Source organism: Salinivibrio sp. EAGSL (assembly GCF_013366455.1).
Lineage (GTDB): Bacteria > Pseudomonadota > Gammaproteobacteria > Enterobacterales > Vibrionaceae > Salinivibrio > Salinivibrio costicola.
The window spans coordinates 1-177521 of record NZ_JABWMG010000004.1; the positions used below are offsets into that span (position 1 = coordinate 1).

Consider the following 177521-nt stretch of genomic DNA (forward strand, 5'->3'; position numbering starts at 1 on the left):
AGTGCCCACACAGATTGCATAGGTCAAATTGTTAAAGAGCGTGTCGATTCGTGGTTGGCATTTCGTGACTTACGTCTCGTTGCCCCGTCGACAGGAAGCGCAGTATAGAGATCTCAGTTTTTACCGCAACCCCTAAATATAAAAAAAAAGCGCCTTGCTGCTCGTTTGTTCACAAAACAAACAAAAACAGACAAAAGGCCCCTTTTTCCGGTCGTTGAGAGCTTTTCTAGTCGTGGAGAGCGAGAGATGGCTGGTGCTCACGCTCCCTCAATACAAAAAAACAATTAGTGCAAGTGCGATTGTTGCCTTTCCTCCGCACGCTCTTTCGCTCGACAATAACGCACAGCGCCCCACGCCATGAGCAAAAGCACAAAAGGAATTGCGCCAGCGGTCCATTGCGCCCATGTGTAATAGGCAAGTGTTTCAATAATAATGATGTGGCCAAGGATCAGTAACGCTGCACAAATTATTGCGACCACCATCATGCTCATCTCTTGTTTCATCTTTTCCTCCCAAGCTGGTATTGCACATCCAGTTTAAAGGGAAAAGTGCCGTCGCGGCCTAGTACAAAGTGATCACTATTTAACTGGTACAGGTGACGCGGCGAGTAACGATGAGAGAGCCGTCGCAATCTGATTTAACCCATCACACTCGGCATCATTGTGCTCGAGCTCTCTTGTTACTTTTCCATCAATCGAGAGATTGAGACGAAAGCAATGATTAAACCGTCCATCTGTCGCAAACAATGCACCCGGGGCGATGGTCACACCAAACGGCCTTAACGCCTGAAACAGATCACGCGTATCGATGTTTTTATCCAATGTAACCCACAAAAAATAACCGCCTTTGGGTTCGCTAACCGAGGCACTGGCCGGTAAGATCGCTTTGAGTTGGGTGAGGACCTGGTTTTGACGAGTAGACAGCGTTTCACGTAATCGGCGTAAGTGCGCGTCATAGCCGCCTTGTTTTAAGTAATCAGCAATCGCCAGTTGATTGGGCGCCCCTACGGCTAAGCTCGAAACGGACTGACGCTTCTCTATTTGCATCGCATAGCACCCTGCCGCGACCCAGCCCACTCGAAAACCAGGTGCAAGCTGTTTGGAGAAAGAGCCGCAATGTAAGACGCCGCCTTGCGCATCATAGGCTTTTAAAGGCATGGGCCGTGAAGGGGTGAAATAGAGCTCACCATATACATCATCTTCGATAAGTGGGACTTGATGAGACGCAAGTAGGCTAACCACACGGGGCCGGTCATCATCTGGAATCGATGCCCCGGTAGGATTATGAAAGTTACTCATTAACCAGCATGCCGATACTTGGTGTGAGATTAAGGCGTGCTCAAGCGCATTTATATCAATACCAGAACTTGGATCAACCGATACAGCAACGGGTTCAAGTTGTAGCCTTTCAAGCGTTTGCAGTACCCCATAAAAAGCGGGTGCTTCGATAATGACTTTATCACCAGGTTGAGTGAGTGCGGCTAATGACAAACTTAATGCTTCTATTGCACCGTTGGTGATAATGATTTCGTCAATGCCAACTTTAATGCCTTGACGCAGATAGCGTTGGGCAATCAACCGACGCAGCCCAGTGTCACCGGGTGGTAAAATAGTAAAGTGGTCTGGATGTGAAGACTGACGAAGCACTCGCGCCATTGCCCGTCCCAAGGCTTGCATGGGGAACAGTTGAGGATCGGGAAATGCCGAACCAAATGGATAGCGCGTTCCTTGGTGACTAGCACTGATCACATCAAAGACATCCTGATGCGTGGAGAGCCATTGAGAATCAGCTTGCGGCCTCGCCAATACATGCTCTGCCAACTGGTTATAATGAGGGCGAACAAAAAAACCGGACCGAGGTCTCGCTTCAACCCAGCCATCAGCTTCCAACTGTTCATAAGCACGCATCACTGTCATTGGACTCACGCGCTGGAGACGGCTCATTTCTCTTACCGATGGGATCCGCTCGCCGACTTGCCAAACGCGCTGCTGGATTTGTGCTTCGATCCAACGAGCAATGTCTTGATAACGCACTTGCACCTTACTACTCCCTCTTTTTGCTTATCGAGGGATCATACCTTGGGCCGTCAGGATTAGCGGGATAGAATGTGGCGGATTGTGACTTGCACATCGCTTATGCGGGCGCATAACGAAAAAAGCCCCAGTCTTTAGACTGGGGCTTTTTTGGGATTTGGTGCCGAGAGAGGGACTTGAACCCTCACACCCGTTAAGGCGGCGGATTTTGAATCCGCTGCGTCTACCAATTCCGCCATCTCGGCAAGTGCGGCCAATTATACGTACCGCCCTTTCGAGTGCAAGCACAAAAAGCAAAAAAGTGTTTGTTCGCATTATTTTTAACCAACTCAGGACACTAAGATACACTTATGCAGAAAAAATCCCCATAGTTGGTCAAAAAACAACAGCCTAGTCTTACTCGCCAAGACAGTGTCTGTGCTAGGCTAGCATCGAATTGAATACTGGGATGTAAACACCAATGCAAACGTCTTCTATCGCTTGTCCAACCGCAGGTTTTTTTCGCCGCTTAGCGGCCTGGGTCTATGATATTCTAGTGGTTGCCGCACTTCTTATGCTTGCGGGGGGCGGCATGATGGCATTGCTCGCGATCGCACAAGCGCTCGGCATGTCTATCGCGCCCTACCAAGATATCAGTGACTTTCTCACCCATCACCCCATTGTTAACCCATTATATACAGCGTATTTAGCCTGTGTCATCGGTGGGTTCTATGGCTATTTTTGGTGTAAGGCAGGACAAACACTCGGGATGCGAGCATGGCGCCTGCGCCTGCAAAATACCGATGGCAGTAATATTCGCCCCACTCAGGCACTGATCCGCATGGCAACGGCCTGCTTTGGCCTTGGCAACCTCATTGTTATCTTCGATATCAATAATCGCGCTTTCCAAGACCATTTTTCTGAGTGCGATATGATTGTGCTGCCAAAACCCACCAAAAAGAAATAACGCCCTCATCAATAGGGCGCAAGTGCGCCCTTTCCTATACGGACTTCGGTTTAAGCCAACCGCTAATTTGATTTAAAACAAGAAAAGCCTAATTATCTCACGTTGGAACCCTTGGTGTTTTATCCTGTTTTATTCATCATTAACGCCCACCACTTATGACTAATTAAGCAATCTGCTCACATAAACGCTATCGAGCAAAGGGATAATATCTGCCTTACGCTGCAAGTAGATACATTTTAATCAATAAAAACCCATCTTTTCCTTGGCGAAAAAAAGGATAAGTACGCGTAAAAACCAACATAACATTCACTTTAAAATTTAAGCTCATCTTTTTAATAAAAAGCCACATTTCCTTTTGTGAGATATCACCAAGAAGTCAGAAGCCTCTCGCTTTTACAATAAAGACAAAGCAAATGTTTATTGCTCAAAATAATAATGACGTGAAACTTAACGCTTTACCTCAACACGTGTAGTACGCCCCTGTACTGAGAAGAGGTATGAGGAGAAACCATGAGTAACCAAAGTGTTCCTGAGAAAAAAGGTTGGTTTGCCAATCTGAAGTTCCCATCCGCTTATACGATACTGTTTATTCTTATTGCCGTCGTTGCCGCCCTAAGTTGGGTCGTACCCGCAGGGCAATACGACCGCACCATGAACGAAGAGCTTGGTCAACAAGTCCCTGTATCAGGCACTTATCAGCAAGTTGAGAGTAATCCGCAAGGCATCGTGGATGTCCTTTTAGCCCCCATTGATGGCTTTTATAATCACCAAACTTATGAAGCGGCGGCCATTGATGTCTCCCTGTTTATTCTTATTATTGGCGGCTTTTTAGGGCTGGTGACGAAAACGGGCGCCATTGATGCTGGTATTGAGCGGGTCACCAAACGCTTGGAAGGGCGCGAAGAGTGGATGATCCCTATCTTGATGGGCCTATTTGCCGCAGGGGGCACCATCTACGGGATGGCTGAAGAATCACTCCCCTTCTATACCTTGCTTGTGCCTGTGATGATGGCCGCACGTTTTGATCCTGTCGTTGCCGCTGCCACCGTGCTACTTGGCGCAGGTATTGGCACATTAGGCTCAACCATTAACCCGTTTGCGACTGTGATTGCTGCCAATGCCGCAGGCATTCCTTTTACCGACGGTATTCTGCTGCGCCTCGCCATTTTGGCCATTGGTTGGCTCATTTGTGTCGCTTATGTCATGCGCTATGCTCGGAAAGTACGCGCTGACCAAAGCCAATCCATTGTTTATGACCAGTATGAAAGTAATAAAAAGCATTTCCTTGGCGAGCACGATGATAATCAAAGCCTAGACTTCACCGCCACACGTAAGGTCATCCTTACCGTTTTTGCCGGTGCATTCGCGGTCATGATTTATGGCGTCTCCTCGCTCGGATGGTGGATGGCCGAGATCTCAGCCGTGTTCTTAGGGGCCGCCATTATCATTGGTCTTATTGCGCGCATGAGTGAAGAGGAAATCACCACCAGCTTTATAGATGGGGCGAGAGACCTACTTGGTGTAGCGCTGATCATCGGTATTGCGCGCGGTATTGTGGTGATCATGGACAAAGGCATGATCACCGACACCATACTGAATAGCGCGGAAAGCCTAGTATCGGGCTTGTCGTCATTTGTGTTTATCAATGTGATGTATTGGCTTGAAGTACTTCTGTCTTTCTTGGTGCCCTCATCATCAGGACTGGCTGTTCTAACCATGCCAATCATGGCGCCCCTCGCTGATTTCGCCAACGTCGGTCGCGAATTAGTCGTCACCGCTTACCAGTCAGCCTCTGGCTTGGTCAACCTAGTGACTCCGACGTCCGGCGTGGTCATGGGCGGCTTAGCCATTGCGCGTGTACCCTATGCGAAATGGATAAAATGGGTTGCTCCCCTACTTGGCATTTTAACTATCATGATTATGGTTATGCTCAGCGTCGGTGTCATGCTGTAAACACTATCACCGCAACACACGCGCACTTGCGATAAGCAAGTGCGCTTTTTTTTGCCTAAAAACGACCTTGACCTGCTTTATTTTTTTGTCGCTTTGTATTTTTCACAATAAAACAACATTTTTAACAACAAGTCGTATAATAATGATCACCGTCACAATTCAAACCAAAAAATCGCCTGTACTTGTTAAATTAAAAAAAATCAAAAGATAGTCATTCATTAATGACGCATAAGCTTTAATACACGCAAAATAAAATAGGCATAAAACAAACACAAAGTCCGCGCAAACTCTGAAGATAAAAAAATAAAAACGCTAAGCAATCATTAAAAGTGATTAATTATTAAATACCACGTAAATCATCTGCCATAAATACCATTAACACAGGGTAAAACCGCTCTCTAGGATGTATTGAGTCAATGTGATCCAACTTCCAGTTCCATTATCACGCCGCGTTAGAATGAATTTGTACCCAATAATAAATCTGCACTTTTTATTTATCCCTTCCGATGAAAAGCCAAGCAGAGATATACGGAGAAAGAAAGATGAACAACTTCTATGTCGGCTCAGAAATTGGTCAATTACGTACAGTGATGTTACACCGTCCTGAGCGTGCTTTGACACACCTCACTCCCTCTAACTGTCACGACCTGCTTTTCGACGATGTGCTTTCCGTTGAACGCGCAGGTGAAGAGCATGACAAGTTCGCACAAACGCTTCGAGACCAGGGTGTGGAAGTCTTATTGTTGCAAAACCTGCTGGCTGAAACACTGGATGTCCCTGAAGCCAAAGCTTGGCTGATGAACCTAAAAATATCTGACTATACCTTTGGTCCGTCGTTTGCGAACGATATCCGCTGCTACTTAAATGATCTTCCTCATCATGAGTTAGCGTCGATGTTCTTAGGCGGGCTCGCCTACTCTGAGCTTCCGCTGGCGACAACATCGATGTTGCAAGCGATGCATGCCCCTTCAGACTTTATTATCGACCCACTGCCTAATCACTTATTTACGCGAGATACCTCGTGCTGGTTATACGGCGGCGTATCGATTAACCCAATGGCTAAACCGGCGCGTAAACGTGAAACCAACCATCTACGCGCCATTTATAGATGGCACCCACGTTTCGCCAATGGCGACTTTATTACCTACTTTGGTGGCGAGAACATTGATTATGACAATGCCACTATCGAAGGCGGCGATGTCACTGTCTTGGGTAAAGGCGTGGTCCTCATTGGGATGTCTGAACGCACCACGCCGCAAGGGGTAGAAAACCTCGCATCCAGTTTGTTCAAACACGGACAAGCCAAGCAAGTGATTGCGATGGAGCTCCCTAAACACCGCTCATGCATGCACCTTGATACCGTGATGACCCATATGCGCGAAGATACCTTCTCGGTATACCCAGAAGTGATTCGCAAAGACATCAAATGCTGGAGCCTCACCGGTGATCGCACTGGCAAACTCAATGTTCGCGAAGAGGATTACTTCCTGACCGCGATTGAAAAAGGACTTGATGTCGGCCCACTGAATCTGATTACCACAGGCGGTGACAGCTTTGAAGCCGAGCGTGAGCAATGGAATGATGCCAACAACGTACTCACCGTTCGTCCTGGTGTCGTGGTGGGCTATGAACGGAATACCTATACCAACGAAAAATACGATAAAGCGGGTATCACTGTCTTGTCGATTCCCGGTGACGAATTGGGCCGCGGCCGGGGTGGCGCGCGCTGCATGAGCTGCCCTATCCATCGTGATGGTATTTAAAACGCATTGGGCTGAGCCTGCTTGCGCTCAGCCCCAACGACTGTAGAGAGTATGATTATGAATAAACCCACTGTCGTGGTTGCATTAGGTGGCAACGCCCTCCTGCGTCGAGGCGAACCTTTAGAAGCCGACATTCAACGTGCCAATATCGCCAAAGCGGCAAAAACCATCGCGGCGATTGGTGAGCAATATAACGTCGTTCTGGTTCATGGCAATGGCCCACAAGTCGGCTTATTGGCACTGCAAGGGTTAGAGTATAAATCTGTGACCCCTTATCCGTTGGATGTGCTCGGCTCTGAAACCCAAGGCATGATTGGCTACATGCTGATGCAAGAGCTACATAACTTAGCACCGGATCAACATGTGTCTTGTATGCTCACGCAAATGACGGTTGATCCCAAGGATCCGGCATTTGCCAATCCGACCAAACCGATTGGGCCCGTGTATGACCAACAAGAAGCGAATCAGCTTGCTGACAAATATGGCTGGGATATCAAACCGGATGGCCAATATTTCCGTCGAGTGGTACCTAGCCCGCAACCCACTGGCATTATTGAGGATGATGCCATTGCCAGCTTGATCAAACAGGGGCATTTAGTGATTTGTACCGGTGGTGGCGGTATCCCAGTCATTAAAGAAGGTGATCAACTCAAAGGCATTGAAGCGGTAATTGATAAAGACATGTCAGCCGCATTCTTAGCCCGCCAAATCAATGCCGACGCTCTGCTGATTTTGACCGATGCCGAGGCGGTCTATCTCGACTATGGTCAACCCAATCAACGGGCCATCGCCGAGACAACGCCCGAGGATCTAAGCCAATACACCTTCGATGCAGGCTCAATGGGGCCTAAAATTGATGCCTCGTGCGAATTTGTGCGCCAAGGTGGAAAACTGGTTGGCATCGGCGCTTTAGAAGATGGTTTAGCGATTCTAGCCGGTCAGGCGGGCACGCGTATTCGTCCACATTCAGTGAATAAAAACAATATTTCTCACGGCCAACCTGCTCCTGCACAAGCCTGAGACCAATAACGAAGAGGATTTACCATTATGGCTTTTAACCTACGCAACCGTAACTTTCTGAAACTACTGGACTTCACGCCTCGTGAGATCCAACACTTTATCGACATGGCTATTGAACTCAAAAAAGCCAAATACAACGGTTATGAAACGCCGCGTCTAAAAGGTAAGAACATTGCTCTGATCTTCGAAAAAGCCTCAACACGCACCCGCTGTGCCTTTGAAACCGCTGCGTTCGACCAAGGCGGCCAAGTCAGCTACATCGGCCCAACCGGCTCTCAAATTGGTCATAAAGAGTCGATGAAAGACACCGCTCGCGTACTCGGCCGCATGTATGACGGTATTGAATACCGTGGCTTTGGACAAGACATTGTCGAAGAGCTCGGTGAGTTTGCCGGGGTACCTGTATGGAATGGCCTGACCACCGAGTTTCACCCTACGCAAATCTTAGCCGATTTAATGACCATGCTCGAACATGGCCGTGGTAAGCAGCTTCATGAAATGCGCTTTGCTTATCTAGGCGATGCTCGCAACAACATGGGAAACTCCCTGATGGTCGGTGCAGCGAAAATGGGGATGGATATTCGCTTGGTTGCACCAAAAGCATTCTGGCCGGAAGACGCATTGGTGACACAATGCCGTGAAATTGCAGAGCAAACCGGCGCGCGCATTACGCTCACCGAAGACGTACAAGAAGGCGTTAAAGATTGTGATTTCTTGTATACCGACGTCTGGGTTTCCATGGGCGAGTCTAAAGAGGCTTGGGACGAGCGCGTCGCGATGATGAAACCCTATCAAGTCAATATGGATGTAGTGAAAGCAACCGGTAATCCACATGTAAAATTCATGCATTGCTTGCCCGCGTTCCATAATAACGAAACGACCGTCGGCGCCGAAATAGAACAAAAATACGGCCTAAAAGGGCTAGAAGTCACCGAAGATGTGTTTGAGTCAGACTGCTCTATCGTTTTTGACGAAGCAGAAAATCGCTTACACACCATCAAAGCGGTGATGGTCGCCACCCTCGGCGATTAATCCCCTAACAGGGCGTCACACGGCGCCCTGCTTCTCCTCTTGATACCACGCAGTGACACGCATCAAGGTTTCCCTTTACCGCAACTGATAGCATATGCGATTGAGTCGCTAATCATCAGTTTTATCTACTGATATTAACGTAAAGTGCCGTTAATTATAAGGGGTTGCCCGTGGTTGATGATGCAATTCTATCGGTAACAGCCGCCACACCAGAGGACGATATCCTTTCAACGTGCCGGCATTTACTCCAAACCCAAAGCTTTACTACCCAAGATGCTGTGCGTCAGCAACTGGTGGATCTTGGCTATCTTGATGTCAGCCAATCGACTGTCTCTCGGTTATTATCCAAGCTGGGGGTCGCCAAAGTACCCAATGCGCATGGACAAAAAGTCTATACGCTGAGTGGCGAGATGGAGCCTGTGTATGCGATCTCTTCGGTTGGATCACAAATTGACGCGATCACCTGTAGCCACGCCATGGTGGTGGTAAAAACACATCCAGGCGGTGCCCAACTGATTGCACGCTTAATCGATCTTCACCGGCACCCCTTAATTTTAGGCACGGTAGGCGGCAACGACACCATTTTGGTCGCCCCTCGCCGCTTAAGCGATCTCAGTGCCTGCGAGCAAGTGGTCCGTGATCGCCTTGCCCCCGTGTAAACGGCTTTACCTGGCTGGATAACCGTTGCAGACTATAGGTGTTGCGTTTTAACAAAGGAATAGACAATGATCCAAGTACTGCAAACTGAACAAGCGCCAGAAGCGATCGGTCCTTATTCACAAGGGGTTGATCTTGGCAATATGATCCTTACTTCTGGCCAAATCCCGGTTAACCCGGTAACTGGACAGATTTCACCAGAAATTACGGCGCAAGCACGCCAGTCGCTGGATAATGTTAAAGCGGTTGTCGAAGCGGCAGGACTGAAAGTGAACGATATTGCTAAGCTCACTGTGTTTGTGAAAAACATGGAAGACTTTGCCGATATCAACAAAGTGTATGGTGCATTCTTTGACGAGCACGGGGTAGAAAACTATCCAGCACGTTCGTGTGTTGAAGTGGCACGCCTGCCCAAAGATGTTGATATTGAAATTGAAGCCATCGCGGTACGTAGCGCTTAAAGAAAAAAAGCGGCGTCGACGACGCCGCTTAATTGTCACCCAGCCAATCTCAGTTTATATCTGCGAGGCGGTTGGCAACTCAACCATCGCATGAATCCGGGTCAGTACCTGCTCAAACCATGCGGTAAATCGCTCAGGGCTCTCTGCGACTGCCTGCCTCACCTCACTTTCCGGCCACCAGCGACAATCTTCTACCTCATCTGGGTTTAAGATCATATCGACGCGATTCACCTCACAGGCAATGACTTGATCCAACTCGTGTTCAATCAACCCATTGCCCAGTTCTGCGCGATATTCAAACCAAGGTCCCATCATAAAGTTGAGCGGACGCGCAATACCTAACTCTTCGTATAGACGCCGCTTTGCCGCTGCGGCAATCGGTTCATCCTGTTTGGGGTGTGAACAACAGGTGTTAGTCCACAACCCGCCACTGTGATATTTATCTGCCGCCCGACGTTGGAGTAGATACTCACGTTCCCCATTGGCGTTGCATCGAAATAACATAACGGAGAAGGCCATATGCAGCCATCCTTGCTGATGCGCCTCCAACTTTTCAGCGATCCCTTGTGGTTCACCATTAGGTGATACCAACACAACATGGTGGCGCTGGGTTGAAGTCATAGCTGAATCCTCAATTAGCGGTCGCGTTGATTACGTTCCGCAACTTCTGCATCAAGCTGTTCTAACTTGCTTTTCATCACCTGGTGGCAGTGTTTAGCAAGCGCACGAACATTGTCTTTATCGTAGCCCTCAGATGAAATCGGTGCCATCACTTCAACAATCACATGACCATTGTTCCAACGATTGGCTTTTAAATGATGCGTTGAGCTGCATACGATCGGGATCAAAGGCACGTTGGCACCGATAGCGGCGTGAAACGCGCCGGTTTTAAAAGGCAATAACCCACGCCCGCGAGAACGTGTCCCCTCTGGGAATAACCATACGCTCAGTTGCTTGGCACGGATCTTTTCCGTCACCTGCGCAATGGTCCCCATCGCTTTACTGCGGTTCGCTCGATCAATCAATACGTTGCCGGTTAGCCAATAAAGCTGGCCAAAAATAGGTACCCACAAGAGGCTTTTTTTACCAACGGTGACCGCGCCAGGCATTAATGCATTAGATAAGGTCACCATATCCCAGTTACTTTGGTGGTTGGCAATACAAACACTGGCACCGGGCTCGCGCGGTGCGCCTTCGGCAAAACGCAGTTCCAAGCGAATCCCAAATAAACGAGAGAGGCGCCCAAACCATTTACTGATATGATAGCAATTACGGGGGTTACGGGGGCTTAATAAGCAGTAAAGCCCGCCAAAGACAAACAGCAACACAGCGGCAATTAATAATGCCAGCAGTCGCACGACAAAAATCATTTCTCTCTCCAAAGAGCCAGCGTAGAAGGCGAGTCAGTATACGGATTCAGCACAAAAATGCACCCACGCCGCCCTTGATCACAAGGGCGGACGTTGTGTTATTCATCAGTGAGAATATCTATCTCATCCACGCGCTGAAGGCCTCGAGGCAGCATACTCCCTCGACGACCACGCTCGCCACGATAATGAGCCAAATCGTCTGGCTTTAACGTTAATTTCCGTTTACCTGCGTGCAGAGTAATCCCTACATCGGCAGGCACAACGTAGAGCTGACTTAACACTTCTTCACGCGATTTCGCGCGTGCGCCAGGGATATTAATGATTTTATTGCCTTTGCCTTTGCTCAACTGAGGAAGTTCATGCACAGGAAAGACCAGCATTCGCCCTTCATTAGAAATAGCCACAATCAAATCCGTTTCTAGCTGGCTGATTTGACGAGGCGGCATCACCTCAGCATGCGCGGGCACCGTTAGCAAGGCTTTGCCGCTGCGGTTTTTTGACAGCATATCGGCTTGTTTACACACAAAGCCATAGCCCGCATCGGAAGCCATCAGCATAAACTGGTTTTCATCTGCCATGAGTACATGACGAATCGATGATCCTGGCGTGATATTAATTCGACCCGTAATCGGCTCGCCTTGGCTTCGTGCTGACGGCAAGGTATGCGATTCGATCGCATAACTGCGCCCATCTGATCCCAAGAACACCGCAGGTTGATTACTCTTACCCGGTGCGGCATCGAGGAATTGATCCCCGGCTTTGTAATTTAGGCTGCTGGCATCAACATCATGGCCTTTGGCGTGACGAATCCAACCTTTGTCAGATAACACCACAGTGATGGGCTCACTGGGGACTAAATCACGTTCCGTTAACGCTTTGGCCTCGGCACGCTCGATCAAAGGAGAACGGCGGTCGTCACCATATTTTTCTGCATCCGCTAGGATTTCTTTTTTGATCAAGGTGTTTAACCGACGATCTGACCCCAGCAATGTTTCGAGTTTGTCGCGCTCTTTGCTGAGCTCATCTTGCTCACCGCGAATTTTAATCTCTTCTAACTTGGCCAACTGGCGCAACTTGATCTCAAGAATGGCTTCGGCCTGTTTCTCACTCAAACCGAAGCGCTGAATCAACTCCGCCTTTGGCTCATCTTCACTGCGGATGATCTCAATCACCTCGTCAATATTGAGGTAAGCGGCGAGTAAGCCCTCCAAAATATGCAGGCGAGCAAGCACTTTTTCCAAGCGATGCTCAAGGCGACGTCTTACGGTTTGGCGTCGGAAGGTTAACCATTCAGACAAAATGCCGTGTAAGCCTTTGACCTGCGGCCGACCGTCCAGGCCAATCATATTGAGGTTAACGCGATAGCTTTTCTCTAAATCGGTCGACGCGAATAAGTGATCCATCAGCTGATCACAGTCAACACGATTCGAGCGCGGAACGATGACAATACGCGTTGGATTTTCATGATCCGACTCATCGCGTAAATCATCCACCATCGGCAGCTTTTTCGCCCGCATCTGATTGGCGATTTGCTCTAATAATTTGGCACCAGAGACTTGATGCGGCAACGCTGTGATCACAATTTCATTGCTTTCTTTATGCCACAAAGCGCGCATCTTGATGGATCCACGTCCGCTGGTATAAAGCTTTTTCAAATCTGATTTTGGCGTGATCACTTCAGCTTCGGTCGGATAGTCAGGGCCTTGAACATACTCAAGCACGCCGTCTAAATCCATACTGGGCTTATCAATCATCGCCGCCAGCGCATTGGCGAGTTCCCGGGCATTGTGCGGGGGAATGTCGGTGGCCATACCCACTGCAATCCCAGTAATACCGTTTAATAAAATATGCGGTAAACGTGCCGGTAAGGTCTTCGGCTCTTTCATGGTGCCATCAAAATTGGGGCCCCATTCAACCGTGCCCTGGCCAAGCTCTTGCAGCAACACTTCTGAAAAGCGTGAAAGACGTGATTCGGTATACCGCATCGCAGCAAAGGATTTAGGATCGTCCGGTGCGCCCCAGTTCCCTTGCCCATCAACCAGTGGGTAGCGATAAGAAAACGGCTGCGCCATTAACACCATGGCTTCATAGCAAGCCGCATCCCCGTGGGGGTGGTATTTACCCAACACATCGCCAACGGTACGGGCCGATTTTTTATACTTTGCGGAGGCGGAAAGCCCCAACTCGGACATCGCGTAAATAATCCGGCGCTGCACTGGCTTTAAGCCATCGCCGATAAACGGCAGTGCGCGATCCATGATGACGTACATCGAGTAATTGAGGTAAGCGTCCTCAGTGAACTGGCGAAGGGCAAGCTGCTCTACGCCATCATAAGTCACCTCTGTCATGCGAATAAGATCCCGTTATAGTTATTTAAATATCGATAAGTTCGGCCATATCGCCTTTTTGCTGCAGCCAATGGCGGCGATCTTCCGCTCGCTTTTTCCCCAGCAACATATCCATCAACTGTTGCGTTTGCTCTTCGTCATCGATAGTAAGCTGTACCAAGCGCCGAGTATTGGGGTCCATGGTGGTCTCACGCAGTTGTAAGGGGTTCATTTCCCCTAACCCTTTGAAACGTTGAACATTGATCTTGCCGCGCTTATTACTTAAACGCTCCAAGATCCCGGCCTTTTCATCCTCGTCCAAGGCATAAAAGACCTCTTTTCCACAATCAATCCGGTACAAAGGCGGCATCGCGACATAAACGTGGCCACCTCTGACCAACGCGTGAAAATGTTGCATAAATAATGCGCATAGAAGGGTCGCAATATGCAGGCCATCTGAGTCCGCATCGGCCAAGATACAAATTTTATCGTAACGCAGGTGAGATAAATCGCTCGAGTCCGGATCGATCCCCAGCGCGACCGAAATATCGTGTACTTCTTGCGAGGCGAGTACTTGGTCTGCTGAGACTTCCCAGGTATTCAGGATTTTTCCTCGAAGCGGCATCACCGCCTGGAATTCTCGATCGCGCGCTTGTTTGGCCGACCCGCCTGCAGAATCCCCTTCGACCAAAAAGAGCTCGGTACGACTGGAATCTTGCATGGCACAATCCGTTAACTTGCCAGGTAATGCAGGGCCAGACGCCACTTTTTTACGCACCACTTTCTTGGCAGCACGCATCCGTCGATGGGCGCTGGCGATACAGACTTCTGCCAAGCGCTCAGCCAAATGCGGGCGCTCATTAAGCCAAAGGCTGAACGCATCTTTTACCACGCCAGAGACAAACGCCGCACATTGGCGCGATGACAAGCGCTCTTTGGTTTGTCCGGCAAATTGCGGGTCTTGAATTTTAACCGAGAGCACGTAGGCACAACGCTCCCAAATATCGTCCGCGGTCAGCTTGACTCCGCGAGGCAATAGGTTGCGAAATTCACAAAACTCCCGCATTGCTTCCAACATACCTTGTCGTAAGCCATTAACGTGGGTACCGCCCTGTGGGGTTGGAATTAAATTCACATAACTTTCGGTGGTTAACTCTCCCCCATCTGGGAGCCAAATCACTGCCCAATCAGCGGCTTCACTTTGGCCACTAAATTCACCGATAAAAGGTGTCTCGGGCAGTACCTCATAACCTTTCACACTGTGTGCTAAGTAGTCTTTGAGCCCGTCTTCATAGTACCAAGTAATGGTTTCATTGGTGTTTTTATCCGTCAGGTTCACCGTCAAGCCCGGACACAATACAGCCTTGGCTTTTAAAATGGTTTTCAAGCGCGTAAGCGAGAACTTGTCCGAATCAAAAAATTGGCTATCGGGCCAAAAATGAACGCGGGTACCTCGATTACGGCGTCCACATGTTCCGGTGACAGTCAAGTCTTGTACTTTATCGCCATTTTCGAACGCGATGTCATACACCTGACCGTCGCGTTTAACGCTGATCTCGACCCGATGAGACAAAGCGTTAACAACCGAAATACCCACCCCATGCAGGCCGCCACTAAACTGGTAGCTTTTATTGGAAAACTTACCGCCAGCATGGAGTTTACATAAAATCAGTTCGACCCCAGAGACGCCCTCTTCTGGGTGGATATCAACCGGCATCCCTCGCCCATCATCAATCACCTCTAATGACTGATCTGCATGAAGAATGACATCAATTTTACTGGCGTGACCGGCTAGCGCTTCATCGACACTATTATCGATCACTTCTTGCCCCAAATGGTTGGGACGGCTGGTATCTGTGTACATACCCGGACGTCGGCGCACTGGCTCGAGCCCATTGAGGACTTCTATCGATCCTGCGTTATAGTTTTGTTCTGTCATAATCGATTAGCTTAATAAATGTGATGACATGGTCAGCAAGGGGGATCCGCTTGTCAAGCGCGACCCCAGATTGCCACGAGTTTCTGTGAACTGCCATCCGAGTCATAGTTGGCTTAAGTATCCGCTTAGCAGAGCGCTTTGGCAGATAAACATGGGTGGACAAGGCATTGGTCAAAGCATGAGTGGACAAGCATTGGCGTGGTAAGCAGATTAGACGCCGAGAAATTGCAGTATCTCCTCGCAATAGCGTTCAAAGCCAATAAAACTATGATCGCCATGAGGCTCAACGGTCTGTTTGCTCGCGTTAAATTTCTCCACCGCCTGACGGTAATCTAATACTTCATCACCCATTTGTTGTAATAACCAAAAGCGAGAAGGCTCAGACAGCGTGGGCACATCAAGCTCACGCAGGGCGAGAATATCAGCGGCATCCAAGTGGTAATGTTCTTGGGTATAAGGGTTAACCTGCTCGCCAATATAGTCTTGCAATAACTCATAAGGGCGAACCGCAGGGTTCACCAGTACAGCAGGCAATTGATAACGTTCACTCAACCAAGTGGCGAGGAATCCCCCTAATGAGCTTCCGACCAATCCAAGTTGATGCGTTTCCCTGTAGGCCTCTACCCGTTCAGAAAGTAAATCGATAGTCGGCGCGGGATGGCTAGGGAGTTGCGGGACCAATACATCAATATCAGGCCGGTAACGATGGCAAAACTCACGCATTTGCGTGGCTTTTAATGAGTGTGGCGAGCTATTAAAGCCATGTAAGTAAAGTAACGCAGATGCCATGTTGATTAATACCCGCTCGAGTCAAAGTCAGGACGGAAGTAACGTCCGGTGACACGTTCAACTTGCGTGTCAATGTGTCCGTCAGGATAAAGCGTCAGCCAGCGCCAACCCGGGTTTTGGTTATCGAGGGCAAAATCATGCGAATCGGGCATAAACTGGATACAGGTTGAAGGCGCTGCCATCACACGCGCGCCTTGATGACGAATATCTAACGCCTGATGAATATGGCCACACACCACCACTTTCGCTTGAGGATGGCGAGCCATAATCTGCCAAAACGCCTCTCGATTGACCAGTTTATGCTGATCAAGCCAAGTGCTTCCTGCCTCCAAAGGATGGTGATGCAATAGCACGAGCGCGTGTCGCTCTGGATAAGCACTTAAATCCGCATCTAAGCGTTTGAGTTGATCGTGAGATAATTCACCGTGCGGCACACCCGCGACCTGGCTGTCGAGCAAGATCATTTGCCAGTGCTCCCCTAATAAGACCTGCGAACGGGCCATCAAGGTGTTCGAGTGCAGCACCGCGCGCATTTCAGGCTGAAAGTCATGGTTGCCTGGCAGCCAAAAGCAAGGCTGATTCCAGCGTTGAATCCCGTCGACAAAACGGCGATATGACAATGCAGAGTGATCTTGCGATAAATCGCCCGTGGCAATAATGGCATCAAAAGGCTTCGATGTCGCACTGATTGCCTCTAACACGGCGTGATAGCTTTGAAGTGTGTTAATACCCAGCAAACTGCCCTGCTCATCGGCGAACAGGTGCGTGTCGGTAATTTGCAAGAGACGAATGCAATCGCCGTGGGCGTTATCTATCTGACAAGGCTGCAACGTTGAAAGTACCTTTGCTGGTTTAGTTTAACGATGATTTATACATAGGATTAGACGCGCTAATGCCACGACGCAAACAATGGCCGAGCCAATCCGATAAAAATGCATTCACTTGATGCTTTTCATCGCGCTGATGCATGCGCGGATTTGGGTAATCATAACGTGGTTTCAAGCGCGAAATCTGCTGCGTGGTACACACTTCCGCCACGCGTGCATCGTGATACAAGCGTACAGTCAGGTTAGCATGTAAATAAGAAGGAGCATCTCCTGGACTAAGCTGCGCGATATCAAGCAAGGTGGTATAACGCGTCGACTCGCGGACCACCAGCGCATATTCCTGACCATGAATATCGTATCGGCAGACGCGACCTACCTCATCCGGCTGTGGCATCAGACGAACAAGCTTAGCGTAATTAGTTTCATAAAGGCGCATCATCGCCGATAAGTCGACACGATAATTAGTTTTCACGGGTACCTACTTGTTATTCGAGCCTGCGCAATGCGTACACGATCGGTTATCGGTTTTAACGATTATAACTCTGACGCAATCTCGCCGCATTGAGTTCCAACCATTGTAAAGCAATGATCGAGGCTGCATTCTCAATTTCACCATCGACCACTTTTTGATACGCCTGCTCTCGAGAAAAACGATGAACAAGAATGTCTTCATTCTCAGTGTCTAGACCATGAATCCCCTCGGCATCACTCGCATCCACAATGGCAACAAATACATCGAGTTGCTCAGAGCACCCACCGGAGCTGGATAAATAACGGGTGACATGTTCCATTTGCTGCAACAACAATCCAGCTTCTTCTCGCGCTTCACGGTGTGCCACTTGCTCTGGTGATTCATCGCTATCGATCATGCCCGCGACAATTTCTAACTGCCACGGCGTCGCACCCGCTGCCATCGCCCCGACGCGGATTTGCTCAAGCATGACCACCTCATCTCGCCCTGGATCATACGGCAGTACCGCGACGGCGTGTCCACGCTCAAATAGCTCTCGTACCACCGCACCGCTCCAGCCGCCCTCAAATAGACGATGACGAAACTGATAGCGTTGAATAGAAAAGAAGCCTTGATAAAGTGGTGAGATATCTTCAATCACGATATCGTCGCGACCAAATTGTCCGGGCGGATGGTCTGACATGCTAGCTCCTTATGATAGGCTGTCGCGGCGCAGTCTTATCACTGGCCCTGATTCACTGCAAACTTTAAACTTAACTTTTTTGATAAAAGTTACAACTATTTTTAAGTCCCATTTACAAATTGGATAGTTTACACTCAATGTCCTCAGAAATTGTCAGTTTCACGCAAGCATAATTGCGTTAAGCTAGTAACTGTATATTTATCGAATAGCACAGATTCAGGGATTCTATCTATGAAAAAATTGCTCCCTCTGGCGTTAGGTTTGGCACTCGGCAGCGTAAGCAATGCAGCCTTTGCCGATGATCTCGCCCAAATTTACCAACAAGCGAAGCAAAGCGATCCCACTCTTAATCAAGCGGCCGCTGAACGTGACGCGGCGTTTTCCGCCGTGGATGCTACCCGCGGCACCTTGCTGCCTCAAATTGCACTTAACGCCAGTTACGCGATCCAACGCAATGACAGCGACGATAAAAGTGATAACGATGTCACTTCCGCCGATATCAGCCTAAGCCAACAAGTATTTAAGCGTGATAGCTGGGTGAATCTAGATATTAGCGAAATGCAAGCGCGTCAACTGGATGCCGCCTATGCTGCCCAGCAACAAGGGTTGATGCTGCGCGTGGCGCAAGCGTATTTTGATGTCCTACGTGCGATGGACAAGCTTGAGTTTATTCAAGCAGAAAAAGCGGCGGTGGGCCGTCAGCTTGAGCAAACCAAGCAACGTTTTGAAGTTGGCTTGTCGGCGATTACCGATGTGCACGACGCTCAAGCGCAGTATGACGCTGTGCTCGCCGATGAGATCTTGGCAGAAAACGCCCTCACCAACAGCTATGAAGGCTTACGTGAGATCACCGGCCAAGCGCCGAGAGACTTACGCGTGCTCGATAAAGCGCGTTTTAGTGCCAGCAACCCGCAACAGCAACCCGCTGCTTTGGTGAAGACCGCAGAAGAGAAAAATCTGCAACTGCTGGCTAACCGCATTGCGCGTGACACCGCCAAAGAGCAGATTAAGCTCGCCAAAACCGGTCATCTGCCTACGTTGACGTTTAGCGCCAAATACGGGATGACGGATGTTGATAACCAACACACGCCAGGCTCTGTTGATTCTAACGAGGGGACGGCTGCGCTCAACTTTAGCTTACCGCTCTTCACCGGTGGCAGCACCTCTGCCAATGTTGAAAAAGCACAACATGAATATGTGGCCGCCTCGCAGGGGTTAGAGTCCACTTACCGGAGCACAGTGAAAGATGTGCGTGCGTTCTATAACGACATTAATGCTTCGATTGGCGCGCTGCGTGCTTATGAACAAACGGTGATTTCAGCTCGCTCTGCATTAGAAGCGACAGAAGCCGGCTTTGAAGTGGGCACCCGTACCATTGTCGATGTGTTAGACGCGACACGCCGTTTGTATGACGCCAACCGTAATCTATCAAACGCACGTTACGATTACATTTTAAGTCATTTGCGTTTACACCAAGCGGTCGGCACCTTGACCGAGCAAGACTTACTTGATATCAACCAAGGGCTGGTGAAACAAGACTAGTCCATGCGTTGAATAAAAAAGGTGCCACATCGGCACCTTTTTTTGATCGCATGATCTTTTTATCGCACTATCTTTTTATCGCATTATCCCAGCTGGCTCGTCTGGCCGTTGCGCTGGTCGCTGACCTTATTCAAAACGGGGACAAGGTTATTGCCCGCGACGAATCGATTCAATGATCTCAGTCGTTGAGCATCCTTCTTCGAAGTTAAGCACCTTGACCTCACCGCCATTGGCAAGCACCGCTTCAGCTCCGGCTATTTCACTGACCTGATAGTCGCCGCCTTTCACCAATAAATCCGGTAACACCGCACTAATCAGGCGCGCAGGCGTTTCTTCGCCAAAGGGTACCACCCAATCCACAGCGCCAAGCCCCGCCAAGACTGCCATACGTCGATCGGTGGGATTAACCGGGCGGCCTGGTCCTTTTAAACCTTGTACCGACGCATCAGTATTAACCGCGACAATCAGGCGGTCGCCCAATTTAGCGGCTTCGTTTAAATAGGCAACATGACCGGCGTGCAAAATATCAAAGCAGCCATTGGTCATCACCACTTTCTCACCCCGTCCTTGCGCCACCTTAACCGCGTCGATCAGTTGCGATTCTGTGGTGACCCCAAAGCCGGACTCGTGCGAGCCGTGTATGGCTTCGGTTAACTCAATGGTTGATAGCGTTGAGGTGCCGAGCTTGCCGACTACCACACCGGCAGCAGCATTGGCCAGTGCACATGCGTGTTCGATCGGTTTGCCGGCAGCCAGCGAGGCCGCCAGTACCGAAATAACGGTATCGCCAGCACCGGTGACGTCATAGACCTCTTTGGCCAGCGTCGGCAAGTTAAGTGGGGCGGCATCAGGACGAAGCAGGGTCATACCATGCTCACTACGGGTGACCAACAACGCGCCCAATTCGTAGTGTTTAATCAGCGCTAAGCCTTTTTCTTCCAAGCTTTGATCGTCTGTCACCGTGCCAGCCACGGCTTCAAACTCACTCAGGTTTGGCGTCAGCAGGCTGGCGCCACGATAGCGTTCAAAATCCGTCCCTTTGGGATCCACCAAGGTGGTCACGCCGGCTTGATTCGCGGCTTGGATCAATGATTGCACCTGCGCTAATGCACCTTTGGCATAATCCGATAAGATCATCGCCTGCGCCTTGGGTAAGGCGGCTGTCACTTTTGTCAGCATTGGGGTGAGATCCACGCCCGCAAATCCCTCCTCGAAATCGAGCCGGATCAACTGCTGATTACGGCTCATCACCCGTAACTTGGTGATGGTTGGATGCGAGTCCAGCGCCACAAAGTCACAATTGACGTTTAAAGAATCCAGGGTTTGGGTTAGCGCATCCGCTTGTTCGTCCTTGCCTGTCAAACCAATTAACTGGGTATGTCCTCCTAAAGCAGCGATGTTCATCGCCACGTTGGCAGCCCCACCAGGGCGCTCTTCCGTTTGATTGATTTTGACCACGGGCACGGGCGCCTCTGGTGATATACGTCCGGTGGGACCATACCAATAGCGGTCAAGCATCACATCACCGACAACCAGAACATTGGCTTGGTTATAATCAGGCAGGCTGAGTTTCATCTGGATCTCCGAATACTGTCGTTACCGAGCGATAGTAGCATAGCCAAAAACCAAATGGGGCGCGTACAGGCGTGCGCTGCGCACAATCTCAACATCCATCGGGCAGACAAGCACAGGACAGCCCCTGCAATTTACTCTACAATGTGGCGCATGCCTGACGGCCGGTTTCATTTTTGTTTTCACGAGTCATTGACACTATGAGCGATTTTTCACCGCCAAAATTTCACATTGGATTTCTTCACCCTCGCTATCTTCACACTTGGCTCGGAGTGGGACTCATGTACCTAGCCAGCTGGCTTCCCTATCGCGTTCAGTTTTACGCGGGGCGCGGGCTTGGCCGACTGATGCATACGCTGATGAAACGGCGTGTGAAGATCGCCGATCGTAATCTGGCGTTGTGTTTCCCTGAAATGAGTCCTGCCTCGCGTCAGGCGATGGTGAAAGAGAACTTTGCCAACTCTGGCTTGGCCCTTTTTGAAACCTGTATGGCATGGTTTTGGCCTTCTTGGCGCATCAAAAAACATGTGGTCTATGAAGGCCTAGACCAACTTAAACACCTAGAAAGTCAGGGGCAAGGGGTACTCGTTATCGCTGTGCACTCGATGAACTTAGAACTGGGGGCACGTGCCTTAGGTGAGGTCACTCCTGGCGTGGGTGTGTACCGCCCTAACAATAATCCTGTTTATGATTGGTTCCAGCACCGTGGCCGGACGCAACACAATGGCGCCATCGACAGGAAAGACGTTAAAGCCATGATTCATCATCTCAAGCAAGGCGATAGGATGTGGTATGCACCGGATCATGACTATGGGCGACGCCGTTCTACCTTTGCGCCATTATTCGCCGTTGAGAAAGCCTGTACGACCACAGGGACGAGCTTACTCGCACACGCAGGTCACGCCGCCGTGGTGCCGTTTTCGATTGTGAGAGATCGGCGCGGTGGTCAGTACCGGATAACCATCCATTCTCCGCTGCAGGACTTTCCCAAGGACGCCGATGCGGCTGCCGTTGTCACCAATCGCGCGGTTGAGCAGTTAATCCTACAAGCGCCGGAGCAATATATGTGGTTACACCGACGCTTTAAAACACGCCCTGAGGGCGAGCCATCGCTTTATTGAGCATCGCACGCGGATCGCTGATTTACGACGCCTTTTCTGTCGCTAGCCATTGTTGCCAAGCTTGCATCACGGCATCGCGTTCGTCGAGGAATGCACTGGCTTCGACCTTGCCACTCTCTCCCGCCAAGTGGCTACGATGCAATGCATTGCGCATGCGGGTATACGCCGATTTCAGGCGCTCCGCTTGTGCCATCGTCATCACGCCAAGCTCGCCTGCTTGCTCAAAAATGCGTGCGTTATCGCTGTAACGGGTTAACGCAGGTTGTGTGGCACTGTTGCCGAGCACCAGGTATTGCGCTAAGAACTCGATATCCGTGATCCCACCAGCGTCTTGTTTGATGGAGAAGGTATCGTTTTGCCCTGTCGCTTTATGCTGCCGCATTTTCTCACGCATGCCAGTGACTTGCTCGCGCAGTATGTTCTGATCGCGCGAGGCCGCTAAAATGCGATGCCGCACCTGTGCAAAGCCAGACTCAAGGTCGGGATCGCCGTCGATCATCCGCGCGCGAACTAACGCTTGGTGCTCCCACGTCCAGGCTTCGTTTTGTTGATAATCCGCGTAGGCCTCTAACGTGCTCACCAGCATCCCTGAGGTACCTGATGGGCGAAGGCGCGTGTCGATTTCATACAAAATCCCAGACGGAGTGCGGGTGGAGAAAAGATGCACAATGCGCTGCGCCAAACGCAGATAAAATTGCCGGCCATCAATCACTTTTCGCCCGTCAGTCTCAACATCCGCGGGGCAGTCATGGAGAAAAACCACGTCGAGATCGGAATTGTAACCCAGCTCCCAGCCTCCTAACTTGCCGTAACCAATCACCGCAAAGCCACGTCCCTCTCGCTCGCCTAAGTGTGTCGGTTGGCCATATTTTTCCACCATCTGGTGCCAGGCCTGATTGACCACCGCCTCTACAATCGCCTCGGCCAAGTAAGTCAAATGATCACTGACCCGCATCACCGGTAAGACACCGGCAATATCTGCGGCGGCAATTTTTAATAGTTGCACTTGCTTGAACTGACGTACGGCCTCCATCTGCTGCTCCATGTCCTCAACCGGGATCCGTGCCAGATAATCGCGCAATTCGCTGCGATACGCATCAGGCGCAAGAGGTTGATACAAGTGGGTCAGATCCAGCAGCTCGTCGAGCAACAAGGGATAACGTGCCAGCTTTTCCGCCACCATGGGGCTGGCGGTACAAAGCCGAAGGACTTGATCAATCGCCCCCGGATGTTCATCTAATAACTCTAAATACGTTGTCCGAGTGGCAATATTTAATAATAAATGGGTAATGTGCGGCAGAACCTGTTGAGGCTCAGGCAAGGTTAATAATTTACTTAACAACACCGGCATCAGACGATTGATCACCTCACGGCCACGTGGGCCAACGGTCCGTTTCGCAAGCTCTTGCTTAAACGTTAATAATTGCTCAGCAGTATTGGCCTCCGGCACATCCAACCCTGTGAGGATCAATTTAGCGTTGTCGACATCGCGCGCCATCGCCCATAGATCGTGATACTCACTATCAACATCCATGTCGTTATCTTGTTCATCTTCGCCAATTAAGCCAGAGAAAACCTGATTGACCGCCTGCATGTGCCGCGCGATCTCCGCGTGTAAACTCGCCCAATCTTTGCTCCCCATGGCGAAGGAGAGACGATCCCGATCAAGCGCGTTATCGGGCAAGGTCTGCGTTTGTTTGTCATCAATGGCCTGCAATAAGTTCTCGACCCGACGCAAATAGCAGTAGGCCGCTTTTAACTGACTGACTTCAGCGGCTGGCAGTAACGCCAGTTCTTCTATCGCATCCAAGGTTTCCAGTAAGCCACGCTGACGCAAGCTGGGCTCTCGCCCCCCACGAATTAATTGGAAAGATTGTGCAATAAATTCAATTTCTCGAATGCCACCCGCACCCAGTTTAATATTATCCGTCAGTCCACGCCGACGTACTTCTCGTTGAATTAACTGCTTCATCCGCCTTAAAGCTTGTATCGCGCTAAAATCGATATAGCGTCGAAAGACAAAAGGACGCAGCATTTGTCTAAGCGTTTGATAACAGTCGTATTGCTCTTTGCCCATCACCCGTGCTTTGACCATGGCGTAACGCTCCCAATCACGCCCTTGTTCTTGGTAGTAATCTTCCAAGGCAGAAAAGCTCATCACCAAAGGCCCACTGTCGCCAAATGGGCGCAATCGCATATCAACGCGATAGCAAAAACCATCGACGGTAGGCTGATCGAGCGCTTTTATCAGCCTTTGACCCAGTCGCGTAAAGAATTGGGCGTTGGCGATACTGCGCCTTGCTCCCTGAGTATCTCCATTTTCGGGATAGGTAAAAATCAAATCGATATCGGAAGAAAAATTGAGCTCACCGCCTCCCAATTTCCCCATCCCGAGTATCAACATAGGCTGAGGGTCGCCATCTGGGCTCATTGGCGTGCCCCAATCATGGCAACAACGCTGATATAACCAGTGATAAGCACTGAGGATCTGCGCCTCAGCCAAGGCCGATAAATGCTGTAAACTCGCCTCTACTGGCCACTGCTGATGAATATCGCGCCAAGCAATCCACACAAGTTCACGTTGCCGACACAGACGTAGTTGACGATGGAATTCATGCTCATCATTCACCGTCTCAAGCGCTGCCGTCAGTTCTGGCTGATAGCAGGCCTCGCGTGATACATCGCGGTGATGTTGATGAAGCCATTGCAACAATCCGTCAGTGTGCGTGAGCGCAGAGGCAATAAAATCGCTGCATACCAATGCCTTTTCCAGCTGGTCGCGGGCGGGTCCTTGCCATTGGTCAAGTGCTTGGGGGGCGAATTCAGCCAATTGTGTCCAATGTTGATTCAGGTTGGCGGAAAGGGAGTCAGACAGCACCATGAGCATTCCTTTTGATAATTCCTTCATTTGACACTAACAAAAACGGCTCACTAATGCAGTGAGCCGTTATCTTTATCGGGATGTGAAGGGACAACGATTACACTTTAAAGGCATCGATCTTGTCTTTTAGTGACTGAGCACTTTGCTCGACCATTTCAGCCGTTTCATGCAGCTCGCTCGCCACCGTCACTGACGCCTGAACCAAGTCTTTAACATTGGTGAGGTTTTGATTCATTTCACCGGCCACCGAGGCTTGTTGCTCTGCCGACGAGGCAATTTGGAAGTTCATATCATTCAGTGATTGGATTTGAGTAACAATTTGCTCTAACTCGCCACCCGCCTGACTCACCGAGTCTACCCCGGCACTCGCCTCCGTCACACTGCGATCCATCAGTCCCACCGCTTTTTGTGCACTTTGCTGCAGTTGGGTGATCATATCTTGAATTTCAACCGTCGCTTCTTGGGTATGTTGTGCCAGCTTACGCACTTCATCCGCCACAACCGCAAAGCCGCGTCCTGTATCCCCCGCCCGGGCAGCTTCAATCGCGGCGTTAAGCGCCAATAGATTGGTTTGCTCTGAGATGCCTTGAATGGTCACCACCACAGTACCAATTTTCTCCACTTGCGCGTCGACCTGACCGACGACTTGTGATGACTCACTAATGTCATTTGACAGCGCATTGATGGTATTAATGGTGGTGCTAACATGCGCTTGGCCACTGCTGGCTTGCTGACTGGAGCTTTCAGTCGCTTTAGCTGCTTCTCGGGTATGCTCTGCGACCGTTTGCACGGTGGCGCTCATTTCACTCATGGCTGACGCCAGTTGATCCATTTCATCGAACTGCTCTTTCGACGATTCTTTGGTTTCCGACATGCTGATGGTCATGATCTCGGCCAGAGACGACAGATCGTCTGACGCTTGTCGCTGCGCTTGAATCACGTCGACCAATTGCCGACGAGACGTTTCCAGCTCGCGCGCAAGATCGCCAAACTCGTCTTGGCTATTCATTTCAATCGGCTCACTCAAATCGCGATTCGCCAACGCACGAATCCTATCGGTCAGGTAGTTGATTTGGCGCAGCATGATGTTAGATCCACCCAGCAAGATCACCATAAAAGACACAATCATTACCGCAGTCTGCCACGCCACTTTGATGATATAATCTTGGTAATACGCTTGCGCTTCAGATGTGGGTTGCGAGGCCACTAACCACCAGTCGCTGTTGCCTACAGGCACGGCATACCCATGTCGCCCGCCATCATAGACGGTGTAACTGAACGGCTGTGACTGATTGATAAAAAGCTCAGTAATATCAGCGCCTGAGGTGTCATCCGGCACACGCAATTGATCAAATTGTCTCATGGAGGGGTGCGCCCAAATCTGACGCGTCTCGCCATTGACTAAAAATAAATACGCGCCTTCACTGAACTCATTGTTCATGGTGTCGACCGTCTCTCGCATCAGACGCTCTCCGTCCGGTTGCTCGATTAATGTGCCAGTCATTGCGGCACTGGAACGGGCAAGTTCTTGGGTCTGGCTTAAGGTGAAATCAATGACGGATTGGCGAAATGTATTGGCGTCCCACATCTGCTTACCGACCAAAATAATGGTACTAAATACCATAAGAATCACGAGTTTTGGAATCAAGCGCAGATTGGTAACGGGTTTTTCCCACGCATAGAAGGTATGTTTAGCCATAATCCTGAAAGCTCCATGACCGCTATCAAGCCAACTGAGTGACCCAAAAAAACGGGCGATTATTGATACTAGGTGATGTTATATCGACAAACACCACGCAGGCTGAATCCTTGTTTACCGTATTTGTGAAATTTAACCACAAACATTGCCCATAATGATAACTTAGTCAAATTATCATGTGACGCGTAAACCGTTTATAACGCAAAAACCACCAACATAGATTGATCTTGACTGGGTTTTTACCGAGTCAACGTCGAGACCAAAGGCGCCATGGCGATGCATACAGAAACATCTTATTTGCATAATCGATTCGGCTAAAAAAAGCAGCCATCTGGCTGCTTCTACTTATTCTCTTACACTTTTTAGCGTCGCTTATTCTTGCCAATAAGGCGTGAGGCGTAAGCCTGTTTGGCGGCTTTGCGTCATCGCATGAAAAAGTGATTCTTCTTTTCTCGCTAACCACTTTTCCGCTTGTTGCTTATCGTCGTCATCGTCAATCGCTGCAACTAAATCGCGTACTGGCTCAAGTAGCCGAAGTTCCTCTATACCTTGCAGTAAATCCAGCCAAGGCAGTCGAAACGCTTTACGGCGACTTTTATCAAAGAGTGACGCCAAGCAGGTCCCTAACACCAAGTTGCGTTGCAGACGTGGATACTGATCAAAATACTCATGCCTTGTCAGTGTCTTACTCTCGTCAAAGGCATCAAGGAGCTCATGCCAAGATTCAGGTAATGCCTTATCGGCCAGGGTTTGAATCGGTAGCGCCAATTTATCCGCTGCTTTTTCATCTAAAAACGGCTGCCAACCTTTAGAGAGAATCCAACGACTTAAATCAAGCAACAGATTGCAGTAGCGAGAGGTATGAAGTAACGCCACGATATCCTCGCGCTCCGGCAACTGAGTTTGCTCAGCTTTCAGCGTTTTGACCATCATTTTTCGGGCATTGAGTTTGCGCAGGTATTGGCCCTTATCTTCACACAAGCGTGCATTCGCCCACGCATCATCCAGCCAAGCGAGTTCGCCATCAAACCATTGCAACTCTTGACGCAATAATGTGCTCGCTCGTCTCGGCAACACGCTGCCGAATAGAACGAAGGCTTGGCGGATCAGTAATACCGCGTAGCGAATTTCCTGCAGCGCATCAAGCGACTCTCGCTCTATGTAGATTTGTTCGTGGTAATGCCAGTGGCTGAGCGCGTGCTCAAGAATTCGAATGAGCGCTTTCTCTTGCGTATCGTCGGCGCTCAGTTTGACGATAGACAGCGCTTTGACCGGATCGCCTTGATAGCCAGTGGCTAAGCGGTAGCCTCGCGCGGCTTTACTCAAATTTCCCAGTCGCAGTCCTCCCTCATCGGCAAGGTTGCGCGCCAATGAAAATAAGGCATCGGTTTGACCCGAAATAAGCTCTAACTCGACCTCAGAAATCACATCTTTATCACCGGCTTCGGTGGAGACTTCACCCTGATCGCTGGCTAACTCTATTTGACTCCCGTCGTCAGTGGCTAAGAGCCACTGTTGGCGGACAAAGTCGGTGGAAAAGAGCGGCTGAATCGACTGACTCAGTGCATCAATATTGACACTATCAGGCCATGCATCGACCGGGATCAAAGAAAGGTCGGGCTCAGGTCCATTAAGCTCAGCGTTGTATTCTGGGCGCTGATGCAGCCCAGCTACCACCCGGCCAGCGGTTTTGAGCGTTTGAATATAAACACCATCAAAACAACGCACACGCAAACCGATATCGTGTTCGCGTAGGGTAAAATCTGGCGTATCGAAGTAGATGTTGCCCAGCTCACGCTGGCTTTGCTGTAGCTGCTTTACACTGACAATCTTATCGCGGATGCGATGAGGAAAGTCAGAAGAGACAAAAAATTTGAGCTCTATCTCAGTGTCCATACGGGTACCTATAGCCAATTGCCTGACAAGGATATGAACAATTGATCTTGTCGGCAAGGACTATAACCACCAGTCTTGATCAAACGCACTGCGGCATAGATCACAAAAGCTGTTTCTTTAGCCAATGTTCTGCGCTACCATTCGCCGCTCCGATATACCATCGTTGAACGTTTAGCCTCCACTCTTTGCCCTTTGGGCGTGAGGCAACCAGGTAGATTACGGCTATGCCAGTCAATACAATTGTTGGGCTATTCGCAAAAAGCCCTATAAAACCTCTGCAACGCCACGTCAATCGTGTCAATGATTGCTGTGAGCTACTGATCCCGTTTTTCCATGCTTGCGAACAGCAAGATTGGGAAAAGGCGAATCAACTCCGTCACCAAATCTCTGAGATAGAGAAAGATGCTGACACCCTGAAGCGCAATATCCGACTCAAGTTGCCCCGCGGTTTGTTTATGCCCGTTGATCGGACGGACATGCTCGAGTTACTGACTCAGCAAGACAAATTGGCAAACTTATCCAAAGATATTGCCGGCCGAGTGATCGGCCGCCAGCTTCGTATGCCCCCAACAATGAATACCGCTTTCATTGCTTATGTACAACGGTGCCTAGATGCAGCCGCTCAAGCACGTCGGGTGATTAATGAGCTCGAAGAACTGCTTGAGACTGGATTTAAAGGACGCGAAGTCACCTTAGTGGCCGAAATGATTCATCAGTTGGATGTGATTGAAGATGATACTGACTCAATGCAAATCCAGCTTCGCCAGGCATTGATGGCGGTGGAACAGGAATACAATCCTGTCGACGTCATGTTCTTGTACAAAATCCTCGAGTGGGTCGGCGAAATTGCTGATCAAGCGCAACGTGTCGGTGCGCGCTTAGAGGTCATGCTTTCCCGTTCCTAACCGAGTGATGTAACAACAAGGTATTACAATGGAAATCCTGATGAATCACGGGACCATTCTTATTATGGTCGCCGCGGCTTTTGGTTTTTTAATGGCAATTGGTATTGGTGCCAATGATGTCGCCAACGCAATGGGCACGTCTGTGGGCTCTAAAGCGCTAACCATCAAGCAAGCCATTATTGTTGCCATGATTTTTGAATTTGCCGGCGCTTATTTAGCTGGCGGTGAAGTCACAGATACCATTAGAAAAGGTGTTATCGATACCAGTCTCTATGCCGATCAACCGTTAGAATTGGTCTTTGGCATGATGTCCGCTCTGCTCGCGGCGGGTACTTGGCTGCTCCTTGCCTCCTATATGGGCTGGCCAGTCTCCACCACCCATTCGATAATCGGCGCGATCATTGGCTTTGCTTGCCTATCGGTTGGCTCTGAGGCCGTCGATTGGCATACCGTCCAAGGTATCGTTGGCAGTTGGGTGATCACCCCCTTTATCTCCGGTCTTTTTGCCTACTTTATTTTTCTTAGCGCCCAGCGCCTCATTTTTGACACTGACCGCCCCGTACTCAATGCAAAACGTTTTGTCCCCATTTATATGTTCCTCACCGCGTTTATTATTGCGATGGTGACCATTAAAAAAGGGCTCAAACATGTTGGCTTGCATTTGACCACGTTAGAGTCAGTCAGTGCGTCAATTGTCTTGTCTGCACTGGTGATGTTTTTTGGCGTGTATTATATCTCTCGAAAATATCGCGGCGATGAGAGCCAAGGCTTTCAAGGCGTTGAGCGGATATTCAGCTTACTCATGGTCGTCACGGCGTGTGCCATGGCCTTCGCGCATGGCTCAAACGACGTTGCCAATGCCATTGGCCCCCTTTCAGCGATTGTCGCGACCGTGCAAAACCTCGGTACTGTGGCAGAAAAAGCACACATTGCTTGGTGGATTCTTCCGATGGGCGGTGCCGGCATTGTCATCGGCCTTGCGACCTTGGGGCATCGTGTCATGGCGACCGTTGGCTCAGGAATAACAGAACTCACACCAAGCCGCGGATTTGCCGCGCAATTAGCCACCGCGAGCACAGTCGTTTTAGCCTCGGGAACAGGCTTACCGATTTCGACCACGCAAACATTAGTCGGTGGCGTTCTCGGCGTTGGATTTGCCAGAGGCATTGCCGCACTCAACCTCGGCGTGGTGCGCAATATTGTTGCCTCGTGGCTCATCACGCTTCCAGCAGGCGCTTTATTAGCTGTGATCTTTTACCAAGTAATGATCACCTTCTTTGCCTAACAGTCGGCAGCGATGTCAAATCACGGTTAAAAAAAGGGGGGCATGGCTCCCCTTTCTTTTTAGCCTATGGCACTATGCCTAGCAAAGCCGATGTGTCCCACACTGAATAATGCAAAGGACCCCAGACGTGAAACACCTGTATTCTGCTCTCATATTGCTATTCGTTCTCGTCACCGCGCCGCAAGCCATGGCGGAGAACTATATTTCTGATGAATTATTTACCTATATGCACTCTGGCCCTGGTACACAATATCGCATTATCGGCAGTGTTGATGCAGGCGATAAAATCACTGTACTCAAGCGCGACCAAAATGCGGGCTATTCGCAAATTGTCGATAGTCGCGGCCGTAAAGGCTGGGTGAAAAGTGACTTCGTCACCACTCAACCTGGCTTGAAAGAACGTGTACCTGCGCTTGAAGCCGAGCTCAAAAAAGTAAAAACAGCCTTATCGAGTGCACAGGATGATGCCAAAGCACAACAAAAAGGGTTGGTTGAGTCGCTTAAAAAGCGTAATGCGCAAATCGAGAAGCTAGAAACACACAGCAGCGAACTCAATAAAAAGCTGATTGATGCACAAAATGAAATTCGTGCTTTGCGTGCAAAAATTGATACGCAAAAAGATGACTTATTAATGCGCTGGTTCACCTACGGCGGCATGGTGGCCGGCGGCGGCTTACTGTTTGGCCTTGTGCTGCCACATCTTATCCCACGTAAGAAACGTCGCCGTGACGGCTGGGCATAATCAATCTCCGATAAATAGGCTGCGTTTGCAGCCTATTTTATTTAGATCGCCACGTTTATATCGTTTACGTTTTATCCCGCGTTTTTTCTATCTCGTCGTTGATGAACAACCCCGTCGTTGATGAGCAATCCCGTCGTTGATGAGCAACCCCATCTTTCATTGGCGAGCTAACGATTAGCCATCCAACGGTAACCATTATCAGCACACGGTGGGCGTGCTGCTACGCTATATGTATACTTCTATGAAGGTATGACTCAGCATCTTTGCTGTTTCTTCACTTTCTGCAACCAAGGAGCTTTGTGTGAAACACTATCTTGTCGGCGGCGCGGTACGCGATGCGTTGTTAAGTTTACCGGTCACGGACAAAGATTGGGTCGTGGTGGGCGCGACAGTGAAGCAAATGCAAGCCTCAGGCTATCAACAAGTTGGCCAAGACTTCCCAGTCTTTTTGCATCCAGAAACGCATCAAGAGTACGCATTAGCACGCACAGAGCGTAAATCGGGCCAAGGCTACACCGGTTTTGTGTGTGACTTTTCGCCAGATATCTCGTTAGAGGCCGATCTTCAGCGGCGTGATCTCACTATAAACGCCATTGCCCAAGATGAAGATGGCACCTTGATTGACCCTTATGGCGGTCAGCAAGATTTACACAACCGGATGTTACGTCATGTCTCGCCCGCCTTTAGCGAAGATCCATTGCGCGTGCTACGTGTGGCACGATTTGCCGCCCGCTTTGCGCCTCTCGGCTTCACCATTGCCGACGATACATTGGCGCTGATGAAAGCTATGGTCGCCAAGGGCGAACTTGCCCACCTCACCCCAGAGCGAGTTTGGCGGGAGTGGGAGAAAGCGCTTGGCAGTGATCGTCCCGATGTGTTTCTTGCTGTGCTGCGCGATTGTGGTGCACTTGCGGTAGTGATTCCTGAAATCGACGCCCTGTACGGCGTGCCGAATCCTGCCAACTGGCACCCTGAGGTCGATACCGGCATCCACACTGAAATGGTCAGCCGTTATGCAGCCTCGTTGACCGATGACAAATGCATTCGCTTTGCTGCACAAGTCCATGATCTCGGTAAAGCCCTCACCCCTTCCTCCATCTTGCCCGGCCATCGCGGCCATGGCGATCGCGGGCTGCCGGTGATAAAAGAGCTGTGCGAGCGGCTTAAAATCCCCAATCAATGCAGAGATTTAGCCTTGGTAGTCAGTGCACATCACTCTAAGATCCATAAATGCGATCAACTCAGCCCCGAGCATTGGGTGGCATTATTTAATCAAATTGATGCGTGGCGAAAACCTGAACGGGTTGAGCAATTGGCCTTGGCATGTTTAGCCGATGTGCGTGGCCGCAAGGGACGTGAAAATTATCATTACCCGCAAGCCGATGCCTTACGTGAGCGCTTTGCCTGTGCCGAGAACGTCGATGTAAAGCCGATTGTCGACGCTGGCTTTAAAGGGGCAGCGATTCGTGATGAGCTTCATCGCCAACGCATTCAGGCGATTGCGGCATGCGCTGCGCCAAGCGATCAGCAAATCGCGGGCACACCCTATTAACGAAACTCACGCGACGTGACCGACAAGGTGGTGAGCTTAGGGGTAAGGTCAATCAACTTACCGGCAATTACATGCACCACCTCGCCCTGACGCTCGACAATGCCATGCACTTTCAACACCTTGGCTTGCATAAAAGCACGGGATTGCGCCCGTGCCGTCCCCGCCCAGACCACCACATTAATATTGCCGGTATCATCTTCCAAGGTGACAAAGGTTACACCACTGGCGGTACCTGGTGATTGCTTGCCCGTCACCACGCCCGCCACCGCGACCCAGCTTTGCGGCGCACACTGTGATAACTCAACGCCGCGGGTAAAACGGCCCAGCGTGCCGGCTTGCGCCATCAAACGAATAGGATGATCGGTGAGCGACAGCCCCAAGGCCGCGTAATCTTCAATCACGTTCTGCCACTGGGAAGGCGAATGAGGCAAGACAACCTCATCGTCACTGGTGGCCAGTAGCGGCAGTTGCCGCTGCTGATCCATCAGTGCCCAGCGCGCCTGATAGCGATTGCCAGCCAGCGCCGCCAATGCACCACTGCTGGCTAGGGCTTGATAGGCATCGTGGTCAAGGTTAATTTCTTGCAGTGCCGACAAAGACGCAAACCCCGACTCTGGACGATGGACCAGCAATCGGTCTATCGCCGCCGCACTCAATCCTTTGACTAATCGCAATCCCAGCCGCACGCCCCAGTGATCGTCGACCTTTTCTAAGCAATGATCCGCCCCCGAGTGTTGCACACAAACCGGCAACACAGGCACCTGATGGCGCGTGGCGTCTTGCATCAGTTGTGACGGCGAGTAAAACCCCATCGGCTGGCTATTGAGCAAGGCGGTATAAAACGCGGCGGGATAATAATGCTTCAGCCACGCCGATACATAGGCCAAGACCGCAAACGACGCCGAGTGGCTTTCTGGGAAACCATAATCACCAAACCCACAGATTTGCCGGTAAAGCTGCTCGGCAAAGTCGGCGCGATAGCCACGCGCGGTCATCCCAGTAATCAATTTGTCGCGAAACGGCGCTAGTCCACCCTTTTTCTTCCATGCGGCCATCGCACGACGCAGCTGATCCGCTTCGCCACCAGAAAAACCGGCTGCCACCATCGCCAGTTTGATCACCTGCTCTTGAAAAATGGGCACTCCAAGCGTACGCGCCAGCACTTGCTCAACCGCTTTGGACGGGTAGCTCACCACTTCTTCCCCATCACGGCGCTTTAAATACGGATGCACCATGTCACCTTGAATCGGGCCGGGGCGGACAATGGCAATTTGGATCACCAAATCATAATAACAAGCCGGTTTGAGTCGCGGTAGCATACTCATTTGTGCCCGTGACTCAATTTGAAATACCCCTACGGTATCGGCGTGCTGAATGCGCGCAAACACCCCCGGATCATCGCCTTGTTGAGTGATCGCCGCCAAACTCAAGCGAGGGCCACCGGTTTGGGCAATCAAATCAAAGGTACGTCGAATCGCGGTGAGCATACCCAGCGCCAGTACGTCGACTTTCATCAGATGCAGTGTTTCCAGATCGTCTTTATCCCACTGGATCACCGTCCGCTCTGCCATCGCCGCATTTTCCACCGGCACCAACTCATACAAAGGCCCATCTGCAATCACAAAGCCACCGACATGCTGAGAAAGGTGGCGCGGAAAGCCGATCAATGTCTGGGTAAGCGACAGCCATTGTTGGCTTTTCGCGCTTTTAGGATCCAGGCCCAACTGTTGAAGTTGCTGCGTCCAAGGCTGAGTTTTATCGCGCCGATTGAGGTTTTGAATAAAAAAATCAATCTGGCTAGCGGGGATCGCCAACGCTTTGCCCACATCACGCAGTGCACTTTTAAGCCGATAACGGATCACGGTTGCCGCTAAGGCAGTCCGCTCACGGCCATATTTTTGATACAAATACTGGATCACTTCTTCACGGCGCTGGTGCTCAAAGTCCACATCAATATCCGGCGGCTCGTCGCGCTCTTTGCTAATAAAGCGCTCAAACAGCACATCGACTTTGCACGGATCCACCGCGGTGATCCCTAAGCAATAACACACCACCGAGTTCGCCGCCGAGCCGCGTCCTTGGTATAAGATCCCACGCGATTGAGCAAAGCGCACCAGATCGTAAATGGTCAAAAAGTAATACGGATAATCGAGCGCCTCGATAAGCGCGAGCTCTTTTTCAATGATGGCTCCCACGTCACTGGGTACCCCCTTGGGGAAACGCTGCTGTGCGCCTTGCTTGACCGCGTCACGCAGATACGCCATCGCAGACTCGCCGGTTGGCACCACTTCTTTGGGGTAGCTGTATTTGAGACTCGCCAAGGAGAACTGACACTGAGCGGCAATCTTGGCACTTTCCGCTAGCCACTCGGGTGGGAATAGAGTCTGTAACTTAGATAGCGGGCGTAAAGCCCGCTCTGCATTGGGCAATAAAGTCTGCCCCAATTCAGCCACAGGCTGACGATGCCAAATCGCGGTTAAAGTATGATGTAATGCTAGTCGCTCAGGGTGATGCATCTGCACATCACCACACGCTGTCACACAAAGTTGATACTGGCTTGCCAGCATGCGACAGTGCGCCAGATACGGATGATCGTGTTCTGCTAAATCGCGGCGCACAGCCAGATACAAGCGCTCAGCATGATAACGCAGCAGCCACGTCGCCCAGTGATGATCACTCTCCGCGCCACTGGGTAGCCATAGCACCAAGCCATGACGTACCGACATCAGATCCCACTCGCTCAGCTGGTAATCGCCTTTGTGACTGCGCCGCCGCGCATTGGTGATAATCCGACACAGCTCTTGGTAAGCCGCTTGGGTGGGACACAGTAGAACAACATCTAACGCGTGCAGACGAAAGCGACTGCCAATGATCAGCGAAAGCTGCGGATAATCACGCTGAGCTTGATACGCACGCACCACACCTGCGACCGAGCATTCATCGGTGATCGCGAGCGCTTGATAGCCCAATGCCGCCGCTTGCGCCACCAGCTCTTCCGGATGTGAGGCGCCCTCAAGAAAGGAGAAATTGCTGCAACATACCAGCTCAGCATACGTACTCATCGCTTCACCGTCTAACTAAACCAACCGTGTAAAAACCAAGTTTGCTCTGGCGTGCGAAATACCCATAGCCATTGTTGCTGGGCGTTTTGGGCAATAAAGTAATCGCGCTGGATAGGCACGCCTTCCCACCAGCCCGTGACAATCCGCTCCGGCCCGTCACGTAAGGTGACCTTACCAATCAGTGGCGTGGGTTGCGGCAACAATAAGCTTGGACGTGGGCGCGTAGGTGCCGAGGCCGTCGGCGTGGCGCTATGATGATGAGGGACATGTTGGCTGGTCGCCTCGGGACGGTGATGATCTACATACGCCAACCGCATGACCGCCTCCTCTCCTAGTCGGGCTGCCAGTGTCGCGACCAACTCATCACGGTTTTGCTCGCCTTGCTGCGCGCTAAAGAGATCGGTTTGTCCGGGCTGGTGGCAATCGATGTGCGTGGCAGCCACACTCACCGCCGTTACTGGCTGGCTTACTTGCCATGACGCCAGGCGTAAACGCACCAACGCCATCCAGCGATCGGGATCTTTCTCACCATGCGCGGCCACCACGGAAAGGGTTTCTTCGCAATTATCGCGCAAGCTAAACCCCAACGTCAGCGCGGGGGTGCAAGCACTACGTTGCTCAAGAAAGTGGCACAGTGCTGATACCAAGTTATCGATGATCGGCAATAAATGGGCTTGCTCACTGAGCTCAAACAACAAGATCCGTTGCTGAAAAAATTGCAGCGGTGGCTGAAAATAACGCAGTGGCGTCGGCTTATCGCCACTCACTTCGGCAAGATAATCCACCACTGTGCGGGGAAGACGTCGCATCAGCGAAGCGGTAGGCAAGGCGATAAGCTCACCTAACTGAGAGAAGCCTAGACGCGTAAACTGGGTTTTCACCGTCTCCGGTAAAGGCGCTGCGGCCAACGGCAATTGCTGCAACGCTGCCTGCAAATGCTCGGGGTCGGTACTGATCTTGCCCGCGTGGCCATACGCCATAAGCTCGGCGGCACGCGGCGTTTGGCCCACACCAGCCTGATAACGGATGCCATTTTCAACCAACGTTTGAGTCACTGCCTGCCATAGCGGGGGAAACCCTTGATATAGCGCTAACATCGGTGACACGTGTAGCCATAAACCTTTAGGCGGATTAAGGCTGATTTCCGCGACCAACGGATAAAGCTGTGTGGCGATCTGCTCAAGGGCCGACTGCTCTTTCTTCGCGCAATAAGGGTAGACCGCAAGCTGATGACAGTTAACTGCCGCCGCCCCTAATCCCATACCGGTATTCAGACCGTGTGTGTTAGCCGCCACAGAGAGCTGCACTAAACGGCCTTCTTGCTCGTTGACCAGCCCCACTGCCTGCTCAGGTGACGGCACATAGAGGCTATCTAACAACAAGCTCGGGCAATGCAGGTACAGCCACAGAGTCATCACGCTTGCTCCCGCTGTTGCCGTGAGGGAAAGGCGAGCAAATTATCTGCGCTGCTCGGCCAAGTCACCAAAGCGGACCATTGCTCGCGCCAATCGAGGGTAAACGGGGCCGGTGGCCATTGACCGCGACAATAGCGCACCGTGACTGTCACGCCACACGCAGAAGGGGCCAGCGCCACACTTAAATCAACCGGCAAGCTCAACGAGTACGTCTGCTGACGGCGCAACAACACCACCGCACATTGACCATGTTCGCCCGCCAGTTTTAAGCGTTTGACTTGCCCAATCGTGAGCGAAGATGGCCATAACACTACCGCCTGACACGCACCACTGCGCGCCGCTTGCTCGGCTGCCCACAGCGCATGTTGATCGCTGTCAGGATACACTAGCAAGGTGTTTTCTGTTGGATAACCTTGCTGATGCAACATTGCCGCATTAATGCCGACCGGAGGACGGATCCAGGCGATCTCTTTACCGGTGGCGCGATACAGCGCAGGCAATACTAACCGCAGCTCACCAACGCCAAAATCACTGATGATATCCGTAACCCCTGGCGTAGGGATCCCACCCAGACGCTGATCAAACGCGGCATAACCGGTCGCTTGCTTATCGGGTAAGTCAGCCATTAGCGGACGCTGACTAGCACGCCATAGGCCGTGTTGTTGGGCTAATTGTTCGAGCGTTTTCATCATTAAAATACCTGTATATAAATACAGTATATTTAACTTTCGTCGCGCTGCAAGAAAAAGAAAAAGAAAAAACCAGTGCACGCCCTATAGCCGGTTGATAAAAAAACGACCCCTAAAAAGGAGCCGACTTTCTTGGTGGGATGTCGTGTCTGATAAGGTATAACGCGCTAAGAGGATTACATCGCTGAAATAGGCGTCTTCACCGATTGAGACGAGGCGAGCATTACTTGGTTACGTCCTCGGTGCTTAGCGCGATACATCAACACATCTGCCGCATGAATCAAAGCATCAAGCTCTAACGCGTCCATATCATCGGTAACATCACTGGCAATGATTGCACCGATACTGACCGTTACCCGTATCTCAGCACCGTCAAACTCAAACACACTATCCGCCACATCGCAGCGAATATGGTTCGCTATTTCAATCAAGGCATCTAAATTTGGCGTTGGACAGAGTACACAGAACTCTTCGCCTCCCAGACGTGCTGCAGCGCCTTTTTTGACTAATCGCTTTAGGTAGCTGGCAAGGTGTACCAACACTTTATCGCCTTGCATATGCCCGTAGGTATCGTTGACTTGTTTGAAATGGTCAAGATCAATCAGGATCAATCCCATTTCTTGCTGACGGCTAAGTTTGGGCTTTTGACGTGAAAAGTAAGCGTCTAAACCACGACGGTTTAACAGCTGCGTTAAAGGATCCGTATTAGCAAACTCTCGCAGACGTGAATTGGCTTGGCGCAGCGCAACAGTCCGCTTATACACCATACGCTTTAGAATAAAAATATAGGTCACCGCGCCTAATAGCACCGTAAGAGCGACACTCGGGATAAGCCAAGTGGGATAGGCTTCGACGCGTTCGGTATTAATCCATTTTTGTTTAATACGCAGTAACTCTTGTGCGGGGATGTTATCAATGCCGGCACGTATCTCGTTCAGTAGTGCTTGATTACCTTTAGGTACCGCCGCATAAATCGGACGCGTATACAGCACTTGATCGGCAACAAACGCCAGCGGCTTACCTTGCGTCAAAAAATAAAAGTTTGCGGTTTGGCTATCGGCAACGAGTGCACTGATTTCGCCATCGAGCGCGGCACTAAATAACGTTTCATTACGCCGAAAGCGTCTTTGCTTCACATTAGGATAATGTTCAGCTAAAAACCAAGATTCGTAGCTGCCAGCCACCACGCCAACCACTTTGTCTGCGGCTAATGGATCTTTACTAACTTGTCCCGCCTGATTTTGCACATATAAAGACCCATTCGTATTGAAGATAGGCGCCACATAATCCAAATAGGCTTCACGTTCGGGAGACTTGAGTAACCCCGCGTGAACGCGATTGCCTCCCTCTTTCATATACGAAAGGGAGTCAGCCCAGTCGAGCAGCATAAACTGAATCGATTCGTGATTGTATTTAGCGTAAGCCTGCCAAAAATCAATCAATAAGCCTTTGGGTTGACCATTACCCGGTATGTAGCTGTAGGGTTTCCATTCAGACGAATGCGCAACGACTAGTATGTCTTTTTCTTCTGACAGATACGCGTCGTCAGCCCATGCAAACGTACTTGCATACGTGCAGGCTATAAGCAGCATCCCTGTCAAAAACCGTAAAATACGCGCAAACATTGTTAGGCAGCCCATGAAAAGAGTCTTGATGGTAGATAAAATCTTACAGAACGCAAAAGACTTAATAAAAAAGCATGATCCAGTTCAAATTGGAAGCCAGATCACACCATATAATGTCAAGTTAGACATTAACGGTATAGAAACTAATCAAAAAGGAATACGTCGTATGGTAAAGGAGAGCGCGTCAACAGAAAGCGTAATCAATACAAAAATATCTTACCCCCTCACTAACCTGTCATGCTGTTGTAATGATTTAAATCGGTAGTTGTGGTAAATTTACGCGCCCAAATGGAGAAAGGGGCTTGGATATTCAGATCGCGTGCTTTAAGTCTTCTAATCGATAGCGGCTTTATTGCCCGTGATCAACATAGATCACCGCAGACCATCTATACTCACAGGCGATAAACAGTGATGTTACCCCAGCTATCCTAGTTGCGGTAACGCCATTGAAAAATGCAGAGGTTTCGCTTTCACAGCTACTTGAGCAAAAAGTGCGTGGTAAAATTACACTTTTTCAGTGTGTTGTGAAAAAGCACCAAGCTTATGTTTCAATTTTTGACCGGAGAAATGTGTCGATGAAAAAGACCAAAATCGTATGTACGATTGGCCCAAAAACCGAATCTGAAGAGATGCTGACTCAGCTTGTTGAGGCTGGTATGAACGTTATGCGCCTTAACTTCTCACACGGTGACTACCAAGAGCACGGTGCTCGTATTGCTAACCTACGTAACGTGATGAAGCAAACGGGTAAACAAGCCGCTATCTTGCTGGATACTAAAGGTCCAGAGATCCGTACGGTAAAACTAGAAAATGGCGACGATGTCATGCTAGAAGCCGGTCAAACCTTCACTTTCACCACAGACACCTCTGTCGTGGGCAATAAAGATCGCGTTGCGGTCACTTACGAAGGTTTACCTCAGGATTTAAAAGCGGGTAATACTGTCTTAGTCGATGATGGTCTGCTTGAGATGGAAGTACTAGAAACGACTGAAAAAGAAGTGGTTTGTAAAGTACTGAACAATGGCGAGCTAGGTGAAAACAAAGGCGTTAACCTGCCAGGCGTTTCCGTTAGCCTTCCGGCATTGGCAGAAAAAGACAAGTCTGATCTTAAGTTCGGCTGTGAGCAAGGTGTTGATTTTGTTGCCGCCTCATTTATCCGTAAAAAAGAAGACGTGGAAGAAATCCGCGAGCTACTAGCCCAAAACGGTGGCAGCGACATCAAAATCATCTCTAAAATCGAAAACCAAGAAGGTGTCGACAACTTTGACGCTATCTTAGAGGCCTCAGACGGCATCATGGTTGCTCGTGGTGATCTGGGTGTAGAAATCCCGGTTGAAGAAGTGATCTTCGCGCAGAAGATGATGATCGAAAAATGTAACCGTGCTCGCAAGCTGGTTATTACCGCAACACAAATGCTGGATTCGATGATCAAAAACCCACGTCCAACCCGTGCTGAAGCCGGTGACGTGGCGAATGCTATCATGGATGGTACCGATGCCGTCATGCTGTCAGGGGAATCTGCAAAAGGTAAGTACCCATTAGAAGCGGTAAGCATCATGGCGCAAATCTGTGAGCGTACAGACCGTCAAATGTCACCTGCGTTGGGTTCTCGTCTCGATAGCAGCCGTCTGCGCATCACCGAAGCGGTCTGTAAAGGCGCTGTCGATACCTCTCAAAAACTGGGCGCACCTTTGATTGTCGTTGCGACCGAAGCGGGCAAATCAGCACGCTCAGTACGTAAGTACTTCCCAACGGCTAATATCATCGCGGTAACCACTAATCCGAAAACAGCCGCACACTTGTGTCTGACTAAAGGGGTGACGCCTGTGATGATCGAAAGCATCGACAGCACGGATGAGTTCTACCGTCGCGGTAAGACCATCTCTCTCGAATCAGGCTTGGCCAACAAAGGCGATATCGTCGTGATGGTGTCCGGTGCTTTAGTTCCTTCAGGCACAACCAATACTACATCAGTGCACGTGCTGTAATTGATCGTACTTATATAGTAAAAGCGATAACAAAATTTACGCCTCGACTATGTCGGGGCGTTTTTTTATCTGCGCTTACCAGTGGACAATTTCTTTGAAGTGCGTTTTGATCAATACCGCTAACGGCACTAAATAAATCGCGCTAAGCTTTAATGCCAATACCGCGAGCGTCAAGGTGGTCATGCGCACTAGGCACTTATTGATCGTTTGTAGTAAAGGGTGGCTCATCATCATTTCAGTCTAAAAAGGTCGTTGTTCAAAAATCAGGCTGTAGTTTACAAATTAATCAATAAATCGCAAGCGCCAATCACGGCTGTTATCATGACAGGTAAAGGCGCTGTGTCTAAGCCACTGATTTACCGCTATCACAGAGAAAAAGATGACAAAACCATTAACCATTTTGGATATTGCCCGCTTAGCCGGGGTCGGGAAATCGACCGTATCCCGTGTGTTAAACAATGACGCACGCGTTAAAGACAGCACACGCGCTAAAGTGCAAGCGGTGATCGACCAACACGACTTTCTCCCTTCTAAATCCGCGCGGGCGATGCGAGCACAACGCAGTGGTGTTGTGGGTGTGATTGTAGCTAAGCTGAGCTCCAACTCCGAAAATACCGCGCTGACTGGCTTGCTCAATACCTTGTATGCCAGAGGCTATGACGCCGCGATTATGGAAACGCAATTTTCGCAACAAAAAGCACAAGCCCATTTGGACGTGCTAAAACGTCGTAATGTGGATGGTATTATCTTTTTTGGCTTTTCGGGGTGTGATCTCTCTGCTCTGGCGCCTTTTGCTCCCCATTGTGTGGTACTCGCGATCGATAGTAACGACTATGCCAGTGTGAGTTATGACAACCAAGGCGCTGTCACACAAGTCATGGCGCATTTCTATGCCCAAGGACTGCGCCACATTCACTTTCTCGGTATTGATGAACACGATGAAACCACGGGGCGTGCTCGGGCCCATGCCTACCATTCTTTCTGTGATCGCCAACAACTACCTGCCCGTCTGCATCGCTGCGAAATGAGCCTACATGCTGCCTATAAGGCAACCGACTCACTGATTGATAGCCAAACCCAGGCGGTTGTATGTGCGTCTGATACCCTGGCGCTTGGCGTCGCTAAGCGATTACAAACCCTTGGCCGAGAGGACATTGCTATTGGCGGCATTGGCAATCATGACATGCTACGCTTTATGTTCCCACGCGCAGTCAGTGTGGAGCTGGGTTACCATCAAGCGGGTCAGCATGCAGCCGAGCTATTGCTCAAGCAGCTTGATGAAACGCCTACTGAGATCACGCATTGGACACAACCGTGTCATCTCGTGGTGCCCTAACCTTTTCTCTACACGATGAATCAAGCAGTTAAAAAATTCTGTGTGATGGTTTTCAAATAATGGGAACGATTCCACTGATAAATTCGATCGTACGATCCATAATCAGTGGGAACGTTACCAATGAATACCCTACAGCAATACAGGATTGCTTATGAGCCAGATAGATAAAAAAGCCGTTGACCAATTGGTTACTCATATTGGCGGCAAAGACAACATTGCAACCGTAAGCCACTGCCTCACCCGTTTACGTTTCGTGTTAAACGATCCGGAGAAAGCCGATGTCGCAGCGATTGAAGCGATCCCCATGGTGAAAGGCTGCTTTACCAGTGCCGGTCAATTTCAAGTGGTGATCGGCACCAGCGTCGACCAAGCTTTCGCGCTGTTACAACAAGCCACCGGCGTCGAGGGCCAATCAAAAGACGAAGCCAAACAAGCGGCTCGCCAAAATATGACCCTAACTGAACGTGCGATTTCACACCTCGCGGAAATTTTTGTTCCCCTTCTTCCCGCGATCATCACCGGCGGTCTGATCCTCGGCTTCCGTAATGTGATCGGTGATATCCGCATGTTCGATGGCAAAACCCTGACCGAGATCAGCGAGTTTTGGGCCACCGCTCACGGCTTCTTATGGCTGCTTGGCGAAGCCATCTTCCACTTCCTGCCTGTCGGTGTCTGTTGGGCGACGGTGAGAAAAATGGGCGGTACGCCAATCTTGGGGATCGTGCTCGGTATTACCCTAGTATCACCCCAGTTGATGAACGCTTACCTTATCGGTAAAGAAATCCCCGAAGTGTGGGACTTTGGCTGGTTCTCGATTGAAAAAGTCGGTTATCAAGCGCAGGTGATCCCGGCGATGTTTGCGGGGATGGCGTTGGCGTTTATTGAAACCCAGTTAAAACGCATTATTCCGGATTATTTGTATTTGGTGGTGGTGCCTTTTATCGCCCTGCTCACTTCCGTGATCTTGGCACACACCTTGATTGGCCCATTTGGCCGCGAAATCGGTAATGGTGTCGCCTTCTTAGCCCGTTCGGCGATGACCGGCGATTACGCTTACATAGGTGCGGCTCTGTTCGGCTTCCTTTATGCACCTTTAGTGATCACTGGTGTTCACCACACCACCAACGCGGTGGACTTGCAGCTGATGCAAGAAATGAACGGTACCCCTATTTGGCCACTGATTGCCCTGTCCAACATTGCACAAGCCTCGGCGGTGGTCGGGATCATTTGGATGAGCAAAAAAGAAAACGAGCGCGAAATATCGGTGCCTGCCGCGATTTCTGCCTACCTTGGCGTCACGGAGCCGGCCATGTACGGGATTAACTTACGTTACAAGTTCCCGATGCTATGCGCCATGGTTGGCTCGGCCCTAGCGGCGATTGTGTGTGGTCTTTCCGGCGTGATGGCCAACGGCATTGGTGTGGGTGGCCTGCCAGGTATTTTATCCATTCAGCCACAGTTCTGGGGGGTTTATGCGGTCGCGATGCTGATAGCCATTATCGTGCCCATTGCACTCACCGCGTTTATGTATCGCCGCCAAGCCAGCAAAGGCAAACTGGCCGTCATCTAATTCCCCTTCAGTCTGCGGGGAGGGAACGCTCCCTGCTTTATTCGCGTTGAGAGAGACATTATGCACGCACATCCCTGGTGGAAAACGGCCACCATTTATCAGATTTATCCAAAAAGCTTCCGTGACACCACACAAACAGGGACAGGTGATCTGCCGGGCATTATCGAAAAACTGGACTACTTTTCGGCTTTGGGCATCGACGCCTTGTGGCTCACCCCCATTTATGTATCGCCACAAGTCGATAATGGCTACGACATTGCCGATTATTACGCGATTGACCCAAGCCTAGGCACCATGGACGACTTCGACATCCTGCTCGCCGAGGCACACAAACGAGATATCCGTATCATCATGGATATTGTCATTAACCACACTTCAACTGAGCATCCTTGGTTTCAATCAGCGCTTGCCAGCAAAGACAGCCCCTATCGCGATTACTATATCTGGAAAGACCCGGTTAACGGCGGCGCTCCGAACAACTGGCAGTCAAAATTTGGCGGTAGCGCCTGGCAATGGCATGAACCGACCGGTCAGTATTACCTTCATTTATTTGCCACCGAGCAAGCCGATCTTAACTGGGAAAATCCAGTGGTGCGGACAGCCGTCAAAGACGTGATGGCCTTTTGGGCCGAAAAAGGCGTGGATGGCTTTCGACTCGATGTGATCAATTTGATCTCCAAAGATCAGTCGTTCCCCGACGATTACCAAGGCGATGGTCGCCGTTTTTATACCGACGGTCCCCGCGTTCACGAATACTTGCAAGAGATCAGCCGCGACATTTTCCAGCGTTACGGCAGCGTCACCGTGGGCGAGATGTCTTCGACCACCTTAGAGCACTGTCAGCAGTATTCCGCGCCAGATGGCAAAGAGCTCTCCATGGTGTTTAACTTCCACCACTTAAAAGTCGATTATCCGGGCGGTGAGAAGTGGCGACTGGCGCCATTTGATTTCTTGGCCCTAAAACAGCTGTTCCGCACTTGGCAGCACGGCCTGCATAATCAAGGCTGGGGCGCATTATTTTGGTGTAACCACGACCAACCACGTGTGGTCAGCCGCTTTGGTGATGACCGCCGCCATCGCGTTGCATCCGCCAAAATGCTCGCCACTGCGATTCATATGCAGCAAGGCACGCCTTACGTGTATCAAGGGGAAGAAATTGGCATGACCAACCCTGGCTATCAACATATTGATGACTATCAAGACGTCGAAAGCCGCAACATGTACCATCTGCTTTGCGAACAAGGCATGCCTGAAGAGGAAGTGTTGGCCATTCTGGCGGCACGTTCACGCGACAATTCACGCACGCCCATGCAGTGGGACAGTTCAGCAAACGCCGGTTTTACCACAGGTGTGCCGTGGCTGAAGCCTGCGCCTAACTATGTTGACGTCAATGTCGACACCGCACTGGCGGATAAAGACTCGGTATTCTATCACTACAAGCAGCTGATTTCCCTGCGCAAAACCTTACCCGTCATTCGTGAGGGAGATTATCAGGATTTGCTGCCTGACCACCCACAATTGCTCGCGTATCGCCGCGACAACGGCGACAGCCAACTGGTGGTAGTGTGTAACTTTTATGGCGAACCGGTGACAGCGACCTTGCCTGTCGCGCCTGCCCCAAACGCAGACTTGGTGAGCCATAATTACCCAGAAGCCAAGCCCTTGATGCCAGAAATGCAACTGGCACCCTATGAAGCCTTGGTGTATTTGATTAATCCCGCCTGACCGACAAAAAATGGCACGCCAAGGCGTGCCATTTTACTTACAACGACCAGTTGCTTTATTTACTGGCGCAGCGCTCGCTCGCCACGTGCAATGCCCACTACGCCACTGCGTGCAACTTCAATGATCTCGGTAATCTCACCGACCGCGCGAATAAAGGCATCCAGTTTGTCACTGTCACCGGTCAGCTGCACGGTATACAGCGAGTTCGTGACATCGACAATCTGACCACGGAAAATATCGGCGGTGCGTTTTACCTCCGCGCGGGCAAAGCCGCTGGCTTTTACTTTCACCAACGCCAGTTCACGCTCAATGTGATCGCTTTCGGTGACATTGCTCACTTTCAGCACATCAATCAGCTTATGCAGGTGCTTTTCGATTTGCTCGCGGTCCGCGTCGCTGACCACCGAGGTGGTGATATTCAAGCGCGATAAGGTCTCATCATCGGTGGGTGACACCGTGAGCGATTCAATATTGTAGCCACGCTGAGAGAATAAACCCACTACACGCGACAAGGCACCTGGTTCGTTTTCCATTAAAACCGATACAATACTGCGCATTAGGTTCTCTCCGTTTTGCTCAACCACATTTCATTCATCGCCCCGCCCCGTACCTGCATTGGATAAACATGCTCGGTTTCATCAACATGGATATCGACAAACACCAAACGATCTTTCATTGCCAGCGCCTTTTCTAGGCCGGCTTCCAGCTCGGACGGATGACTAATACGCATTCCCACGTGGCCATAGGCCTCAGTGATCGCGGCAAAATCTGGTACCGAGTCCATATAAGAGTGCGAGTGACGGCCTTGATAAATCATGTCCTGCCATTGTTTGACCATCCCGAGGAAGCGGTTATTGAGGTTCACAATCACCACCGGAATATCATATTGCAACGCGGTGGAGAGCTCCTGAATGTTCATCTGAATACTGCCATCACCGGTGACACACACCACCTGCGCGTCCGGTAGCGCAAACTTGACCCCCATGGCGGCGGGAAGCCCAAAGCCCATGGTGCCCAAGCCACCCGAGTTAATCCAACGACGTGGCTTATCAAACGGATAATAAAGTGCGGCAAACATTTGATGCTGGCCGACATCCGAGGTCACATAGGCATCACCATGAGTGAGACGGTACAAGGTTTCAATCACCTGCTGCGGTTTAATCCGCTCAGGATCAGCGACATATTGCAAACATTGGCGCTCACGCCAAGTTTGAATATTGTGCCACCAGGTGCTGATCGCATCGCTGTCGTTGCTGCCTCCCTGCTCCACCAGCAATTTGAGCATGCTACTGAGCACAGCATCGGCAGAGCCGACAATAGGAATATCGGCCGAGACGGTTTTGGAAATGGTCGAGGGATCCACATCAATGTGCATGATGGTGGCATCGGGACAGTACTTTTCGAGGTTATTGGTGGTGCGATCGTCAAACCGGACACCAATACCAAAAATCAGATCGGCTTGGTGCATCGCCATGTTGGCTTCGTAGGTACCATGCATGCCCAGCATGCCCAGCGAATGTTCATGGGTGCCGGGAAAGGCCCCCAGCCCCATCAGGGTGCTGACTACCGGGATGTTCAAGCTTTCTGATAGCTGGCGGATTTGTTCGCCGCAATCGGCCATGATAGAGCCACCGCCGACATACAGCACCGGCTTTTTCGCCGCCAGTAGTGCTTTTAGTCCGCGCTTAATCTGCCCTTTATGGCCGGATGTTGTCGGGTTGTAGGAGCGCATGCGCACACTATCAGGATACTGATACGGATGCTTTTTAGCCGGATTAACCATGTCTTTGGGGATGTCCACCACCACAGGGCCGGGACGTCCAGTCGAGGCAAGATAAAAGGCTTTTTTAACAATATTGGGAATATCTTCAGCGCGCTGGACTAAAAAGCTGTGTTTCACCACAGGACGAGAAATCCCCACCATATCGCACTCTTGAAAGGCATCATTGCCAATCAAACTACTCATCACCTGCCCAGAAAAAACCACCATAGGAATTGAGTCCATGTAGGCGGTGGCGATACCGGTAATCGCATTGGTTGCGCCTGGGCCTGAAGTCACCAGCACCACGCCTACTTCACCGGTTGCACGCGCGTAACCATCCGCCATATGCACGGCCGCTTGTTCGTGACGCACTAACACATGATCGATACCACTTTTTTCATGCAATGCATCGTAAATATCCAGCACCGACCCGCCTGGATAGCCAAAAATATGTTTTACGCCTTGATCGATCATGGAACGCACGATCATCTCGGCACCAGATAACATTTCCACTCTACGCCTCCCTGTTTGCATAGTTAGGACTTACTTTTAGCCTAATCCAGCTCCTTACACTTGGATGTACTGGTGGTGTGATCACACGGACATCAAAACCAAATACTGGCGGTAAGGTAGCGTTAGATTGTTCGTTGGCCCGCCTCGACAGAAACGACCTCCAATGTAACGTTTTATTTGCAAAACTGTCCATTGGCTAACCAGTATTTACATTTAATCACTAGATGTTGAGTGTATGTTGCTGGATTACGCTGATGAGAAGGGAGTAAATCGACAACATTCACTAAAAAAGCATCGGCTTGCGAGATTTGCTATTCCGACAAAAGGCGATAAAAAGGAGAAAAGGGATAAAAACAGCGTATGAGGAGGCTCACCAATGAGCCCCCTAGCTAGAAACCGTCAACGCTGGTACATGGCGTCGATATGATGCTGGTAACGCGACAGGATCACTTTACGACGCAACTTCATGGTTGGCGTAAGCTCACCACTGTGCATACAAAAGCCCTGTGGCAACAAGGTAAAGCGTTTGACTTGCTCAAATTTGGCCAATTCATGTTGCAAGCTCTGTAAACGCTTTTCAAACAAGGCCACCACATCAGAATGTTTTAACAGCTCTTTGCGATTTTGATATTCGATGTTAGCCGTTCGCGCCCACTCTTCTAAGGCATCAAAGCAAGGCACAATCAAGGCAGAGACAAAATGACGCGCCTCGGCCACCACCGCTATCTGATCGATAAAATGATCACGCACCAAAGCGCCTTCCACCCGCTGTGGCGCGATGTACTTACCGCCTGACGTTTTCATCAGCTCTTTGATTCGGTCAGTGATAAATACATTGCCGTGAGCATCGAGATACCCCGCATCGCCGGTTTTCAAAAAACCATCCGCGGTAAAGGTGGCCGCCGTCGCATCGGGCTGATTGAAGTAGCCACGCATCACCATCGGCCCACGCACTTGAATTTCATTATCCTCACCGATGCGCAATTGGGCGCCGGGCATCGGAGAACCAATCGACTGGGGGTCAAAGCAGGTATCATCCCAACAAGACACGGTGGCCGTGGTTTCGGTCATGCCATAACCGAGCTTCACGTTAATACCGATTGCATGGAAAAACGCGCCAATGTCAGGGTCAAGACGCGCCCCACCGCATGGCATCAAGCGCATCTTGCCACCCAGCAGCGCACGCAACTTACTGAGTACCAGCTTGTCGGCCAACGCCAATTGCCATTGCTGGCGCCGCGACAGTGAATGGCCAGCACGTAACTGAGCAGCATGACGCTCGCCTTGGCGCAGGGCCCAACGGAATAAATGCGGTTTAACGCCGGTGGCTCGACTGAGTTTGTCGTGAATAGCTCCATGGATTTTTTCGTAAAAACGCGGTACGGCCGACATCACTGTTGGCTGAACCGACGCCAATGCCGATCGCACCTTTTGCGGGTCTGAGAGATAGGCATTGACCGCCCCACGATGTAAGACGTAATAGCTCCAGGCACGCTCAAAGACATGTGATAAGGGCAGAAACGCCAAAGAGACGTCATGCGGTTCAATGGCGAGCACCTGATCATGTACATCAAGCTGCGCCGCGACGTTGGCATAATCGAGCATGACCCCTTTGGGCTCCCCAGTAGTGCCTGAGGTATAAATCAAGGTGATCAGATCGTCCATGCAGCGTGCGTCAATGCGCGTCTCTAATTCGGCTTGATGACCACGATCGTCTTGCAATAACCAACTCGCCCAATCCCACACTTTAGGATGTGCTGGCACCGGCGTCTCTTGGCTTAACGCCACCACACCTTTGATGTTTGGGCATTGCTCCAACGCCGCTACCGCCATTTCCAATTGATCGTCACCCGCGAAAATCCATTGCACATCGGCATCGTTAATAATGTATGCCGCTTGCTGGGCCGTGCTGGTCGCGTAAATCGGCACCGGCACAGCGCGAATTTGCAGTGCGGCATAATCTGACATTGCCCACTTTTCACTGTTTGGCGCGAAGATAGCGACGGTTTGCTGAACCTGACAGCCGGCTTTGAGTAAACAGCGAGACAGTTGATCAACACGCTCGCCGAGTTGACGCCAGCTAATACTTGTCCACTGGTTGTGTTGCTGGAAGCGAATCGCTTCTCGCTGATGCTGAGTGCGAATTTGCTCACGAAGGCGGGTAACAATATGGTATTGGGTGTTCACTATGCTTCTCTTGGGCTCACCTTTAGGCGAACACTTGTACGCTCAAATAATAAAGCGAGTCTACTGACCGCTCGGGTAAAAACAAGCAAAATCGAGCGAATACTCTAGTGAAAATGTAAAAACGTGATTCAGCAGCGTTGAGGCGTTAATCAGTCACCTTGTGCATAACGGATCCTATTAACGGTTCAGCCGCTGTAACCTCAATCGGTTCGGCTCAACGCGTGTTGATAAGCGGTTGAAGTCTAAGATCGACTCTTCGACTGTTTCCGGATAATCAACCTGAGCCCACAAATGGTGAAATAGGCTGCGCGTCTGGCCCAACTCACCTTTGACTAGCCATTCCGCCAGAGCTTTAGCAACATCTGGGTACGCAATCGCGTCCACTGCAGGTGTCTGTAGCCATTCTCGGACAGCACGCGCATCCAAGCTATTCATAGTGTGCGCCAAGCCAAGCTGGGCGAGTGTCGCGACATTGCTTAACTGCTCAAACTGACCAGACAGTGGTTTTAATAACAGTTTTTTACCTAACGTCAGCGCTTCAGACGGAAGTTCAAAGCCCCCATTCGCTATTACCCCCTGGCACTGATGCAGCGCCGAGTGAAAGCTTTCTTTGCCCAGCGGCATAAGCGTAAGATTTTCTCGCTGCTCGGGCGCGCTTACCTCGGGGTGAAAGCAGACAAAAGGCTGGCTAAAGCGCAACAACAACTCACTCACCGCAGATAAAGATTCAAAGGGGAGATACACCAGTACCGCCTTTTCCGCAACGGGCGACACCGTTGTTGCATTCGGCAGGCTGGTATCAATAATCGGAGGTAAAATCGCTTGGTTAAAGTGATACCAATGCAGGCCAATGGCATAGTCTGTTGGCGCAAAGTGGCGCATAATCAGACGATTAATCCAAGTTTCTCCGTGTTTGGGCACCGCATGTGAAAACGCGGCTTGATGACTGATGGCCACCGAGGGTATTCCTTGTTGGCGCGCCGCCCACGCACTGATAGGTTCAAAATCAGAAATGACCTTGTCGTAGTCTGATACATCAAGCTGGCGAATATCGCGTCGCAGCTGTGCCAAGTGATTGTGTCTCGCCGTGGCTAACATATCAATTTTGCCATCGCGGCTCACAAAGCTCATCCCGGTGAAGGTCCGATAGTCACCGAATGGCGTCATATCAAAATAGTGCTCTGCCGGCCGACCAGAAAAAATAAAATCAACCTCGACATCGTACTCTGCCAAAGCACGCGCCATCGCTCGGGCTCGCGATATATGGCCGTTACCGGTTCCTTGAACACCGTATAAAAGCTTCATGAAAGACCTGCCATTCCGTAAAGATCCGCGGTGATGCTGTGCGCCAAGTTGGCACACATTATCCCTAACCCTGCGCCCACAATAATGTCGGTCACAAAATGCACCCCCAGTAACACCCGAGAAATGCCAATCAAGCTCGCCCAAATAAATACAAACAGCGTGAGCGATGGGAAAAAGATGCTCAGCAAAGAAGCCATTAAAAAGGCACCTGCAGTGTGGCCTGATGGCATACTGTATAGGTCAGAGGGCGTGATAAAGGCGGGTAGCTGCGAAGGACGTGTGCGCCGGAAACTGCGTTTTAATACCCAGTAAATTGGCAGCTCAATGGCAAATGCAGTGAGCCCCGTGAGTAAAAACCAGAGCCCCACGGCTTCTTGCAGCCACCAAGCAGCTAACCCCACCACAATATAAAGAGGCCCATCGCCCGAGTGGGAAACGGCACGGGCCACTTTGGCGGTGTCAGCGCTAAAGCGATGCGATAGGCAAAGTGTCGATACCGAGTGGTCAAAGCGTTGAATCGCAGCAAAGCGTCTCATGGTGCCTCCCAATACAGCGAGCTGATGATTAAACATTAGCCAGCCGGTGTGACAGGTCGGTGACGTTATTGGGACATCTCAATGAATTTACTCTGCCCCGTCGCCGCTTAAGATCAGCTGTGTTGGCGTAAGTAAAATAATGCAGGGTGGACAAAGCCGCCCCAAACCACAGCACAAAAGTCTAACTTTTAGTGTAAAAAGCAGTTTAATTAACCGGTTTTTCGCCTTTATATTGCGCAGAAAACGGGTTTTGTTTTTTTCAGATTGACGCTTTCCCCATCGCTCTGTTATTTCTGGTAACAGAATATTTACTGACGGACATCAGCATGACACTGTTTCACCTACGCCTCATTCTCCTCCTTATCGTGACCCAGTCGCGCGGGTAGGTTTTGGGCAGAAAACAGTGAATGCCAAATCTCAAAAACCCGCGCCAGACGCGGGTTTTTTTGTATCTAATGTCGCCAAAATAAAACATATCGCCAATTAAAGAGCCATGACGGCGGCCAGCAAACACAACAGGGAGTTACTCATGAGCGAGAACAGCCAAGTCATTCTGTTTGACACCACATTACGTGACGGCGAGCAGGCGTTGTCGGCAAGCTTAACGGTCAAAGAGAAACTGCAAATCGCGCAAGCTTTGGATCGTTTGAAAATAGACATCATTGAAGCTGGCTTTCCTGTGTCCTCTCCGGGCGACTTTGAGTCCGTACGTACCATTGCTCAGCATATGCAGCATGCCCGTGTCTGTGCTTTGTCTCGCGCTGTTCCTAAAGACATTGATGTGGCAGCGGAATCGCTCAAAGCCGCCGATGCTTTTCGTATCCACACCTTTTTGTCCACCTCTACCATTCATGTCAAAGACAAGCTTCGCCGCAGCTACGATGACGTAGTAGAAATGGGCGTGCGTGCGGTCAAACATGCGCGCCAGTATACGGATGATGTGGAGTTTTCCTGCGAAGATGCCGGACGCACCCCGATTGATAATTTATGCCGCATGGTCGAAGCGGCAATTGATGCTGGCGCCACCACGGTCAATATCCCAGATACAGTCGGCTATACGGTCCCCAGTGAGTTTGGCGATATCATTGCCAACCTGTTCAACCGCGTACCCAATATCGACAAAGCGGTGATTTCTGTTCATTGCCATGATGACTTGGGGATGTCGGTCGCCAACTCTATTGCCGCTGTACAGGCCGGCGCCCGCCAAGTCGAAGGCACGATTAATGGCATCGGCGAGCGCGCCGGTAACTGTGCGCTGGAAGAAATTGCAATGATCTTAAAAACCCGCGCTGACTTGTTAGGCGTGGAGACAGGCTTAAACCATACTGAAATCGCCCGCACCAGTAAGCTGGTTAGCCAACTTTGCAACATGCCAATCCAGCCCAACAAAGCCGTGGTCGGTACCAATGCCTTTAGCCACTCTTCTGGCATTCACCAAGATGGCATGCTGAAAAACAAAAATACCTACGAAATCATGACGCCAGAGTCGATTGGATTGGGTAAAAAATCATTGAATCTCACCAGTCGCTCCGGCCGCGCGGCGGTGAAAAGCCATATGGATAACCTTGGCTACAACGAACAAGACTATGATTTGGAGACCTTGTATCAATCATTCTTGCAATTAGCAGATCGTAAAGGTCAGGTGTTCGATTACGACTTAGAAGCTTTAATGTTCTTCAACAACCTCAAAGAAGAGGACGATTTTTATAAGCTCAATTATTTAGGCGTGCAATCGGGCAGCTTAATGGCGACCACCAGCATCAAGTTGCAATGTGGCGATGAAGAAAAACGCGAAGCGGCGATTGGAAACGGTCCCGTCGACGCCTTGTACCAGTGCATATATCGGATCACCGGCTATGACATTGAGCTGGATAAATTCGATCTTACCGCCAAAGGAGAAGGGGAAGATGGCCTCGGCCAAGCCGATATCATTGCCAACTACAAAGGCCGTAAATATCACGGCACCGGGGTATCAACCGATATTATCGAGGCCTCCGGCGAAGCTTTATTAAACGTGATCAATGCTATTTATCGCGCCAACAAAATTGCGCAGATTAAGGAACAATCCCATTTAAAACAGGAGACAGTATAACCATGGCTAGCGCACACCAAATTGCAATTTTACCCGGCGACGGTATCGGCCCCGAAGTGATGGCGCAAGCCGAAAAAGTGCTTGATGCGGTTAGCGAGCGATTCGCTGTCACCTTTGAGCGTCAGCATTATCCGGTTGGCGGTGCTGCAATCGACGCCCATGGCTCGCCGCTGCCCGCACACACCTTGGCTGGCTGTGAAAAAGCCGATGCGATTTTATTCGGCTCAGTCGGCGGCCCTAAATGGGAGCATTTACCCGCGACCGAACAACCGGAGCGCGGTGCTTTACTGCCGCTACGCAAGCACTTTGGTCTGTTTTGTAATTTGCGTCCGGCACAAATCCATACTGGTCTCGAAAGCTTTTGTCCGCTGCGCGCCGATATTGCCGACCAAGGTTTTAATATCGTGGTGGTACGAGAGCTGACCGGCGGGATTTATTTTGGTGAGCCCAAAGGGCGCGAAGGCGAAGGGTGCGAGGAAAAGGCGTTTGATACGGAAGTCTATCATCGCTATGAAATTGAGCGCATCGCACACATCGCCTTTCAATCCGCCCAGCTTCGCCACAAACAAGTGTGCTCAATCGACAAAGCCAATGTGCTACAAAGCTCGATGCTGTGGCGCGAGGTGGTAGAAGCGGTGGCAAAAGATTATCCGGATGTCAGCTTAAGCCATATGTATATCGACAACGCCACCATGCAGCTGATTAAAGACCCGTCGCAATTTGATGTGATGCTGTGTTCAAATATTTTCGGCGACATCATCTCCGATGAGTGCGCGATGATCACAGGCTCTATGGGCATGCTGCCCTCAGCCAGTTTGAACGCGAGTAAATTTGGCTTGTATGAGCCAGCCGGTGGCTCCGCGCCCGATATCGCCGGGCAAAACATTGCTAATCCAGTGGCGCAAATTTTATCGGCGGCACTTATGCTGCGTTACTCGTTGGGCGAAGAAAACGCGGCCTGTGCAATTGAACACGCAGTGAGCCAAGCGCTGGCAGCCGGTGAACTGACGGCCGATCTGGCCGGTAACCATCCAGCACTGAGCACCGAGCAGATGGGCGATCGTATCGCCGCCTATATCCGCCAAGGCGCATAATCATTACCCGTAAGGATACGAGCTATGTCGAATGCAAACACCCAGCAAGGCGCCAAGACCTTGTACGAAAAAATTCACCAGTCTCACGTGGTCACTGAGCAACCAGGCGAAGCGCCGCTGCTGTATATCGACCGTCACTTGGTGCATGAGGTGACCTCGCCACAAGCGTTTGACGGCCTGAGAGAGAAAGGCCGTCCGGTGCGCCAAGTGAGCAAAACCTTCGCCACCATGGATCACAATGTTTCCACCGAAACCAAAGATATTAACGCGTCAGGGGAAATGGCGCGCATCCAAATGGAAACCTTGGCTAAAAACTGCGAAGAATTTGGCGTCACCCTGTACGACTTGAATCACCCCTACCAAGGCATTGTCCATGTGATGGGGCCCGAGTTAGGGATTACTTTGCCTGGCAATACCATCGTCTGTGGTGATTCTCATACGGCAACTCACGGTGCTTTTGGTGCACTGGCCTTTGGTATTGGTACCTCCGAAGTCGAACACGTACTGGCCACCCAAACGCTCAAGCAATCCCGCGCCCGCACCATGAAAATTGAAGTCACGGGCAAAACCGCCCCCGGGATCACCGCCAAAGACATTGTCCTAGCGATTATCGGCCAAGTCGGTCATGCCGGCGGCACCGGACACGTGGTGGAATTTTGCGGTGACGCCATTACCGACTTGTCCATGGAAGGGCGAATGACGGTCTGCAACATGGCGATCGAATTGGGCGCAAAAGCGGGCCTGATCGCCCCCGATGAGACCACATTTGCCTATTTAAAAGACAAGAAATTTGCCCCTAAAGGTGAACAATGGCAGCAAGCGGTCGATTTTTGGCAAACCTTGCACTCGGATGCCGATGCGCAATTTGATCGTGTCGTGACACTCGATGGCAGTCAAATTCATCATCAGGTCACCTGGGGGACCAACCCCGGCCAAGTGGTTAGTGTGCACGATAGCGTGCCGGCCCCTGAGCACATGGCAGATCCGATCGCGCGCCACTCAGCGGAACGCGCGCTGAAATACATGGGGCTAACCGCAGGCCAAGCCATAACAGATATCCAAATTGATAAAGTCTTTATTGGTTCATGTACCAACTCTCGAATTGAGGACATGCGCGCAGCCGCGGCGGTCGCCAAAGGTCGGCACGTCGCAGATAGCGTCCATGCCATGGTGGTGCCAGGCTCAGAGCAAGTGCGTGCCCAAGCAGAGCAAGAAGGGCTGGATGTGATTTTCCGCGAGGCGGGCTTTGAGTGGCGCTTACCCGGCTGCTCAATGTGCTTGGCGATGAACAACGATCGCTTAGGCCCCAAAGAGCGCTGTGCATCGACCAGCAACCGTAACTTTGAAGGCCGCCAAGGCCGTGAAGGCCGTACCCACTTGGTCAGCCCAGCCATGGCCGCTGCCGCCGCCATTGCCGGTCACTTTGTTGACGTTAACCAATTATAAGGAGGCCTTATGTCAGGCATACACACTCATACCGGCATTGTTGCCCCATTGGATGCGGCAAACGTCGACACCGATGCGATCATCCCCAAACAGTTTTTGCAAAAGTCACCCGCACCGGATTCGGCCAGCACCTGTTTCACGATTGGCGCTTTTTAGACGATGCGGGCAAACAGCCGAACCCCGAGTTTGTGCTCAATCAAGTGCGCTACCAAGGGGCGAGCGTGTTACTCACCCGCGAAAACTTTGGCTGTGGCTCGTCACGCGAACATGCTCCTTGGGCGCTGGATGATTACGGTTTTAAAGTGATTATCGCCCCCAGTTTTGCCGATATTTTCTATGGCAACTGCATTAATAACCAAATGGTGCCGGTGACCCTTGAAGAAGGCCAAATCGATGCTTTATTTACGTATGTGGCGGAAAATGAAGGCGCGACGGTAACGCTAGATTTGCCCGCCCAAACCATCCGTGCCGGTGAACACTGCTTTAGCTTCCAGATGGATGATTTTCGCCGTCATTGCTTACTCGAAGGTTTGGATAGTATCGGGCTGACGTTACAGCACGAAGCGGAAATTTCGCGCTTTGAGCAGCAAATACCTGATTTTTTGGTGTAAGACCATCCACTCATCTCTCGCCAATAAGTGCCGATTATTCCGCATTTATTGGCGTTCCTTGCCATTTTTCTATCCTCAATGAAACCAACCGCTGACTCGCTTGGTCTAGTCTCAAAGAAGGTTTGATCGCATTAAGGACTGACAATGCAAAAACATTTGATACTTCTATTTGGGCTAGTGTTTCCGCTCATCAGCCAAGCCGCGCCCAAAGCGGACTACTGGGCAATGTGGGATGCACACAATCCTGACAGCCAAGCCACCTTCACGCATCACAGTTGGCAAGTATTACTCGATAAGTATTTACAGCCTCAGGGGCAGCACACCTTATTTAACTACGCAGCCGTCACCGAGGCCGATAGAGCGACCCTCGATCATTACATTGGCATGCTTACCGAGCGCGATCCGCGCACTCTGAGCAAAGACGAACAATACGCGTATTGGGTTAATCTCTACAACTCAGTCACCGTAAAGCTAATTTTGGACGCCTATCCAGTCAGCTCTATCACCAAACTCGGTGGACTCTTTAGCTTTGGTCCGTGGGATGATGACGTAGTGACGGTGGCGGGCGAATCCCTCACGCTCAATGATATCGAACACCGTATTTTGCGTCCGCTGTGGCAAGATCCGCGTACCCACTATGCGGTCAATTGTGCCAGCCTTGGCTGCCCTAACCTGCAACCGCAAGCCTTTCAAGCCGACACCTTGGATACGCAATTAGAACAAGCCGCCTACACCTTTATTAATAGTGATAAAGGCGTGAGTCAGCACGGTAATCAGTGGCAGCTTTCTTCTATCTATGAGTGGTTTGAGACTGACTTTGGCGGCAGTGAACAAGGGGTGATCACCCATATCAATCAATATAGAGACATCAAGCTTCCCAAGGATGCACGCTTGGATTATGACTACGACTGGACGCTTAACCAAATCGCGGACTAAAAGGCTTGGTAAACACTAAGCCAATCAGTACAATCGCACCGTACTCATTGGGGAGCCTTATGGCTGAGATTGCGCGCGGCGCTAAACCCATCGAACCTGATCCAGCTAACACTGGCGTAGGGATTGAGACTTGATGTTGCCATCAACTTGCCTCAACACCCACGCCCAACTTAGGAGCGTGCTGTGAAAGTTATTACCTCTGTTCTCACTCTGGTTTCTTTATCGCTGTTATCACTCAGCGCCCGTGCCGCCGACCCTCTAACGGTCTATACCTATGATTCTTTTATCGCCGATTGGGGCGCAGGGCCAAAAATCAAAGCCGAATTTGAAAAACGCTGTGACTGCCAATTAGAGTTTGTGTCTCTTAGTGACGGTGCTGCTCTGCTTAATCGCTTACGTATCGAAGGCAATACTACCAAGGCTGATATTGTACTCGGTATGGATACTAACTTGATGAAAGAAGCTGAGCGTAGCGGCATTGTCGCCGAGCACGCGGTGAATACGGAGCGCCTACAGGTACCCGGCGGTTGGGATAATCCCTACTTTATCCCCTACGATTACGGCTACTTTGCCTTTGTGTATGACACCACGCGTTTGCTCGACCCACCCAAAAGCTTGAAGGCTTTGATTGAGGAGCGTGACGATATCAGTGTGATTTACCAAGATCCACGCGTGTCAACAGTTGGCCAAGGCTTGATGCTGTGGATCCAAAAAGTATACGGCGATCAAAGCCAGCAGGCATGGCGCGATCTTGCCGACAACACCATTACCGTGACCAAAGGCTGGACCGAAGCGTACAACATGTTCCTCAACAAAGAGGCAGATATGGTGCTTTCATACACCTCTTCGCCCGCCTACCACCTGGTCGCTGACGATGATGACCGCTTTGCCGCCGCCATGTTTGAAGAAGGCCACTATATGCAAATTGAAGTGGCGGCGAAGTCTGCTTATACCGACCAACCAGAACGCGCCGATGCGTTTCTACAATTTATGCTCAGTGACGCAGCACAGTCTGTGATCCCAACCACGCAGTGGATGTATCCGGTCACCGATGTTAGCTTGCCTGACGCCTTCTATACACTGAACAAACCAGAAGAGAGCCTGTTGTACCAGCCCGATGAAGTGATGGGTAACCGTCAGCAATGGGTGCGCGATTGGCAAACCGCTTTGGTTGAATAACGTCGATGCTCAACCCTTCTCGAACCTGGCCGGGCAGTCTCGCGGCCAGCTTGGTCGTGTTATTAATTGGCAGCGCACTCTGGGCGCTGTTCTTACACAGTCAAGACTTGAAGCTGTCCGCCCTGTGGCAAGATGCCTATCTGCGCCATGTCACGCTGTTTAGCTTTAAGCAGGCTACCTTATCTGTGGTGCTCAGCGTTGGGCTCGCCATTCCTGTGGCCCATGCGCTGGCTCGGCGACAATTTCCAGGGAAAGCTTGGCTACTCAAACTGTTTGCCATGACCCTGGTGCTGCCGGTATTGGTGGGCGTGTTTGGATTGGTTGCCATCTACGGCCGCAGCGGTTGGATTGCACAAGCCTTCGCGCAATTTGATGCGGCGATGCCATTTTCTCTCTATGGCTTAAGCGGCATTTTGCTTGCGCATGTTTTCTTTAACCTGCCTTTTTCGGCCCAATTGATGGTGCAGGCCTTGGAAGGGATCCCGGCGGATCAAAGGCGCCTGGCAACCCAGCTTGGTCTAAGAGGCTGGCAACGTTTTCGCCACCTTGAATGGCCTTATCTGCGGCAAAGTCTACCCCATGTCGTCGGACTGGTATTCATGTTGTGTTTCACCAGCTTCGCCACCGTGATGGCATTAGGCGGTGGCCCCAAAGCGACCACCATTGAATTGGCTATCTATCAAGCCATTCATTTTGATTTTGACTTACAAACCGGTGCCGCTCTGGCGCTGTGGCAAATGCTCTTGTGCGGCACCTTTGCTTTTATTGTGCAAACACTGACTCGGCCGATTGCCAACACCCCCAGCGAAGTGCAACCGCTTCCATCGGCACTCGATAGTCGCACGGCGAAGTGTTGGGACAGTCTCTGGATTGCGCTGACTTTATTGTTGGTTCTACCACCTCTCGGAGTTGTGATCGCGCGTGGCCTTAACCCTAGCGCGTTAATTGTGCTGAGCGACACGGCATTATGGCAAGCCACCATGCATTCACTGCTTATCGCTACCGGAGCAACCGTCTTGGCCTTCGTGTTGGCCACCTCTGTCATCTTAGCCAGTCGTCATTGGCGCTTGAACGGGCGTAAGAAACAAGCGAATGGCATTGAAACGTTAGGGGCGATGATTTTAGTGGTACCCAGTATTGTCCTCAGTACCGGGCTTTTTTTACTGTTTCGCCAGTTTAGCGATGTATTCAGCTTGGCGCTGTGGTTGGTGATGGCCGTGAACGCCCTAATGGCGTTGCCCTATTTAATAAAAGTACTGAGCGCGCCCTCCTATCAACTTGCCCAGTCCTATCACAATCTTTGCGCTACCTTGGGGCTAAAAGGTGTCAACCGTCTACATCTTATCGAATGGCAGTGTTTACGCGCCCCGATCGCGCGCGGCGTGGCGGTGAGTTTTGTGTTATCGATGGGCGATCTTAGTGCGATCGCACTTTTTGGTAGCCAAAATTTTCAAACCCTGCCGCTCTATTTGTTTCGCTTGATGGGGAGCTACCAAATGGACGCAGGCGCTGCCGCTGCCATGCTATTACTGCTTACCAGTTTGGGTTGCTACGCCCTAATCACTCGTCTGATCCAATGGAGACACGCATGCTGACGCTTTCCAATGTCCACTATCGTTACCAGCAAGATTGGATGATCTTTGATGCCCAAATAGCCCCTGGAGAGATTGTGGCTGTGCTCGGGCCCAGCGGTGCAGGCAAAAGCACCTTATTATCACTGATTGCTGGGCTGATCGCGCCAGATAGTGGCGAGATCACCATTGATGGCAAGCCCGTCACCACGACACCCGCTCACCAGCGGCCACTGTCTATTTTGTTTCAAGAGCACAACGTATTTACCCATTTGTCAGTATTCGACAACATGGCGATTGGCTTGTCTCCCTCGCTTAAACTCACGGCCACACAGCAAGAGGCCGTGCGCCATGCCGCACACGCGGTAGGGTTGACCGATTATTTATCTCGTCTACCCAGCCAACTATCGGGCGGCCAACGCCAACGCATCGCCTTGGGGAGAAGCATCGCACGCAACCAGCCTTTATTACTGCTCGATGAACCCTTTTCGGCACTTGATCCGGCGCTAAAACAAGACATGTTAGCCTTGGTCAAACGTACCGCTCAAGAACAAGGCACGACGGTGGTAATGGTCACTCACCATCCAGACGATGCACAAGCGATCGCCAATCAATTTATCTATCTCGATAATGGCCGAATCCAGCTTCACGATCCGGTTGATACGCTCAAGACACCGCCAGCCATCATGCGTGATTATATCGGTGTCACGGCGTAACCCTATCAGTGGCGGCATAGAGGCCGCCACCTTGATGGTTAAAGGTTCTCTTCGGCAAACTCAGCCAGCCGGCTTCGCACCACACCATTGAGGTACACGCACGCACTGCCTTCAAAGTTTTTAAACCGCTCAACAATGTAAGTCAGTCCGGATGTTACAGGTGTCAAATAGGAAGAGTCGATTTGCGCTAAGTTCCCCGAGCACACTAACTTAGTCCCCTCCCCACAACGGGTGATAATGGTTTTAAGCTGAGAGGCGGTCAGGTTTTGGCACTCATCCAAAATCACAAACGCGTTTTGAATCGAGCGCCCGCGCATAAAGTTAATCGATTTAAACTGCAGATTCGCTTTTTCCATAATGTAGCGCATCGAACCGTCGGTGCATTCATCATTCATGTGTAACGCTTCGAGGGTATCGGTCACTGCGCCGAGCCATGGCAGCATTTTCTCTTCTTCTGTCCCGGGGAGAAAACCAATCGACTCGCCAATATCTGGCGTATTACGAGTAACGATAATCTTATCGTACATGCCCTTTTCTACCACTAACTCTAATGCCGCAGCCATGGCTAAAATCGTTTTCCCACAGCCTGCAGGCCCTGTCAGAATGGTTAAATCAATCGTGGGATCAAGCAACGCATCCATTGCCATGCCTTGATAGATATTTTTCGGTTTAACATCCCAAGCAGCACGGTGCATTAATCGCTCTCGACTGAGATCTTTGATGATCGCTTTATCACCATCAATGGCTTGCACTCGTGCGGCGAAGTCGTCACTTTCATCCAATAAGTACTGATTCACAAAAGGCGTTTCTAATAGCTCAGCCGGTAATGTGTGGCGTGTTTCGGAGCCATAGGCCTGGCTGTCGCATTGCCCCACTTTATCCCAAAAACTGCCCGCACATTGATGGAAGCCTTTGGTGAGCAACCGAACATCATCAATCAGTTGGTCGGTACGGTAATCCTCGACATACATCACCCCCGCCCCTTTGGCACGCAGGCGCATATTGATATCTTTGGTCACCAGCACGACTTTGCGCGGTGAGCGTTTGGTTTGAAGGTATAACACCGCATTTAAAATGCGATTATCGCCCGCTTTATCGGCAAAGGCATGGACCGTTTCTTTAATCTCAAAATCAGCCAGAATGGAGACGGTACCCGTCGCATCGCCTTTACCAACCACAATACCCTCGCCAATTTCATCGGGTGTGGCTTCTTTAAAGATATCTTCCAAGGCACGAATCGCCACACGGGCATCCCGAGAGACATCACGCTTGCTATCTTTAATACGGTCAAGCTCTTCGAGGACGGTCATAGGAATCACGACATCGTGTTCTTGGAAGGAATAGATGGCGAAAGGTTCGTGGAGGAGAATGTTAGTGTCTAATACAAACAGCTTCCGGTCGGCGTCGCCCATAGGCACCTCCTGTGTCGGCAATTCACTGTCGATGACAGCGCTTAAAGTAAGCATAGACCTGGCCGTTGCGCATCGCCCAACTTGTTTGATTGTGCCAGTTCACGTTTTCATCTTTGCCGCGCGTTGATGACGTTTGTATGTCAAGACGATCTTTGCCGCGATTGATGGAGTTTCATCGTGACCCTCCTCACAAGTTCGAGTACTATTGGCGACCAATTTTTTCAGTGCCACACTGAATAACACACTATTTAATCGGGTTGCGTTTGCGCGGCACCGAGTCTTTCGACAATCGAGTTAATTCAGAGGTTTTCCCTTATGTCATTTGCGCTTGGACAACGTTGGATCAGTGATACGGAGCATGATCTTGGACTGGGCACTGTGGTGTCCGTTGATGGCCGTACCGTGACCCTAATGTTTCCTGCTAGTGATGAAACACGGCTGTACGCCAGCCATGATGCGCCCGTGACTCGGGTGATGTTCAACCCCGGCGATGAGGTAGAAAGTCACGAGGGCTGGACCATGACCGTCTCGCGCGTTGAAGAAAACGACGGGGTGTTGACCTATTACGGCTATCGCGAAGACACCGAGGAAGACGAAGTCCCGCTGCGCGAAATCTTACTCAGCCATCAGATCCGCTTTAACAAGCCGCAAGACAAACTCTTTGCCGGTCAACTCGACCGCATGGATCGTTTTGCGTTGCGTTATCGGGCGTTAACCAATCAGCATCAGCAGTTGCGTAGCCCTCTACGGGGGTTGACGGGGATGCGTGCTGGATTAATTCCTCACCAACTTTACATTGCCCATGAGGTGGGTCGTCGTCACGCACCGCGGGTTTTGCTCGCGGATGAAGTCGGCTTAGGGAAAACCATTGAAGCGGGCATGATCATTCACCAGCAAGTGCTTGCAGGCCAAGCCGAGCGGGTACTGATCGTGGTTCCAGAAACCTTGCAGCATCAGTGGTTGGTCGAGATGATGCGCCGCTTTAACCTGCACTTCTCTATTTTTGACGAAGAGCGCTGTGTCGAGGCCTTTGCTGACTCACCCAACCCATTTGATACCCAGCAACTGGTGTTATGTTCACTGGAGTTTTTACGCAAAAACCGGCGTCGCGTCGAGCAAGTCTGTGACACCCATTGGGACTTATTGGTAGTGGACGAAGCACACCATTTAACCTGGACACCAACGGCACCGAGCCGTGAATATCAGATTATCGAAAGCATTGCTGAGCATACCCCTGGGGTGTTGTTACTCACCGCGACCCCTGAGCAGTTAGGTCAGCAAAGTCATTTTGCGCGTTTACGCCTGCTCGACCCTGATCGTTTTTATGATTATGACGCCTTTGTTGAAGAAGCCGAACAATATGCCCCTGTCGCCGAGGCGGTTGAAGCGCTACTTGCCGATGCCCCGTTAAGTGATAATGCCCAACGTAGCATTCGGGCGCTATTGCAAAGTGACGAGCTTGATGAACGCTTCAGCGCCATTGATAGCGATGATGATGCAACCAAGCACACCGCTCGCCAACAGCTGATTGATGATTTAATGGATCGCCACGGTACCGGGCGCGTTTTGTTCCGTAACACGCGGGCTGCCATCAGTGGCTTCCCTAGCCGGCATCTGCACATGCACCCTATGGCGTTACCGAGCCAGTATCAAACTGCCATGCGGGTGGCGGGCATGATGGGAGGCACAAGCTCGAGCGAACAAAAAGCGGTACAAAATCTTTATCCTGAAGATATTTATCAGCAGTTTGAGGGCGATAGTGCCAGCTGGTGGGGCTTTGACCCACGTATCGATTGGTTGCTGGATTATTTAAAAACCCACCGTCGCGACAAAGTACTGATCATTTGCTCACGCGCGCAAACCGCACTGACGCTTGAGCAGGCCTTGCGCGAGCGTGAGGGGATCCGTGGCACCGTGTTCCATGAAGGCATGTCGATTGTTGAGCGTGATAAAGCGGCAGCGTACTTTGCCCAAGAGGAAGGCGGGGCTCAAGTCTTGATTTGCTCTGAAATTGGCTCAGAAGGCCGGAACTTCCAGTTTGCCCATCAGCTGGTGATGTTCGACTTACCGATGAACCCCGACTTGCTCGAGCAGCGCATTGGTCGCCTTGATCGTATTGGTCAGCGTCAAGATATTGCCATTCACGTTCCTTACCTTGAAGGCACAGCGCAAACCATTTTAGCGCGTTGGTATCACGAAGGGCTTGATGCCTTTGAGGATACCTGCCCAACCGGCCGTGCGGTGTTTGAGCAGTATGGCGAGACATTGTTAACCCTGTTAGCCAATAATCAACATGATGATGCGCTAAATACGCTCATTCACGATAGCGCCGCCATGAATCAACGCCTTAAAGCAGAAATGGAGCAAGGCCGCGATAAACTGCTCGAGATGCACTCACACGGCGGGGAGGCTGCCAAGCAGCTGGCGCAAACCATCGCCGATCAAGATGGCGATACGGGCCTTGTCACCTTCACGCTCGGTCTGTTTGATACCATCGGCGTTAATCAAGATGACAAAGGTGAAAACGCCATCGTGGTCAAGCCGTCGGAGCAGATGATGGTGCCCAGTTACCCTGGCCTACCAACGGATGGGTGCACACTGACCTTCGACCGCGATACGGCACTCAGTCGCGAAGATGTGCAGTTTGTCTCTTGGGAGCACCCGATCGTGCGTGGCGGTATCGACTTATTGCTGAGCGAAAACATCGGCACCACCGCGGTCTCTTTGCTCAAAAACAAAGCGCTGCCTGTGGGAACCCTGTTTGTTGAACTGATTTACACCATTGATGCACAAGCCCCTAAATCGTCGGGTATTCATCGCTTTTTACCGCAAACGCCGGTGCGGTTGCTTTTGGATGCGAACGGCAATGATCTCTCAGCCAACGTTGAGTTTGAATCGTTTCATCGCCAGCTCAGCCCGGTGAATCGTCATTTAGGCAGTAAAATGGTCAACTCGGTTCAAGCCCAAGTCCACCAGCTGATTGAGAAAAGCGAACCGCTGGCCCAAAAAGCCTTGTCTGAGATTCAAACGGCCGCCCACCAAGAGATGGACAGCGAGCTGAATCAGGCCTTAGCACGGCTCGATGCACTGAAAACGGTTAACCCCAATATTCGTGATGATGAGCTCGACGCACTACGGGATCAGATCAGTACCTTGTCGCATCATATTCAACACGCACAAGTCGATTTAGACGCCCTGCGTTTGATTGTGGTCAGCCACCAATAATCACCCTTTGAACGAAGGCGGAGCCAGCCGGCCCCGAACCCTTATATGGCAATCATTGAGTATCATCCTCCCTCTACACCTTGGCTCGATATCTTGTATCAAGATGCCGATCTGGTGGTAATTAATAAACCCAGTGGATTATTGGCTAACCCTGGCCGTAATCCTGCGCATTACGACAGTGCGTGGTCACGGGTTAAAGCCGAATTCCCGGACGCAGAGCTGGTCCATCGTTTAGATATGTCGACCTCTGGCGTCATGGCGTTTGCCGCGCACAAAGCCGCTGAGCGACACCTTAAAGCGCAATTTCGCGAGCGCGTGCCCACCAAGTTGTATTACGCCGAAGTGTGGGGGCACCCTATACACGACGAGGGAAATGTCGATCTGCCCTTGATTTGCGACTGGCCCAATCGCCCCAGACAGAAGGTCTGTTTTGAACACGGCAAGCCCTCGCAAACGCACTACCGCTGTTTGCATCAGCATGCACAGACAAGCTTAATGGCATTGTATCCTCTCACCGGCCGCTCTCATCAGCTCCGTGTGCATATGCAGGCCCTTGGGCATGGGATTGTCGGCGATGAGTTTTATGCGCTGCCAGAAGCTTTTGAGTATGCCTCTCGCCTTCATTTGCATGCCGCAGAATTAAGCATTTTGCATCCTGTCACTGAAACGCCGATGCACTTTCAAGCGCCCTGCGCATTTTATCCGCAGATGCCGGATAATCGACTAGCGAGTGAGTATCAGCTTGCGCCTGCTAACCTCACAGGCTGACCATTAAGGTTTGCAGAAAAGCTACTAATCTCACATTCTAGGGCCATGCATTGAGACACGGAGATCAACATGGCTCATCACACCCCCATCAAGGTGGTTTTTCTCGATAGAGACACCATTCCTGCTCACATTACGCTGCCAACGCTTCATCACCCCCATCATTGGCAATCCTACCCTGCCACCGCTCCCGGTGACGTGATCGATCGCCTGCAACATGCCGATGTGGCAATCACCAATAAAGTCGTGATCAATGAAGCAATACTGACTGCACTTCCCAAGCTAAAACTGATCGCGGTCGCGGCAACCGGGGTCAACAATGTCGATTTAGCGGCTTGTCAGGCACACGGCGTACAAGTCTGCAACGTACAAGGGTATGCCACCCAATCCGTGCCCGAGCATGTCATGGCTCTGATTTATGCCTTGAAACGTCAGCTGATGGGTTATCATGCCGATGTGCGTCAAGGTGAATGGCAAAAACGGGGCCAGTTTTGCTTTTTTACTCACCCGATAGGCAGTGTCGCTGGCAGTTCCTTAGGGATTATTGGCAAAGGCGCACTAGGAGAAGCGGTCGGGCAATTGGCCCAGGCCGTTGGCATGAAAGTCATGTTTGCCGAGCATCAAGGGGCGAGCCATTGCCGGCCAGGCTATCAGCCCTTTGAACAGGTGATTCAACAGGCTGATGTGCTGTCGCTGCATTGCCCGTTAACCGACAAAACCCGACATCTGATTAATCAAGATGTGTTGGCCAAGATGCCACAGCATGCCATTTTGATTAATACTGGGCGCGGCGATCTCGTGGATGAACATGCCCTGTTATATGCGTTAAAACGCGACCAAATTGGTGGTGCTGGCTTGGATGTACTCAGTCAAGAGCCCGCCCCCGACGCACATCCGTTAGTTGCAGCATCATTACCCAACCTTATTGTCACCCCGCATATTGCTTGGGGCGCTGACGAAGCCGTTCACACTCTGGCACAACAGCTGATCGCCAACATTGATGGGTTCTTTCGTGGTGCACCACAACACACCCTGATTGATGCGCTTGATTGATGATCGCGACGATTAATCAACCTAACGAGCCCGCTATATATCGCGGGCTTTTTTCACTACGTCGTACGCTTTTTGGATTTCTTGCGCTTTTTCTTTCGCCATCTCCATCATTTCTGGCGGCAAACCTTTCGCCATCAATTTATCGGGGTGATGCTCATTCATCAGTTTCCGATACGCTTTTTTCACCTCCTGAGAGGAAGCAGAAGCGTCAACACCTAATACATCATAAGCATCGTCGATTTCATTCTGCTGCGGCGGCGCACCGGGGCCATCGGATTGATGCTGCCAGCCGCCTTGATAGCCTTGGCTAAAGCGAAACGCAGCTTCTTGCATTCGCAGACGCTGTTCCAGTTGCTGTGGCGAAAAGCCCAGCTTTTCGGCAATTACATACAAAAGTTCACGCTCTTTAGGATGGATCTCACCATCGGCAAACGCAGCTTGTATCTGCATTTCCAAAAAGACACGCGATAAGTCACGTTGCCCCTGGCTTAAGGCACGAATACCGTTGAGGGTTTCATCCAGCGGAAAGTCACTGTCTTTTCCCTCGCGAAACGCCTGCTGGGCCAATTGCCTGGCTTCACCTTGCAACTGCATGCGATCCATCAATAAGCTGGCGAGCTGAATTTCTTGTTGCGTCACCTGCCCTTTAGCTTTCGCCATATGTCCCATCACGGCAAAGGTGCCATGGAAAAAAACACGTTGTGCTTGTGGCCCTTGGCCACCCAAACCGCCGAAACGCGCGCGCTGTTTCGCTTTATCAAACTGATGACCTAAGAAAAGGCCAAGAAGAAAACCGATTGGGCCTCCCAACAATGTGCCGAGAATTGCCCCAATTACCTTGCCATTTAGTCGCATGCCATGGTCTCATTGCTAGTTTCACACCCTGCACATTTAAAGGTGATGCCGGGCGCAAATTGATTTATGATAATCGCATTTTGCAGCCAAAGCATACTGATGCGTTGCCTTCGTGTACACCACGCAATCAGATAAAACAGGAATGTCTTCTTCAATGTCACCGACTGCACGTAGCTTTTTAGCCACCATGATCAGCTTGGCGCTCTACGGCCCAGCCCTTGTGTTTGCCAACACAGACCCAGCGACTCAGCCTTGCTCTGACAAGGAGGCCCAGTGCGTTCCGGCCAGCGAGCAGACACAGGATGTGAATAACGCGCCCATTCGTGTGGTCGCAGATCGTGCTGAGGCGCAGACCAACGACAAAGCCATCTATAGTGGCAATGTCGAAGTCACGCAAGGCCACCGAAAGATGACGGCCGATACCGCAACCTTACGCGATCCAGAGCGGATCGTTACGGCACAAGGAGATGTGGTATTCAATGATGGCCAGATGATGGTGACATCAGATTATCTACAAGCCAATCTCGAAAGCGAAGACACCACGCTGAATAATGCCCAGTATAAGATGCTATGTACCCCAGGACGGGGCGAGGCGAAACGGGTGTTTAAAAACGGCACCACCTTCTACGAGCTTGAGGATGGCACCTATACCACGTGTCCAGATGAAGATAAAAGCTGGCGGTTTTCTGCCTCAAAAATTGAGAAAGAAGACAGCAGCTTATTTGCTGATCTTTATCACCCTAGATTTGAGGTAATGGACGTCCCGATCTTTTATCTGCCTTATTTGCGTGTACCGGTAGAAGAAGGTCGGCTGACAGGCTTTTTATATCCGTCGCTTACTTGGAGTGATCGTGATGGCATCGAGATGGAAACGCCGTTTTATTGGAATATCCATCCGCAACTGGATGCCACACTCACGCCCAAATATATGTCTGAGCGAGGCGTTCAATTAAAGACCAACATTCGCTACCTTACACCAATAGGAAGCGGGTCGCTTTACTCTGAATACCTGCCTGACGATCAACTCAACCCCGAGCTCGATTCACGTTGGGGGTTCAACTGGCAACATAGCGGTGTACAAGGTCACTGGCGCTACGAAGCAGATTACAGCAAAGTCAGTGATGTCGCTTACTTTCAGAGCCTGGACTCTAATGTGGGCAAACGAGAAGACAACACGCTACTCCAAACGGGCGAAATCAGTTATCGCGGTTTAGATTGGAACAGTACAGTTCGTGTTCGCGACTTCCAAGCGCTAACAGAAGGCACCAGTGTCTATCGCTTGATGCCACAAGTGGATCTTAACTACTACGCGCCACAAGTCACGGATTGGCTCGATATTAGTGTGCCTGCGCAATTTAGTGTATTTGCTAACGATGATCCCAATAAACCCGAAGCCACCCGGACACATTTAGCCCCGACCCTAACGCTGCCATATACCCGCCCTTGGTTTAATGCCACGGCGGAAGCCAGCATGCTGTATACGCACTATGATCAGCGCTTTGATAGCGCCATCCAGGATGCAGAATCTAATGCGGAGCTGAGTCATTCAGTCGAGCGAAAAATCCCCACTCTGCGCCTGCACTCTGGCGTTGTCCTAGAGCGTAACTTCTGGGCCATGGGCGGTCATTTCAGCCAAACTATCGAGCCGCAAGTCCAATATTTGTATATTAAAGATGTGGATCAAGACGGTATCTATAACCCGGTCAACTTTAGTGGCGGCGGTTATGATACCGCACGCTTGCAAACCGACTACTACGGTCTATTTCGCGGTAATCAATTCAGTAGCATTGATTACATTAATCCGGCTAACCAACTCACCTACGGCGCGACGACCCGCTTTTATGATGGCGGATATAAAGAGCGTCTGAATTTGTCCTTTGGGCAAATTTACTACTTTGACCAACCGTCTAACCAAGATGCAGAAACCTTTGATTATTCGTCTTGGGCGTTAGAAGGGGAAGCCAACATTGATGACAACTTGTTTGTCCGCGCATCGATGCAATATGACAGCAACTTACGCGAAATGCAGTTTGGTAACGCGATTGCTGAATATCGCCGCGGCCAGTTTTATGCACAAACCAGTTATCGCTACGTCGCACAAGAATATATTGTCTCGACGCTGCCAAACCGAGACATCAGCCGGCTCACCGATGATGGCCTCTCACAAGCTGGCGTCGTCACAGGGTTTCCTCTCGGCGGCGGGCTAAGTTTTACAGGCCAATACTGGCGCGACCTTACCCAAGATGTCATGTTGGAAAACCAAGTTAGCCTCACCTATCGCTCAGACTGTTGGGTCGTCGGGTTAAGTTACAACGAGTACTTAATGTCGCGCGCTGATATTAACGCCGATCCGGTTTACGACAACAATGTTACCTTGTCATTCAGCTTACTCGGATTGGGAGCTGACAGTGGCTTTAACTTTAACACTGACTCAGGTAACGCTCTGGGTTATCGTGATCCCTTTGCATTAAAGAACTAACACGCCTTATTGTGGTCTGGACTGTTGAACCTATGAAAAAAAGTGGACAAAGCATGAACAAATGGAGTCACGCCCTCATCACTGGCGTTTTAGTGTTGCTGACCCCCTTAACCCAAGCAGCACCTCAAGAGCTAGATCGCGTCATCGCCGTTGTGAATGATGGTGTGGTGCTGAACAGTGAAATGACGGCCATGCGCCAAACGGTCACCCGTAATGCGGCCAACGGAGATCGTGAATTACCGCCTCAAGACGTTCTTGAAGAGCAGATGCGCGAGCGACTCATTGTTGAAGAACTACAGCTACAGGAAGCAAAGCGGCTAGGCATCCAAATTGACGACAGCCAGTTACAACAAGCGATCAAAAATATTGCTAAAGAGCAATCGGTCAGTGTGAATGCTCTGCGCGACAAAATGGCAGAGCAAGGGATCGCATGGGATCAATATCGCGAGCAAGTTCGCCGAGAGCTCACGATTTCAGAAGCGCGCAATGCACAGGTACGCCGCCGTATTAGCATTTTGCCGCAAGAAGTTGAGACATTAGCCAGTCAGCTTAACGAACAGCAGATGCAAAAAGTGCGTTATAAGCTCTCTCACATCCAACTCAAATTGGATGATGATGCGGACAAAGCTGAACGTGACGCGGTGAAAAAGCAAGCGTATCGCTTAGTCGATACATTACGTCATGGCGGCAACGTGGCGGAGCTGGCGATGGAATATTCTAAGGGACCCAAAGCACTTGATGGCGGTGATTGGGGCTGGTTGCGCCTAGAAGAAATGCCAACGATTTTCGCCGACCAAATTACCAACCAAGGAAAAGACGCTATTATCGGGCCATTTCGCAGTGGTGTGGGTTTTCATATTTTGAAAATCGATGATGTGCAAGGTTTGGAAACGGTCGCCGTTACCGAAGTTAAAGCCCGCCATATTTTGATCAAACCCTCGATCGTACTCAGTGATAAAGGGGCGAAAAAAGAGCTCAATCAGCTGATTACACAAATCGAGCGTGGCGAACAAACCTTTGCCGACCTCGCCAAACAATACAGTGATGACCCGGGCTCTGCCGTTAACGGGGGAGACTTAGGCTGGTCAACCACAGAAGCTTATGTGCCCGCGTTTAAAGCCAAAGTCGATAGTTTGCCAAAAGGTCAAATTAGTGAGCCTTTTAAAACCGTACATGGCTGGCATGTGGTTGAAGTGACCGATCGTCGCGATGTCGATAAAACCGATGCGGCAGTTAAAAACCGTGCTTACCGTATGCTGTTTAACCGCAAATTTAATGAAGAAGCGCAAGCCTGGCTGCAAGAGCTGCGTGCGGGTGCCTATGTTGAGGTGATCAGTGATGACAGTTGAGCGTATCGCGATCACCCCTGGCGAGCCGGCGGGCATTGGTCCGGATTTGGTCTTAGCAATGGCCCTGCTCTCTTGGCCACATCAGCTGGTAGCCATCGCCAATAAACAGATGCTGGCAGCGCGAGCCGAAGCGCTCAATCTCGCCGTGAGTTTGCGGGACTATGACCCATCAGCACGGTCTCGCCCTCATCAAGCAGGGGAGCTGGTCGTTGCAGATATCCCGATGGGCGCAGATGTTGTGCCAGGCCAGTTAGATGAGGCCAATGGTCGCTATGTGCTCGACACGCTGACTCGTGCGGCAGAAGGCAATATGACCGGCGAATTTGCAGCGGTTGTCACCGGGCCTGTCCATAAAGGGATCATTAATCGCGCCGGCGTTTCCTTCAGCGGTCATACTGAGTTTTTTGCCCAACACGCCAACGTCAACCAAGTGGTGATGATGCTGGCCACCGAAGGCTTACGTGTCGCGCTGGTGACGACGCACATCCCACTCGCCTATGTGGCTAAAGCCATTACTCGTGAGCGCTTGCATGACGTCATTGCGATTTTGCATCAAGACTTACAACAAAAATTCGCCATTAAGCAACCGCGCATTTATATCTGCGGTCTCAATCCGCACGCGGGAGAGGACGGCTGCTTGGGTCGAGAAGAAATCGACATCATTGAGCCAGCGCTTGATGAGTTACGCCAACAAGGCATGGATATTATTGGCCCACTGCCCGCCGACACCCTTTTTCAGGATAAATATTTGCAAGACGCCGACGCTGTCTTAGCGATGTATCACGACCAGGGCTTACCTGTGTTAAAATTCAAAGGATTTGGACGCTCGGTGAATATCACCTTGGGCCTCCCATTTGTCAGAACATCAGTAGATCATGGTACCGCATTGGATTTAGCGGGTACCGGTACGGCGGATACAGGAAGCCTGCGGACGGCCATCTCCCACGCCATTGAATTAGTAGATAGCAAAGCATGAGCGATAAAGTCCATCAAGGCCACCGTGCCAGAAAACGTTTCGGACAAAACTTCCTAAACGACCCGTATGTCATCGACGGTATTGTCGCGGCAATCAATCCTTTATCTGGTGAAAACCTGGTAGAGATTGGCCCGGGTTTAGGCGCATTGACCGAACCGGTGACCGAACAAGTCGATCACCTCAACGTGGTCGAACTCGACCGCGATCTTGCCGCGCGCCTGCGAAGCCATCCATTTATGGGACCAAAGCTGACGGTTCATGAAGCCGATGCCATGGCGTTTGATTTTGCTGAGCTGGCAAAGCAGGGGCCTCTGCGCATTTTCGGTAACTTACCGTACAATGTCTCCACCCCATTGATGTTTCATCTCTTTTCCTTTGCTGACCACGTACAGGATATGCATTTCATGCTACAAAAAGAGGTGGTAAAACGTTTGGCCGCAGGCCCAGGCACTAAAGCCTATGGCCGCCTCACGGTCATGGCACAATACTACTGTAAAGTGGTGCCCGTGCTGGAAGTACCGCCAAGCGCCTTTAAGCCAGCGCCCAAGGTTGATTCTGCGGTCGTTCGCCTCGTCCCACATAAAACCTTACCGCATCCAGTCACTAATTTGTCGTGGTTGGAACGTGTTTGTCGTGAAGGCTTTAATCAACGCCGCAAAACTATCCGGAACGGTTTCAAATCGCTGGTCGATGTTGACACCTTAACCGAGCTCGGAATCGATCCCAGTTTACGTCCAGAGAACATGACACTGGCGCAATTCTCTAGCCTCGCAAATTGGTTAGATGCCAATCACTCATCATAAACAGGAGTCTTGACTTGCAAGCCACTGAACCCGCGCAATTCGAGGTCCACGTCGCCACTCAATACGTGGAAGACCAATCGGAACCAGACCATGAACGCTTTGTCTTTTCCTACACGGTTACGATTAAAAATGTAGGAGATGCCCCCGCACAGTTGATGCGAAGAAAGTGGCTGATCACTGACGCTAATGGCAAGGAGTTGGAAATCGAAGGTGAGGGTGTTGTCGGCGAGCAACCTAAGATTGCCGCAGGCGAAAAGTATACCTATACCAGTGGTACCATCATTGAAACGCCTGTTGGGGTGATGCAAGGGTTTTATACCATGCAAGATCAAGATGCGCAGTCTTTTAAGGTCAATATTGCACCTTTCCGTCTCGCGCTCCCCAACATTCTTCACTAACTCCTCCAAGGAGGCATATGGCTACCTATCTTGTCGGGGACATCCACGGCTGCGATAAAGCGCTACATGCTTTATTGGCTGAAGCTGACTTTTCGCCGGCCCGAGATACGCTTTACTCGGTCGGCGATCTCGTCGCACGCGGTCCCGATTCCCTCGCAGTTTTACGGTATTTTTATCAGCTTGGTGAATCCGCAAAGTTGGTATTGGGCAATCATGATCTCCATTTGCTGGCGGTCGCCAATGGGATTAAACCCGTCAAAGCAAAAGATAAAACGCAACCTATCTTTGATGCACCAGACGCAGACAGACTATTAAACTGGCTGGCTCAACAGCCGCTAATACGCGATGTACCCGCAACAGACGGCGGGTTTCTGCTGACCCATGCCGGCATCAGTCCGCAGTGGGATAAATCGACTGCCGTCGCCTGCGCCCGTGAGGTGGAAGCGATTCTGCGGAGTGAAGACCAAGTTTGGTTATTGGAGAATATGTACCATGACAGCCCTGATCAATGGGATGCTACGCTGACCGGGATAGCACGTTATCGCTATATTATTAATAGCTTCACGCGGATGCGTTTTTGTTCCCCTGACGGGCGTTTGGATATGCAGTGCAAACTCCCCCCAGATCAAGCCTTAGGCAGTGGCTTAGTACCATGGTTCGAGGTACCTAATCGCCAACGGCTTGAGCAAGCCGTAGTCTTTGGTCACTGGGCGGCATTGAATGGCACTATTCAGCCCAAACTTTATGGGCTAGATACCGGCTGTGTCTGGGGAGGAAAATTGACGCTCCTGCGTTGGGAAGACAAAGCCTGCTTTACCGTTCCCGCCGAATAGACAAAAGGTTAAGCGCGGTCCCAAACCGTAAAGGTAAGAGGGTGCGCATTTTTTTCATCCACGGGATGCGTGCCGACCTCGGTTTTTGACCATCCGGTTCCCCATTCTGGAAAACGGGTATCACCGTCAACGTCTAAATCGATAAAGGTGAGATACAAACGATCAGCCTGATGTAAAAACGCCTGATAAATAGTACCGCCGCCAATCACCATCACTTCTTCATAGCCAGCCACCACTTCAAGCGCTTGCTCGGGAGAGCGCACCACAGTCACGCCCTCGGGCGCAAAGTCCGCATCACCACTGACCACCACATTGACACGCTTAGGCAGCGGGCGTCCAATCGACTCAAAGGTTTTACGTCCCATCACCACAGGGTGGCCCAGTGTTGTACGCTTAAACCACGCTAAATCAGCGGGCAAGTGCCAAGGCATTTGATTGTCTTTTCCGATCACGCGGTCGTTTGCCATTGCGGCCACTAAACTAATTCGCATTGCGCTCGCCTTCCTCGATTAGATCACTGGTCGGCGACGATAAAACAATAGCCCAGGCATCGCAAGACCAATTGCCAACGCGGAGAGAATAAAGCCAGCGCTGAGTAAGTTTTCAATCAAACTGGCCCATAGCGCCGGGCTGTAACCTTGGTTATTAATCGTCACTAGTGCGATCATGGCCTTAAACGCGTATACCCCTGGAATCATGGGAATAATTGCAGCGACGGTAAAAACCTTCGGGTGAGCCAGGAAGCGCTGAGACCAATACACGCCCAGAAAACCAATCGTGGTCGCACCGGCCAGTGTCGCCCACTCAATCGCCACCCCCGACTCCATCAGAACAAAGCGTAAACCATGCCCAACCGCACCGCCATAAGCACAATACTTAAGCGCTTTCACCGGAACATTAAAGACTAACGCAAACCCCACGGCAGGGATCATCGCAAAGAACATGTCTTGCAATAACGCAACGAGTAAGCTCATAACCAGCCCCATGCATCCACCAAGTTCATCGCCCCCACAATCCCCAGTGCCGTGGCAAGGGTCAGTAATGACGCCATGGTCCAACGTGCGATCCCCATATCCACAAATCCTTTCATCATATCCGAGACGGCATTAATAAAGGGATACCCAGGGACCAGCATCAAGACAGATGATGCCATGATCAAAAAAGGCTCATTGCCCCATCCCATGATGGTCCCCGTGCTGGATAGGAGAGTGGTCACCATAGCGGTCACTGCAAAGGTCAAAAAAGGGTTAAAGTGACGATGAGCGATAAGTTGCCGAACCCGCATGCCGGTGGCAGAGGCGACAAAGGTCAGCGCAAACACCACGGCATCGCCGCCAGCTAACCGGCTAAAGGCGGCACATGACAAGCCTATCATCCCAACAACGAGCCAAGGAGGGTAACGGAATGGTTTGATACGGCTTAAGCGTTTGCGTACCGCTAACGCGTCGAGAAAGCCCTTCTCTGCTAAGATCACCGTCCGCTGTATATCTGTTACAACTTTCATGTTAATACCACGATCTGGGCTACGTCTTGCCGTGGTAATACAATGACCATGACTCAAGGTGGTCACCACCAACGAGCTGGCGGATAACGACAGCTCAACACTGTCTAACCCTAACGCACGACCGAGCCGGATACTTACATCACTGACAAGTTTGCTCTCCGCACCATGCTGTAATAGCCGTTGCCCAACTTCAATCACTAAACGTGATATCGCGCGTTGCTCTGGCTCAGTAAGTCGTTTTGTCACCCAAAATCCCTCTTCTCTCTCTGCGACGCCTTCAGTATTGGCGATTGGCTCATGCCAGTCTTTGATGCAAATAAAAGTCTCTTCAATTGTTCGCTCAATCACGGACAAAAAAAAGCCGCTGCAATCGGCAGCGGCGTGAGTCTGATTATGGCTTGTAGATGATCTCGACGTCGTAGTCGTCTTCGTTCCAATCATCCCAGTCATCATCGTTATCGTCGTCTTGCTTGAGCTGTTGTTCGTGATGATCATCCCATTTAAAGGCGACGGTTTCATCTTCAGGCTCAACCTCTGGCTTCGGCGCAGGCAGTGCCTCAATCGACGCCATCAGATCATAAATAAGCGGTTGCACATTCGCTTTATTGATCGCCGAAATCGCATAATGCTTATCGTCCCAAGCGAGCGCATCAAGCACACGCTCAATCTGAGCTTGGGCCTCATCTTCCGGCATCAGATCGACTTTATTGAACACCAACCAACGCGGTTTATCGGCAAGTTTCTCACTGTATTGGTTTAGCTCATCAATAATGGTAAACGCATTATCAACCGGATCGGTACCATCAACGGGTAGCAAATCAATCATGTGTAACAACACACGACAGCGCTCAAGGTGTTTTAAGAAGCGAATCCCTAGCCCTGCGCCGTCTGCCGCGCCTTCAATCAAGCCGGGAATATCAGCCACGACAAAGCTTTTGTCTGCGGCGACACGAACCACCCCAAGGCTTGGCACCAAGGTGGTAAATGGGTAGTCAGCCACTTTCGGTTTGGCAGCCGATACCGCACGAATAAAGGTCGATTTACCCGCATTCGGCAAGCCAAGCATGCCAACATCGGCAAGCAGTAATAGCTCCAAACGCAGTGCACGTACTTCACCTTTCGTGCCCATGGTTTTTTGTCGAGGTGCACGATTGACCGAGGACTTAAAGCGTGTATTTCCGAGGCCATGGAAGCCCCCTTTCGCCACCATAACCTGCATACCATGCTCGGTAAGGTCTGCGATCACTTCGCCCGTGTCTTCATCGATTGCGCGCGTCCCCACCGGCACGTTCAAGACGCGATCCTCACCGCGTTTCCCGGTGCAGTTGCCGCCTCGACCATTCTCACCACGTGCCGCGGCATGAAAACGTTCAAATTGATAGTCAATCAGGGTATTCAGGTTTTCGTCGGCAAGCAGGTAAACGTCACCACCATCACCGCCGTCGCCGCCATCTGGGCCCCCTTTAGGCACATACTTTTCACGCCGGAAGCTGACGGTACCATTGCCCCCGTCACCGGCATCGACGCGAATAATCGCTTCATCTACAAACTTCATGCTAACTTCTCCGCACCAGTTATGAATGCCTATGGCGTCTCACAACCAGCCTTATCCCAGATTAGTGAATGGTGATCATATCGATCTTAGGATCATTTTTCAGCGTTGGCCGATTATCTGCGTACCGTGATGAGGCGGTGGCTTGATCGGTGATCCCCAGACACAATAAAAAGCCCCGCCATAAGGCAGGGCTTCAAAAATTCGCGTTGCGTTGAAGCTTATTCAGCTTCGATAGTAACGAATTTACGGTTATGACGACCTTTGGTCTCGAACTTCACTTTGCCGTCTGACAGAGCGAATAGAGTGTGGTCTTTACCGCAACCTACGTTGCTACCTGCGTGGAACTTAGTGCCACGTTGACGCACGATGATGTTACCTGCTAGTACAGACTCACCACCGAAGCGCTTAACACCTAGGCGTTTACTTTCTGAATCGCGGCCGTTTTTAGTGGAACCGCCAGCTTTTTTGTGTGCCATCTCTTCTCTCTCCTACTCTTAAGCGCTGATGCCAGTGATTTTGACTTCAGTGAACCACTGACGGTGGCCCATGTGCTTGCGAGAATGTTTACGACGACGGAACTTAACGATATTCACTTTATCGCCGCGACCGTGAGTAACAACTTCTGCTGTTACGGTTGCACCGCTAACAAAAGGCGCGCCAACTTTAACGTCTTCGCCGTTTGCCACTAGCAATACTTTGTCAAGTTCTACACTTGCGCCAGTTTCAACGTCTAGCTTTTCCAAGCGAATAGTCTGGCCTTCGCTTACTCGGTGTTGCTTACCACCACTTTGGAAAACTGCGTACATGTTTTACTCCGCATTTCCGCACGGCCTGCTGCATTTATGAACAACAAGGGGTGCGCATATAATTCATCAATAGGGCGCGAATTCTACGGTAGAAATTAATTAGAGGCAAGAGGGTAACGCAAGAAAATTGGTGAAAAGCTGCTCAGCATTCATTCCCACACATTTTACCGGTGTGATCGCTATCTCGTCATACGTTATCTGGTGTACCATGTCAGTCTTAATACCCGCTCTAGTGCCGATACTGACGAAAGATCCATCACCGTCTGTACGTATTAGCGATCGTGACTCACACCTTACATGGGGTAAGTTGTGTATCGTTAGCTCGGCAGGCAAGTAACTAGGACAACGCCCGGATATATACATGGATTTCAAATCAATCCAAGCCTTGATCAGTGATGACATGGCGCAGGTCGACCAAAAAATACTCGCTCAGCTCAATTCTGATGTCGCGCTGATTAATCAGCTTGGTTTTTACATCGTTAACAGCGGTGGCAAGCGTTTACGTCCCATGTTGGCCATTTTGGCCGCGCGTGCATTGGGTTACCAAGGTGATAAACACACCACCGCAGCCGCTTTCATTGAGTTTATCCACACTGCCACTTTGCTTCATGATGATGTGGTCGATGAATCCGACTTACGCCGTGGTAATGCCACCGCCAATGCTTTATTTGGCAATGCGGCAAGCGTCTTGGTGGGGGATTATATTTATACGCGTTCATTTCAGATGATGACCAGCTTACGCTCACTGAGAATTCTTGATTTGATGAGTGAAGCGACCAATGTTATTGCCGAAGGTGAGGTGTTGCAGTTAATGAACTGTAACGATCCCGACACCAGTGAAAGCAGTTACATGCAGGTGATCTATTCAAAAACAGCGCGTTTGTTTGAATCTGCGACACAGATAGGGGCGATTCTCAACCAAGCGGATACTGATACGGAAAAAGCCCTGCAAGATTATGGCCGTTACCTGGGGACTGCGTTCCAGCTCATTGATGATGTCATTGACTACACCAGTAAAGATGATGAGATGGGCAAGCAAACCGGTGATGATCTGGCTGAGGGCAAACCGACGCTGCCTTTGCTTCATGCAATGCAGCACGGCAGTGACGCTGAATCGGCGATGATTCGCGACGCGATCGAAAAAGGGAACGGACGCGACAAACTCGACGCTATTTTAGCCTGTATGGACGCCTGTGGCTCGCTCGCTTATACCCGTGAACGCGCAGAGCAAGAAGCGGAAAAAGCGGTCCGTGCCCTCGATAGCCTTTCTGATTCGCCCTACAAACAAGCCTTAGTCGCGCTCGCCAAGTTGGCCGTTGATCGCAATACTTAGTCAACGTAGAACTTAGTCAACGTAGAACTTAGTCAGCACAGAACTTAGGCAACGCAGAGCTTAGTCAGCGCAGACTTCACCGCAGTGATGCCTCGCTATCACGCTTGTGCCTACATGTAAAAAGCGGCGCCCTAATTGGACGCCGCTTTTTTCGTTCTTGCCGTTTATTTTGCGGCGAACTCTTCACCCATTTGGATATCGTTATGCAGGGTGTCTAACATCTTGTCCATCGCTTGCTGTTCAAAGGCGCTCAGCTCACCGATGTCTAAGATTGCCTCGACACCATTTTTACCTAAATGTACAGGCTGCGCGAAAAAGCGTGCGTGTTCACCGCTGCCTTCAACGTACGCACATTCAACCACATTAGCTTCACCTTGCAACGCTCGCACTAAAGACAGGCCAAAACGGCATGCCGCCTGTCCCATGGATAGGGTTGCTGAGCCTCCCCCTGCTTTCGCTTCAACCACTTCCGTCCCTGCGTTTTGAATACGTGGCGTCAGTGACTCCACTTCTTCTTGACTGAAGGTAACGCCTTTAACTTGCGATAATAGTGGCAAGATCGTCACACCTGAGTGGCCACCGATCACGGGAATGGAGACGTCACGAGGATCCATTCCTTTAAGCTCGCCGATGAAAGCTTCAGAACGAATCACATCCAGCGTCGTCACACCAAACAGTTTGTTTTTGTCATAGACGCCTTTCGCTTTTAAGACATCCGCAGCAATCGCTACCGTGGTATTGACTGGATTAGTAATAATACCAACGCAGGCTTTTGGACACACATCGGCGATTTTTTCCGCCAATGACTTAACAATACCTGCATTGACATTGAACAAGTCAGAGCGATCCATGCCCGGCTTACGTGCTACCCCTGCAGAGATCAGCACAACATCGGCCCCTTCTAGCGCCGGGGTTGGATCTTCACCGCTAAACCCTTTAATGCTGACGGGGGTCGGAATATGGCTCAAATCGACGGCCACACCGGGCGTCACCGGTGCGATATCATATAACGCCAAGTCGGAACCGGCTGGCAGGTTATTTTTAAGTAGTAGGGCTAAGGCTTGACCAATGCCTCCCGCAGCGCCAATCACAGCAACTTTCATGTCGTTCTCCTTTCGATATTTCTTATTGTCCGGATCCGGTCCGGCTTCTGTTCGGGCACAAATCGCCCATCAATGGTGCGAACTGTTGCTTCATCATATGCCCGGGTATACCCCCACTCAAGCTTCGGGCGGTGATGATCAGCCTAAGCTCTCATTTTTTCGCTCACCCTCGAAACCGGTGTGCGTTCAAGGCTTAGCCGAGACGTAACAACAGTGATATTGTCGCCATTTTAGGCGCGCAATGATTGCTCCTGATTGCATGTATATGCAAAATAGCTACTCGTTTGTCATTACGAGTCTGCCGTCATGCGTAACTCAGAAAAACAAGACCAATTAGTTCGAGCGTTTAAAGCGATCCTCAAAGAAGAAAAATTCAGTTCTCAAGGCGAAATAGTCGAAGCCCTACGTGCTCAAGGATTTGAGGGCATCAATCAATCGAAAGTCTCGCGCATGTTGACCAAATTCGGCGCTGTACGTACCCGTAACGCCAAAATGGAGATGGTCTATTGCTTGCCGATTGAGCTCGGTGTTCCGACCACTGGCAGCGCGTTGCGCGAGCTGGTGATGGAAATCGACTACAACGAGGCCGTGGTCGTGATTCATACCGGTCCAGGTGCCGCCCAATTAATTGCGCGTCTACTCGACTCACTCGGTAAGGCCGAAGGCATTTTAGGCGCTGTCGCCGGGGACGATACGATCTTTATCACCCCCACCCGAGGTACCAGCACAGAAGCGCTATTTGAAGCGATTTGTGACTTGTTCGAATACCATTATTGATTTTTTTATCAGGCAGCGTGACACCGCTGCCTGTCTGCCTTGTCTCATATTTGAAGCGCCCTCCCTAAGACAAAAGCGATAACATCTTTTTAATTTTTCTGTACCGCTCTGTTACTATCGGTTTTTAGTACTATCTGTTTTTAGCTGCTAACACACTGTCCACGCTTTCGTTGAGGGTCAATGAAAACGCGGGGAGCAGTGAGCTGCAGACTGGCCAATCACCACACCAGTGAAATAGGCCAAGTAGGCTTTTCTCGGGACACTGCCGCCGCATCAGCGGTGCATATGATAATAAGGACAAACTGCATGACGAAGACACATCAACCGTCTCCTGATGTGCAAGACATGGTGGCGCAAGCAGATACGGGTGCGCGCTCACCACATGGACTATCAGGACGTATTCTTTGGCTGGTACCACTTATCTGGTCCCTTTTTCAGCTTTGGTATGCGTCGCCACTTCCCTTTGCGCTCGATTTTGGCGTCCTCAATAATACACAAGCACGCTCACTCCACTTAGCGTTCGCGATGTTTTTGGCCTTCACTGCCTACCCCGCACGTAAAACATCGCCTCGCGACCGTGTACCTCTTCTAGATTGGATTTTTGCCCTTATCGGCAGCCTAGCCGCCGGGTATTTATTCTTATTTTACAATCAACTGGCCGATCGTGCCGGTGCCTATACTGCCTTCGATATTAGTGTTGCCGCGATCGGCATGGTATTGATGCTCGAGGCGACACGACGCGCTTTAGGGCCACCATTAATGGTGGTAGCCGCCGTTTTCTTGTTTTACACCTTTGCTGGCCCCCACATGCCCGATGTCATTGCCCACAAAGGCGCCAGCCTTAATAAGGCGATGTCGCATCTGTGGCTAACCACTGAAGGGGTGTTCGGGGTCGCATTGGGCGTTTCTACCTCATTCGTTTTCCTGTTTGTACTCTTTGGTGCCTTACTCGATCGCGCGGGCGCTGGGGGCTATTTCATCAAAGTGGCGTTCTCTTTACTGGGCCACATGCGCGGCGGTCCCGCGAAAGCCGCAGTGGTCGCCTCGGGCCTGTCCGGGTTAGTCTCAGGCTCCTCGATTGCTAACGTGGTGACCACCGGCACCTTTACCATTCCACTGATGAAGCGGGTCGGTTTCCCAAGCCACAAAGCGGGGGCAGTAGAAGTGGCCGCGTCCACCAACGGTCAGCTCACACCGCCGATAATGGGGGCCGCCGCCTTCTTGATGGTGGAGTACGTAGGGATTTCTTATGTCGAAGTGATCAAAGCTGCCCTGCTCCCGGCGTTGATTTCCTACATTGCGCTGATTTACATCGTCCATTTGGAAGCTTGTAAAGCGGGTATGGAAGGCTTGCCGCGCCGCCACTCTAGTACGGTATTGCAAAAGCTCTTTTCCTTTATGACGGTATTTGTTGGGCTATTAGTGCTCAGCGCAGCGGTCTATTACGGCATTGGCTGGACCAAGGACGTATTTGGCGTCATGGCCACCGTGGTGATCGGCATACTGACCCTAATTGCGTATGTTCTTCTGGTGCGCTATTCCGCCCGCTACAAGTCTGAAGCCGCCGAAGATCCAGCGGCCACGGATTTATCAGAGGTGCCAGAGCCAGGCCCTACCGTTCGCTCCGGGTTGTATTACTTGCTGCCAATTGGCGTGCTGGTTTGGTGTTTGACCGTCGAGCGTTTTTCACCCGGCCTATCGGCGTTCTGGGCAACTATCTTTATGATTTTTATCATAGTGACCCAGCGTCCACTGATCGCCTACTTTAATCAACGCACCAACTTCAAAGAAGAAATTCGAGAAGGGGGCGTTGATCTGCTCGAAGCCTTTGTCACTGGCGCGCGCAACATGATTGGCATCGGTGTCGCCACGGCGGCTGCCGGGATCGTTGTCGGCACCGTGACTCTAACCGGCATTGGTTTGGTCATGACTGATTTTGTCGAGCTAATTTCTGGCGGTAATATCTTCTTGATGTTGCTCTTTACGGCAGTGATCAGCTTACTGTTAGGCATGGGGCTACCGACCACGGCAAACTATATTGTGGTTTCTACACTGATGGCCCCTGTCATTGTGACCTTGGGGGCACAACAAGGGCTGATTATTCCGCTTATTGCCGTGCACCTTTTTGTGTTCTACTTCGGGATTCTCGCCGATGACACGCCACCGGTCGGTCTCGCCGCTTTCGCGGCCGCGGCCATTGCTAAATCGGATCCGATTCGTACCGGTGTACAAGGCTTTACCTACGATATTCGTACCGCCATTTTACCTTTCATGTTTATCTTCAACACTCAGTTGTTGTTGCTCGACCTCGACGGTCCTTTCCACCTGATATTGACCATTATTTCCGCGACCATTGCGATGCTGGCTTTCTCTGCCGCAACCCAAGGGTGGTGGATGACCAAAAATAAATGGTGGGAAACCGTGTTGCTGTTGCTTATCACCTTCTCTCTATTTCGACCTGGTTTTTGGTGGGATGAAGTCTATCCACCCACCACCAGCTATCCAGGAACAGAAATTATGCGCGTAGCCGAGCAACTGCCTGACGGAAAACCGCTGCAACTGGTTGTGGAAGGGGAAGACTTCTTTGGCGATCAGATTTCCAAACATGTGGTTTTGTCGGTAGATAGTCGCCTCGAAAGCGGCGATGCACGGGTACGTGATACCGGTTTGATACTGCGCGAAGAGGATGACTCATTACTGGTTGATAGAGTCCAATTTGGAAGCGATGCCGATAAGGCGGGGATCGACTTTGATTGGCAAATTAAAACCGTCACGGTGGATAACATCCGCCCGTGGAAAGAATGGGTTTTTGTGCCGACACTATTACTCTTGGCATTGCTAGGCTGGAATCAACGCCGTCGCATCCGCCAAGCCTAATGACAGGGGGTACGTGCGCGGCGCGTGCCCTTTTCTTTTTTGATAGCAAAGGATATCGCTATGTATAAACACATTCTGGTTCCGGTCGATTTAAATGATGAGAGCTTCGCGGATAAAGCGGTCGATCACGCTGCATGGCTGGCCAGTCAATCCGGCGCTAAGCTCCACCTTCTGACAGTCTTGCCGGGGATTCATAATTCCATGGTCGCCTCTTACTTCCCTGAAGAAGCTGCCAATAAAATGAAACGCGATATGAAGCGAAATCTGCAAGGATTTGCGGATAAATATGTTCCGAAAAACGTGGCCTGCCAGGTGTCTGTTGAAGAAGGCAAGCCTTACAAAGGGATTATCAAAACCGCCGAGCGCTTAGGGTGCGACTTGATCGTCATGCCAAGTCATAAGCGTTCTCGCGTCAACAAGATGATGTTAGGATCGGTGGCCGCGAAAGTCCTTGAAGGCGCCACCATGCATGTGATGGTACTCAAACCTTAGCCGATATCTGGCTGCTCGTTTAGGGCCACCCTCGTAAAGTGAAGGTTCAGGCCTTGCCTGAACCTGATTGATTATGCTTTATCGCGAGGGCGTTGATCATACCCCCAGCGCGGCACCAAGGTTTGCGCCGCCCCTAAGTGGTCGAGAATGCGCGCCACCATAAAATCGACCAAGTCGTCAATAGACTGGGGTTGGTGATAAAAACCCGGCGCAGCAGGCATAATAGTGACGCCCATCTGCGATAGCTTGTGCATGTTTTCTAAATGCAGCGTTGAAAACGGCGTCTCGCGAACGACCAGTAACAATTGCCCCCGTTCTTTGAGCACCACATCCGCCGCCCGTTCAATCAAGTTATCGGATAGACCATGGGCAATCGAAGACAAGGATCCGGCCGAGCAGGGACAGACAACCATTTTCTTCGGCGCTGCCGAGCCCGAGGCGACCGGCGAAAACCAATCTTCTTTACCGCAAACGATCAGTTTATTGCTATCACATTGCAGATGTTCGGCTAATATTTTCTGTGCCGCTTGCGGGCCTGACGGGAGTTTCAACCCGTGTTCGGTCGCCAGCACCACGCGAGCGGCCGAGGATATCAGTAAAAAGACCTGATAATCTTGCGCAAGCAGGCACTCCAGTAACCGTAGGCCGTATGGCGCGCCTGACGCTCCTGTCCATGCCAGCGTGATACGCTTATCCGTCATGCTTTTCTCCTTTGTGACTCAACGCACTGAGCAACTTATCGTGAATACCACCAAAACCCCCATTACTCATGATCAACACGGTATCGCCCGGCAAGGCTTGCTCACACAACGCGACAACCAGTGTGCCTATATCAGTGTGAATTTGCGTAGGTTGAGCACAACGATCCGCCACCGCATCGAGCGACCAATCGAGCCCTTGAGGCTGATATAAAAACACACTGTCCGCACTCGCCAACGACGCGGCTAGCGTGTCTTTATGGACCCCTTGTTTCATGGTGTTCGAGCGCGGTTCTAATACGGCGAGAATACGCCCTGCGCCGACCTTGGCTCGCAAGCCCTCCAAGGTCAGTCGAATAGCGGTCGGATGATGGGCAAAATCGTCATATACCGTGACGCCAGCCCGCTCGCCACGCCACTCAAGCCGACGCTTAGTATTGATAAATCTCTCGAGCGATTGACAAGCCAGGCCCGGGGTCACTCCCACATGACGCGCCGCTGATAACGCCATCAAGGCATTACGCACGTTATGATCACCGACCAAATCCCAGCTAACCGATCCCACGAGATCACCGGCAAAGTACACATCAAATTGGCTGCCAGCTGCGTCTTTTTTCACGCTTTGCCACTGGCCATCAGGCCCCGCATACACACACTCACTCCAACACCCCATTGCGAGTGTTTCAGCTACGTTGGGATCATCGGACGGCGCAATAATCTGGCCAATCCCAGGTACGGTGCGTATCACATGATGGAATTGCTTTTGGATCGCGGCCAGATCATCAAAAATGTCGGCATGATCGAACTCAAGGTTGTTAATAACCAAGGTTTTCGGTTGGTAGTGAATAAACTTGGAGCGCTTATCAAAAAATGCACTGTCGTATTCATCGGCCTCGACCACAAAAAACGGGCTATCCCCCAAACGGGCTGACGCATTAAAATTGCTGGCCACGCCACCGATTAAAAATCCAGGCTGATAACCACAGTCTTCTAAAATCCACGCCAGCATGCTGGCGGTGGTGGTTTTTCCGTGTGTCCCTGAAACCGCTAACACCCAGCAGTCTTGGAGTAAAAAATCATGCAGCCATTGCGGACCAGACGTGTAAGGCAAACCTTGATTGAGTACGGCTTCAACACAGGGATTCCCGCGGCTCATGGCATTACCAATCACCACTAAATCCGGCTTAGGTGTAAGCTGCGCAGGATCATAGCCTTCAATGATAGCAACCCCTTGGGATTCGAGTAAGGTACTCATTGGGGGATAAACCTGGCTATCTGAGCCTGTCACTTTGTGCCCCAATTGTTTTGCCAGCATGGCGGCTCCACCCATAAAGGTGCCGCAAATGCCTAAAATATGAATATGCATGGCCTTCACTGTATTGTTGGTTACCCAGCCGTTGGACGCGGGCCATTATTATGCCTTGGATTAACGCTTGGGTCTTATCGCTTGCGCGCATATGACATGGTTTTTTATGTCGCGATCACACTTCCCTGGCCTCATCCATTTCTTCAGTACGATTAAAAAGTCACGAGCGCTAGAATGACAACGATTTCAAGAGGCAGACCACTGCCCACTTAAATGCCATTGAATTAGAAAGACAGTTCATCATCACTAAGGATTGAGAATGCCCGACATTAAGACCCTCGGCGAATATATTGTTGAGAAGCAACACGCGTTCCCGCATGCCAGCGGCGACTTATCTTCTTTGCTTGCCTCGATTCGTCTCGCCGCCAAAATTGTCAACCGTGAGATCAACAAAGCGGGCTTGGTCGACATCGCCGGCGCTATCGGCACAGAAAACGCACAAGGTGAAGAACAACAAAAGCTCGACGTTTACGCCAACGAAAAGTTTAAAGCTGCGATGGAGGCTCGCGACCACGTTTGCGGTGTCGCGAGTGAGGAAGAAGATGAAGCGGTCATCTTCAACAAGCAACTGAATCGTAACGCTAAATATGTGGTATTGATTGACCCGCTTGATGGCTCATCAAACATTGATGTCAATGTCTCCGTCGGCACCATTTTCTCCATTTATCACCGTGTTTCACCGGTCGGCACCCCCCCTACCGAAGACGACTTCCTGCAACCGGGTCATCGCCAAGTGGCTGCCGGCTATATCATTTACGGCTCATCCACCATGTTGGTTTACACCACAGGTGATGGTGTGCATGGTTTTACCTATGATCCATCGCTGGGTCTGTTTTGCCTCTCTCACGAGAATATGACCGTTCCTAAAGAGGGAACGATTTACTCGATTAACGAAGGCAACTACATCAAGTTCCCGCAGGGCGTCAAAAAATACATCAAATACTGTCAAGAAAACGTCCCTGACGAGAAACGGCCGTATACGTCACGCTACATTGGCTCTTTGGTGGCCGATTTTCACCGTAATCTGCTAAAAGGTGGCATTTACTTGTACCCGAGTACCCTAGCTTATCCAAATGGTAAATTGCGGTTGCTGTATGAGTGCAACCCCATGGCGTTTATTATCGAACAGGCCGGCGGTAAAGCCACGGATGGGATGCAGCGAGTGATGGACATTGAACCCAAAGAACTTCATCAGCGCGTTCCCTTCTTCGTTGGCTCTAGTAATATGGTGGATAAAGTCGGCGAATACCTGGAAACCTATCCTGATCATGAAGACAATTAACGCGTATTAGCAAAAAGAATGCCGCGCTTTTTTATGATGACGAGGCGACCTGGTAGGTCGCCTCTGTTATTTTCACGCTTGGCGGTTATAATTGGCACACACTGTTTGATTTAACAAAAGGACATTCCATGAGCCTGAACCAGGTCCCTGCGGGCAAAGATCTGCCTGAAGATATTTATGTGGTGATTGAGATCCCAGCGAACGCTGATCCAATCAAGTACGAAGTGGACAAAGATAGCGGTGCGGTATTCGTCGATCGCTTTATGTCTACCCCAATGTTTTACCCATGTAACTATGGTTATGTAAACCATACTTTGTCACTTGACGGTGACCCGGTAGACGTACTGGTTCCAACCCCATTCCCTCTCGTACCCGGTTCAGTAATCCGCTGCCGTCCAGTGGGTGTGCTAAAAATGACCGATGAGTCTGGTGAAGATGCCAAAGTTGTCGCAGTGCCTCATAGCAAGCTGACCAAAGAGTACGATCACGTGAAAGACGTGAACGATCTGCCTGAGCTACTCAAAGCACAGATCACGCATTTCTTCGAGCGTTACAAAGAGCTTGAAGCCGGCAAGTGGGTCAAAGTCGATGGCTGGGCCGATGCACAAGCCGCAAAAGACGAAATCCTGTCTTCTTTTGAGCGCGCACAGAAATAATCGAGCGTGTAACTGAGACAGCAAAGGCCCGCTCTATCAGCGGGCTTTTTTATTTAATCTCAAACTGATAAAGCACATCGACCGCTTGGTCAACACCCGACACCGCTTCTAGGTAAAGGTCTTTCATTAAACGATAGCGCACAGTAAATACCCCAATCGCATCAAAGATCCCGACCCCATATTTCACTTCCAAATCCGGTAAAATATAGCCTGACACTTCGACCTTTTGTTCGTCGCCGGCACCCGCGGTATCTAAGGTGAGATCCTCAACACCAAAGGCTTGGCCGATCTCTCCTACCAATTTTCCGCTTTGCGCTAACCCAATACCAATCAGCATCGAGGTCATATTGGCATCGCCGGCGCCAGCATCCAGCGCTCGGCCACGCAATAGATAAGATAAGGCATTCGCCTGCGAGCCAGCCGGATCCATAAATATATCCGCAACCGGATCATCGGCCGGGCCACTCAAGCGAATACCTGCGATCACATCCCCCTCTATTCGCTCTGGGTTACGAATCGCTTCCACTTGCAGGTAGGGTTGGTCGGCGGGGCCATTAAACAAGATTTCCCCTTTGCGGATAATCAAGTCTTGCCCGAACGAGCGATACGTTCCGTCCAGTAAGCTGACATTCCCGACAATTAATACACCTTGCGGGTTGTTTTTGATATTCAGTTCACCGGATAAGCGCGACTTTAAACCAAAGGCTGCGAGACTAACGTCATCCCCCAGCGCTAACTTTACATCGGTGACTAGGTTAAACGGCATCGGCTCGTCTTGTTCTGCACTTTTTGGCGTATAGTCTTGGTTTAACAGCACCGTATCGTCTGACACCGTCACCGCTGACGCAGGTAAATTTTCGACTTCTATCCGTCCCCAAGGCACATGAATATCACCACGAATCGCGACCTGGTCAGGCGTCGCAGAGACGGTAAGATCTGGCGCGACATCGAGCTTTACCATTGGGGGAAGGTTAACACGTAACGTATCACCCGATACATTCAAGCCAAATTGCCAATCATCAATGCGGGGCCATTGGCCATCGCCTTTTAGTGTTAGCGGACCCTCAGGCGTGATTAACTGCCCATCCAGTTGCCCTTGTTGCCCATCAACCGTCAGAGCCAATTGCCCGTTATCTACATCCACCGGTGACGATAAGCCTTTCATCCGCAGCCCACTGACCGTCATGCCGCCATACACTTGCGGTAACGTTAGTGGGCCTTCAAGACGTAAATTCGCATTCACTTCACCATTCATATCCGCTTGTTTATCGTTTCCGAGCAAGGGCTCAAGCTTGGCCAACTGCACAGCAGTCACGATAAGATCGCCAGTAATCGTAGGTGTAGGGGCCAATAAATCGGTTAGGGTGAACCCAGACGCAAGGGTGCCACCATCATCCAACGTCAGAGCAAGCGCTCCTTGTAATTGGTCATTGTGCCAGCGTGCATCCATGTTCGCGTGTTGCCAGTCAATGACCAGTGGCCTCTCTGTTTGCTGACGCAGTGTACCGTCGGTGATATCAATCGAGGCGCGTACATCTGGCGAGGCGTCAGGCTGCCATCGAGCGTGAACGGCTGCATTGGCACGTGTTTCAACGTGCCATTCCGGCGGCATGAACGCCGCAATTTGCTTCGCATCAAACCCTTCAATATTGGCAACGACCTCTCCTTGCTCACCAATATAGGCCGGTTGTGATAAGCATAAAGAAGTGGCTTGCCACTGCCAGCAATGCTCGCCGACCTGGGTTTGCTTATCGGCGAAAGTAAACGCAATGGGCGCCGCGGTTTGCTGCACGATGTCGCCAATGTCTTCTACATTCACCCGCGTATCGAGCAGTTGCCCTTGCCAACCGGACTCGCGCGCCAACGCACCTTGAATACGTAGCACGCCAGAGGCAGGGACGCCTTGCCAGCGTAAATCCAGCTGATGCTCGGCTTCATCACCGCGGACGGTAAGATCTAAGCTCTCTAAACGCAGCGTTTGATAGCGCCCTCCCAGTACAGACACATTCAGGTTGCCACCTAAGGTATCCTTGAAGGCCAGCGCGCCGTCTAAGGTAAGCTGATTGATGCGAAGATCTTGCCAGCGCAACTGCTTGGCATCGACGGCCAGTTTGGCATCGGGATGGGCAAAGGGCCCGCTCAGACGCGCATCGCCACGAATCACACCAGTTAACATCGGTAATGATTGAGACAGGTCAGCAATATCCACCGATAGCCCCATTTGCCACTCGTCACGCACTTGTCCTTGTGCAGTAATACGGTTAGGGCCGTGGGAAAACGTCAGACCGGAGGTAGAAACGCTAGGTTGTCCATCGCCATCACGATCATGGGCATTGAGCGCGCCAGATACCAAAAGGGGGAGTTGCTGAAGCTCACCATGAATAACCAAGGTTGGCATAGATACATCCCAACCACCCTGTGGCGTTAAGCGCCCACGATGACTCACGGCGCCGGTGAGATCACCATTCACTTCAGGCCATTGCCGCTGAGGCTGAATATGGGCAAAGCCTAACTCGGCTTGCCAAAAAGGCACGCTGGACCAATCCACGCTGGCGCGCCCAGCAACAGTACCACCGAGTGTTTGTGCCTCAAATTGCGAGAGCTTGAGCGCCGAGAGGCTACCTTGCCCGGCAAGGTTTAGTTGTGTTTTCGGCACCTCAGGACCGTCGACGTCACTTTGTAGCCCCAGCTGATAGTCAGATAAGTCACCATCGGCGTGAAAGTGTAGCTCGCGTAATGCCGCGATCGCTTTCCCCGTCAGCGGCCACGCCAATGCCTCGCTATCCAATTGCACGGCAAAAGGTAAGTTCGGTGCCAGCACGTTTGCTTCTCCCTCAAGCGTCGCCGTCACCGGGCCGCGCGCGCTCGCGTTTAGCTTAAGCGCGGCAAGACTTCCTGAGGCCGACAGCGATAAAGCTTGGCCTTGGAGCGATGCCAAGTTCGTGGTCAACTGTGTTTCTAAGGTCAGTGGGTACTCACCTTCCAACAGAATATCGCCAGAAAGCTTAGCCGTGCCCTGAGGGGCGGCCACCGAAAAATGGTCAATCGTCACCGCACTGCCTTTGACGGCGCCGACGAGATCTAACGAAGAAAAAGTATGTACTGTACCGGCGTCAATACGAGTATCGCGTAGGCTAAATTGCTCAACATTGATATTTAGCGGCACATGAATAGACGGCAAGCGGAGCCCTGGATAATGAAAAGGGGCACTCGAGGCGTCGCTATCAGGTTTACCAACCGCACGGTCGGTATTTTCTTGATCACTGTCGTTGGTGGGCAGGGTAACCACCAGCTGCTGCCACTTTGTGGGCGATAAGGTTAATGTGTCTCCCTCGACATGCACACCGCCTTGAAGCTGCTGCCAGTCAATCGCCTGTCCCGCCACCTGAATCGCCACATCATTGAATGCAAACGCGTTAATATGTATCGGTAGCGGCGATTGGATCCTCGCGGTAGACGGCTCGGCGGCGGTGTTGTCATCGCTTGGCGGGAAATTAAGCGCAAGCGTTACCCCTTCAGCCGCCAGTTGTTCGACACAGATTGATGGGGTAAGTAAGCACTTACCTTTTATCTCAATCCCCAGCTTATTAGCGGCCAATTGGATTTGCTCATCCTGATATTGCAGACCACGAAGTTCAAAGCCGGTCAGCAAAGTGCCCTCGGCTTGTTCAAGCGATAATGCAGGTATAGCTTTCTGTGCCCCCCACACTCCAACTTGTAACCCGATCGGCGTAAATAAGGTGGTGGACACCAAACCTACCAGCGCAAATATCGTGATTAATAGAATCAAAGTTAATCTAACCAACCACCGGCTCATAATTCAGGCCCCAACGTCAGGTGCACACGAAAGTCGTCATCGTCATTATCAAAACCATGGGCGACATCAAGGCGAATCGGGCCCACCGGTGATGACCAACGAATGCCTGTCCCGGCCGCGCGCTTCCATGACAAATGGTTGGTCCACGCATCGCCGCCGTCAGCAAACACCGCCCACCACCAATTGCCACCAAGACGATACTGATATTCTAAAGTCCCGGTTAACATATAGCGTGCACCACTTAACTGACCGCTGTCATCGACAGGCGAGACGGTTTCATAGCCATAACCACGAATGCTGTTATCCCCCCCAGCGAAAAAGCGTAATGATGGTGGTGCTTCACGAAACTCCTCGGAAATCAGGGCGCCACCATGACCCGGAGTAAGCCACGATGATTCTTATTTAAACTGCGAATCCAAGCACTACGACCTTGAAGTCGCAGCAAGCTAATATCCGACAGCCACGCGGGATCGGCTGCCTCCAGCGTCAGTGATTGCTTGTCTCCCCAATGCGGCATCAGACCACCACGCACGCGCGTTCGGGTAACGTTGACGCCCGGCAGCACCACGCTGACGATATCTTCATCTTGCCCTTGGCTATAGTTTTCGTACAGCCAGCGCAGCGATACACTGCGCTGCCAGCCGGTATCATAAAGCCAGTGTCGGGAGACAGAGGTCGTCGCTTCAAAACTGGTGGTATCGCGTTGGTCTGTATTTTTTAACCCCAGCTGAACTTGATAATATTCCCGTGAAACATCGTCAAGCGGCACTTTATAGGTAGAAGTAAGGGTTTGCTCTGGCTGAGAAACCGCCAGTGATGTGCTCAGGCTATGCCCCCTTGAATTATACCAAGGCTTACGCCAATTAAGCTTAAGACGCGGACCAATGTCGGTGGAATACCCCACCCCAGTTTCAAACTTGTTGCGCGCTTCCGGGGTCAACGTCACCTTGATCGGCACTTCATTGTCCTCGGCGTCTTCCATATCCGCTTGGACTAATGCACTGGCAAACCAGCCCGTATTTGCTAACGCTTGGTTAAACTCGCCTAAGTCAGTAACTTGATAGAGATCACCTGGTGAAAAATCTCGCAGTGTATCAAGTCGCTTATGCTGGATTTGCGAGCCTTGATAATCGATCGCACCAAAATGATAACGCTTGCCACTGGCAAAATGCAGACGAATAAAGGCTTGCTGGCGGTCAGGCGCAACTTCGAGCCGGGCTTGCGTAAAACGACCATCAAAATAGCCCTTTTTCACGGCTAAGCTCTGGATCTGACTTTTGAGTGACTCATAATCACTGTGATTGAGCCGATGACCAGGTTGCGGTCCTTTCGCTTTAAGCGAATGAAAGTCATCATCCATCGCAGCTTCACCGGAAAAGACGACATCGACTTGCGCCACGTTGACCGGGGGGCCAGGCTTAACGGAGACAACCAGGGTATCGCCCTCTGGCTCGTTCAGCGTGATTTTTGGCTGATAGTAGCCTACTGCCTGGAGTGCTTGTCGGACATCGCGCTCGACACGCGCCTTAAACCGATACGACCCATCGCGTTCTTCGGGCGCGATCGCCGCCAAATAGGTTGCTACATTTTGTTGCGCCTCCCCCTCGAGTCCTTGGAGCTCAACGTCGAGGCTCGCGCGTACCCAGCTAGGTAGCAGTAAAAAAGCGATCGCAATAAGGGAGAGTTTACGTATCTTCATGCAATGAGAACCATTACTAGGGTGCCGCTCAACAAAATTGATGATATCTTGCCATATTACGCGTTGAGCTGGGCTTGATGCTAGCGCCATTCACATCAGTCCACACCCAAAGCGGTTTCATACAACACATAACGCTTTTCATCACAGCAGTAAAAGGATGCCTATGTCGATGCAATCTTCGTTCAGCCAACCCGATAATGCGATTGCGGATCGTGCTGATGCCATCACGCCCACCGAGCCACATGCCGTATTTGGGCAACCTATCACAACGGCCCCAGCGAACGGTCAGAAACAGGTCATTTTAGGGATGGGCTGTTTTTGGGGAGCGGAACGCAAACTCTGGCAACAACCAGGTGTAGTCATGACCTCTGTTGGCTACTGCGGTGGGGTAACACAACACCCGCGCTATCAAGATGTCTGTACGGGTCAAACAGGCCACGCCGAAGTGGTTAATGTCATTTTTGACCCGAGTGTCACCAGTCTGGACGCTTTATTGACGATCTTTTGGGAAAACCACGATCCAACTCAAGGGTTGCGCCAAGGTAATGACGTGGGCCCACAGTACCGTTCAGCCATTTATTACTGTGATCCTGCCGATCGCGCGACGGTAGAAGCCAGCTTTGCCGCCTATCAAGCCGCTTTAAAAGCAGCGGGCAAGTCGGATGCCGTCACCACAGAGATCGCCCCCGCAGGTACTTATTTCTTAGCAGAAACAGACCATCAGCAGTATCTGCACAAAAATCCCCAAGGCTACTGCGGCTTGGGTGGCACCGGCGTTTGCTTCCCGCCACAATAGTCTGAAGGCACGCAAAAGTCTGATGACACGCAAACTCAGAGATAAAAAAACACGTCATTAGACGTGTTTTTTCTGCATCGCACGTTTTTTATGCGGTGATGGCCATCGATTTAATTTCTTTATTTACTTCGTCATGACCGAGAGTGCACGTTTATCACTGTGTCCTGGAGGTAGCAAACGCCCACCATCAAACTCAAACGCGCCGACACCTTCAATATAAAGTCGGCCCTTAAAAAATCGTTTCACATATCGCGCAATCTGGGTTGGTCGATATTGACGAAAGATGCGAAGCATAGGGATCCCTTTATTTCTCAACCAAGTCTGATGAACAGACCGAAACAGTAACAACGCACTTTCACCGTTTCTCGGTAAATCATGTGTTACCACCTTGGAGCACCGAATATTATCTGGCAATCTCCACGTATAAAGCTAAGCAAGCAAAGTGCCATCTTATTCTGATGACAAGCACAGAATTAGAGCCTACTGGGCACGAAAAGTTCCTACCTTAGATCAATACGCGCGCTTTGAAGTGACGATCACTGGATAAAACTCCGATCTTGCGCACGGATTAACTCTTGGCACTTGGCACAACGCACTGTCTGGCGTAACCATAGATAACTTGGCACCGAATGCCAAATAATGACCACAGACATGGATGATAAAGCATGAACAAAACCCTACTTGCTCTCACTTTTGCGTTATTCACAGGCACCAGTTGGGCGCACACGATCCAAAACGGTGCACCTTTACCGTCAGCCAAGGTCGCCGAGCACGGCGAACTAACCTTGAATGGCGACGATATCGTTTATCAAGCTTGGCAAACCGAACAGTTGCAGGAAAAAGTACGCGTGATCCAAGCCATTGCTGGACGCAGTAGCGCCAAAGAAATGAACGCCCCCCTCATGGCGGCAATTACCGCCGCGGATTTTGACGATGCACGCTATCAAACCACCACCATCATCAATCAAGATGATGCCATGTGGGGAACTGGCGGCTTTGTAAAATCGTCAGCCGAAGACAGTAAACGCGAATTTAGCTGGTCATCGATTGTGCTCGACGAAAATGGCAGTGTCGCAGAGGCATGGCGCTTAAAAGAAGAGAGCTCGTTGATTGCCGTACTGGATGATAAAGGCATGGTGCGTTTTGTAAAAGAAGGCAAGCTAAACGAGGATGAAGTGAATCAAGTTGTCAGCTTGGTGACAGAGCTGGTAAACCAATAATCATATCGCGGGCAAGGCCCGCGCTTTCATTTCAGACTTGGCGTTCAAGGCTACAATTGTTATGTTATCACATTACTCAATAACCTCATGGACGTCTGGATGACTCGGCGAGTGCTCGTCAACCTGCTATTTGTATTGGTGCTTAGCCAAGCCGGACTGTGGGCGCACCATCAAGTCGACACCTTAGCCCCGAGCCATCACAGTGAGCATTGTGGTGTCTGTCATCTCATCCCACCAGCAATACTGGCTTCCAGTATCGTGACACCGACGCCCACCTATGCTGCCAATACCCTCATCGTTTGGTCAAAACCTCAGCGAGCTTATCGTACCGCTATTGCCTTTTCGGCGCGCGCCCCACCGAGTGAAATAAATGCCTTCATTATCTAATTCATTTATTCACGAGGAGAAACCACATGAAAGCTCGTTTATTACCCAGCGTTATCACTATGGCCATCGCGACCACCTCTGCAGCAACATTAGCCGATGAAGCCAGCTATCAGTCGTTCGATGCCCACGTCCACGGGGAGGTAGCACTGAGCCTCGCCCAAGACGGTGAGCGCGTATTCATTGAGTTAACGGCCCCCGGCAATGATGTGGTCGGCTTTGAACACCAGCCTAAAAACGCCGCCGACCAGCAAGCGGTCGAAGATGCCTATGCGCTTCTGCGTGATGGTGGAAAACGCTTCCAACTTGCTGAAGCAGCGAATTGCCAGCTTGCCGAGACCAAAGTCACTAGCAGTTTTGACGACTACGATGAGCATCACGGCCATGACGAACACCACGGCCACGACGAACACCATGACCACGACGAGCACCATGACCACAATGAACACCACGGTCATGACGAGCACCATAACCACGACGAGCACCATAACCACGACGAGCACTACGGCCATGACGAGCATGATCAGGGTAACCACAACACTTTATCCGTGAACTATCAATTCGTTTGCCAAACCCCACAAGCCTTCACCGAATTGAAAACGGATTGGTTTAGCCTGTTCCCCAACACAGAAGCCATCAAAATTCAGGCCGTCACCGATGATAAGGTCTGGGTTGACACCTTGATTCGTGCTAAGTCGCACATCCAGTGGTAGTGAAAAAAGGAGGCGGGGCGCATCCAGTGCCCCTGTCAGGCATGATAACCATCAAACAACTAGGTTTTACGTGGCCGGGCCAGCCGCAACCGATCCTTGATATCGACAGTTTTGCGGTCAATGCTGGCGAGCATATATTTTTACAAGGTCCCAGCGGCAGTGGTAAATCCACCCTGCTAAGCCTGATTGCGGGTATTCATATCCCCCAGACGGGTACGCTGACGGTCAATCATCAAGCGCTAACGACACTGAATGATCGCGAGCGTGATCAATTCCGTGCTAACCACATTGGTTATATTTTTCAGCAATTTAATCTGCTGCCTTATTTATCGGTGATCGATAATGTCACCGTGCCGCTGCGCTTTTCTCATTTGCGTCGTCAGGCGTTGACACGATCGCCTCATCAAGAGGCCGCCACCTTGCTCGACCAATTGGGCTTATCCACAAACTGCCACCACCAGCCGGTCACCGCGCTGAGTATCGGCCAGCAACAACGGGTCGCGGCGGCGCGGGCGCTGATTGGTGCGCCGGCATTAATTATCGCTGACGAGCCGACTTCTGCGCTCGACGCTGACACCCGCAACACTTTTATTCAGTTGCTTCAAGACCGATGTCGTGACGCGAATAGCAGCTTATTATTTGTTAGCCACGACAGCCAATTAGCTAGCTTGTTTGATCGTGATGTGTCGCTACCTAGCCTGAATCGCGCCATGCTGAATCGTGCCATACATCGCAAGGAGGCTCACCAATGATTTCGCTATTGGGACTGGCGGGACAAAGCCTTAAAAATCGTCGTGCCACCGCGCTGCTTTCTTTACTGACCGTCACTATCGCCGTGGTGCTGTTGCTCGGGGTGGAGAAGGTGCGCACCCAAGCTAAAGCCAGCTTTGCCAACACCATCTCCAACACCGATTTAATTGTCGGTGCCCGCTCCGGTCCCATTAATTTACTGCTCTATTCCGTGTTTCGGATTGGTAACGCCACCAACAATATCGGCTGGGAAAGTTATCAACGCCTTCGCGAGCACTCAGATGTGAGTTGGACCATCCCCATTTCACTGGGGGACTCTCACCGCGGCTTTCGCGTGGTCGGCACCAGCAATGATTACTTTGACCATTATCAATATGGTCAAAAACAACCACTCGCCTTTCGCCAAGGCAGCCAATTTTCCAGCTTATTTGATACCGTAATTGGTGCCCAGGTGGCGAAAGAGCTGGGATACAAAATGGGCGATAGTCTGATCATTGCCCATGGACTGGCCGATAAAAGCTTTAATCAACACGATAATCTGCCGTTTACTGTCACCGGTATTTTGGCGCCCACCGGTACGCCCGTGGACCGCAGCGTACATGTGTCGCTCGAAGCTATCGAAGCGATTCATGTCGGCTGGGAAAGTGGCGCACGACTTGGCCAAGGCCTCACTCAAGACCAAGCGCAGCAGCGTGAATTGCAGCCCGAACAACTCACTGCAGTGATGGTGGGTCTAAACAGTAAAATCAAAACGTTTGCCGTCCAGCGTTGGGTTAATACTTATCCACGCGAGCCATTAACCGCCATCATGCCCGGCATTGCCTTGCATGAGCTTTGGGGCATGATGCGCGTGGGCGAGCAAGCGCTATTAGTCATCGCTGGATTTGTCGCCGTCGCTGGATTATTAGGCATGCTCTCTAGTCTGCTAACCAGCCTGAATGAGCGACGTCGAGAAATGGCAATCTTACGGGCGATGGGCGCGCGTCCTTTGCATATTATTTTGCTTCTGGTCAGTGAGGCGGTCGCGATCACCGTCGCAGGGATCGTCTTTGGTGTGCTCCTGCTTTATGGCGGGCTGGAGCTGGCGCAGCCTTATATCCTCAGTGAGTTTGGCTTGTTCTTGCCACTCAACTGGCCGTCTTCTTATGAGCTATCACTGATGGCAGGTGTGTTAATCGCCGGTTTTATCGTGGGCTTGATCCCGGCCTGGCGGGCCTATCGACAGGCGCTCGCCGATGGCATGACAATAAAGGTATAACAGATGAAAAAACGGATAACGCTCGGTCTTATCGCTTTACTGACCGGCCTTTTGAGCTCGCTTGCTTGGGCAAGCAGTGAGACACTCACGCTCGATTGGATAGATTTAGTTCCTGAGCACGAACGCGCCCAATTTGATAGCCGCGGGATGCCGGAAATCAGCCACGACAGTGAGAATCCACAAAGTCTTGTCGGCTCAGTTCGCCCGGAGCTCAACAACAGCCAGGTCAAAATCCCCGGCTTTGTGATCCCGTTAGAGGGTGACGATAAAGTGGTGACCGAATTCTTGCTCGTTCCCTTTCTTGGCGCCTGTATTCATGTTCCACCCCCGCCCCCTAATCAGATAATTTATGTAAAGTTTGCCGATGGCGCGCCGATTCAACAGTTATGGGATGTGGTTTATGTCGAAGGCACGCTGAAAACCGAACATGTCAGCCATGACTTGGCAGAAGTGGGTTATGTGCTACAAGGCACAACGCTAAGCGCCTACGACGACGGGTAGATTTCTATCAATCAGTGAGCTGGATCGGCGCCGATACCATTGTCAGGCAATATAATGAGACAATATCGCTAGTGCGCCGATATAAATGGCGATCAATAGTAAATTGATGGAGTTAGGTTTTTGCCTTCGCACACGCATCCCTACGCTTGATAAAAAAACACCATAATGTTAACAAATTTAATCAATAATTAACATATTTGCCAGTATTAAATTTTGCTGACAATCAGTGTGAGAACCGCATGGCAGAGCAAGACAAACCCGTGGTCGTCGACGCCCACCCAGAGAAACGGCAACACCAAGACCACAGCTATAAAGAAGACGCTGATCTACGCGGCAGCAAAGGACGACTCAAAGCGATTGCGAGCGAGTATCAGGTTGATGCTCGCTTACAAGACGTGGAGCAAGAAGATCTCGCCCACCGTAGCGCGAATCGTCAACGCCAAGTAATGCAAAAGCAACAAGCCAACCTCGAGGCGATCATTGCGCATACCTACGAAAGTTGTCACAGTGAAACCGCTCAAACGCCGGATCCGGATTGGTTAGTGCGCTTTTTCGACTTAGCACGCAATATTCACGGCCACGCCATGCAACAGCTTTGGGCCAAGATCCTAAAACAAGAGATGTTGCGCCCGGGCAGTACCTCGATCAAAGCACTCACCCTGTTAGAGACCATGACCCAGCGCGAAGCACAAGCACTGCAACGCGCCTGTGCCCTTTCGAGCACCTTTGGTCAAGACAGCACTAAAAAGTTAGTGACTGGCTTTCGACGTCGTCAAGGTTTGGTGCAACTGATCCGCCCAGAGCCGCCACACAAACTCTCGCTTGGGCATTACCAGCTTTCTTATACCGACTTGATGTTACTGATGGATTTGGGACTGATCCTGCGCACCGAGTTAGAGTCTGGGATCATTGATATGCATCCAGCTATGCCATTTACATTGCAAGACACCCAATACATGCTCACGCCGCTCCACAAAGGGATGCGCCTTTATTATTACCGCTTTAGCCCCACCGGCCATGAGCTGGCCAAACTGGTCGGAAAGCGCGTACATACTGATTACCACCATGCCATTTGCGATCTGCTCGCCGAGGGCTTTGAGATGCACAGCGATATAGGCGATACGGTCAATACCCATGCGTGATTACGTTTAGGTGCGCAGCACCCTCCGCTCACGCAACACGTCAAGACACGCCGCTACATGCTCAGCCACACTCTGCTCGCCGGTTAAATGGATCGCCGGCGTTTGCGGTGGCTCGTAGTCGGACGAGATACCGGTAAATGCCGGGATCTCACCAGCACGCGCTTTTTTATAGAGCCCTTTCGGATCGCGCTGCTCACACACTGCCAGCGGCGTATCAACAAAGACCTCGATAAACTGCCCCTGAGGCAAACGCTCGCGCACCATTTCTCGCTCCGCACGGAACGGTGAGATAAAGGCACTGAGGACAATCAGGCCAGCATCGGTCATCAACTTAGCCACTTCACCAATTCGGCGAATATTCTCGCGCCTGTCTTGATCAGAGAAGCCTAGATCGCAACATAAGCCATGGCGAATATTATCGCCATCCAGCAAATAGGTATGATGTCCTTCTGCTACCAAGGCCGCCTCTAGCGCACCCGCGATGGTCGATTTGCCCGAGCCAGACAAGCCGGTAAACCACAGTACCACCGGCTGCTGCTGCTTTTGTTTGCTACGCGTTGCTTGGTCAACATGGTGCTGATGCCAAACCACATTAGGATCGGATGACGATAAAATCGTGTGAGTCATAAAAAGCCTTTCCATCCGTCACGCCAATAGTTTTGTGTTATCACGATTCACCCATTGTCTTATCATTTCCTTTATAAGGCCCCCTATCCGGCTGGCGATAGACGTCGCCAAACCGGCCTATGGCTCATTAACAGCCAAGGTATTATCTATCCCAGTAGACCAAGATCCCGCGCTTGCCAGTGCGGAAAGTGCTTGCGGATCAGCTGGTTTAACTCAAGCTCAAACGCTGAGAACGACGAGGTGGTTTGCGGCTGCGTCTCAGCCACATGGCGGATCATGCCTGCGCCGACCGTCACATTGGTGAGGCGATCAATTAGGATAAAGCCACCAGTATTCGGGCTATCGTAATAGGTATCCAGCGGCACCGCTTCGCTCAGGGTCAAGGTGCAACGACCTATGCCATTGAGCGGCAAGGTGTCTGCGTCATGAGTGTTAAGCGTATTAACATCGACCCCATACGACAGCGCTTCGACCTGCGCCGAAGTTTTTTTGCTGGCTAGCTGAATGTCGTACTCGCGTCCTGATGCCAGCGGGGTTTGCGTCATCCATACCACATCGGCGTCAAATCGTTGCCCCACCGCGACGTCATCATCCGCACGCACCAAGAGATCACCGCGCGAAATATCAATTTCTCTATCCAAAGTGAGGGTGACCGCTTGGCCACTAAAGGCAAATTGACGATCACCGTCAAAGGTGACGATGCGCGCGACCTTCGCGGTAAGCCCAGAGGGGAGTACCTTAACCTCATCGCCCACATGCAATTCGCCACTGGCAAGGGTGCCTGCATAGCCACGGAAGTTCAGATCTGGTCGATTGACATACTGCACCGGAAAACGGAATGCGCCCGTCCCGCGCGATTTTTCAATGTCGATGGCTTCTAGCTGGCTGAGTAGCGGCTCGCCTTGATACCACGCCATCGCGTCACTGGCATTGACCACGTTGTCGCCTTCCAGTGCCGACAAGGGCACCATAGACACTGACAAGCCGGGGTTGAGCTGATCGGCAAACGCCAAATATTGCTCTTGGATTTCATTAAATCGGGCTTGGCTATATGCCACCAAATCCATCTTGTTCACCGCTACCACAAAATGCTGAATACCCAGCAAGTTAGCGATGTATGAATGGCGGCGGGTCTGATCCAAGATGCCGTGGCGCGCGTCGATTAAGATCACCGCCACGTCACAAGTCGACGCACCGGTGGCCATATTACGGGTGTACTGCTCATGGCCTGGGGTATCGGCAATGATAAACTTACGCTTGGAGGTGGAGAAATACCGGTACGCCACATCAATGGTGATCCCCTGCTCGCGCTCAGCTTGTAGGCCGTCTACCAATAGCGCCAGATCCGGTTTCTCGCCCGTGGTGCCGACTCGCTGACTGTCGGCATGAACAGCAGCAAGCTGATCTTCATAGATCTGCTGTGAGTCATGCAGCAAACGGCCAATCAAGGTCGATTTACCGTCATCGACCGAGCCACAGGTCAAAAAGCGCAATAAACTTTTGTGTTGGTGCTGTTGCAGGTAACCCTCAATGCCCAGATCGGCTACCTGTTGTTGAATTGCTGGATTCATGACTGCTCCTTAGAAATAACCCTGACGCTTCTTGCGCTCCATGGATCCGGACTGATCGTGGTCGATCGCCCGCCCTTGACGCTCACTCGAGGTGGCGACCAACATCTCTTCGATGATCTCTGGCAAGGTGGTCGCGGTGGATTCAATCGCCCCCGTGAGTGGGTAGCAGCCCAGCGTGCGAAACCGTACCGATTTGTGCATCACGGTTTCCTCTGGTCCAATCGGCATCCGCGCATCATCCACCATGTACAAAGTGCCGTCACGTTCGACCACTGGGTGTTCGGCGGCCAAATAAAGCGGGACAATGTCGATATTTTCCAGATAGATGTATTGCCAAATATCGAGCTCGGTCCAGTTAGAGAGCGGAAACACACGAATGCTCTCGCCCGGGTTCACTTGGCCGTTGTAATTGCGCCATAGTTCTGGCCGTTGGTTTTTCGGATCCCAGCGATGGTTCTTATCGCGGAACGAATAGACACGCTCTTTGGCACGGGATTTTTCTTCGTCCCGACGCGCGCCACCAAACGCCGCATCAAACTTATGCTGATCCAACGCCTGCTTCAACGCTTGGGTTTTCATGATATCGGTGTGCTTGTCGGAGCCGTGATCAAAAGGATTGATCCCCTGTGCCATCCCTTCTGGGTTTTGTGCACAATCAGATCCAGCCCCAGCGCCTTGGCAGTGCGATCGCGAAAGGCAATCATGTCGCGAAATTTCCAATCAGTATCAACATGCAACAGCGGGAACGGAATTTTCCCGGGGTAAAAAGCTTTGCGTGCTAAATGCAGCATTACCGACGAATCTTTACCAATTGAATAGAGCATCACGGGGTTATCGAACTCCGCCGCGACTTCCCGCAGTATATGAATGCTCTCGGCTTCCAACTGCTGGAGGTGAGTCAGTGTTTTTGCGTCCATCTTCATTATCCTTTAAGCGAAGTTAACCACAGCGGTGGGCGCTTGGGTGGGATCAGCATCGATTGCCACATTATTATCACCAAACCAGGTCAACTGACCGGCGAGGGCCGCGACTTCGCCTACCACGATCAGGGCGGGAGACGCGGCTTGCTCGGCCAGCGACGAGAGATTGTTGAGTTGACCAGTCAAGACTTTCTGCTCTGGACGCGTGCCGTTTTCAATCACCGCCACCGGCGTCGCCGGCGAGCGACCATGGGCCAAAAGTTGACTTTGAATGTGTGCCGATTTCATTAGCCCCATGTAAATCACCAAGGTTTGCTGTGCGCGTGCCAATGTGGCCCATTCCAAGGTGTCTTGTTCTTTTTTCAAATGACCGGTAATAAACAGCGCGGTTTGAGCGTGATCGCGATGGGTGAGCGGAATACCGGCATAGGCTGTCGCCCCGGCAGCAGCCGTGATTCCAGGCACCACTTGAAACGAGACACCGGCGTTGGCAAGGGTTTGTAATTCCTCACCACCACGGCCAAACATGAAAGGATCGCCCCCTTTTAAGCGCACCACCCTTTTTCCGGCCTGAGCATGCTCCACCAGCAGACGATTGATGTCGTCCTGGCTAACACTGTGGTAGCTCGCCCGTTTACCCACGCAAATCAGCTCCGCATCTCGGCGACACAGCTCCATAATCGGCTCAGCAACTAGGTAGTCGTATAACACCACATCGGCTTGTTGCATCAGTTGCAAGGCGCGCAAGGTCAGTAGCCCTGGGTCACCTGGCCCGGCGCCTATCAAAGCCACTTCGCCTTGGGTGGTGATTTGTCCACTAAGCTGTTCCAGCGCCTGCTCGGCTTGCTGGTGTTTGCCCGCCGCGACTAAATCGGCAAACCTGCCACTAAAGGCGGCCTCCCAGAATTTGCGGCGGCCCGTCAGCGTCGGAATGCGTGCTTTCAGTTTGTCGCGAAATGCGCCCGCCATTGCCGCCATCTTGCCGATGTGCTGAGGGACCAAGGTTTCAATTTTTTCACGGAGCATCCGCGCCAGCACGGGTGCTTTACCGCCCGACGAGATAGCAATGATGATGGGGGAGCGATCAACCAAAGAAGGGACAATAAAGCTGCACTTAGGGGTATCATCAACGACATTGACTAAGATATTGCGGCTGTCAGCAGCGGTACTGACCAACTCGTTGACTAAGGCATTGTCGGTCGCGGCAATCGCTAACATATTTCCATCCAAGAGCTCAGGGCGAAACGCCTCGCGCAAGACGGTCAGTTTCCCCTGCGCTTGCGCCTCGGCAATCTCGCGATCAATGTCTGGAGCCACCAAGGTGACCGCCGCGCCGACCTTGAGCAACATACGGGTTTTGCGCCACGCGACTTCGCCGCCGCCCACCACGAGGCAAGGACGCTGTTTAAGCTGAGCAAAGAGGGGGAGATAATCCATGTTCGCGCATTTCCTTGATGACAATACCGCCACTATATCGCCCCACAACTATTACCTGAAATTCTATAAATTCATTTTTTATTCTTTTTGGTGCTTTAGGAATGACGAATCCGCGAAGATCCTGAGCAATCTCATAATGACCGAGATCGCAAAGCGTTCAATCACTGCTTCAGATCGTTGAAACAGTTCGATAAAGCCGATCAAGCGCACAGCTTCATATGCACAATAAACGGCATAATTCACTCGCTTGATAACTAACGCACACTTTTCACTTGGAGATCCTGTTATGCGTTTGCTTCCTTCTGCTGTCGCCACCGCGGTGGTTGCCGGTTTATTTGCCGCATCTGGCAGTGCTTTTGCCGACACCATCAACCTGCGTGTGATTGAAACCACCGATATTCACACTAATGTGATGGATTACGACTACTACAAAAACAAGCCGTCACAAAAAATCGGCTTGGTACGCGCCGCAACCGTGGTCAAACAAGCGCGCGACGAAGCAAAGAATGCATTATTGGTCGATAATGGTGACTTAATCCAAGGCAGCCCGATGGGCGATTACATGGCGAGCAAAGGCATTAAACCGGGGGAAGTGCATCCAGTCTACAAAGCGATGAACTTGCTTAACTATGAAGTGGGAAATATTGGTAACCATGAATTCAACTACGGTTTGGCGTTTTTAAAAGAGTCGATTAACGACGCCAACTTCCCGTATATCAACGCCAATGTGTTTGATGCCGATAGCGGTGAGCACTACTTTGACCCTTACCTGATTAAAGATTATCAACTTCAAGACGAAGACGGTGACACCCATACCATCAAAGTCGGCTATATCGGCTTTGTCCCGCCACAGATAATGACTTGGGATAAAGCCAATCTCGAAGGAAAGGTGATCGCCAAAGACATTAAACAAACCGCAGAAAAGTTAGTGCCGGAAATGAAAGCCAAAGGGGCCGATGTGGTCGTGGCTATTCCTCACTCAGGTATTTCACAAGCGCCGTATAAAGCGATGGCAGAAGATTCTGTGTATTACCTCACGGATGTCGACGGCATTGATGCCATTGCCTTTGGTCATTCACATGCCGTCTTCCCTGGAGAAGACTTCGCCAATATTCCCGGTGCGGATATCGATAAAGGCACGATCAATGGTGTGGCCAGTGTGATGGCCGGCCGCTGGGGCAGCCATGTCGGTGTAATAGATCTGGCGCTCGAGCAAGTCGATGGTCAATGGCAAGTCACTGACAGTCAGGCTCAGGCGCGTCCGATTTTTGATCAGGCGAATAACAAGGCCTTAGTCGAGGCCGATGAAGCTTTGCTTAAGGCTGTGGAGTCAGACCATAAAGCCACACAAGATTTCGTCAATCAGCCAATTGGTCAAGCTAATGATGTGATGTATTCCTACTTGGCCCTGCTTCAAGACGATCCGACCGTACAAATCGTTAACCTCGCACAGCAAGACTATGTCGAGCGCATGATTCAAGGGGACCCTGACTTAGCCGATCTGCCGGTGCTGTCTGCCGCCGCGCCTTTTAAAGCCGGTGGTCGCAAAAACGATCCGAGCAACTTTACCGAAGTGGAGGCGGGCCAACTGACGTTCCGTAACGCCGCCGATCTTTATCTGTACCCGAATACCTTGGTGGCACTGAAAGTCTCTGGTGCCGAGCTTACCCAATGGCTAGAGTGCAGTGCCGGCCAGTTTAACCAAATCAATCCCAACACAGAGCAGCCCCAGTCACTGGTGAACTGGGATGGATTCCGCACCTATAACTTTGATGTCATTGACGGTGTCGAGTATCAGATTGATATCACCAAGCCTGCCCGCTACGACGGAGATTGCAATGAGGTCAATCCAGACGCGTCGCGAATCATCAACCTGACCTATCAAGGTGAGCCGGTTGACCCTGAGCAAACCTTCCTGATAGCGACCAACAATTACCGTGCTTATAGTGGTAAGTTCCCAGGCACCGGCAGCGACCATATCGCCTTTGCCGCGCCGGATGAAAACCGTACCGTGGTCGCCAACTACATCAGCCGTGTGAGTCAAGAAGAAGGCCAAGTCACAGTGAGTGCGGATAACAACTGGTCCATCGCGCCTATCGAAGGCGACGCTGTGGTCAGCTTTGAAACCTCACCAAGCGAGAAAGCGGCGCAATTTATCGAGCAAAAAGGCCAATGGTCAATGCGCCGCCAAGGCACTGATGAAGTGGGATTTGGCGTTTATCATGTTGATTTAAGCCAGCCTCGTCAGTAGCTGGTTAACGACACCCACTAAATAGCTTTTGAATACCGCAGCCTGTCTGCGGTATTTTTTTACTTTCCCCTTTGGAGTTTTGGTATGGATTGGCAAATCGTGACATTTGACGCGCTTGATACGCGCACCTTATTCACACTGATGAAATTACGGGTAGATGTGTTTGTAGTGGAACAAGCCTGTGCCTACCCAGAGCTTGATGCGCTCGACACCGCGCCAGAGACGCTGCATTTAATGGGCTGGCTGAATGGCGAGCTGGCGGCTTATGCCCGTGTGCTGGCACCAGGTGCAAGTTACTCAGGCGCCAGCATTGGCCGTGTGATCGTTGCGCCCGCTCACCGAAACGGTCAATGGGGGCATCAATTGGTTCGCCACGCGATTCAGGCTTGCCAGCAACATTGGCCACATGATGATATTGAGATTGGCGCACAAACACATTTACAGCGGTTTTATCAAACCCATGGCTTTTCGGCGTTTTCCGACGCCTACTTAGAAGATGGGATCCCCCATATTGATATGCGTTTATCGGTGAGTGACGCATCCGCCGTTTAAAGCAAAAAATCCCGCTGAATCAGCGGGATTTTGTTTTCATCTATTGGCGGTAAGACCTATTTGGTTAGACGGAAGCGCTGCATGGTCGTTTGCAGTGATTGCGCCAACTGGCTGAGCTCGCTACAGGCTTGTGCGGTTTGATCAGCACCGCCAGCGACTTCTTGTGACGAATCATTGATGCGCTCAATGTTACGGCTTAGCTCATCCGCTACCGAGTCTTGCTCGCCACAGGCACTGGCAATTTGCATGCCCATATCAGCGATGTTTTCCACTGAGGTTTCAATCCCACGCACCAGCTGTTGAGCCTGGTCGCCCTGCTCTACGCATTGCTCAATGCTTTCACAGCTTTGCGTAGTGGCATTGCGCGCTTGCGTGGCGTGTTGCTGCAGTTTTTCGATGATGGTGGTGATTTCGCCCGTTGAGTCTTGGGTACGGCCCGCTAAGGTACGCACTTCATCGGCCACCACCGCAAAGCCACGGCCCGATTCACCAGCACGCGCTGCTTCAATTGCCGCGTTCAACGCCAGTAAGTTGGTTTGCTCGGCAATATCACGAATAACATCCACCACCATGTTGATTTGTTTCGACTGCTGATCGAGCTCACTCACGGTATTGCCCGTTTGACGCATGTCCTCTGCTACTTTGCGAATCGAAGCAACCATGCCATCGATGTCTTGCGCCCCCATACGGGACTGCTCGCTCGCTTCGTTGGCGGCGGTGGATGAGCTTTCGGTATTCTGCGCCACGTCGGCAACGGTGGCTTTCATCTGCGCCATCGCGGTCGCCACTTGTGATACTTCATGTTGCTGGCTTTGCATCCCGCTTGAGGTTTGGCTCGATACGGCACTGACCTCTTCGACTGCACTGCTCAATTGGGTTACCGCGGCAATCACTTCTTCAATCAGCGTGCGCAGACTATCTTGCATGGCGATGCTTGAGTCTGCCAATTTACCCATTTCATCATTACCAATCTGGCTGCGATCCAATTGATAGCTCAAATCACCATCGGCAATCGCAGAAGACTGCTCCATCACTAAACGCAACGGATTGATGATCGCTCGAGTGAACACCACTGCCACCACAATCATAAAGGCGATTACCGCAAGCAGTACCCCAATAATAGTCATGCTCACCGTGGAAACCTGGCTAAGCATCGAGGTGCGGTTTTTAACGATAAAGCCTTGCATCAACTCAGACATTTCCGTTAAGGACTTATCTAACTGGCCGAAGGTACCAAATGATTTAGATAAAATTTGTTGTGCTGCGGTCAGTTGCCCGTCTTCAACACGGTCAGGAAAAGCACTGAGCTCTTGATTATATTTGTCCCAATTGTTCTGGATACGACTGAAAACGGCTTTTTCATCATCGTACCAAAGCGTCTCCTGGTAGGCGTCGAGAGCACGGCTATAATCGCGCTTCATAACATCGATCTCGCCCAAGATTTCACGTCGCTCTGCCGGATCACTAAAGGTAAGAACCGCATACTGATCCTGACGAATACGAACGATTTCTTCGCTAAGTCGTTCGATCTCAAGCACTGCGGGAAGGGTGTCGTCAGTAAAGTTCAGCATATTATCGCGCATGCCGCTGACTTGGGTGAAGATGTAAAACCCAAAGATCACGACAGCAATACCAATGAGGGAAAAAGCCGCGGTAAACTTTTTGCCAATAGATAGATTTTTCAACATGGAAAAGCGAGTCCTCAACAAATTAGTGATTAGCGTGTTAATGCCTAGACATCCATGTTGAGGCGGGCTTGCGTGTCTGTCCTACACAGCGGCGCGAATACTAGCACAAAAAATAACCAAAGTGTGATGAAAGACTCATTATTTTCGTAAAAAGTATGTCATACAACACTGGCTTGTTTGGCAGGCATTCACACCCTTAACCGCAATTTGTCCCTTTTCCGCCTCAATGATGCAATGTATCCAGCCGTATTGACTGATTTATAAAAAATAGCTTAAAAATCGTGCTGCAGCGACTTTAATCACAAAATTGCGCAAAAAACAGACAGAGTAAGGACTATAAAAGACAGGGAAGAGACCGAAAGCACCACCTATCAATGCCTTCGGTTAGATTGACGGTTTCAAGAAACTAACGTTGACGGGCAAAACCGCCATCAGAAAGGCGAAAATACAGTGCGGATTGACCTTTCTCCGTTTCGATCTGCAATATATCTAGCGCGCCACTGGATGTCCGTTTAAAACGAATCCATTGGCCAGGCTGAATGCGACTGATAGGTTTGCCTTCACCTTCAATATTGGCAATCGAATACAAGTCCGTTAAGGCGAGATCGTAGCGTCGGAACACTTTGGCCAAGGTATCACCAGACTCAATTTGATGACGTGTCCAAGCGCTCTCTTCTGCGGTTGAGGCCTTCTGTGACGTCGCAGAGTCAGCCACTGACGATGCGTTTTGTGACGCTGTTGACGATGGAGCTGTTGACGATGATAACGAACGGCTCGCATCTGGATTGATCGCAACCGGCTGTCGCGCCTGGCGCACAGGTTTATCCGATGACGACTCAGGCGGCGTGGGGCTAGGAAGTAAGGCCAATACCACAACGACGGGAACCAGGATCATCAACAGTCGCCGGTGGAGACGAGGCAGGTGGCGCCACGCGTGTTGTATTCGCGTTAGCATCGCACTGTGACGACTTAACGTCGCCGCTTGCTCTAAAACAGTGGTGAGTTTGTCTCCACCTTTCGCACGCAGTTTATCCCAGAGCGCTAGTATTGCTGTTAACTTCATTGCCACTCCGCGCATATATTGTTGTTTTGTCCTCACATTGGACGCCTTTTTGGCACAAAAGTTTACCCACGAATCCATCACCTGTTATCCTTTCACACTTTATTGACCCACAAAAGAGAGACGTTATGTCTGACGTACAACTGGAAACCGTCGAACAGAAGGCCAGCTATGGCATCGGCCTACAAATGGGCCAACAACTTGCGGGCAGTGGCCTTGAAGGTTTAAACGTCGATGCGATTGCCAAAGGCATCAGCACGGCCTTAGCTGGCGAAATGCCAGAGATCGAAATTGATGACATTAATAACGCATTGCGTGAGCTTCACACAAAAGCGGAAGAAGTTCGTCAAGAAGCTGCAAAAGCACAAGCCGCAGAAGGCGATACTTTCTTGGCTGATAATGCCAAACGTGATGAAGTGACGGTAACCGAATCAGGCCTACAGTACGAAGTGCTGGTACAAGGCGACGGTGACATCCCAACCAGCGATAAGCAGGTACGTGTGCACTATCATGGCCAACTGATCGATGGCAGCGTTTTTGATAGCTCAGTTACGCGTGGCGAACCGGTCGAGTTCCCAGTGACTGGCGTGATTAAAGGTTGGGTGGAAGCCCTGCAAATGATGCCGGTTGGCTCTAAGTGGAAACTGTATGTACCACAAGATCTGGCCTACGGCGAGCGTGGTGCTGGCGCAGCAATCCCGCCATTTGCTGCATTAGTATTTGAAGTAGAGTTGCTTGATATCCTGTAAAACGGATCAGCGCTTGAATAACAAGCAAAGCGATGCCAATCGGCATCGCTTTTTTTGTACTGATTACTGCACGTATTCACGTGGGTTGACCGCGCCCCACCAGCTGTATATCTCAGGGAAGATCACATCCGCACTCGATTCATACTCTTCAGCGCCAATGGTCTCCTCCCCTTGCTGACCAAAGAGCACCACTTCATCGTTTGGCATCACTTGATCCGCAATCTCGGTAATATCGACCATAATGGTGTTCATGGATGAAACACCGACCACGGGGACTCGGTGACCTTGAATCAAGACATCAGCGTTGTTGCCCATTTTACGTGGCACACCATCCGAATACCCCACCGGTAGGTTCGCCAACACCGAATCACGCTTTAGCGTATAGGTACTGTCATACCCCACGGTGCTGCCTTCAGGCAAGTGATGCACAGAGGCCACTTTAGTTTTAAAGCTCATGATCGGTGGCAGTTCACGGTTAGTGGGCTGATCGCCATACAAGGCGCCTCCCGGACGAACCATATCAAGATGGCCTTCAGGAACATTCAGGGTCACAAAAGAGTTCGCCGCGTGCAGCAATACGTCTTCACGTTGAAGCCCAGCTTCCTCTATTAGCCATTCGCTGTTCGCAGTAAACTGTCCTAACTTGCTACGAACATACTCCGCTTCATAGTTAGGAAAGTGAGTCATGATACCGACGACGTTAAAGCGTGGGTCGGTAGCGATATCCACCGCAACTTGTTTGCCAGATTCCTCGTTCATCTCAATACCATTACGCCCCATACCTCCGGCATTAAAGGCCATATGGACCGGAATGGTAATATCATGCTTGTCGGCTAACTCACGCATTTGCTCGGCTTGCTCTGCCGAGCCAATGAGCTCTTGCATGTTCAATGCTAATGCACTTTCCATTTCCTGCAAGGTCGCGGTCCGTACACGCATGATCTCTCCGGTAAAGCCGCCTTCGCGCAACGTCCGAGCTTCTTCATTACTGGCAATACCAACACAGTCGATACCACTTGCAATCACGGTGGGCAATAAGCCTGCAATACCATTGCCATAGGCATCCGCTTTCATGACGGCACAGATTTTCGTCCCTTCACTGACTTGCTGTTGAACACGTTGAATATTGTTAGCAAAAGTGGCCGTGTTCACTTCCAGCCAGCCGTTGCCGTGCCCCATATAACGCTGGTTAGCATCAGACGTGGAGGGAGCTGCTGATGTATAGTCAATGACCGCCGGGGCGCCAATGGCAACGACACCGGCGACGGCAAGCGCGACTAAAGATAGTTTTTTGTTCATAAGATTCACTGTTGGTCACATTAATGGCGCATCCGTGACACGTTGCGAATAAAAGTATTAGGCTCTTATTCACTGCCTCCTAGCTTTACCCGCTATTTATAGCACAAAACACGCCACGGCTGATGAGTTACTCAGTTAAAGAGTAGACAAACTCAGTGAAATTGAACAAAAAAATGCCATCACAAGGTGACACTATTTAAGGGCCGAGAGTTAGTTACATTCTTTCTCGGCGGGGCTATTCTCGACGAGGCTATTCCCGACGGGGCTATATCTCCGAACCATCATTTAAGTCGTCCTCATGCAAGCCGCACTCGCGTTTGAGACCAAAAAACCGTGTTTGCTCTTCACGCATGCCCGGTTCTAACCGCTGGGTGGTATGAACATCCCCCACCGACACATAGCCTTTTTCGCGCAATGGATGATAAGGCAAGTCATGCTCGCGCAGGTAGTCATCGACCTGTTGGTTCGACCAATCAATCACAGGCAAGAACTTAAACACCCCATGCTGGACACTGAGTATCGGCAAATTAGCACGAGAGTCAGATTGACCTCGGCGGAGCCCAGAAAACCAGGTCCCGGCTTTTAGCTCTCGCAGCGCACGCTTCATCGGCTCAACTTTGTTGATTTGATTATATTGGCTGATCCCCTCCACGCCTTGCTCCCAGAGTTGGCCGTAACGCGCTTCTTGCCACGCGGGGGAAAGCTCAGCACGATAGACGCGCAAATCCAAGTTAAGCCGTGCAGTTAAGGTATCGATAAACCGGTAAGTCTCGGCAAATAAGTAGCCCGTGTCGGTTAAGATCACCGGAATGTCGGATTTCACCTGACTCACTAAATGAAGCATAAGCGCTGCCTGTACACCAAAGCTGGACGACAGAACACATTGCCCCTCGAGATGCTCAAGTGCCCAGGCCACACGCTCAGGCGCCGAAAGTGACTCCAAGGTGGCATTGACCTCCGCCAATGCCAAGGCTTGCTGGCTTTTATTCATCGCGGCAATGTCAGCCAAGGCTAACGTCGCATTAGGTTGAACGGTTTCAAGCATAAAAATCCCTCTTAGATACATGCACGGGGGCAATCACCTCGCGGCGGATCAAGAAATCACCAAAGTGCTCACCCACTTCACGCTCCGTTGCCCAGCGACCAATCAACTGATCCAACTCGTCAAGGATCTGACGATCGGTGATGTTCTCTTTGTACATTTTGGGGATTCGGGTACCTTCCCAATTTCCGCCTAAATGCAGATTATAGCGCCCTGGCGCTTTGCCGACCAAACCCACTTCTGCCAGCATCGCGCGGCCGCAACCATTGGGACAGCCGGTTACCCGTAAAACAATCGGATCGTTTTCTACTTGGTGTTTTTTCTGAATCGCTTCCACTTCGGTGACAAAATCGGGAAGAAAGCGCTCCGCTTCTGCCATGGCAAGTGGACAGGTTGGGAAGGAAACACACGCCATCGAATTCGTGCGCTGTACACTGTGCGCATCATCAATTAACCGATAACGACGCGCTAACGCCTCAATCTCGTCTTTTTGCGCTTCAGGGATCCCGGCAATGATCAGGTTTTGGTTGGCGGTCATTCGAAAATCGCCTTGGTGTACCTTGGCGATCTCTGCCATGCCGGTTTTGAGCGGCTTTTCTGGTGTATCACGCAAGCGGCCATTTTCGATAAATAGGGCGAGGTGGTATTTACCGTCAATCCCTTTGGTCCAGCCCAAGCGATCACCGCGACCAGTAAAGCTATAAGGCCGGCTTGGCGCAAATATTACACCAGCACGCTTTTCCACTTCCGCTTTGAATACATCCGCGCCAACACGATCAAGGGTGTACTTGGTTTTCGCATTTTTACGGTTCGAACGGTTTCCCCAATCACGTTGGGTGGTGACCACGGCCTCAGCAATCTTCAACGTATGTTCAAGCGGAATAAAACCAAAATCATCTGCGCGGCGCGGGTAGGTGTTAGTGTCACCATGGGTCATCGCCAGCCCACCCCCGACTAAGACGTTAAAGCCGATCAGCTGTCCTTGTTCGGCGATGGCGACAAAGTTAAGGTCGTTGGCGTGCACATCCACGTCGTTTTGTGGCGGGATCACCACCGTGGTTTTGAACTTACGCGGCAAGTAACGCTCACCCAAAATCGGCTCTTTATCTTGGCTGCCTTCGACTTTTTCACCATCGAGCCAAATCTCTGCGTAAGCGCGAGTTTTAGGCAGCAAGTGCTCGCTGATGCGTTTTGCCCAATCATAGGCTTGCTGATGGAGCTCGGACTCCACTGGGTTAGAGGTACACAACACATTACGGTTCACATCCCCAGCAGTAGCAATCGAGTCAATACCATATTCATGCAAGGTCTGATGCATGAGCTTGATGTTAGGCTTTAGGACACCATGAAACTGAAAAGTTTGTCGCGTGGTCAGGCGAATGCTGCCATAGAGCGAGCTTTCGCGGGCAAACTTGTCAATCGCTAACCATTGCTTAGGAGTAATGATCCCGCCCGGCATCCTCGCGCGTAGCATCACGTTATGCAGTGGCTCCAATTTTTGTTTTTGCCGCTCCGCGCGAATATCGCGATCATCTTGCTGATACATGCCGTGAAAACGGATCAGCTGGAAATTATCATCGGTAAAACCACCCGTGATCGGATCCTGCAAGTCGTGATCAATGGTGCCACGCAAATAATCACTGTCTTTTTTTAGCCGTTCATTATCGGCCAGTGGGCCCAGTGTATCGCCCGCAAATTTCTGCTCACTCATTAGTACACATCCCTTTGATAGCGCTTATCTTTGCGCAATTCGTTAATAAAGGCTTCGGCTTGCTCACGGCTTTGCTGACCCTGTGTTTGGACAATCTCGATTAACGCTTCATGGACATCTTTCGCCATTTGGTTAGCATCGCCACACACATAGAGGTAGGCACCGTTTGATAGCCATTGCCATACCGCTTCAGCGCGTTCGCGTAACCGATGCTGGACATACACTTTCTCTGCCTGATCACGGCTAAAGGCCACATCCATCCGCGTGAGTAGGCCAGATTTAAGGTATTGCTGCCATTCAACCTGATAGAGAAAATCATCAGTAAAGGTGCGATCACCAAAGAACAACCAGTTGTCACCTTGTGCCTCCCGTTGCTCTCGCTCTTGCAAGAAGGCGCGGAATGGGGCAATACCGGTGCCTGGACCAATCATAATGATCGGGGTGGCATCGTTATCAGGAAGCTTAAAGTTATCGTTATGCTCAACAAACACTTTTACTGTCTCCGCTTTCGCCGCGCGGTGGGCGAGAAAGCTCGATGCGCCGCCTTGGCGTGACGCTCCACTCTCATGCTGATACTCCACCAGCCCGACGGTGAGGTGCACTTCGTCTTCTACTTCTGCCTGGCTGGAAGCAATTGAGTACAAACGCGGGGTAAGCCGGCGCAATATCGATTGAAATTGCTCGACATTGAGAGTGACATCGGCCAGCGTCAATGCATCAATGAGCTGAGTGCGATTGGCAAACTCACGCAGTGCAGCTTTGTCTTCCGTCAAGGCGGTGAGTGTGTCGCTTTCCGACAACGCCGCCAGCGCAGTGATCTGCTGCGGGTTAGAAGCGGTGATTTCATAGTCAGTGATCAGCGCCTCGCGCAACGAAACGGCACTGCCATCCACCGCTACCGACTCGTCACCACTCAGTCCTACTTGGGCTAAAATGGCATCGGCTAATACAGGATCGTTTTGATACCACACCCCCAAGGCATCGCCCGGTTGGTATTGAATGCCGGACTCATCCAGATCAAATTCAATGTGGTAAACCGCTTTATCTGACCCACGTCCAGTAATACGCTGACAGGTGAGTAGTTCGGCTGTGTAAGGAGACTGCTTAGTATATTTAGCGTGCGAGGTGGCTTGATGGAGTGGCACCACTTGCGCGTCCCCGCTGGCCTGAAATTGTTGCTTGACCTCGGCTAAGGTTTGCTCGCGCCAGGCACTGGCTGTGGCTTCATAATCCACATCGCAATCAAGACGGGCGACCATGGGCTTAGCGCCGAGTTTTTGTAAAAAGGCGTCAAAATCTTTACCTGTTTGGCAAAAGTACTCGTAACTCGAGTCTCCTAAGCTCAAAACGGCGTAGTGAAGATGGTCAAGCTTAGGCGCTTTTTTAGATTGTAAAAATTCATGCAGCTCAATGGCATTATCAGGCGGCTCGCCTTCACCATTGGTGGAAGCCACTATCACCAAGTGGGTTTCTTTGCCCAGCTGCTTGCCTTTATAGTTATCGGTCGCAACCAACTTGGCTGGGATCCCTGCTGCCTCGGCCTCTTGATGCAACGCCTCCGCCACGCCTTTGGCATTACCCGTTTGCGAGGCATACAGAATAGTCAGGGTGTGGTTGGGCGCGGCACTGGTTTGTGGCATGGTCTTGGGTGCCACCGCTTCACCGGCAGGTGTTTGGCTTAACCCCCAAAAATAACCACTGATCCAGGCCAGCTGCTGCGGCGACAACTCCGCCACCGCTTGTTGCAACTGGCCGATTTGCTGATCATTAAGCGGGCTGGTTAACCCGGAGAGATCCTTGAGTAACATGGTGACGACATTCCTTGCTAACATTGCGTAAATGCTAGCGTAACCTCACCAGTTAATAACAATAAAGAATAGATGTGAATGTTTTATAACTTTTTGTAAGATACCATGTGTAGAAAGGAGTGCTTAAGCGGGGTCGCGGGATTAGTCGATAATGCGCACTTGCTGAAAACCAATCTCTAATGCATTCAAGGTCGCTTGATCGATATCGAGAAAACACTGCTCAACGCCGTCGGCATTCGTCAATGCCATCAAGCCTCCCGCAGCATGGCGGCATTCAACCACCCACCCTTCATTATCTAACGACGGCTCAACAAGCGCTTCAATCAAAAGCTGTTGGCGGTATAACGCACGGAGTTGTTCGGCTGTCATCGTCATTTGCCTATCGATAAAATCCACATCTTGAATTGAGCTTAGTATCAGATAGACGAGGGTGCCATGCATGGCCTTAACGTAAAACGGAGTTAGCGTGGTGCGGCATAGTCGCCGCACCGGATATCAAGATATGCTAGCTTAGAAAAAGCCTAAAGGATTAATGTCATAGCTCACCAATAAATTTTTTGTTTGTTGGTAATGACCCAACATCATTTTATGATTTTCACGGCCAATTCCCGATTTTTTATAGCCACCAAACGCCGCATGCGCCGGATAGAGGTGATAGCAGTTGGTCCACACACGTCCCGCCTCAATCGCGCGACCGACCCGATAGGCGCGGTTCATATCTCGCGTCCACAACCCCGCCCCTAAGCCATACTCGGTGTGGTTGGCAATCGCCAAGGCTTCGGCTTCATCTTTAAAGGTGGTCACCCCTATCACAGGACCAAAAATCTCTTCTTGGAACACACGCATGTCATTGTGCCCTTGCAGTAATGTCGGCTGCACGTAATAGCCGCCACCCAGGTCTTTATGGCTGCCCCCGATTAATACTTTGGCTCCCTCTTCCTGTCCAACGTTCAAATAATTCATGATCTTATCGAACTGCTCGTCAGACGCTTGGGCGCCCACCTGGGTCTCGGTATCGAGCGGATTTCCTTGTTTGATCATCCCGGCGCGCTCAATCACTTTTTCAATAAACGCATCGTAAATACTCTCTTGAATCAATGCGCGTGATGGACAGGTGCAGACCTCGCCTTGGTTGAAAAAGCCTAACAACAAGCCTTCGACCGCTTTATTGATATAGGCCTCCTCTTGCTGCATCACATCTTCAAAATAGATATTGGGCGATTTACCACCAAGCTCAACGGTTGAAGGGATCAGGTTTTCTGCCGCACAGCGCAGAATATGGTGTCCCACCGGAGTGGAGCCAGTAAACGCTAACTTGGCAATCCTTGGTGACGTGGCGAGAGCTTGCCCGGCTTCAGCGCCATAACCATTGACTACGTTAACGACCCCGGCCGGTAGCAGATCACCAATCAACTCCATCAGCAGCAAGATGGTCGTCGGCGTTTGCTCCGCCGGCTTGAGCACCACACAGTTTCCCGCCGCCAGTGCTGGTGCGAGTTTCCATGACGCCATCAGCAAAGGGAAGTTCCACGGAATAATTTGCCCCACCACACCCAGTGGTTCATGAATATGATAAGCAACGGTCCCTGCATCCAGCTCCGCCGCAGTGCCTTCTTGGGCGCGAATACAACCGGCAAAGTAACGGAAGTGATCAGCACAAAGCGGAATATCAGCCGCCAAGGTCTCACGTACGGCTTTTCCGTTTTCCCATGTTTCTGCCACTGCGAGCATCTCAAGATTAGCTTCAATCCGGTCGGCAATTTTTAACAAAACATTCGCACGGTCAGTGACGGAGGTTTTTCCCCACGCGTCTTTCGCGCCATGGGCAGCATCCAATGCCAGATCCACGTCTTCGGCGCTCGAGCGCGGTATCTCTGCTAGGGTTTCACCGGTACAGGGCGAGGTATTAGCAAAATACTGCCCTTTCACGGGTGGAACCCATTCACCTCCAATAAAATTTTGATAGCGTGATTTAAAACTTACCACTGACCCTTCTGTTCCTGGCTTTGCGTAAATCATACTCTTTCCTTATTCCGTGTTTGAGTCGATGGCGGAGCACGTACTGCCCTCTCCTTGCCGTTATGACTCAAAAATCGTGGCAGAGTTTTTTATTGCTGGATATTAGGCGAAAGTCGCAGTGAGACATATGCAACAGAGTTGGGAAAAAACAGGAAGGCATTAAAAAACCGCGCAGAGGCGCGGTTTAGGGCATAAGGCTGATAAAAAGCGAGATTAAAAGTCTAATTCAGCACCGACAAAGAAACCGGTCAGATCAAGCTCAGCTTTTTTATTAAAATAATCGAAATCGTGGTCAATCATCCGATAGCCACCACGCACATTCAGATCTGCGGCGACCAAGCCTAGTTGATAAATAAGGCCCGCCTCGGCATCTAAGGTGCTGGTGCCATCAAATTCGCCTTTGCTTACGGTGGCAAACACATTTAACGGCGTGCCTATCAAGCCAACGCGCGCATCGACATACAGGTTTGGCTGCCATTCGTCGAAGCTCTCCCCGTTGAACTTACCAGATTGAAAACGCTGTAAATTAACGCCAGCATCCACAGATACAAGATCGTTATCGAGAAACTCGTAATACGCCACGAAGTCGATTTGGTCAAAATCAACGTTGCCCGAGCGAGTGCCATCAACACTCACCGAGGTTTGACGGATCTTGGCATTCGGGATTAACGGAAGCGGGTGCTCGAGTGCCGCATAATAAGAACCCGCTGTACTGGCATCATCGGCTTCTACATTGTTGACATCAGCATCCATAAACCAGGCATCGGCGCCGACTTTTCCCCCGGCAAGGGTTGCTGCTTGAGAGGGCATGGCCAGTAGCGCGGTAAACGCTGCGGCGGCAAGCGTCATTGAAGTGGTTTTCATGAAAGTCTCCACATTGTCGATAAAAAAGTGTCGTCACGCGGAGGCGGCAAAGCCATGCCTTGTCGCCGGTAACTGATAATGATAGCAAGCTTTGTGCCGAGAAGAAGCCAAAAACAACTTATGCTGTCCGTTTGCTGTGCACACGCGCAAGTTTTCACGCTCTAGCGGCGACGGAATCGTGCCCAGCGCTTTTCATTGATGATCACTTCAGGCTCACGTTTACGGCTGCGACGTTGACGTTTGACTAACCAAACTACCAAAGCAATGACTAAAAGCCATGGCAGTAGCTTGAGCAGCGTACCGATCATCCCGGCCAACATCATCACAGCAAAACCCGCGAGCATCGCCAATACCATGCCCATAATGCTGACTCCGGTCATGAATAACACCACCGCAAAGCCAATCAGAAAAAGTAGTTCGATCATTACGATCTCCTTGTCTTGATAGCGAGACAGACTCTGCAGGTTTTAAGCCAATTTGTCACTCTATATATTCTCATTATTTCAGTACGTTAGGATTGGCTTTCCGGTCGATGTCAACGTGGTGGTTAAATGTAAACCTAAATTTAGTCATTTTCACTCAATTACGCATCAAGCCAATCGTCAGGAATGTGGCTCATCGCCGTGGTCAGCACTTCAATACTTGCTCCCGGCTTGTGCGCATTCTCACTGATATAGCGACGCCACTGCCGCGCGCCTGGCATATTTTGGAACAGACCTAACATATGGCGACTGATATGGTTCAGTTGCGCCCCTTGAGAGAGCTGTTTTTCGATATATGGGAACATGGCTTCAACCGCTTGACGACGTGTAATGCGAGGCGTTGTCATACCAAATAAACGCTGATCGGCCTCGGCCAACATAAAAGGACTCTGATAAGCTTGGCGACCAACCATCACCCCATCAAGATGCTCAAGATGCTGCTCCGCTTCCTCAAGACTTTTCACCCCGCCATTGATAGCAAGCGTCAGGTGCGGAAAATCTTTTTTGAGCTGATACACGCGTGGGTAATCCAGTGGCGGGATATCGCGGTTCTCTTTTGGGCTCAAACCGTTTAACCACGCTTTGCGCGCATGAATCGTGAACATATCACAGCCACCTTTTTCGCTGACTGTCTCAACAAAGTCGGTTAAAAATTCATAGCTGTCTTGCTCATCAATACCAATGCGGGTTTTCACCGTAATAGGCACATCGGTGACTTCTCGCATGGCAGCCACACACTGCGCCACCAGCTCAGGCTCCGCCATTAAACACGCACCAAAGCGACCGTTTTGCACCCGATCCGACGGGCAACCGACGTTAAGGTTAATTTCATCATAACCACGCTCAGCCGCCAGCTTAGCGCATGTTGCCAAATCGGCCGCATCCGAACCCCCCAGTTGCAACGCCACCGGATGCTCCTGCTCGTTATAGGCAAGGTAATCCGCTTTACCATGAATGATCGCCCCCGTGGTAACCATCTCGGTAAACAGCAAGGTTTGCCCAGATAATAAACGATGAAAGTAACGGCAGTGTCGGTCCGTCCAATCGAGCATGGGTGCAACAGAGAAACGCTGCATCACCGTTTTTGGCGTCATATCAGGGCTGGCGGCGGTTTTGCTAGGGGTAGTCATGGTCTCGAATCTCTGCAAATTACGTTGAACGACGGTCGTTTTCGACAGGCGGACGCGGATTATACACATTGCATCGGTAAGATTTAAGCAGAACCGGTTCACCAGCAGGCTTGGAGAAATAAATCGGTAATATAACAGTATGGAGACCGTTATGGGGATTGCTAAAAAGAAAGTTGAATGGTTAGCTTTAAGGTGACTGCTGCGATAACCGGAAATATTTTTCTGCGACAAGATAGCTAATCACACTTTCTCGTTGGTGATCAAAAAATTGACTTACCCATTGATGGGCGTTGTTAATAATCGTCTGTGCTTCGTGAGGGTGAGCAAGGTAGTGGTCCATCACCGCCTCGAGGTTAGAGAAATCCGCATTAACCTCGGCATAGTGAACACCGGGAATCAATCGGCCCTCCATAAACCAAGTTTCATACTCCATTGGTGGTGACAAACAAAGCGAGTTAGATGACATGATCCATTTTAAGTTGGTCGCGACATCTTTCCCTTCCACACTGAGGATAAACTTATGTTGAAGCTGCTCTTGATGTGTAAGCGGGGCTTTTCGATAAAACTGATCATCAGTACTCACAGGACGCGTATCCCCTACATCAATCGTGGAATGAGCGTAAAAGCGCTTAAGGAGCTGACGACGCTTATCATTAAAGCATCGTCCTCGCCACACCACACTATCCCGCTTTTGCAAAAAAGGCACAGGATCATCCATAAATTGAAAATGACGGATAGCATTGAGTTTCAGTAGGACAGCATTTTGGTTATCGCCATGAATCGGGCGACTTTTCACGAACGCAGGACATACAGGTACATTGATGACATCTCCACCTATATAGTGCAAAAATAACCCATCTGGAAAACGGCGCATGACTCGTAACATATCGAAAAAGTAGGCTGAGCCACAGTCTCGTTTCAAGTTACCTGTTTGGTGTTTAATGAGCGAAGGAACAAAGGAGAATGGTTGGGCCATGCGATTATAATACGCGACACGATCATCAATATAATCTTTGTGTTGGCGATAAAGCTCATCGAAGTCTCTGTCTACTATCTTACGATATAAAAACTTAGGGATAGTATTTATCGCAATATTATAGCCGTAGTATTGAAACTTCTTCACGTTTAATGACTTATCAGAAAAGTTATAGGTAGAGTGCCAAATCACAAAGACCTTGGCAAGCGAGAGAGCCGAACGATGCGCTCTCTCGCAACAAGACTTATTCGATAGTGAATTTGCCTTTCATTACCGTCCAATGGCCGGGGAAAGAGCAGAAATAAGTTAAGTCTTTGCCTTGCAACCCATCGGTTGAGAAGGTGATGGTGGTGCTTTCGCCGCCGCCAACCAACTTGGTATGTGCCAAGATACGATCATCACCTTGTGGTAGGTAATCGTTATCGGCACCCGCACCCGCGCCTTTCATGGCGATATCTTGCAGGTTAGACGTTTCCGACAGCACCCAGTTGTGGCCCATCGAGGTCACAGGCATTGAGCCTTGATGCTCCAGCGTGAGCGTGACTTCACTACAGCTTGCTGGTACGGACAACGATGACTGGTCGTAGGCCATTTTATCGCCGGTGGTGACAGTTAACTCACACTCATTGGCAGCCGCTTGCGTTGAGACAGACGCGAACGCCAAAGCGGCGAGGGCTAACAGTTTTTTCATCGGTACATACTCCTGTTATGGATGTAAAGGTATGTTTTTTATGCCTGTGGCACACTGCCATCATACTGACATGACAGCGTAAAACAGTTAGCCGATTCAAAAATCGACTGATTGTTTATTGTTTTTACTTCTATCATTACCCAAAGGTAGCTGATCGCGATCAAGTGGTCATAGACTATCTATTTACACTTGTGGCAAAGCGCATAGGATAAAGATACGCAGGGTGCGTTGGTATACAGCTATGATAAGATAACTGTCTGACTGTTAGTACTTTGAGGCGCTATGACCCAGATCACTGGTTTACTGCACCGCGCACAGCAGCTGTGTGAGCAACGTGGTGTGAGATTAACGCCGCAACGAACCCGCGTTTATGAAATTATCGCCAATAACTCACGGGCGATTACCGCGTACGAGCTGCTCGATATATTGCGTGAAACCGAGCCACAAGCGAAACCCCCAACGGTGTATCGTGCGCTAGACTTTCTATTAGCACAGGGGTTTGTGCACAAGGTAGAGTCGACCAATAGCTATATTGCCTGCTGCCACTTAGGGCATCAGGGGCACTGCTCTCAACTGCTGATTTGTGATCAATGCGGCACCGTGGAAGAGTGTCACACTGAAGAGCTATCAGAGGCATTGCGTGAGAAAGCGCGTAAAATGGGCTTTGATGTGCAACATCATGTGATTGAAACCCATGGCACTTGTGCACAATGCTTGGCTCACTAACACTGATTTGATTAGGACGGACACTCTTTATGGAAGCACAATTCGTCAACCCATTTCTTACTTCACTGATTAATGTGCTACAAACCATGGCACAGCTGGACATCCAGCCAGAGAAGCCTCATTTAAAAAAGTCAGAGATCGCAAAAGGTGACGTCTCTGGGTTGATAGGCATGGTTGGCCCACAAACCAAAGGATCATTTTCAGTCACATTTGATGAAGATATGGCACTGGAAATCATGCAACGCATGCTGGGCGAGCGTTCAGAATCCATTGATGAAGAAGTGACCGACATGGTCGGTGAAATTACTAATATGGTGACAGGCGGCGCTAAGCGGATCCTATCCGAAAAAGGCTTTGAGTTTGAAATGGCGACCCCAGTGGTTGTCTCAGGCAAAGGCCATACCATCAACCATAAAAGTGATGGCCCAGTGATTATCATGCCATTTAAGTCCCCACATGGCACAGCGTTTATCGAGATCTGCTTCGATCATTAAACAACGATGCGCAGCTTAGTCAACCCACCTATATTAAAATAAAAAACGCCGCGATAAGCATCGCGGCGTTTAGCTTTCTCAATTAATCGTAGTCGGTCAGCTTACGCTTGGCGCCACTGCTTGAATGCATTGATCAGTCCATTGGTCGAGCTATCATGGCTCTCAACCTGCTGATCATCACTCAGCTCAGGCAAAATGTTGCTTGCCAGTTGCTTACCCAGCTCAACACCCCACTGATCAAAGCTGAAAATGTTCCAAATCACACCCTGAGTGAAGATTTTATGCTCATACATTGCAATCAAAGCCCCGAGTGTATAAGGCGTGATTTTCTCAACCAAAATAGAGTTGGTTGGACGGTTACCTTCAAACACTTTAAAGGGCGCGATCGCGGCCACGTCTTCGGCCGATTTGCCCGCTTTCACTAGCTCGGCTTCGACTTGCTCACGGCTCTTACCAAAGGCTAATGCTTCGGTCTGAGCAAAAAAGTTCGCCATCAGTTTAGCGTGGTGATCGCCAATCGCGTTGTGACTATGCACGGGGGCAATAAAGTCACACGGGATTAACTTAGTGCCTTGGTGGATAAGCTGATAGAAAGCATGTTGGCCGTTTGTACCAGGTTCACCCCAGATGATTGGGCCCGTTTGATAATCGACCGGATTACCGTGACGGTCGACATACTTACCGTTTGATTCCATGTTGCCTTGCTGGAAATAAGCGGCAAAGCGATGCATATACTGATCGTACGGTAAAATCGCTTCTGATTCAGCACCGTGGAAGTTGTTGTACCAGATACCAATTAACGCCAACAACACCGGCATGTTTTGCGCCATGGGTGCGGTTTTAAAGTGGTTATCCATTTGATGTGCGCCATCGAGTAAGGCGACAAAATTGTCAAAGCCGACGCCTAAGCAAATCGATAGACCAATGGCTGACCACAGTGAATAACGGCCACCAACCCAGTCCCAGAACTCGAACATGTTGGCCGTATCAATCCCAAAGTTCGCAACAGCATCGGCATTGGTTGAAAGCGCCGCAAAATGCTTCGCCACCTGGCTTTCATCTCCAGCGGCCTTCATAAACCAGTCACGCGCCGTGTGCGCATTGGTCATGGTTTCTTGGGTGGTAAAGGTTTTTGAAGCCACCAAGAACAACGTCGTTTCAGGGTTAAGGGCTTTTAACGTTTCGGCCATGTGGGTGCCATCAACGTTAGAAACAAAGTGTAAATTGAGGTGGTTTTTGTAGGCTGCCAGCGCTTCAGTGACCATGTAAGGGCCAAGATCTGAGCCACCGATACCAATGTTCACCACATCGGTAATTGCTTTACCGGTATAGCCTTTCCACTCACCGCTGATCACACGCTCAGAGAATGATTGCATTTGCGCGAGTACTGCGTTGACGTGCGGCATGACATCTTCGCCATCCACCATAACAGGCTGGTTGCTACGGTTACGCAACGCAGTATGAAGCACGGCTCGGTCTTCTGTACGGTTGATTTTCTCACCATTAAACATCGACGTAATCGCGTCTGAGACGCCCGTTTCGTCTGCCAATGCCAACAACTTGGTCAGGGTTTCTTCGCTGATCAGGTTTTTGGAATAATCCAACAGAATGCTGTCTTCAAATTGCGTTGAGAAATGGGCAAATCGGTCTGGATTATCCGCAAACAGATCCGCCAGTGTATAGTCCTGTGCTTCTTCAAAGTGGGCGGTCAGTGATTGCCACGCCACGGTTTGTGTGGGGTTCGTTGTCTTTAGCATCATGTCATCCAAATCGCGTTGTGAGTGCTGCTGTGGGTATCACAGCAGGCTGGAGTCCTGTATAACGTCAGCACCACCATGCTGTACGCAGCGGTTATTGGTGTAATATTACATAATCATGGCTCGATTCTCACATGCAATCGCTGTGAGTAGGTTGCGATTAATCATAGAATAGTTGGATCGCCTTTGGGCTAACTGATTACGATAGAGATCACAACAAGGATTGCTTATGTGGTACCAAACTGAAATTCGCTTACGCCCGCGCTCTCGAGGCTTTCACCTTGTGACCGACGAGATCATCGACGCACTGCCTGTGTTGCATGATATTGAGATGGGGGTGATGCAGGTATTTATCAAACATACCTCAGCCAGTTTAACCCTCAATGAAAATGCGGACCCCACCGTGCGTCAAGATATGGAGTCCCATTTTAATCACTCAGTGCCCGAGCGTGCGCCCTATTACCGTCATACCTATGAGGGGGATGATGATATGCCGGCACATATTAAGGCGTCTTTGCTGGGGGCCAGTGTCAATGTCCCTATCACTCAAGGACACCTCAATCTCGGTACGTGGCAAGGGATTTATTTAGGCGAGCACCGTGATCAGGGCGGTTCACGTACGCTGGTCGTCACACTTCAAGGCGCGCCTACCGCGGGCTAATCAACCGAGACAAAGCAGCCCCGAGGCGTTTAGCGTATCACTGCGTTTCGCTCACCCCCTCGGGGAGGGATTGGTTAGATATTGACGTGGGACGCGGCCTGTCACCTGGCAGACAAGTTCATAACCAATCGTATCAACCAAGCGCGCGATGCGCTCAACCGGGAGCTCGGGTCCCCACAACACCGCTTCATCACCCACCTTATCGGTCGCATCTGGACCCAGATCAACGGTGATCATATCCATTGAGACGCGCCCAGCCAGCGGTACTTCTCGACCATTGAGCCATACGGGCGTGCCGTCAGGTGCAGAACGCGGATAGCCGTCGCCATAGCCGATCGCAATCACGCCAATCAAGGTATCGCGCGAACTGCGCCAACGCGCGCCATAACCTACCGGCTCGCCAGCTTTGAGACGACGCACAGCCATGACCCGCGATGTCAGGCGCATTGCCGGCTTCAAACCAAGTGCGTCGCCTGTTAATTCAATACGAGAGGAAATGCCATACAGGCAAATACCTGGGCGCACCCAATCAAAATGACTTTGCGGCCAAAATAACGTGCCGGAAGATGCAGCCAATGAGCGTTCACCGGGCAGCCCTTCCGTAACGCGCGAGAAGGTGTCAATTTGCGCTTGGGTGATCGGATTATCCATTTCGTCCGCGCAGCCAAAATGACTCAAGTAACCAATCTCAGGCGCTACATTGTCGCAAGCATGCAGGGCAAAAAGTGCACCAGGCACCTGATCCGGTTCAAAGCCTAGCCGATGCATGCCTGAGTCCACTTTTAGCCATACCGACAAAGGCGAAGGCAGGGTCGCTTGTGTCAGCATTGCCACTTGCTCATCACAGTGCACCGTGGCGGTCAGTTGGTGCTCAACCAATAACGGCAGCTCATCCGCTTCGTAGAAACCCTCGAGTAGCACAATGGGTAAGGTAATGCCCGCTTGACGCAGCGTCAGAGCTTCTTCTATCCGCGCCACCCCAAAGGCATCGCTATAAGGCGCCAACGTCGTCGCAACGGAGGTTAGCCCATGACCGTAACCGTCCGATTTGACCACTGTCATCACTTTGCTATCGGGGGCTTTGCGACGCATCACTTGGATGTTGTGCACCATGGCCTCGGGATCAATGAAGGCGCGAGCCGCATTGGTCATGGTAGACAGATCACTCATCATCAAACGCGGGTCCTGCATAATTATCAAAACGTGAGTACTGGCCTTGGAAGGTCAAGCGCACACTACCAATCGGACCGTTACGCTGTTTACCAATCAGGATTTCTGCAATCCCTTTCATGGCACTTTCTGGGTTGTAGACTTCGTCACGATAAATAAACATGATCAAGTCAGCATCTTGCTCAATCGCACCCGACTCACGCAGGTCCGAGTTAACGGGGCGCTTATCAGCACGTTGCTCCAACGAACGGTTAAGCTGCGATAGCGCCACTACAGGCACATTCAGCTCTTTCGCGAGCGCTTTCAGTGAACGCGAAATTTCAGCAATTTCCAAGGTCCGGTTTTCTTGTAACCCTGGCACGCGCATCAGTTGCAAATAGTCGACCATGATCATGCTCACGCCACCATGTTCGCGCGCCACACGGCGGGCTCGCGAGCGCACATCAGTCGGTGTTAGGCCGGAACTATCATCGATGTACATGTTCTTTTTCTGCATCAAGATCCCCATCGAGGACGAGATACGCGCCCAATCTTCATCATCTAATTGGCCGGTTCGGATCTTGGTTTGGTCAACCCGTGATAACGAGGCCAACATACGCATCATCAGCTGCTCAGCCGGCATCTCGAGCGAGAAAATCAATACAGGCTTTTCTTGATCCATGGCTGCGTTTTCACACAAGTTCATCGCAAAGGTCGTTTTACCCATCGATGGTCGTGCCGCGACGATAACGAGATCAGAAGGCTGTAAGCCTGCCGTTTTCTTATTAAGATCGGTAAAACCCGTCGATACGCCGGTAACCCCGTCTTGCGGTGACTTGAACAGCTCTTCAATGCGCTCTAGGGTGCGACTCAGTACCGAGTCAATGTGCTGTGGACCTTCGGTTTCACTAGTCCGAGACTCAGCAATCGCGAAGACTTTACTCTCCGCCATATCGAGCAAATCTTCTGAGCTTCGCCCTTGGGTATCATAGCCCGCATCGGCAATTTCATTGGCTACCCCAATCAGGTTGCGCACCATGGCACGCTCACGCACAATGTCGGCATACGCCACAATGTTAGCGGCGCTCGGGGTGTTTTTCGCCAGCTCCGCCAAGTAAGCAAAGCCGCCCACATCGTCGAGCGTTCCCGCCTTTTCGAGATGCTCAGACAAGGTGATGAGATCAAGCGGCTTCCCCTCATCCAGTAGCGATTTGGTCGATTCATAAATCAACCGATGGGGTCGGCTATAAAAATCATGGCCGACGACTTTTTCCGCAACCGCATCCCAGCGTTCATTATCCAACATTAAACCACCTAAAACCGACTGCTCGGCCTCTATCGAGTGTGGTGGCACTTTGAGGTTAGCGACTTGCTGATCTTTTGCGGGTTTACGATTGTCTGCCATAAAAACTCACCTATTGCTAATGGAGGTCATTATACCCGCTGTCCTCGTGGGACGCTGCCCCATGAGACATTTTTTTCCAAACGCTGAATGACCTCCTCGAATTCTAACCCAAATTTGACTATCACAATGCAAACAGCGCTTAGCATAGCGGCGCCTTAGATTGCGTGAGATGAAAGTAGTGAAGTCTTTTTGTCAGCCCGTGTGGTTATCAATTTGGATGGTATGCGGGGTCCCTGCCTATGCAAGTGACGATAATAAAACATCAGAATCACCTTGGTCAGCCGATATTTCGCTCGGTTATCAGCGCCTCGGTGGTAACTCAGATTCTCAAACCATCAATAATGCGCTCACAGGTCAATATCAAGTTGAGCAATACAGTTATCAAGCCAGCATTAGCCTGTTGCAAGTTGAAAAAGATGGTGAAGAGGACAAACGTAAAACAGAGCTAGAGTCGCAAGCTAATATGCTACTTGGTGACAGAAGCTATGCGCTACTCAATGCCACTTATGTCGCCGACCGTTACGGCCCTTATTATGACGATTTTATGCTGGCAACGGGTTTAGGTTATCACTGGCTTCAAAACGCTAAGGTCACATTAAGCACCGAGATAGGCCCAGGTTTTCGTTACCAACAACCGAACGTCGATGAAATTGATGATGACGATTTGATCATGCCTTACTCAGTCAGTGAATCAGTGATACGTGGACAGGCAAGAGGAGAGTGGCATATGCTCGATAATGTCAGTTTAGAAGGAAGAAGTATTATCATTTCAGGGAGCAGTAATACCAGTGTCGAAGGATCACTCACTTTGGCATCAACCATTACTGAAAAGTTATCGATAAAAATAACCAGCAAACAGACTTACATGACAGATGTCCCTCCGGGACTAAAAAATCGCGACAGTATGTTCACGGTCGGTATTCGTTATCAATGGTTATAAACCGCTGAAAAAACAAAAAGCCAACCCGAAGGCTGGCTTTTTATCGAAACCTTGTTGCTAATTACATAGCAACAACGTTCACGTTGACGGTCGCGAAAACATCATAGTGCAGTTGCACGCTGATTTCGTACTCGCCAGTGTGACGCAGTGCGCCTTCTGGTAGACGAACTTCGTTTTTAGCGATTTCAACGCCCGCTGCAGTCACAGCGTCAGCGATATCACGGGTACCGATAGAACCAAACAGTTTACCTTCATCACCCGCTTTCGAAGCGATTTCAACCGCTTCTAGTGCTTCAACTTTCTCAGCACGCGCTTGAGCAGCAGCCAGTTGCTCAGCAACTTTTGCTTCTAGCTCAGCACGACGTGCTTCAAAATGTTCAATGTTGGCTTTGGTTGCCATAACAGCTTTACCCTGAGGGATAAGGAAGTTACGTGCATAACCAGATTTAACAGTTACCTGATCACCTAGGCCACCCAGGTTACCGATTTTATCAAGTAGAATAACTTGCATTCTTCAATCCTCTCTAACTTGGACAGTTCCGATTACTGATGCTTGTCAGTGTACGGCAGCAGGGCCAGGTAACGAGCGCGCTTGATAGCACGAGCCAGTTGACGCTGATACTTAGCACGAGTACCAGTGATACGGCTAGGTACGATTTTACCTGATTCGGTAATGTAATTTTTTAGAGTCGCTACATCTTTGTAATCGATCTCTGTGACGCCTTCTGCAGTGAAACGGCAGAATTTACGACGACGGAAGAAACGTGCCATGGGCTTATCTCCTGATCTAAATGTCTATAATAGTGTCGGCATGCAATACCAATTTTCCCTCGCCTTGTCGGCTGGTCTGGTAAGCAATAAAACCGCTTACCTTGATATGGCTACCTAAAGCTAAATTTTGCGTTTGTTGTGTTGACCCTTGCCCACTCACAACCACAGATAAACGACAAAAAACTTGTCGAGGGAAGTCAGCTTCAACCTGCGTGGAACGATGCTCTAACACAAAGTGACAGTGCGGAACGCCTGCAGGGCTTTGGCGACGGACCGGACCTTTACTGATAACACCAGCAAGCTCCAACCGATTGGTCATCACAGCAATTACTCAGCTGCGTTTTCGCCTTCAGCTTCAGCTTCCGCTTTTGCTTCTGGCTTCGCTTCCGCACGCTCTTCACGCTCAGGGCGATCTTCACGCTTAGCAGTACGCTCTTCTTTAGCCTTCATCATGACAGATGGCTCAGTGATAGCGTCTTTAGTACGCATGATCATGTTACGGATCACTGCGTCGTTGAAGCGGAACATGCTTTCTAGCTCGTCAATCACAGCCTGCTCGGCTTCTACGTTCATCATAACGTAGTGTGCTTTGTGCAGTTTGTTGATTGGGTAAGCCAGTTGGCGACGGCCCCAGTCTTCTAGACGGTGGATCTGACCGCCTGCATCTTTAATAGACGCAGTGTAACGCTCGATCATGCCAGCAACTTGCTCGCTCTGATCAGGGTGCACCATGAATACGATTTCGTAATGACGCATTGAGTTGCTCCTTACGGATTAATCAGCTTCCACAATTGGCTCGGTCGTCCAGCGGAAGCAAGGAACGGAAAAGAAAAGACCGAGAATCAGGCGCGAGATAGTACAGAATTGCAGCGTCATAAGCAAACGGATTTTGTCTTTATCGGTTGGTTGTTCCATGGCATCCCCGAAAAAAGCATGACCAATTTCAAAAAAAATAAGAAATCAAGCCTGAAAACTGTCAATTATGTGCGAATTACTACCAACATCACGCTATGGATGCACTTCTTTTTTACCAATAATTAATTTATGAACCCACGCTCAAATTATGACATTCCCGCCTCCTTTTCTTGGCAGTTAATGCCCAAAATAATCTTTTTATTGCCTATGCTTGAGCGGAAAAGCCGTTTTTAGTGCAAAAAGCGTAGGGGAAGACCTCATCAATCACTGACTGTATTGATGAAATTCGTTTCAAAAATTTTTGGAGCAAAATATGAAGATAGTAACACCATCGCGTATGGTCGCACTTGGTTTGGCAGGGCTCGCATTAAGCAGCCCCAGCGTACACGCTGCAGTTGATTGCCAGCCATTATCCGATTGGCAGAATGGCAATACCTACACTAAAGGGGATCAAGTAAAAACAGATAACACCGCCTATGAAGCGAGGTGGTGGACGCAAGCCGACCCGGCCACCCAATCTGGCGAATGGAAAGCGTGGAAAATCCTCGGCCAGTGCGCGGGCAGCGTCAACCAAGCCCCTACCGCAACCTTAACCGTCTCTCCGTCTGGACCGATTGAGGTTGGTGACACACTCACCTTCACCCTTGCCGGGACCGACACGGATGGCACGGTGACCTCATTCGCGCTCTCACAAGGCGACACCCTATTGTATGAAGGCGCCGAGGCGACCACCATTGACTGGCAAGCCGAACAAACGGGGCGTTTTGCCTTTACCCTCACCGTGACCGACGACAAAGGCGCTACCGACATTCAGACATTGCAACAGGTGGTGGGTGATGACCAAACTGGCGGCGATGAGTATGCCTGTCGTCCGGCTGGTTTATACACCACCCCAGATGTCGAGGTGCCGTATTGCTCTGTGTATGACGAAAACGGCCTTGAAGACATGGGGGCCGATCACCCTCGCCGTGTCATCGGTTATTTCACTAGCTGGCGAAACGGTGCCAACGGCCAGCCTGCTTATTTAGTCAGCGATATTCCTTGGGACAAGATCACCCACATTAACTACGCCTTTGCCCACATCAACGCGGACAACCAACTGTCTATCGGCGATCCCAATGCCCCCGACAACCCCGCGACCCAGATGACTTGGCCGGGCGTGGCCGGCGCAGAGATGGATCCGACCCTGCCGTACAAAGGCCACTTTAACTTGCTCAACAAGTATAAAAAGCAGCACCCCGACGTGAAAACGCTGATCTCCGTGGGCGGCTGGGCCGAAACCGGGGGCTACTTCGGTGAAAACGGCGAGCGCATCGACAGTGGCGGTTTCTACACCATGACCACCAATGCCGATGGCAGCGTCAACCAAGCCGGCATCAAGGCTTTCACCGACAGTGCCGTCGCCTTCTTGCGCCAGTATGGCTTTGATGGTCTGGACATTGATTATGAATACCCATCGTCGATGAAAGACTCAGGCCACCCTGACGATTTCGAGTACTCCAACCCACGTCGCGCGCACTTGAATAAATCCTATCAAGTACTGATGAAGTCGCTGCGTGAAGCGCTCGATAAAGCCAGCGCGCAAGATGGCAAGCACTATATGCTGACCATTGCCGCACCGTCATCGGGTTACTTATTGCGCGGGATGGAAACCTTCCAAACCACCCAATACTTAGATTACGTCAACATCATGAGCTATGATCTGCACGGGGCATGGAACGATCATGTTGGCCATCAAGCGCCGCTGTATGACACCGGAGAGGATTCCGAACTTAAACAGTGGAATGTCTACCAAACCCCTGAATTTGAAGGGATTGGCTATTTAAATACCGATTGGGCAGCCACCTACTTTATGGGCGGTATGTCTCCCGGCCGCATCAATATCGGTATCCCGTATTACACCCGCGGCTTTAAAGACGTGCAAGGTGGCGACAAAGGCCTTTGGGGACGCGCGCCATTGCCAAACCAAAGCGAGTGCCCAGCCGGCACCGGTGTCGGTGAGAAAAACAAATGCGGCAACGGTGCAGTCGGGATAGATAACCTTTGGCATGATGTGGACGAGCTCGGCAACGAAGTGCCTGCCGGCTCCAACCCTTTATGGCATGTGAAAAATTTGCTCGATGGCAAACTACCGGCCTATGCGGCAGAGTACGGGCTCGACCCTGAGCAAGATCCTAGCGACCGTCTCACCGGTAACTATCAAGCTTATTACGATGACATCGCCAAAGCGCCATGGGTTTGGAACGAAGAAAAACGCGTATTCCTGTCAATGGAAGACGAAACCTCGATGGCCGAAAAGGTCGACTACGTGGTCAATAAGGGCCTAGGCGGGGTGATGTTCTGGGAGCTGGCGGGGGATTATCGCTATGATGATCAGCGTCAAGCCTACTTTATGGGTGACACCCTGACCTCGCTGGCGTACCAAACCTTTAAGCAAGCGGGCAGCGACTACTCACTACAACGTGGCGACGCCAATTTCCAAGTGCCAAGCGAGCAAGTGGATGTCACGCTTGACGCGCTGAACTTCCCAGTGGGCGATGACAACTACCCTATTCGCCCCACGTTCCGCTTTACCAACCACTCCGATCTGGACTTATCGGGCGCCACCATCAGCTTTGATGTGCCAGTGTCTACCTCGGCCATTTTTAAATCTGACTGGAACGCCCAGAAAAAGCTGCGCATGGAAGTGGTGCGTGATAGCAGCAATGCCAGTGGTAACAACATCGGCGGGTTTGATGCCACCCATCATCGCTTTGCCATCACCTTGATTAACGAATGGGGTGGTATAGAGCAAAGCTTTAAGCCGGGTGAAACCTTGGACGCTCAGGTGATGTACTACATGCCTATCACCAACCCAACCAATATCACCATCGAAAAAGATGGCCAGCGCTATGCGGTGAAGCAGGAGTATCCAAGCCTTCCGCCTGCGCTTCCCGGTAGCACCAGCCAAAGTGGCGGAGAGTCTCAGTGTCCTGGCGTCGATATCGCCAGCCTGAGTACCTACCCCAACTGGCCTAACGGGGTCAATCATGCCAGCGGTGGCGACCAACTTATCTACCAAGAGGCGGTATGGGAAGCCAAGTGGTGGACCCAAGCGGCACCCGGTGGTCAAGCTTGGCGCCAAGTCTGCGGCCTCTAATCCATTTCTAGTCTTGAATGCGGGGGCTGCGTGCCCCCGTTAAGGAGTCGTTATGTTCAAGTCTTCGTTTACTCAACTTTCCTGCCGCACCGCCGTGGCCCTTGCGCTGGTCGCAAGCAGCACACAGGTGATGGCACATGGCTATTTAGAAAGCCCCAAAGCGCGCCAGGCGATTTGCCATGAGCAAGGGGGCTATTGGTGGCCTTCAGATGGGTCAGGTATCCCTAACGCCGCCTGTCGCGCTGCGTTCTTAGAATCGGGGCACTACCCGTTTGTGCAACACCATGAATCGGCGCAATTGGTGGCGGATTACCGTAATATGGATGCGGTGAAAGCGGCCGTTACCGATGGTAACTTATGTGGCGCCGGCGATCCCAATAAAGCCGGGATCAGTTTGCCCTCATCGGATTGGCAACGCACCGAGGTCACCCCAGATGGCAATGGTCAAATTGACGTGCGCTTTCGCGCCACCACACCTCACAACCCAAGCTTTTGGGAAATTTATCTGACCAAGCCAGACTACAACGGCGCGACCGATGCGCTGACGTGGGATGATCTCGAAAAGATCGACACCTTTGGCGATCTGCCCATTGTGATCGGCGATAACGGTAACCGGTATTATGAGATGACCGTGACCCTGCCCGCCGATCGTCAAGGTGATGCCATTATCTATAGCCGTTGGCAACGTATTGATCCGGCCGGAGAAGGCTTCTACAACTGTGCCGACATTACCATCACCCCTAGTCAGACCGCACCCGCCCAATGGCACGAGCTAGGATACTTTGTCCAACATCCACAAATGGCAGCATTGGGCGATCGCGTGCGGGCCCGCTTGCACAATCGCCAAGGCCAAGAAGTGGTGGATGTCACACTCACCCTGACGGACCAAAATGTGACGAATTGGCCACACGCGCTGGCCAGCCTTATCGAGCAACAGGCTAACGAGCCCTTACGTATCGGGGTGATGCGCCACGGCGAGATCCAGTTTAATGCCGATGACGTGGTGCAAAACCAAGTCTTTAGCCATCACGATAGCTATAGCTTCAACCTGTCGGTGATCCCGGCTACCGACGAACCCACCAGCAACCTGCCCGCATGGCGCGCATCTGAGGTCTATGTGGCCAAGGATCGCGTGCGCTACGGCGATAACATCTACCAAGCAAAATGGTGGACTAGAAACGAGCAACCCGGCGCTGCCCTTGTTTGGCAACGCGTGACACAATAAGGAGCAAACATGAAGCCAATGACCCTACTCTCTCTGGCGATTGCTGGGGCACTGGGCGCCAGCCACGCCGTGGCGGCCCCTTCAACCCCAAGTTTGGACTGGAAGCCACAAAACTATTCTTTTGTTGAAGTCGATGAATATGGCCGCGGATCGTACAAAGATCTGGTGCAGCGCGTGGATGAAGTCCAAATTGAAATTAAATGGAATGCCTGGTCCGGTGATGGCGGTGACAGCTACAAGGTGTACTTTGACGATCAGGTGGTCAATCAAGGCACTTTACCGGCAGGCACCCAATCCGGCACAGTCACTTTCCCCTATGACAAAGGCGGTCGTCACCAGCTTAAACTCGCCTTGTGTGAAGGGGGCGTCGATGGTCAGTGTGCGACCAGTGCCGCCAAACCCATCGTCATCGCAGACACCGACGGCGTCCATCTTGACCCACTGCCGATGAATGTCGACCCCAACAACAACGACTACCCCAAACAGCCTGATACCGTGGTGGGCGCGTACTTTGTCGAATGGGGTATTTATGGTCGTAACTTCGATGTCAGCCAGGTGCCAGCAGGTAACCTCACCCACATCTTATATGGCTTTATCCCCATTTGTGGTCCCAATGAGTCATTGGGCAGCATCGAAAATGGCAACAGCTTGCGCGCGCTGGAGCTCGCCTGCCAAGGCTCAGAAGACTATGAAGTGGCAATCCATGACCCATGGGCGGCGATTCAGAAAAAACTGCCCGGCACACCGGCCAAAGATCCGATAGGTGGCACCTACGCGCAAATGATGGCGCTCAAGCAGCGCTACCCTGATCTGAAAATTCTCCCCTCCGTTGGCGGCTGGACCCTATCCGACCCCTTCTATGATTTCACCGACAAGGCCAACCGTGACGTCTTTGTCGCCTCGATGAAAGAGTTCCTACAAACCTGGAAATTCTATGACGGGGTCGACATTGACTGGGAATACCCAGGCGGTGGTGGTGCCAACCCAGATTTGGGCAATCCAGATAAAGACAGCCAAGCCTACGCGGCCTTAATGCGTGAGCTGCGCTCGATGTTGGATGAGCTCGAGGCCGACACGGGCCGTGAGTACCAACTCACCTCGGCCGTCGGTGCCGGTTATGACAAAATCGCTAACGTCGATTACAGCGCCAGCGCGCCGTACATGGATTACATCTTTGCCATGACCTACGACTTTTTCGGTGCATGGAATAATGTCACCGGCCACCAAACTGCCATTTACTGTGGCAGCCATATGAGCGCGGGGGAATGTGATGGTACCGGTGTCGATGACAACGGCGAACCTCGCAAAGGCCCGGCCTACACGCTCGATAATGGCGTGCAATTACTGCTAGAAAGCGGCGTGCCACCGGAAAAATGGTGATCGGTACCGCGATGTACGGTCGTGGTTGGGAAGGCGTTTTCCCTGCCAATGCAACCGATCCTAGCAACCCGATGACCGCGCCCGGTAACGGCCCGATCAAAGGCAGCACCGCTGATGGTATTTGGGAAGCGGGCGTAATTGACTACAAAGGCGTCGTCAAATCAATGCTCGGCAGCGCGGGTAACGGCATCAATGGCTTTCAAACCGGTTATGATGAGCAAGCTGAAGCGGCCTACATTTGGAACCCTGACAACGGCAAGCTGGTCACTTACGACAACCCACGATCGGTCAAAGCCAAAGGCCAGTATGTGCGCAATCACAACTTCGCCGGTTTGTTTGCCTGGGAAATCGATGCCGACAATGGCGATATCCTCAATGCGATGCACGAAGGCTTAGCACAGGATGGTCAGCCGCCAGTCAACAACGCCCCAACTGTGGGTATCGCACAACAAAGCTATACGCTGGCGCCGGGAGAATCATTAACCATTGCGGCCAATGGGCGCGATCGGGATGGCGATGCCCTGACCTATCGCTGGCAAGGTGACGCCGCGTTGGCCCTGACCAATAGCGACACAGACACGGTCACGGTGACCGCCCCCGATGTGAGCACCAGCACCGACTATTCCCTGTCGGTGACAGTCTCGGACGGTCAAGCCAATGCCGAGACCAGCACGACTATTAAGGTAGTGGTTCCGGGTGAAAACCAAGCCCCTACCGTGGCGCCTATCGCCCCAGTGAGCCTGAAAAGCGGTGAGCAAACCCGCGTGACGATTGAGGCGAACGATCCAGATGGCGATACACTCAGCTACACCTACCGTGCATCCGGCGATCTGGCCGTCTCTGGCACCGATGATCAGGTGACGCTGACCGCGCCCACCGTGACGGAGAATCGCGACTATGTGGTTACAGTAGAGGTCAGCGATGGCGACAAAACCACGCAAGCGCAATTCACAGTGACCGTGACGCCGACCAGTGGCTTGCCAATGTGGGATGAAAACACCGTGTATGTCGGCGGCGATCGCGTCCTGTATCAAGGGGTTGAGTATCGCGCCAAGTGGTGGACCAAGGGTCAGCGCCCAGACCAAGGCGGGCCATGGGAGCGTGTCGGGGATAGCCAAGCCAACCAAAGCAGTGAATGGCAAGCGACCGTCGCTTATTCCGGCGGCGATGAGGTTGAATATAACAACCAACGCTACCAAGCCAAGTGGTGGACGCAAGGCGAAAAGCCGGGCAGCGCCGCGGTCTGGCAATTACTGTAACGATTGTTCACTTCCCAAAATGACAAAACGCCCCAACAGGGGCGTTTTTCTTCAACGGTGGACAAGAGACAAGGCACTTAACGACGCTGACGCACCGCTTCATACAAACAGACACCAGTTGCCACGGACACGTTCAAGCTCGACACGCTGCCCGCCATTGGGATCCGGATCAGCTCATCACAGGTTTCACGGGTCAAACGGCGCATGCCGTCTCCTTCCGCGCCCATCACTAAGGCTAGCGGCCCCACCAATTTGGTGTCGTAAACATCATGATCGGCTTCACCGGCCGTGCCCACAAACCACACGCCCTGCTCTTTGAGCGTCCGCATTGAACGCGCCAAGTTAGTAACACGCACCAAAGGCACCACTTCAGCTGCGCCACAGGCCACTTTGCGGGCCGTTGCGTTAAGCTGAGCAGATTTATCTTTCGGAACGATGACCGCACTCACTCCGGCTGCATCGGCAGTGCGCAGGCAAGCCCCCAAATTATGCGGGTCGGTGACACCGTCAAGTACCAGCAACAAAGGGTTCTCGGTATTAGCGAGGATCGCCTCCAAGTCATTCTCGTTGTACTGACGACCCGGTTTGACACGGGCAACAATCCCCTGATGCGACGCACCTTGAGTTTTGTCGTCTAACGCTTTGCGGCCCACTTGCTGAATACTCACGCCCAGCATCGCAATGTCATTGAGCACGGGGACCAAACGCTCGTCTTGACGCCCTTTTAATACCATCACTTCAATAAAGCGGGAAGGATCGGTTGCTAAAATCGCTTGGACGGCATGAATGCCGTAAATAACTTCACTACTCATGATTTACTTCTTTTTCTTACCCGCTTCGGCTTTTTGTTTTTTCGCCTTTTTCTTGCGTGCTTTTTGCGCAGGCGACTTTACTTTACTCTTTTTGCTTGGCTTATCCGCCGGCGCCTTATCGCCTTCAACACTGGGCACTGCGCCACGTTTAAGCTGTTGGCGTACCGAGGTTCGCTCACGGCGCGCTTGCGGATCTTTATTCGACTCCGCACGACCTTTTTTGCGCTTATCGCGTTCGGTTTTACCCGGGCGACGGGCTTTGCGCTCAGAGCCTACCAGTTCAAAGTCAATTTGTCGCTCATCAAGATTCACTGACAGCACTTTAACCGTTACCTGATCGCCAAGTCGGAACACGCGGCCAGAGCCTTCGCCCACCAGACGCTGACCTACCATATCAAAACGGTAATAGTCGTTATCTAGGTTGGAGATATGAACCAAACCATCGATATGCAGCTCATTGAGGCGAACAAAGAAGCCAAAACCGGTGACATTGGCAATCACGCCTTCCAGTTCATCGCCAACGTGATCTTGCATATATTCGCATTTAAGCCAATCCGACACATCACGGGTGGCATCATCGGCGCGACGCTCGGTTTTTGAACACTGCTCGCCGAGCACATCCATATCGTCAAATGAGTAGTGGTAGCCACCGGTCGGGGTCCAACGGTCTTGGTTTTTACCCGCTTGTTTGGCAATCAAGTATTTGAGTGCACGGTGCAACAGCAAATCCGGATAACGACGAATAGGCGAGGTAAAGTGGGCGTATTGTTTTAATGCCAAACCAAAGTGACCTTGGTTATCCGCTTGATACACCGCTTGCTTCATCGAGCGGAGCAACATGGTCTGAATAAGCTCACTGTCCGCGCGACCATGGACCACGTGCATCAGTGCCGCGTAATCTTTCGGCGTCGGCTCTAGGCCGCCACTCAGGCTTAAGCCTAACTCGCCTAAGAAATCTTTAAAGCCACTAAGACGTTCTTCACCCGGTGCTTCGTGAACACGATATAATGCTGGCTCTTTGTGCTTCTCGACAAAACGCGCAGAGGCGACGTTGGCAAGGATCATACATTCTTCGATGATCTTGTGCGCATCGTTGCGCTCCACCGGCACAATACGGTCGATTTTACGCTGTGCGTTGAAAATAAATTGGGTTTCCACCGTCTCAAACTCAATGGCGCCGCGTTGTTGGCGAGCCCCACTGAGCACCTTGTACATATCGTGCAAGGTTTCTAGATGTGGAACCAAGGTGTGATAACGCTCTCGCAAGGTCTCATCACCCTCTAAGATGTTAGACACCTTGGTGTAGGTTAAACGCGCATGTGAATTCATCACCGCTTCATAGTGCTTGTAGCCGGATAGTGCGCCTGACTCAGAAATTGTCATTTCACAGACCATACATAGACGATCAACCTGTGGATTGAGCGAGCATAGGCCGTTGGAAAGCACTTCTGGTAACATGGGCACCACTTGGTTGGGGAAGTACACCGAGTTACCGCGGTTTTGCGCTTCTTTATCCAGCGCAGAATCAGGCCGCACATAGTAACTAACATCGGCAATTGCCACCCACAAACGCCAGCCACCAGAACGTTTACGTTCACAGTAGACCGCATCATCAAAGTCACGGGCATCTTCACCGTCGATGGTCACCAGCGGCAGATCGCGTAGATCAACGCGGCCTTCTTTCGCTTTTTCCGGCACTTCCTCGTTCAAACTTTTAACTTGCTTGAGCACGGCATCCGGCCATTGATGAGGAATATCATGGGTGCGCATCGCGATTTCAATTTCCATGCCCGGCGCCATGTTTTCGCCCAGCACGTCAACAATCTTACCCATTGGGTTGGTTTGGCGAGTAGGACGTTGCATGATCTCAACCACCACTACATTGCCCATACGCGCGCCCTGAGTGTGATCTTTATCAATCACGATATCTTGGCCCAGGCGACTATCGTCTGGCACGACAAAGCCCATACCGTCTTCGACAAAATAACGCCCAACGATTTGGCCTTGACGTGCTTCCAACACTCGCACGACACGGGCTTCTTGGCGACCGCGCTTATCGGTGCCAACACCTTGCGCCAAAATGACATCGCCATGCATCACGCTACGCATTTGATGATACGGTAACGTCCAATCGTCATGATTGCCTTTCCCTTCAGGGCGCAAGAAGCCAAAACCATCACGGTGACCAATGACGGTCCCTTTAATCAGATCCAGACGCTCGGGCAAGGCATAGCACTTACGCCGAGTAAACACGAGTTGACCATCTCGCTCCATCGCACGCAGGCGTCGACGTAAACCTTCATACTGATCATCGCCGTCTAAACCGAGATGGGTAAACAGATTGTCGCGGCTCACTGGCGCCTTAAAGCTGCGGATCACTTCCAGCAAGTGCTCTCGGCTGGGAACCGGATTTTCATATTTTTCAGCTTCACGGGCCTGGTGTGGATCCGCAGCGATGTTGTTTGGCGTATTATTTGTCGAACCTGTGTCTTGCGACATAGACCTTTTCCTATTGGCGTATGTTGATTTCATTATATCTGTTAACTGTCGCGATTGCGCCGCGATGATCGCAGTTTGACGTTTTGTTTCAGCGCTTTGCTTGTAGGCAACGAGAGGAACATGGCGAACTGGCCATATCAAATCAGATTGGGAACAGATGAGTAAAGGGAGTATAGCGGATTTTGACGATAAAATCGCCTACAGTCAGAGGCTGGTGGTTACCAGTAACTGGTGCGTCTTTTAGCGCGAGCGATAATATTCTGAGGCATTCGCGCTTCAAGCGCTGAGCGTAATTCGGCAATACGATCACGCGTGCCAGAGTCTGCGGTAATGGTCTGATATAACCAGCGATAAGCATCCTCATAATCAAGCGGTGAACCGACGTCATCCACCAGCAACTCGGCCAGTTGAATTCGCGCGCGGGTATCCCCCAGTGAAGCGGCTTCGCGCAGGTAAGGAATCGCGCGTCGTTGATCTTGCTGCACCAAGGTCCCATTCGCATAGTATCGCCCTAGCTGCTCCAATGCCGCAGGTAACCCTTGCTGCGCAGCCTGTTTCATGTAATACACACCGAGCTCGGCATCTTGATCAACGCATACGCCCCACGCCAACATATCGCCGTACAAGAACTCATAGGCGGGAGATCCCACACGTGTTGCCCGTACTTCGATGTCTTGTACGAGTTGGCATTCATCTTGTTCTACACGCTCAAGGTGTGAGTTGGTCTCAAATAAGGCGATCAGTTCACTTTCTTCATACAAGGGCACCGCTGGCCCCACATCCGCTCTAGCGGTTGCTGTTGCCAACGTCGTTACCGTTAGTAAAAGTGAAAAACTCAGCGTTCGAAACTTCATGCCTACTCGCTATTCAACCAAGAAACCCAACAGCAACGCGCGCGCTAACCGTGTGCTTTTTTGTATCGGCACCCTGCTTAGTGACTTTAGCAAAGGCGGCAAGTTTTTTCCGCTTTCCAGGCGATCTGGGTTCCAACTTCATCCAATAGCGAAAAAAAAAGCCAGCGTTAAACGCTGGCTTCATGGTTTGTCTTCGCGCAAGCATTAGCTCTCGAAAGGATGAACCTTAATGATGGTTTCATTACGGTCTGGGCCAGTTGAAATCAGATCAATCGGCACGCCAGTCAAGGTTTCAATACGCTTGATGTAATCAAGTGCAGCTTGTGGTAACTCGTCGAGTGACTTCACCCCAAAGGTGTTTTCGCTCCAACCCGGCATGGTCTCATAAACAGGCTCGATGTTTGCGTACGCATCCGCAGCCAATGGTGATACCTCTACCATGGTGCCGTCAGCCATCTTGTAACCGGTACAAATTTTGATTTCTTCCAAGCCGTCCATCACGTCCAGTTTGGTCAAACAAAAACCCGAGACCGAGTTAATCTGCACGGCACGGCGCATAGCCACCGCGTCAAACCAACCACAACGACGCTTACGACCCGTGGTTGCACCAAACTCCGCACCCTTGGTACCTAGATGCATACCAATGTCGTCATCAAGTTCTGTTGGGAACGGACCTGCCCCTACTCGCGTGCAATAGGCTTTTGCGATACCCAGCACATAACCAAGATGACGAGGACCAAAACCAGAGCCTGCAGCCACACCGCCAGCGGTAGTGTTTGAGGAGGTCACATACGGATAAGTGCCGTGATCAATATCTAGCAAGGTGCCTTGTGCGCCTTCGAACATGATTTTGTCATCACGTTTACGCGCATCATCGAGCTCTTGGGTGACATCAATCACCATACCGGTGAGGATGTCTGCTTGCTCCATGACCTTCGCTAAAGTTTCTTCATAGCTTACAGGTTCGACTTTATAGAAGTGCTCTAGCTGGAAGTTATGGAGTTCCATCACTTCTTTCAGCTTTTCGGCAAAGGCTTCTTTATCGAATAGGTCACCCACACGCAAACCACGGCGCGCGCTTTGTCTTCGTACGCTGGGCCAATACCACGGCCTGTGGTGCCAATGGCTTTCTTGCCACGCGCTTTTTCACGCGCTGCATCCAACGCAATGTGATAAGGCAGGATCAAAGGACACGCTTCTGATAGGAATAGGCGCTCACGCACGGGCACGCCGCGTGCTTCCAGCTCACCCATTTCTTTCAGTAAAGCGTCTGGCGACAGCACCACACCATTACCGATAATGCATTTAACGTTGTTGCGGAGGATACCAGAAGGAATCAAGTGTAGGACGGTCTTTTCACCGTCAATGACAAGAGTATGACCTGCGTTGTGACCGCCTTGATAGCGAACCACGTATTTTGCATCTTCAGTCAAAAGATCAACGATCTTTCCCTTACCTTCGTCACCCCATTGGGTGCCGAGAACGACTACGTTATTACCCATCTTCTTCGATATGCAGCTAGTTAAAAAAGGATTCTAGCACCTTAAAAACTCGGTTGCAGTTATTTTTTAACCGTATTGTCGTTTTCTTTCCATGGGTTTGTCACGTCAAGCTGACAGCCGCGTTGTTAACCTAAGATGGAATAGGCGAATACGGCGCCAATCACCACTAAACATCCTCCGATACGTCGCAACTGATTATCCGGCTGCTGACTCAGCTCGGTCACCATTTGTCGCCATTGCTTGGGGAATAACATAGGCCCCAGCCCCTCGACAATTAATACCAGCGCGAGCGCCCCCCAGAATGTCATCATGATTCCTTCTCCTTTGTTGAACTCTACTGTGCGCAATCATTATACCCGATAAAAAAAAAGACAAGGCACGATGCCTTGTCTTTTCTGTCGGTGATAACGATTTATTGGTCGATCACATCTGGCTGCTTCATGTATTTGAAGAAGTCACTTTTCGGATCAACAATCAGCATATCGCCCTTGCTGTCAAAGCTCTCGCGATAGGCCTGTAGCGAACGTACAAAACTATAGAACTCAGGCTCTTTCTTGAACGCACGGGCAAAAAGCTGCGCCACTTCAGCGTCTGCTTCACCGCGTGTGATTCGCGCCTGACGCTCTGCTCGAGAGAGAATAGTGGCTACCTCAAGTTCTGCTTGTGCACGAATAATTTCAGCCTGCTCACGACCTTGAGCACGATGACGACGCGCCACTGCTTCACGCTCTGCACGCATACGGGCATAGATGGATTCACTGATCTCGCTTGGTAGATTGATACGCTTGATACGCAAATCAATCAGCTCAATCCCTAAATCACGTATCCCCTCACCCGCGGCACGCTCCAACACACCTTCCATGACTTGGTCGCGCTTTTCAGACACTATCTCTTTGATGGTCTTGTTACCAATTTCGGCACGCAGACCGTCAGAAATACGACGTTGCAGCAGCGACTCAGCGGTGATCTTATTACCGCCCCCTGTGGCAAGGTAGTATTGACCGAAGTCTTTAATTCGCCACTTCAGATAAGAGTCGATAATGACATCTTTTTTCTCTGCAGTAACAAAGCGATCGGCACGGTCATCCATGGTTTGAATGCGCGCGTCGAGGGTCTTCACTCGGTCAAACAACGGCAACTTAAAGTGCAAACCTGGCTGATAGATTTTCGCGATCTCGTTATCCACTTTCAGGACACGTCCAAAGCGAATCACAATACTGCGTTCACCTTCACTCACCACGAAGATCGACATCAAAAATATCACGACCGCTAAGACTATAACCGGGATCATCATCTTACGCATGCTTAGTATCTCCCTTCACGTGATGAACCAGAACGCGGCGCCGATTCAGGCTGTTTTGGCTGAGAGCTTTGCTCCAGCTCAATGCCATACTGGCTGCTCGACGTTTCTTTACGCTGGTTAGGCCCAACGGCTGCCCCTCCCATCAACTTATCCAGCGGGAGATACAAGAGGTTGCTGTTTCCGCTTTGCGAATCCACCATCACCTTACTTGTACTGCTGTACACCTGTTCCATAGTTTGGATATACAGGCGATTACGTGTCACGCGTGGCGCATCAATGTACTCTGGCAACAGCTTTTCGAATTGAGAGACTTCACCTTCTGCTTCATTGACCGTACGAGCTTTGTAACCCAATGCGGCTTTTTTCAGCGTTTCGGCTCGACCCGTTGCCTTTGGCAAGACGTCATTACGATACGCTTCTGCTTCACGAATAAAGCGCGCTTCATCCTCACGTGCTGCAATGGCGTCATCAAAGGCATCTTTTACCTGCTCTGGTGGTCGTGCGTACTGGAAGTTTACGTCGACAACAATCAAGCCCATGTTGTATTTATCAATGATCTGATTCAACTCAACTTGGGTGCGCTCACGCACTGCTTGACGACCTCGAGTGATAATATCATCCATCACAGAATCACCCACGACCGCACGAAGCGCTGAATCCGTTGCTTGACGCAAGCTGTCATCAGCATTGGTGACACTGTAGAGATACTGCTGAGCATCCATCACGCGATATTGGACATCCATTTCGACGTTGACCACGTTTTCATCTTTGGTCAGCATCAAACCTGAACTGTTTAGCGAGCGGATTGATTCCATATCAACCGTTCTCACGGTATCAACAAACGTCGGTTTCCAGTTAAGGCCAGGTTGCACGACACGATCATACTGACCGAACCGAAGCACCACACCACGCTGCGCTTCGCCAATGGTATAGAAACCGGAAATACCCCATACGATAATACCGATGAGTGCGAGGACACCTAGCCCCGCCATTCCGCCACCGAAAGAAGGTCCTTTGCCTTTCCGGCCACCAAAGCCACCCAGTTTGCGGCTTAGTTTATTAAACAATTCATCAAGATCGGGTGGTCCTTGATTACGGCCACCACGATTCCCCCAGGGGTCTTTGTCGGGACCGCCATTGTTTCCTGGCTCATTCCACGCCATTCGCGCACTCCATCAAATTGATCTGACGATAATTTTTTACTCTAGCAGCCTATTCACTGACGATAAAGTCGCCAAGCTGGTTGCCTTCTCTTTTTTCTAACCGATGCCAGTCTGTTTGCGGCAGCCTAACATCGACTAATAGATGCCCATCGTCTTGGTATTCTTCACTGACAATGCATCGCATCTGGTGAAATTTACTTTGCATCCGACCCGCTAGATTTGGCGGTAGTCGTAATCGATGCCGCACCATGGTACCGGCCAAACGCTCGGTCAGCGCGTCAAAGATGAGCGCAATACCTTGCCCCGACAAGGCTGAAACCCATACGGCTTTCGGCACGCCCTCGTCGTCTCGTTCAATACGAGGCTCAGCCTGATCCAGACTATCTATTTTATTCATGATAAGTAGACGTGGCACATCATCGGCTTCAATCTCTTCGAGCACGCTGTCAACAGCCTCAATGTTGCCACTCAATCGCTCATCACTGGCGTCAACCACATGCAACAATAAGCTCGCTTCTTGCGTTTCTTGCAATGTCGCTTTAAACGCCGCCACCAAATCATGTGGCAAATGGCGAATGAAACCGACGGTATCGGCTAAAATCGCGGTGCCGACATCTTCGACTTCAATCCGACGTAAGGTCGGATCCAAAGTAGCAAACAGTTGATCGGCTGCATAAACGCCAGCTTCGGTAATCCGATTAAACAGCGTCGACTTACCCGCATTGGTATACCCCACCAGCGATACCGTTGGTACCTCGGCACGCGCTCGCGCACGTCGTCCTTGCTCGCGCTGCTTGGCCACTTTGTCTAACCGACGCAAAATCGCTTTTACCCGATCACGCAATAAGCGACGATCCGTTTCTAACTGGGTTTCCCCTGGGCCACGTAAACCGATCCCCCCTTTCTGACGTTCAAGGTGGGTCCAGCCACGCACGAGTCGGGTAGAAAGATGCCGTAACTGCGCTAATTCAACCTGCAATTTACCCTCATGCGTACGTGCACGCTGCGCGAAAATATCGAGAATGAGGCCTGTTCGGTCCAATACTCGACATTTAAATCTCTGCTCCAGATTACGCTCTTGGGCGGCAGACAAGGTATGATTGAAGATCACCACATCGGCCCCGACATGCTGCACGGTCTCTGCAATTTCTTGGGCTTTTCCCTCGCCGACAAAATATTTCGGGTGAGGAGACTGACGGCTGCCGACAACAACTTGCAAGGCGTCGACACCCGAGGACGAAACCAGCATTTGAAACTCACTGAGATCATCCCACTCGCCATCATGGGTAAAATTAATATGAACGAGTACAGCCTGTTCACCGGCCTCGTAACGGTCAAACAAGCGAAAGACTCCTTAGCAATTGAATACTCACTCCTCAGGTTTTTCTTGCTGACGATCGCCCTGTGGACGCTCTCCAGCCCCTTGGTTATTATTGTGATGGCTCACGGCACGTGCCGGCACCACAGTAGAAATGGCATGCTTGTACACCATTTGATTCACGGTGTTTTTCAGCAAGATCACAAACTGATCAAACGATTCGATTTGCCCTTGTAACTTAATGCCATTCACAAGGTAAATGGAAACAGGAATACGCTCACGACGTAACGCATTTAGGAATGGGTCTTGTAATGATTGCCCCTTAGCCATTAGTTCTTTTCCTTATTTGTTTGTAATTGTAGTCAATGTCGCGGTTAAGCAGCGTCCTTGTCAGTGACAGTATACATCAAGTTTCCGTCCCTGCCGTCAACGCTTTTGTCACCGTTTGTAAAGACAGTGACGGCGCGTCACTGTCAAGCCACGTCACATTTTCCCAGCCTCGCAGCCAAGTTATCTGACGTTTGGCTAACTGGCGCGTCGCGCAAATCCCACGGTAAACGGCTTCATCATGGGTGCTACGTCCGGCCAAATAATCCCACATTTGGCGATATCCAACACAGCGGATCGAGGGCAGATCGGGATGCAGATCCTCTCGCTCAAACAGTGTACGTACCTCCTTTTCAAAGCCCGCTTCAACCATTTTGTCAAATCTGAGCTCAATGCGGCGATGCAACTCACCTCGTTCCTGAGGCGCTATTGCAAATTGGTGTACCTGATACGGCAAAGGTTCACCTTTTTTTCCGTCAATGCGGTCAGGGTTTGTCCACTGATACGGTACACCTCAAGTGCCCGCATAATCCGCTGCGGATCGTTGCGATGGATCCGCGCACCAGAAACAGGATCAATATCACATAACTGTGCATGAAGCGCTTCCCAGCCATGCTGCTGCGCTTCTTTTTCTAATGCGTCACGCACACTAGGATCCGCACTGGGTAATGGCGATAACCCTTCTAATAACGCTTTAAAATACAACATGGTGCCCCCAACCAACAGAGGGATCTTGCCATTCGACACGATCTTCTTCATTTCTGTGAGGGCGTCTTCACGAAAGTCGGCTGCGGAATAAGCCTGAGCGGGATCTCGAATGTCGATGAGGCGATGCGGCGCCTGTGCTAATTCGTCAGCGGTTGGCTTGGCGGTACCAATATCCATCCCTCGATAAATTAAGGCCGAATCAACACTAATAATTTCAACCGGCATGGTATTGCGTAATGCAATGGCCAGATCCGTTTTTCCCGAGGCGGTTGGCCCCATCAAAAAAATGGCCTTAGGCAGCGGATTAGTCATGTTGTAATGCTTCTATTGCTGAGGTTAGGTCGAGGCGCGTAAACAAGCGTTGTCGCCCTTTTTCCAACGCCTCACCCTGCCAATACTGTTCAATTTCCGATACGGTCTGTACCGCTTGCGCAAGGCTGACTGGATCCGATGCAACTGTCAACTGCTTTGCCAGCCAACCCAACAGGTTCGCACGGTGATCCGGATTAGATTGGCTGGGGTCTAAGCCGCCTAAAAAGTTCAGCAGGGCTGGAACAAAGGCTTGCAGATTCTGTTGCCGCAGTGGTTGGCACACAGACATCACCATTAACTGCTGGCCTTTTACCCGAATATGAATACCAAATTGCCCCAGTAACGTTTGATAGTGGCTAATCGCATCACATTCGGATACAGACGCGGATAAACGTTGTGGAATTAATAAAGGCTGAGTCACTAATCCCTCCGCCAAGGCTGGTTGTAACGCCCCTTGATGACGCCAGCTTTCTAACCGATGATGATCAGCTAACCATAAATCCTCACCCCACGACATCAGCACATAATGCTGGTCAATCACCGCGAGTACTTTTCCCAAACCAGGTTGGCCACTCACTATCTTAGCTGGTGCCATACACGTGCTTACGCTAACCGGCGAAGGCGACTGCTCACTCGATGTCGCCTTATCCTTGGCATCGTCAGTGTGAACGGCGGCTCGCGGCGTCATTAACCTTTGATAGGCTTGGGTCGCTTGCTTGGAAGGCACACTCGAACGGTCAGCGCGCGAAGCTTGCCCTTTTGCTGGCCGTGACGACTCGGTTGACTGTTTCCCCGGATAAGCGGGAAAGGCATTCACCGCTTGCTGGTAGGAATGGTCGGTTGCCACGGCCGATGCTCGAGGTTGATAAGACACTGTCTCTCTGACCTCGCCGGTCTCTGGATTGACCGTCTCGTCGATGGGTAACGATGATTGTTGCAGCCCGTCATAAATCGCTTGATAAATAAAGTCATGCACCAGCCGTGCTTGATGAAAGCGGACTTCATGCTTCGCCGGATGAACGTTCACGTCTACCTGATGCGGATCCACATCGATATAAAGCACATAAGCGGCATACTGATCGGGCGCCAAGCTTTGCTCATACCCTTGGCGGATAGCATGGTTGATCAATTTATCTTTCATCATGCGCTGATTCACAAAACAATGCTGCATATCGTTTTGCTGCCGCGCGCCATCAGGGGTACATATCCAACCGCGCAGCGCCATATCGTGATGGGTCAAGTCAATCCGCAGCGCATGATCAACAAATTTTTGCCCGCAGACGGCTTTTAGGCGACGTAGAGGATCTCCCCTTTCAGGGATACGCCGATATTGGCGAACCTGCGTGCCGTTGTGGCGCAGGTTAATGGTAATATCAAATCGGCTCAAAGCGATACGTCGCAGCAACTCATCAATATGGCTGAACTCGGTTTTATCGGTACGCAAGAACTTACGTCGGGCTGGCGTGTTAAAAAATAAATCCACCACTTCCACGGTACAACCCACCGGATGCGCTGCCGGTTTCACGCTAACGGCCATATCGCGTCCTTCAGCAAAGGCTGACCACGCTTCTTGCTGTTCCGCGGGGCGAGAGGTAATGGTAAGGCGCGAAACGGCGCTCACACTCGCTAACGCCTCTCCCCGAAAGCCCAAGCTCATGATCGCTTCTAAATCATCCAGGCTGTGGATTTTGGAGGTCGCATGGCGACTTAATGCCAGCTGTAAATCTGTTTTGCTGATCCCAACACCATTATCACGGACACGAATGAGCTTACTGCCGCCTTTTTCAATATCGACGTCAATACGGGTTGCGCCGGCATCAATACTGTTTTCCACCAGCTCTTTAACCACCGATGCTGGCCGCTCGACCACTTCGCCCGCGGCGATTTGGTTGGCGAGTCGAGCGGGTAATATCTCAATCGCCATATCAGCTTCCTGGAATAATTAAGGTTTGTCCGACCGCCAGAGTATCTGAGCCGAGTTCATTGGCACGACGTAAGCTTTCGATCGTCACTCCATAATTACTGGCAATTTTACCGAGGTATTCACCGCGTTTCACTTTGTGCTTGATGGCCGGTGATGTCGCACCAGGGACCTTCAGTTTTTGCCCGACCCAAAGGGTATCGGACTTGAGATTGTTCGCTTGGCGAAGCGTGCTCAGTGAGACTTGATACTGCTCGGCGATTTTACCGAGAAATTCGCCTCGGCTCACGGTATGAGTCAGGGTTTGTGTGGATGCCCGCTCGACTTTACCGGCTAACTTAGCCACATCGACATTTGGAATTGATAGCACTTGTCCCACCTGCAGCGTGCTTGAGGTTAAGCCGTTCGCCGATTTTATCGCAGCTATTGAGCTTTGATACTGTTTGGCGATAACTGAGAGGGACTGTCCCGGGCTGACTTTGTGTTTTACCCCGTTTTTGCGCGCGGCAAACAAGGTGCCGTCAGGAGGAAAGCGTTCAAAATAATTACGAATACCGTGATAAATGGCATTCGCCAAACCACGTTGATGCCCTCGTTGGAATAACAAACGCTCTTCTTGCGGATTAGAAATAAATCCGGTCTCTACCAACAAAGACGGGATATCCGGCGATTTGAGCACGGCCAAACTCGCATGCTCAGGGCTCGATTTGTGCAGCTTGGTCACTTTACCCAGCTCTTTAAGCACCCGAGTCGCGACGTTGTAGCCTTCTTTTTGCGAGTTACTAAACTGCAAGTCCAACACCGCACGGCTTAAATATTCGTCCTCGTTATTTTGTGCGAGCAAAGAGCCACCACCTAACAAGTTGGATTGCTCTTCATGTTTTTCAATCCAGCGACCAATTTCGCTGTTCGCTCGACGGCGTGAGAGCACCCACACCGAGGCACCTCGAGGTTGTGGCTGATGAAAACCGTCGGCATGCACTGAGACGAGTAAATGGGCTTTGTGTTTGCGTGCGATTTCAGAACGCTGATTCAAATCAACAAAATAGTCACCGGTACGGGTCAAGACGGCCCGCATTCCCGGCACCGCATTGATGCGTGCAGCCGCTTGTTTAGCAATGGCAAGATTGACATCTTTTTCCTGCTTGCGACGCGGCCCAATGGCGCCGGGATCGTTACCGCCGTGCCCGGGGTCAATCGCGACGACAATGTCTTCAGTGCCAAAGGGTAAAGCCGCGACCGTCTCACGCCGCTTCTTTTCCGCTACCGAGAGTGTCGGTTTGTTCTTATCCACTTTTTGCGCATGCGGTAAATCAACCACTAAACGGTGGCCATACTCGCCTCCCGGTGCGAGAGAAAATATCGTCGGCTTAGCGTCATTTTTTAACTCAAAAACCAGTCGATACGTGCTGGCATCAGGGGGACTGCTCTTGCGGATTTTAGTCAGAATATCGCTGCCTTTAACCTGCTTTGGCAAGCCGGTGGCGAGCTGACTTTGTTTCAAGTCGACCACAAGTCGGTCCGGACGTGTTAAAGAAAAATAACTAAAATCCGCCTTTTCAGCGAGATCAACCACCACCCGGGTTTCATTCGGTGCCGGCCACACCCGAATATTTTCGATTTTGTTGGCCCAACTTGTTGCACTCAACAAACTGGCTATCATCAAGATGCAAAGCCGCTGCCACATCATGCTAGTCTTCCCATTCTAGGCGGTCGATAATAGCCAGGCCTGCCGCGCTATTGGCATCAATAATAAGGTTGCGCTGCTCACCGTCGTAACGCAGAGTGATATCCAGATCGGCATGCGGTAACCAGCCTTCTCCCTTTTCTGGCCATTCAATTAAGCACAGCGCTTGTTGATTAAAATAATCTCGGATCCCCATAAACTCCAACTCTTCTGGATCCGCCAAACGGTAGAGATCGAAATGATACACTTGCCAAGGTGTTAGCTCATAAGGTTCAACCAAGGTATAGGTTGGACTTTTGACATTACCGGTATGCCCCATCGCCTGGATAAAACCGCGGCAAAACGTGGTCTTTCCCGCACCAAGATCGCCATGTAGATAGCAGGTTGTACTTTGCGTACAAGCACGCGCCAGTGCCGCGCCGAAAGCCACCGTGCGATCCGCATCGGTCAACTGAGTGATAAAAGTCTGGGTCATACTACTTTGGGATCTCGTCTGTTATTTATGTCATAAACTGCTCTGATTACTGAACCAGGCGCGTTTCTCTAATCCACTAACTGCTGCAAATAGGGAAACAAATCGCTGGCGAGCAATCCTCTTTCACCGGCCTGAGCGGCGTAATCACCCGCTTTACCATGAAGGTAGCAACCCAATGTTGCCGCCGAGAATAAATCAACGCCTTGCGCCAACAAACTACCGATTACCCCCGAGAGAACATCGCCCATTCCCCCAGACGCCATGCCAGGATTGCCCACATTTGCAACAGCATAATCCGTGCCATCATATACGATCGTTCCTGCCCCTTTAAGCAAAACGACACCACCATACCGTGTTTGTATCGCTTTGACGGCGGCAAAACGATCGAGTTCCACCTCTTTTACTTCACAGCCCAATAAGCGAGCGGCCTCGCCTGGGTGAGGCGTGAGAATCCAATCGTCGCGGTGTTGGGGTTGCCGCGCTAATTTATTTAATCCATCCGCATCAACAACCTTAGGCAACCGTGCCGAGAGGGCGATGGTCCAGAGTGCATCCGACCACGCACTCTGGCCAAGTCCAGGGCCGATAACAATATGGGTGGCCCAAGACAAGGCATCACCTAATGATTGGCCCGGCGCCCAGCTTTGCGTCATTAGCTCAGGCTGACGCGTGACGAGCATCAAGGTATGGTCTTTTTGCGTCACAACTTTGACGAGGCCGGCGCCAGTGCGTAACGCAGCTTGGGCACAAAGCGTCACGGCACCGGCCATACCATGGTCGCCGCCTAAACAAAGAACGCGACCAAATTGCCCTTTATGTGCACTGCGCGCTCGGGGCGGGAGGCATTGCGTTTTGATATCGTCACTGATCAGCTGCCCAGCCGGTTCCGCTTGACGTGCAAAGGCTGTTGCTACATTGAGACCAGCAAAAATAAGTTCACCGCGATGCGTGACCGCTTGCCCGGTTAATAAGCCTTGTTTTAATGCAATCAAGGTAACCGTTATATCCGCTGCGATTGCCACACCTTTTACACAGCCACTGTTGGCACATAAGCCAGACGGAATATCAACCGCCACCACTGGCACGTGGCAATGATTAATCACCCTGACCGCTTGGGCAAAATCGCCTTCAACCGCGCGCGATAAACCGGTGCCCAACATGGCATCGACAATGACATCAAACTGCGTGACGGTAGGCTGGGTCTTAATAACGCTTCCACCACAATCTTGCCACTCTTGCCAAGCGGTTGCCGCGTCGCCACTAAGTTTTTCTGGCGCGACCAATGACCATATGGTGACATTTAATCCCGCTGATTTCGCCAACCGAGCAATCACATAACCATCGCCGGCGTTGTTGCCCGCACCACAGACGATCAATAACCGTGCCGCGTTAGGATAATACTGATTGATACTATCAAAGACGGCTTGGCCTGCTCTTAACATCAGCTGATACATAGGAATATCCAACGCACGCGCGACAGCCTGTTCGCCTTCACGAACTTGCTCTGCACGATAGAAACTCTGTGGTAAACTTGTCGCCATCAACTGCCTCCATTGATTGTACTGCACCACTTAAGGCCTCAGGATCTACCGCTATGTCGCAACCCACGCCCGATGCATCGATTAATTTCGACCAATTAGCCCAACGTATCAAGCAATGGGGACAAGCGCTAGGCTTCCAGCATGTTGGGATCACGGATGTTGATCTCAAGCAACATGAGGCGCAACTGCAACGTTGGCTCGACAATGGCTATCACGGTGAGATGGCGTGGATGGCGCGACATGGCATGATGCGTGCGCGCCCAGAGGAGTTGGTGCCTGGTACGGTACGCGTGATTAGTGTACGCATGAATTATTTACCACCAGAAGCGGGATTTGCCACCACATTGGCCAATCCACGTTTAGGTTATGTGAGTCGCTATTCTTTAGGGCGCGACTATCACAAACTCATCCGCAACCGATTGAAAAAGCTGGGGCAGCAAATCGAAGCCGAGGTTGGTCCCTATGGCTATCGTCCTTTTGTCGACTCGGCACCTATTTTAGAACGTCCGTTGGCAGAAAAAGCAGGGTTGGGATGGACAGGTAAACACTCATTGATCCTTAACGAAGAAACGGGATCCTGGTTTTTCCTCGGCGAGCTATTGGTTGATCTCCCTTTACCGACGGATACTCCCGTTGATAATCAGTGTGGCAAGTGCGTTGCTTGTATGACGAGCTGCCCAACCCAAGCGATTGTTGCGGAAGGCGTGGTCGATGCCCGGCGCTGTATTTCCTACCTCACCATTGAATATGATGGTGTGATCCCTATGGAGTTTCGCCACGCGATAGGTAACCGCATTTACGGTTGCGATGACTGCCAGCTCGTTTGTCCATTCAACCGCGAGGCTGAACTCACCTTAGAAGCCGACTTTCACTGTCGCCCTAGCCTTGATCAACAGCCGCTCACCACACTTTTTAATTGGGATGAGGACACTTTTTTATCCTTAACGCAAGGGTCGGCCATTCGTCGTATTGGGATTAAAAAGTGGCGACGCAATCTTGCTATCGCGATGGGCAACGCGCCTTATGATCCAGAGATCGTTGCGAGCTTACGAGCCCGGCATGGAGAGGATGCATTGGTTGATGAACATATAGAGTGGGCGCTCGGTGAGCAAGAAAGCAAACGACAGCGCATTGATGTGGCCGTACTCCCCACCGGCACTCGCCGCCTGGTGCGCATCATTGAAAAAGGGTTACCGCGAGATGCTTAGCACTGTTAAATAGCAGAAAGATGACGCCATTCACATTATGTGGAAAACTATTAAGCAATGTGTGTTTATGGTGCACTTTTTGATAGTTAAACACATAGGCAGGGCATTAAGCGAGCAAGATCACGATAGTGAATAACACTGTGGAAAAGCATTAGTTAACCTGGAAAAAAATACACTATTCCCCTTTATTTTCAGCTAAATAGAGAGAAATGGTGTTTATTTCCGGTGTACAACATCGTCCTCGTGCTTGCTGACAAGATCACCGGCATGGCGGGCTTTACAGAATTCATCAACCAAGTTATCCACAAAACGAGTCTTGTGGATAAAGCTGTGCATTAGTAATTAAAAGCACGCCAATACGCCGCTTCCAGAGGAAGTACGTTAGGTGTGAATTTGATGCTAGAGATGATGCTTCACAGCATTAAAGACGGCGCTATATGTAACGCCACACTTGCGGTTAACCAAGTGATTGGAGCGACACACGGGGTTCGAACCCGTGACCTCAACCTTGGCAAGGTTGCGCTCTACCAGCTGAGCTAGTGTCGCTTATACCGAATTGTTATTTGGAGCGACATACGAGGTTCGAACTCGTGACCTCAACCTTGGCAAGGTTGCGCTCTACCAGCTGAGCTAATGTCGCTTTCAACAGACGATTCACGTCGTTAGGGCTGCGAATTATACGAAGAAAAAACCGGGTTGCAAGTGCTGATAAGCAAAATTATGATTTTTTCTTTTGATCGCTCAAAAGAGCAACAGATCGACGAAAAGAAAATCAGATCGTCAGGATCCTTTCGCGATAGAACTGCAATTCTGCAATTGATTCCCGAATGTCGTCAAGGGCTAAATGGGTGCCTTTTTTAGAAAACGCATTCAGTATTTCGGGCTGCCAACGGCGCGTAAGCTCTTTCAGCGTACTGACGTCCACCGTGCGATAGTGAAAATAACGCTCCAGCACCGGCATATGACGATAGAGAAAACGACGATCTTGGCCCACACTGTTACCACAAATCGGGGAGGCCCCCGCGGGTACCCATTGAGATAAAAATGCGATCGTTTGCTCAATAGCCGCTTGCTCACTGACTTGACTTTGTTGCACACGCGCAACCAAACCAGACTGGGTATGCGTTTGCGTACACCAATCATCCATTTTATCGAGTTCGCTTTGCGGCTGATGGATCGCTAATACCGGCCCTTCTGCCAGGATATTAAGCTGTGCATCGGTCACAATCGTTGCGATCTCAATGATCTTGTGGGTGTCCGGATCGAGCCCGGTCATTTCCAGATCGATCCAGATTAAATTGTTTTCACTGAACGCCATTGAACTTGCCTTTTTTATGGGTAAACCATGTATCATACTGTGCTTGATATGAAAGCCAACTTAACTGATAAGAGTCAACGTGGCAAAAAAGAAAAAGCTTACTAAAGGCCAATTGCGGCGGGTTCGATCGAACCAGCAACGTCGGATCAAACAGCATGATAACGACATCCAATGGGAAGATGCTGCCCTTGAGTCTTCTCGTGAAGGCCGAGTGATCACGCGATTTGGGCAACATGCCGACATTGAAGATCCGCAAACAGGGAAAATACACCGGTGCAATCTTCGTCGTTCCGTCAGTAGTCTGGTAACAGGTGATCGCGTCATTTGGCGCCCAGGCAAAGAAGCACTCGAGGGATTTGCCGGTGTGGTTGAAGCGGTACATGATCGCATGTCGGTTCTGACACGGCCAGATTACTATGACGGCGTTAAACCCGTTGCTGCCAATATCGATCAAGTGGTGATCGTGGCCGCGATTTTACCCGAGCTGTCGCTCAATATTATCGACCGTTACTTAATTGCGTGTGAAGTACTCAATATCGCCCCGCTCATTGTGGTCAATAAAGTCGACCTGCTGGATGATGACGGCCGAGAGATGGTCGAGACGCTGCTCGATATCTATCGAGATATTGGCTATCCCTTGGTGATGGTGAGCGCCGATTCTGGTGAGGGCATGTCGACACTGGTTGAACAATTGGATCAACATGTCAGTGTGTTCGTGGGGCAATCAGGCGTGGGTAAATCAAGCCTGGTCAATACCTTATTACCCGATGTGCATGCGCAAACGCATCAGGTATCAGAAAACTCAGGACTGGGGCAACACACCACGACCGCGGCACGCTTGTATCATTTCGCCCAAGGGGGCGATCTCATTGACTCGCCTGGCGTGCGCGAGTTCGGTTTATGGCACCTTGAGCCGGAACAAATCGCCCATGGGTTTGTCGAATTTCGTGAGTATTTAGGTGGGTGCAAATTCCGCGACTGCAAACATGGCGACGACCCAGGTTGCCTGCTTCGTCAGGCGGTCGAAGATGGCCATATTAGTGTCGAACGCTTTGACAGCTACCACCGCATTATTGAAAGCATGAAAGAAGCAAAAGATAACCGACAGTTCTCACGAAATAAGCAACTGTGAGCCGCTGTCACTACACGTATTGATTCGCTACACTGCGTGCCAATCCATAGCACGCATTGAGCGTAATTAATATTCAATAACTTGTCAGGACGAAACTGTGCGAGACGATTTAAAAGTCGGGCTGCAATACCTTGCGCCGAAACACGCTCTTACCCGAGTCATGGGCAAATTGGCTAGCTTAAAAGGCGGCTGGTTCACAACCTCGGTGATTAAGTGGTTTATTAAGCAGTATCACGTCGACATGGGCGAAGCAAAGGTCAGTGATCCTGGCTACTATCGCACCTTTAATGATTTTTTTGTCCGTGAGCTAAAACCTGCGTTACGTCCCATCGAAGGCGATAATGATACCTTGGTTTTTCCTGCCGATGCCTGCGTCAGTCAAGCGGGACGCATCGAGCAGGGGCAATTAATCCAAGCCAAAGGCCACTACTTTTCATTAACCGAATTAATCGGCGGCGATGCAGCACTCGCTAGCCAATTTGATGAGGGAGAGTTCGCCACCTTATATCTCTCACCGCGTGATTATCACCGCGTCCATATGCCATGTGACGGGGTACTGCGCGAGATGATCTATATTCCTGGCGATCTCTTTTCAGTCAACCCGGTAACAGCAGAAAACGTTCCCAACCTGTTCGCGCGCAATGAGCGTGTTGTCTGTCTCTTTGAAACAGATTTCGGCCCCATGGCGCAAATTTTAGTGGGTGCGACCATTGTCGGTAGCATTGAAACCACGTGGGCGGGCACGGTGACACCGCCAACTGGCGGCAGCATTCGTCGTTGGCAATACCCGACCGAGGGCGAGCAAGCGATTCACTTTGTCCAAGGTGATGAGATGGGCCGATTCAAGCTGGGCTCAACCGTGATTAACCTCTTTCCACACGGTGCCCTGCACTTCGACGACCAAGTTACCCCTGGCGCACCTACGCAAATGGGGCAGCCCTACGCGCATCGGCAGGCGTAATCGAAAAAATTGTGAGATAAGGGGCATTTATGCCCCTTTTTTGTGTCGAAATTCGGAGATTTTTCCCGTTAATCAACAGGCAAGGTCCGTATTATTGGAGGTATTCTGTTAGCAATAAAGCGCTTGCCAATCCAACTGTAAGGCATGACGCGGTCGCCCACCAATGACGAAGGAGCGTATTTGTGGTTAATGCTCGTTTTATCAAGCTACTTGTCGCACTCGGCTTCCCCTTATTATTACTGCTCATCCCCACCGATTGGTTGCCTATTGCCGATCTTACGATTATTCAGCACCGCTTATTAGCCATCTTTTTAATGGCCGCGTTATTGTGGGTGCTTGAGCCCGTTCCCGTTTTTTCTACGTCCTTGCTCATCATCACCCTGCAACTGATCATGATTTCAGACAAAGGCTTGCACTGGTTTCGTGGCATAACGCCTCATCATCCGCGTGGCGAGTTAATTCCTTACACCGATATATTAAGTGCGTTTTCATCGCCTATTATCATCCTGTTTATGGGTGGGTTTTCGTTGGCTATCGCGGCGTCTAAATATCAGCTCGACATTAACCTTGCCCGCGTGTTACTCAAACCTTTCGGCCAACACCCCAAGTTCATTATGCTGGGGCTGATGTTGATCACGGCGGTATTTTCAATGTTTATGTCCAATACCGCGACAACTGTCATGATGTTGGCCCTATTAGCGCCCATTATCAGTGTGCTACCCAAAGGCGATCCGTTAATTAAAGCGATGGTGCTTTGCATTCCGGTCGCCGCGAATACCGGAGGAATCGCTACCCCTATCGGCACACCGCCAAACGCGATCGCGCTACAGTATTTAACCGGCGAATATCAAGTCTCCTTTTTAGACTGGATGAAGATGGGGCTCCCCTTCGTGATCGTCCAACTCAGTTTTGCTTGGTGGCTGTTACAACGCCTCTTTCGCAGTCAACACACTCGAGTGGAGCTTGCGTTAGAAGGCCGTTTTTTACAAAGCTGGCAAGCCTATACCGTCTATATTACCTTTGCGCTGACCATTGTTCTGTGGCTCACCACAGGCGCTCATGGCATGAATACGTATGTCGTCGCGGTGATCCCTCTGGCTATTTTTACCCTGACAGGGATCATTGGTAAGCCAGAGCTTAAGCAAATTAACTGGGATGTGCTTTGGCTGGTCGCCGGCGGGATTGCAATGGGGATCGCACTGGATCAAACCGGTCTCGCCGCAGCCCTCGCCCATGCAGTGGATTACAGCTTGCTCACTGCCATGACCGTTTTAATTACCTTATCGGTGATTTGCTGGCTGATGGCTAATTTTATGTCCAATACAGCGACCGCAAACTTGTTAATGCCGATTGCGGCGGCGATTGCCTCTTCCATGCCAGCGTTAGCAAGCATTGGCGGCATGCAAGGCTTGCTCATTGTTGTCGCTTTTTCCGCCTCTCTCGGCATGATTTTACCGGTATCGACCCCTCCCAACTCGCTCGCTTACTCCACGGGGTTTATCAGTAGTCAAGATCTGGTCAAAGTCGGCCTTATTCTCGGGGTTAGTGGTTTGATGCTGGTTTATGGCGGGGTTGTCTTATTAACCTGACAGGCGTTTCATCGATGAGACAAAAAACCGATAAGTCGTTTCCATTTTACATAAGTGTCTATTTTTTATTGGTTAAAAATGGGATAACACGAGTGATGCAGGCGTTAGCGAGCTTGAGAGGAAAACTTTTTTTAAATTCTATCCCCTCCCAGGCTCAAGCTTTCTACAATTAAGCAGATACTCAATAAGAAAGTGTCGTCATAGTGTGGTAGTACGAGGGATCTTTAATGAAATTTACCATCAAGACCAAAATATTACTTGCGGTTGCTTTGGTCGTCGCCTTAGTCAGTGCAGTACAGGCATGGTTTTCAGTCAATCAACTTGAAGCAGAAACCGAACAAAGCGTCACCGCTCAAATGAGAGATGTGGGGCTATCAACGAGCAACTTTATCGAAGAATGGCTCGACATCCGCAGCAAAATGCTCGTCGCGAATGTGCCTTTGATTGCTAGCCAACCGAATGTTGATCGCGAATTATTACTGACCAAACGCCAGGGTGATTTTCTTACCGTCTATGCCGGCTTTGCTGATGGAACCATCGCCTATGGTGATAAAACCGAAAGCTGGCCAACCGACTATGACCCTCGTTCACGTCCTTGGTATAAGCAAGCCAATGCGGCAAACGATTTAATTATTACGCCTCCTTATGTCGATGCCAATGGCGCTGGCATGGTCATCAGCTTTGCTAAAGCATTTAATCAACAGTTCGAAGGGGTTATTGCTGCTGACTTATCTGTCGACGCCATTGTCAAAGAGGTGCTTAACGTACGCCTACCCAACGAAGGCTTCGCGTTTTTGGTTGATAGTAACAATAAGGTGGTCGCCTATCGCGATACCGCGCTGAGTGGAAAAGCTTTAACGCAGGTCGACGATGAGCTCACACCAGCCTTCATCCAAAATGCACGAAACAGCCAAGCACTGGGCACCGTGACGTTCGATGTCGATGGCCGCGAAAAACTCATTGCGGTCACAAAAGTGGAAGGCGCTAACTGGAGTCTAGGGGTGGTTCAAGACAAACAACTGGCGTTTGCCTCCGTTTCCGAGCAAATAGTCTCCACGTTGGTCACGTCGGTGATTTTGTTTGTCGTTATCGCTTTTATTGCCGGCTTCCTCATTCACCGTATGCTGGCCCCGCTGACTCAGCTGACGCACGCAGTAAGTTCCTTATCGCAAGGCAATGGCGATCTTACTCAGCGTCTTGATATTGTGCGCCACGATGAAATCGGTGAGTTAGCCGGACACGTCAATGCGTTTTTAGCGCAATTGCAAGCCATGATTGGTCGAAGCGTCACCCAAAGTGTGGGATTGTCTGAACGCGCGGACCAATGTCGAAATCTTGCGCATCAGTCGACCGGTTTGGTCGGACAACAGCAAGGTGATGTCGATCAAATCGCGACCGCCATTCACCAAATGTCAGCCACTGCCAATGAAGTGGCCAGCAATGCCGAACAAACCGCTCGTTCAGCCCAAGAAGCAGAAAGTTCATGCCGAGATGGCTTAGAGGTCGTGGAAAGTAACCGTGACGCGATCACACAGTTGGCAGAACAGGTCGAACAAGCCACCAATGTGATTAGAGAGCTAGACACAAATTCGCAAAGCATTAATCAAATCATTTCCACCATCCAAGGGATTGCCGAGCAAACGAACCTACTGGCGCTTAACGCCGCGATCGAGGCTGCGCGTGCTGGTGAGCAAGGCCGAGGGTTTGCGGTGGTCGCTGACGAGGTACGTGTACTGAGTCAACGCACGCACGACTCCACCGAAGAAATCCGCAATATGATAGAAACGCTGCAGAACACGACACAACGTGCGGTGGATGGCATGACCCAAAGTAACGAAATGGCAACCTCCAGTGTCGATCGCGCCGCCTCAGCCAGTGATAAACTCAATCAAATCACACGCGCGATTGGCGATATCTCCGAAATGGCGGCACAAATTGCCAGCGCGGCTGAAGAGCAACGTGCCGTCACTGAAGATATCAATCGCAATACCCAAGCGGTGCGCGATTTATCACTGGAGCTTCATCAAAAATCGAATGAAACAGGGGAACAAGGCGAGCAAATGGCGCAAGACGCGCAGGCGATGCACAGTGACTTGTCTAAATTTAAAGTCTAACGCGTCAACGATATGAACACGGCGATGCAACCAGGCTGCCTATACCAGTAGGCAGCCTCTCTATTGGCAGAAAGATCACAAATTCTGCGTTCAACGATTCCTTATCCTCACTTATCAACGCGATTTGCCTCATTGATCTAACTTTGCTGTAAGCCTTGCGTATACACTCAAAGATATTTTTTAATGAGATGGAAATGTGTCTATGCCCAAGCCGACAATTAAGCTGAAAATCATTGTGGCTATTGCCTTTATCGTCGCGCTGGTCAGTGCGGTGCTTGCCAGCATTTCTGTGCGTCAGCTCCAAACTGAAACCACCACCAGCATTACCAAACAAATGCATGATGTCGGTGATGCCACCACCCAGTTCATTGATAGCTGGTTAAGTACGCGTGCCGATATGCTTCTGGCTAATGAGACACTGATTGCAAATAACGCCAATGTCGATCGTGAACTGCTAGTGACGAAGCGTGCGGGGCACTTTTTATCCGTTTATGCTGGGTTTAGCGATGGACGCATTGCTTATGGTGATAAAAGTGAAGACTGGCCAGCGGATTACGATCCGCGCACACGGCCTTGGTACCAGAGTGCGAGTGGAGTCAATGAACTTATTATTACTGAGCCCTATCAGGATTTTGACGGTAGCCTAGTGGTCAGTTTAGCCAAGGCCTTTAATGGCCAATACCAAGGTGTGATCGCCGCCGATGTCACCGTGACTGATATCGTCGAGCAGGTACTCAATTTGAAGCTCAGTAATGGCTTTGCCTTTTTGGTCGACGGTGAAAATCGCATCGTCGCGTATCGTGATACAGACTTAAGTCGCCAACCGCTCACCGATCTGGATGACGAGCTGACTCGCAACTTTATGGCCAATGCCAGTGCGCAACGCCAACTCACCACCTTTGAGCTCAACGGCAAAGAAAAACTGCTTGCTGCAATAACCGTCCCCAATACCGATTGGACGCTGGGTATTGTCGAAGATAAAGCGCAAGCTTACGCCTCCGTATCAGAGCAAATTACTTTTGTGCTGATCGCCTCAGTCATTCTTTTTGTCGTGATTGCCTTTATCGCCGGGGCCCTGATTAAACAATTACTCAAGCCGTTGGGTGAATTAACCGCGGCGGTGCGGACGCTCTCTGCCGGTGAAGGTGATCTGACCCAAAGGATCAACATAGCCCGTCGCGATGAAATTGGTGAATTGGCCGAGTACGTTAACGCCTTCCTTGCACAACTTCAGCAAATGGTTGGTAAAGCGGTCAATCAAAGCATGACATTGTCGCAAAGCGCCGAGGAATGCCGAACCCATGCGTTACAATCGAGTCAATTAGTCGACAAGCAGCAAAACGATGTCGACCAAATTGCTACCGCGATCCATGAGATGTCAACCACCGCCAACGAAGTGGCCAGTCATGCCGAGGATACCGCCACATCGGCGCAACAAGCGGAGCAATCATGCCAAGAAGGGTTAAGTGTGGTGGGTGACAACCGCGACGCCATCACTCAATTGGCTCAGCAAGTCGAGCGCGCCACCAATGTGATCCGTGAACTGGATGAGAACGCGCAGAGCATTAACCAAATTATTGCGACCATACAAGGGGTGGCGGAACAAACCAACCTGTTGGCATTGAATGCGGCGATAGAAGCGGCACGCGCGGGTGAACAAGGGCGCGGCTTTGCGGTAGTCGCCGATGAAGTACGGGTATTAAGCCAACGGACACACGACTCCACCGAAGAAATTCGCAATATGATTGAGACCCTGCAACACACGACGCAACGGGCCGTGGATGATATGACCCAAAGTAATGAGATGGCGACATCAAGCGTTGATCGTGCTGAAGCTGCGAGTGAGCGTCTCAACCAAATCACCACTGCGATTGGGCGGATTTCAGAAATGGCGATTCAAATTGCCAGCGCCGCAGAAGAGCAGCGCGCGGTCACCGACGATATTAATCGCAATACCCAAGCGGTAAAAGATCTCTCCTACGAGATCCATCAACAAGCGAGCGCCACAGGCGACCAAGGTGACAGCATGGCGCAGGCGGCTCAAGACATGCATCAAGACTTATCTAAATTTAAAGTCTAAACCGGTGCCTGCCCTAAACGCCGCCTTCGAGCGGCGTTTTTATCGGTGCGGCCTTGTTAAGCGCGCGAAACAGGAAACGCGGTCACCGCATTAATATGGTCACACCCCAAAGCCAGCATGACTAAGCGGTCAACACCCAGCGCCACGCCCGCACAATCGGGTAAGCCTGCCTCTAATGCGGCGAGCAAGTGCGTATCGATAGGTTGTGGCGCTAACCCTCGTGCAATCCGCGCTTGGTTATCAGCCTCAAACCGCCGACGCTGTTCGCAAGCGTCTTGCAACTCATAAAAACCATTTGCCAGCTCAATCCCTTGGTAATACACCTCAAACCGATGTGCGACGCGCGCGTCTGCTTCGCTGATTTTTGCCAGCGCGGCTTGTGATGCAGGAAAGTCATAAACAAAAACAGGCGCCTGTAAGCCAATATTGGGCTCCACCATCACCGAGAAAAGCAGTTGCAACAAGGTATCTTTATCTGTCTCATCTTGGGTGATATCGGCCAATCCCTGGGTGGCCGCAAGTGCGCGCAGCTGATCAATATCCGCGCGTAATGGACAAAGTCCAGTGCATGATTGAAAAGCCGCTTGATAGCTCATTCGCGTCGCACCTTGGCACCTGAGTACCACTTGCAACAGCGCATCCATTTCATCCATCAACTGGTGGTGATCAAAACCAGGGCGATACCATTCGAGCATGGTAAATTCCGGATTGTGGTAACGGCCAGCTTCTTCGTTACGAAACGCTTTACTGATTTGGTAAATCGGCCCGCTCCCCGCGGCCAGTAAGCGCTTCATATGAAACTCAGGGCTGGTCATTAAGTGCAACGACACGCCGTCAGCGAAACCTGGCCCAACCAAAGACGTTTTAAAGCTATGTAGGTGCACATCGGTGACCGCCGCTTGGCTAAGTGCTGGCGTATCCACTTCCCATACGCCACGGTCAGCAAAAAATTGCCGAAGGCGTGCCATGATATCGGCTCGCTTTTTTAGTTGCTCTAGCGACGCGGTTGGTTGCCATTGCGTGGTTAAGGTCATAAAAAATTCTCTGTTCGCACCATGGCGCCAGTCTATCGCCAGCAAGCAAAATAACAAGCGCCTTCCTGCTTGCTTGTTACGCAATATTGGCGTGTCACATGGCGCATTTCTATTGCAAGTCTTGCGCGTTTTTTCAACGCCATCGCACACTTACCGATTCATCTCACACTTTTATGCAATTTAACACCCATGCCCGCAAAATCGCGGTAATTCCCCGACTGAGTCAATTTTTACGCAGACGAGATTGCCTACTATGACAGCACAACAATAAACAAGCCAAGCACTGGCTTTCCCTATAACACTGGAGGATGAACGTGCGGACTCTCACTACAGATATTGCAGTTATCGGCGCCGGTGGCGCTGGACTGCGCACCGCTATTGCGGCTGCAGAGGCCGATCCCTCTCTTAATATTGCATTGGTGTCTAAGGTCTACCCGATGCGCTCACACACTGTGGCGGCGGAAGGTGGCTCAGCGGCCGTCATCAAGGACGAGGACAGCTTAGACAATCATTTTAATGATACCGTCAGCGGCGGCGATTGGTTATGTGAGCAAGACGTTGTCGACTACTTTGTTAAAAATTGCGCCCATGAAATGGTGCAATTGGAGCAATGGGGGTGCCCTTGGAGCCGTAAAGACGACGGCAGCATTAATGTGCGTCGATTCGGCGGTATGAAAGTGGAGCGGACGTGGTTCGCTGCCGATAAAACCGGCTTTCACATGCTGCATACTTTATTCCAAACCTCGGTCAAATACCCACAAATCCAGCGCCTAGACGAATATTTTGTTGTCGATTTGATTATCGATGAGGGGCAGGTACAGGGGTTGATTGCCTTACACATGGCAGAAGGCGAGCTGGTCTGTATCAAAGCCAAGTCGGTCGTATTGGCAACCGGGGGGGCCGGCCGAGTATATAGCTGTAACACCAATGGTGGCATTGTCACCGGTGATGGCATGGCCATGGCGTATCGTCACGGGATTCCACTACGCGATATGGAATTCGTACAATATCATCCAACCGGATTGCCGGGGACAGGTATCTTAATGACCGAAGGCTGCCGAGGTGAAGGCGGCATTATTGTCAACAAAGACGGTTATCGTTACTTGCAAGATTACGGTATGGGCCCAGAAACGCCGGTCGGTCAACCGAAGAATAAATACATGGAGCTTGGCCCGCGCGATAAAGTCTCTCAGGCTTTTTGGCACGAGCAACAAAAAGGCAACACCATCAAGCACACACTCGGTGATGTGGTGCATCTCGACTTGCGCCACCTGGGTGAAGACTATATTCAAGAGCGCCTACCCTTTATCTGTGAGCTGGCGAAAGCCTATGTCAATGTTGACCCAGCCAAAGAGCCGATCCCTATCCGCCCAACGGTGCATTACACCATGGGAGGGATCGAAACCGACGCGCAAACGGAAACACGTGTTAAAGGCCTATTTGCAGTCGGTGAGTGCTCTTCTGTTGGCTTACACGGCGCCAATCGTCTTGGTTCAAACTCGCTCGCCGAGCTTGCTGTCTTCGGTCGTTTAGCCGGTGAGGGCGCTGCCAAGCGTGCTAGCAGTTTCACAGATTGGAACCAAGCGGCCATCGACGCTCAAATTCAAGACGTGAAAGCGCACATTGATCAGTTGCTCTCTAATCAAGGAGAAGAAAACTGGGCGGATATTCGTCGCGAGCTCGGTGAAACCATGGAAGCGGGTTGTGGTATTTATCGTCGAGAAGACTTAATGCAGGCCACGATTGATAAAATTGCCGAACTGAAAGCTCGCTACCAAAATATCAGCATTCAAGATAAAGGCAGTGTGTTTAATACCGACCTGCTGTACGCCATTGAAGTAGGCTATGGCCTAGAAGTCGCCGAAGCCATGGCACATTCCGCGATACAGCGTAAAGAGTCACGCGGCGCACACCAACGTCTTGATGAAGGCTGCACCAGCCGTGATGATGAAAACTATCTCAAGCATACTTTGGCGTTCTATCAAGCAGAGCATGGCCCTCGCATCGACTATGGCGATGTCAAAATAACCAAGTCACAACCTCAAGCACGACTGTATGGTGATGCGGCAGAGCAAGCGAATCGTGACAGCGCCGACCAACAAGAGGAGCACGCAAAATGACGCAAGCTACCTATCAGGTCTCAGTGCTCAGGTATGATCCCGCAACGGATGAGGCCCCCTACACGCAAGACTTCGTGGTCACCGGTGACGAAACCATGTCGGTTCTGGATGCGCTGGGTTATATCAAGGATAACCTGGATAAGTCACTGTCTTATCGCTGGTCTTGTCGCATGGCCATTTGTGGCTCGTGTGGCATGATGGTTGATGGCGTGCCAAAGCTAGCCTGTAAAGCGTTTTTACGTGATTACCCCAAAGGGGTACTGATTGAGCCTTTGGCTAACTTTGCGATCGAAAAAGATCTGGTGGTGGATATGACACCATTTATTGAACGTCTTGAAGCGATCAAACCGTATATTTTAGGTAATGACCGCCGCCCCGAAGACGGGCCTAATACGCAAACGCCTGAACAAATGGCGCGCTACAAGCAGTTCGCAGCCTGTATTAATTGCGGTCTTTGTTACGCGGCGTGTCCGCAATTTGGCCTCAACCCTGACTTTTTAGGTCCCGCCGCCATTACACTTGCGCATCGTTATAACCTGGACAGTCGCGACGGTGGTCAACACGAGCGTATGCCACTGATTAATAGTGATAACGGCGCCTGGGGGTGTACGTTTGTTGGCTATTGCTCACAAGTGTGCCCTAAAGGGGTCGATCCTGCTGGTGCGGTTAACCAAGGAAAAGTGGCCTCCACGCAAGATATGGTGATCGCCATGTTTAATCCCAATAAAGAAGGGAAGGAGGTAACAGGATGAGTAACCGTAAACCTTATGTACGGCCTATGCCTCGTACTTGGTGGCTGCACCACCCGTTTTATCGCTTCTACATGCTACGAGAAGCAACTGTGCTGCCTTTAGTCTTCTTTACTCTCAGCCTAACCGCGGGATTAATTTGCTTGGTACAAGGCCCACAGGCTTGGCAGGGATGGCTTGACTATATGGCCCATCCAGTTGTGGTGTTACTCAATCTGGTCGCGTTAATCGCCAGCTTGTTCCACGCCACGACGTTTTTCAGCATGATGCCACAAGTCATGCCAATTCGAATCAAAGGGAAGCTATTGGATAGTAAATGGGTGATTGGCGCACAATGGGGCGCTGTGGCTGTAGTATCACTGATCGCCTTGGTGCTCATTTAGGAGGTGTTATGATCGATCCCAAACCAAAACGTTCCGATGAGCCAATTTGGTGGAGTTTATTTGGTGCTGGGGGGACTTGGTTCGCCATGTTCACCCCTATTACCGTGCTGATTTTAGGGATCTTAGTGCCGCTTGGTATTATTGATCCCAGCGCACTCAGCTATGACCGTGTCATGATGTTTGCCGAACATTGGCTGGGCAAGTTACTTATCCTCGCCACCTTAGCACTACCCATGTGGCATGCGATGCACCGCATTCACCATGGCCTGCACGACCTTAAGCTGCATATCGGCTTGGCAGGCAAAGTTGTCTGTTATGCGATTGCATTTACGGTCAGTGTCGTCGCCGCGCTTTTAGTATTGATGATCTAGCGTGTGCTAAACGCAATAAAACAAAAAGCCCTGGTGAATCACACTCAGGGCTTTTTATTGTCGGTCATTATTTTACGCGTCCAACATACTCGCCAGAGCGCGTATCGACTTTGAGTACTTCACCGATTTGAATAAATAAAGGCACTCGTACAACCGCACCTGTGGTTAATGTTGCCGGCTTACCGCCTGTGCCTTGGGTATCCCCTTTTAGGCCAGGATCCGTTTCCGTCACTTCTAGTTCAACGAAATTAGGCGGTGTGACCACAATCGGATCGCCATTCCAAAGGGTAAGCGTACAGCTGTTGTTTTCAACCAACCATTTAACATTCTCACCGACGGCACTTTCATTGGCCGCAATTTGTTCAAAGGTTTCGTTGTTCATAAAGTGGAAGAATTCACCGTCGGTATAAAGGTAATCCATATCCACTTCAATCACATCGGCCGCTTCAACTGTATCACCGGATTTAAAAGTCTTTTCCAAGACTTTGCCAGAGATCAGCTTGCGCAGTTTGACCCGGTTAAAGGCTTGGCCTTTACCTGGTTTCACAAATTCATTTTCGGTAATGACACACGGCTCATTATCGAGCATAATTTTCATGCCGCCGCGGAATTCATTGGTGCTGAAAGACGCCATCTTGATCCTCTTAACATCTTCGAGTTTTCACAAATGTCGCACATCATAACCCGAATCCAGCCTGCTGTTGAGCGAAACTGGATCAAAGAACTCGCAGAGGCGATCACAGATCCCAGTGAATTGCTGCAACTGCTTGAAATTTCACCTGAGGAATGGACGTCCGGTTTTGCCGCGCGCCGCTTGTTTTCACAACGCGTTCCTCGCAGTTTTGTTGCCCGAATGGAAAAAGGCAATCCGAACGACCCGCTGCTTAAGCAAGTGTTACCTATCGCGCAGGAGTTTAATGAGGTAGATGGCTTCAGCGCTGATCCGCTTGAAGAGCAAGATAATGCGATTCCTGGGTTATTGCATAAATACCACAACCGCGTATTACTGATCGTTAAAGGAGGCTGCGCGATAAATTGCCGCTATTGCTTCCGTCGCCATTTTCCTTATCAGGACAACAAGGGCAGCAAACGCGTATGGCAAGGTGCATTGGATTATATCGCTGCACATCATGAAATTGACGAAGTGATCTTATCCGGCGGCGATCCCCTGATGGCCAAAGATGAGGAGCTCGATTGGCTTATCAGCGCCATTGAGCCGATGAATCATGTGAAACGGCTACGCATTCACTCTCGTCTGCCGGTGGTGATCCCAGCGCGTATCACCTCGGCGCTTACTGAACGTTTGTCTCGCTCACGCCTGCAAGTAGTGATGGTTACTCACATCAATCATGCCAATGAGATAGATACCGAGTTAAGCGATAAGCTCCACACATTGCGACAAGCGGGAATTACGCTGCTCAATCAAAGCGTGCTGCTAAAAGGGGTGAATGACAGTGCGGATGCGTTGGTGGCACTGAGTCAACGACTATTTGATGCCGGCGTTTTACCTTACTACCTGCATGTATTGGATAAAGTCCAAGGCGCCGCTCACTTTTTAGTCTCAGACGATGAAGCGCGCGCCTTAATGCAGGAGATTATCGAGCAGCTCTCCGGCTATTTAGTCCCTCGACTGACTCGGGAAACCGGTGGCCGAGCAAGTAAAACGCCGCTGGATCTACATTTAGAGTGAATAATCAGTAACCCATTCAATATAAGCTGTTGATTTATTTTTAATTCCATGGCTTATTAGAAAGGCAAGCTCACCATAAGGATGTGTTATGTCTCTGATTATTCGTCAATACCACGCCGATGACATTCCGGCGATACGTGATATCTATGCGCAACCCAAAACCCAAGCGGGCACCTTGCAATTGCCGATGCCGAGCCTTGCCATGTGGGAAAAGCGACTTAATCAGGTACCTGATGGCGTATACCCATTGGTTGCCGAACTAGAGGGAAAAGTGGTCGGTAACCTCGGCTTAGTCATTGCCGCGAATCCTCGCCGTCGCCACGTTGCAGATATTGGCATGGGCGTTCATGATGCCTATCAAGGTCGTGGCATTGGTAGAGCGCTGATGGAAAAGGCCATCGACTTAGCCGAAAACTGGCTGAATGTGACACGGATAGAGCTAACCGTGTACACCGACAATCCAGCGGCTATCCATCTCTATCAAAAATTTGGCTTTGAAATTGAAGGCACCGCCAAACAGTTTGCGTTCCGTAACGGCGAGTTTGTTAATGCCTATTATATGGCTCGTACCCGCTAATCAAGCCACTCTGGCTGGCAGTCAGGTTTAGCATAACTCAGACGGCCAACACGGCTGGCGGTGTGGTAGCAATCTAATCCGCTCAAGGCAACGGTGCCTGCTTGCTCAATGTCGACAAAACCATCCTCACTGACACAACTGTCTGGCACGTGCGCTTCGATTATTTCCCCCACTAACAAGTGAGTACCATTGATCGCCATCGTATGCTCTTCACGGAGAACAAGACCAAGGCGGATCGCGGCTTCTTGTACAAAAGGCGCACCAAACTTTTCACGCCATAAAGGCGTCAAACCAACCTGATCAAATTCAGAGATATCGTGAGGGTAACGCGCTGACGTTTGATGAGCCGCCACAATCATCTCTTTTTGTACGTGATTAAGTGTATAAAAACCCGTCGCTCTAATGTTTTCCAACGTATCACGCGGCACAGTATCAGGGCGGATTATCACCCCCATTAACGCAGGGTTTGCTCCGAGATGAAACGCAGAGCTCACAATACATAAATTGGTTTGTTGGTTTGTATCGCTGGTGCCCAGCAAGTTGGCTGATTTAAATCCTGATAAGCTGTTCACAAAAGTCGCACGGTAGCGTTTTTCCATCGCAACGATGGCTTCTTTCTCATACACGCTCAGTGACATGGGTTTCCTTATTTAATCTGACATTGTTGGCAGCGTGCTTGGCCCGTCAAAATCGCCGAGATCCGATAACGGTGCTGGGCAAAGAAAAGATAGGCTTTGTCTGCAAACCACGCAATAACCGGCCAGCGTAACCAACTCACCCAAGCGCCTTTTCCAACCGCATCCCACGCTACATAGGTTGCATCTAAACCATACACCATTTGCCCGTCATTATCTTGTGCATGCAAAATACGATTCGCCGAGCTGGGATCAACGTTGGGAAAATCAATGGAAAAATCCGCTTGGTGAATATCAACTAATCGCAGCGCATCGTCGCCATCCCATCGCGAGAGCTTACGCATTTCTTTCACACACAAAGGACACATGCTGTCATAGAACACAGTTACCATAATGGTACCTCCCGAGGCATTAATACGCGCCGGCGGGGACACTCGATCAAAAAAAGAAAGCCCTGACCGTCAGGCCAGGGCTTTATTGGTTTTTCATCAAAGATTAAAGATACAAAAAAGCCCCGACCGTTAGGTCAGGGCTTCGTATTTCTACTCATCAAAGTCTTACGCATATTCGCTTTGATGATTAAATTGCGAGCTATGCGCAGGGAGTTTTGAAGCGAGACGCACAATGTATGCCAATACATGAGCATCGCAGCTATCAAAAATCACAAGCAATAGGCGCAATTTATAATCAAAGCCTGGCGATGTCCTACTCTCACATGGGGAGACCCCACACTACCATC

The 177521-nt window shown here is 50.8% G+C and carries 144 protein-coding genes, 3 tRNA genes, 8 pseudogenes and 1 riboswitch; of the genes and pseudogenes, 71 read left to right on the forward strand and 84 right to left on the reverse strand.

From position 1 onward, the window contains the following. Positions 1-284: 284 nt before the first annotated feature. The 3 genes from HLG76_RS03305 to HLG76_RS03315 all read right to left on the reverse strand — a co-directional run bounded on the left by HLG76_RS03305 (position 285) and on the right by HLG76_RS03315 (position 2278). Positions 285-503: a hypothetical protein gene (locus tag HLG76_RS03305; RefSeq protein ID WP_021023412.1), complete on the reverse strand. Its 219-nt coding sequence runs from the start codon at positions 501-503 to the stop codon at positions 285-287. Positions 504-578: 75 nt separating this feature from the next. Further along, on the reverse strand, positions 579-2039 hold the full coding sequence (locus HLG76_RS03310; RefSeq protein ID WP_077577409.1) for a PLP-dependent aminotransferase family protein: 1461 nt from the start codon (positions 2037-2039) through the stop codon (positions 579-581). 152 nt (positions 2040-2191) lie between these two features. Continuing rightward, positions 2192-2278, reverse strand: a tRNA-Leu gene (locus tag HLG76_RS03315). Between the two features lie 215 nt (positions 2279-2493). On the opposite strand from HLG76_RS03315, the gene HLG76_RS03320 reads away from it, so the two are divergent. From HLG76_RS03320 to HLG76_RS03350, 7 genes are all read left to right on the forward strand, one after another. Then, a complete protein-coding gene (locus HLG76_RS03320; RefSeq protein WP_077459918.1) occupies positions 2494-2979 on the forward strand; it encodes an RDD family protein in 486 nt (161 codons plus the stop codon). Positions 2980-3489: 510 nt separating this feature from the next. After that, positions 3490-4932, forward strand: coding sequence for a YfcC family protein (locus tag HLG76_RS03325; RefSeq protein ID WP_021023409.1), 1443 nt, complete (start codon positions 3490-3492; stop codon positions 4930-4932). Positions 4933-5474: 542 nt separating this feature from the next. Continuing rightward, the gene (arcA, locus tag HLG76_RS03330; RefSeq protein ID WP_025674807.1) at positions 5475-6695 is read left to right on the forward strand and encodes an arginine deiminase; all 1221 of its coding nucleotides are present in this window, start codon (positions 5475-5477) and stop codon (positions 6693-6695) included. Between the two features lie 57 nt (positions 6696-6752). Continuing rightward, positions 6753-7715, forward strand: a complete 963-nt coding sequence (gene arcC, locus HLG76_RS03335) for a carbamate kinase (protein ID WP_021023407.1) — start codon at positions 6753-6755, stop codon at positions 7713-7715. A gap of 27 nt (positions 7716-7742) precedes the next feature. Beyond that, positions 7743-8747 (forward strand): ornithine carbamoyltransferase, encoded by a 1005-nt coding sequence (gene argF, locus HLG76_RS03340; protein WP_077459922.1) that lies wholly within the window; start codon positions 7743-7745, stop codon positions 8745-8747. A 170-nt stretch (positions 8748-8917) separates the two neighbouring features. Then, positions 8918-9406 carry an arginine repressor gene (locus tag HLG76_RS03345; RefSeq protein WP_021023405.1) on the forward strand — a complete coding sequence of 163 codons (489 nt, stop codon included), beginning with the start codon at positions 8918-8920 and terminating at the stop codon, positions 9404-9406. 66 nt (positions 9407-9472) lie between these two features. After that, complete coding sequence (locus HLG76_RS03350; protein WP_077459924.1) at positions 9473-9865, forward strand: RidA family protein; 393 nt, start codon at positions 9473-9475, stop codon at positions 9863-9865. A gap of 54 nt (positions 9866-9919) precedes the next feature. On the opposite strand, the gene idi is transcribed toward HLG76_RS03350, so the two are convergent. The 8 genes from idi to nudF form a co-directional block, all read right to left on the reverse strand. Then, positions 9920-10486 (reverse strand): isopentenyl-diphosphate Delta-isomerase, encoded by a 567-nt coding sequence (gene idi / locus HLG76_RS03355; protein WP_021023403.1) that lies wholly within the window; start codon positions 10484-10486, stop codon positions 9920-9922. Between the two features lie 14 nt (positions 10487-10500). Further along, a complete protein-coding gene (locus HLG76_RS03360; RefSeq protein ID WP_077646057.1) occupies positions 10501-11235 on the reverse strand; it encodes a 1-acylglycerol-3-phosphate O-acyltransferase in 735 nt (244 codons plus the stop codon). Between the two features lie 98 nt (positions 11236-11333). Further along, positions 11334-13583 (reverse strand): DNA topoisomerase IV subunit A, encoded by a 2250-nt coding sequence (gene parC, locus HLG76_RS03365; RefSeq protein ID WP_077773901.1) that lies wholly within the window; start codon positions 13581-13583, stop codon positions 11334-11336. A 25-nt stretch (positions 13584-13608) separates the two neighbouring features. After that, a complete protein-coding gene (parE, locus tag HLG76_RS03370) occupies positions 13609-15501 on the reverse strand; it encodes a DNA topoisomerase IV subunit B (protein ID WP_175993053.1) in 1893 nt (630 codons plus the stop codon). 210 nt (positions 15502-15711) lie between these two features. Further along, a complete protein-coding gene (yqiA, locus tag HLG76_RS03375; RefSeq protein WP_077576462.1) occupies positions 15712-16290 on the reverse strand; it encodes an esterase YqiA in 579 nt (192 codons plus the stop codon). Between the two features lie 5 nt (positions 16291-16295). Further along, positions 16296-17081: a 3',5'-cyclic-AMP phosphodiesterase gene (gene cpdA / locus HLG76_RS03380; protein ID WP_368656341.1), complete on the reverse strand. Its 786-nt coding sequence runs from the start codon at positions 17079-17081 to the stop codon at positions 16296-16298. Positions 17082-17142: 61 nt separating this feature from the next. Continuing rightward, on the reverse strand, positions 17143-17589 hold the full coding sequence (locus HLG76_RS03385) for a DUF1249 family protein (RefSeq protein ID WP_021023397.1): 447 nt from the start codon (positions 17587-17589) through the stop codon (positions 17143-17145). Positions 17590-17644: 55 nt separating this feature from the next. After that, complete coding sequence (gene nudF / locus HLG76_RS03390) at positions 17645-18271, reverse strand: ADP-ribose diphosphatase (RefSeq protein ID WP_077660487.1); 627 nt, start codon at positions 18269-18271, stop codon at positions 17645-17647. A 231-nt stretch (positions 18272-18502) separates the two neighbouring features. Here nudF and tolC point away from each other — a divergent pair, with 231 nt between their 5' ends. Next, entirely contained in the window at positions 18503-19813 is a 1311-nt protein-coding gene (tolC, locus tag HLG76_RS03395) for an outer membrane channel protein TolC (RefSeq protein ID WP_077459931.1), read from the forward strand. Between the two features lie 147 nt (positions 19814-19960). On the opposite strand, the gene hldE is transcribed toward tolC, so the two are convergent. Beyond that, a complete protein-coding gene (gene hldE, locus HLG76_RS03400) occupies positions 19961-21388 on the reverse strand; it encodes a bifunctional D-glycero-beta-D-manno-heptose-7-phosphate kinase/D-glycero-beta-D-manno-heptose 1-phosphate adenylyltransferase HldE (protein WP_077459932.1) in 1428 nt (475 codons plus the stop codon). 197 nt (positions 21389-21585) lie between these two features. Between hldE and lpxL the strand changes: the two genes are divergently transcribed. Then, positions 21586-22506 (forward strand): LpxL/LpxP family Kdo(2)-lipid IV(A) lauroyl/palmitoleoyl acyltransferase, encoded by a 921-nt coding sequence (gene lpxL / locus HLG76_RS03405; protein ID WP_175993054.1) that lies wholly within the window; start codon positions 21586-21588, stop codon positions 22504-22506. A gap of 22 nt (positions 22507-22528) precedes the next feature. Here the strand turns inward: lpxL and glnE are convergent, their stop codons facing one another. From glnE to HLG76_RS03420, 3 genes are all read right to left on the reverse strand, one after another. Continuing rightward, positions 22529-25387, reverse strand: a complete 2859-nt coding sequence (gene glnE / locus HLG76_RS03410; RefSeq protein WP_175993055.1) for a bifunctional [glutamate--ammonia ligase]-adenylyl-L-tyrosine phosphorylase/[glutamate--ammonia-ligase] adenylyltransferase — start codon at positions 25385-25387, stop codon at positions 22529-22531. Positions 25388-25484: 97 nt separating this feature from the next. Then, complete coding sequence (locus tag HLG76_RS03415) at positions 25485-27086, reverse strand: methyl-accepting chemotaxis protein (RefSeq protein ID WP_077660492.1); 1602 nt, start codon at positions 27084-27086, stop codon at positions 25485-25487. 372 nt (positions 27087-27458) lie between these two features. Next, positions 27459-28982, reverse strand: coding sequence for an inorganic triphosphatase (locus HLG76_RS03420; protein WP_077676685.1), 1524 nt, complete (start codon positions 28980-28982; stop codon positions 27459-27461). A 224-nt stretch (positions 28983-29206) separates the two neighbouring features. Between HLG76_RS03420 and HLG76_RS03425 the strand changes: the two genes are divergently transcribed. The 4 genes from HLG76_RS03425 (at position 29207) to HLG76_RS03440 (ending at position 33466) form a co-directional block, all read left to right on the forward strand. Beyond that, positions 29207-29887, forward strand: a complete 681-nt coding sequence (locus tag HLG76_RS03425) for a TIGR00153 family protein (protein ID WP_077660493.1) — start codon at positions 29207-29209, stop codon at positions 29885-29887. A gap of 28 nt (positions 29888-29915) precedes the next feature. Continuing rightward, on the forward strand, positions 29916-31172 hold the full coding sequence (locus HLG76_RS03430; protein WP_077576469.1) for an inorganic phosphate transporter: 1257 nt from the start codon (positions 29916-29918) through the stop codon (positions 31170-31172). A 127-nt stretch (positions 31173-31299) separates the two neighbouring features. After that, complete coding sequence (locus tag HLG76_RS03435; RefSeq protein ID WP_077576470.1) at positions 31300-31914, forward strand: TIGR04211 family SH3 domain-containing protein; 615 nt, start codon at positions 31300-31302, stop codon at positions 31912-31914. A 301-nt stretch (positions 31915-32215) separates the two neighbouring features. Next, the gene (locus HLG76_RS03440; RefSeq protein WP_077773655.1) at positions 32216-33466 is read left to right on the forward strand and encodes a multifunctional CCA addition/repair protein; all 1251 of its coding nucleotides are present in this window, start codon (positions 32216-32218) and stop codon (positions 33464-33466) included. Here HLG76_RS03440 and HLG76_RS03445 read toward each other — a convergent pair. The 4 genes from HLG76_RS03445 to HLG76_RS03460 all read right to left on the reverse strand — a co-directional run bounded on the left by HLG76_RS03445 (position 33463) and on the right by HLG76_RS03460 (position 40257). Beyond that, positions 33463-36528, reverse strand: a complete 3066-nt coding sequence (locus HLG76_RS03445; RefSeq protein WP_175993056.1) for an error-prone DNA polymerase — start codon at positions 36526-36528, stop codon at positions 33463-33465. The two genes, HLG76_RS03440 and HLG76_RS03445, sit on opposite strands and share 4 nt — an antisense overlap. An 11-nt stretch (positions 36529-36539) precedes the next feature. Further along, the gene (locus HLG76_RS03450) at positions 36540-37943 is read right to left on the reverse strand and encodes a DNA polymerase Y family protein (RefSeq protein ID WP_175993057.1); all 1404 of its coding nucleotides are present in this window, start codon (positions 37941-37943) and stop codon (positions 36540-36542) included. Then, the gene (imuA, locus tag HLG76_RS03455) at positions 37943-38635 is read right to left on the reverse strand and encodes a translesion DNA synthesis-associated protein ImuA (RefSeq protein WP_175993058.1); all 693 of its coding nucleotides are present in this window, start codon (positions 38633-38635) and stop codon (positions 37943-37945) included. Before imuA ends, HLG76_RS03450 begins: the two co-directional genes overlap by 1 nt. A gap of 173 nt (positions 38636-38808) precedes the next feature. Further along, positions 38809-40257 (reverse strand): diguanylate cyclase, encoded by a 1449-nt coding sequence (locus HLG76_RS03460; RefSeq protein ID WP_175993059.1) that lies wholly within the window; start codon positions 40255-40257, stop codon positions 38809-38811. A 575-nt stretch (positions 40258-40832) separates the two neighbouring features. Between HLG76_RS03460 and pykF the strand changes: the two genes are divergently transcribed. The 4 genes from pykF to treC all read left to right on the forward strand — a co-directional run bounded on the left by pykF (position 40833) and on the right by treC (position 46876). Beyond that, positions 40833-42245 carry a pyruvate kinase PykF gene (gene pykF, locus HLG76_RS03465; protein WP_021023382.1) on the forward strand — a complete coding sequence of 471 codons (1413 nt, stop codon included), beginning with the start codon at positions 40833-40835 and terminating at the stop codon, positions 42243-42245. Positions 42246-42624: 379 nt separating this feature from the next. After that, complete coding sequence (gene treR / locus HLG76_RS03475) at positions 42625-43581, forward strand: trehalose operon repressor TreR (RefSeq protein ID WP_175993061.1); 957 nt, start codon at positions 42625-42627, stop codon at positions 43579-43581. 151 nt (positions 43582-43732) lie between these two features. Next, entirely contained in the window at positions 43733-45151 is a 1419-nt protein-coding gene (gene treB, locus HLG76_RS03480; protein ID WP_175993062.1) for a PTS trehalose transporter subunit IIBC, read from the forward strand. Between the two features lie 60 nt (positions 45152-45211). Further along, positions 45212-46876 (forward strand): alpha,alpha-phosphotrehalase, encoded by a 1665-nt coding sequence (gene treC, locus HLG76_RS03485; protein ID WP_175993063.1) that lies wholly within the window; start codon positions 45212-45214, stop codon positions 46874-46876. Positions 46877-46935: 59 nt separating this feature from the next. Here treC and ilvN read toward each other — a convergent pair whose 3' ends face one another. The 5 genes from ilvN to HLG76_RS03510 all read right to left on the reverse strand — a co-directional run bounded on the left by ilvN (position 46936) and on the right by HLG76_RS03510 (position 53179). Continuing rightward, complete coding sequence (gene ilvN / locus HLG76_RS03490; RefSeq protein ID WP_175993064.1) at positions 46936-47433, reverse strand: acetolactate synthase small subunit; 498 nt, start codon at positions 47431-47433, stop codon at positions 46936-46938. Continuing rightward, on the reverse strand, positions 47433-49151 hold the full coding sequence (locus HLG76_RS03495; protein ID WP_175993065.1) for an acetolactate synthase 3 large subunit: 1719 nt from the start codon (positions 49149-49151) through the stop codon (positions 47433-47435). The genes ilvN and HLG76_RS03495 overlap by 1 nt, the downstream gene beginning before the upstream one ends. A 399-nt stretch (positions 49152-49550) precedes the next feature. After that, a complete protein-coding gene (locus tag HLG76_RS03500; protein ID WP_175993066.1) occupies positions 49551-51338 on the reverse strand; it encodes a long-chain fatty acid--CoA ligase in 1788 nt (595 codons plus the stop codon). A gap of 177 nt (positions 51339-51515) precedes the next feature. Then, positions 51516-52643, reverse strand: a complete 1128-nt coding sequence (locus HLG76_RS03505; protein WP_077459951.1) for an MJ1255/VC2487 family glycosyltransferase — start codon at positions 52641-52643, stop codon at positions 51516-51518. Then, positions 52640-53179: a phosphatase PAP2 family protein gene (locus HLG76_RS03510; protein ID WP_077459952.1), complete on the reverse strand. Its 540-nt coding sequence runs from the start codon at positions 53177-53179 to the stop codon at positions 52640-52642. Before HLG76_RS03510 ends, HLG76_RS03505 begins: the two co-directional genes overlap by 4 nt. A gap of 529 nt (positions 53180-53708) precedes the next feature. Between HLG76_RS03510 and leuA the strand changes: the two genes are divergently transcribed. The 8 genes and pseudogenes from leuA (at position 53709) to thiQ (ending at position 62824) form a co-directional block, all read left to right on the forward strand. Next, positions 53709-55271 (forward strand): 2-isopropylmalate synthase, encoded by a 1563-nt coding sequence (leuA, locus tag HLG76_RS03515; RefSeq protein WP_021023371.1) that lies wholly within the window; start codon positions 53709-53711, stop codon positions 55269-55271. A 2-nt stretch (positions 55272-55273) separates the two neighbouring features. After that, complete coding sequence (gene leuB, locus HLG76_RS03520) at positions 55274-56365, forward strand: 3-isopropylmalate dehydrogenase (protein ID WP_175993067.1); 1092 nt, start codon at positions 55274-55276, stop codon at positions 56363-56365. A gap of 24 nt (positions 56366-56389) precedes the next feature. Next, on the forward strand, positions 56390-57811 hold the full coding sequence (gene leuC, locus HLG76_RS03525) for a 3-isopropylmalate dehydratase large subunit (RefSeq protein WP_077660508.1): 1422 nt from the start codon (positions 56390-56392) through the stop codon (positions 57809-57811). Positions 57812-57820: 9 nt separating this feature from the next. Further along, positions 57821-58422: pseudogene (leuD, locus tag HLG76_RS03530) on the forward strand (3-isopropylmalate dehydratase small subunit). Positions 58423-58566: 144 nt separating this feature from the next. Continuing rightward, positions 58567-59358 (forward strand): DUF547 domain-containing protein, encoded by a 792-nt coding sequence (locus tag HLG76_RS03535; RefSeq protein WP_175993068.1) that lies wholly within the window; start codon positions 58567-58569, stop codon positions 59356-59358. 38 nt (positions 59359-59396) lie between these two features. Beyond that, positions 59397-59498, forward strand: a riboswitch (TPP riboswitch). Positions 59499-59550: 52 nt separating this feature from the next. Then, positions 59551-60537: a thiamine ABC transporter substrate binding subunit gene (gene thiB, locus HLG76_RS03540; protein ID WP_077460038.1), complete on the forward strand. Its 987-nt coding sequence runs from the start codon at positions 59551-59553 to the stop codon at positions 60535-60537. Positions 60538-60542: 5 nt separating this feature from the next. Next, positions 60543-62132: a thiamine/thiamine pyrophosphate ABC transporter permease gene (gene thiP, locus HLG76_RS03545; RefSeq protein WP_175993069.1), complete on the forward strand. Its 1590-nt coding sequence runs from the start codon at positions 60543-60545 to the stop codon at positions 62130-62132. Beyond that, a complete protein-coding gene (gene thiQ / locus HLG76_RS03550) occupies positions 62126-62824 on the forward strand; it encodes a thiamine ABC transporter ATP-binding protein (protein WP_021023364.1) in 699 nt (232 codons plus the stop codon). Before thiP ends, thiQ begins: the two co-directional genes overlap by 7 nt. A gap of 38 nt (positions 62825-62862) precedes the next feature. On the opposite strand, the gene HLG76_RS03555 is transcribed toward thiQ, so the two are convergent. Next, entirely contained in the window at positions 62863-64236 is a 1374-nt protein-coding gene (locus tag HLG76_RS03555) for a PhoH family protein (RefSeq protein WP_021023363.1), read from the reverse strand. A 315-nt stretch (positions 64237-64551) separates the two neighbouring features. Here HLG76_RS03555 and rapA point away from each other — a divergent pair, with 315 nt between their 5' ends. The 3 genes from rapA (at position 64552) to HLG76_RS03570 (ending at position 69279) form a co-directional block, all read left to right on the forward strand. Next, on the forward strand, positions 64552-67461 hold the full coding sequence (gene rapA / locus HLG76_RS03560) for an RNA polymerase-associated protein RapA (RefSeq protein ID WP_175993070.1): 2910 nt from the start codon (positions 64552-64554) through the stop codon (positions 67459-67461). A gap of 45 nt (positions 67462-67506) precedes the next feature. Further along, a complete protein-coding gene (gene rluA / locus HLG76_RS03565) occupies positions 67507-68229 on the forward strand; it encodes a bifunctional tRNA pseudouridine(32) synthase/23S rRNA pseudouridine(746) synthase RluA (protein WP_175993071.1) in 723 nt (240 codons plus the stop codon). Between the two features lie 69 nt (positions 68230-68298). Further along, positions 68299-69279 (forward strand): D-2-hydroxyacid dehydrogenase, encoded by a 981-nt coding sequence (locus tag HLG76_RS03570; RefSeq protein WP_077678511.1) that lies wholly within the window; start codon positions 68299-68301, stop codon positions 69277-69279. Between the two features lie 33 nt (positions 69280-69312). Here HLG76_RS03570 and djlA read toward each other — a convergent pair whose 3' ends face one another. Continuing rightward, positions 69313-70134: a co-chaperone DjlA gene (gene djlA / locus HLG76_RS03575; RefSeq protein WP_021023359.1), complete on the reverse strand. Its 822-nt coding sequence runs from the start codon at positions 70132-70134 to the stop codon at positions 69313-69315. A gap of 154 nt (positions 70135-70288) precedes the next feature. Between djlA and lptD the strand changes: the two genes are divergently transcribed. From lptD to apaH, 6 genes are read left to right on the forward strand one after another with little or no spacing between them, the layout of a single operon-like run. Beyond that, positions 70289-72613 (forward strand): LPS assembly protein LptD, encoded by a 2325-nt coding sequence (gene lptD / locus HLG76_RS03580; RefSeq protein WP_175993072.1) that lies wholly within the window; start codon positions 70289-70291, stop codon positions 72611-72613. Between the two features lie 53 nt (positions 72614-72666). Then, positions 72667-73962, forward strand: coding sequence for a peptidylprolyl isomerase SurA (surA, locus tag HLG76_RS03585; RefSeq protein ID WP_175993073.1), 1296 nt, complete (start codon positions 72667-72669; stop codon positions 73960-73962). Beyond that, complete coding sequence (gene pdxA, locus HLG76_RS03590) at positions 73949-74938, forward strand: 4-hydroxythreonine-4-phosphate dehydrogenase PdxA (RefSeq protein WP_368656338.1); 990 nt, start codon at positions 73949-73951, stop codon at positions 74936-74938. The genes surA and pdxA overlap by 14 nt, the downstream gene beginning before the upstream one ends. Then, positions 74935-75741, forward strand: coding sequence for a 16S rRNA (adenine(1518)-N(6)/adenine(1519)-N(6))-dimethyltransferase RsmA (gene rsmA, locus HLG76_RS03595; protein WP_021023354.1), 807 nt, complete (start codon positions 74935-74937; stop codon positions 75739-75741). Before pdxA ends, rsmA begins: the two co-directional genes overlap by 4 nt. A 14-nt stretch (positions 75742-75755) precedes the next feature. Further along, on the forward strand, positions 75756-76139 hold the full coding sequence (gene apaG / locus HLG76_RS03600; protein ID WP_021023353.1) for a Co2+/Mg2+ efflux protein ApaG: 384 nt from the start codon (positions 75756-75758) through the stop codon (positions 76137-76139). A gap of 17 nt (positions 76140-76156) precedes the next feature. After that, positions 76157-76972 (forward strand): bis(5'-nucleosyl)-tetraphosphatase (symmetrical) ApaH, encoded by an 816-nt coding sequence (gene apaH, locus HLG76_RS03605; protein ID WP_175993075.1) that lies wholly within the window; start codon positions 76157-76159, stop codon positions 76970-76972. An 8-nt stretch (positions 76973-76980) separates the two neighbouring features. Here the strand turns inward: apaH and folA are convergent, their stop codons facing one another. The 6 genes from folA to rplU form a co-directional block, all read right to left on the reverse strand. Next, a complete protein-coding gene (gene folA, locus HLG76_RS03610) occupies positions 76981-77463 on the reverse strand; it encodes a type 3 dihydrofolate reductase (RefSeq protein WP_175993076.1) in 483 nt (160 codons plus the stop codon). An 18-nt stretch (positions 77464-77481) separates the two neighbouring features. Next, positions 77482-77946: a threonine/serine exporter family protein gene (locus tag HLG76_RS03615; RefSeq protein WP_021023350.1), complete on the reverse strand. Its 465-nt coding sequence runs from the start codon at positions 77944-77946 to the stop codon at positions 77482-77484. Then, positions 77943-78722 carry a threonine/serine exporter family protein gene (locus HLG76_RS03620; protein ID WP_368656340.1) on the reverse strand — a complete coding sequence of 260 codons (780 nt, stop codon included), beginning with the start codon at positions 78720-78722 and terminating at the stop codon, positions 77943-77945. Before HLG76_RS03620 ends, HLG76_RS03615 begins: the two co-directional genes overlap by 4 nt. Positions 78723-78867: 145 nt before the next feature. After that, the gene (gene cgtA, locus HLG76_RS03625) at positions 78868-80031 is read right to left on the reverse strand and encodes an Obg family GTPase CgtA (protein ID WP_077459967.1); all 1164 of its coding nucleotides are present in this window, start codon (positions 80029-80031) and stop codon (positions 78868-78870) included. A gap of 218 nt (positions 80032-80249) precedes the next feature. Next, a complete protein-coding gene (gene rpmA, locus HLG76_RS03630) occupies positions 80250-80507 on the reverse strand; it encodes a 50S ribosomal protein L27 (RefSeq protein ID WP_025675203.1) in 258 nt (85 codons plus the stop codon). Between the two features lie 18 nt (positions 80508-80525). Continuing rightward, the gene (gene rplU, locus HLG76_RS03635; protein ID WP_021023346.1) at positions 80526-80837 is read right to left on the reverse strand and encodes a 50S ribosomal protein L21; all 312 of its coding nucleotides are present in this window, start codon (positions 80835-80837) and stop codon (positions 80526-80528) included. 361 nt (positions 80838-81198) lie between these two features. On the opposite strand from rplU, the gene ispB reads away from it, so the two are divergent. Next, positions 81199-82170, forward strand: coding sequence for an octaprenyl diphosphate synthase (gene ispB, locus HLG76_RS03640; protein ID WP_021023345.1), 972 nt, complete (start codon positions 81199-81201; stop codon positions 82168-82170). A 164-nt stretch (positions 82171-82334) separates the two neighbouring features. Here ispB and mdh read toward each other — a convergent pair whose 3' ends face one another. After that, on the reverse strand, positions 82335-83273 hold the full coding sequence (gene mdh, locus HLG76_RS03645; RefSeq protein ID WP_077660521.1) for a malate dehydrogenase: 939 nt from the start codon (positions 83271-83273) through the stop codon (positions 82335-82337). A 306-nt stretch (positions 83274-83579) separates the two neighbouring features. Here mdh and argR point away from each other — a divergent pair, with 306 nt between their 5' ends. The 3 genes from argR (at position 83580) to HLG76_RS03660 (ending at position 87419) form a co-directional block, all read left to right on the forward strand. After that, positions 83580-84050 (forward strand): transcriptional regulator ArgR, encoded by a 471-nt coding sequence (gene argR, locus HLG76_RS03650; RefSeq protein WP_077459970.1) that lies wholly within the window; start codon positions 83580-83582, stop codon positions 84048-84050. A gap of 306 nt (positions 84051-84356) precedes the next feature. Next, complete coding sequence (locus HLG76_RS03655; protein WP_175993078.1) at positions 84357-86927, forward strand: TRAP transporter permease; 2571 nt, start codon at positions 84357-84359, stop codon at positions 86925-86927. A gap of 60 nt (positions 86928-86987) precedes the next feature. Further along, entirely contained in the window at positions 86988-87419 is a 432-nt protein-coding gene (locus HLG76_RS03660; protein WP_021023341.1) for a universal stress protein, read from the forward strand. Positions 87420-87490: 71 nt separating this feature from the next. Here HLG76_RS03660 and HLG76_RS03665 read toward each other — a convergent pair whose 3' ends face one another. Together HLG76_RS03665 and mpl are read right to left on the reverse strand one after the other, a co-directional pair. Beyond that, on the reverse strand, positions 87491-88120 hold the full coding sequence (locus HLG76_RS03665; RefSeq protein WP_077459972.1) for a flavin prenyltransferase UbiX: 630 nt from the start codon (positions 88118-88120) through the stop codon (positions 87491-87493). Next, positions 88110-89483, reverse strand: coding sequence for a UDP-N-acetylmuramate:L-alanyl-gamma-D-glutamyl-meso-diaminopimelate ligase (gene mpl, locus HLG76_RS03670; RefSeq protein ID WP_175993079.1), 1374 nt, complete (start codon positions 89481-89483; stop codon positions 88110-88112). Before mpl ends, HLG76_RS03665 begins: the two co-directional genes overlap by 11 nt. A gap of 259 nt (positions 89484-89742) precedes the next feature. Here mpl and fbp point away from each other — a divergent pair, with 259 nt between their 5' ends. Both fbp and ppa read left to right on the forward strand, forming a co-directional pair. Beyond that, positions 89743-90765, forward strand: coding sequence for a class 1 fructose-bisphosphatase (gene fbp, locus HLG76_RS03675; protein ID WP_077459974.1), 1023 nt, complete (start codon positions 89743-89745; stop codon positions 90763-90765). A gap of 128 nt (positions 90766-90893) precedes the next feature. Then, positions 90894-91421 carry an inorganic diphosphatase gene (gene ppa, locus HLG76_RS03680; protein WP_077459975.1) on the forward strand — a complete coding sequence of 176 codons (528 nt, stop codon included), beginning with the start codon at positions 90894-90896 and terminating at the stop codon, positions 91419-91421. A gap of 49 nt (positions 91422-91470) precedes the next feature. Here ppa and HLG76_RS03685 read toward each other — a convergent pair whose 3' ends face one another. Then, positions 91471-95226, reverse strand: a complete 3756-nt coding sequence (locus HLG76_RS03685) for a translocation/assembly module TamB domain-containing protein (protein WP_175993080.1) — start codon at positions 95224-95226, stop codon at positions 91471-91473. A gap of 8 nt (positions 95227-95234) precedes the next feature. Further along, a pseudogene (locus HLG76_RS03690) lies at positions 95235-96931 on the reverse strand (autotransporter assembly complex family protein). 169 nt (positions 96932-97100) lie between these two features. Between HLG76_RS03690 and msrA the strand changes: the two are divergent. Continuing rightward, the gene (gene msrA / locus HLG76_RS03695; RefSeq protein ID WP_241824026.1) at positions 97101-97733 is read left to right on the forward strand and encodes a peptide-methionine (S)-S-oxide reductase MsrA; all 633 of its coding nucleotides are present in this window, start codon (positions 97101-97103) and stop codon (positions 97731-97733) included. Between the two features lie 88 nt (positions 97734-97821). Here msrA and HLG76_RS03700 read toward each other — a convergent pair. Next, positions 97822-98027, reverse strand: a pseudogene (locus tag HLG76_RS03700) (DUF1107 domain-containing protein). Positions 98028-98398: 371 nt separating this feature from the next. Here HLG76_RS03700 and HLG76_RS03705 point away from each other — a divergent pair. The 7 genes from HLG76_RS03705 to HLG76_RS03735 all read left to right on the forward strand — a co-directional run bounded on the left by HLG76_RS03705 (position 98399) and on the right by HLG76_RS03735 (position 103701). After that, positions 98399-98953, forward strand: coding sequence for a YtfJ family protein (locus tag HLG76_RS03705; protein WP_077660528.1), 555 nt, complete (start codon positions 98399-98401; stop codon positions 98951-98953). 99 nt (positions 98954-99052) lie between these two features. Next, positions 99053-99340 carry a DUF2607 family protein gene (locus tag HLG76_RS03710; protein ID WP_077459981.1) on the forward strand — a complete coding sequence of 96 codons (288 nt, stop codon included), beginning with the start codon at positions 99053-99055 and terminating at the stop codon, positions 99338-99340. A 26-nt stretch (positions 99341-99366) separates the two neighbouring features. Then, positions 99367-100050 (forward strand): DUF2796 domain-containing protein, encoded by a 684-nt coding sequence (locus HLG76_RS03715; protein ID WP_175993081.1) that lies wholly within the window; start codon positions 99367-99369, stop codon positions 100048-100050. Positions 100051-100091: 41 nt separating this feature from the next. Further along, positions 100092-100802 carry an ABC transporter ATP-binding protein gene (locus tag HLG76_RS03720; RefSeq protein WP_217706475.1) on the forward strand — a complete coding sequence of 237 codons (711 nt, stop codon included), beginning with the start codon at positions 100092-100094 and terminating at the stop codon, positions 100800-100802. Then, on the forward strand, positions 100799-102058 hold the full coding sequence (locus HLG76_RS03725; RefSeq protein ID WP_175993082.1) for an ABC transporter permease: 1260 nt from the start codon (positions 100799-100801) through the stop codon (positions 102056-102058). Before HLG76_RS03720 ends, HLG76_RS03725 begins: the two co-directional genes overlap by 4 nt. 3 nt (positions 102059-102061) lie before the next feature. Then, positions 102062-102559 carry a DUF3299 domain-containing protein gene (locus HLG76_RS03730; RefSeq protein WP_175993083.1) on the forward strand — a complete coding sequence of 166 codons (498 nt, stop codon included), beginning with the start codon at positions 102062-102064 and terminating at the stop codon, positions 102557-102559. 239 nt (positions 102560-102798) lie between these two features. Continuing rightward, positions 102799-103701 (forward strand): TIGR03899 family protein, encoded by a 903-nt coding sequence (locus HLG76_RS03735; RefSeq protein WP_175993084.1) that lies wholly within the window; start codon positions 102799-102801, stop codon positions 103699-103701. Positions 103702-103707: 6 nt separating this feature from the next. On the opposite strand, the gene cysC is transcribed toward HLG76_RS03735, so the two are convergent. The 4 genes and pseudogenes from cysC to cysG form a co-directional block, all read right to left on the reverse strand. After that, complete coding sequence (cysC, locus tag HLG76_RS03740; RefSeq protein ID WP_175993085.1) at positions 103708-104328, reverse strand: adenylyl-sulfate kinase; 621 nt, start codon at positions 104326-104328, stop codon at positions 103708-103710. Between the two features lie 146 nt (positions 104329-104474). Further along, on the reverse strand, positions 104475-105899 hold the full coding sequence (gene cysN / locus HLG76_RS03745; protein ID WP_175993086.1) for a sulfate adenylyltransferase subunit CysN: 1425 nt from the start codon (positions 105897-105899) through the stop codon (positions 104475-104477). A 9-nt stretch (positions 105900-105908) separates the two neighbouring features. Then, positions 105909-106816, reverse strand: a pseudogene (gene cysD, locus HLG76_RS03750) (sulfate adenylyltransferase subunit CysD). Between the two features lie 12 nt (positions 106817-106828). Continuing rightward, positions 106829-108256 (reverse strand): siroheme synthase CysG, encoded by a 1428-nt coding sequence (cysG, locus tag HLG76_RS03755; RefSeq protein ID WP_175993087.1) that lies wholly within the window; start codon positions 108254-108256, stop codon positions 106829-106831. A gap of 286 nt (positions 108257-108542) precedes the next feature. On the opposite strand from cysG, the gene cpdB reads away from it, so the two are divergent. Further along, positions 108543-110507, forward strand: a complete 1965-nt coding sequence (gene cpdB, locus HLG76_RS03760) for a 2',3'-cyclic-nucleotide 2'-phosphodiesterase (RefSeq protein WP_175993088.1) — start codon at positions 108543-108545, stop codon at positions 110505-110507. 84 nt (positions 110508-110591) lie between these two features. After that, positions 110592-111059, forward strand: coding sequence for a GNAT family N-acetyltransferase (locus tag HLG76_RS03765; protein ID WP_077459992.1), 468 nt, complete (start codon positions 110592-110594; stop codon positions 111057-111059). Between the two features lie 56 nt (positions 111060-111115). Here the strand turns inward: HLG76_RS03765 and HLG76_RS03770 are convergent, their stop codons facing one another. Then, positions 111116-112747, reverse strand: coding sequence for a methyl-accepting chemotaxis protein (locus HLG76_RS03770; protein WP_175993089.1), 1632 nt, complete (start codon positions 112745-112747; stop codon positions 111116-111118). 406 nt (positions 112748-113153) lie between these two features. Next, the gene (locus HLG76_RS03775; protein WP_175993090.1) at positions 113154-113810 is read right to left on the reverse strand and encodes a LysM-like peptidoglycan-binding domain-containing protein; all 657 of its coding nucleotides are present in this window, start codon (positions 113808-113810) and stop codon (positions 113154-113156) included. 125 nt (positions 113811-113935) lie between these two features. Here HLG76_RS03775 and HLG76_RS03780 point away from each other — a divergent pair, with 125 nt between their 5' ends. Further along, positions 113936-114556, forward strand: coding sequence for an FKBP-type peptidyl-prolyl cis-trans isomerase (locus tag HLG76_RS03780; protein ID WP_021023517.1), 621 nt, complete (start codon positions 113936-113938; stop codon positions 114554-114556). Between the two features lie 63 nt (positions 114557-114619). Here HLG76_RS03780 and alr (HLG76_RS03785) read toward each other — a convergent pair whose 3' ends face one another. From alr (HLG76_RS03785) to azu, 11 genes are all read right to left on the reverse strand, one after another. After that, positions 114620-115855 carry an alanine racemase gene (gene alr, locus HLG76_RS03785; RefSeq protein WP_175993091.1) on the reverse strand — a complete coding sequence of 412 codons (1236 nt, stop codon included), beginning with the start codon at positions 115853-115855 and terminating at the stop codon, positions 114620-114622. Between the two features lie 265 nt (positions 115856-116120). Further along, positions 116121-116900, reverse strand: a complete 780-nt coding sequence (locus HLG76_RS03790; RefSeq protein WP_021023515.1) for a phosphoadenylyl-sulfate reductase — start codon at positions 116898-116900, stop codon at positions 116121-116123. Further along, on the reverse strand, positions 116893-118608 hold the full coding sequence (gene cysI / locus HLG76_RS03795) for an assimilatory sulfite reductase (NADPH) hemoprotein subunit (RefSeq protein WP_175993092.1): 1716 nt from the start codon (positions 118606-118608) through the stop codon (positions 116893-116895). Before cysI ends, HLG76_RS03790 begins: the two co-directional genes overlap by 8 nt. Then, positions 118608-120416: an assimilatory sulfite reductase (NADPH) flavoprotein subunit gene (locus HLG76_RS03800; protein WP_175993111.1), complete on the reverse strand. Its 1809-nt coding sequence runs from the start codon at positions 120414-120416 to the stop codon at positions 118608-118610. The genes cysI and HLG76_RS03800 overlap by 1 nt, the downstream gene beginning before the upstream one ends. Before the next feature lie 141 nt (positions 120417-120557). After that, positions 120558-120785: a hypothetical protein gene (locus HLG76_RS03805; protein ID WP_021023512.1), complete on the reverse strand. Its 228-nt coding sequence runs from the start codon at positions 120783-120785 to the stop codon at positions 120558-120560. 141 nt (positions 120786-120926) lie between these two features. Beyond that, positions 120927-122435, reverse strand: a complete 1509-nt coding sequence (locus HLG76_RS03810; protein ID WP_077576883.1) for an aldehyde dehydrogenase family protein — start codon at positions 122433-122435, stop codon at positions 120927-120929. Positions 122436-122648: 213 nt separating this feature from the next. Further along, positions 122649-123299, reverse strand: a complete 651-nt coding sequence (locus HLG76_RS03815) for a TIGR04219 family outer membrane beta-barrel protein (protein ID WP_175993093.1) — start codon at positions 123297-123299, stop codon at positions 122649-122651. A 161-nt stretch (positions 123300-123460) separates the two neighbouring features. Next, the gene (gene pspG, locus HLG76_RS03820) at positions 123461-123724 is read right to left on the reverse strand and encodes an envelope stress response protein PspG (RefSeq protein ID WP_077460001.1); all 264 of its coding nucleotides are present in this window, start codon (positions 123722-123724) and stop codon (positions 123461-123463) included. A 158-nt stretch (positions 123725-123882) separates the two neighbouring features. Beyond that, on the reverse strand, positions 123883-124875 hold the full coding sequence (gene dusA, locus HLG76_RS03825; RefSeq protein ID WP_217706477.1) for a tRNA dihydrouridine(20/20a) synthase DusA: 993 nt from the start codon (positions 124873-124875) through the stop codon (positions 123883-123885). Positions 124876-125098: 223 nt separating this feature from the next. Then, a complete protein-coding gene (locus HLG76_RS15150) occupies positions 125099-126034 on the reverse strand; it encodes a glycosyl transferase family 90 (protein ID WP_175993095.1) in 936 nt (311 codons plus the stop codon). Between the two features lie 97 nt (positions 126035-126131). Continuing rightward, positions 126132-126578: an azurin gene (gene azu / locus HLG76_RS03835; RefSeq protein ID WP_021023502.1), complete on the reverse strand. Its 447-nt coding sequence runs from the start codon at positions 126576-126578 to the stop codon at positions 126132-126134. Between the two features lie 282 nt (positions 126579-126860). On the opposite strand from azu, the gene zur reads away from it, so the two are divergent. Both zur and HLG76_RS03845 read left to right on the forward strand, forming a co-directional pair. Further along, positions 126861-127304 carry a zinc uptake transcriptional repressor Zur gene (gene zur, locus HLG76_RS03840; RefSeq protein WP_021023501.1) on the forward strand — a complete coding sequence of 148 codons (444 nt, stop codon included), beginning with the start codon at positions 126861-126863 and terminating at the stop codon, positions 127302-127304. Between the two features lie 29 nt (positions 127305-127333). Beyond that, complete coding sequence (locus tag HLG76_RS03845) at positions 127334-127798, forward strand: chemotaxis protein CheX (RefSeq protein WP_021023500.1); 465 nt, start codon at positions 127334-127336, stop codon at positions 127796-127798. 101 nt (positions 127799-127899) lie between these two features. Here the strand turns inward: HLG76_RS03845 and pgi are convergent, their stop codons facing one another. Next, positions 127900-129555, reverse strand: coding sequence for a glucose-6-phosphate isomerase (gene pgi, locus HLG76_RS03850; protein WP_021023499.1), 1656 nt, complete (start codon positions 129553-129555; stop codon positions 127900-127902). A gap of 229 nt (positions 129556-129784) precedes the next feature. Here pgi and HLG76_RS03855 point away from each other — a divergent pair, with 229 nt between their 5' ends. After that, positions 129785-130216 carry a secondary thiamine-phosphate synthase enzyme YjbQ gene (locus HLG76_RS03855; protein ID WP_175993096.1) on the forward strand — a complete coding sequence of 144 codons (432 nt, stop codon included), beginning with the start codon at positions 129785-129787 and terminating at the stop codon, positions 130214-130216. A gap of 51 nt (positions 130217-130267) precedes the next feature. Here the strand turns inward: HLG76_RS03855 and alr (HLG76_RS03860) are convergent, their stop codons facing one another. Continuing rightward, positions 130268-131389, reverse strand: coding sequence for an alanine racemase (gene alr / locus HLG76_RS03860; RefSeq protein WP_175993097.1), 1122 nt, complete (start codon positions 131387-131389; stop codon positions 130268-130270). Beyond that, entirely contained in the window at positions 131379-132770 is a 1392-nt protein-coding gene (locus HLG76_RS03865) for a replicative DNA helicase (RefSeq protein WP_021023496.1), read from the reverse strand. The genes alr (HLG76_RS03860) and HLG76_RS03865 overlap by 11 nt, the downstream gene beginning before the upstream one ends. Before the next feature lie 169 nt (positions 132771-132939). Between HLG76_RS03865 and HLG76_RS03870 the strand changes: the two genes are divergently transcribed. Continuing rightward, the gene (locus HLG76_RS03870) at positions 132940-133710 is read left to right on the forward strand and encodes a YdiY family protein (protein WP_077460006.1); all 771 of its coding nucleotides are present in this window, start codon (positions 132940-132942) and stop codon (positions 133708-133710) included. 61 nt (positions 133711-133771) lie between these two features. On the opposite strand, the gene rplI is transcribed toward HLG76_RS03870, so the two are convergent. Genes rplI through HLG76_RS03895 form a run of 5 tightly spaced genes read right to left on the reverse strand, consistent with a single transcriptional unit; the run spans position 133772 to position 135396 of the window. Further along, on the reverse strand, positions 133772-134221 hold the full coding sequence (rplI, locus tag HLG76_RS03875; RefSeq protein ID WP_021023494.1) for a 50S ribosomal protein L9: 450 nt from the start codon (positions 134219-134221) through the stop codon (positions 133772-133774). A 32-nt stretch (positions 134222-134253) separates the two neighbouring features. Next, positions 134254-134481 (reverse strand): 30S ribosomal protein S18, encoded by a 228-nt coding sequence (gene rpsR / locus HLG76_RS03880; protein WP_021023493.1) that lies wholly within the window; start codon positions 134479-134481, stop codon positions 134254-134256. 16 nt (positions 134482-134497) lie between these two features. After that, positions 134498-134800, reverse strand: coding sequence for a primosomal replication protein N (gene priB / locus HLG76_RS03885; protein WP_021023492.1), 303 nt, complete (start codon positions 134798-134800; stop codon positions 134498-134500). An 8-nt stretch (positions 134801-134808) separates the two neighbouring features. After that, a complete protein-coding gene (gene rpsF / locus HLG76_RS03890; protein ID WP_077460007.1) occupies positions 134809-135237 on the reverse strand; it encodes a 30S ribosomal protein S6 in 429 nt (142 codons plus the stop codon). 18 nt (positions 135238-135255) lie between these two features. Continuing rightward, positions 135256-135396: a hypothetical protein gene (locus tag HLG76_RS03895; RefSeq protein WP_158011513.1), complete on the reverse strand. Its 141-nt coding sequence runs from the start codon at positions 135394-135396 to the stop codon at positions 135256-135258. Between the two features lie 313 nt (positions 135397-135709). On the opposite strand from HLG76_RS03895, the gene HLG76_RS03900 reads away from it, so the two are divergent. The 4 genes and pseudogenes from HLG76_RS03900 to HLG76_RS15155 form a co-directional block, all read left to right on the forward strand. Beyond that, entirely contained in the window at positions 135710-138535 is a 2826-nt protein-coding gene (locus HLG76_RS03900) for a glycosyl hydrolase family 18 protein (protein ID WP_175993098.1), read from the forward strand. A gap of 52 nt (positions 138536-138587) precedes the next feature. Next, the gene (locus tag HLG76_RS03905) at positions 138588-139760 is read left to right on the forward strand and encodes a lytic polysaccharide monooxygenase (protein ID WP_175993099.1); all 1173 of its coding nucleotides are present in this window, start codon (positions 138588-138590) and stop codon (positions 139758-139760) included. A gap of 9 nt (positions 139761-139769) precedes the next feature. Beyond that, positions 139770-142237, forward strand: a pseudogene (locus tag HLG76_RS03910) (glycosyl hydrolase family 18 protein); the annotation flags it as partial. 48 nt (positions 142238-142285) lie between these two features. Beyond that, a pseudogene (locus HLG76_RS15155) lies at positions 142286-142399 on the forward strand (carbohydrate-binding protein); the annotation flags it as partial. A 77-nt stretch (positions 142400-142476) separates the two neighbouring features. Here HLG76_RS15155 and rlmB read toward each other — a convergent pair. The 14 genes and pseudogenes from rlmB to HLG76_RS03980 all read right to left on the reverse strand — a co-directional run bounded on the left by rlmB (position 142477) and on the right by HLG76_RS03980 (position 158821). Beyond that, positions 142477-143211: a 23S rRNA (guanosine(2251)-2'-O)-methyltransferase RlmB gene (gene rlmB, locus HLG76_RS03915; RefSeq protein WP_175993100.1), complete on the reverse strand. Its 735-nt coding sequence runs from the start codon at positions 143209-143211 to the stop codon at positions 142477-142479. A 3-nt stretch (positions 143212-143214) separates the two neighbouring features. Beyond that, positions 143215-145710 (reverse strand): ribonuclease R, encoded by a 2496-nt coding sequence (gene rnr, locus HLG76_RS03920; protein WP_077660554.1) that lies wholly within the window; start codon positions 145708-145710, stop codon positions 143215-143217. Positions 145711-145928: 218 nt separating this feature from the next. Then, entirely contained in the window at positions 145929-146564 is a 636-nt protein-coding gene (locus HLG76_RS03925) for a tetratricopeptide repeat protein (protein WP_021023486.1), read from the reverse strand. A 204-nt stretch (positions 146565-146768) separates the two neighbouring features. After that, positions 146769-148066, reverse strand: a pseudogene (locus tag HLG76_RS03930) (adenylosuccinate synthase). A 125-nt stretch (positions 148067-148191) separates the two neighbouring features. Continuing rightward, positions 148192-148380: a DUF2065 domain-containing protein gene (locus HLG76_RS03935; RefSeq protein WP_028569675.1), complete on the reverse strand. Its 189-nt coding sequence runs from the start codon at positions 148378-148380 to the stop codon at positions 148192-148194. Positions 148381-148478: 98 nt separating this feature from the next. Beyond that, positions 148479-149369 (reverse strand): protease modulator HflC, encoded by an 891-nt coding sequence (gene hflC, locus HLG76_RS03940; RefSeq protein WP_175993101.1) that lies wholly within the window; start codon positions 149367-149369, stop codon positions 148479-148481. Positions 149370-149371: 2 nt separating this feature from the next. After that, on the reverse strand, positions 149372-150532 hold the full coding sequence (gene hflK, locus HLG76_RS03945; RefSeq protein ID WP_021023481.1) for an FtsH protease activity modulator HflK: 1161 nt from the start codon (positions 150530-150532) through the stop codon (positions 149372-149374). A gap of 49 nt (positions 150533-150581) precedes the next feature. Beyond that, on the reverse strand, positions 150582-151874 hold the full coding sequence (gene hflX / locus HLG76_RS03950) for a ribosome rescue GTPase HflX (RefSeq protein ID WP_077460015.1): 1293 nt from the start codon (positions 151872-151874) through the stop codon (positions 150582-150584). Between the two features lie 27 nt (positions 151875-151901). After that, the gene (gene hfq, locus HLG76_RS03955) at positions 151902-152180 is read right to left on the reverse strand and encodes an RNA chaperone Hfq (protein WP_021023479.1); all 279 of its coding nucleotides are present in this window, start codon (positions 152178-152180) and stop codon (positions 151902-151904) included. 76 nt (positions 152181-152256) lie between these two features. Further along, positions 152257-153197: pseudogene (miaA, locus tag HLG76_RS03960) on the reverse strand (tRNA (adenosine(37)-N6)-dimethylallyltransferase MiaA). Continuing rightward, positions 153190-155121, reverse strand: a complete 1932-nt coding sequence (gene mutL / locus HLG76_RS03965; protein ID WP_175993102.1) for a DNA mismatch repair endonuclease MutL — start codon at positions 155119-155121, stop codon at positions 153190-153192. The pseudogene miaA and the gene mutL overlap by 8 nt, the downstream one beginning before the upstream one ends. A 1-nt stretch (position 155122) precedes the next feature. Continuing rightward, positions 155123-156808, reverse strand: coding sequence for an N-acetylmuramoyl-L-alanine amidase (locus tag HLG76_RS03970; protein WP_175993103.1), 1686 nt, complete (start codon positions 156806-156808; stop codon positions 155123-155125). A 1-nt stretch (position 156809) separates the two neighbouring features. Next, positions 156810-157280, reverse strand: a complete 471-nt coding sequence (tsaE, locus tag HLG76_RS03975) for a tRNA (adenosine(37)-N6)-threonylcarbamoyltransferase complex ATPase subunit type 1 TsaE (RefSeq protein WP_021023475.1) — start codon at positions 157278-157280, stop codon at positions 156810-156812. Between the two features lie 68 nt (positions 157281-157348). Continuing rightward, on the reverse strand, positions 157349-158821 hold the full coding sequence (locus tag HLG76_RS03980; protein ID WP_028569672.1) for a bifunctional ADP-dependent NAD(P)H-hydrate dehydratase/NAD(P)H-hydrate epimerase: 1473 nt from the start codon (positions 158819-158821) through the stop codon (positions 157349-157351). Between the two features lie 80 nt (positions 158822-158901). Between HLG76_RS03980 and queG the strand changes: the two genes are divergently transcribed. Further along, positions 158902-160029 carry a tRNA epoxyqueuosine(34) reductase QueG gene (gene queG, locus HLG76_RS03985; RefSeq protein WP_175993112.1) on the forward strand — a complete coding sequence of 376 codons (1128 nt, stop codon included), beginning with the start codon at positions 158902-158904 and terminating at the stop codon, positions 160027-160029. Positions 160030-160499: 470 nt separating this feature from the next. Here the strand turns inward: queG and HLG76_RS03990 are convergent. The 3 genes from HLG76_RS03990 to orn form a co-directional block, all read right to left on the reverse strand. Beyond that, a tRNA-Gly gene (locus tag HLG76_RS03990) sits at positions 160500-160575 on the reverse strand. An 18-nt stretch (positions 160576-160593) separates the two neighbouring features. Beyond that, positions 160594-160669: transfer RNA gene (locus HLG76_RS03995), tRNA-Gly, on the reverse strand. Positions 160670-160801: 132 nt separating this feature from the next. Further along, positions 160802-161347, reverse strand: a complete 546-nt coding sequence (gene orn / locus HLG76_RS04000) for an oligoribonuclease (RefSeq protein WP_077460020.1) — start codon at positions 161345-161347, stop codon at positions 160802-160804. 79 nt (positions 161348-161426) lie between these two features. Here orn and rsgA point away from each other — a divergent pair, with 79 nt between their 5' ends. From rsgA to HLG76_RS04025, 5 genes are all read left to right on the forward strand, one after another. Beyond that, positions 161427-162479, forward strand: a complete 1053-nt coding sequence (gene rsgA / locus HLG76_RS04005; RefSeq protein ID WP_077460021.1) for a small ribosomal subunit biogenesis GTPase RsgA — start codon at positions 161427-161429, stop codon at positions 162477-162479. 97 nt (positions 162480-162576) lie between these two features. Next, positions 162577-163440 carry an archaetidylserine decarboxylase gene (asd, locus tag HLG76_RS04010; protein WP_175993104.1) on the forward strand — a complete coding sequence of 288 codons (864 nt, stop codon included), beginning with the start codon at positions 162577-162579 and terminating at the stop codon, positions 163438-163440. Between the two features lie 182 nt (positions 163441-163622). Further along, complete coding sequence (locus HLG76_RS04015) at positions 163623-165029, forward strand: DASS family sodium-coupled anion symporter (RefSeq protein ID WP_077660561.1); 1407 nt, start codon at positions 163623-163625, stop codon at positions 165027-165029. Positions 165030-165256: 227 nt separating this feature from the next. Next, positions 165257-167143 (forward strand): methyl-accepting chemotaxis protein, encoded by a 1887-nt coding sequence (locus HLG76_RS04020; RefSeq protein ID WP_175993105.1) that lies wholly within the window; start codon positions 165257-165259, stop codon positions 167141-167143. Positions 167144-167345: 202 nt separating this feature from the next. Further along, positions 167346-169223, forward strand: a complete 1878-nt coding sequence (locus tag HLG76_RS04025; RefSeq protein WP_077460024.1) for a methyl-accepting chemotaxis protein — start codon at positions 167346-167348, stop codon at positions 169221-169223. 56 nt (positions 169224-169279) lie between these two features. Here the strand turns inward: HLG76_RS04025 and epmA are convergent, their stop codons facing one another. Then, positions 169280-170257 (reverse strand): elongation factor P--(R)-beta-lysine ligase, encoded by a 978-nt coding sequence (gene epmA, locus HLG76_RS04030; protein ID WP_175993106.1) that lies wholly within the window; start codon positions 170255-170257, stop codon positions 169280-169282. A gap of 314 nt (positions 170258-170571) precedes the next feature. On the opposite strand from epmA, the gene frdA reads away from it, so the two are divergent. Genes frdA through frdD form a run of 4 tightly spaced genes read left to right on the forward strand, consistent with a single transcriptional unit; the run spans position 170572 to position 173880 of the window. Continuing rightward, complete coding sequence (gene frdA / locus HLG76_RS04035) at positions 170572-172377, forward strand: fumarate reductase (quinol) flavoprotein subunit (protein WP_077660568.1); 1806 nt, start codon at positions 170572-170574, stop codon at positions 172375-172377. Beyond that, entirely contained in the window at positions 172374-173129 is a 756-nt protein-coding gene (locus HLG76_RS04040; protein WP_021023465.1) for a succinate dehydrogenase/fumarate reductase iron-sulfur subunit, read from the forward strand. The genes frdA and HLG76_RS04040 overlap by 4 nt, the downstream gene beginning before the upstream one ends. Beyond that, entirely contained in the window at positions 173126-173509 is a 384-nt protein-coding gene (gene frdC / locus HLG76_RS04045) for a fumarate reductase subunit FrdC (RefSeq protein WP_077460026.1), read from the forward strand. The genes HLG76_RS04040 and frdC overlap by 4 nt, the downstream gene beginning before the upstream one ends. Before the next feature lie 8 nt (positions 173510-173517). Continuing rightward, entirely contained in the window at positions 173518-173880 is a 363-nt protein-coding gene (gene frdD, locus HLG76_RS04050) for a fumarate reductase subunit FrdD (RefSeq protein WP_077460027.1), read from the forward strand. Positions 173881-173947: 67 nt separating this feature from the next. Here the strand turns inward: frdD and efp are convergent, their stop codons facing one another. Further along, a complete protein-coding gene (gene efp, locus HLG76_RS04055; RefSeq protein WP_021023462.1) occupies positions 173948-174514 on the reverse strand; it encodes an elongation factor P in 567 nt (188 codons plus the stop codon). 33 nt (positions 174515-174547) lie between these two features. On the opposite strand from efp, the gene epmB reads away from it, so the two are divergent. Both epmB and HLG76_RS04065 read left to right on the forward strand, forming a co-directional pair. Further along, a complete protein-coding gene (epmB, locus tag HLG76_RS04060; RefSeq protein ID WP_175993107.1) occupies positions 174548-175570 on the forward strand; it encodes an EF-P beta-lysylation protein EpmB in 1023 nt (340 codons plus the stop codon). An 88-nt stretch (positions 175571-175658) separates the two neighbouring features. Next, positions 175659-176147, forward strand: coding sequence for a GNAT family N-acetyltransferase (locus tag HLG76_RS04065; RefSeq protein ID WP_077460029.1), 489 nt, complete (start codon positions 175659-175661; stop codon positions 176145-176147). Here the strand turns inward: HLG76_RS04065 and HLG76_RS04070 are convergent. Both HLG76_RS04070 and HLG76_RS04075 read right to left on the reverse strand, forming a co-directional pair. Next, entirely contained in the window at positions 176144-176785 is a 642-nt protein-coding gene (locus tag HLG76_RS04070; protein WP_175993108.1) for a flavin reductase family protein, read from the reverse strand. The two genes, HLG76_RS04065 and HLG76_RS04070, sit on opposite strands and share 4 nt — an antisense overlap. An 8-nt stretch (positions 176786-176793) precedes the next feature. Further along, positions 176794-177174: a thiol-disulfide oxidoreductase DCC family protein gene (locus HLG76_RS04075; protein WP_077645955.1), complete on the reverse strand. Its 381-nt coding sequence runs from the start codon at positions 177172-177174 to the stop codon at positions 176794-176796. Between the last annotated feature and the right edge of the window lie 347 nt (positions 177175-177521).

What these genes read in the sequence shown, in the direction of transcription:
- HLG76_RS03430 (WP_077576469.1), top strand. Translation starts at nt 29,916, where the DNA reads ATGGAAATCCTGATGAATCACGGGACCATTCTTATTATGGTCGCCGCG.
- leuB (WP_175993067.1), top strand. Translation starts at nt 55,274, where the DNA reads ATGGCTAGCGCACACCAAATTGCAATTTTACCCGGCGACGGTATCGGC.
- folA (WP_175993076.1), bottom strand. Translation starts at nt 77,463, where the DNA reads ATGCGAATTAGTTTAGTGGCCGCAATGGCAAACGACCGCGTGATCGGA.
- HLG76_RS03570 (WP_077678511.1), top strand. Translation starts at nt 68,299, where the DNA reads ATGGCTCATCACACCCCCATCAAGGTGGTTTTTCTCGATAGAGACACC.
- HLG76_RS03510 (WP_077459952.1), bottom strand. Translation starts at nt 53,179, where the DNA reads ATGAGACGCTTTGCTGCGATTCAACGCTTTGACCACTCGGTATCGACA.
- epmA (WP_175993106.1), bottom strand. Translation starts at nt 170,257, where the DNA reads ATGACCTTAACCACGCAATGGCAACCAACCGCGTCGCTAGAGCAACTA.
- HLG76_RS03320 (WP_077459918.1), top strand. Translation starts at nt 2,494, where the DNA reads ATGCAAACGTCTTCTATCGCTTGTCCAACCGCAGGTTTTTTTCGCCGC.
- cysG (WP_175993087.1), bottom strand. Translation starts at nt 108,256, where the DNA reads ATGGATTATCTCCCCCTCTTTGCTCAGCTTAAACAGCGTCCTTGCCTC.
- HLG76_RS03450 (WP_175993057.1), bottom strand. Translation starts at nt 37,943, where the DNA reads ATGACTCTGTGGCTGTACCTGCATTGCCCGAGCTTGTTGTTAGATAGC.
- HLG76_RS03350 (WP_077459924.1), top strand. Translation starts at nt 9,473, where the DNA reads ATGATCCAAGTACTGCAAACTGAACAAGCGCCAGAAGCGATCGGTCCT.
- tsaE (WP_021023475.1), bottom strand. Translation starts at nt 157,280, where the DNA reads ATGACCCAGACTTTTATCACTCAGTTGACCGATGCGGATCGCACGGTG.
- fbp (WP_077459974.1), top strand. Translation starts at nt 89,743, where the DNA reads ATGCCCGACATTAAGACCCTCGGCGAATATATTGTTGAGAAGCAACAC.
- HLG76_RS03305 (WP_021023412.1), bottom strand. Translation starts at nt 503, where the DNA reads ATGAAACAAGAGATGAGCATGATGGTGGTCGCAATAATTTGTGCAGCG.
- leuC (WP_077660508.1), top strand. Translation starts at nt 56,390, where the DNA reads ATGTCGAATGCAAACACCCAGCAAGGCGCCAAGACCTTGTACGAAAAA.
- HLG76_RS04020 (WP_175993105.1), top strand. Translation starts at nt 165,257, where the DNA reads ATGAAATTTACCATCAAGACCAAAATATTACTTGCGGTTGCTTTGGTC.
- HLG76_RS03770 (WP_175993089.1), bottom strand. Translation starts at nt 112,747, where the DNA reads ATGTTGAAAAATCTATCTATTGGCAAAAAGTTTACCGCGGCTTTTTCC.
- efp (WP_021023462.1), bottom strand. Translation starts at nt 174,514, where the DNA reads ATGGCGTCTTTCAGCACCAATGAATTCCGCGGCGGCATGAAAATTATG.
- cgtA (WP_077459967.1), bottom strand. Translation starts at nt 80,031, where the DNA reads ATGAAGTTTGTAGATGAAGCGATTATTCGCGTCGATGCCGGTGACGGG.
- rlmB (WP_175993100.1), bottom strand. Translation starts at nt 143,211, where the DNA reads ATGAGTAGTGAAGTTATTTACGGCATTCATGCCGTCCAAGCGATTTTA.
- thiP (WP_175993069.1), top strand. Translation starts at nt 60,543, where the DNA reads ATGCTCAACCCTTCTCGAACCTGGCCGGGCAGTCTCGCGGCCAGCTTG.
- yqiA (WP_077576462.1), bottom strand. Translation starts at nt 16,290, where the DNA reads ATGGCATCTGCGTTACTTTACTTACATGGCTTTAATAGCTCGCCACAC.
- HLG76_RS03655 (WP_175993078.1), top strand. Translation starts at nt 84,357, where the DNA reads ATGACGAAGACACATCAACCGTCTCCTGATGTGCAAGACATGGTGGCG.
- HLG76_RS03805 (WP_021023512.1), bottom strand. Translation starts at nt 120,785, where the DNA reads ATGACAGCCGAACAACTCCGTGCGTTATACCGCCAACAGCTTTTGATT.
- rplI (WP_021023494.1), bottom strand. Translation starts at nt 134,221, where the DNA reads ATGCAAGTTATTCTACTTGATAAAATCGGTAACCTGGGTGGCCTAGGT.
- HLG76_RS03865 (WP_021023496.1), bottom strand. Translation starts at nt 132,770, where the DNA reads ATGGCAGACAATCGTAAACCCGCAAAAGATCAGCAAGTCGCTAACCTC.
- mpl (WP_175993079.1), bottom strand. Translation starts at nt 89,483, where the DNA reads ATGCATATTCATATTTTAGGCATTTGCGGCACCTTTATGGGTGGAGCC.
- lpxL (WP_175993054.1), top strand. Translation starts at nt 21,586, where the DNA reads ATGAGCGATTTTTCACCGCCAAAATTTCACATTGGATTTCTTCACCCT.
- idi (WP_021023403.1), bottom strand. Translation starts at nt 10,486, where the DNA reads ATGACTTCAACCCAGCGCCACCATGTTGTGTTGGTATCACCTAATGGT.
- HLG76_RS03855 (WP_175993096.1), top strand. Translation starts at nt 129,785, where the DNA reads ATGTGGTACCAAACTGAAATTCGCTTACGCCCGCGCTCTCGAGGCTTT.
- HLG76_RS03815 (WP_175993093.1), bottom strand. Translation starts at nt 123,299, where the DNA reads ATGAAAACCACTTCAATGACGCTTGCCGCCGCAGCGTTTACCGCGCTA.
- HLG76_RS04070 (WP_175993108.1), bottom strand. Translation starts at nt 176,785, where the DNA reads ATGTCACTGAGCGTGTATGAGAAAGAAGCCATCGTTGCGATGGAAAAA.
- arcA (WP_025674807.1), top strand. Translation starts at nt 5,475, where the DNA reads ATGAACAACTTCTATGTCGGCTCAGAAATTGGTCAATTACGTACAGTG.
- cpdB (WP_175993088.1), top strand. Translation starts at nt 108,543, where the DNA reads ATGCGTTTGCTTCCTTCTGCTGTCGCCACCGCGGTGGTTGCCGGTTTA.
- mdh (WP_077660521.1), bottom strand. Translation starts at nt 83,273, where the DNA reads ATGAAAGTTGCTGTGATTGGCGCTGCGGGAGGCATTGGTCAAGCCTTA.
- HLG76_RS03715 (WP_175993081.1), top strand. Translation starts at nt 99,367, where the DNA reads ATGAAAGCTCGTTTATTACCCAGCGTTATCACTATGGCCATCGCGACC.
- HLG76_RS04065 (WP_077460029.1), top strand. Translation starts at nt 175,659, where the DNA reads ATGTCTCTGATTATTCGTCAATACCACGCCGATGACATTCCGGCGATA.
- rpsR (WP_021023493.1), bottom strand. Translation starts at nt 134,481, where the DNA reads ATGGCACGTTTCTTCCGTCGTCGTAAATTCTGCCGTTTCACTGCAGAA.
- ispB (WP_021023345.1), top strand. Translation starts at nt 81,199, where the DNA reads ATGGATTTCAAATCAATCCAAGCCTTGATCAGTGATGACATGGCGCAG.
- HLG76_RS03535 (WP_175993068.1), top strand. Translation starts at nt 58,567, where the DNA reads ATGCAAAAACATTTGATACTTCTATTTGGGCTAGTGTTTCCGCTCATC.
- treB (WP_175993062.1), top strand. Translation starts at nt 43,733, where the DNA reads ATGAGCCAGATAGATAAAAAAGCCGTTGACCAATTGGTTACTCATATT.
- HLG76_RS03905 (WP_175993099.1), top strand. Translation starts at nt 138,588, where the DNA reads ATGTTCAAGTCTTCGTTTACTCAACTTTCCTGCCGCACCGCCGTGGCC.
- apaH (WP_175993075.1), top strand. Translation starts at nt 76,157, where the DNA reads ATGGCTACCTATCTTGTCGGGGACATCCACGGCTGCGATAAAGCGCTA.
- argR (WP_077459970.1), top strand. Translation starts at nt 83,580, where the DNA reads ATGCGTAACTCAGAAAAACAAGACCAATTAGTTCGAGCGTTTAAAGCG.
- HLG76_RS03895 (WP_158011513.1), bottom strand. Translation starts at nt 135,396, where the DNA reads ATGGAACAACCAACCGATAAAGACAAAATCCGTTTGCTTATGACGCTG.
- cysN (WP_175993086.1), bottom strand. Translation starts at nt 105,899, where the DNA reads ATGAATCCAGCAATTCAACAACAGGTAGCCGATCTGGGCATTGAGGGT.
- HLG76_RS03615 (WP_021023350.1), bottom strand. Translation starts at nt 77,946, where the DNA reads ATGAGCTTACTCGTTGCGTTATTGCAAGACATGTTCTTTGCGATGATC.
- HLG76_RS03925 (WP_021023486.1), bottom strand. Translation starts at nt 146,564, where the DNA reads ATGAAGTTTCGAACGCTGAGTTTTTCACTTTTACTAACGGTAACGACG.
- imuA (WP_175993058.1), bottom strand. Translation starts at nt 38,635, where the DNA reads ATGATGAAAACGCTCGAACAATTAGCCCAACAACACGGCCTATGGCGT.
- rnr (WP_077660554.1), bottom strand. Translation starts at nt 145,710, where the DNA reads ATGTCGCAAGACACAGGTTCGACAAATAATACGCCAAACAACATCGCT.
- parC (WP_077773901.1), bottom strand. Translation starts at nt 13,583, where the DNA reads ATGACAGAGGTGACTTATGATGGCGTAGAGCAGCTTGCCCTTCGCCAG.
- msrA (WP_241824026.1), top strand. Translation starts at nt 97,101, where the DNA reads ATGTCGATGCAATCTTCGTTCAGCCAACCCGATAATGCGATTGCGGAT.
- HLG76_RS03665 (WP_077459972.1), bottom strand. Translation starts at nt 88,120, where the DNA reads ATGACGGATAAGCGTATCACGCTGGCATGGACAGGAGCGTCAGGCGCG.
- HLG76_RS03445 (WP_175993056.1), bottom strand. Translation starts at nt 36,528, where the DNA reads ATGAGTACGTATGCTGAGCTGGTATGTTGCAGCAATTTCTCCTTTCTT.
- alr (WP_175993091.1), bottom strand. Translation starts at nt 115,855, where the DNA reads ATGAACAAAAAACTATCTTTAGTCGCGCTTGCCGTCGCCGGTGTCGTT.
- HLG76_RS03725 (WP_175993082.1), top strand. Translation starts at nt 100,799, where the DNA reads ATGATTTCGCTATTGGGACTGGCGGGACAAAGCCTTAAAAATCGTCGT.
- HLG76_RS03900 (WP_175993098.1), top strand. Translation starts at nt 135,710, where the DNA reads ATGAAGATAGTAACACCATCGCGTATGGTCGCACTTGGTTTGGCAGGG.
- HLG76_RS04075 (WP_077645955.1), bottom strand. Translation starts at nt 177,174, where the DNA reads ATGGTAACTGTGTTCTATGACAGCATGTGTCCTTTGTGTGTGAAAGAA.
- hldE (WP_077459932.1), bottom strand. Translation starts at nt 21,388, where the DNA reads ATGAAACTCAGCCTGCCTGATTATAACCAAGCCAATGTTCTGGTTGTC.
- orn (WP_077460020.1), bottom strand. Translation starts at nt 161,347, where the DNA reads ATGGCGTTCAGTGAAAACAATTTAATCTGGATCGATCTGGAAATGACC.
- cysI (WP_175993092.1), bottom strand. Translation starts at nt 118,608, where the DNA reads ATGAGTGAGCAGAAATTTGCGGGCGATACACTGGGCCCACTGGCCGAT.
- HLG76_RS03710 (WP_077459981.1), top strand. Translation starts at nt 99,053, where the DNA reads ATGACTCGGCGAGTGCTCGTCAACCTGCTATTTGTATTGGTGCTTAGC.
- HLG76_RS03325 (WP_021023409.1), top strand. Translation starts at nt 3,490, where the DNA reads ATGAGTAACCAAAGTGTTCCTGAGAAAAAAGGTTGGTTTGCCAATCTG.
- pykF (WP_021023382.1), top strand. Translation starts at nt 40,833, where the DNA reads ATGAAAAAGACCAAAATCGTATGTACGATTGGCCCAAAAACCGAATCT.
- argF (WP_077459922.1), top strand. Translation starts at nt 7,743, where the DNA reads ATGGCTTTTAACCTACGCAACCGTAACTTTCTGAAACTACTGGACTTC.
- tolC (WP_077459931.1), top strand. Translation starts at nt 18,503, where the DNA reads ATGAAAAAATTGCTCCCTCTGGCGTTAGGTTTGGCACTCGGCAGCGTA.
- rapA (WP_175993070.1), top strand. Translation starts at nt 64,552, where the DNA reads ATGTCATTTGCGCTTGGACAACGTTGGATCAGTGATACGGAGCATGAT.
- HLG76_RS03735 (WP_175993084.1), top strand. Translation starts at nt 102,799, where the DNA reads ATGGCAGAGCAAGACAAACCCGTGGTCGTCGACGCCCACCCAGAGAAA.
- nudF (WP_077660487.1), bottom strand. Translation starts at nt 18,271, where the DNA reads ATGTCAGACCATCCGCCCGGACAATTTGGTCGCGACGATATCGTGATT.
- HLG76_RS03660 (WP_021023341.1), top strand. Translation starts at nt 86,988, where the DNA reads ATGTATAAACACATTCTGGTTCCGGTCGATTTAAATGATGAGAGCTTC.
- hflK (WP_021023481.1), bottom strand. Translation starts at nt 150,532, where the DNA reads ATGGCGTGGAATGAGCCAGGAAACAATGGCGGTCCCGACAAAGACCCC.
- HLG76_RS03800 (WP_175993111.1), bottom strand. Translation starts at nt 120,416, where the DNA reads ATGTTACTCAAGGATCTCTCCGGGTTAACCAGCCCGCTTAATGATCAG.
- azu (WP_021023502.1), bottom strand. Translation starts at nt 126,578, where the DNA reads ATGAAAAAACTGTTAGCCCTCGCCGCTTTGGCGTTCGCGTCTGTCTCA.
- surA (WP_175993073.1), top strand. Translation starts at nt 72,667, where the DNA reads ATGAACAAATGGAGTCACGCCCTCATCACTGGCGTTTTAGTGTTGCTG.
- pspG (WP_077460001.1), bottom strand. Translation starts at nt 123,724, where the DNA reads ATGATCGAACTACTTTTTCTGATTGGCTTTGCGGTGGTGTTATTCATG.
- treC (WP_175993063.1), top strand. Translation starts at nt 45,212, where the DNA reads ATGCACGCACATCCCTGGTGGAAAACGGCCACCATTTATCAGATTTAT.
- rpmA (WP_025675203.1), bottom strand. Translation starts at nt 80,507, where the DNA reads ATGGCACACAAAAAAGCTGGCGGTTCCACTAAAAACGGCCGCGATTCA.
- HLG76_RS03780 (WP_021023517.1), top strand. Translation starts at nt 113,936, where the DNA reads ATGTCTGACGTACAACTGGAAACCGTCGAACAGAAGGCCAGCTATGGC.
- HLG76_RS04040 (WP_021023465.1), top strand. Translation starts at nt 172,374, where the DNA reads ATGACGCAAGCTACCTATCAGGTCTCAGTGCTCAGGTATGATCCCGCA.
- cysC (WP_175993085.1), bottom strand. Translation starts at nt 104,328, where the DNA reads ATGACTCACACGATTTTATCGTCATCCGATCCTAATGTGGTTTGGCAT.
- parE (WP_175993053.1), bottom strand. Translation starts at nt 15,501, where the DNA reads ATGACAGAACAAAACTATAACGCAGGATCGATAGAAGTCCTCAATGGG.
- rplU (WP_021023346.1), bottom strand. Translation starts at nt 80,837, where the DNA reads ATGTACGCAGTTTTCCAAAGTGGTGGTAAGCAACACCGAGTAAGCGAA.
- rluA (WP_175993071.1), top strand. Translation starts at nt 67,507, where the DNA reads ATGGCAATCATTGAGTATCATCCTCCCTCTACACCTTGGCTCGATATC.
- hfq (WP_021023479.1), bottom strand. Translation starts at nt 152,180, where the DNA reads ATGGCTAAGGGGCAATCATTACAAGACCCATTCCTAAATGCGTTACGT.
- HLG76_RS03765 (WP_077459992.1), top strand. Translation starts at nt 110,592, where the DNA reads ATGGATTGGCAAATCGTGACATTTGACGCGCTTGATACGCGCACCTTA.
- alr (WP_175993097.1), bottom strand. Translation starts at nt 131,389, where the DNA reads ATGATGAGTGATCTGTCTACCATGACCAATGCGGCTCGCGCCTTCATT.
- HLG76_RS03870 (WP_077460006.1), top strand. Translation starts at nt 132,940, where the DNA reads ATGAAAGTAGTGAAGTCTTTTTGTCAGCCCGTGTGGTTATCAATTTGG.
- glnE (WP_175993055.1), bottom strand. Translation starts at nt 25,387, where the DNA reads ATGGTGCTGTCTGACTCCCTTTCCGCCAACCTGAATCAACATTGGACA.
- HLG76_RS03705 (WP_077660528.1), top strand. Translation starts at nt 98,399, where the DNA reads ATGAACAAAACCCTACTTGCTCTCACTTTTGCGTTATTCACAGGCACC.
- hflC (WP_175993101.1), bottom strand. Translation starts at nt 149,369, where the DNA reads ATGCGTAAGATGATGATCCCGGTTATAGTCTTAGCGGTCGTGATATTT.
- rsmA (WP_021023354.1), top strand. Translation starts at nt 74,935, where the DNA reads ATGAGCGATAAAGTCCATCAAGGCCACCGTGCCAGAAAACGTTTCGGA.
- leuA (WP_021023371.1), top strand. Translation starts at nt 53,709, where the DNA reads ATGAGCGAGAACAGCCAAGTCATTCTGTTTGACACCACATTACGTGAC.
- HLG76_RS04025 (WP_077460024.1), top strand. Translation starts at nt 167,346, where the DNA reads ATGCCCAAGCCGACAATTAAGCTGAAAATCATTGTGGCTATTGCCTTT.
- HLG76_RS03420 (WP_077676685.1), bottom strand. Translation starts at nt 28,982, where the DNA reads ATGGACACTGAGATAGAGCTCAAATTTTTTGTCTCTTCTGACTTTCCT.
- HLG76_RS03415 (WP_077660492.1), bottom strand. Translation starts at nt 27,086, where the DNA reads ATGGCTAAACATACCTTCTATGCGTGGGAAAAACCCGTTACCAATCTG.
- HLG76_RS03970 (WP_175993103.1), bottom strand. Translation starts at nt 156,808, where the DNA reads ATGATGTGGCAGCGGCTTTGCATCTTGATGATAGCCAGTTTGTTGAGT.
- mutL (WP_175993102.1), bottom strand. Translation starts at nt 155,121, where the DNA reads ATGGCGATTGAGATATTACCCGCTCGACTCGCCAACCAAATCGCCGCG.
- HLG76_RS03425 (WP_077660493.1), top strand. Translation starts at nt 29,207, where the DNA reads ATGCCAGTCAATACAATTGTTGGGCTATTCGCAAAAAGCCCTATAAAA.
- HLG76_RS03730 (WP_175993083.1), top strand. Translation starts at nt 102,062, where the DNA reads ATGAAAAAACGGATAACGCTCGGTCTTATCGCTTTACTGACCGGCCTT.
- dusA (WP_217706477.1), bottom strand. Translation starts at nt 124,875, where the DNA reads ATGACGCCAAAAACGGTGATGCAGCGTTTCTCTGTTGCACCCATGCTC.
- lptD (WP_175993072.1), top strand. Translation starts at nt 70,289, where the DNA reads ATGTCACCGACTGCACGTAGCTTTTTAGCCACCATGATCAGCTTGGCG.
- HLG76_RS03555 (WP_021023363.1), bottom strand. Translation starts at nt 64,236, where the DNA reads ATGGGCGACGCCGACCGGAAGCTGTTTGTATTAGACACTAACATTCTC.
- thiQ (WP_021023364.1), top strand. Translation starts at nt 62,126, where the DNA reads ATGCTGACGCTTTCCAATGTCCACTATCGTTACCAGCAAGATTGGATG.
- treR (WP_175993061.1), top strand. Translation starts at nt 42,625, where the DNA reads ATGACAAAACCATTAACCATTTTGGATATTGCCCGCTTAGCCGGGGTC.
- HLG76_RS03505 (WP_077459951.1), bottom strand. Translation starts at nt 52,643, where the DNA reads ATGAAGCTTTTATACGGTGTTCAAGGAACCGGTAACGGCCATATATCG.
- HLG76_RS03360 (WP_077646057.1), bottom strand. Translation starts at nt 11,235, where the DNA reads ATGATTTTTGTCGTGCGACTGCTGGCATTATTAATTGCCGCTGTGTTG.
- ilvN (WP_175993064.1), bottom strand. Translation starts at nt 47,433, where the DNA reads ATGCGCAGTATTGTATCGGTTTTAATGGAAAACGAACCAGGTGCCTTG.
- HLG76_RS03980 (WP_028569672.1), bottom strand. Translation starts at nt 158,821, where the DNA reads ATGGCGACAAGTTTACCACAGAGTTTCTATCGTGCAGAGCAAGTTCGT.
- HLG76_RS03790 (WP_021023515.1), bottom strand. Translation starts at nt 116,900, where the DNA reads ATGCTTGAAACCGTTCAACCTAATGCGACGTTAGCCTTGGCTGACATT.
- zur (WP_021023501.1), top strand. Translation starts at nt 126,861, where the DNA reads ATGACCCAGATCACTGGTTTACTGCACCGCGCACAGCAGCTGTGTGAG.
- epmB (WP_175993107.1), top strand. Translation starts at nt 174,548, where the DNA reads ATGTCGCACATCATAACCCGAATCCAGCCTGCTGTTGAGCGAAACTGG.
- HLG76_RS03810 (WP_077576883.1), bottom strand. Translation starts at nt 122,435, where the DNA reads ATGATTTACGCAAAGCCAGGAACAGAAGGGTCAGTGGTAAGTTTTAAA.
- ppa (WP_077459975.1), top strand. Translation starts at nt 90,894, where the DNA reads ATGAGCCTGAACCAGGTCCCTGCGGGCAAAGATCTGCCTGAAGATATT.
- djlA (WP_021023359.1), bottom strand. Translation starts at nt 70,134, where the DNA reads ATGCGACTAAATGGCAAGGTAATTGGGGCAATTCTCGGCACATTGTTG.
- HLG76_RS03775 (WP_175993090.1), bottom strand. Translation starts at nt 113,810, where the DNA reads ATGAAGTTAACAGCAATACTAGCGCTCTGGGATAAACTGCGTGCGAAA.
- HLG76_RS03845 (WP_021023500.1), top strand. Translation starts at nt 127,334, where the DNA reads ATGGAAGCACAATTCGTCAACCCATTTCTTACTTCACTGATTAATGTG.
- frdC (WP_077460026.1), top strand. Translation starts at nt 173,126, where the DNA reads ATGAGTAACCGTAAACCTTATGTACGGCCTATGCCTCGTACTTGGTGG.
- priB (WP_021023492.1), bottom strand. Translation starts at nt 134,800, where the DNA reads ATGACCAATCGGTTGGAGCTTGCTGGTGTTATCAGTAAAGGTCCGGTC.
- HLG76_RS03460 (WP_175993059.1), bottom strand. Translation starts at nt 40,257, where the DNA reads ATGTTTGCGCGTATTTTACGGTTTTTGACAGGGATGCTGCTTATAGCC.
- HLG76_RS03720 (WP_217706475.1), top strand. Translation starts at nt 100,092, where the DNA reads ATGATAACCATCAAACAACTAGGTTTTACGTGGCCGGGCCAGCCGCAA.
- arcC (WP_021023407.1), top strand. Translation starts at nt 6,753, where the DNA reads ATGAATAAACCCACTGTCGTGGTTGCATTAGGTGGCAACGCCCTCCTG.
- rpsF (WP_077460007.1), bottom strand. Translation starts at nt 135,237, where the DNA reads ATGCGTCATTACGAAATCGTATTCATGGTGCACCCTGATCAGAGCGAG.
- frdD (WP_077460027.1), top strand. Translation starts at nt 173,518, where the DNA reads ATGATCGATCCCAAACCAAAACGTTCCGATGAGCCAATTTGGTGGAGT.
- pgi (WP_021023499.1), bottom strand. Translation starts at nt 129,555, where the DNA reads ATGCTAAAGACAACGAACCCCACACAAACCGTGGCGTGGCAATCACTG.